Raw genomic sequence first — 217,584 nt, forward strand, 5'->3', positions numbered from 1 at the left:
CCTCTCATTATCATTGACTGGCGGTCAGTCATTATCTATAGTCTGTCTCGGACCGCGCGTCGACATCGGCGCGCCGCTTGCCCCGCTACCGCCATGATCGCTCCCTTCCCCCACTCCGCTTCGTCGCCCGTGCCGTGCCCCGTGCCACCGCCCGGGCTGGGCGCCTTGCGCCCCGGCCCGTTGCCGATCGGCATGCTCACCGTGGTGCTGGGGCCGGCGGCGTCCGGCAAGACGGGCTTGCTGGGCCGGCTGGCGCGCGACATGGCCGACGGCGAGAGCGGCGCGCGCATCATCCTGGCAGCGGCGCCACCCGTGACAGTACCTTCGCTGCGCGTGTTCGAGGCCTTGCTTTTGGCGCACAAGCAAGGCGGGCGCTGGGCGCTCGGAACCGAAGAGATCCAGGCGGTCGACGCCTGCTTGCGGCAAGCCGACCTGGCGCACGCCGCCGGCCTGCTGGTGGAACGGCTGGATGCGGCAGCCCGCCAGCGCCTGCTACTGGCGCTGGCCCTGGTCCGCAAGCCGGACGTGATCTTGATGGACGAACCCGAAGGCCCGCCGGCCGCCTCGTGCCAGGCGCGCATCGCCGCCCTGCTCAAGCATGCGGCCAGCGAGCTGGGCATCCGCGCCGTCATCGCCATGACCGATGCCGCCGCCGCGCTGCAGGTGGCCGACCGCGTGCTCGTGCTGGACCACGGCCGCCTGGTCGCCAAGGGCACGCCCGCGCAGTTGCGCCAGCAGGTCCAGGCCGGCGACCTGGACGCCACGCTGTTGTCGTACGCATGAACTCCGCTTCACGCGGCGCCGACGGCTACTCGGAATCAGTCCGCGCGCCCAGCATGCGCAGATAGGCATCGGCGATGCCGCGGGCGAAATCGGTGGCATCGGATTGGCGCGACAGGATCGCATCGTCGGTCGCGCAATGCACACCGGCATAGATCAGCAACGCCATCATGCGCGGATTGTCGAGACGCCAGGCGCCGGCCTGCGCGCCGGCCCGCAGGATTCCCTGCAGCTGCGTGACCACCTGGTTTTCCGTATGACCCTCGCGCGCATGATGGTGCGGATGCGTGAAGACGATATCGTGCACGCGATAGGTGCGCAGGTACATCGACACATTGGCATGGATCCAGGCGCGCAGCCGCCCCTCCCAGTCGTTCTCGGCGCAGGCGGCGACCGCGCGCTCGAGCCGCTCGACGAACTCCCGCACATACCGTTCACCCAGCGCCACCAGCATTTCCTGCTTGGACGGGAAGTACACGTAGAACGTGCCCTTGGCCACGCCAGCCGCCTCGGTGATCTCGCTGATGGTGGTGGCCTCGACACCCTTTTCCAGGAACAGCGCCTGCGCGGCGCCCATCAATTCGTCCAGGCGCACTTCCGCGGGCTTGGTGCGGGACGGCGCCGTTCTGTGCGCGGAGTCGTCTGCGGTGTGATCGGTCATTGCTTTCACTCGGATTTCATCCATGGCGCCAGTCTAAGGGAATTTTGCGCCAGCCTCCCCAGCGTACAGCTTTCTGACAGCGGACGGTCACATCGATAGAACCTGCGGTCTCTAGCCTACCGGCCTGCAAACCCATTTCAAGCCGGCTGTCATCCGGCGACCCGTGGCGCAATGACAGGGCGCCGCCCACACCGCAAGGTCTACAACATGTCTGAAAAAGAAAAGGGCGCGGCCACACCCGCCGCCGCGACACCGACCGCCGCCGATTCCCAGGATGCCAATGCCCCCGCCCGGGCGACTCGCCGCGGCTTCCTGACCGGCATCGCGGCGCTCGGCGCCAGCGCCGCCGCGATGGGCGCCCTGGCAGGCTGCTCCAGCGACGACGATGACGACGGCAACGACAACACGCCTCCCCCCGCCCCCGCGCCGGTCGACGTGACGGCGCAATTACGCAAGAACGTCAAGACGCTGGTGGTGATCTTCGCGGAGAATCGCAGCTTCAACAACCTTTTCGCCGACTTCCCCGGCGTGGAAAAACCGCTGTCGGCGCTGACCGCCGCGGACTACACGCAGAACGATCGCGACGGCACGCCGCTGCCGGTGCTGCCGCCCGTGTGGGGCGGCATGGTGCCGACCTCGCAGCAGGCCAACCACGTGGCCTATCAGGTGGCCGAGAACGCGCCCTACATGAACAACCTGCCCAACGCGCCGTTCGACCTGCGCGGTCCGCAGGGCGAGCCGCTGCCGCAGGGCGTGGTCACGCGCGACCTGTGGCACGTCTTCTACCAGAACCAGATGCAGATCAACGGCGGCAAGAACGACCGTTTCGTGGCCTGGGCCGACTCGGGCGCGCTGGTCATGGGCCACTATGGCGACTCCGCGTACAACCTGCGCCTGTGGAAGCTGGCGCAGGAATTCGTGCTGTGCGACAACTTTTTCCAGGGCGCCTTCGGCGGCTCGTTCCTGAACCACCAGTACCTGATCGCCGGTCGTCCGCCGTTCTATCCGAACGCCGCCGCCTCGGTCGCCAGCACCCAGATCGCGCAATTGCAAAGCAGCGATCCGGCCGATCCGCGCCTGCAGCCCAAGCCCGCTTCGCCGGCCAGCGCCCTCACCGGCATCCCGCAATTCGGCGCGAGCGCGCTGACGCCGGACGGCTATGGCGTCAACACCATGGCCCCGCCCTACTGGCCGTCGTTCTCACGCGACGCCGCGCATCCGGAACTGGCCGACGCCACCAGCCCGCAGACCATGGTGCCGCAGGAACACCCCAACATCGGCGACCTGATGGACGCCAAAGGCCTGGACTGGGCCTGGTATGCGGGCGGCTGGCAGGCGGCGGTCGACTCGACCGCCAATTCCGGCTTTCCGTCGTCGCCCAATTTCCAGGCGCACCACCAGCCCTTCAATTACTTCAAGAGCACCGGCCCCGGCACCGCGGCCCGCGCCGCGCACCTGCGCGACGGCGGCCTGGGCGACCTGGCATCGACCAACCGGTTCCTGGCCGATGCCGAAGCCGGCAAGCTGCCGCCGCTGACGTTCTACAAGCCGCAAGGCAACCTGAACATGCACGCCGGCTATGCCGACGTGGATTCGGGCGACCGGCACATCGCCCACATCGTCGACAGCCTGCGCAAGAGCGCCCAATGGGAGAACATGGTGGTGGTCATCACCGTGGACGAGAACGGCGGCTGGTGGGACCATGTCGCGCCGCCGGCGGGCGACCGCTGGGGCCCTGGCACCCGCGTTCCCGCGCTGGTGGTCTCGCCCTTCGCCCGCAAAGGCACCGTGGACCACACCATCTACGATACCGGCTCGATCCTGCGCCTGGCCGCGCGGCTGTTCGACCTGCCCACCCTCGACGGCCTGAAAGCCCGCGACGACGCCATGAAAGCGCGTGGCCAGCAGCCCATGGGCGACCTGACCAACGCGTTGGCCTTCAACGCCTGAACGTCGCGCGCCGATACGGCTTAGAATCTTCCCCGGGGCGGCGCAATTGCGCCGCCCCGCCAACGCGAGGATGCTCCGCCATGGAAGACTTCTGGTTCGCCAAAGCCAAGCGCCTGCAGGCCATCGCCTGCACCGGCCTGGCCTATTGCGACGACGACTACGAACGCGAGCGCTTGCAGGAGACCCTGGACATCGCCAACGGCATGCTGGCGCGCCTGGCCACGGCTCCAGTCGAGCGCATCGCCCAGTTGTCCCCCGACGCCCGCGCCTATCCCACGCCCAAGGTCGACGTGCGCGCCGCCGTCATCCGCGACGGCCGCATCCTGCTGGTGCAGGAACGCAACAACGGCCGCTGGACATTGCCGGGCGGCTTTGCCGAGATCGGCTATTCCGCCGCCGAAAACGCCGAAAAGGAAGTCATGGAGGAAGCCGGCCTGAAGGTGCGCGCCAGCGCCCTGTACGGCGTGCGGCACAAGGCCAAGGGACCATTCGCCCCCGACGTGCGCGACTTCTATAAGCTGTATTTCCTGTGCCAGCGGCTGGACGACGGCGCTCCCGCCCCGGGACCGGAAACCGCCGACGCCGCCTACTTCGCGCCGGACCGACTGCCGCACTTGTGCCGCGACCGGGTCGCCGCGCAGGATATCGAACGCGCCTTCGCCTTCATGGCGCGGCCCGACCGGGTGTTCCTGGACTAGCGAGTCCGGCAGGCCCCCCCGGCGGCGTGCGAGAATTCGCTCTTCTTCCCTGGATCTTCCCGCCTTGAAACACCTGCTTGTCGGCCTGGACAGACGAGATGAGTTCGACGACATCATCGATGTGCGCACGCCACTCGAGTATGCCGACGACCACATCCCCGGCGCGCTGAACGCCCCGGTATTCAGCAACGAGGAGCGCGCCCGCGTCGGCACGCTGTACCGGCAATCGCCCTTCGAAGCCACGCGCCTGGGGGCCGCGCTGGCGGCGCGCAACATCGCCCGCCACCTCGACACCACCTTCGCCGACCGGACGCAAGGCTGGCGCCCGCTCATCTACTGCTGGCGCGGCGGCAAGCGCTCGGGCTCGATGACGGTGATGTTCAACATGATCGGCTGGCGCGCGCGCCAACTCGATGGCGGCTACAAGACCTACCGCCGCGCCACGCTGGAAGCGCTGGACGCGCTGCCCGCCGGCCTGCGCTTCGTGGTGCTGACCGGCCCCACCGGCAGCGGCAAGACGCGCCTGCTCAACGCGCTGCAACAGGCTGGCGCGCAGACGCTGGACCTGGAGGCGCTGGCCGCGCACCGGGGCTCGTTGCTGGGCGCGCGGCCGGGCGTGCCGCAACCGACGCAAAAGCGCTTCGACACGCTGCTGGCGGCGCGCCTGCGCGAGCTGGACGCCTCGGGGCCGGTATTCGTCGAAGCCGAAAGCCGCAAGATCGGCGCGGTGGCGCTGCCCGCCGCGCTGCTGGCCGCCATGCACCAGGGCGCCTGCATCGCGGTCTCTGCCAGCCCCGAAGACCGCGCCGCCTTCCTGCGGCAGGACTATGCGCAACTGCTGGACGACCCCGCCGCGTTCAAGTCGCAGTTGCAACGCCTGGTCGGCCTGCACAGCCGCGACACCATCGGCGGCTGGCTGCGCATGGTCGACGAAGGCCGCGACGCCGACCTGGCGCGCGAGCTGATCGACAAGCACTACGACCCGGCCTATGCCCGCAGCAGCCACGCCCATTTCACGCGCCTGCCCCAGGCGCTGCAAGTGGTGTTCCGTCCCAACGACAATGATCTCGTGGCGCAGGCGCGCGCGCTGTTGGCGGCGCTGGGCTGACGCATTTTCCTACCTGAAATCCGCTTCGGCGGAGTCAAGAATTTTCTTAAAGGCCGCATTTTTCCGCCGGGAAATGCGGCCTTTCCGCGCCCGTTTTCAATTCATTACTTCTCCTTCCAATCTATACAGCGCTTCTAAGAATCGTCTTATTTTTCTGCGCGCTTCCGAAACGCACCATGGACGCTACTGCCACGTCATCGCCTTTGTCCGATACGCACCAGTACGCTTCAGTGGCCGCCGTTTCGTCCGGGGGCCCGGATCTGATCGATAAAAGTGTATGGGGTTGCCAAGGCCAAGGGCCAAGGAGCCCCTATGCACTGTCCCCTCAACCCCATCATGCTCGGGTTGCTTGCCCTCACGCTGCCCGCCCTTGCCGGCTCGGCCGACGCCGCCGAACGCGGCCAGGTGCTGGTCAACGACGCCGCCGGCGCGACGCAGCTGATGCTCGGCGACGGCGACACCGCCACCTATGCCGGCGCCGGCGCCGCCATCGATGTCTCGGTGGCCGGCAACACGGTGCGTGGCGCCGGCATCACCGTCACGGCCGGATCGGCCTCCGCCCGCAGCACCATCGGCGTGCGCGCCAGCGCCGGCGGCAAGGTGACGCTGTCGGACAGCGCCATCAAGACGCTGGGCGACGGCCAGGGCGCGCATGCCCTGGCCGCCAGCGGCGCCGGCAGCGTGGTCAGCGTGAGCGGCAGCGACGTCAGCACCCAGGGCACGTATTCTCACGGCGCCTACGCGCAGTCCGGCGGCCGCATCGAACTGGACGGCGGCACCATCACCACCACCAATAGCGGCAGCCGCGGCCTGAGCGCCGAGGGCGCCGGCTCGGTCATCGTCGCCCGCGACGTGGTCCTCTCCACCGCCGCGTACAACGCCGGCGGCGCCTATGCCGAAAACGGCGCCAGCATCACCTTGCATGGCGGCAAGATCACGACCACGGGCAATTACGGCGACGGCATCAGCGTGCGCGGCGCCAATGCCCTGGTGTCCGTGTATGGCACCGAGATCAACGTGGGCGCCGGCGTCGGTGCGCGGCTCGAGGGCGGCCGCTTCGTGATGGACGGCGGCAGCCTGACCGCCGGCGGCTCGGCGGTGATGCTCAGCTCGGGCACCGGCGCCGCATCCAGCGTCGACATCCGCAACGCCACCCTGACGTCCACCGGCGACTTTGGCTATGGCATCAACATCAACGCCAAGGACACCTCCGCGGCGGTCGAGAACGTTTCGATCTCGGCGCTGGGCTACTACGGCACCGGCGTCTGGCTGCCGTCCACCGGCACCTCGTTCACGGCCACCGGCTTTGATCTCACCTCGTCCCATGTGGGCGTGGACAACCGCGCGGGCCGGGTCACGCTGGTCGACGGCAACGTCACGACCCGCGATGCCAATGCCCACGGCCTGTATGTATCCCGCGAATACGGCAGCTCCGCCACCATCAAGGCCACCAAGGTCAACGTCAAGACCCGTGGCGACGGCGCAGTCGGGGTGCTGGCGCGCGCCAGCGGCGCCGCCATCGAACTGCTGGACGCCAGCGTGACCACCGAGGGCGCCAGCGCCTATGGTCTGTTCGCCAGCGGCTCCGGCGTCAGCCTGTCGGCGCGCAACACCCAGGTCAGCACCAGCGGCGCCAACGCGACCGGCCTGTCCGTCAGCAACCGCGCGGCGGTCACGCTGGACAACACCGGCTTCACGCTGGCCGGCGCAGGCGCCCATGGCATCTGGAGCTACGTCACCGCCGCCGGTGTCAGCAACACCGTCACGCTGCGCAATGGCAGCCGCATCGACACCCAGGACGGCGTTGGCCTGCTCGCCTCGGGCGGCGGCCATACTTTCCTGGTCTCCGACTCGGATATCACCGCGCGCGCCGGAGGCGATGTCGGCAGCGGCGTGCTGCTGCACTCGCGCGCGGTGACCGTAACCAGCGGCGGGGTATCCACCGTCATCGAAAGCGAACAGGTCACGCTCGACGCCACCAACGCCCGGCTCACGGGCGACGTGCTGGCCGACAGCGGCACGGTGGACGTGTCGCTGGCGAACGGCTCGACGCTGAACGGCGCCCTGGTGCAGCGCGGCACGGGCCGCATCAACGGCCTGACGCTGGATGGCACCAGCACCTGGATCGTGCGCGGCGATTCCAGCCTGGCCACGCTGTCCAACGCCGGCACCGTCGCTTTCGCGGCCCCGGCGGGCGGCGCCGGCTTCAAGACCCTGACCGTCAACAATTACGTGGGCGGCGGCACGCTGGTGCTCAACACGCAATTGGGGGATGACGCCTCGCCCACCGACAAGCTGGTGATCGACGGCGGCACAACGTCCGGCAATACCGCGCTGCGCATCGTCAACGCCGGCGGCAGCGGCGGCCAGACCACCTATGGCATTCGCGTGGTCGAAACCATCAACGGCGGCACCACCACGGCGGATGCGTTCCACCTGGACAGTGGCTCGACCGGCTACCGCGCCAGCGCCCGTACCGTGTCGCTCAACGGCTATGACTACAGCCTGGTGCGCGGCGGCAATGGTGCCGTGGCGCCCGACTGGTACCTGACCTCCGACTACACGCCGCCAGTGACGCCGCCCGATCCGGTCGATCCGATCAACCCGACCGACCCCGGCGATCCGACCGGTCCGGTGACCCCGCCGGACCCCGTTCTGCCGGGCGGTCCCGGCTTCAAGAACGTCTCGCCCGAAAGTGGCGCCTATGCCGGCAACCGGCTCGCCGCCACCCTGCTCTTCACCCACAGCCTGCATGACCGCGTGCCGGCCTATGCCGACGGCGACGCCGACGCCCGCCATGGCCGCGGCCTGTGGGCGCGCGTGCAAGGCCGCCATGACAGCGGCCTGCGCATGTCCGAGGGGCGTGTCGACGTCGACACCGACAGCGCGATGGTGCAACTGGGCGGCGACCTGCTGAAGGCGCCGCTGGGCCGGGAAGGCGCCCTCTATGCGGGCCTGATGGGCGGTTATGGCGACGCGCGCTCGCGTTCGGTATCGACCCTGATGCTGCCGGGCGCCACGCAGTCGACCCATGCCCGCGCCCGCGGCAAGGTTTCCGGCTATGCCGGTGGCGTCTACGGCACCTTCTATGCCAACGACCTCACCCGCCTGGGCGCCTACGCCGACACATGGATCCAGTACGGCCGCTACACCAACCAGGTCAGCAGCGAACTCGGGTCGGTGCGCTACCGCTCGAACGTCTGGAGCGCCTCGCTCGAAGGCGGCTATGCCCTCAAGCCCTTCGCCGCCGGGTCGGCGCTGGAAGCCCTGGTGATCGAACCGAACGCGCAACTGGTCTACAGCCGCTACCGCGCCCAGGACGCCACGCTGCAAGGCACCCGCATGCGCAGCGGCGACAACGGCAGCTGGCAGTCGCGCGTCGGCGTGCGGCTCTATCCGCAGGTCACGCCGCGGCCGGGCAAGAGCAGCGTTCGCCCGTTCCTGGAGACCAACTGGCTGCACCGCAGCGACGATCCGACCGTGCGCATGGGCAGCACCACGCTGCAGGCCCAACCCTCGCGCAACGCCCTCGAGCTGAAGGTGGGCGCGGAGGGCCGGGTGGGCAAGGCGGTGCAGGTGTCCGGCCACCTCTTTGGCCAGACGGGCAGCCACAGCCAGCACGGCTATGGCGGCATGTTGAATGTCAGCTATCGCTGGTGACCGCGTGCCGGGGCGGCCGACGTCAGAGTTCGGCCAGGGTCTGCCTGAGCGATACCGCCAGGGCGGTCAGCAACGCCCTCACCGCGTCGTTCAGGCCATCGGCCACCAACCGGTCCTCGGCGCTTTCGGCCTGCTGGTACAGATCCATCGCCTGCACCGCGGCGAATCCGCCGCGCATGCGATGCAGCACGGCGCGCAGGTCGCGCGCGTTGCCATCGGCCTCGGCCTGTTCCATGCGCGCCAGGTCCTGGGTCATGGTTTCCAGGAACACCTCGCGGTACTTGCCGACGATGGGCGGCGCGGCGCGCGGGCTCGCGGCCTCGGCCGCGCCGGCCGTCCGGGGCGCCGCCGGCTCGCCGCGAACGGCGCGCAGCTGGCTCCACAGCAGGCTCAGCTTGATCGGCTTGACCAGCCAGTTGCTCATGCCCGCCGCCTTGCAGCGGGCCTCTTCGTCCTTGAGCGCATTGGCCGTGACGCCGATGATGGGCACGGTCACGCCCTGCGCGCGCAACGCGCCGGCCAGTTCGTAGCCGTTCATGCGAGGCATGTTGACGTCGGTCAGCACCACGTCGAACGGCTCGATGTTCCATTGCGCCAGCGCCTCGGCGCCATCCGGCGCCACCGTCACCTGGCAACCCAGTTGCTCCAGCTGATCGCACATCGTCACCTGGTTGATCGGGTTGTCCTCGGCCACCAGGATACGCAGGTTCAATGGCGCGTAGTGAGGCGTCGCCGTGTCCTTGGCGGTATCGGTATCGCCGCGGGCCCATCGCTCGAGCGCGAAGCCGATGCTGGACAGGTAGTGGCGGTCGGCGCGGTACAGCGCGGTGCCGCGCACGTCGCGGCCGCCGGCCGAGACCACCGGCCCCCGCCATTCGGTCGGCGCCGCCGCGTCGCCGACGATGTGCACGTCAACCAGCACGCCGTCGCTGTCCTCGTCGCGCGCGATGACCGCAGGCGCGACGCTGGCCTGCGCGCCCCAATAGGCCAGCCACTGGCAGATGTTCTCGCTCAGTTCCTTGCGCGCGCTGCGCACGTAGACGCGCAATCCGTCCAACCGCGGCGACGGCCCGGGCGGAGGCTCCGCCGTATCCAGGTCGATGGCGATCGAAAAACTGCTGCCCAATCCCAATTCACTGGTCACTTGGATCGTACTCCCCATCAATTCGGCCAGGCGCGCGCAGATCGACAGACCGATGCCCGCGCCTCGCACCAGGTGCGATCCGCTATCGATCTGGTAGAACGGCTCGAACAGGCAGACCTGGTTTTCGGCGCTGATGCCGACGCCACTGTCGACCACCTGGAAATGCAGGCGGGCGCGGCCGTCCGGCAGGACCTCGGCGCGCAGCCGCGCCACCACATGGCCGGAATCGGTGAACTTGATGGCGTTGTTGACCAGGTTGTTGAGTATCTGCCGGATACGGCCGCCGTCGCCCACCACCCACGCCGGCGTCGAGGTATCGATACAGCTGTAGATGACCAGCCCCTTCTGTTCGGCCATGCCCGCATAGGAGGCGACGCAATGCTGCACCAGTTCGCGCGGATCGAAGCCGTCCATCTCCAGCCCCAGCTGGCCGGACTCGATCTTGGTGATGTCGAGGATGTCGCTGATCAACTGCTGCAGGATCACCGACGAGTCCTGGATGCGGTCGACGTGCCGGCGCTGCTCGTCGTCCAGGTGGGTCAGCGACAGCACTTCGAGCGTGCCGAGCACGCCATACAGGGGCGTGCGGATCTCGTGGCTCATGGTGGCCAGGAAGGTCGATTTGGCCTCGTTGGCGCGGTCGGCCTGTTGCTTGGCCTGCGCCAGCGTGTGTTCCATTTCGGCGCGCGCGCTGATGTCGGCGAAAGCACACAGCACCACGTCCTGCTTCTTGTAGCGCGTGGGCGCAAAGGCCACGAACAGCGGCCGCCCCTCGTGGGTGCGGAAGGTCTCGATGGTGCCCGGCCTGGCGGCGCCCAGGACCTGGCGCAGCAGTTTGTTGGCTTCCGGCGAATCCCGCGGCTGCTCGCCCACGGCGATGCCCAGCCACTGGATGGCCAGCGCGTTGCCGAACACCACGCGGCCGTCGAGCCGCGACAGCACGCACAGCGCCACCGGCGCGGTATCGAGCACGGTGCGGTTGAACTCCTCGCTCTCGACCATGTCGAGGTGGGCGATTTCAGCCGGCTGGATGACGCGCCGGTTGTACCAGAGCAGGTAGACCGCGCCCGCCGCCAGGCCCAGCCCGAGCATCAGCAGGACCGTGATCGGCAGCCACATGTTGGCGCGAAAGAAGCTGCCGTAGTTCAGCTTGTAATAGCCGGTCCAGCTATCCGTCCGATCGGCGATGCGCAGCACCAGCCCGTCGCCGCCGAAATGGAAGCCGGGCTGCCCGACCGCGGGCGGCGCGCCCTCGCCGATGAGCACGCCGGTGCCCTTGTGCTGCAACCAGAACTGGTCGTACAGCGGCTCGCGCAGGATCTGCTCTGAAATGCTGACCCGGCCGCGGCTCAGCAGCGACACGGCATAGACGCTGCGCCGCGCCGTGGTGGTGCCGTCGCGGGTGTTCAGCGGCAGCGTCACCGGCAGCATGCCGATCAGCATGTCGGGCAGGTCGGCGTCCCGCAGCCAGGTGACCCGCGGACCCTCGCCATTGGAACGGTCTTCCGGATCGGCGCCGCCGGCCGCCCGCCCCACCGCGTCCACCACCGACAGGAAGGTCTGCCGCGTCAATGGCTCGAAGCCGGACACCGTGGAGATGGCCGGCACGCTCACGCTGAGCTGCTGGCTCGGCGAAATGATGAACAGCGGCGCCGCCGGATACACCGAGGCGGCCCAGCGGGTGGAATAGAAGTCGGACAGGTAGCCGCCGATGCCGGTGAAGACGCCGTCGACCACCGGGCAGGCATCGGGGCTCTGGCACAACAGCGAAAACGGCATCGCGGCGATGGCGTGCTGGCCGTCGAAGAACTCCCCGGCGGCCCGGTCGAAGCCCGGCGTTTCCCTGACGGGCGTGGCCGTCACCAGCCGCCGGCCATCGGGGTTCAGGCCCTGGGCGTGCAGGCTCTGCAACACGGTCTCGTGGGCGTGGATATAGCCGACCAGCACGGAGAAGTCGATGCGCAGCTTTTCCTCTTCCTGCTGCAGGATGCGCTGGGCGCCCCAATACAGCACCCCGCCGAGCACCAGCAGCAGGGGCAGCACGCCGAACAGCGCGATGTTCAACCGACGGGAAGCGCGTATGACTTTTATTAGCGGCGTATCCAGTTTCATAGGAGCATCGAGCGGGGACGAGCGAGAGTCGAACGAGGAGCGAAAGAGCATCAGGCCGGCTTCTGGCGGCCGTGGTCGGACTGCCCGGTGATTTCAGTGCCCACGGGCGCCATGCCGGCGGCGCGCCGCCGGTTGGCCATGGACGGCGCCCGCCAGTTCGGCGGGCGTGGGCTCGTTGTCCAGCAATTCGTTGAACGCCGCCAGGTCGACGGCTGCCGAGATCAGGAAGCCCTGCACGCAATCGCAGCCGATCCGGCGCAGGAATTGCAGGTCTTCCATGGTCTCGACTCCCTCGGCGGTGACCTGCAACCCCAACTGCCGCCCGAGCTGCACCGATGACACCAGCGCGGCCGCTCGGACCTCGTCCTTGGTGGCCCCATGGACGAAAGCGCGGTCGATCTTCAGTTCGGTAAACGGCGTGGAGATGAGGCTGTACATCGAACTATAGCCCTTGCCAAAATCATCCTGCGACAAGCCGAATCCCTTCAGCCGCAAGCGGCTGGCGCCCATGTAGTAATTGCCGGGCGCCACCGTCATGTCGTCTTCCAGGAGTTCGAATGTTACGTCTTCGGCCGGAATGCCGCCATGGGTGACAAGGTGGTGCAGTTCGTCGGGCAGCTGCGGGCGATCCAGCAGGCTGACCGGCAGGTTGATCGACACCGGGACGCGGAAGCCGCGCCGGCGCCAGCTGCGATAGGCGGCCAGGCTGTCTTCCAGCATGCGCGTCAGCAGCTCGTAGTCCAGCTCGTACTCGCGCAGCGTGCGCAGGAACGAACCCGGCAGCATCAGGCCCAGCCCGCGATGCCGCCAGCGCACCAGCGCCTCGGCGCCGACGATGGTGCCGGAGGACAGGGATTTCTTGGGCTGGAACCAGGCCTGGATGCTGCCATCGCGCAAGGCGGATTCGACGCTGGCCCGGTCCAACAGGCCTTCGGTGTCGCCGCGATGGGCCTGCGGCTCGTGGGCATCGTCGGGCGCGCGACGCCGCAGGCGGTCCGCCAGGCTGGCGATCTGCTCGCCGGTGACGGGTTTGACGAAGGTGCCGAGCATCGAGAAGCCGTTTTCCTTGGCCATCAGCCCGACGCTGTTGGCCATGCGCCGCGAACAAGCGGTGACGACGGCAAGGATGGGCCGCAGGTTCAGGCGCGCCAGTTCATGGATGAACTGCACGCCGTCCATGCCGGGCATGCTGATGTCCATGAGCACCAGGTGGTAGCCTTCGGCGCCGATGCGGTCGAGCGCGGCGCCGGCGCTTTCGACCGTATCCACATGCCCGAAGCCGGCCTGTTGCAGCATGTCCTTGAGATGCAGGCATTGCAACGCGTGATCGTCCAGGACAAGCACTTTGTAATCGGAGAGCTGTTTCACTTCATATCCTTTGCGATGCCGTGCAGGGTCTGGGCCAGGACCATGAAAGGCAGGGGCTTGCACAACACCTGGGTCATGCCCGCGGCCACGCCGCGCTGCGCGATCTCGGCGGCCGAACTGGAAGTCAGGCCGATGAGGGGGCCGTCGTAGCCGCCCTCGCGCAGCGCCCGCGCCAGTTCGTAGCCGTTGACCACGGGCATGTTCAGGTCGGTCAGGACCAGGTCGAACCGTTCGCCGCGCCAGCGTTGCAGGGCCTCTTCGCCATTGCCGGCCAGCGTCACGGCGCATCCGAGATGTTCGAGTTGCTCGCGCAGGATCAATTGGTTGATGACGTTGTCCTCGACGACCAGGATGCGCAGGTCCAGCGGCCCTTGTTTGGCGCCATCGGCCCCCAGCGCGCCGGGTTCGACGCCGTCCTGCGCCATCTGTACGGCGCGGCAGATGCTGACCGGGTTGAATGCGCTGGCCACGCCGGCGCCGCCGGTGGCGGCCATGAAGGCGCCCTGGCTGGCGCCGGGCGCCAGCACCCGCACCCGCTGGTGTTTCCAGCGCGGTTCGGGCACCGCCGGCGGCCAGGTCTGCACCAGCACCGCGCCATCGGGTTCGACGCCGTCCGCCTGCCTGCGATAGGGCAAGGCGTTGGCGCCGCAGGCGGCCAGCCAGCCGCGCACGTTGTCGACCACTTCCGGCACCGCGCCGTCCACGTATACCGGCCGTGGCTGCAGGGTGAGAGGCGGCGCCGCCGCCTGTTCGTCGGTGTCGAGGGACAGGGAGAACAGGATGCTGGTCCCCAGGCCTTCCTCGCTGACGACCGACAGCGAGCCGCCCATCAGATCGGACAGGCGCCGGCAGATCGTCAGCCCCAGGCCGGTGCCCGCGACATCGCAATCCTGCGCCGCGGGCGCCCGGAAATAAGGCTCGAACAGCCGCGCGCGGTGGGTTTCACAAATGCCGGGGCCAGTATCGGCCACCTGGAAGCGCAGATGCGTGCGTCCCGGCCCCTCGGCGGTGGCGCTGGCGCGCAGCACGACCCGTCCGGCTTCGGTGAACTTGACGGCGTTGCTGACCAGGTTGTTGAGGATCTGCAGGATGCGGATCGAGTCGCCCAGCGCCGAGGCCGGCATGCCGACCTCGGTGATGGCGTAGACGTCCAGGCCCTTGGCACGGCCGCGCGCCGCGTAATTGGCCACCACCTGCTCGACCAGGTCCGCCGGCGAGAAGGCGCTGATTTCGAGCTCTTCGTGGCCGGCCTCGATGCGCGACAGGTCGAGCGTGCCGTTGATGGTGCGCAGCAGGGTCGACGAAGACTGCTGGATGGTGTTCAGGTACTGTTCCTGCTGTCCGGTCAGGCCGGTCAGGGCCAGCAGTTCCAGCGTGCCCAGGATGCCGTACAGCGGCGTGCGGATTTCGTGGCTGATGGTGGCAAAGAACATGGCCTTGGATTCGCTGGCGCGATCGGTGGCCAGCTTGGCCTGGCGCAAGGCATGCTCGACCTTCTTCTGCGCGGTGATGTCGCTGATGCCGCACAGCACGACGTCCTCGGATTGATAGGTGGTGGCGGCGAACGCCACGTAGGCGCTGCGGCCGTCCTTGAGGGTGTATTCGCCGCCGCCGGTTTCGATGCCGGCCCCCAGCAGGGCCTGGCGCCAGTGGTCCTGTTCGCCAAGCCATTGCCGCGCCGCCGCGTTCGACAGCAGCAGTTCGCCGTCTTTGCGCCGCAGCAGGCACAACCCCACCGGCGCCACGTCGACGATCTTGCGGTTCAGCGCCACGCTGTCGACCAGGGCCTCGTACTGCCGCAGCGCGGGTTTCACCAGCCGGTTGCGGATGTGGCGCACCGCCAGCAGCACGATGACGATCAGCAACGCCGCCACCGCGCCGGCGGTCCAGAACGCCACGGCGCCATCTTCGAGCAGGTCGCCGATGGGCACGTAATACGCCAGCCGCCAGCCCGCTTCGCCGACCGACTTGACCAGCACCAGCGTCTGCGGCCACCAGCTGTCGCCGCGCAGCCGGAACGAATCACTCGACAGGTAGGCGGGCGTTTCCTCGACCCGCGGCGGCAGCGTGCCGCCATGCAGCGCCATGGCGCCGTTGCCGTCGTACAGGGCATAGCCGGCGCCGCCGCTCGCGCATTCGGTTTCGCCGACGACCGCGCCCAGGCCGCCGACCTCGAGCCCGATCCAGGTGCGTTCATCGCCGGTGACGTCGGCCGGGGTGTAGAGGAACAGGCGGTTGGCCTCGTCCATGGGCGGACGCAGCCAGACGATCGGATTGCGGCCGTCGGGTCCCGGTTGCGCGCTGCGCAGCCGCAGCGCCTGCGCCAGCCAGCGCGCGGTGGCGTCCGACATGGGCGTGGCGCCGGCGTCGGACCGCAGCGCCAGGCGCGTGACCGTGGCATTGGCGGGCGAGGCATAGACGACGTGCGCGCGCAATTGCGCCACGTTGGCGCGGTCGCGCGGGGTCAGGATCAGCGCCCATTCATAGGTGCCACCGGCATCGACCAGCGGCGCCACGCTGATCTGGCCGGTGGCGCCGAAGGTCCGGGGAGTATCGGCGACCGACATGCGGTCGGTGTTGCGCACCGCCGAGGCGGCCACCGAACGCAACAGCGACTCGCGCTGGTCGAAATACAGCTGCGCGTTGTAGGCGCCGGCGTTCATGCGGCGGCGGTATTTGGAGACTTCGCCGGTGAACGCGCCATAGGCGTACAGTGCCGTTCCCACCAGGATGCAAGCCGCGAGCGCCACGGCAAACATGTGCAGAAGAAGCATAGGCAGGCCTGGGGCCGCCGCCGTCAATGCTTCCCGGGAACGGGGATTCAAGATCATGCGTCGATCATAGATTTCCGCTTTGGCGGCCAAGCCAAGAATATTCTCAAAGCGTGAGAGCGGGCCTGCCCCTCGGCACGCGCCGCCCCCGCCTTGTTTCGGCCCGGGGAAAAGCCCGCTGCGCCAGCGCCCTCGGCCACGTCGCAATCGCCTCCCCCTGGCGATCCGCCCGGTCCGGCCCGCAGCCATGTCGCCGTGGTTTTTCGCCCGCTCGATGTAACAAAATCAAATAAATTAATTCAGAACAACCCGACGCCAACCGGCATCGCCAGACCGGCCCGCCCCCACCTTCGCCCGCACCTCGCCCTATGACGGCCCCCCGCTTTCGCCGAACCTTCCCCGATGGCAACCCCGGAAAATTGGGTAGGCCAGCCCGGCGCCCAGGGCACCGGATGTGGAATGCGCGCCACACCCCCTCTCGCCATGGGCGCGACGCGCTGGCATCATGCGGCGCGTAGGGCACCTGTCGAGCATCTGAACAAGGAAAACAAACGTGCGATTCAGTTTTTTCAAGGCCCTGCTGGCCTGCCTGTGCGGCGCCGTGCTGAGCGCCTGCACCACCTGGGACGTGGCGATGATGCGCCACAAGGGCAAGCCCGTGAATGACATCGTGGCCGATTGGGGCGTACCCGACCGCGTCTATGCCAGCGAAGACCTGCCGATCGGGCAGCTGGTCTACATGTGGCAGACCTCCGGCGAAGTCTCGTGGGACGAGGCCGTCGGCACCTTCTACGTGCCTCCGCCCGGCGGCGTCAGCTACGGTTTCGGCAACAACACGGGCACCATCTACCAGCGGCGCACGGGCATCGCCAGCTGCTACACCATGCTTCATGTCGACGAGAAGGGCATCGTCGTCGGCGGCGAACTCGTCAATAACGGCACGACCTGCAAGATGTGGTGACGGCGGCGCCACGCGGATCGCCCATGCGCCCCGCCGGCCTGCCCCCCTCGGACAACACGCAAGAGACCTCCTGATGATGAACATGAAAGCCCCCCGCGCCCTTGCCTCCCTGCTCGCCCTGGCCCTGCTGGCCGGGCCGGCCCTTGCCGCCGAAAAGAAACCCACGGCAGGCGACATTTCGCGCGCCATCGCCTATGCCGACGTGATGCGCGCCTTCGCCTACAGCAAGCAGGCCACCGAGTTCAAGGAACGCTTCGACAAGATCGGCCCCGGTCCGGACGGACTGGAAGCCATGACCAATGCGGCCAACCTCATGACACTGGCCAACCAGGCCATGCGCGCGGCCTGCGCGCGCGAACCGCACTACGTGGAAAAGGGCATCGAAGCCTTCCGCTGCAGCAAGATCAAGTAGGCGGCTCGACCCGGCAGGGTCGAGCCGCGCACCAGGCCCCGAACCAGGGCTGCCGCGGATCAAGGCAAGCAGGCGAGGCCAACGACCGGCAGACCCGCCATAGAACCCCGCAGGACTCACGTTCCGCGGGGTTTTTTGCGCCTGGACAGGACGGACGGCATCGTCGCGATGCGACGGGCGCGCGCGCGAACACGATCTTTGTGTCCTACCTTTTATGCATAGCGGTTCTATGCCGTCGTCTTTGGAAATATAGTCGAGCCAAAATCTTCGGCAGCGTTCCTCCTCATGTCCTCCCGCCTTCTGCCCGGCGCCCGATGGGCGAGCGTGGCGATCTTCTTCGCCAGTGTGTTTTCCGTAGTGCCCGGCACGGTTCATGGCGCGCCTGACGGACTGCTCATCAGCACCCAGGGCGCCAACGGCGCGCCCGCCTGTATGCTCTGCCACGGCGCCCACGGAGAAGGCAACCCGGTCTCCGGCTTTCCGCGATTGGCAGGCGCTGGCGTGGCCTATCTGCAGGAACAGCTTGAGGCCATCGCCAACGGCTCGCGCGTCAGTCCCGTCATGACAGCCATCGCCAAGACGCTGGAACCGGCGCAACGCGAGGCCGTGGCGCGGTTCTACGCCGCGCTGCCCTCCCCCCTGGACACCGACCGCTTGGCCGCCACCGCGCAGCAGTCTCCCAAACCCGCCGACGTGGGCGCCTGGCTCGCCATTCGTGGCGCCTGGGACAGGAACATACCCGCCTGCAACCAGTGCCACGGCCCCGGCGGCATCGGAGTGGGCGATCATTTCCCAAGCCTGGCGGGCCAGCCCGCCGCCTACCTCGCCGAACAGTTGCGCCTGTGGCGTGAAAACCAACGTCCGCCCGGCCCGCTGGGCTTGATGGCGGCGGTCGCCACGCGCCTGACGGACGCCGAGATCACCGCGGTGTCCGCCTACTACGCCGGCCTGCCCAGGGCCGCCGACCCGCTCACCGCGCAAGCCGGCACCGCCGCGAAGGCCAAGCCATGATCCCGCCCTCCTCCCGCCTGCGCCCGCTGCAGGTTGCCGTCCTCGCGCTGCTGGCCATCAGCGCGATCGTCCTGGCCACCGCGATTCGCAACGGGCGCCCGACGTTTCCCACGACGGCCCTTCCTCACCCGCCAGCCGATGCGCCCGCCGATCGAGCGTCAACCCTTGGTCCTGCTGCCGCCGCGCCGCGGCCCGATACCCGCCCCGCTTTCACGCCGCCATCCGCCGCATCGCTGCCGGACACGGCATTCGGCAAGACCGTGCGCCAGGGCGAGCAGATCTTCCTTCATACGCCGCAGAACGCTCCCCAGTTCGCGGGCAACAACCTGAATTGCTCCAGCTGCCACCTGGACGCTGGCCGCCGCCCCGACGCCGCGCCCATGTGGGCAGCCTACGTGATGTATCCGGCCTATCGCGCCAAGAACGGCCACGTCAATACGCTCGCCGAACGATTGCAGGGTTGTTTCCGTTTCAGCATGAACGGCAAGCCACCCGCGGCCGACGATCCGGTCCTGGTCGCGCTGCAGACCTACATGTTCTGGCTCGCCGACAAGGCGCCCACCGGCGTGCCGCTCAAGGGCCACGGCTATCCGAAGCTGGCGGCGCCGCCGCAGAAGGCCGACTACCTGCGGGGCAGCCAGGTCTACGCCCGGAACTGCGCCGTCTGCCATGGCGCCGAAGGCCAGGGTCAGAAGAATGGCGAGCACTGGGTCTTCCCGGCCTTGTGGGGTCCCGATTCCTTCAACTGGGGCGCCGGCATGCATCAGATCAAGAACGCCGCCGGCTTCATCAAGGCCAACATGCCATTGGGCCGTGGCGGCCTGCTGAGCGACCAGGAAGCCTGGGATGTGGCCTACTTCATGAACGCGCATGAACGCCCGCAAGATCCGCGCTACACCGAATCCGTGGCCAAGACCCGCGCCAAATACCACGATTCCGAGGATTCGCTGTACGGCCTCGAAATCAATGGCCACCTGCTTGGCAGCGAGGCGCCGCCGTCCGGAGGCAGGCTGGCGCAGGGCACCGGGCGCTGAGGCCGGATTTCATCGGCCATGACGACGGCTTGCGAACCAAACCGTTACGCCATGCGGCACCGATCGATTTTCGCGCAGCCCCCTAGCCTGTCCGATGCCGATCGGCAGCAGCGCCGGCACGCGCTGGTGCGCCTGTCGCTGGCGTGGCTGGCGATGATGCAGGTCATGATGTTCGCCTGGCCGGGCTACCTGCGCCATGACGGCATCCCCAGGGACGCCCTGGAAACGCTGGACTGGGCCATCGTGCTGATGAACTGGGCCAGCCTGGCCCTGACCGTGCCGGTGGTGCTCTATTCGGCCTGGCCGATCTGGCGCCACGCCGGCGCCAACCTGCGCCAGGGCCGCGCCGGCATGGACGTGCCGGTGGCGCTGGGCATCGTCGCCGCCTTCGTCCCCAGCGTGCATGCCACCTATACGGGCCGCGGCGAGGTGTATTTCGATTCGGTCACCATGTTCGTCGCCTTCCTGCTGACTGCGCGCTACCTGGAACTTTGCGCCCGGCAGTCGTTCGGCGGCCCGACGGGCAGCCAACGGCATGCCCGGGTCGAGGCGCAGCGCCTGCTGCTGGGCGCCAGCGCAGACCGGCTGGCTTCGCGCTTCGTCATGGCGCAGGTGGCGCTGGCGCTGGCCGCGGCGGCCGCCTGGGCCTATATCGATCCGGCCCGTAGCCTTCCCGTCATGGTGGCGCTGCTGGTGATGAGCTGCCCCTGCGCCATGTCGATGGCGGTGCCCACCGCCATGGCGTCGGCCCATTCGGCGCTGGCGGCCCATCCGTCGATGTCCGAAGCGGCGCTGGACACGCTGCTGGCCCAGGCGCAGCGCAAGGCGCGCCAGAGCCTGCACGCTGCGCTGGCCTGGCATCTGCTGGTGACGCCGCTGGCGTTGGCTGGCTGGGTCACGCCCTGGCTGGCGGCGATCGCCATGCTGGTGTCGTCGTTGGCGGTGGCATGCAACGCGTGGCGGTGGGCCCGCCGCGATTGGTCCGCTGATCTGGCATGCGCCGAAGCGCCGGGGTCCGCCCCATGATCATTCTCTACCTGCTGCTGCCGCTGTCCCTGCTGTTCGTGCTGGTCATCGGCGTGTCATTGTGGTGGGCCGTTTTCAATGGCCAATACGACGATACCGACAACGCCGGCGCCGCCATCCTGCGCGACGACGACAGCGGACCGACGGTTCGCGGATGATTCGGATCGAATCCCATATTCATATCGACCCTCATCATTGAAACTGGAGGCTGTTGTTTTGAAAAAGGGGGCGGTAATGGACCATTACACCGCCATCGCGAGCAAGTCCGACACCTTCAACTACCGTATCGTGCGGCAGTTCGCATTGGTCACCGTGTTCTGGGGCATCGTCGGCATGACCGTGGGCGTTTTTCTCGCCGCGCAGCTGATCTGGCCTCAGTTGAATTTCGACACCGCCTGGCTCAGCTACGGCCGCCTGCGCCCGCTGCACACCAACGCCGTGATCTTCGCCTTCGGCGGCAGCGCGCTGTTCGCGACCTCGTACTACGTGGTCCAGCGCACCTGTCAGGCCCGCCTTTTCTGTGACTGGCTGGCCGCCTTCACGTTCTGGGGCTGGCAGGTCGTCATCGTCGGTGCTGTCATCACTTTGCCGCTGGGCTACACCAGCAGCAAGGAATACGCCGAACTCGAATGGCCCATCGACATCCTGATCACGCTGGTCTGGGTGGCCTACGCCATCGTGTTCTTCGGCACCATCGTCAAGCGCCGCGCCAAGCACATCTACGTGGCGAACTGGTTCTTCGGCTCGTACATCCTGACCATCGCCATCCTGCACATCTTCAACAACATCGAGATGCCGGTGACGCTGTGGAAGTCGTACTCCGCCTATGCCGGCGTGCAGGATGCCATGGTGCAGTGGTGGTACGGCCACAACGCGGTGGGCTTCTTCCTGACCACCAGCTTCCTGGGCATGATGTACTACTTCGTGCCCAAGCAGGCCGGCCGTCCCATCTATTCGTATCGCCTGTCGATCGTCCACTTCTGGGCGCTGGCCTTCACCTACATGTGGGCCGGTCCCCATCACCTGCTGTACACCTCGCTGCCCGACTGGACCCAGTCGCTGGGCATGACGTTCTCGCTGATCCTGCTGGCGCCGTCGTGGGGCGGCATGATCAACGGCATCATGACGCTGCAGGGCGCCTGGTACAAGCTGCGCACCGATCCGATCCTGAAGTTCATGGTGACGGCGCTGTCGTTCTACGGCATGGCCACGTTCGAAGGCTCGATGATGGCGATCCGCACCGTGAACGCGCTGTCGCACTACACCGACTGGACCATCGGCCACGTGCACTCGGGCGCGCTGGGCTGGGTCGCGATGATCTCGTTCGGCTCGCTCTACTACCTGATCCCGCGCCTGTATGGCCGCGAAAAGATGTACAGCGTCAAGGCCATCGAACTGCACTTCTGGGTCGCCACCATCGGCGTGGTGCTGTACATCGCCGCGATGTGGATCGCCGGGGTGCAGCAGGGCCTGATGTGGCGCGACACGGCGGCCGACGGCACGCTGGTGTACAGCTTCGTCGAAGAGCTCAAGACGCGGGTGCCGTATTACCTGATTCGTCTGTTGGGCGGCACGCTCTACTTGTCGGGTATCTGGATCATGGCCTGGAACGTGTGGAAGACGGTGAGCGGCGCGAAGGCGGTCAACCCCGCCATTCCGCCGGACACCGCCCACGCCGTCGGCGCGCCGGCCACCGCTTGACGAGGACATCATGGCCAACAAGCAACAAGGTTTTTTCTCCCACCAGACGCTCGAAAAGAACATCGGCTGGATGATCATCGCCAGCATCCTGGTGGTGTCGTTCGCCGGCCTGGTGCAGATCGTGCCGCTGTTTTTCCAGCACAGCACCACGCAGCCGGTGGCGGGGGTCGAACCCTACAGCCCGCTGCGCCTGATGGGGCGCGACGTCTACATCCGCGAAGGCTGTGTGGGCTGCCACTCGCAGCAGATTCGTGTATTGGCGGCCGAAGTGCAACGTTACGGCCCCTACTCGCTGGCCGCGGAGTCCATGTACGACCATCCCTTCCTGTGGGGTTCCAAGCGCACTGGCCCGGATCTGGCGCGCGTGGGCGAACGCTACTCCGACGAGTGGCATCGCATCCACCTTCGCAACCCGCGCCTGGTGGTGCCCGAGTCCAACATGCCGGCCTATCCCTGGCTGGAAAAGACGGTGATCACCGGCCAGAACGTCGAGCAGCGCATGCGCGCGCTGCGGGCCCTGGGCGTGCCGTATACCGACGAAGAGATCGCCGCCGCGCCCAAGGCCATCGAAGGCAAGACCGAAGAGGACGCGCTGGTGGCCTACCTGCAAGGACTGGGCGTGGGCGTGCGCAAGGCGCAGCAGGCCAAGAAGGCCGAAGAAGCCCGGAAGGCCGAAGAAGCCAGGAAGGCGGCGCAGCCCGCTGCCGCCGCGCAACCCGCGGCCACGGGAGGTTGATCATGGCTTACTTGAGCGCAATCGTCACCGCCATCTCGATGGCAACCTTCGTCGGCATCGTCTGGTGGGCCTGCTCGCGCGGCCGCCAGGGCGCCAACAACGAATCGGCGATGCTGCCGTTCGCGCTGCCCGATGAATTCGGGCCGGCACAACAAGACGGAGCGGATCAGACATGAGCGATTTCGTCAGCGGCTTCTGGGGCTACTTCATCTCCATCGTCGCGGTCGGCGGCGTGGTGTTCTGCGTGACGCTGCTGTACTCGCAACGCCGCTGGCTCGGCGCCAAGCCGGCCGGCGGCCAGGCGGAGGACACCGGCCATGTCTGGGATGACGACCTGACCGAACTGAACAACCCGGTGCCTGGCTGGTGGACCTGGATGTTCCTGTTGGCGTGCGCGGTCGCGCTGGGCTACCTCTTCTTGATGCCCGGCCTGGGAACATACCAAGGCCTGCTGGGCTACAGCAGCGCCGACGAAGTGGCGCGGCAGCAGGCCAGGATGGCCGAGGCCGTGCGCCCGATCTACGCGCGCTTCGAGACCATGACCGTGCCGCAGATCGCCGCGGACGCGGGCGCCCGGGAGATCGGCCAGCGTCTGTTCCTGAACACCTGCGCGCAATGCCACGGTTCCGACGCCAAGGGCGGGCCCAGCTTTCCCAACCTGGCCGACACGGACTGGCTGTATGGCGGCTCGCCCGACACCATCATGCAGACCATCACTTATGGCCGCGTCGGCGTGATGCCGGCCTGGAAAGCCGCCATCGCCCCCAAGGCTGCCGGCGACATCGCGCAATACGTGCGGTCGCTGTCGGGGCTGGACGCGGATCCGGAGCGGGTATTGCGCGGCCAGCGCGGCTATCAGACCTACTGCATTGCCTGTCACGGTGTCGATGGCAAGGGCAACCAGGTCCTGGGCGCGCCGAATCTCACCGACGAAGTCTGGCTTTACGGCAGCTCGGAAGCGTCCATCGTCAAGACCATCCTGGATGGGCGCGAAAATCACATGCCGGCGCACGGCGACATCCTGACGCCGGTGCAGATCAAGCTCCTGACGGCCTGGGTCTGGGGCCTGTCGAACAAGCCCGAGGCGCAGGCGCAGCCGGCCGCGCCCGCCGGCCCGGCCGATTAGGCATTGCCCCATGGATGATGGGTCAACCGCAAGCGTCAGCAGTTCGCCTGGCGGCGACCCGCCACCCTGGCGGCCGCACGTGCGGCCGCCCCGGCCCGGCAAGGAGACGCTGGAGCAGACCCTGGCCGGCGTGCGCAGCAAGATCTATCCGCGCTCGGTCAGCGGCATCTTCGCGCGCTGGCGCATCGCCTTCGTCTTTCTCACGCAGCTGATCTTCTACGGCCTGCCCTGGCTGCAATGGAACGGCCGCCAGGCCGTGCTGTTCGACCTGGGCGCGCGCAAGTTCTACCTGTTCGGCCTGGTGCTGTGGCCCCAGGACGTGGTCTACCTGGCCGTGCTGCTGGTGATCTCGGCGCTGGCGCTGTTCCTGTTCACCGCGGTGGCCGGCCGGTTGTTCTGCGGCTACGCCTGTCCGCAGACGGTCTACACCGAGATCTTCATGTGGATCGAGCGCAAGGTCGAAGGCGACCGCGTCGCCCGCATCCGCCTGGACGAGTCGCCCTGGACCTGGCGCAAGGCGCGCCTGAAGGTCACCAAGCACTTCCTGTGGATCGCGCTGGCCTGGTGGACCGGCTCGACCTTCATCGGCTACTTCGCGCCGATCCGCGAACTGGGCCACGAGCTGTTCGCGCTGCAGCTTGGGCCGTGGCAATGGTTCTGGATGCTGTTCTACGGTTTCGCCACCTGGGGCAACGCCGGCTTCATGCGCGAGTCGGTCTGCAAGTACATGTGCCCGTACGCGCGCTTCCAGAGTGTGATGGTCGATCCCGACACCTTCGTGGTGACCTACGACAAGCGCCGCGGCGACCCGCGCGGCGGCCGTTCGCGCAAGGTCGACCACAAGGCGGCGGGGCTGGGCGACTGCGTCGATTGCAGCCTGTGCGTGCAGGTGTGCCCGACCGGCATCGACATCCGCGACGGGCTGCAATACATGTGCATCGGCTGCGGCGCCTGTATCGACGCCTGCGAGCAGGTGATGGACAAGATGCAGTACCCATCCGGGCTGATCCGCTACACCTCGGAGCGGGCGATGCTGGAAGGGCTGTCGACCCGGAGCGCGCGCTCGCACCTGCTGCGCCCGCGCGTGCTGATCTACGGCACGCTGATCCTGGGGCTGGCGGTGGCATTCGTGGTGTCGCTGACGCTGCGCAACCCGCTGCGGGTGGACGTGATCCGCGATCGCGGCGTGCTGGGGCGCGAGGTGGCCGGCGGCATGATCGAGAACGTGTATCGGCTGCAGATCATCAACACCTCGGACTCGCCGCTGCGCTTGCGGCTGTCGGCCGACGGCATGCCCGGACTGGCGGTGCGCGCCGGGCAGGGCGAGTCGGACGTGGTGGATGTCGAGGCGGCGGCCAACAAGCTGGTGCCGATGGTGATCCGCGCGCCGGCCGGGGCCGAGCCGGGCGCGCACCCGATCACGCTGCGGGCCCGCGCCCACGATCAAGAGAACCGGCCGGTCGAAACCGACGAAGCCGCGAGTTTTTATGTCCCCGAGTGATTCCGAACCAAGGATGCCGACGATGAATACCGCCCCTGTTGCCGTGCCACCGATGGCCAAGCCCTGGTACCGCGAACCCTGGCCGTGGTTCCTGATGGCCGGGCCGTTCCTGGCGGTGGTCGGCTGCGCCATCACGATCTACCTGGCCTTTACGTACTTCGGCAACCAGCCGATCCAGGAAGGCGTGGTCACGCGCGGGCTGGTGATCGAGCAGGTCGATGCGGCATCCTCGCCGCCGGCGCCGGACAGTCTGTAGATCTTCGGACCGGGCCGAACGCACGCCGCATATCCGAAAGCCGTGCCAGCGCCTTGGGGTGCGGAGGTATCCGCAAAGCTGCCCAAGAGCAGGAATGCCCAAGAAAAAACCCGCAGAACTTGCGTTCTGCGGGTTTCTTACCAGCCTGGCAGGCCAGGCTGGAAATCTGGCGGAGATGGTGGGATTCGAACCCACGATGCAGTTTTTAGCCACATACTCCCTTAGCAGGGGAGCCCCTTCAGCCTCTCGGGCACATCTCCGAAGAGAACGAGATTCTAGCACGACTTTTTACCCTGTTGCCCGTAACAAAGCCGCAGGCGGAAAAAAACGTGCCGAAGCCGTTACTCTCAGAGCTTGGTGGCGGGCGCCTGGTCCAGGCCGAAGGCCTTGTGCAGGGCGCGCACACCCAGTTCCATGTACTTGTCGTCGATGATCACCGAGGTCTTGATTTCGCTGGTGCTGATCATCTGGATGTTGATGCCCTCTTGCGACAGGGTCTGGAACATCAGGCTGGCGACGCCCACGTGCGAGCGCATGCCGATGCCGACAATCGAGACCTTGGCGACCTTCTCGTCGGTCGACAGTTCGCGCGCGCCCACGGCGGGGATGACTTCGCGCTTGAGCAGGTCGACGGCACGCGCGAACTCGTTGCGGTTCACGGTGAACGAGAAATCGGTGGTGCCGGCCACGGACTGATTCTGCACGATCATGTCGACGTCGATGTTGGCGGCGGCGACCGGGCCCAGGATCGAGAAGGCGATGCCGGGTTTGTCGGGAACACCCAGCAGGGTGATTTTGGCTTCGTCGCGGCTGAAGGCGATGCCGGAGACAACGGCGGCTTCCATTTTTTCGTCTTCCTCAAAAGTAATCAGCGTGCCCGAACACATTTCTTCGTCGAGCGGGATGAGCGGGTCGGTCAGCGAGGACAGCACCCGCGTCGGCACACGGTATTTGCCGGCGAATTCGACCGAGCGGATCTGCAGGACCTTGGAGCCCAGCGAGGCCATTTCCAGCATTTCCTCGAAGGAAACGACGGCCATGCGGCGCGCTTCGGGCACCACCCGCGGATCGGTCGTGTAGACGCCATCCACATCGGTGTAGATCAGGCATTCATCGGCCTTGAGCGCCGCCGCCACGGCCACGGCCGAGGTGTCGGAGCCGCCGCGGCCCAGGGTGGTGATGTGGCCGTCCGGGTCCACGCCCTGGAAGCCGGTGACGATAACCACGCGGCCGGCGTCGAGGTCGGCGCGGATGCGGGCGTCGTCGATCGAGGTGATGCGGGCCTTGGTGAACGACGAATCGGTGCGCACCGGCACCTGCCAGCCCGCGTAGCTGCGGGCGGCGACGCCTTCGGCCTGCAGCGCGATGGCCAACAGGCCGCTGCTGGCCTGCTCGCCGGTGGCGGCGATCATGTCGAGCTCGCGCGCGTCGGGCTGCGGCGTAATCTCGCGCGCCAGGCCCAGCAGGCGATTGGTTTCGCCTGCCATGGCCGACGGCACCACGACAACCTGGTGGCCGGCAGCGTGCCACTTCGCGACGCGTCGCGCCACGTTCCTGATGCGCTCGACCGAGCCCATCGAAGTACCGCCATATTTATGAACGATCAGGGACATCTCGTACTCTGGCTGGGGACCCGCCGCAAGAGTGGGGGCGGGCAAAACCTCATATTCTATCCCGACGGTAAAAATTTGCGCAGACCATGGAATTTTCTTTCCATGGAACGGTCGTTTTTTCCGGAAAACTGTCGTTTTGGCCAGAATTCGACGGCGCCAGCCGCGGATTTCCCTGCGCGCGGCGCCTGCCGGCGCCGGGCGCCCCCACCTTTTGCGCTAGCGTGACGCCGGCGTTTGCGGATCCGGGCGCGGCTCGATCCACACCCGCCCGCGATGGCAGCGCACCACGTGGCCGGCCTGTTCGACCCGCAACTGGCGATCGTGCCCCAGGCTGTGCAGGCCGCGCAGCTGGCGCAGCAGGTCATTCAGGCGCGCCTCGGTCGGCATGCGGGCGCCCTGCCGCCCCATCCAGTGGCGCAGCACGTGCGCCTGGCGCGCCGGCGACAACCGGCGCCAGGCCGCCAGCGAAAAGCTGGCGCCATCGGCGTCCGGCTCCAGCGCGGCGAAGTCGGCGCGCGCCACCTCGTCCAGGATCTCGTTGGCTTCGGCCATGTGGCGCGCATGGCGGGCGACGATGGCGCGCCAGCCGGGCCAGCGCGCATCCAGCACCGGCGCCAGCAGTTCGCGCAGCGCGGCGCGGGTGTAGCGGGGATCGGCGTTGGTCGGGTCCTGCACCGGCTGCCAGCCGGTGGCGCCGGCGAATGCCTGCGCGGCCCGCAGGATCGTCGCCCGATCCTGATCCAGCCACGGCCGCAGGTAGGTCAATCCATCGCGCGATTTGAGCGGCGCCATGGCCGCCATGCCGGCCAGCCCGGTGCCGCGCAGCAGGCGCAGCAGCACGGTCTCGGCCTGGTCGTTGCGATGGTGCGCCAGCAGGACCAGGCCGATGCCTTCCTCGTGCGCCAGCCGCGCCAGCGCGGCGTAGCGGGCGTCGCGGGCAGCGGCCTCGATGCCCTTGCCGCCGGCAGGGTCGACTTCGACCCGGGCCTGGCGCAGCGGCAGTTCCAGCAGGCCGGCCAGGGCTTCGACTTGGTCGCGCCAGCCGTCGGCGGCCGCCTGCAGGCCGTGATGCACATGCAGCAACACCACGCCGGCCCCCTGCTCCCGCGCCACCGCAGCCGCATGCAGCGCCAGCATGGCCGAGTCGGCGCCGCCGCTGACGGCCACGGCGAAACGCCCGGGCGGTCGCGGCAGGGCATGCAGGGCGCAGCGCAGGGCCGCGGCCAGGTCAGGCGAGACGGGATGGGGAAAGGCGTTCCCCGCGACGGTCGAAGCGGACGCGGGGAACGGGGAAGTCATGGCGGCGGGCGCGGGCCGGAAGCGGCCGCGGCGCCGGCCAAGGCCGGCGCGCGCGCTTCGCTCAGGCGCGCACTTCCTGGAAGGCGCCGTAGGACAGCAGGCGTTGCACGCGCTGTTCCACGAGCTGCTCGGGCGTCATGCCCTGCAGCTGGCGCAGGGCGTCGCCGAGCGCGCGGCGCAGCAGGCGCGCCATGACGCGCGGATCGCGGTGCGCGCCGCCCACGGGTTCGTTGATGACGCGGTCGACCAGGCCCAGGTCCTTCAGGCGCGGGGCGATGATGGCCAGCGCCTCGGCGGCCTCGGGCGCCTTGTCGGCGCTGCGCCACAGGATCGAGGCGCAGCCTTCGGGCGAGATCACCGCGTAGGTGGCGTACTGCAGCATCAGCACGGCGTTGCCCACGGCGATCGCCAGCGCGCCGCCCGAGCCGCCTTCGCCGATGATGGTGACGATCACCGGCACCTTCAGTTCGGCCATGGCATACAGGTTGTGGCCGATGGCTTCGGACTGGCCGCGTTCCTCGGCGCCGATGCCGGGATAGGCGCCCGGGGTGTCGACGAAGGTGAACACGGGGATGCCGAACTTCTCGGCCAGGCGCATCAGGCGCAGGGCCTTGCGGTAGCCTTCCGGACGCGGCATGCCGAAGTTGCGCGCGGCGCGTTCCTTGGTGTCGCGGCCCTTCTGGTGGCCGATCACCATGCAGGGCGTGCCGTTGAAGCGCGCCAGGCCGCCCACGATGGACTGGTCGTCGGCGTACATGCGGTCGCCGTGCAGTTCGTGGAAGTCGGTGAAGATCTCGCGCACGTAGTCCAGCGTGTAGGGACGCTGGGGGTGGCGGGCGACCAGCGCCGTCTGCCAGGGCGTGAGCTTGGCGTAGATCTCCTTGGCCAGCGACTGGCTCTTCTGCTGCAGACGTCCGATCTCGTCGGAGATGTCCACCGCCGAATCGGCCTGCACATAGCGCAGCTGCTCGATCTTGTTCTCAAGCTCGGCGAGCGGCTGTTCAAATTCCAGAAATGTATTGCGCATGTAGTGTGGTTCCGTAGATGGGCGACCTGGATTGCGTCAGTATTGGACCGGCGTCGGTTCCAGACTGCGCCACAGATACCAGGTTGCCACGGTACGCCAGGGTTGCCACGCCAACGAGACTTCGCGAGCCTCGAAGCGCGAGACAGGCTCGCCGCTGAAATAGTGTAGCGAGATTGCCTTGAGCAACCCAGGATCATCCAGCGGCAGAACATCGGGCCGCTGCAGATTGAAAATCAAAAACATCTCCGCCGTCCAGCGTCCGATGCCGCGGATGGCGGTCAATTCCGAAATGACGGCCTCGTCGTCCATGGCCGCCCATTTCTCGGGGTGCACCCGGCGTTCGCCGAAATGCACCGCCAGATCCAGCACGTACTCGGCCTTGCGCTGCGACAGGCCGGCCGCGCGCAGGCCTTCCAGTCCGACGCGCAGCACCGCCACCGGCGTGGGACGCTTGCCGGCGGCTTCCAGGAACTTGTCCCAGACGGCGTCGGCCGCCTTGGCCGAGACCTGCTGGCCGATGATGGCGCGGGCCAGTGTCACGAACGGCGTGCCGCGCGACGTCAGCCAGACCTCGGGGTGCTGGGGAATGATCTTTTTCAGGATGCGGTCGCGCCGCATCAGGTGGGCGACGGCGGCTTCCCAATAATCCGGCTTGGGAATCTCGGTATCTACGGGGGACATGGCGGGCGTATCCAGGGGGTTCACGCCCGACGCCATTGCGTCAGGCCGCCCGGTTTGTCGTCGAGCTCGATGCCGGCCTCGCGCAACTCGGCGCGGATGCGGTCGGCCTGGGCGAAGTCGCGCGCCGCCTTGGCGGCCGCGCGGGCGTCGATCAGGGCCTGGATGGCGGCGGCGTCGAGTTCGGCGCGCGCGCCCTGCTCCATGCCGGCGGCCGAGTAGCGCGTGGACGACTGGAAGTACGCCGCCGGATCCTGCTGCAGCAGGCCCAGCAGGCCGCCCAGGGCCTTGAGCTGGCCGGCGCTGCGCGCGCTCTTGCCGCGATTGGCCTCGGAGGCCAGTTCGAACAGGGCCGCCACGGCGCCCGAGCTGTTGAAATCGTCGTCCATGGCGGCCTTGAAGGCCTGCGCCTGGGGTTCGTTCCAGTCGATGCCCTGGTCGTCGGCCGGCACGTTCTGCAGCGCCTGGTACAGGCGGTCGAGCGCGTTCTGGGCGTCGACCAGGTTGTCCGGCGTGTAGTTCTGCGGGCTGCGGTAGTGGTTGCGCACGATGAAGAAACGCACCATTTCCGCTTCACGCGGGTTGACGCGGTAGTCGGCCGTGTCGGCGGCCGGCTCGCCCTGGGCGATGGTCTGGCGGATGGTGCGGAAGTTGCCGAGCGACTTGGACATCTTGTCCGAATCGACCATCAGCGGGCCGCAGTGCATCCAGATGTTGGCCAGCGTGCCGCCGAAGGCGCCTTCGGTCTGGGCGATCTCGTTCTCGTGGTGCGGGAATTTCAGGTCGGGGCCGCCGCCGTGGATGTCCAGCGGCAGGCCGAGCAGCGACTTGCTCATGGCCGAGCACTCGATGTGCCAGCCCGGGCGTCCCAGGCCATAGGGCGATTCCCACTTGGTGTCGGCGGGTTCTTCTTCCTTGGCCGACTTCCACAGCACGAAGTCGAGCGGGTCGCGCTTGGCCGAGCCCACCGCCACGCGCTCGCCGGCGCGCAGGTCGTCGAGGGTCTTGCCGGACAGCTTGCCGTAGCCCTCGAAGCCGCGCACGGCGTAGTTCACGTCGCCATCGTCGGCCTGGTAGGCCAGGCCCTTCTGTTCGAGCTTGCCGATGATGTCCAGCATCTCGCCCACGTACTGGGTGGCGCGCGGCTCGCGGTCGGGCGAGGCCACGCCCAGCGCGCGCTCGTCGGCGTGCATGGCGGCGATGTAGAACTCGGTGACCTCGCCGATGCGGCGGCCGGTCTCGACCGCGCGGCGGATGATCTTGTCGTCGATGTCGGTGATGTTGCGCACGTAATCGACCGCCAGGCCGCTGGCGCGCAGCCAGCGCTGCACCACGTCGAACGACACCAGCATGCGGGCGTGGCCCAGGTGGCAGAAGTCGTACACGGTCATGCCACACACGTACATGCGCACCTGGCCGGCCTGGGCCGGTTTGAACGGTTCTTTGGTACGCGATAACGTGTTGTAGATTTGCAGCATGGCGCTTGTGATGGTCCTGTTCTTTCCGTGGCGGCCGCGGAAAACGTTGCGCCCGAAGGACGATACCTTCGAGGCTTGCCGTCCGGCCGGGGGGTTCGGGCTATGCCCGGATTCGCGTCATCCAGTTCGCGTGGATCCAGGAACCCCTCCCCGGCGGGTTTGCCAAACGGGGCATCCACCCACGGGCACCCGCTGGTTTTACCCACTGGCTTCACCTATTGTCGAGCCAAAAACTCAACCAAGGCTAAAATGGCGGTCGTCAAGTATAGCAAGCGGCCCGGCCGCGCGCGTCAGCGCCGGCCGGCCACGACTTTTAACGGATGCCCACGTGACTATCAAGCCGCGTTTTTGCGTCACCCTGCTCGCCCTGGCCCTGGCCGGGTCGCCGCTCGCCGGCGCCCATGCCCAGTCCATGGCCGGCGGCTCGGGCGAGAACCCGAATGCCAGCCGCACCACCCTGGACCCGATTCCGCCCGAGGGCGGCTGGGATGGCCTGTCCAACGTGCTCAAGGCGATGCAGCCCAGCGTGGACACCCGCCTGCAGCCGTCCGCCTCGCAGATCACCACCCATATCGAGCGCCTGCTGAACCGCGGCGACAACGCCGAGGCGCTGGCGATGATCGAAAAGCGCCAGGCCGAGATCAAGGACCAGCGCGGCACCGACGTGCAGCTGATGTTCCAGCACGCGCGCGCGCTGGCCGCGCTGGACCGCAAGGCCGAGGCCGTCGACATCTACACCGAGATGACGACCCGCTTCCCCGAGCTGCCGGAACCTTGGAACAACCTGGCGGCTCTATATGCCAGCCGGGGCGAACTTGAAAAGGCGCAGGACGCCCTGCAGATGGCCCTGCGCGCCGACCCCGGCTACGCCGCCGCCCGCGCCAACCTGGGCGACCTGCAACTGCTGCAGGCCCTGCGCACCTACAAGCAGGCCGCCAAGGAAGGCGTGCCCGGCATGCAGGACAAGGCCCGCGAAGTCGAAACCATGCTGAAGGATAAGCAACGCAAATGACGTCCCGTTACTCCCCTCTTCACCTGCTGCGCCTGACGGCGTGCTCGTTCGCGCTGGCGTTTGCCCCGGCGCTCGTCAGCGCCGCGCCCGCGGCCGCCCCCTCCAACTCCACCTCTGAAGGCACAAAAGCCATGAGCACCAATCCCCGCGTCAAGCTTCACACCAACCAAGGCGACATGGTCATCACCCTGGACGCCGCCAAGGCGCCCAAGACCGTCGAGAACTTCCTGACCTACGTCAAGGAAGGCTTCTACAACGGCACGGTGTTCCATCGCGTGATCGACGGCTTCATGATCCAGGGCGGCGGTTTCGAGCCCGGCATGAAGCAGAAGCAGACCCATGCCCCGATCGAGAACGAAGCCAACAACGGCCTGAAGAACGACAAGTACACCCTGGCCATGGCCCGCACCAGCGACCCGCACTCGGCCACCGCCCAGTTCTTCATCAACGTCTCGAACAACGACTTCCTGAACTTCACCGCGCCCACGCCGAACGGCTGGGGCTACGCCGTGTTCGGCAGCGTCACCGAAGGCACCGACGTGGTCGACAAGATCAAGGGCGTGAAGACCGGCAACAAGGGCTTCCACCAGAACGTGCCGAACGAAGACGTGATCATCGAGAAGGCCGAAGTTCTTGAATAAGATCGCCCTGCCCGGCCCGGTCTGGCTGGCGTCCGACCTGCACCTGGGGCCGGCCACGCCGGCCACGGCGGAGGCCTTCCTGGCCTTCCTGCAGGCGGCCGAGGAAGAAGCCGCCGCCCTGCTGCTGCCGGGCGACATCTTCGACGCCTGGATCGGCGACGACGTGATCCGCGCCGCGCCGCCGTGGCTCGCCACGGCACTGACCGCGCTGCGGACCACGGCCAGCCGCATCCCGCTGTGGCTGGGCCGCGGCAACCGCGATTTCCTGATCGGCGAAGAACTGGCCGGCGCTGTCGGCGCCCGGCTGCTGCCCGAGCCGGCGCTGCTGCAGACCGACTATGGCGATGTGCTGCTGACCCACGGCGACGAGTTCTGTACCGACGACGCGGCCTACCAGCAGTTCCGCCAGATGGTGCGCAACCCGCAATGGCAGGCCGCGTTCCTGGCCAAGACCATCCCCGAGCGCCTGGCGATGGCGCAACAGGCGCGTGGCGAAAGCCAGATGGCCAACCAGTCCAAGTCCATGGAAATCATGGACGTCAACGCCGCCGCCGTCGAGCAGGCCTTCCGCGACAGCGGCGTGGCCCTGATGGTGCACGGACACACGCACCGTCCCGCCCGCCACGTGCTGGAGGTCGACGGCAGCAAGCGCGAGCGCTGGGTGCTGCCCGATTGGGACTGTGACCACGTCTCGCCGCCCCGCGGCGGCTGGCTGGTCATCGACCGCGACGGCCTGCAGTTCTACGATCTGGAAGCCGCCGCCTAGGCTGGCGCGCCGCGGCGCGGGCCCTGCAGCCCTCGAAATGCCGACCACAGAGAAAGGGCCGCGTATCACGCGGCCCTTTCTCTTGCCTGGCCGCCAACGCGGCCGGCGGATCAACGGGTGAAGATCCAGGCGGCCACGATGCCGCCGAAGACGATGCGGTACCAGGCGAACACGCGATAGGTGTGATTGGCCACGAAACGCAGCACGGCGCGCACCACCACCATGGCGCTGAGGAAGGCCGCCACGAAGCCCACGGCGATGCCCGACAGGTCGTGCTGGGTCAACAGGTCCATGTTCTTGTACATGTCGTACACCGCCGCGCCCAGCATGGTGGGCATGGCCAGGAAGAACGAGAACTCGGTGGCCGTCTTGCGCTGGATGCCGGCGATCATGCCGCCGATGATGGTGGCGCCCGAACGCGAGGTGCCCGGGATCATGGCCAGACACTGCGCCACGCCCACGCCCAGCGCCTGCTTCCAGCTGATCTGCTCCAGCGTCATGGCCGTGGCGCGCTCGTCCGACGCGGTATCGTCGGCCGCGCCCGGCTGGTCGCCCGGCGTATGGCGGGTGCGGCGCTCCACGTACAGCATGATCAGGCCGCCCAGCACCAGCGTCACCACCACCACGGCGGGATGGTAGAACACCTGCTTGATGGATTTGATGAAGATGGCGCCGATGACCGCCGCCGGCAGGAAGGCGATCAGCAGGTTGCGGGTGAAGGCCACCTCGCTCGGCACGCCGGTCAGGGTGCCGCGGATCAGCTGCAGCAGCCGGGCGCGGAAAATCCACATCACCGCCAGGATCGAGCCCAGCTGGATCACCACCTCGAACACCTTGCCCTGGCTCGACTCGAAGTTGATCCAGTCGCCGATCAGGATCAGGTGGCCGGTGCTGGAAACCGGGATGAATTCGGTCAGCCCCTCGACGATGCCGAGGATGAAGGCCTTGATGAGATAGAGGGCGTTGTCGGTCACGATGGCAAGGGTTCCTTTGAGGGGGTGGCGGCCTTAGTCATTGGTCAGCGAGGCGTCTTCGTCCAGCGGCTCCGGCGCGCGCTTCTCGACGCGCACCAGGGCAATGCGGCGGCCGTCCATTTCCAGCACCTCGAAGCGGAAATGGTCGTGGTGGAATTCGTACTCGCAGACGTCGCCGGGCTTGGGCAGGTGGCCGAAGCGCGACAGCAGGTAGCCGGCCAGGGTGGAGAAGTCCTGCGCCTCATCGACCAGGCCTTCGGTTTCCAGCACCTGCTCGACGTGGTGCAGGTCGGCCGCGCCGTCGATCTTCCAGGTGTTGGGGCCGTCGGCGACGATATCGGGCAGTTCGTCCTCGTCGGGGAATTCGCCGGCGATGGCCTCGAACACGTCGATCGGTGTGACCAGGCCCTCGATGGCGCCGAACTCGTCGGCCACCAGCACCAGTTGGCCGCGCGAGCGCTTGAGGGTGTCCATCAGGCGCAGGATGCCGATGGCCTCGTGCACGATGATCGGGTCGCGCAGGCGGTTGCGGCGCACCCGGCCCTCGGTGATCAGGTCGGCCACCAGGTCCTTGGCGCGGGCGATGCCCAGCACCTCGTCGAGCGAGCCACGGCAGACCGGGAAGAAACTGTGCGGCGCCTCGGTGATCTGGCGCCGGATGGTGTCGGGGTCGTCGTCGATGTTGATCCACGACACGTCGGTGCGCGGGGTCATGATCGAGCGGATCGAGCGTTCGGCCAGCGTCAGCACGCCGCTGACCATGTTGCGCTCTTCGACGCCGAAGGCCGGGATGGCGGGGCCGTCGGCGCTGGGCAGGTCGGGCTCGTCGGCCGGCGGACGCTTGCCCAGCATGCGCAGCACCGCCGAAGCCGTGCGTTCGCGCATGGGGCGGCGCGCGTCCAGCTTGAGCAGGTTGCGGCGCGCCACCTGGTTCAGGGCCTCGATCGCGACCGAGAAGCCGATGGCGGCGTACAGGTAGCCCTTGGGCACCTTGAAGCCGAAGGCCTCCGCCAGCAGCGAGAAGCCGATCATCAGCAGGAAGCCCAGGCACAGCACCACCACCGTCGGGTGGGCGTTGACGAAGCGCGTCAGCGGCTTGGAGGCCAGCAGCATGATGCCGATGGCGATAACCACGGCGATCATCATGATGGCCAGGTGGTCCACCATGCCGACCGCGGTGATGACCGAGTCCAGCGAGAACACCGCGTCCAGCACCACGATCTGCGTCACGATGACCCAGAAGCTGGCGTACACGCGCGGCCCGGAAGAGCCGCCGTGCTGGCCGCCTTCCAGCCGCTCGTGCAGCTCCATGGTGCCCTTGAACAGCAGGAAGAAACCGCCGGCCATGAGAATCAGGTCGCGTCCCGATGGCGACAGGGGCCCGACCGAAAACAGGGGGGTGGTCAGGGTGACCAGCCACGACATGACCGACAACAGGCCGAGCCGCATGACGAGCGCCAGGCTCAGGCCAAGGATGCGCGCGCGGTCGCGTTGCGACGGGGGCAGCTTGTCCGCCAGGATGGCGATGAAAATCAGGTTATCGATTCCCAGGACGATCTCAAGGACGACCAGGGTAAGCAAGCCGACCCACGCAGCGGGGTCCAGCAGCCACTCCATCAGGAGCTCCAGAAGTTACACGACCGGTAATCGTACCCGGAAAACGCGTGACACGCCGGTGACACGGGTCGTGCGGATGGCCTACGGCCGGCGGCCCGGCGTCATTGCGGCAGGCGGGAAAACCGCCGGCGAACGCAAAAAAAAGCCGGCGATGGCCGCCGGCTTTTTTGCGTTCGCGCCCGGGACGGGCTCAGCTGCCCAGCTTGAGCGTGCCCTTCATCATGGCCCAGTGGCCGGGGAAGGAGCAGAAATAGGCGTAGTTCTCGCCCGCGGCGATCTTGGACACGTCGAAGGTGACGGAGTCGGATTCGCCGCCGCCGATGACCTTGGTGTGGGCGATGACGCGGGTATCGCCCGCCTTGACGTAGTCCTGCGCCAGGCCGGCGCCCATGCCGTCGGTGGCCACGGCCTGCTTGTCGGCGTCCTTGGTCAGCACCAGGTTGTGGCCCATGGCGACCTTGGCCATTTTGCCGACGTGCTTCAGGTGCACGGTGAACTGCTTGCAGCTCTTGTCGACGACGATTTCCTTGACGTTGTACTGCATGGCGTCGTTGCTTTCGACGGTGGCCTCGCATTGCGCGGCAAGCGCGGGCAGGCTGGCGGCCGACAACAGGATGGCCAGGGTGGTTTTGGCAAGCATGAATCTTCTCCGATGACTGAATGGTGTCTCTGTGCGTTGCCGGACTGCGCCCGCAACGCCACCGCGCACCAGTCTAGGGGGCCGCCGCCGCCGGCCGCTTGACGCGCATCAAGCGGCCGGCGCTTACCTGCGCACATCCCTATGGTCAATAGGGGTATTACTGATTACCGGTGGCAACTTGACAAACCGCAACCTGCGCCGTGGCACCGATTCGTAGGATGGCTGCAAACCTACATCAACAAAGAGTCGAAGCATGCGCGGCAGTCTGGCGGCACATTACGGGGCACATTGCGGGGCGAATTGCGGGGCACATTACGGGGCGCATCGCGAAACAAATCACGGCAAGCATCGCGAAGCACGCCACGGGTATCCGCCGCTCATCGGGATCTTCATTTCAATCGTTCTGCTGTGCTGTGCGTTGGCCGCGAACGCCGCCCAGGCGCAGCGGCTGCCCGACTTCCTGAAGACCGTTGCCATCGCCGAGATATTCCCCGGCGCCGATCGCCTTGGCCCGCCCGAAGGCAAGCCGATGACGGCGCGCGCCTATGCCGGCGAGCGCGCGCTGGGACGCGTCTACCTGACCTCCGACGTGGTCAACACCCGCGGCTATTCCAGCAAGCCCATCGACGTGCTGGTGGGGCTGGCGGACAACGGCCGCATCGTCGGCGCCAGGCTGGTCGAGCACCACGAGCCCATCGTGCTGATCGGCATTCCGCAATCGAAGGTCGACCACTTCATCCAGGGCTACGTCGGCCTGAACTTCATCGACAGCCCGCCGCGCCACGGCGCGCCGCCGCCGGTGGACATCATCAGCGGCGCCACCGTCACCCTCATGGTGATCGGCGACAGCATCACGCGCTCGGCCATCGCGGTGGCGCGCGCCTACGGCGTGGACGGCGCCGCGGCGGCCGGCGCGCAGGCGGCCACGCCAGCGGTCGCGGCGCCGGCGCGCCTGATCGACGAGTCGCGCGACGCGGTCGAGCCATGGCAGGCGCTGCTCGATGCCGGCGCGGTGCGCAACCTGCGCCTGTCGCCCGAGGACGTGAACCGCGTATTCCGCGAATCCGGCCGCCAGGATGCCGCCGAACGCGGACAGGAAGCCGCCGACGACGCGCCGTTCATCGACCTGTATGTCGCCTTGGCCAGCGTGCCGTCCATCGGCCGCAGCCTGCTGGGCGACGCGGAATGGCAACGCCTGAAGGAACGCCTCAAGCCGGGCCAGCAGGCCATCCTGGTGGCGGGCAACGGCGCCTATTCGTTCAAGGGCTCGGGCTATGTGCGCGGCGGCATCTTCGACCGCATCGAGATCATCCAGGACGAAGGCAGCTTCCGTTTCCGCGATCGCAATCACCAGCGCCTGGCCGACGTCGTCGCGCAAGGCGCGCCGGCCCTGCGCGAAGTGGCGCTGTTCGTGGTGCCCGAGGACGCGGCGTTCGATCCGGTCAAGCCGTGGCGGCTGCAATTGATGGTGCAGCGCGTGCTGAGCGTGTCGGACAAGGCCTTCGTCACCTTCGACCTGCCCTACGAACTGCCGGCCCGCTATACCCGCGCCACCACGACGGCCAGCCCCGCGGCCAGCCCCACGGCCAGCCCATTGGCAAGCCCGGACGCACCGGCCGCCGTCGCGCCGCGGGATGAGGCGCCGCCCGCGCTGTGGCGGCAGATCTGGCGCGGCAAGGCCGTGCAGGTGGCGATCCTGACGGCGGCGTTGCTGGTGCTGGTTGGCATCTTCTTCTTCCAGGACCAGCTGACCAGCCGGCCGCTGCTGCACGACCGGCTGCGCCTGGCGTTCCTGGCCTTCGCGCTGTTCTGGATCGGCTGGTACGGGCAGGCCCAGCTGTCCATCGTCAACGTGCTGACGTTCTTCTCGGCCCTGCGCACCGACTTCCGCTGGGACTACTTCCTGATGGACCCGCTAGTGTTCATCCTGTGGTGCGCCACCGCCATCTCCATGGTGTTCTGGAATCGCGGCGCGTTCTGCGGCTGGCTCTGTCCGTTCGGCGCGCTGCAGGAACTGGCCAACCGCGTCGCCAGGCGGCTGGGACTGCGCCAGGTCACGGTGCGCCACGGCGTCAACCAGCGCCTGTCGACGCTGAAGTACGTGATCTTCCTGGTGCTGTTCGGCTTCTCGCTGTACGACCTGGCGCTGGCCGAGCGGCTGGCCGAGGTCGAGCCGTTCAAGACCGCCATCATCCTGCGCTTCCTGCGCGACTGGCCGTTCGTGGTGTTCGCGGTGGCGCTGGTGGCCGCGGGCCTGTTCATCGAGCGCTTCTTCTGCCGCTATCTCTGTCCGCTCGGCGCCGCGCTGGCGATCCCGGCGCGGCTGCGCATCTTCAACTGGCTGCGCCGCTACCGCGACTGCGGCAACCCCTGCCAGCGCTGCAACCACGAATGCCCGGTGCAGGCGATCGAGCCAACCGGCGAGATCAACCCCAACGAGTGCATCCAGTGCCTGCACTGCCAGATGCTCTACCACCACAAGCAGAAGTGCCCGCACCTGATCCAGAAATACGGCAAGCGCGAGCGGCGCCGCGCCGCCGACAGCGAGCCGGCGGTGCAGGAAGTGGTGCTGCACCGCGCGCCCGGGCCGAACGCGCCCGCCCCTTCCGAACCCTGATTTCCGTACCGCGGCGCCAGACGCCGTTCCTATCGAGGAGTTAACCATGTCCGACAAGAACCCCGACAAAACCGGCCTGAGCCGCCGCAGCTTCCTGGGAACCGCCGCCATCACCGGCGCGGCCGGCCTGGTGGGCGGCGCGCAGCTGTCCACCGCCCACGGCAAGGACGCCAAGGCCGGCGCCGCCGGCCAGAGCGGCCACGTGGCGCCGGGCGAGCTGGACGAATACTATGCCTTCAACTCCAGCGGCCAGTCGGGCGAAGTGCGCGTGCTGGGCCTGCCGTCCATGCGCGAGCTGGTGCGCATCCCGGTCTTCAACCACTGCAGCGCCACCGGCTGGGGCCGCACCAACGAAAGCCGCAAGATCCTCACCGAAGGCCTGACGCCCGAGACCCGCGAATACCTCAAGGACAAGGGCGGCGTATTCCTGAACGGCGACGCCCACCACCCGCACCTGTCGTTCACCGATCGCACCTACGACGGCCGCTATCTCTTCATCAACGACAAGGCCAACAACCGCGTCGCCCGCATCCGCCTGGACGTGATGAAGACCGACAAGATCACCGAGCTGCCCAACGTGTCGGGCGTGCACGGCCTGCGGCCGCAGCGCTATCCACGCACCGGCTACGTGTTCGCCAACGGCGAGCACATCATCCCGCTGCCCAACGACGGCAAGGTGACCGACGGTCCCAAGAAGAACTTCTTCGCGATCTACACCGCGCTGGACGGCGACACCATGAAGGTCGCCTGGCAGGTGCTGGTGGACGGCAACCTGGACAATGGCGACGCCGACTACCAGGGCAAGTATTCCTTCTCGACCTGCTACAACTCCGAGAAGGGCGTGACGGTGGAGGAAGCCTCCGCCAACGAGCAGGACTGGGTGGTGGTGTTCAACATCAAGCGCATCGAGGAAGCCGTCAAGAAAGGCGACTTCAAGATGATGGGCGGCGTGCCGGTGATCGACGGCCGCCACGGCTCCAAGTACACCCGCTACATCCCGGTGCCGAACTCGCCGCACGGCTGCAACGCCGCGCCCGACGGCATCCACCTGGTGCTCAACGGCAAGCTGTCGCCCACCGTGACCGTGCTGGACGTGCGCACGCTGGACGATCTGTTCGACGACAAGATCAAGCCGCGCGATTGCGTGGTGGCCGAACCGCAGCTGGGCCTGGGCCCCCTGCACACCGCGTTCGACGGCCGCGGCAACGCCTACACCACGCTGTTCATCGACAGCCAGATGGTCAAGTGGAACATCGACCTGGCCAAGCGCGCCTACAAGGGCGAGAAGGTCGACCCGATCATCCAGAAGCTGGACGTGCACTACCAGCCCGGCCACAACCATTCGACCATGGGCGAGACGCGCGAGGCCGACGGCAAGTGGCTGGTGTCGCTGAACAAGTTCTCGAAGGACCGCTTCCTGAACGTCGGCCCGCTCAAGCCCGAGAACGACCAGCTCATCGACATTTCCGGCGACACGATGAAGCTGGTGCACGACGGCCCCAGCTTCGCCGAGCCGCACGACATGTGCCTGGTGCACCGCTCCAAGGTCCACCCCGTCAGCGTCTGGAAGCGCGACGACCCCATGTGGGAAGACGCGCGCCAGATGGCCAAAAAGGACGGCGTGACGCTGGAGGACGCGGCCAAGGTGGTGCGCGACGGCAACAAGGTGCGCGTGTACATGATGGCGGTGGCGCCGATGTTCAGCCTCAAGCGGATCGAGGTCAACCAGGGCGACGAAGTCACCGTGGTGGTCACGAACATGGAAGTGATCGAGGACCTGACCCACGGCTTCACGCTCGAAGGCCATGGCATCGCCATGGAGATCGCGCCGCAGGCCACCGCGTCGGTCACCTTCACGGCGGACCGCCCCGGCGTGCATTGGTACTACTGCCAATGGTTCTGCCACGCGCTGCACATGGAAATGTCCGGCCAGCTGGTGGTGCTGCCGAAGAAGACCGCGTAGCGCCCATGAGCTTCCTCGCTAACCTGACCCGGGGCGGCAGGAGGACCGCCGCCGCGCTGGCCACGCTGGCCGCGCTGGGAGGCGCGCCCGCCTGGGCGCCGCCCGCCGCCGCGGCCAACGTGGCCGTCGCCGCCGGCTCGGACCTGGCGGCGGCGGTGGCCGCCGCCCAGCCCGGCGACGTGCTGGCGCTGGCGCCCGGCAGCTACACCGGCGGCATCGTCATCGACAAGCCCCTGACCCTGGAAGGCCCGCCCGACCGCGCCGCCGTCATCGCCGGCACGCGCCAGGGGCGCACGCTGTGGATCAAGGCCGAGGACGTAACACTGCGCAACCTGACCATCACCCGCTCCGGACTGAGCCTGTCGGAGATGGACGCCGGCGTGTTCCTGGACCGCGGCGCGCACCGCGCCCGCATCGAGCACAACGACATCCTCGACAACCTGGTGGGCGTGCACGTGTGGGGGCCGCATGACGCGCTGGTACGGGCCAACCGCATCGTCGGCAACCGCGAACTGCGCGTGGCCGAGCGCGGCAACGGCCTCACCCTGTGGAATACGCCGGGAACGCGGATCCTGGACAACGACATCTCCGCGGGCCGCGACGGCATCTTCGTCAACACCAGCAGGCGGAACACCTTCAGCGGCAACCACTTCCACGACCTGCGCTACGCGGTCCACTACATGTACACCAATGACAGCGAGATCAGCGGCAACGTCTCGACCGGCAACGACATCGCCTACGCCATCATGTATTCGCACCGGCTGGTGGTGCAGGGCAACGTCGCGCGCGACAGCCGCGAACAGGGCCTGATGCTGAACTACGCCAACCAGTCGCGCATCACCGGCAACACGGTCGATGGCGCCGGCAAGTGCGTGTTCATCTACAACGCCAACAACAATGCGTTCCTGGACAACCACTTCGCCAACTGCGATATCGGCGTGCACTACACCGCCGGATCCGATGGCAACCAGATTTCGGGCAACGCTTTCCTGCACAACAAGAACCAGGTGAAGTATGTCGGCACCCGCACGCTCGACTGGGCCGTGAACGGCCGCGGCAATTACTGGAGCGACAACACCGCCTTCGATCTGGACGGCGACGGCATCGCGGACACCGCCTACCGGCCCAACGATGTGGTCGACCAGCTGCTGTGGCGCGCGCCCGCGGCGCGCATCCTGCTGAACAGCCCGTCGATTTCGATCGTGCGCTGGGCCCAATCCCAATTCCCCGCCATCCTGCCCGGCGGCGTCATCGACAGCGCGCCGTTGATGCAGCCGCCGCCGCGGCCCGCCGCCGCCCGCGCCAAGGAGACCCCATGAAGACCGACCTGGTGACGCTGGCCGGCGTCAGCAAGCACTATGGCGCGCAGCACGCCATCGACGGCCTCGACCTGCAATTGCGCGAAGGCGAATGCGTGGCGCTGGCCGGCCACAACGGCGCCGGCAAGAGCACGCTGATCAAGCTGGTGCTGGGGCTGATCCGGCCCACCCACGGGCGCGTCACGCTGTTCGGCGAGGACGCCCACAGCCGCGCCGCCGCGCGCCTGCGCGACCGCATCGGCTACCTGCCGGAGACCGTCGCGCTGCATCCCTCGCTGACCGGCGTGGAAACGCTGGCCTTCTACGCCCGGCTCAAGCGCCGGTCGTTGTCCGGCAACCCGGCCCTGCTGGAGAAGGTGGGCATCGCCGGCGCCGCCCATCGTCGCGTGGGCGGGTATTCCAAGGGCATGCGGCAGCGCCTGGCGCTGGCGCAGGCGCTGCTGGGCGAGCCGCGCGTGCTGCTGTTCGACGAACCGACCACCGGGCTGGACCCGGCCTCGCGCCTGATGTTCTACGAGATCGTGCATGAACTGCGCGCGGCCGGCGCCACCATTCTGCTCAGCACCCATGCCCTGTCGGAACTGGCGGGGCACGCCGACCGCATCGTGGTCATGAAGGCCGGCAGGAAGATCGCCGACGGCGCCATGTCGGCGCTGCGCCGCGACACCGGGCTGCCCATCCGCATCCGGCTGACGCTGGCCGAGCCGCAATCCGGCACGCTGCTGGCGCGGCCCTGGCGCCGCCTCGACGCCTGCCGCTACGAACTGGCCTGCCAGGAACGCGACAAGGTCGAGGCCATCCGCGGCATCGGCGCCATCGCCGCGCCCATCGCCGACCTCGACATCCAGGCGCCAAGCCTGGACGACATCTACGCCCACCTGCTTGAACGGGAAGACATATGAACGCCGTCTGCACCATCATCGGCAAGGAAATCCGCGACGGCCTGCGCAATCGCTGGGTGCTCGCCACCGCGCTGCTGCTGGGCGCGCTGGCGCTGGCGCTGGGCCTGCTGGGCAGTTCGCCGACCGGCACCGTCAAGGCCGACCCGCTGACCGTCACCGTGGTCAGCCTGTCGAGCCTGTCGATCTTCCTGGTGCCGCTCATCGCCATGCTGCTGGCCTACGACGCGGTGGTCGGCGAAGTCGACCGCGGCACCATGGCCCTGCTGCTGAGCTACCCCGTGTCGCGCTGGCAGGTGCTGGTGGGCAAGTTCATCGGCCACCTGGCGATCCTGGCGCTGGCCACCGGCGCCGGCTACGGCTCGGCCGGCCTGGCGCTGCAATGGGCCTACGGCGGCCTGGACGCCGCCGCCTGGCAGCCGTTCGCGCTGCTGATCGGGGCCAGCGTGCTGCTGGGCGCCAGCTTCCTGGCCATGGGCTACCTGATCAGCACGCTGGTGCGCGAGCGCGCCACCGCCGCCGGCATCGCCGTCGGCGTATGGCTGTTCTTCGTGGTGATCTACGACATGGCGCTGCTGGGCCTGCTGGCGGCCGACCAGGGCCGCTACGTCAGCCCCGGCCTGCTCAACGCGCTGCTGCTGCTCAATCCCTCCGACGTCTATCGCCTGTTGAACCTGACGGGCTTCGAGAATATTTCGCTGTACGCCGGCATGGCGGGCGTGAGCGACCAGGCCAGCCTGCCCGTGCCCGCGCTGGTGGCGGCGCTGCTGCTGTGGATCGCCCTGCCCTTCCTGCTGGCCGCCGCGTCTTTCAGGAACCGACCGCTATGAGAGCCCTGCTGTTTTCCCTCGGCCTGGCCGCCCTGCTGGCCGTGACCGCCTGCGGCGACGGCGCCGCGCCCGCCGCGCCGCCCCCGCCGCAAGCGGTCTCGTCGCAGTCGGTGGGCCATTACTGCGGCATGGCGCTGGCCGATCACACGGGTCCGAAAGGACAGATCTTCATCAAGGGCCGGCCCGCGCCGGTCTGGTTCTCGTCGATCAAGCAAGTCTTCGCCTATACGCTGCTGCCCGAGGAACCCAAGGCGATCGCCGCGATCTATGTGAACGACATGGCCACCGCCGGTGCCGACGGCGTGCCGGATCCGGCCGCCTGGATCGACGCGCGCCAGGCGTTCTACGTCATCGAAGGCCGTTTCGTTGGCGGCATGGGCGCCGAGGACGCCATGCCGTTCTCGCTGCGCGACCGCGCCGAGGCCTTCGCGCAGGCGCACGGCGGCCGCGTCGTGGCCTATGCCGACGTCCCGGAAGCCTATGTCTTCGCCCAATAGCGCGGCCCTTGAACGCCCCCGCCGCCCCCATCCGCCATGTCCATCGCCATGAATCCACGCCGCCGCCGTTTCATCGGCATCGCCGCCGCCGCATCCGCGCTGGCGCTTGCCCCCCTGTCCTTGCGCCGCGCGTCCGCCGCGATCGCGCCCACCACCTGGCAAGGCGTCGCGCTGGGCGCCGATGCCGAGCTGCGGCTCTACCATCCCGACCCGCGCGCCGCGCGGCAACTGATCGACCAGGCGCTGGCAGAACTGCATCGCCTGGAAGGCATATTCAGCCTGTATCGCGACGACAGCGCGCTGGCGCGGCTGAACCGGCAGGGCTACCTGGCCGATCCGCCCGCCGACCTGCTGCGCCTGCTGGGCGACAGCCTGCGCTACAGCCGCCTGACCGATGGCGCCTTCGATCCCACCGTGCAGCCGCTGTGGCAGCTGTACGCCAGCCATTTCGCGCGCCCCGGGGCGTCCGCGCAGGGCCCGTCCGAGGCCGAACTGGCGCGGGCCCTGGCACGCGTGTCGTACCGGGACGTGACGCTGGACAGCCGCCGCATCGAGCTGCGGCGGCCCGCAATGGGCATCACGCTCAACGGCATCGCCCAGGGCTACATCACCGATTGCATCACGCGCCTGCTCAAGCAGGGCGGGCTGGATCGCGCGCTGGTCGACATGGGCGAGATCCGCGGGCTGGACAGCCGCGCATCCCCCGGCGACTGGCGGGTCGGCCTGGCCGATCCGCGCGCGCCGCGGCGGATCCTGGCCTCGGTGCCCGTGCGCAACCAGGCGCTGGCCACGTCGAGCGGCTACGGCACGGCCATCGACGCGGCGGGCCGCTGTACCCACTTGTTCGATCCCCGCACCGGCAGCGCGCGGCCGCGCTACCAGAGCGTGTCGGTCATGGCGCCCAACGCCGCCATGGCCGATGCCCTGTCGACCGCGTTCTCGCACATGCCGCTGCGGGCCACGGCGCCGATCGTGCGCGAGCTGGGGCTGCGCGCGTGGTTCGTGCCGCTCGAGGGGGGATTGGTGTCGCAGGGCGGCCAGGGGTAACGCAATGCGCACCGACCGCCTGCCGGATGGGGAACGCTGAACCGGCGGCTACGATTTTCCCTTGCGGGCGGTGCTCGATTGGCGCGCCTCGAACTGCCTGCGCGTGGCCTCCAGTTCCCGTTGCAGCAACGCCGCGTCCGGCAGGACGGTGCGGTAGTTGGCTGCCATGACCTGGGTTGGCAGTCCGTCCAACGCATACTGCGCCAGCGCACGGCCCTTGTCCGCGCACAGGATCAGCCCCACCGGTGGATTCTCGTCGGCAAGCGCCCAGTGCGCTTTCGCATAGTTGCAGTACATGTGCATCTGACCCACATCCGCGTGGGTCAAGCTGCCGAGTTTCAGATCGATGATGACCAGGCAGCGCAGCTTGCGATGAAACAGCAGCAGATCCACGCGATACCACGTCTGGTCGATGCGCAATCGACGCTGCCGCCCCACGAAGGTGAAGCCTTCCCCGAGTTCCAGCAGGAAGCCTTCCAGACGCTGCGTCAGGGCGGCTTCCAGATCGGATTCCGAGTATTCGTCCTTGAGATCGAGAAACTCCAGCACATACGGATCCTTGATCGCATCGTCCGCGGTGACGGTATCCCCAGGCATCGGCAGCGCTGCCTTCGCCAGCACTGCGGCCTTGTTCCTGGACAAAGCAGTGCGCTCGTAGAACTGGCTTTCGATCTGCCGGCCGAGCTGGCGCACGCTCCAGCCGCCACGCAGCGCATGCGCCTCGTAGAACCGGCGAGCCTGGCTGTCCTTGACCGACAGCAATCGCACATACGCCGACCAAGGCAGCGTGAATGCCTGGGCCAGATCGGATAGATCGAATTTCCGAGACGCTGTCTCGGAAGTCCTGGCCATTCCCGTTTCGTCGAATTTCCGAGACGCTGTCTCGGAAATTGCAGATGGAGGATAGGCAAGGAAGAACCCCCGCATGTTCTCCAGGTTGTCGGCGCTGAAGCCGCGCCCGAACCGCGCGGTCAGGTCAATGGACAACCGTTGGATCAACTGTTCCCCGTAGCCGGCCCGTCGCCTGCCTTTCTGCTCGGCGTCGACGATCCGTTGGCCGATCGCCCAGTAACTGGCCGTCATCAATGCATTGACCCGCCGCGCCGCGCTCCGGCGGGCGCTATCGAGCAGTTCGACGATATCGCCATGAATACCGGCATAGCCGGCCGGCAACACGCCAGCCCGGCTCGGCCGCATCGACGTCTTTCCTGTCATGCGATCATCTCCGTGTGAGGAAGACGCAGGCGCCTTCGTCACCGGTAGACCCTTCGTTCGGCGCCAGACACACCACATCACTCGCGGCATGACCATAGCGCATGAACCGCGCCATGGTCGCGCGCACCGTGACCAATCAGTCCACCCGGGACGCTGACGCAAAACATGACCGAACTGCATCACCCCAAACAAAAAACCCGCCGTGGTGGCGGGTTTTGGGGAGGCAACGAAGCGCGCTCAGGCAGCCGGCGTCGGATTCAGCGCCGACAGCATCTGCGTGAAGATCTTCGGGCTGGCGGCGAGCACGTTGCCCGAATCCATCCAGCCTTGTTCGCCGTCGAAGTCGGCGACCAGGCCGCCGGCTTCCAGCACCATCAGGCTGCCGGCCGCCAGGTCCCAGGGCTTCAGGCCCACGCCGCAGAAGCCGTCCAGGCGGCCGCAGGCGACGTAGGCCAGGTCGAGCACGGTGGCGCCCAGGCGGCGCACGCCGGTGCTGCCTTCGGCCATGGTGCGGAAACGCTGCGAGCCTTGTTCCAGGTCGCCCGAGTTGGGCCAGTGCGCGCCCAGCAGGGCCTCGTGGTAGCGGGTGCGGCCCGAGACGCGCACGCGGCGGTCGTTCAGGAACGTGCCGCTGCCACGGCTGGCGGTGAACAGTTCGTTGCGCGACGGGTCATAGATGACCGCCTGCGTGACCTGGCCGCGCTGGGTCAGCGCGATCGACACGGCGTAGTTGGGCAGGCCGTGGATGAAGTTGGTGGTGCCGTCCAGCGGATCGATGATCCACTGGAATTCCGCCTGGTCGGGGCCCTGCAAGCCGAATTCCTCGCCCAGGACGGCATGGTCCGGGTAGGCGGCGCGCAGCGTCTCGACGATGGACTCCTCGGCGGCGCGATCCACTTCCGTGACATAATCGCGCGGCCCCTTGCGAGCCACGCTGAGTCGTTCCAAATCCATGCTGGCACGGTTGATGATGGTGCCGGCACGCCGGGCCGCCTTGATGGCGATGTTGAGCATCGGGTGCATAAAATTCCGTACGTATGCGGTGGGTAGGCCGCTAGCCACCCCCCCGGATCCGCCGCCCCCCGACAGGGGGAAACCGGCCCAAAAAACCAGGAAGGCACTAAGCCAAACGTGCCATTTTAAATGACTCAAGCATTTTCACGCGTTCGCTTCATCATGGTGAACCCCAGCCACCCCGGAAACGTCGGTTCGGCGGCCCGCGCGATCAAGACCATGGGCTTCTCGGAACTGGTGCTGGTGGGGCCCAAATTCGCCGATGTAACCAGCCAGCCGGAGGCCGTGGCCCTGGCCAGCGGCGCCCTGGACGTGCTGGAGAACGCGCGCATCTACGATACCCTGGAAGAGGCGCTGGCGCCCGTGACCCTGGCGTTCGCCCTGACCGCCCGGGTGCGCGACCTGGGCCCCCCGCCCTGCGACATCCGCCAGGCCGCCGACCTGGCCTGCGCCCACCTTGCGGAAACCGCCGAAGGTTGCGCGGCCATCGTGCTGGGCACCGAGCGGGCCGGCCTGACCAACGCCCAGATCGGGCTGTGCCACCGCATCTGCCATATCCCGGCCAACCCCGAATACAGCTCGCTGAACGTGGCCCAGGCGCTGCAGCTGGCGGCCTGGGAGCTGCGCTACGCGCTGCTGGTGGACCAGGGCGCCGCCCTGCTGCCCGCCTCCACCGCGCAAGCGCCCTCGCGCGGGGCCGAGCCAGCCTCCGGGGAAGCCGTGCAGGCCTTCCTGGCGCACTGGGAAGAAGCGCTGGTGGGCGTGCGCTTCCTGGACCCGGCCCATCCCAAGAAATTGCTGCCGCGGATGCGGCACCTTTTTTCCCGGGTGGCCCTGACGCGCGACGAGGTCGACATGATGCGCGGCGTCTGCACCGCCATGCTGGCCGCGGCGCGTCGCGACGGCGGCCCAAAAAAATAGGGACGGGCATCTGCCCGTCCCCCGTCATCGGCCGCCGGCGGTTGGCCCGCCGCGGCACGAAGCGCGTGCTCAGTCGACCTTGGCGCCCGACGCCTTGACCACCGGCGCCCAGCCTTCCACTTCCGACTTGATGAACTGGCCGAACTCGGCCGGCGTGGTCTTGACGCCCACGGCGCCCAGCTTTTCGAAGCTGGTCTGCACTTCCGGCTTGTCCAGCGCCTTGACCATGGCGGCGTTGAGCTTGTTGACCACTTCCGGCGGCGTGCCGGCCGGCGCGATCAGGCCGAACCACGACGATACGTCGAAGCCGGCGAAGCCCGATTCCTGCATGGTGGGCAGGTCCGGCGCGCTCTTGGAGCGGTCCGACGTGGTCACCGCCAGCGCGCGCAGCTTGCCCGATTGCGCGTGCGGCCAGGCCGACGGCATGTTGTCGAACATGAATTGCACCTGGCCGCCGATCAGGTCGGTGATGGCCGGGGCGCTGCCCTTGTACGGCACGTGCAGCACGTCGATGCCGGCCTTCATCTTGAACAGCTCGCCGGCCATGTGGATCGAGGTGCCGCTGCCCGACGAGGCAAACGCCAGCTTGCCCGGGTTCTTCTTGGCGTAGTCGACCAGTTCCTGCACCGTCTTGACCGGCACCTGCGGGTTCACCACCAGGATGTTCGGCACCTTGGCGCCCAGCGCCACCGGAGTGAAGTCCTTCGTCAGGTCGAACGTGACGTTCTTGTACAGCGTCTGGTTGATGGCGCTGGTGACGGCCACGAACAGCAGCGTGTAGCCGTCCGGCGCGGCGCGCTGCACCATGTCGGTGGCGATGTTGCTGCCGGCGCCCGGCTTGTTCTCGACCACGAACGACTGACCCAGGCTCTCGGTGAGCTCCTTGGCCATGATGCGGGCAATCACGTCGGTGGTGCCGCCGGCGGAAAAGCCGACCACGATGCGGACAGGTTTGTCGGGATAGGCGGCCTGGGCGGAACCCATGGCGAAAGCGCTTGCGGCGGTAGCCAGTAGCGTGGCGGCAAGACGCCGCAGTCCAGGCTTTTGACCGGTCTTCATATAGTCTCCGTGCTGATACTGTCCATTAAATGGACGATTCGAATTATTGGATGCTGCATTCTGATCTATACACGAGCGGAGCATCAAGGTAGAGTCCACGCTACGGACTATGGTTTTCCCTTGACCATTGCGCCATAACCCCCAAGTTTTCAGAGAGTTGCATGCAAGACAGCGATGCCGCGGCCGCAGGCCCCCGCACATTGCGGCGCGGATTGGCCGTTCTGGCCGCCCTGCGGGACCAGGGCCCCGATGGGCTCAGCGTGACCGATATTGCCCGCCTGACGGGCATCCAGCGTCCCACCATCTACCGCCTGCTGGCGGCCCTGCTCGACGCGGGCCTGGTGCTGCCGGTGACGGGCACCAAGAAATACCGCGCCCAGCTGGCGGTGGACCCCGACACCCGCTCGCGCGATCCGCGCGTGCGCCAGCTGCTGCCGGTGCTGCGGCGCCTGGCCGACCGCACCGGCGACGCCGTGTTCCTGGTGGTGCGCGATGAAGACGACTCCATCAGCCTGCATCGCGAGATCGGCAGCTATCCGGTGCAGATCCTGGCGACCTACGCCGGCAAGCGCCAGCCGCTGGGCGTGGGCTCGGGCGGCATGGCGCTGCTGGCCGCACTGCCCGACGACGTCGCGCGCGGCATCGTCGAACGCAACTCCAGCCGGCTGGACGAATACGGCGGCATGACGCCGCAGGAGATGTTCCGCCTGATCGAAAACACCCGCGCCCGTGGCTATTCGGTGGTGGGCAACCATGCCGTGCGCGGCGCGCTGGGCGTGGGCTGCGCCCTGCTCGACAACCATGGCGCGCCGCTGCTGGCGGTCAGCGTCACGGCCATCATCGACCGCATGCCGGCCCAGCGCCAGCGCGAGATCGCCGGCTGGATCAAGGCCGAACTGGCGCGGCTGGCGGTGCAGGCCTGAGCCCGGCACGCGGTCCACGCCGCGCCATGAAAAAGGGCGTCCCGCCATCGGCCGGGACGCCCTTTTCATTGCAGGCCATACGCTCAGGCCGCGGCGCCAGCCTTGGGCTCGCTGGCCTTGGGGTTCTGGATCTCGCGCAGCGGGATCGGCGCCTGGAAGCCCGCGGCCTCCAGCGACAGGCGGATGTCCTGGTACAGGCCCCAGCGCAGGTCCCAGTACTTGGCGGCGTCGGCCCACACCCGCACGTTCACGACCACGCCGCTTTCCTTGTAGTCGACCACCTTCACCAGCGGCTGCGGATCCTTCAGCGCGTTCGGATTGGCCGCGACGATGTCCTGCAGCTTGGTCAGCACCGCGTTCAGGTCATCGCCATAGCGCACCGGCACCGGGATATCCAGGCGGCGGGTCTTGTTGCGGCTGTAGTTGGTGATGGTGGCGTTCCAGACGGTGCTGTTGGGCAGCGTCAGGTGGATGCCGTCGACCTGGATCAGGCGCGTCAGGAACAGGCCGACTTCCTCGACCGTGCCTTCGGCGCCGGAGCTCAAACCGACGTATTCGCCGGCACGCACCGGGCGCAGGATCAGCAGCATGATGCCGGCCGCGATGTTCTGCAGCGTGCCCTGCAGCGCCAGGCCGACGGCCAGGCCGGCGGCGCCAAGCACCGCGATCAGGCTGGCGGTCTGCACCCCGAAACGCGCCAGCACCGCGATCAGCGTGAAGATGCGCACCGTCCATACCACGGTGCTGTAGAACATCGGCACGATGGTCGGGTCGATCTTGCTGGAACGCGTGGCGATGCGCCGCACCCAGCGGCCCAGCAGCGTCGACACCCACCAGCCGATGACCAGGATCAGCAAGGCCACCAGCAGATTGATGCCCAGGTCCACCAGCCTGGGCGCCCAGGCATTGAATTCCTTCAAGGCGTCTTCCATCGTTGTCGCTCCCTCATGCAAAAAAAGACAGCCGAAAACTGTATCAGATGCGTCATGCGGAAAGGGCGCCGGCGGGTGTCCGGTATGTCAGGCTTTGTAAAGCGCGCTGGCTGAGCCGCAGGGATATGCGGCGGCAACGGCGCGGTCAGGCGCCGGCGACCTTGCGGAAGTGGTTGTCCCAGGAACGTTCGCGCGACGGCGCCAGCAGCGGCTGTTCGCCACCCGCGGCATCGGTGCGCAGCATGGCGCCCAACCCGCTGCTGACAAGGAAACCGGCGCGCGGCGCCGGCGCCACGCCGCAGCCGTCGGCCAGCCGCGTCTCGCCCAGGCAGGCCCCGCTGGCGGCGTCCCAGTACAGCACCCGGCCGCCCACGGGGCTGGAGGTGGCGATGACCGCGCCGGCGGCGTCCGCCGCCACCGAACCGACGTAATTGCGCATCTCGCGCAGCGTGGCCGCCGGTCCGGCGTGCAGTTGCGCCGGCCCGCCGCGCCGGTGGCGGCCCACCAGCGCCGGGCGGTCACCGGCCGGTCCCATGTACTGGCAGCCGAACCACACACTGCCATCGGCCGCCAGCGCCAGGTGGCGGATCGACAGGCGATGCAACTCGGGCGCCAGTTCCACCTTTTCCAGCAACCTGCCGCTGGCCGCGTCCAGGTACGCCAGCGACGGGCGCATGGTATCGAGATTGAGTTCGAGCTTGCCGTAGTCGGGGTGGGTCAGGATGCCGCCATTGGCCACGCACAAGGTCCTGCCGTCCGGCATCAGCACGACCTCGTGCGGGCCGATGCCGCCGCTGTCGTACTCGCCGACGCGGCGGTAGCCGCCGCCGGGCGTGGCGTCATAGATGCCGAGCACGCCGCGCGCGCCTTCGAAGTCGTTTTCGGTGGCGGCCAGCAGGCGGCCGCCATCGAAATAGGCGCCGTGGCCGAAGAAATGGCGGTCTTGCGGCAAGGGCAGTTCGAGCGGCGCGCGTTCGCCGCGCAGGTCGAAGGCCAGGGCGAAAAAGCCCGGCTGGCGCCCGAACACCACGGCGCGGCCGCCGGCCGCGTCGATGGCGAAGCTGTGGCCGCGCGCGGGCATCGGCAGCACCCGGCGGTCCTGCCCGGACGCATCCAGGACCACCGCCTCGTCGCGGCCGCCGCGCTGGCGCGCCGCCAGGTACAGCGCGGTGTCATCGCGCGCCGCCGTGGCCAGCGCCGCGCCGGGCCAGGCCAGCGTGGCGCCCAGCGCGCCCGCGGCGCCCCATGCCAGGAATTCGCGCCGCGCGGGCCGCGCCGGCGCGCCGTCCGGCACGCGCGGCGCGGGTCGCCCGCTTGGATCGGCCGGCATCGCGGCCGGCGCTCGATCAATCGCCATCGAGCGCATTGAAGCCGATGGTCACGCCCAGTGCCGGCGCCAGGTCCTGGTCGACGATGGCTTTGGCGTTCTTCAACGTCAGCGCCGCCAGGCCCAGCAGGCGCCGCCCTTCCGCGTCGGCCAGGGCCTGCTCCAGCGGCGCCGGCGCCTCGCGCAACGCGCGCGCCGCGCCCTGCAATTCGCCCAGCACCGCGCCCGGCATCCAGTCCTCGCCCTTGGGCAGCGCATAGCCGCCCGCCGTGTAGAACGCCGCCAGGCCATCCAGGCTGGCCGCCAGCGTGCGCGTGGACAGGCCGCTGCGCCAGAAGGCGGCGCGCTTGGGCCGCGCGCTCCCGGCCGAATCGCCCAGCACGGGCAACAGCTTCACGTCGCGCGCGAACTGCAGGCCGGTGGACAGCGCCTTCATGGCTTCGGCCGCCACCTCCTGCGGATCGCGGTAGAGGTCATTGCCCGCCTGGGGCCGCGCGAACTGGCGGCCGAACTCGGCCTTGGCCTCCCAGGCCTGCGCCACGTCGCGCGAGATCGCGGCAATGTTGGCCGACACGGCGCGGGCATAGCCGCAGGCGTAGCCGAAGGTCGGCGCGGCGGTCTGCGTGAGCGCTGCCGGTTCGCCGTACAGCACGAATTCCAGCGCCGGCAGGCCCTGCACCGCCACGCTGCGGCCCGCCAGCGCGCCCGGCTTGAGCAGTTCGGCGTCCTGCGCGGCGATCAAGGCCTGCACCTGCCGGGGCATCACGCCCCGGGTATCGGGCCAGAATGCCAGGCGTTCATAACGATTGGCCTGCACCAGCGGACCGAAACGCAATGGTTCGAGCCGCGCCCACGCCAGCGCCAGGCCGGAGAAGGCGGCTTCCACGCGCTTGGCGCCGTCCGCGTCCGGCTTGCCGCACCACTGGCCCAGCGCGCCTTCCAGGTCGGTGGCAGCCGCGACCATGCCGGCGGCCGCCGGCCGCGCGTAGCCCTGCGCCAGGCGCTCGCCCAGGTCGGCGGGCAGTTCGGCGCCCGCGGCCAGCGGCCAGGCCAGCGCCAGCGCGGCGGCCAGGGTCCGGGCCGGCGCGCGCCAGCGTGCAACAAAGATAGCCATTACAGCGACTCCAGGAAACGGATCAGGTCGGCGCGTTCTTCGGGCGTCATCGCCACCACGCGATCGCGCGCCGGCTGGCCGGCGCCGCCGTGCCACAGCACCGCTTCCAGCAGCGTGCGGGCGCGGCCGTCGTGCAGCCAGGTGGCGTTGGGATTGACGGTCCGGGTCAGGCCGATGCCCCACAGCGGCGGCGTGCGCCATTCGCGGCCATTGGCCGAGCCGTCGGACACGCCGTCGGCCAGGTCATCGCCCATGTCATGCACCAGCATGTCGGTGTACGGCCAGATCAGCTGGAAGCGATGCTCGGCCTGTTTCGCATTGCGGCTGGTGACGTACTTGGGCACATGGCAGGCGACGCAGTTGGCCTCGTAGAACAGCTTCTTGCCGGCCAGCACGCGGGCGTCGTCGGCGTCGCGCCGCTGCGGCACCGCCAGGTTGGTGGAATAGGTGGTGACGAAGTCCATCAGCTTGGCCGGCACTTCCTCGGGGCCGAAACGCGGCTGCGCGCCGTGCGGCATCTTCAGGCACTGGGGTTGCGCCGGCGTACAGTCGCCGTGGTGATTGGGGAACAGCGGCGTCGACAGGCCCATGTCGTTGGAGAACGCGGCGGCGCTCTGCTGCTCCACCGTGGGCTGCCCGGCCTTCAGGTTGAAGCGGCCCAGCACGCGCTGGCCGGTGCGCGCGTCGGTCACCCAGTTGGCCTTGCCGACGATGCCGTCGCGCTTGTCGGCGCCGATGTTGGCCAGGATGTCGGCCTGGTGGATCGATTCCAGCAGGCCCAGGCCGATCATCGGCGGCGCCAGCCGCGGCGAGATCTGCGTGTCCTTGCGCATCGGGCCGTAGCCCAGGTTGTCGATGCGGTAGGCCGGCTTCATCAACGTCGCGGTCTCGCCACCGTTGAGCTTGACCGTGACCGGCGTGTATTCGATTTCCATGCGGCCTTCGGCCGGCAGGCCGGCCACGGCGAAGTTCTGCAGCTGCACGCCGTAAATCGGCTCGGGCAGCAGCGCGATCTCGCCCGGCGCCAGCCGCGGATGGCCGCGGTCGGGGCCTTCCGGCACCGCCAGGCGCAGCAGCAGCGCCACCGCGTCGGGACGTTCCAGCGGATCGAAGCCCGGCACCGAGCCGCGCCCGTCCTTGGTATGACAGGCCTGGCACGAACGCGCGTTGAACAGCGGCCCGAGGCCGTCGGAGGCCTGCGTGGACGCCGGCGCGGACACCCAGTCCTTGCGGAACAGGCCGTTGCCGACCTGGAATTCCTGGCGCCGCTCGAAGCTCATGTTGGCCGACGGCTGCGAGAAAATGTCGGCGTTGATGAGCTTGTTGGTGGTGGCGGCGCCCGCCTGCATGGTCTCGAAGGTCTCGGCCTTGGAGAAATCACGGGTCGGCGCGGTGATGGCGATGACCCGCTTGAGGTCTTCGGCGCTCAGGTCGTCGCGCCCGGCGGGCGCGGTTGGAGCGGCGGCGGCGCCGGCATGGGCCGACGCCGCCAGTACGGCGGCGAATACGAGCTTCACTTGAATACGGCGTCGGGTTTGTCCAGGCTGTCGGAACCTTCGATGGCGACCTTGCCCAGGTCCAGCAGCGCGATCACGCGCTCCAGGCTGCGGGTCTGGTCGACCAGGCGGTCGATGGCGGCCTGCACCACGGCGTTGCCTTCCTTGTTGCCGTCGGCGATCATCTGGTCGTAGGTCTCGACCGTCTCGGCGCGGGTCTTCATCGCCTGCATGGCGGCCACGGTGGCGTCCAGCTTGGCGCGCACTTCCGCGTCCAGCTTGGGATCGCGCGCCTTGACCAGTTCCGACAGGCTGGCGCCCGACACCTGCTTGCCATCGACGCGGGTGTACGCGCCCAGGTAGACGTTGCGGATGCCGATCTGGTTGTAGAAGTGCGAGTTGTGGGTGTTGTCCGAGAAGCAGTCGTGCTCTTCCTCCGGATCGTGCAGCATCAGGCCGAGCTTCATGCGCTCGCCGGCCAGTTCGCCGTACGACAGGCTGCCCACGCCGGTCAGCATCGCCACCAGGCCGGCCTTGGGGTCTTCTTCCACGGCCTTGCGCGCGGCACCGTCCTTCTGCCAATTGCCGACCATCTCTTCCAGGTCGGTCACCAGCAGGTCGGTCACGGCCTTCAGGTAGGCGATGCGGCGTTCGCAGTTGCCGCCGGTGCACTGCTTGACGTCGTAGTCGGTGTGCGGGCGGTTGCCCGAGTGACGCTCCTGCGGCGTGCCCTTGCGGTCGGCCGGCGCCGGGCCGGTGCCGTTCAGGTCCTGGCCCCACAGCAGGAATTCGATGGCGTGGTAGCCGGTGGCGACGTTGGCCTCGTTGCCGTCGGCCTCGTGCAGCACTTCGGACAGCAGCTTGGGCGTGATCTCGCTGACATCGACGGTCTTGCCGCCTACCGAGATCTTGGAGTTGGCGATGACGTTGACCGCGTAGTAGGCGTTCTCGTCGTTCTCGGTGCCGTAGGAGGCGTCGACGTAGTCGATCAGGCCTTCGTCCAGCGGCCAGGCGTTCACGCGCCCTTCCCAGTCGTCGACGATCGGGTTGCCGAAGCGGAACGCCTCGGTCTGCTGGTACGGCACGCGCGCGTCCAGCCAGGCCTGGCGGGCGGCCTTGAGCGTGTCCGCGCTGGGCTTGGCGACCAGGGCGTTGATGGCCTCGCGCAGCGTCTTGGCGGAGGTCAGCGCGTCTTGATAGCCCGCCAGCGCCAGGTCTGAATAGTTCGCCACCACGGCCTTGGGCTGCGTGGCGGCATGAACCGTTCCCCCGAATGCCGCGACGGCCAGCGCCGCCCCCAACAACAACTTGCGCATCGACTTTCTCCCGTAACTCGGACGAAATCCACCCCGCGGCGGCCCCGTCCACACTTGAATTTGTGGATGCGAGTGTAAACAATTTTCGTTTGTTATTCAGCGAAAAGTCAGATACCTGACGTTTATCCGAACGGAAAAAGCCAGCAAAACCGGGCCGGGGACGAAAAAAAGCCCGGGAGCGGTCCCGGGCTTCCTGCCAGCCAGGCCGGCCGGATGCTCAACGCTGCAACGGCGCCTTGGCGGTTTCCCTGGCAGCCAGCACCGACACGGCGGTCACCACCAGCGCGGCGGCCACGTACAGCGACACCGCCACGGTCGAACTCCACGACTTGAACAGGCTGGCGATGATCAGCGGCGCGAAGCCTCCGCCGACGATGCCGGCCAGCGTGTAGGCCAGCGACGACCCGGCGTAGCGCACCCGGCCCGGGAACTGCTCGGTGATGAAGGCGGCCTGCGGGCCGTACATCATCGCGTGGATCAACAGGCCCACCACCACCGCCGCGCAGATCGCGACCGGATGCGCGGTGTCCATCAGCGTGAAGAACACGAAGGCCCAGACCATGCCCAGCACCGCGCCGGCCACGTACACGGGACGGCGCCCGATCTTGTCCGACAAATGCCCGCACAGCGGCACGGCGATGGCATTGAGCGCCGCGCCCAGCATGGTGGCGCCCAGCGCCAGAGGCCGCGACAGGTGCAGCACGGTGGTCACGTAGGTCAGCGTGAACACCACCACCAGCGCGTACAGCACGTCCGAACCGATGCGCGAGCCGCCGGCCACCAGCAATTGGCGCCAGTGTTGCACCAGCACTTCCTTGATCGGGGTGTTGGCGGTTTCGCGCTTCTGTTCCATTTCCAGGAACACCGGCGTTTCCTCGACGCCGCGGCGCAGCCACAGGCCGAACAGCACCAGCGCCACGCTCGACATGAACGGCACGCGCCAGCCCCAGGCCTGGAATTCCTCGGGCGTGAGCCACAGCGAGATCAGCGCGATGAAGCCGGTGCCGATCAGCGTGCCGCACGACGGCCCGACCTGCGTGAAGGACGCATTGCGGCCGCGCTGGTCGGGCTTGCCGTGCTCCATCGACAGCAGCACCGCGCCGGCCCACTCGCCGCCCAGCGCCACGCCCTGGATGAAGCGCAATGCCACCAGCGCCACCGGCGCCCACACGCCCCAGGTGCCGTAGGTGGGCAGCATGCCCATCAGCCCGGTCGACACGCCCATGATGACCAAGGTCGCGACCAGCACGAACTTGCGCCCCAGGCGGTCGCCCAGATGACCGAAGACGAAACCGCCCAGCGGCCGCGAGACGTAGCCCACGGCATAGGTCGAGAACGCCAGGATGGTGCCCGTCAGCGGGTCGAACGACGGGAAGAAGATGGCGTTGAACACCAACGCCGCCATCAGGTTGTAGATCGTGAAGTCGTACCACTCCAGCGTGGTGCCGACCGAACTGGCCATCGCCAGTTTCTTCATCTTCATATTGTCGGGCGCCGCGCCGCCGTGGGCGGACGCGGGCGCGTGCAAGGTGTTCTCAGCCATTGTGGTTCCCCATGTCTGTGTGTGGCGTTGCGGCGCTTGGCGCGCATCAACGCAAGTCGGCCGCGGCCAGCTTCCAGCCCAGCTCCAGCAGCCAGGTGTCGGCGCCGCGCGTGCCGAAGGCCGCGGCCGCCTGTTCGCCCAAGGCCTGGGCCATACCCGCCGAGCTGGCTTCGATCACGAAGAGCGGATCGAGGCGGCGGTTTTCGGTGGATTCGCGCGGCAACGGACCGCTCAGGGCGGCATCCGGCGCCAGCAGATAGGACTGCACGAAGCCATCGGCCCGGGCCAGCGCCGCGCCCGCCTCGGCCGCCCGCGTCCGCAGCGCCTCGGCATCGCCGCCAAACACCAGCGGCAGCACCGCGATGTGGCTGCCGCTGCCGAAGCCGGTCACGGCCTGCACCGCGCACACCCGCCGCATCGGATCGCGCATGCGGTCCAGGTTGGTCACGGACCACGGCGTCTGGCGCTCGAACGCGGCGCGGTAGTCCGCGGTGGTGAAGGCCCCCAGCGATTGCGTGCGGTACAGCCCCAGGTATTTGCGGCCGCCGGACAGCGAGAAATAGCGCGCGCCCGACAGGAAGCCGGGGATGCGCACGCGCTCTTCGACGTGCTCGCGGTCGTACCAGCGATTGAAATCGGTCTCGAAAGCGGGATCGACGTCGCAGGCGACGAACAGCATGCCGTGGGGCGTGGACGGAGTGGTGGCTTGGCTCATGGAACGAAGAAATCCCTGCGATAACGGAAGGGACTCATCTTCGGCCGAGGCGGCCACGCCCGACAAACGAGTAATTTTTCGCGCCAGCAATAAAATTATTGAGCGCCGACCTAGGGATAACGCTATTGCGCGGATCCGAATTTTGGCGGCGTGACCGACGCCGTGTATTGGTCCGACGCGCGGCAGGCCAGTTCGGCCACCAGCCGGATCGCGTCCGAGCCGGCGCCTTCCAGGTAGCTCACCACCAGCAGTTGCGGTGGCACCGGCACGTCGCAGCGGATCATCTGCACTTCGCCGCGCGCCACGTATTCGTAGATCGGCGGCAAGGGCACCAGCGCGCGGCCAAAGCCGCTGCGCACCAGCCGCGCCAGCGCCGAGATCGAGCTGACGCAGTGCACCTTGCCCAGGGGCAGCCCGGCTTCGCGGAACAGCCCTTTCAATGCCTCATGCGGCTGCGAACCGGGGCTCATGGTCAGCACCGGTTCGGCCAGCAGCTGCTGCACCGTCAGCGCATCTTCATCGCCGGCCGGCCCCACCCAGCCCATTTCCATCGGCAGGCAGGGCGTGCTGATGACGCCGGTGTCGGTCAGCAGATCGGTCTGGAAGGCAATATCGAGCGTGCCTTCGCGCAGGCCACGATGCAGGGCGCGGGTGGTCTCCGAGGTCAGCTGCACCTCGATGCCCGGATAGGTCGAGCGCAGGTTCGTCAGGAAACCGATCAGCCAGGTGTGCACCACCGTCTCGATGGCGCCGATGCGCACCAGCCCGAACACCTCGTCGCCGGTGCGGCCCAGCGACAGGATCTGCTGGCGCAGCTGCAGCAGGCGTTCGCCGTAATCCAGCAGGCGCGTGCCCACCGCCGTGAGCCGCAGCTCCTTGGCATCGCGCTCGAACAGGCGCGCGCCGATGTCCTCCTCGAGCGAGGCGATGCGGTTGGCCACCGCGGCCTGAGTGATGTGCAGGCGGTCGCTGGCCGCGCGAAAACTGCCCAGCCGGGCGGACCACAGGAATGCTTCGACAAAACGGGTATTCATATCCACGCCATGGCGCGCCTGGCGACGCGCCCTTTTCAGGAACGGCGGGGCGGCAGGCCCCGGCCTGTTCACATCCTAACGCCTGGCGCGCCGCTCGCGCCATGATGCAACGCACGCCCTCTCGCGGTGCCGCGTGCACCAGCATGGTTCATGCGCCGCGCCCGAATGGCGCCGCGGGGCGCGAAAACCGGGCAAAAGGCGGTTGGCACGGGTCTTGCTTGATGACTGGTATGCAAGCTTGTCTACAAGCGCCCGTCACTTTTCCGACCAGGAGTCCCGCATGACCGACCGCCCCGCGCCCTTCGCTTTCAACGCCACCCGCCGCCGGCTGATGCAGGGCGCCGCGCTGGGCGCCGCCGCGCTGGCCGCGCCGGCCCTGGTGCGCGCACAATCGGGCCTGGTCATCCGCATCGGCTACTGGCCGGTCGCGGCCGGCCTGCCGTTCTATGCCGCCATCGAAAAGGGTTACTTCAAGGAAGCCGGCCTGAACGTCGAGCCGCTCAAGTTCGCCGGCGCGCAGCAGGTCATGGAAGCCATGCTGGCGGGCCGCGCCGACGGCAGCGCCAACGGCACCGGCTCGGCCAACCTGGCCATCGGCGAGATCGCCTCGCCCGGCCTGTTCAAGATATTCGCCTCGAATCCCAGCAACGCCAGGAACGTGCTGGACGAGTTCATCGTCGCGAAAGACAGTCCCATTAAATCCATCGCAGACCTCAAGGGGAAAAAGGTCGGTTCTGGACCCGGCATCCAGAATGCCACGCTGGCCAAAGCAGTGCTGGAGCGCGCCGGCGCAACCGGGGCGACCGTGGTCGAGCTGGCGATCAGCCAGCACGTCGCCGCGGTCGCCGCCGGCCAGTTGGACGCGTGCTACACGCTCGAGCCCACCGGCACGGTCGGGCGCTTGAATGGCACCACCCGCGTCCTGGAAGCGGGCGTGATCGCCAAATACGTGCTGGGCGACCCGATGGCGCCGTGGTTCGGCGGCTCGGCCTCGCTGACCACCGCGTTCCTGAAGAAGCATCCCGAGGAAAGCAGGAAATTCATCGCCGCCTACGCCCGCGGCATCGAGCTGATCCGCAGCAAGCCCGACGAGGCGCGCCCCTTCATGAAGGGCTACACCGCCATCGAAGGCCCCATGACCGAAGCCGTGCCGCTGGCCGCCTACACGCTCTACAACGAGTTCACCCCCAGCGACATCCAGTACTTCCAGAAATTCTTCGACCTGTTCGCCGACAAGGGCATCTTCGCGCAGAAGGTGGACGTAGCCTCGATGCTGTACAAGGGCTGAGCCATGGACGCGATCAACGCCAACCGCGCCAGCGCGGCCCCGGCCGGCGGCGCCGGCCACGCCGCCGTCGCGACGGCGGCCGCCCACCCGGCCGCCGCGTCGCCGGGCAAAACCGCCCGCGCCGGCATGCCTGCCGCCGCGCCCGCCTCCCGTCCGCCGCGCACCTGGACCGCCGCGCGCCTGCTGCCGCTGATCGGTCCGCTGGCGCTGTACGTGGTGTGGGACCTGGTGGTGCGCCTGCAACTGGTCAGCCCGGTGCTGCTGCCCACGCCCGGCGCCACGCTGGTGGCGCTGGCCAAGGGCATGGCCGGCGGCCCGCTGCTGGGGGATTTCCTGGCTTCGGTCAGCCGCACGCTGCAGGCCTTCGTCATCGCGGGCGTGATCGGCGTGCCGCTGGGCGTGCTGCTGGGCAGCAATGAAAAAGCCTATCGCAGCGTCGAATTCCTGGTGGACTTCTTCCGTTCGACGCCGTCGTCGGCGCTGATCCCGCTGTTCCTGATGATCTTCGGCGTGACCGACATGAACAAGATCGCCATCGCCGCCTTCGCCGCGGTGCTGGTGATCCTGTTCAACAGCGCCTACGGCGTCATCAACGCGCGCAAGCAGCGCGTGATGGCGGCGCGGGTGATGGGGGCCTCGCGCTGGCAGATCTTCAAGGACGTGCTGATCTGGGAAAGCCTGCAACCCACCTTCGTCGGCCTGCGCAGCGGCGTGTCGATGGCGCTGGTCATCGTGATCGTGGCCGAGATGTTCATCGGCTCGGACAGCGGGCTCGGCAACCGCATCATCAATGCGCAGCAGGTGCTGAACGTGCGCGACATGTATGCCTCGATCCTGGCCGCCGGCGCGCTCGGCTACGTTCTCAACATCCTTTTCCTGGTGCTGGAAAAGCGCGTGGTCCACTGGAGCGGCCGATAATCATGTCCACCGTCATCAACCCCGTCATCGCCCCCGCCCCCACGCCCGCGCCGTTCCGGCCGGGCCCGGCCGGCACCCACATCACCATCCGCGGCCTGACCAAGTATTTCGCCGGCTGGCCGCTGTACGAGGACTTCAACCTCGACATCCCCAAGGGCAAGATCGTCTCGGTGTTCGGCCCCAACGGCTGCGGCAAGTCGACGCTGATCAACATGATCGCGGGTCTCATCCCCATCGATGCCGGCGAGATCCTGTTCGACGGCAAGTCGCTGGCCCAGACCAAGATCGGCTACGTCTTCCAGAACTACCGCGAGGCCATGTTCCCCTGGCTGCGCACCATCGACAACATCGCCTACCCGCTGCGCCTCGAAGGCCGCAGCAAGGCCGAGGTCGACGCGCGCGTGGAAGAGCTGGTGGCCTCGTTCGACGTCAAGTTCGACCTCAAGCGCTATCCCTACGAACTGTCGGGCGGCCAGCAGCAGACGGCCTCCATCATGCGCGCGCTGGCCCCGGGACCGGAAGTGCTGTTCCTGGACGAGCCGTTTTCGGCGCTGGACTTCGAGATGACACTGTTCATCCGCGAAAAGCTGCAGGAAGTCTTCATGCAGACCGGCACCACCATGCTGCTGGTGTCGCACGACCTGGAGGAAGCCGTGTACCTGGCCGACCAGGTGCTGCTGCTGACCAAGCGCCCCACCCGCGTGGCCGAGATCCTGGACTACGGCGACGCCCGGCCGCGCACGGTCGAGACGCTGTCCGAGCCCAGCTTCATCGGCATGAAGAAGCTGAGCCTGGAGATCTTCCAGCGCGAAGTCCGTCGCTGACACGCAACGCCATTCACGGGAGTCCGCCATGACCCAGGAAACCATCGACCAATACGTGCGCAGCGCGCTGGCGCTGGCCGGCTACGCCCTGCGCGAACCGGCCGCGGCCGAAGTGGCGCGGCAATTCACGCGCATCCACGACATCGCCTCGACCTTCGTCGACGAGGCCTTGCCGGTGGAGCTGGAATCAGCCGCGGTGTTCCGTCCATGAACGGCGCCGTCCTCGACCTGGCGCGGCAGATCCGCGCCGGCGAACGCAGCGCGGCGGCGGTGCTCGAAGCCACGCTGGCCCGCATCCGCGCCGCCGATGCGCGCTACAACTGCTTCACCGCCGTCACCGAAAGCCGGGCGCGCCAGGAAGCCGCCGCCATCGACGCGCGCCACGCCCGCGGCGAAACCCTGCCGCCATTGGCCGGCGTGCCCTACGCGGTCAAGAACCTGTTCGACACCGCCGAGGAGGTGACGCTGGCCGGGGGCCGCGTCAACGCCGCCAACCCGCCCGCGCCACGCGACGCCGCGCTGGTCGCGCGGCTGCACAAGGCCGGCGCCGTGCTGGTGGGCGCGCTCAACATGGACGAACACGCCTACGGTTTCACCACCGAGAACTCGCACTACGGCGCCAGCCGCAATCCGCACGACCCCGCCCGCATCGCCGGCGGCTCGTCGGGCGGCAGCGCGGCCGCGGTGGCCGGCGGCCTCGTGCCGCTGACGCTGGGCTCGGACACCAACGGCTCGATCCGCGTGCCGGCCTCGCTGTGCGGCGTGTTCGGCCTGAAGCCGACCTTCGGCCGCCTGCCGCGCACCGGCTCATTCCCCTTCGTCGGCAGCCTCGACCACCTGGGTCCGTTCGCGGCCGACACGGCCAGCCTGGCGGCGGCCTACGACGCGCTGCAAGGCCCGGATGCCGACGATGCCGCCTGCGCCCAGCGCGCGGCCGAACCCGTGCTGGCGGACCTGGCTTCGGACCGCCCGCTGCGCGTGGCCGTGCTGGGCGGCTACTTCGCGCACTGGGCCGGCCCCGAGGCGCGCCAGGCCGTGCAACTGGCCGCGCGCGCGCTCGCGGCCACCGAGATCGTCGAACTGGCCAGCGCCGAACAGGCGCGCGCCGCGGCCTTCGTCATCACGGCGGCCGAGGGCGGCGCGCTGCATCGCCGCCGTCTGGTCACGCACTACGACTACTACGAACCCCATTCACGCGACCGCCTGGTCGCCGGCAGCCTGGTGCCTGCCGCCTGGGTGCAGCAGGCCCAGCGGGTGCGCCACCGCGTCTACCGCGAAGCCATGGCGCTGTTCGCGCACTACGACGTGCTGATCGCCCCGGCCACGCCGGTGCCCGCCACCGCCATCGGCACCGAGACCCTGGCCCTGGCCGGCCAGTCACTGCCCGCGCGCGCCAGCATGGGCCTGCTGACACAGCCGATCTCCTGCCTTGGCCTGCCGGTGTGCGCCGCGCCCACCTGGCCGGGCATCGGCGCCGACGCGCACCTGCCACTGGGCGTCCAATTGATTGCCGCGCCGTGGCGCGAGGCCGATTGCCTGCTGGCCGCGCGGCGGCTGGAACAGGCGGGCGTTGCCACCGTTCGTCCCCTCTCCTGACCCGCCAACCGAGGCCGTCCATGGATTCCGCATTCGCCGTCATCGACACGCCCCGCAGCCTGGCCGACTCCGCCTACGGCACGCTCAAGCGCGACATCCTGGATTTCCGCCTGGCGCCGGGCGACCGCTTCACCGAGACCGAAATCGCCGACCGCCTGCGGGTCAGCCGCACGCCGGTGCGCGAAGCCCTGTTCCGCCTGGAACGCGAGGGCTACCTGGAGGTGCGCCAGCGCAATGGCTGGCTGGTCAAGCCGCTGGACTTCGACACGCTCGATCACTTCTATGAACTGCGCAGCGTGCTGGAGATCGCGGCGGTGCGCGCGCTGTGCGCGCCGGGCCAGGTGCCCGATCCGCTGCGCGCGCTGCAGCCGCTGGCGGATACGTGGCTGGTGGACAGCGCCCATTATTCCGGCGATGGCGAGTGGCTGGCGGACCTGGACGAGCGCTTCCATGCGGACCTGGTGGCCGCCGCCGGCAATCCTGAAATCGCGCGCGTGCACCGCGCTGCTACCGAGCGCATCCGCATCGTGCGGCGGCTGGACTTCACCCAGCCCGACCGTATCGCCCATACCTACGCCGAACATGGCGCCATCCTCGACGCCATCCTGGCCCGCGACGCCGAACGCGCGACGGCCTTGCTTGCGGCGCATATCGGCGACAGCCAGGCCGCCGTGCGCAAGATCACGCTGCACCGGCTGTATGCCACGCGCCGCGCGCAGGCGGCGTGATGGCGCTGGCGCGATACGCGGCCGCGTCAGTGCGGCCGCAGCCAGCGCTCCAGCCGGCGCGTGACGAACGGAATGCAGACAAACACCATCACCGGCGTCATCGTCACGCTGGTGATCAGCGCGCGCCAAAACACCGGCAGTGCGCTCAGGTGTTCGCTCACCAGCAGGGTGAACGCCAGCAGCATCGGAAAGTACGCCAGCCAGATGCTCACGGCCTGCTTCCAGCGCGGCGGCGCGCCGGCGCTGCCCTGCGGGCCGAACCAGCTGTCCATGCCGCTCACGCGGCGCGCATGGCTGGCCCGCACCAGCGCGGCGCCGCGTTCGAGCCACATGCGGCGCGGCAGCGATTGCTCCCAGCGGTTGAGGCTGGCCTCGTCGTTGAAGCGCAGCACGATCTGGTACTGGTCGCCGCCCTCGGGCGGCTGCAGCACGCCCGAACCGAGAAAACCGGGAAAGCCGGCGGCGAGGATCTCGCCCTGGCGCATCCAGGACAGGAAATCGCTGTAGCGTTCGGGCGTGATGTGCCGGGTGACCAGCATGGTGACTGGGGCGGAAACGGCGGAACTGGACATGGTGAAACTCCTGGGGCGGCGCGCAGCGTGTTATGTGGTGTAAACCCTAGCAAGCGGCGTGCCAGCCTTGCACCGCATCATTTCCCCGCGCATAGGGCGATCGCCGCGTCCGGTCACGAAATTTGCGCACCGCAACACACCCCATATTGGTGATTACCCTGAATCACGCACCATGACGGTGCAATCAACACGGAGCCCGACCCCTCACATGGATATCAACCTGCCCGACGTCGTCGCCGAGGTCACCGTGGCCTTTGCCCGCTATGAAGTCGCCCTGGTCGGCAACCAGGTCGAGGTGCTGGACGAGTTGTTCTGGAACAGCCCGCACACCCTGCGCTATGGCGCCGCCGAGAACCTCTATGGCTACGACGCCATCCGCGCCTTTCGCGCGGGCCGCTCGCCGCAAGGCCTTGCGCGCCGCGTGCTGCGTACCGCGATCACCACCTACGGCCGCGATTTCGCCACCACCAACATCGAATTCCAGCGCGATGGCAGCGACCGCATCGGCCGCCAGAGCCAGACCTGGATGCGCACGCCGCAGGGCTGGCGCGTGGTCTCGGCGCACGTCAGCCTCATGAGCGGCTAGACGCGGCCGCGACGGCCGGCGCGGATGCGCCCTGACACAAGTCAACACCGCCCATAACCATATTGATTCGCGGCCATTGAGCCGTCATGAGGACAGGTCTACACTGGGCTTTCCCCGACCCAGGAGCCCCGCCTCATGAGCACCTACAAGATCGCCGTCTTCGTCGGCAGCCTGCGCGCCGCATCGATCAACCTGCGCCTGGCGCGCGCACTGGAAAAACTGGTTCCCGCGGACTTCAAGTTCGACTACGTCAGCCTGGGCGACGTGCCGCTGTACAACCAGGACAACGAGAACAACCTGCCCGCGCCCGCGGCCAAGCTCAAGCAGCAGATCCTCGACGCCCAGGGCATCCTGTTCGTCTCGCCCGAGCACAACCGCTCGGTGCCCGCCGCCATCAAGAACGCGATCGACTGGGGCACTCGCCCGTGGGGCCAGAACTCGTGGGCCGGCAAGGCCGTCGGCATCCTCGGCACCTCGCCCAGCGCCGCCGGCACCGCGCTCATGCAGCAGCACCTGCGCAACATCCTGGCCGCCGAAGGCGCCATCGCGCTGACCACGCCGGAAGTCTTCCTGCAATACACCGATGGCCTGATCGACGACCAGTACACCATCACCAACGAGGGCACGCGCAAGTTCCTGCAAGGCTGGATCGACCGCTACGTCGACTGGATCAAGAAGTTCAATCCCTGATTGCCGCCGATGCCGGGCCAGGGCGCCTCCCCACCCGGCACCGATCGCCCGCCTACCTCCGGGCGATCACGCCCCCCGCCAAGCCGGGGGGCTTTTTTTTGTGGATAAAGCGCCCCCGCTCCCAAATAATTCCCTTCGCCTCACCTCAGAAGGCAACAAGCCTCCTCGCGCCCTCGCCCCACCAACACGCGCCCCCTCGCGCGCCCCCCCGCCCACCAACACCGCCCCAAAAAAATAGCCGCCCGGCCGCCCGGCCGCCCGAAGGCCGGGCAGCCCCCTCGGGGGGCAGCAAGCGCACGCAGTGCGCGCCGCGTGGGGGCCCACATATCCCCGCCAACTGTGGAGAAGCTTGAGGACAGCTGTGGGGCAGGTGGGAAAAAGCCTGCCGTGCCAAGCACTTGCAGACACCGGTCAAAAACTGCGCAATCCATCGTTTGGCCGATTCCTGGCGCACTTATCCACCGTCCAAAGGACGATTGCGGGATGCCCGCGGACGCTTTGCATCGACCGGCGCATTTGTCCCAGCATTCTGTGGACAAGCATGAGGACAGGATGAGGGCAGCTCGGCTTTTCCCTTGCACATCAAGCACCTGCAAGGGGTGGTCAAGAAAGACCCAGACGCACTCACCCAGGCGCCAGGTTGTCCCCGGGAAATGTGGATAAGGCTGAGGACAGCCTGCGCGCAGCCGCAAAATTCCCTTTGCCGCCAAGGCCTTGCGGCCGGCGCGCAATATTCGCCCAGCGGCGCGTCGCGGCGCGGCGCCGCCATGCCACCGCCGGCCAGCCGAGCAGACCGCCCGGGCTTGTCCCCAGCGAGTGTGGACAAACCTCTGAACAGTCTCATGACAAGCTGAAAAAAAGCTTATCCGGCAAGCACTTGCAGCCGTCGCTCAAAAAAGGAGCAGGCGCCGTGTCCCAATGACATCGACGCCGCCGCGATTGGACGGCACCGGCGCCGCTAGACCTCGCCGTCTTCCAGGCGCATGCCGATCTTCAGGCCAACCTGCCAATGCGCCACCTTGCCGTCCTTGATGTGGCCGCGCACCTCGGTGACCTCGAACCAATCCAGGTGGCGCAGCGTTTCGGATGCGCGCTCGATGGCCTTGCTGATGGCGTCATCGGTGGACTTGGTGGACGATCCCACCAGCTCGATCTGCTTGTAGACATGATTCGACATAGCTCGTCTCCTTTGAGGGGGAAGCGTGGCGAATCGCCGGTCGCGCGCGGGGTTCCGGCGCTTACGACCGGCAATCCATTCGAACACACAGGATACCGCGCAGGGCATAGAGTGGTGTTACGAGTTCCGTCGCCGCGGCCTCGTCCGCGTCCCCGGGTCTCGCTTCTGAAACGCAAGCCAGGAGGTTGTCATGCCTGAACGGAAAACGCTGCAACGCGCCGCGCGCGACAAGAAGCAAGGCAAGTCCGCATCCACCCAAGCCGGTGAATTCGTGCGCGAGGAAATCGAACATGTGCGCGAAGGCAAGCACGGCGTGCGCTCGACCAAGCAGGCCGTCGCCATCGGCCTGTCGAAGGCGCGCCGCGCCGGGGTCGATCTGCCCGCGCCCAAGAAGGCCAGCGCGTCGACCCGGCGCAAGGCCAAGCAGGACAGCGAGGCCGCGCATGACGGGCACGCCAAATCGCCGACGCGCGCCCGCGCCACCACGCGCGCCCTCAAGCGCGAAAGCGCCAGGCCCGCGTCCAAGTCCGCGCTGTCGCGCCACGCGTCCAAGTCGGCGTCCCGGCGCACCGCGGCGGATCGCTCGGCCGCCGCGAAGAAGGCCGCCGCCACCAAGGGCGCTGCGGGACGCTCGGCCGCCGCCAAGAAAGCCGCGCGCACCCGCGCCGCCAACCGCGCCGCCGCGCATCACTGAGCGGCGCGGCTGTCAGGGCGCCGCGCCGGCGCCCGCCTCGAATTCGCGCAGGCGCGCCTGCAGGAATTCGCGCAACCGCTTGACGGCGGGCGACAGCAGCATGCGGTGCACGCACAGCAGGTACAGCGGCGACGGCTCGCCGGTATAGTCCGGCAGGGCCTGCACCAGGCGGCCGGCGCGCAGGTCGGCCAGCACGTCGTAGCGCGACTTGTACGCGACGCCGTAGCCGGCCAGCGCCCAGCGCCGCACCAGGTCGCCGTCATCACCGACGCGGTCGCCCTTGACCGGCACGGTCAGCGCCCCGCCCTCGTGCTCGAAGGCCCAGCGGTCGTGCAGGGATTCGCCCAGCACGAAGCACAGGCAGTTGTGGCGGCGCAGGTCGGCCGGGGTCTGCGGCATGCCATGGCGCGCGAAATAGGCCGGCGCGGCGCACACCACGCGGCGGTTGTGCTCGCCCAGCGGCAGCGCCACCAGGCCGGAATCGCCGGGCGTGCCGTAGCGCAACGCGATATCGACCGGCTGCCGGTAGAGGTCGGCCAGGCGGTCGCTGATGCGTACCTGGAAGTTCACGCGCGGATGGCGCTGCTGGAATTCGTCCAGCCAGGGCAGCAGCACGTGGCGGCCCAGGTCCGACGGAATCGACACCGACAGCGTGCCGGAGATGGCCGTCTTGTCGCGCGCCAGCGCGCTCTGGCCGGCCTGCAGACTCGACAGCGCGGCGCGCGCGTATTCCAGATAGCGCTCGCCGTCGCCGGTCAGCCGCAGGCTGCGCGTGGACCGCACGAACAGGCGGGTGTCCAGCGACAGTTCCAGCCGCTTGAGCGCGGCGCTGGCCACCGCCGGCGTCAAGTCCAGTTCGCGCGCGGCGGCCGAAAAACCGCCGTGATCCGCCGCGGCGACAAAGATGCGCAAGTCTTCCAACCGAACCATGGGGGCTCATTTTCAAAGAATTATTGAAACTGAGTCCGATGCTAGCCGGTTTTTCATCGTTCGCCACTGGGTAATGATGGCATCACCCCCACGCTTTTGGAGTCCCCCATGAAAATCGAACTCGACGGCAAGAAAGCCCTGGTCACCGGTTCTTCCGGCGGCATCGGCCTGGCCATCGCCCAGGGCCTGGCCGATGCCGGCGCCCAGGTGGTGCTGCACGGCCGCAGCGCCGACAAGCTCAAGCAGGCCGCCGAAGCCATCGCGCGCCGGCATCCGGGCGCCCAGGTGCACACCGTGCAGGCCGACCTGTCCACCGCCGACGGCGCCGCCTCGGTCTGCGCCGCCCATCCCGACGTCGACATCCTGGTCAACAACGCCGGCTACTTCGCGCCCAAGTCCTTCACCGAAATCACCGACGACGACTGGCGCTACATGCTCGATACCAACGTCATGAGCGGCGTGCGCCTGTCGCGCTACTACCTGCCGCGCATGCTGGCCGCCGACTGGGGCCGCATCGTCTTCATCTCCAGCGAATCGGCGCTGCACATCCCGGCCGAAATGATCCACTACGGCGTCAGCAAGACGGCGCTGCTGGGCGTCTCGCGCGGCCTGGCCGAACTGACGGCCGGCAGCGGCGTCACCGTCAATGCCGTGCTGCCCGGCCCGACGCGCTCCGAAGGCGTGGTCGACTTCTTCGCCGAAATGGCCAGGGAACAAGGCCTGCCGCAAGAACAGATGGAACGCGACTTCATCGCCCTGCATCGTCCCAGCTCGCTGCTGCGCCGGCTGGCAACGGTGGAGGAAGTGGCCAACATGGTCGTCTACACCTGCTCGCGCCAGTCCTCGGCCACCAACGGCGCCGCCCTGCGCGTCGACGGCGGCGTGGTCCGCACCATCGCCTGATCCCTTTTCCCGTTCCGAGATCCCCCATGAAAGCCATCGCCTACTTCCAGAACCTGCCCGCCACCGATCCGCAATCGCTGCAGGACATCACCGCGCCCGACCCCGTTCCCGGCGACCACGACCTGCTGGTCGAAGTCAAAGCCATCTCCGTCAACCCGGTGGACGTGAAGATCCGCGCCAACCGCAAGCCCAAGGACGGCCAGCCCGAGATCATCGGCTGGGACGCCGCCGGCATCGTGCGCGCCGTGGGCGCCAAGACCAGCCTGTTCGCGCCCGGCGACCGCGTCTGGTACGCGGGCGCCCTGACCCGCCCCGGCGCCAACAGCGAACTGCACGTGGTCGACGAACGCATCGTCGGCCGCATGCCGCAGAGCCTGGACTTCGCCCAGGCCGCCGCGCTGCCGCTGACCACCATCACCGCGTGGGAACTGCTGTTCGACCGCCTGCGCGTGCTGGACAACGCCGCGCCCAGCCAGGGCACGCTGCTGGTGGTCGGCGCGGCCGGCGGCGTCGGCTCGATCCTGGTGCAGTTGGCGCGCCAGCTGACCGGCCTGACCATCATCGGCACCGCCTCCCGGCCCGAGACCCAGGCCTGGGTCACCGAGCTGGGCGCCCATTACGTCATCGACCACACCCGCCCGCTGGCCGAGGAACTCAAGCGCATCGGCCTGTCGCAGGTCAGCTTCATCGCCGGCCTGACCCAGACCGACCAGCACTTCGCGCAGCTGGCCGAAGCCATCGCGCCGCAAGGCAGGATCGCCCTGATCGACGACCCCTCCGCCATCGACGTGCGCCTGCTCAAGGGCAAGTCGGCCTCGCTGCACTGGGAATTCATGTTCGCCCGGCCGCTGCACAACACGCCCGACCTGATCGCCCAGCACGAACTGCTGAACCAGGCCGCGCGGCTGATCGACAACGGCACCCTGCGCACCACGCTGGGCGAGCACTACGGCCGCATCAATGCCGAAAACCTGCGCCGCGCCCACGCCTTCATCGAAAGCGGCAAGGCGCGCGGCAAGGTGGTGCTGGAAGGCTTCTGAGGCGCCCGGCCCATCCCGACGAAAAAATTGGGACGGGTGTCTCGCATTCGTCGGAAGAAAGAGGTAAAACCTCGACTGCGCGCCGCGGGCCTTCAGTCCGTGGCCGCGCTTTCGGGAGTTGGCTCTGATTTCTCACCTGTTCGACCAAGCGCTGGAACCGATGCTCTGGGGCATGGTGGCGGTCGCCCTGCTGATGCTGCGGCTGGTGCCGCTGCAGGGCTGGAAGGCCGTCATCGTCGCCGGCATCACCGCCGGGCTGGTGTTCGACACCATCCAGTTCCGGGTCGGCCCGCCGCGCCTGTGGGACGCCCTGGTGCTCGGTTCGATCCTGGCCGCCTTGCTGGTGGCCGCGGTGCAGGAACTGCTGGTGTTGCTCTTGCGGCGGCTGCGCGCCGCCCTGGCGAGGTCGCGAGCGGGGGCCTGACGGGTTCACGGCCCGCGGCCGCGGACACCGCCCGCCTTGCGCCGGCGGGCAGCGCCCGCCCTCTTGCAAGCCCCCGGATCAGGCGCGTCCTTCGCGCCGGGCGCGGGCGTGCGGATCATTGATCTCGGTTTCCAGTTCGGCGATCAGCCAGTCGAACCAGCCGTTCTCGGTGCGCGCATACACCACGGCGGCCGGAATCTTGCCTTCGCGCCAACCGGGCTGGTGCGCATCCATCCACGCCGACAGGCTCTTGTGCGGCGCCAGCAGGCCCGACAGCCACGACCAGACATAGTCGGGCACGTTGCGCCGGAAGCCCTTGGCGCTGGCGTAGATCGTCGGTTCCAGCGGCATGTTGCCCGAACGGGCCAGCCTGGCCTGCACCCGGCGCAGCGTTTCGGCGGCCGCCTGCAATTGTTCGGTGCTGAGCTTTTTCACGTAGCGACTCCTGGATTGGTTTGGCCGGATTATCGCCGACAGGCCCTGGCCGTTGCCAGCGCCGGCATCGCGCGACGTCAACGCGCCGCGCGCGGCGTTTGCAACGCCAGCAGCATCGAGGCGCTGAAACGCCCGCCCGGCGCCAGCACCTGCAGGCCGGTGCGGGTCTCGCCGGCCGCCGCCAGGTTGAAGGCATCGGCGACATTGGTCACCGGCTCCACGCACAGGAAATCGGCGCCTGGCGCCGTGTAGACCACCAGGTGCGCGAAAGCGGGATCGGCGTGCAGCGCCAGTTCGTGTCCATCCGGCCAATGCAGCGTGGCGCGGCCGCCCCACTGCGACAGGTAGGTATCGCACCCCTCGGCCGACTGGCCCAGTTCCCGCACGTGGGTGGTCTGGCTGGCGCCGGGCAGGCCGTCGGCGTCGGTCGGCCAGATGCGCCGCGCATGCAGCGCCACGCGCGTGGCGGTGAAGTACGGATGGATGCCGCAACCGCACGGCATCGGCGCATCGCCATGGTTGATCATCAACAGCGTCAACGACAGCCCGCGCGAATCCAACCGATAGCGCTGCACGCATTCATACGGCCACGGCCAGCCCAGCACGCCGGCGGGCTGTTGCAGCACCAGGTCGACCGCGTCATCGGCCAGATGGCGCACCTGCCAGGGTTGATACAGGCCGGCGCCGTGAATCGCCTGCGGCCGTCCGGGCAACGATGCCAGCACGTGGCGCGCGCCTTCGAACGTGAACACGCCATCGCGCACCCGGTTCGAGTACGGCGCCAGCGGATACGAGCCGGCGCGCGGCCATTGCGCGGGCGGCCAATCCGTCTCGGCCAGCGGCACGATCCAGTCGTGCGCCTCGGTCGACAGGCGCGTCAGGCGTCCGCCCCCGCCGGGCGCGAACTCGGCGCGATGGGGGCCGTGGGAGATGGTCACGCGCTCACTGGCATCCAGCGAGGGGGGGAAGGGCAAATCGTCGGGCATCAGGCGCTCCCGCGGCTCTGCGAACGGCCGCGAGACGCCATTGTGCATGGCGCGGTTCGGAGCCGGCAAACGCTGCCGGCCTCAGCGTTCCCCATGCCTCAAACCCGTGCAACATGCGCTACCGGGGATTGGTCCGACGTTCGGATATACTGTTCATTCATACAGTAATCCGACCGCAAGGGACCCCTGCCCATGACCAGTCTGATCAATTCCCCGCCCAGCCGCAGCATCTGGCTCAGCGCCTTTACGCGCCTTGGCGGCGTCAAGAACGGCGACTACCTGCCCCTGCAACGGCTGCAGGAAGCCACCGGCCTGGAAAGCGGCCAGAAACTGCGCGACGTCCTGGCCACCGCCGAACGCGAGGGCCTGCTGCTGATCGACCGCGGCGCCACGCCCGCCAGCTACCGCGCCACCTACGCGCTCGAACGCCAGGTCACGCTGTTCGCGCCCGACTAGGGGGCCGCCGCGACGACAGAGTGCTAACGATCCCTTGCAATGCTGTTACATCTCGGGAAATAGAATTCCCCGGAATGCACCCTACGGAGAAAAACATGCAAGAAGACACCGCCAAGCCCGAACCCACCCGCCGCCGCTGGCCTTTCGGCTACGGCCAGGAAGCCTGAACGGTCCCTTCCCCCTCTCCCCAGGGCGTGAGAACGCCTTCCTCTCGCGCCAGGCGCGCGCCTGGCAAGCCCACCATGCCCCTGCTCGACCTGCTCGACGCCGCCAACGGCCTGCCCGACGCCTGGAAGTCCCGCGTGCTGGCCCAGACTGGCGGCTGCAACGTCAAGATCCTGCGGATGGACGGCCAGCCCTCCCCCGCCGAAACGCACGACTACAACGAAGCCCTGATCGTCATCAGTGGCGCGCTGCGCCTGTCGGTCAAGGGCGAGGCGATCGAGGTCGCGGCCGGCAGCATGTACCTGGCGCCCGCCGGGGTGCCGCACGCCGTCGCCGAGGGCAGCCACGGCGTGCTGATGATCGTCGATCCGGTCGGTTACTGAGGCCGCGGCGGCCGGCCCGCTCCGCTTCGCGCGCGCATATTGCCACTGGCTGCCGGAATCGCTAGTATCCGCGCATCCCGACAGCGTCGGTCACCACAGGCCAGTCCATGAAGCGTCTTCCTCTTCACATCGTGGTATTCGCAACCCTGGCCCTCGGACTGGCGGTGACGCGTCCGGCAACGGCCGAACAAGGCTGTCCCGATGGCTACACCATGGCCGCCGTGGGCACCGCCCAGTGCATTCCGATTCCCGGGCTGTACCAGGTGCCGGGCGGCTACCAAGCGCCGCCGCCCCCGCCGCCGGTCCGCTGGGAACAACGCTGGGGCGCCATCGCCATGGATGCCGTCACCGGCAAGGTTGGCGTGGCCGGCAGCAGAAAGAGCCGGCAACAGGCCGAAGACGACTCCGTGGCATCCTGCGCCAAAAAAGGCGGCGGCGACTGCCGCGTCCAGGTCTCGTACGCCAACCAATGCGGCGTGATCGTCTGGGGCAACGGCATCGCCGTCTCCCGGTTCGCCCCCACGCTCGAGGCCGCGACGGATATGACGCTCGCCGAGTGCAAGCGGGAAAGCGGCGGCGCCTGTGAGGTATTCTTCTCCGACTGCAGCATGCCGGTACGGGTGCAATAGCCCGCCGCCCCTCTCTTTCCCCGAGCCTTCGCCATGCCCTTGGACACCCCCCACCTCGTCACCGACGCCGCCGCCCTGCAAGCCCTGTATGGCGAACCGGGCGAAGCTTCGCTCAAGAAGGAAGTGGACCACGTCCATCCGCACTACCGCGCCTTCATCGAGGCCGCGCCCTTTGTGGCGCTGGCCACCTCCGGCCCCGACGGCCTGGATGTGTCGCCGCGCGGCGATCCCGCCGGTTTCGTCGTGGTCGAGGATGAAAAGACCTTGCTGCTGCCGGACCGGCGCGGCAATAACCGCATCGACAGCCTGCGCAACATCCTGGCCGAACCGCGCGTGGCGCTGCTGTTCCTGGTTCCCGGCGTCAACGAGACGCTGCGCGTGAACGGCAGCGCGCGCATCAGCGTCGACCCGGCGCTGCTGCAACGCTTCGAGATGGACGGCAAGCAGCCGCGCTCGGTCCTGATCGTCGACGTGCAGACCGTCTACTTCCAGTGCTCGCGCGCCCTGCTGCGCTCGCGGCTGTGGGACCCCGCCACCCAGATCCCGCGCACGGCGCTGCCCAGCGTCGGCCGCATGCTCTCCGACCTGAGCGCCGGCACCTTCGACGGCGCGGCCTACGACCGCGACCTGCCGGCGCGCGTGGCCAGCACGTTGTATTGAGTCTCTGCCGCTGAATCGAGCAGAACGCCGCCCGGGATGCCGCTGCGCATCCCGATGATGCTGCAAACATCACACCGCGACGTGTGCCGTCACCATCAACCCGATACCCTGACATCCATGCGTTAACGGGTGCCCGCCAAGGCCCCGCGACCTCATCGATGGACGGATCTTCGGCGTGCCGCTCGAACCTACAGACTTTTATCGATCGCATCTGCGATCACTGCATGTGGCGCTGTTGCGCCATCCGATCGGCATCGCTCATTTGAGCGGCCGCGGCATACGGCTGGACGGCAGGACCCTTGTACCGGGCGAACTCATCCACGGCATGGATCGGATGATCTCGACACTCGAGTTCGCCCACCTGTTCACCGTTTTCAACGGAAGCCGGGTCCACGCGCAGTTCGCCCGCAAGCCCCTTCACGATGCCCCGGCGGGGCTGTACTTCTCCATCATCAACAACGGCATCATCCAAAGCCCGAACAAGAACAGACTGGGACTCTACCGCGCACGCGACAAACACGACAGCACGCTTATCGTCAAGAACATGCACATCGACTGCATATGCCTGGCGCACCACGCGCCACCGGGTCTTGGCACCATCGCCTTCGCGCTGTCAGCAATTACCGCGCATCTGGCCGGGCTGTCGCATATCTCGCTGGTCGCGGCCGGTGGCCCGGGCGCCGGGAAACGCTACGTCGGCTACCGGATCTGGCCAAAATTCGGCTTCGACGCCGACATCGCCTCCGATGAGCTGGCCGCCGCGCCATATTTGCAGGGCTGCCAGACAATCCAGAAAATCTTGGCCAGGGACCCGGCCTGGTGGGATGCCCACGGCACCCAGCGCATGATGCTGTTCGACCTGGCGCCTCACAGCACATCGTGGGGAAAGCTGCTACGCTACGTTCGTAAGGTCTTCAACGGAGGCTCCGATGAGCACCGTCCATTCGCGTAAAACCGCTTCCTCCTGCACGCAGCAGGCGCCAAGCCTCGCCATCTCCTTGTCGCTTGAGGGCGTTGAGCCGACCGACGCGCAGACCTGGGCCCAGATCGAGGCCGCCGCGCGGCAGCCCACCCACGGACGACGGTATCCGGAGATCGCCGAAGTCCCAGACCGTTCAAGCCGCAATGGACGAATGAAAGGCGAGCAATGATAGGCGGCGCCCTCCTGCAAGCCGCCCCCTGCCGCCCATGAGCCTCTTCGGCATCCTTGTCCTGGTCCACGGCATCGTCCTGCTGCCCTTTCTGCCCTGACGCTCCCCACGCCAGGCCGACCCGCCAGGCGCCGTCGTAAAAGCCTCCGGCGCCCGCTCCCCCACCCCGCCCCGGCCCGATACAATCACGGGCATGAATTCCGCAACACAGACCACCGCCGCCGAGGCCCACGCCGGCCACACTCCCATGATGCAGCAATACCTCCGCCTGAAGGCGGAGGCCGGCCCATTGCTGCTGTTCTATCGCATGGGTGACTTCTATGAAATGTTCTATGAAGACGCGGAACGCGGCGCGCGCCTGCTCAACCTGACGCTGACCAAGCGCGGCTCGTCCAACGGCACGCCCATCCCCATGGCCGGGCTGCCTGTGCACGCGATGGAGCAGTACTTGGCGCGGCTGGTGGCGATGGGCGAGTCCGTCGCCATCTGCGAGCAGATCGGCGATCCCGCGGCCTCCAAGGGCCCGGTCGAGCGCCGCATCGTGCGCATCGTCACCCCTGGCACGCTGACCGACGACGCGCTGCTGCCGGCCAAGGCCGACCGCGCGCTGGCCGCGGTGTTCGTCACCGGCAATGCGCGCGCGCCGCGCGCCGGTCTCGCATGGCTGAACCTGGCCAGCGGCGACTTCCGCGTCACCGAATGCGCGCCGGCGCAGCTCGAATCCGAACTGCACCGCATCGCGCCGGCCGAAATCGTCTGCGCCGACAGCGCCGAATTCGACTTTCCTTTCGAAGGCGCCCGTTCGCGCGTGCCGGACTGGCACTTCGAAAGCGACGGCGCCCGCGCGCACCTGCTGGCGCATTTCAAGACCGACACGCTGGCCGGCTTCGATATCGAAGACATGCCGGCCGGCATCTGCGCCGCCGGCGCGCTGCTGCGCTACGCCGCCCGCACCCAGTCGCAGGCGCTGGCGCACGTGCAGAGCCTGTCGGCCGAGCGGCCCGGCCAGTTCGTGCTGCTCGATCCGGTCACGCGCCGCAACCTGGAGCTGACGCAGACGCTGTCGGGCGAGGATTCGCCCACGCTGTTCTCGCTGCTGGACGGCTGCCGCACGCCGATGGGCAGCCGCCTGCTGCGCCGCTGGCTGCACCATCCGCTGCGCGACAACGCCCCGGCCCAGGCCCGCCAGCAGGCCATCTCGACGCTGTTGGCCGGCCGCATGGACGTCGAACAGACCTTCGGCTCGGCCGGCCTTCTGGAGACGCTGCGCGGCGCGCTCAACGCCTTTCCCGACATCGAGCGCATCGCCGCGCGGCTGGCGCTGCGCTCGGTGCGTCCGCGCGAACTGGCGAGCCTGCGCGACGCCCTGCAAGCCCTGCCGGCGCTGCGCGACCTGGTCGCGCCGATGGCCGCCTCGCCGCGCCTGAACGACCTGGTCTCGCACCTGTCGGTGGACCCGGCGCTGGCCGCCCTGCTGGTGCGCGCCATCGCCGCCGAGCCGGCCGTGGCGATCCGCGACGGCGGCGTGCTGGCCACGGGCTTTGACGCCGAACTCGACGAACTGCGCGCCCTGGCCGCCGACGGCGGCGACTTCCTGGTGCAACTGGAAGCGCGCGAACGCGAGCGCACCGGCATCAGCAACCTGCGCGTCGAATTCAACCGCGTGCACGGCTTCTACATCGAGGTCACCAAGGGTCAGACCGCCAAGGTGCCCGAAGACTACCGCCGCCGCCAGACGCTCAAGAACGCCGAACGCTACATCACCCCGGAACTCAAGACCTGGGAAGACAAGGTGCTGTCGGCGCAGGATCGCTCGCTGGCGCGCGAAAAGTGGCTGTTCGAGCAGCTGCTGGACGTACTGGCCGAACACGTGCGCCCGCTGTCCGATTGCGCCGGCGCGCTGGCCGAACTGGACACCCTGGCGGCATTGGCCGAACACGCGCGGCGGCACGACTGGATCGCCCCCGAATTGTCCGAGCAGGCCGACATCGATATCGACGCCGGCCGCCATCCCGTGGTCGAACAGGCCATCGAGCGCTTCACGCCCAACGGCTGCCGCCTCGATCCGGCGCGCCGCATGCTGCTCATCACCGGCCCCAACATGGGCGGTAAATCGACCTACATGCGGCAGGTGGCGTTGATCGTGCTGCTGGCGCGCATCGGCAGCTTCGTGCCGGCGGCGCGCGCCCGTATCGGCCGCATCGACCGCATCTTCACCCGCATCGGCGCCGCCGACGACCTGGCGGGCGGACGCTCGACCTTCATGATGGAGATGACCGAGGCCGCCGCCATTCTCGCGGCCAGCACGCCCAACAGCCTGGTGCTGATGGACGAAATCGGCCGCGGCACCTCCACCTACGACGGCCTGGCGCTGGCCTGGGCCATCGCCTGCCGCCTGCTGGCGCACAACCGCGCCCTGACCCTGTTTGCCACCCACTATTTCGAACTGACGCGCCTGCCGGCCGAGCAACCGGCTTCGGCCAACGTGCACCTGGCCGCGGCCGAATCGGCCGGCGGCATCGTGTTCCTGCACGAAGTGCGCGAAGGCCCGGCCAGCCGCAGCTACGGGATCCAGGTGGCGCAGCGCGCCGGCGTGCCCGCCGCCGTGATCCGCCAGGCCACCCGCGAACTCGAACGGCTCGAGGCGCAGGGCGCGCCCACGCCGCAGCTCGGCCTGTTCTCGGCCGCGGCCGACGCCGACGCGCAGGCCTATGCCGAAGCCGATCGCGCCGACGCCATCGAGGCGCTGGACACGCTGCGCGAGGAGCTCGCCGGCATCGACCCCGACAGCCTGACCCCGCGCGAAGCGCTGGACGCCCTCTACCGCCTGAAGAAGCACCTGCAATGAACCTCGACCATCCCCTGCCGCTGCTGGGCAACCAGAGCCCCAACGACTTCATGCGCCGCTACTGGCAGAAGAAGCCGCTGCTGATCCGCCAGGCCATCCCGGATTTCAAGCCGCCGGTCACCATCGCCGCGATCAAGAAGCTGGCGCGCCGCGACGACGTCGAATCGCGCCTGATCTGGCGCGAGAACGGCGAATGGCAGATGGAAAACGGCCCCTTCGCCCGCCTGCCCAAGGACAACGAAGGCGACTGGACCCTGCTGGTGCAAAGCGTCGACCTGCACAGCGACGCCGCGGCCGAGCTGATGCAGCAGTTCCGCTTCATCCCGGACGCGCGCCTGGACGACGTGATGATCAGCATCGCCAGCCATGGCGGGGGCGTCGGTCCGCACTTCGACAGCTATGACGTATTCCTGCTGCAAGCGGCCGGCGAGCGCGAATGGCGCTACGGGCGCCAGAAGGATCTGTCGCTCGAACCCGGCCTGCCGCTCAAGATCCTCAGCCATTTCCAGCCCGAAGAACAAGCCGTGCTGGCGCCGGGCGACATGCTCTACCTGCCGCCGCAGGCCGCGCACGACGGCATCGCCGCGGGCGACGGCTGCATGACCATCTCCATCGGTTTCCGGGCCCCCACGCAAGCCACGCTGGCGCGCGGCCTGCTCGAAGCCGCCGCCGACCAGGTGATGGCGCGCGTCGGGCTGCTGGGCGGCCCCTACGGCGAACCGGCGCTGCCCGGCCCCAAGTTGTCAGCCGTCTACCGCGATCCGGCCCAGGCCGCCGTGGCCACGCCGGCGCAGGTACCCGATGCGCTGGTGCAGGCCACGCTCGACACCGTCGGCAAGCTGCGTTTCGACGACGCGCTGGCCTCGCGCTTCCTGGGCTGCTGGCTGACCGAGCCCAGCAACCTCAGCGTGTTCGACGGCCCCGAGGGGCTGGACGTGGACCTGGAAGAAGACTGGCCCGCCAGCGGCAGGCTGGTGCTGGACCGCCGCAGCCGCATGCTCTATCGCGGCAAACAGCTCTTCATCAACGGCGAGACCGCCATGACGCCGGCCGCGCCCGCGCTCTGCAAGCTGGCCGACGCGCGCAGCCTGGACTGCGCCGATCCGGCCTGCGCGCGCCTGTCCGACGAGGCCCGCGCATGCCTGGCGGACTGGCTCGACTCCGGCTGGCTGCATTACATCGCCTCGTAGTATCCAGACACCTGCGCGTATCCATCTTGCACAGAACGCAATGAGGTCTGTGCGCAGGGTCACATAAAGCAAGACAACACACCGCCCGGAAAGGTTTGTTGCCGTTGGGATGCGACCTTTTTAACTTTCACACTCGCATCGCTTACGGCTTCCTGTAGCCTGGATTCTGGTTTCCCCTGACGGGGTTTCAAGAGTCGTCATCTACAGGAGTCTAAAAATGATGAGCAAAACCTTGATTATTGCCTCGGTGCTGGCGGTGTCGCTCAGCGCGTGCAACAAGAAGGAAGATGCCCCGGCGCCCGCGAACAACCCCACGCCGGGCGCCAGCACCCCGGCGCCCTCGAGCACGCCGCCGGCCACCTCGCCGGCCCCGGCCCCCACCCCTGGCACCACGCCCGGCGGTGGCTCGACCACCCCTGGCGGCTCGACCACGCCCGCTTCCTGATCAGCGAACAACCCCCGCGCTGATCACGGCAAACAAAAACCCCGGCCTCGCGCCGGGGTTTTTGTTTGCGCGCAGCCGCCGCGCCACGGCCATGCCCTTTGTCCGGCGGCCGATGAGCGCCAGCCGCGCGCACAAAGAAAAAGGCCCGCAAGGGGCCTTTTCCGGGTCCATACGAGCGCCGAGGCGCTCGCCGGGGATGTGTCACATCTTGTCTTTCAGCACGCTCAGCAGGCGCTGGGCGGTGGCGCTGTTGTCGCGTTCGCCCTTGGCATCCAGCACCGTGACGGTGGTCTGTTCGCCGCTGCCGACCAAATGGATGCGGTACTGCGGCGCCTCGGCCTTCTTGTCGCCCGAGAACATGCGGCTGAAGAAGCCCGGCTGGTCGATCTTCTCGCCGGTGTCGGTGTCGACGTAGCGCACGTAGTAGTCGCCAGCGGAACGGTCGCGGTCCTCGACCGAGAAACCGCCGCCATCCAGCGCCACGCCGACACGGCGCCAGGCCCGGTCGAACGACTCGCTGACGATCAGGGCGGCGCCCTGGGTGCGGACGTCCTGCTGCACCGCGGGCTTCTGCGGCGCGGCCTCGGCCTGCTGCACCAGCTTGCGGGCGTTGTCGACGTCGGTGCCCAGGTAGACCATCATGCGCGCCAGCATGGCGGCGTTCAGGCCCGGGTCTTCCTTGCCATTCTGCCATTGCACCTGGGAGCCGTCGTTGCCAACGCGCTTTTCCAGCATCTGGCGGTGGCTGACGTAGATCTCGGTGTGGCCGTTGACGCGTTCGACGCGGGTGCGGAATTTCTCGCGCTCGCCGCTGTCCCAGGCCGATTCCAGCACCGCGCCCAGGGCCTGGCGCAGCCAGCTTTCCGGGATCTTGGCGCGGTTTTCCGCCCAGTCGGTCTCGATCAGGCCGGCGGCCGGATTGTTGCTGGCGACGGTGAAGCCATTTTCGGTCCAGAAGTCGACCAGGCGCGGGAACACGTCCTCGGGCGCGCGGTCGACCACCAGCCAGCGCAGGTCGCCGTCGCGTTCGACGCGCATGTCCTGGCGGTTGGGCAGCACGTTGCTGGCCTTGGGCGCGTTGGCCTGGGCCTGGCCCTGCTGCTGGAATTGCGAGTAGGTGGTCGAGCCCGACGCCGGCGCGCGGTAGCGCGGATCGCTGGCGGCCTGGGTCAGGTCGGGCGGGATGCTGAGCGGCTCGCCACGTTGCGTGACGGCGCTCTTGTAGTTGACGGACTCTTCATTGCCCAGGAATTGGTTGACCTCGCTGCAGCCGGCCAACAACACCAGAGACATCAATGCCGACAGACCGGCATGACGCTTGTTCATACGTATCCTCACGATATTTAGAGCAGGCCCGTTTCCTGGAGCGCGCGACGCACCGTTTCGTGGTGCGGCGCGCCCAGTTCCACCAGCGGCAACCGGTAGCCCAGTGCGGTGCGGCCCATTTCGGCCAGCGCCCACTTGACGGGAATAGGATTGGCTTCAACGAACAAAGCCTTGTTCAGACGGGCCAGGTGCGCATTAAGTTCACGCACCTTCGGCACATTGCCCGCCAGGGCGGCGGCACAGAGGTCGCGCATCAGCTTGGGCGCGACGTTGGCGGTAACCGAAATGTTGCCGCGCGCGCCCAGCAGGATCAGGGCGGCGGCGGTGGGATCATCGCCACTGAACACCTGGAAGCTGGCCGGCGCCTCGCGCAACAGCAGGCCGCCGCGGGCGATGTCGCCGGTGGCGTCCTTGATGCCGATGATGCCCGGCACCTGCGCCAGGCGCAGCACCGTTTCGTTGCTCATGTCGGCCACGGTGCGGCCCGGCACGTTGTACAGGATGGTCGGCAGGTCCACGGCTTCGGCGATGGCGCGGAAGTGGCGGTACAGGCCTTCCTGCGACGGCTTGTTGTAGTACGGCACCACCGACAGGCCGGCCTGCGCGCCCACCGCCTTGGCGTGGCGCGTGAGGTGGATGGCTTCGTCGGTGGAGTTGGCGCCCACGCCGGCAATGACCGGGATGCGGCCCGCCGCATGCTCGACCGCCACGCGGATCAGTTCCGCGTGTTCTTCCATGGAAACCGTCGGCGATTCCCCGGTGGTGCCCACCACCACCAGCGCATCGGTTCCTTCCTGGATATGCCAATCGATCAACGACCGGTAGGCAGCGTAGTCCAGGCTGCCGTCGGGCTGCATCGGGGTGACGAGGGCCACCATGCTGCCCTGGAAATTAACGCCTGCGGCGGTTGCAGGGGATGCCATAAATGAGGGGCTCCAAAGCCCCACGGCGGGATGCCCCAGGGCCAGAATCAGTGAAACCGCTGAGTTTAACGGATATTGGCCAAAATCCTAGAGGAACCACTGAACGATCGTCGTTCCCAAAGCCAATACCGGACGCATCAATATCCAGAGCACGTCGGTCACCAGCAGCACCACCACGATCACCAGCCCATACGGCTCGATTTTCGAGTATTGCCAGGCCAGGCGGTTGGGCAGCAGGCTGAAAAGGATGCGTCCCCCATCCAGCGGCGGAATCGGCAGCAGGTTCAGCGCCATCAGCACCAGGTTGACCTGCACGCCCGCCATCGCCATCTCGAACCAGAAGCTCTCCTGCATGCCCGATTCCAGGAACAGGCGCAGCGAAAACACCCACAGGATGGCCATCAGCAGATTGGCGGCGGGTCCGGCCAGCGCCACCCACAGCATGTCTTTCTTGGGACGGCGCAGGCGGCCGAAATCCACCGGCACCGGCTTGGCCCAGCCGAACAGCATGCCCGGGCTGCCCAGCAGCTTGGAGGTCAGCAGGATCACCACCGGCACCAGCAGCGTGCCGATCGGATCGATGTGGCGCGCCGGGTTCAGGCTGATGCGGCCGGCCTGGTACGCCGTCGGATCGCCGAACATGCGCGCGACATAACCATGCGCGGCCTCGTGCAGGGTGATGGCGAAGATGACCGGTATCGCGTAGACCGCGATGGTTTGGATGAGTTCGTTCATGGCGAACCGGATTGTAGTGGAGGCGCGCGGTCGCGCCGGGCGCCATGCGCGGCGGTGACTTCAGGCCAGGCCCAGCGTGGCCGGGTCGCCGCGTCCCACGCGCACCACTACCGGCTCGGCGCCGGTCAGGTCGATCACGGTGGTCGGCGAATGCGGGCACGCGCCGGCGTCGATGATGGCGGCCAGCTCGTGGGCGTAGCGCTCGCGGATGTCCTCGGCGTCGTTCAACGCTTCGGTCTCGTCCTTCGGGATGAGGGTGGTGGACAGCAGCGGCGCCCCCATCTGCTCGAGCAGGCCGAGCATCACGGCGTGATCCGGCACGCGGATGCCGATAGTCTTGCGCGATGGGTGCGAAACGCGCCGCGGCACTTCCTTGGTGGCTTCCAGGATGAAGGTCCAGGGGCCGGGCGTAGCGGCCTTGAGCAGCCGGTACTGGCGGTTGTCGACGCGCGCGAAGTGGCCGATCTCGGCCAGGTCGCGGCACAGCAGCGTGAGGTGATGGCGCTCGTCCAGGCCGCGCAGGCGGCGCAGGCCGTCGGCCGCGCTCTTGTCGTCCAGGCGCGCGACCACCGCGTAGCTGGAATCGGTGGGCACCGCCACCAGGCCCCCGTCGTTCAGCCATTGGGCGGCCTGCTTGAGCAGGCGCGGTTGGGGATTCGCGGGGTGGATATCTAAATGGAGAGCCATGGGTTTATCCTAACACTCTTGAAGGCCGCTTCACCATGGGCGGCCACGGCAACACATGGCGGCCATGCCGGCCCGCCCGGAGACACAGTATGCGCCTGGACGATTCCCGCGAAAGCGACAACGTGGAAGACCGCCGCGCCAGCGGCCCGCGTATCGGCGGCCGAGGCACCATCGGCATCGGCACCATCGTGCTGGCCCTGGTGGCCATGTATTTCGGCGTCGATCCCAGCGTGGTGCTGCAGATGGCCGAAGGCCCGCCGGCGCAGCAGCAACAGGGGCCGGCCGCCCGGCCGCCCGCCAACGACCCGCAGGCGCGCTTTGTCGCCAAGGTGCTGGGCGAAACCGAGGACACCTGGAGCGCCATCTTCCAGAAGGACTTGAGCCGCCAGTACGTGCCGCCCAAGCTGGTGCTGTTCCGTGGCGCCACGCCCACGGCCTGTGGCACCGGCCAGGCGGCGATGGGGCCGTTCTACTGCCCGGGCGACAGCAAGGTCTACATCGACCTGGCGTTCTTCGACGAATTGCAGAACCGCTTCAAGGCGCCCGGCGATTTCGCCCAGGCCTACGTCATCGCGCACGAGGTCGGCCACCACGTGCAGCACCTGCTGGGCATCTCCGACCAGGTCGACAACCTGCGCCGCCGCAACCCGTCGCAGGCCAATGCGCTGTCCGTGCGCATGGAACTGCAGGCCGACTGCTTTGCCGGGTTGTGGGCGCAACGCGCCAACGCCGCCCGCAACATCCTCGAGGGCGGCGACGTCGAGGAAGCGCTGGCCGCGGCCACCGCCATCGGCGACGACCGGCTACAAAAGCAGAGCCAGGGCTACGTGGTGCCGGACGCCTTCACCCACGGCTCGTCGGCCCAGCGGGTGCGCTGGTTCAAGCGCGGCCTGGAAGGCGGCGAGCTCAAGCAATGTGATACCTTCGCCGCCAGCTCGCTGTAGCCCCGGCATGCCGGCCGCGACGCCATTGCGCCTGTATATCCATACAGCGCGCGGACCGGGGGCGTCTTCATCTTGTAAGATTACGCCCCCGCGCAGACCAAGCGCGGGCCAGAGCTCCCGCAAGGGGGCTTTTCCCGCTGGGCGGCCCGGCGGCGCATTTCCAGACACCACATCCGTTCCATGGCCAACAAGTTCGAACCGTTAATCACCGCTGATGAGGTGCAAGAAATCCTCGCGGAGCCCAAGGAAACCGTCAAGCCGATCACCTGGATCCCCAAGCCGGCCGCCACCAGCATCCAGTGGATGGAGTTCGCCAGCCCTTGCCGCATCAAGGGTGAAGTGCGCGACGACGTGATCTTCCGCGCCACCTACCGCGGCGCCCGCACCGACGTGCACGGCCAGGCCACCATCTTCCTGGCCGAGGCGTTCTGCGCCAGCCTGTTCGTCGGCCCGCACCGCGTCCTCGGCGTCGACACCGACGACTCCTTCCACACCAGCCTGGTGGGCGAAGGCCGGCCGCAATACCGCAAGCCGCTGGCGGACCGCAGCCACGAACACATCTGGGTGGACGAAGGCGAAGGCTACGCCGAACCCATCGTGCCCGCCCTGCACACGATCGCCGAGCTGATGCAGTACTTCCTGCCGAGGGCCAACCTGACCCTGACCGGCGGTTTCGCGCATCCCCTCAAAGGCCGACAAATCGAACTGATCCTATGAGCAATTTCCTGGAAGCCTCCGGCTGGACCGTCCTGCCGGCGGGCGAGCACGCCATCCGCGCGATCTCGCCGATGACGCTGGGCCTGGACGGCCAGCACGCGGCATTCTTCATCGCCCATCCGGACGACACGTCGTTCTATCTCACCGACGCCTGTGAAACCGCGATGCATGCCTCCAGCTACGGCATCGAACTGGCGCCCAAGCGGATCGACATCCTCAACGAAACGCCGGGCGTGAGCCTGGCGCACTTCGACAAGTCGGGCGCCATCGTCGCCAGCGGCCCCAACGAGCAGTTGCAGGAAGCGCTGTGGGACGCGGTCAAGCTGGCCATGGCGCTGTCGTTCCAGTGCGCCAAGTGGATGCCGCGTTTCAGCCAGCTGCGCTTTCGCGCCCAGGTCGGCCGGGCGCTGGCGGCCGGGGTCGGCCCCAATCGCATGGTCAAGGGCGCGCGCGCCAAGGGCAGCAGCGGCCATACCGCCGACTTCGCCTTCGCCGTGCGCGCCGCGGGCAGCACCGCGCTGACCTATATCGAACCGATCGCGCTCAAGGCGGGCAAGAAAATGGATTGGACGCAGGTCTACCAGACCCACGGCAAGATGTCGGACGTGAAAATGGCCGATGCGCGCAACTCGCGCATGGTGATCCTGGAGGATGGCGCGTCGGCCGAGGAACTCAGGAAAGCCGTGACCATCCTGGAACAGTCGGCCAGCGTGCTGACGCTGGCCAAGACCCGCGACTGGCGGGCGGTGTTCGCCGCGGAATAACCGCCGCCGCGGACCGCGCCCCATCAGCGCCGGCCGGCGGCGTCAGGATGGCATGTTGGTCAGGCCGTCGACGATTTCGCGGCCGTGCAGGATGGCGGCATGCACCGCTTCGCGCGGACTGAAGACAAAACCACCTTCGGCAAAGCGTGGCACGGGATATTCGTCGCCACCTTCCAGCACGGCGCCAGCCTGGACCACCATGACCGATGCGATGAAAACGGGGCCGCTCGGCAACGCTTGGACTTCATCGCCCGCGCCCCGGGACACCTTGGCCGTCAGCCGGTATCCCTTGTAGATCAAGTTGTTCTGATGCACTTCGGATGCCCTCTATCTGCGACCCAGCATACCGCGCCTGTTCATGACAGTTCGGATAAGTTTTGTAACCCCGGCATCCGATAGAAACATTGTTGCACCGCGCTAATTGCGTCCCCGTTTCCCTGGCGGCCGGTCCGCCACGCCGACAGGCAGGCAGGACGCGGCTGACAGCCGGGCGCGACCCGCGCCCGGCCGGGGCCGCGTCGATCCGTCCCGGGGATTTCCCTAAAGCTGTTGCGAAAGCGCACTATCCGGGGTCTGCATGCCCGTGGCCCGCAGGTAATCGGGCAAGGTCCAGCCCCGGCCCAGCAGGAACATGCGGGTGTGCAGATCGCCCAGCACCTGCGGCGTCACCGCCGGCCCCAGGTAGGTCAGCCGCTTGCGCCGCAGGTCGGCATAGCCCAGCGGATAATCGCGGGCCAGCCCCAGCCACAGGCGATGCGCGCCGACCGACTGGCGCGCCCCGCTCATGATGCACAGCCCCGCGTCCAGGGCCCAGCGATAGACCGCGGTGGCCAGTCCCATGCCCTGGTAGGGCGCGGCGTACTTCGAATGCGGCGCGCGCACGTAGGGATCGGCGCGCCGCCCCACTTCGATCAGCCGGTTGAACACCGTGTAGCCCGCCAGCCGGCCGCGCCGCGCGTCCACCACATACACGTAATACTCGCCATCGGCCTCGCGGTAGCGAAGCACCATGCCAGGGATGTCGGTTTGAACCTCCGGCAATCCATGCAGACGGTCCGAAGGACGATTCATGCGGTCGTGGATGGCATCGAGTTCGGTCTCCACTTCGCGCGGAGCGTGATTGACGTCGATGCGCAGTTCCGTCGCGATAGGCAAGGCGCGGCGGAAAGCGTGCAGGGCCAGCGTAGGCAAGGCCACCTCCTGTACAGGGCAAATGCCCGATGAAAAAAAGATGTGCGCCCGCCCGCGACCTGCCGGCCCGCGGGAGCGCGATGAAAATCCGCTTCGAAACGGTCCTAGGCGGCGTGGCCGCCCGTCAGGTTCCAGTCCACCGCGTCGGCGGCCGCCTCCCCGGGCATGCCGAAAAACGCCGGGAACTGGCGCGCGCCCTTGCGCGTGACCGACAAGGCGCGCGAGTCCAGGTCCTTGTCGACCCAGCCGCGCCGCAACAACGCCTCCAGCAGCGCGGCGCCGAGCGCGCCGCCCAGGTGCGAGCGGCGCTCGCTCCAATCCAGGCAGGGGCAGGCAAAGCGGCGGCGGCGCTGGCGCGCCTGCGCCACATCCACCCCGACCTGTGCCAGCGAGGCCTCGCCCAGCGGCGTCAACACATAGTCGCGGCCATCGGCCGCCAGCCATTGGCGCGCCAGCATCGCATCATGGACGCGCACGGCCAGCGTGCCCGCCATGTGGTCATAACAGGTGCGGGCCTCGCGCAGCGCCGATGGCGTGTTGGGCTTGAATGGCGCGCGCTCGGCGCCCGCCACCACCAGCAACGCTTCAAGCGCGCGCGCCACTTCGGCATTGGCCAGCCGGTAATAGCGGTGCTTGCCCTGCGCCGCCTGCTCCACCAGGCCCTGCTCGCGCAGGCGCTGGAAATGGCTGCTGGCCGTGGACGCGCCGATATCCGCGGCCGCGGCCAGTTCCGTGGCGGTGCGGGCGCGGCCATCCAGCAGCACGCACAGCATGCGCGCCCGCGCCGGATCGGCGATGGCGCCCGCGACGGCGGACAGATTGATATCGGCGAACTCGGATTCCATGATTCGGTCCAGGCCAAAGTGTTGTGTACAGGCACAAGCATACTGCGAGTCATCTCAACAAGACAGCCGGCGCCGCCGGCCACCGCCATGCGCGACACCCCGGTTTTCTTTGGCTGGAAAGTTCTCTACGCCACCTTCGTGTTGGCCGTCTTCGGCTGGGGCGTGGGCTTCTACGGTCCGCCGGTGTTCCTGCACGCCGTGGTGCAGCGCACCGGCTGGAGCGTGGCGCTGGTCTCGGCCGCGGTCAGCCTGCACTTCCTGTGCGGCACGCTGATCGTGGCCAATCTGCCGCGCCTGTACCGGCGCTGGGGCGTGCCGGCGGTGACCCTGGCGGGCGCCGTTGCGCTGGCGCTGGGCGTGTCGGGCTGGGCGCGCGCGGCGGCGCCGTGGCAGTTGTACGCGGCCGCGCTGTTCTCCGGCATGGGCTGGGTGACGCTGGGCGCGGCGGCGGTCAATGCGCTGATCGCGCCCTGGTTCGTCAAACGGCGCCCGGCCGCGCTCGGCATGGCCTACAACGGCGCCAGCGTGGGCGGCATCGTATTTTCGCCGCTGTGGGTCTTCCTGATTTCCGGCTATGGTTTCGCGCAGGCGGCCTGGTGGATCGGCGCGACGATGGTCATCGTGATCGCGATCCTGGCGCGCAAGGTATTCGCCGTCACCCCGCGTCAGTTGGGCCAACACCCGGACGGCGTGGCGCCCGACGCGCAGTCACCGGCCGCGGCCGCCACGCTGGCGCCGGTGCCGCGCCTCTGGCGCGATCGCGCCTTCCTGTCGCTGGGCGCCGGCATGGCGCTGGGCCTGTTCGCGCAGATCGGCCTGATCGCCCACCTGCTGTCATTGCTGGCGCCACTGCTGGGCGCGCAGACCGCCGGCATCGCCATGGGCCTGGCCACGGCAAGCGCTATCGCCGGGCGCAGCCTGGTGGGCTGGCTGATGCCGCCGTCCGCCGACCGCCGCAAGGTCGCCTGCGTATCGTATGGCGCGCAGATCCTCGGCTCGCTGGTCCTGATGCTGGCGGCGGACCACGCCTGGGCGGTGTGGGCCGGCGTGCTGCTGTTCGGCGCCGGCATCGGCAACGCCACGTCGCTGCCGCCATTGATCGCGCAGAGCGAATTCGGCCGCGAGGACGCCTTGCGCGTGGTGCCGCTGATCGTCGCCGTGTCGCAAGGCGCCTATGCATTTGCGCCGGCGGTATTCGGCGTGCTGCGCGCCACGGCCGGCCAGGACGGCCAATCGATGTCCGGGTTCCTGGCGGTGGCGGCCTGCCTGCAAGCCGCCGCGATCGCCTGCCTGGCATGGGGCCGCGGCGCGGCCTGGCGGCGCGGACTCAGTCCAGCCCGCCGCGGCGCGCCACCAGGCCGGCCATGACGGCGTCGCCCTGCTCGTCGGCCAGGCCCTGCGCCACGCCTTGACGGTCGGCGGCGTTGCGGTTCTGGCTGACCTTCCATTTGCCCTCGATGCGCGTGATGGCGATTTCCACGCCGACGATCGCCCGCATCTGCGCGGCGATGAAATCGTCGGGCGCATCCTCGACGCGCCAGGGCTGGGCCCGCGCCTTTTCCTGCGCGTCGGTCAAGGCGCCGATCTGCGCGCGCACCCAGGCCGGATCGTCATGGATCCGCGGCGTGCCCCACACGTGCACGGCCACGAAGCTCCAGGTCGGCACCACCTTGTGGGTCTCGGCCTTGGTGGCGTACCAGGACGGCGTGACATAGGCCTGGGCGCCGTGGAACACCACCAGGCACTCGGCGCCGTCGGCCAGCTCCCGCCACTGCGGATTGGCCCGCGCCATGTGCAGGCGCAGCACGCCCCGCGGCCCTTCGGGATACAGCAGACAGGGAATGTGGTTGGCCATCAGCCCGCCGTCCCCGCTGGTGGCCAGCACCCCCAGGGGATGGGCGCGGATGAAGTCGTGCTGGATATCGAGCGAGTCTTCGCGGAAGGCGGACGGCAGGTACATGGCGGCAATGGCTGGCTGGAGGAAAAACACACCATAGCGCCGCCCTGGCCCCATTGCCAGAGCCATCCAGCCATCAATTCATGGAGCCACAACGTGGCGCCCCCATCCGCCGCGCCGTCCGTGTCAGGCCAGCGCTTTCACCAGCAGCACCGTGGTGAAACCGCTGTCCCATTCCTCGTCGGGATAGGTGTCGATCTCGGCATAGCCCTGCTTGCCGTAGAACGCGCGGCTCTGCATGTTGAAGGTATCGGTTTCCAGCCGCGCCTGGCCGAAACCGGCGCCGCGCATGCCGTCCTCGGCCAGCGCCAGCAGCGCCGCGCCCACGCCACGCCGCTGCATCGCCGGATGCACATGCAGCGCCCAGATGAAGTTCTTTTCCCAGTCCACCATGCCCGCCACCCGGCCTTCGGCTTCGCACACGTAAAAGCGCGCGCCGCGTTCGGCGACATAACGCGGGATCTTGCCGCTGTCCAGGAAATACCGATATTTCTCGGGCGTCATCTGCGGCCGCCAGGTGCCTTCGTAGGTCGCGGTCAATATGTCTTCCAGCGCCGCCGCATCGTCGGGGCGCGCCAGCCGGATCGTCAGGGTGTTCGGGGTTTGCGTCATGCGCGGCAGTGTAGCAACCGCGCCGCCCGTCATCGTCGGACGCGCTCGTAGGCCTGGTTCATGCGCTCGCGCGCCGCGGTCTCATGCGCGTAGGCGCGATCGTAAGTGGCCAGGCAGGCCAACGTCGGATCGGGCCATTTGATCGCGGCGACGGCGGCGGTCAATTCGTCGCGCGCGCGCTGCCATTCCTTGACGGCGGCGTACCATTCCTTGGTCGTGTCCATAGCTCCCTCCCTATGTGCACACCCCGATCGTAGCCTCGCCGGTGCCGGCTGCGGTGATTCATTCAGCGACGCAAATGGATGAGTCCGATGCGTGGCGGGATGGCTGCATTTGGCCGAGCGCGGCGACACGGTAAAATTCGAGCATCCGGACCGTCCGTGCACGATGGCAACGCCGGACAGCGCCGCGAAATCGCGGCCGCGCGGCCACCCGGCCGCGGCCCGCAGGGGCCATGCACGCCACCCACCCCGCCCGCGAACGATCGCGCGGCCCGATTCGATACCGGATAAAACGCCTCCCATGAGTGAACGCGGCGCCGCCGCCGCGGTCGTATGTCAGCCAGCCCGCCACGTGGCCGCCTTTCCCGGCCATCCGCGCTTGCCGCGTCCTCTCTCACGAAGCGATGAATATTGACGTCAACCCTCACTTACTCGCTGGCACGGCTAATGCTACTGTTCGGCCTGTGCAAGGAGTACAAGCAATGGATCAGAAAACCAAACCCTGGGCCTTTCCCAAACCCCACCCGGAAAACACCCCGCGGGGCGAACGGAACAAACAGGAATTCGACGCGCCCCCCGCGGCCAAGCCGTCCACCACGGCCAAGCCTCGCGCCAAGAAGCCCGCGGCCGTCGCCGGCGCGGCCAAATCGTGACGCGCCCTTGACGTGACGCGCCCCCTTAATGTGACACACCCTTGACGCCGTCAGCATCCGCCATGCCCGCGCCCGCCATTGTCCCGCCCTGCCGCCGCCCCGGCGCGGGCATGCGCGGACCCAAACGTCCGGCCGCGCCACGCATCGGCGCGCGCGGCCCCCGCCCATCGTGAACCCGTTCATGAATCCGGCGCTGCGCGGCGCCGGCAAGATCACCGCCGTGTTCTTCAGTCCCGACGGCGAGCTCGCGGCGGTGGCCTCGGCCTTTCCGCTGTTGATCAATCCGCGCGCGCGCGCCGTCTATGGCGGCGCCACCCTGCACTACCGCGTCGGCCTGTACCGCCGCGGCGAGGCCGCGCCGTTCGCCACCTTCGACGCGCTGCGCCTGCCGGTCAACGACGTCGCCTTCCATCCCACCCGGCCCGCGATTGCGATTGGCGCGGGCAGCTACGATGGCGGCTATCTGTTCGAAGGCGACCTCGTCATCTGGAACTGGGCCGACGGCCACAGCCGCCGTCCCTGCCTGCATGTCCCGGAAGTGGTCCGTTGCCGCTACCTGGACGATGCCGGGCAGCTCGAAGCCTGGGTCCGTCCATGGGATGAATCCTGGGACGAGGACGACGACCGCGCCGCGCCGGCCGCGGATACGCTGCTGCGGATACGGATCGATGATTCCGACGCGGCCTGGCGTGCCGGCGAACCCGCCGCGCTCGACCTCGACGAAACCACCGCCATGGTCGACGCCACGCCGCCGGACGATGGTCTTGCGGTCACGCGCCTGGCCGACTGGTCCGGCCTGCCCGACCTGGGCCTGCGCGGCGCGATCTGGGACCTCGCCTGGCTCGACGCCGATACCCTTGGCGCCACCCACGACGCCTGCCTGCTGGACCGCTATGACCGCAACGGCGAGCTGCTGTCGCGCCACGAAGGCGGCGGCCGCGGCAGCGAAATCCTGCCCGCGGCGGCGGTCACGGTGCACGCGCTGGCGCCCCCCGATCCGGCCGACATTTTCCGGCGCGATTCCCGCCTGTACGTGCTGCGCGACGGGCAACTGGCGGCGGCGCGCGACTACACCGGCGGCGCATACACATTCTCGGTCGACGCCAATGGCCGCCTGCTGGGCCGCCAAGACCGCGTCGGCAGTCGCGCGCGCGGCGGCGTCGACATCCTGCTCGATCCGACGCTGGCCCGCGAACAGCGGCTGGACGTCGGCCATTACGACTGCTTCAACCACTACATCGGCATCAACGGCGCCCCCTGCCTGTTTGCGCTGCAAGGCACCCCGCCCGGCTCGCACGAGGGCAAGTACCTGTGCATCGTCCACCCTGACGGCCGCATCGAACGGCTCTGGCCCGTGCTCAAGCCCGATCGCACGCCGGCCAGCCATGCCATGGAATGCCGCGGGGCCTATGTCGACGATGCCCTCGGCGCGGGCGTCGTCATCGCCGGCAAGCACTATTCGCCCACGGTCAACGGCGCCTACCGCGGCTTCATCTACCGCAAGAGCCTGGCGCGCGGCCAGGAACGCTGGCGCCATGCCACGCCGGCGTCGGCCAGCGCCATCGTACTGGCCGACGGCCTGGTGGCGGCGGCCTTCCTCGACGGCAGCCTGATGCTGATCGACGCCAGCACCGGCGACCTGCGCCTGTCGGCCAAGGTGCGCCTGGACGGCATCGCGACGGTGATCTACGCCATGGCGGCGCGCAACGGCATCCTCGCGATCGGCACGCTGGACGGCCGCATCGCGCTGGCCAGCCTGGCCGACCTGCCCGCCAGGACCGGCGCGGACGGCAACCTCGATCTGGCATGATGGGCCTGTGGCCAGCCTTCGGGCCGGCCCCGATCCACTCTCTTCGTCACGCCGAGCCATGCACTACACCCAAGACCCGAACACCCCGCCCGCCGCCACCATCAGCTTCGACGACTTCATGCAAGTCGACATCCGTGTCGGCACCATCGTCGCCGCCGACGCGTTTCCCGAAGCGCGCAAGCCAGCCTATAAATTGACCATCGACTTCGGCGCCGGCGTCGGCGTCCGGAAAAGCTCGGCGCAGATCACCGGCCGCTACACGCTGGACCAGTTGCCCGGCAAGCGGGTGCTGGGCGTCGTCAACTTCCCGCCGCGCCAGGTCGGCCCGGTGCGCTCCGAAGTCCTGGTGCTGGGCCTGGCCGACGACGCCGGCGATACCGTGCTGGTGACGCCCGAGCTCGACGTCCCCAATGGCGCCCGGCTCACCTGACCGCACCTGCACAGGCTACCGCTCTCCGAAGCCCTGCCTGCCGGCCTGATCGCGGCAAATGCCCGCCGAGGGTCGCGTGAATGTCGGACATATTGACCCTGTCCGCGCCTGCCCTTCACGCTATTCTCAAAGGCTTACGGCGGCCGATTCGCATAAATTTTCCCTGGCCGGCCACATCGTCGCGCCGCGGTTCCGGCCGCGCGCCGACTCTCGGGATGAAGCGAATAGGTAACAGCATAATGGCGGTGAAGCACTACCGCGATCTCAACGTCCACGATGCCGCCAAGGCGCGCCTGCGGCTGGTGTTCCAGCACTTCGAACGCGTGTGCGTGGCCTTCTCCGGCGGCAAGGACAGTTCCGTCACGCTGCACCTCGCGCTGGAGGTCGCCCGCGAAATGAAGCGCGGCCCGGTGCACGCCGTGTTCATCGACCTCGAAGGGCAATACCAGGCCACCATCGCGCACGTCACCGAAATGTTCGACCGGCCCGACGTCCAGCCGTGGTGGGTCTGCCTGCCGATCAACCTGCGCAACGCGTCCAGCCTGCGCGAACCCTACTGGTGTGCCTGGGAACCGGGCCGCGAGGCCGACTGGATCCGCCCCCTGCCGAGCCATCCCTCGGTCATCAGCGACCCCGCCCGATTCCCGTTCTATCGCCACCGCATGGAGTTCGAGGAATTCGTGCCCGAATTCAACCGTTGGCTGGCGCGCGACGCGTCCACCGCGTTCCTGGTCGGCATCCGTTCCGACGAATCACTCAACCGCTACCTCGCGGTCAAGCGCCGCACCAAGAAATGCGCCTGGACGCCCCCCGGCGCGCACAAACCGCTGCCCTGGAGCACCAGCGACAAATCCGGCGACGGCGGCGTCACCTTCTTTCCGATCTACGACTGGAAATTCGAAGACCTGTGGCGCTACACCGGCGAGCACGGCCACGCCTACAACCGCCTCTATGACCAGATGCTGCGGGCGGGCGTGGCGTTTTCACAGATGCGCATCTGCCAGCCCTACGGCGACGACCAGCGCAAGGGCCTGGACCTGTTCCACAAGCTCGAACCCGACACCTGGTTCCGCACGGTCAAGCGCGTCGAAGGCGCCAACTACGCGGCCCGCTATTGCCGCCAGCGCTTTCTCGGCTACCGCGGCGGCCTGGGCCTGCCGCCCACCTTCAGCACCTGGCGCCAATACTGCCAGTTCCTGCTCGATAGCATGCCGGCCGCGTTGCGCCAGGTCTACGCGCGGCGCATCGATGTCTTCATCCAGTGGTGGGAGCAACGCGGCCATCCCCTTTCGATGTGGCCGGACGCGGGCGTTCCCGATCTCGAGAACCGCAAGGCGCAACCGTCATGGCGGCGCATCGGCCTGTCGCTGCTCAAGCAGGACATGGCGCGCTCCCTGTCGTTCGGCCCCGCCCGGCGCGATATCGACACCCTGCTTCCCGCCAAGCCCCGCGCCGTCCCATGACCCATCCCCTGAAGCACTACGCATTCGAACAACTGCGCTCGTACGACGACGAGCCGGCCTTCTTCGCCCTGATGGGCCGCTTCTTCGCCAGCGCCAACGTCAGACGCGACTGCGGCGGCTACCCGCTCAGCGACGGCCCGCGCTATCTCTGGTTCATCGTCCGACGACACGCCAGCAAGCGCGTGCTGGGTTTCATCAGCATCGAACTCATGAGCGGCGAGGTCCGCATCCGCGATGGCTACGTGCGCCCCGAGGCGCGCCAGCTCGGCCTGTTCCGGGCGCTGCGGCAGCGGGTGCTGGAGTACATCGACGCGCTGAACCAGCCATGCGTGTTGCGCGTGCCATGGGACTGCGCGGCGCGCCTGCAGCCTTACGGCTTCCAGGTCCATCTCACCCGTGGCAACTGGGCCACCTTGAAAAGGAACACGCATGCCACACGCAGCGGACCTGACGAGCCGGGCCCGGCTCCTGTTCAACGAACTGCGGAGCCTGCCGCTGCGCGAGCGAATCGAAGCCATCAACCAGATCCGCCAATGCCTGCATGAGCACAGCCCTTTTGCCGCCGAGCCGGTCGATTGCGTGCTATGGGTGCCCGGCGAACGGGTCCAGGCCAACGACTACAACCCCAACACCGTTGCGCCACCGGAGATGCGCTTGCTGGAGTTGTCGATCGACGCCGACGGCTACACCCAGCCCATCGTGGCGCACCCGGAAGGGCGGGATCGCTACGTGGTGGTCGACGGTTTCCACCGCCAGCGGGTGGGCAAGAAGAAGGGGCCGATCCGGCAACGGCTGCATGGCTATCTGCCTGTCGTCGCCATCCGGTCCGGGCGCGATGCCGCGGCCGACCGCATCGCCGCGACCATCCGCCACAACCGCGCCCGTGGCGTGCATGGGGTCATGCCCATGACCGACATCGTCGTGCGGCTGGTCAGGGCGGGCTGGAACGATGCCGACATCGCCCGCCAGCTCGGCATGGATCCCGACGAGATCCTGCGCTTCAAGCAGGTGTCTGGCCTGCCTGAGATGTTCCTCGATCACCACTATTCCAGGTCATGGGAATAGCACGGACCGGATCGGCCAAAGGCAGGCTGAGGCGGCCGCACAATCCCCCGCCGATGGCCGGCGTCAATTCCAGCATGCCGCCGTGGCGCCCCGCGATGGTCGCCACGATCGACAGCCCCAGGCCGGCGCCCTCGACCTGGCGATGACCGCGCCAGAAGGGCTCGGCCGCCTGCGCGCACTGTGCCGGCGTCAGGCCAGGCCCGTGGTCGCGTACCGTCACCACCAGCCAATCCGCGACGATACCCGCGTCGACCTCCACGGGTTTGTCGTCTGGAGAATACTTGAGCGCGTTGTCCACCAGGTTGCGCACGGCGCAATCCAGCAAGGCATCGGGCAGCGCCACCCAGGGCTGGCCGGCGGGCACGCGCCAGCGCACCCGGGCGGGCTTGCGGCCGGCCACTCGCGCCAGCACCGCCAACGCGTCGCAGGCCGGCACGCCGGCCGCCTCGTCGCCGTCGGCGCGCGCCAACGTCAATAGCTGTTCGATCAGGCGCTCCAGGCGCTCGGTGCCCTGCAGCGCATGCGCAATGGCCTGGCGGCTGGCGGCATCAGGGGCCGCCTGCGGCAGCCGCTGCAACACCTGCAGGTGCGCCTTGATGGCGGTGACCGGGGCGCGCATTTCGTGCGCCGCATGATCCGAGAAATGCCGCTCACGCCGCAGCATTTCCTCCATGCGCCGCGACAGCCGCGCCAGCGTCTGGGGAAACGACGGGCGGTCGACCCCGAACCAGAGCAGCGCCATGGCCAGCAGCAGCCCGGCCACGCTGGGCAGCAGCGCCGTCCAGGCGATCTGCCGATGCAAGGCCGCGCGAATGTCGCCGCGACCGGCGGTGACCACGCGCAGGTCGCCGGTCTCGAAGGCATAAGTGCGCCAGGCTGCGCCGGCCCGCATGAGCGAGCCGTAGCCGAGCGGCGCGGCGGCAAGCGCCTGCCCGTCCGGCGCGCACGCCCGCGCCGCGTCATCGTCGGGCCCCGCCGCGCAGCGGGCGTCGCCCGCCGGCGGGCCGACGACCGCCAGCATGTCGCCGCCATCCGCCGTGGCCGGACGCGACGGCGGCGTCACCAGCCGCGCCACCATGGCCGCCGACGCCGCCAGCCGCGAGTCCAGCGCCGCGTCCAGCTCGGCGCTGGCAAGCTCGAACATCCACAGCGTCACCGCGCCGCCAACCACCAGCCAGACGGCGCCCAGGATCAGCATCAGGCGAACGCGCAGGCTCATGGCGGCGGCATCCCCAGCCGATAGCCCCAGCCGCGCACGGTCTCGATCAGCCCGGCGCCGAGCTTGCGGCGCAGCTTGTGGATATGCACGTTGACGGCGTTGCTCTCGACCCGGTCGTCAAAGCCGTACAGGCTGTCGCGCAACTGGTCCATGGTGAGGATCTGCCCGGGATGCTGCAACAGCGTCTTGAGCAAGGCCAGTTCGCGCCGCTGCAGCGTGACGCGGGCGCCGTCCAGCAGGACTTCGCCGCGCGACAGGTACAACGTGAGGCGGCCGTGGTCGATGCGATCGGCGCTATGGCCGGCCGCGCGCCGTATCAGCGCCTGCAACCGCGCGGCCAGTTCATCCAGGTCGAACGGCTTGAGGACGTAGTCGTCGGCGCCGGCGCGCAACGCCGCGACGCGCTGCGCAATTGCCGACCGAGCGGTCAGCACCAGCACCGGCAGGTCCTGGCGCCGCGCGCGCCACTTCGCCAGCAGCGTCACGCCGTCGCCATCGGGCAGACAGAGATCCAGCACACAAGCGCTGGCGTGGGACGTTTGCACCGCCAGGTCGGCCTGCCGCAGGCTCCCCACCGCATCGACCACGAAACCTTGCAGTCCCAGCCCGGCTTGAATCGCCGACGCGATGGACGCGTCATCCTCGACCAACAAAATGCGCATCGCAGTATCCCAGTCCCGGCACGTTATACTTATTAGAAGTAATAAGTTAATTTCCAAAAGTAATTAATGATGATGACCGCGACCCTGCTGGGACTATGCATTGGCGTCTCCCTTGGCCTGACGGGCGCTGGCGGCGGCATCCTGGCCGTGCCCGCGCTGATGTTCGGCCTGGGCCTGACGCTGACGCAGGCGGCGCCGGTGGCGCTGATCGCGGTGGGCATCGCTTCGGCGGTCGGCGCCCTGCAGGGTTTGATGCGGGGCCTGGTGCGCTACAAGGCCGCCATGCTGATGGCCGCGGTGGGCGCACTGACCGCTCCCCTGGGATTGTCGCTGGCGCGCCAGGTGCCGGCACAGTGGCTTAGTCTGACTTTTGCGGGCGTGATGCTGCTGGTGGCGGTGCGCATGGTGCAGCAATCGCGACGTCGCGCGCCACTCCCGGGCGCCCTCGACGCGCCGCCCAAGGCCTGCCGCCTGTCGCCCGAGACCGGCCGCTTCGTCTGGAATCGCCTGACCGCCGCCACGCTGGGCGGCATCGGTGCCGTGTCCGGCATCTGCACCGGCATGCTGGGCGTGGGCGGCGGCTTCATCATCGTGCCGGCGCTGACGCACTTCAGCGATGCGCGCATGATCAGCATCGTCTCGACCTCGCTCATGGTCATCGCGCTGGTGTCGGCCGCCACGGTCAGCTCCGCGCTGCTGCATGGCCTGACCCTGTCGGCCGCGCAATGGGCCTTCGTGGCCGCGGCCATCGCCGGCATGGCGGGCGGGCGCGCGCTGGCGCCGCGCGTGCCGCAGGCCGTGCTGCAACGCGTGTTCGCCGCGGTGTGCGTGGTGGTGGCGGGCGTGCTGGCCTGGCGCGCCTGAGCGGGTCCGCTTCCAACTTCGCGCAGGCCTTATCGCGCCACGCCGTCCTATCGCACGCACGATAGGCACTGGCTTCGTCTCTGATTCGTGTTAACGCTCAGATAATGCACGCCATGCAAGATGGCCTGCATGACGAAAACCTCTCATATCCATCCGCATGCCTGGCGGGTCCTGATTGGCTCGCCACCGGCCTCGCCGGCGAACCCGGCCGCACCGCCGTCCCGCCCGCCCCTTGCGCCAACAGCCGGCGCCATCGCTTTCACGGCCGCGCGCGCCGCCTTGCGCTTTCGTGATCGCGGCACAGTCCAGCGCGTTGCGCATTGCTGACATCCATGGCCCGCATTTCCCCGCGGACGCTATAGATCCCGCCATGGGTGCGTGGAAAAAAGCACCGCATCCAACTCCATAATTTTTCCGCCCGGTTTCTTCGATTTCTTCAACCACTGCGCGGCATTCAGCGCAGGCAATCCCCCACGGATATCACATAAGGACTATCCATGTTTAAGAAGACGCTCCTCGCCACCGCGGCCACCGCCGCCCTGCTCGGCCCGGTGGCGGCATTTGCCGCCGGTGATATGGGCCAAGGCACCATCACCTTCACCGGATCGGTCACCGAGGCACCGTGCTCCATCTCGGCGGCCGACTCCAACCTGGCCATCAACCTGGGTCAGATTTCCAAGAAAATCCTGAACGGCGGCGCCAACAAGTTCGGCACGCCGGTGCCGGTGGAGATCCATCTGGCGGGCTGCAACTTCGAGGAAAACACGGATAAGACCTTGAAGCTGTCGAAGGTCAACGTCACGTTCCCCGGACAGACGTCGACGAACGGCATGATCCCGAGTACCGGTGACGCCACCGGCGTCGCCATCCAGATGATGAACGCTGACAACACAACGGCAGTCGATTTCAGCACGACCGGTGCCGGCGGCAGCGTCGCGACGCAGTTGCACCAGGGCAACGGCAACATGCTGAGCCTGTTCGCCCGCATCGCCAGCACCGGCACAGCAGTCACGGCCGGCTCGGTCGCGGCCAAGGTGACCTACATGCTTGACTACAAGTAGACGGCAGCCCCCCTGCCGTTACGCGCGCCCGAACCCCGCCGCTCCGGCGCCAGGGTTCGGCGGGCGCGCGAGCATTACCTCACCGAGGCGGCCGCCCAGCGCCGCCGCATCGACGCCGAAGCAGTCCGGCAACCCTTCAGGCCGGTGATTCGGCAACAGACATCATGACCCTGGCCCGTTTGGCATTCCTCGTGGCGATCAGTACTTTTGTGTGCACGGCACAGGCGACGGAATTCAGCACGGGCTTTCTCAATACCAAAGACAAGAACAACATCGACCTGTCGACCTTCAGCCGCGACGGCTACATCGCGCCCGGCAGCTACCTGCTCGACATCTACCTGGACCAGCGGCTGATCCAGGGCCAGACACTGGTCAGGGCCGTGCCGGTGATCGGCGATGGCACCGTATTCTGTGTCACCCCCGGAATGGTCGACATGCTGAGCCTGAAAGACGAATTCCGCGCGCGGCTGGCCCAGGTCCACACGGCCGAGGGCGGCCCCTGCATCGACCTGGACACGCCCGACAGCCGGGTCGTCTACAGCGCCGAACACCAGAGCCTGACCTTGACCGTGCCGCAGGCCTGGCTGCAATACCAGGACCCCGACTGGGTGCCCCCCGCCCGCTGGAGCAACGGCGTGAACGGCGTGATCCTGGACTACAACGTGCTGGCCAACCGCTACATGCCGCGGCAGGGCGCGGGCTCGGCGAGCTACACGCTGTACGGCACCGGCGGCCTGAACCTGGGCGCATGGCGCCTGCGCAGCGACTACCAGTACAACCGCTACGACAGCGGCGGCCAATCCCAGGCGCGCTTCAGCCTGCCTCAGACCTATCTTTTCCGCGCCTTGCCGCAATGGCGCTCGAAACTGACGCTGGGCCAGACCTACCTGGCGTCCGCGATCTTCGACCCCTTCCGCTTCGCCGGCGTGACATTGGCCAGCGACGAACGCATGCTGCCGCCGTCGCTGCAGGGATATGCGCCGCAGATCACCGGCATCGCCACCAGCAATGCCGAGGTGACGGTCAGCCAGAACGGTCGCCTGCTCTACCAGACGCGGGTATCGCCCGGGCCGTTCGTGCTGCCGGCACTGAACCAGTACATCAGCGGCAACCTGGACGTGTCGCTGCGGGAAAGCGATGGCACCAAGCGCAGCTGGCAGGTCAGCACGGCCAGCGTGCCGTTCATGACGCGCAAGGGCAACCTGCGCTACCAGGTGTCGCTGGGACGCCCGCTGTTCGGCGGCCCCAGTGGCAACCACGTTGCCAAGCCACGCTTCATGGCGGGCGAGGCCACCTGGGGCGCGTTCAACAACACCTCGCTGTACGGCGGCCTGATCGTCACCGACGACAACTACCGGGCACTGGCGCTGGGCGCCGGGCAGAACATGGGCGCGTTGGGCGCGCTGTCGGCCGACGTCACGCGCTCGGACGCGCGCCTGCCGTATTCGTCGGCGCCGCGACGCACGGGCTACAGCTATCGGGTCAACTACGCCAAGAGCTTCGATGACCTGGGCAGCACGCTGGCCTTCATGGGCTACCGGTTCTCGGGGCGCCACTTCCTGTCGATGCGGGAATTCATTGTCCGCTCCGCCCTGCACGGCGGCGACTTCCGCGACGAAAAGCAAAGCTATACGGTTTCCTACAGCCAGTACATCCAGCCGCTGGAACTGAGCGTCTCCCTGTCGCTGAGCCGGCTCAACTACTGGAACGACGCGGCGGCCAACAACCACTACATGCTGTCGTTCAACAAGAACGCCCGCTTCGGCCCGCTGCGCAACGTCAGCCTGTCGCTGTCGCTGGCGCGCACCCAGAGCGTCTACGGACCGACGCAGAATCAGGTCTACGCCAGTCTCAGCATCCCGCTGGGCGACAGCCGCCAACTCAGCTACGGCTACCAGAACAGCGGCGGCGGCCGCATGCAGCAGAACGTTGGCTACACCGACTTCAGCAATCCCGACACCACCTGGAACCTGAGCGCCAGCGACGACCGCGACGCCCCTGACCGCCACCAGAGCGTGAGCGGCAATATCCAGAGCCGCACCCCCTACGGCCGCGCCGCGGGCGATTTCACCTTGCAGCCGGGCCAGTACCGCAGCGTCGGCCTGAACTGGTACGGCTCGGTGACGGCAACCGCCGAAGGCGCGGCCTTCGGCCCGCCTTCCTCGGGCAACGAACCGCGCATGATGATCGACACCGACGGCATCGCCGGCGTGCAGATCGAGAACGGCGACGGGGTCACCAACCGCTTCGGCATCGCAGTCGTGAACGGCGTATCGAGCTATCGCGAAAGCAACCTGGCGGTGGACGTCAATGCCCTGCCCGACGGCGTGGACGTGGCCGACGCGATGATCAGCCAGGTATTGACCGAGGGCGCCATCGGCTACACCCGTGTCGGTGCCCGCCATGGCGAACAGGTGCTGGGCCACGTCGAACTGGCCGACGGCAGCCACCCACCGCTTGGCGCGCTGGTGCTGTCGACCCGCAGCGGCAAGACCGCCGGCATGGTGGCCGACGGCGGACTGGTGTACCTGAACGTGGAACCGGATGACCGCGAGGCGCTGACCGTGACCTGGGGCGGCGCCCGCGAATGCCGCCTGACGCTGCCGGCCGCGGCGGCCATCGACCAGGGGCCGCGGTCCTTGCCCTGCCACTGAACGCCCCCGCGGGGCGCCACATTTTTTTGGGAAGAGCACACGTGAAACGCAAACATCTGAGAGGCCTGCTGCTGGGCGCCGCGCTGGCATGGGGGCTTTGCGCCCAGGCCGCGGTCAACGTCGACCGCACCCGCATCATCATGGGCGGCAACCAGAAATCGGTGTCGGTCGTCCTGAGCAACGAAAGCCATGACACGCCGTACCTGGCGCAAGCCTGGATCGAGGACGCCGACGGCAAGACAATCAGCGACCTGGTGGCGCTGCCGCCGCTGCAGCGGATCGATGGCGGCAAGAAGGCCCAGGTGCGCATCATGCGCGCCAACGACGCCTTCACCGCACGCCTGCCACAGGACCGCGAAACCCTGTTCTATTTCAACGTGCGCGAGATTCCCCCGGAACCGCCCAAGACCGACGCCAACATCCTGCAGCTGACCACGCAAAGCCGGCTGAAGCTGCTGCTGCGCCCGGCGGCGCTCGGCAAGAGCGACGAGGTCAATCCGGAAAGGTCCCTGCAGATCCAGGCACGCGGCAACAGCCTGACGCTGAAAAACCCCACGCCGTACTACGTCACGGTGATCTGGCTGGGACGCGATGTGAAGCAGCCGCTGCCAGGTTTCGATAACGCGCCAATGCTGGCGCCGTTCTCGGAACAGGAGGTCAAGGCGACGCTGCCGCCGGACGTCGGCGAGCTGGTGCTGGGCAATGTCGACGACTATGGCGGATTGCGCATGAACCGCTATCGCTGCGCGGCGGGGCAGTGCGTTTTCCAGGAACGCCTGCGTCAGTAGCACGGGCGACACACCTGCCGGCAGCGGCCCGCGCGCCCGGCGGCCCCCCCAGGCCGATCACGACCGACGCGTCACCGGCGGCGCGTCCACCTCCACCTTGAAACGCCGCACCTGCTGCGCCAGGTGGCCGGCCTGCTCGCGCATGCTGGCGGCCGCGGCGGCGGCCTGTTCCACCAGGGCGGCGTTCTGCTGCGTGACGCCGTCCATCTGCGCGATCGCCACGTTCACCTGGTCGATGCCGCTCGACTGCTCGGCCGAAGCGCTGGCGATTTCGCGCACCAGCGTTGCAGCGCGGCGCACGCTCTGGACCACGTCGCGCATGGTGCGCCCGGCCTCGTCGGCCTGGCGCGATCCATCCTCGACGCGGCTGACGGATTCGTTGATCAGGGCATTGATTTCCTTGGCGGCCAGCGCCGAGCGCTGCGCCAGGGTGCGGACCTCTCCCGCCACCACGGCGAAGCCGCGGCCCTGCTCGCCGGCCCGGGCCGCCTCGACCGCGGCGTTGAGCGCCAGGATGTTGGTCTGGAACGCGATGCCATCGATCACGTTGGTGATATCCGCGATGCGGCGCGAGCTGTCGGAAATCGCGCCCATGGTCTGCACCACGCCATCGACCACTTCGCCGCCGCGCACGGCCACGGCCGAGGCCTGGCTGACCAGTTGCTCGGCCTGGCCGGCGTTACCGGCATTCTGGCGCACCGTGCCGGTGAGTTCCTCCATGGAGGCCGCGGTTTCCTCCAGCGACGCCGCCTGTTCCTCCGTGCGCTGGGACAGGTCGGCGTTGCCCTGCGCGATCTGCGATGAGGCCGCGGCGATTCCCTCGCAGCCGCCGCGCACTTCGCGCACGATACCGGTCAGGCTGGCGTTCATGGCCTTGAGCGCGGCCATCAGGTCGCCGGTCTCGTCGCGCGTGGCCACCTGGATGTCGCCGGTCAGGTCGCCGGCCGCCACCCGGCGCGCCGCGTTCACGGCCTGGCCCAGCGGCCCCACAATGCCGCGCGTCATCACGGCGCCCAGCAGGATGCCTAGCACCACCCCAGCCACCGACAGCAGGATCATGACGTCCCGCATGCGCTCGTACAGATCGGAGCCCTCGCGCACCGACTGCGCGGTGGAGGCCTCTTTTTGCAGGGCCAGCTTGCTCATGACGCGGTCCAGCTGCTCGGACGACGCGATCACGTGTCGTTCGATCTCTGCCGCGCGCGGGTCTTTCTGCACCGGCGGCAGCGCGGCGGCGGCGGTGAAGAAGGCGTCGGCGTCGCGCTTCCACGTCTCTTCCATTTCCTTGAAGCGGTCCAGCATCTGGCGCCCCTCGTCCGTCTGGTAGTAGGCCTGCGCGCGGTCACGCAGCTTGTCCATGTTGCGCACGGCGTTGTCGAACTGCGCGCGCACGGCCTGGCGTTCGCGTTCGCTGGAGGCGGCCAGGTAGCTGTTGCGGGCGCGGCCCGCATAGATGAAATGGATGTTGGCTTCCTTCATGTCGGACAGGCCGCGCAGTTCGACTTCGTAAAGCCGCGTGTTCATGTCGTTGATGCTGGCCAGCCCCCATACGCCAACGGCGCCAATGGCCCCGCCGATCATCGCCACGATCAAAAAAGCGCCCGAGAGCCGGGCGCGGATGCGCAATCCAGTAAATAGCCGAAACATGCTTGCTTCCTATGCGGCCCCGGCCGGATGGCGCGATGGCGCCTGTTGTTGTCGCGGGGCCTGATTGATCCGGACGGGCATGGTAGGGCGACGAGAGGATGAGGGAAAACCCTAGGAATAACGGGTTTTGCTCACTGTTCATGGCGCTGGTTCAAGCATTGGCTTAAGCCCCGCATAAATCCCGCTAATGGGGTGGCAGGCCCTTGGGGGGGAAACGATGAGCGTGCGTCAGTCCGAGAACGCGCGCTCGCGTTGCCTTGGCGGCCTCGGCTAATGCGGGGCTAATGCGCGGCGCCAAACATGGCGTGTCGCAAAACCGATCATGGCTCGACGGCGACGCCCCCCCTTTTCAAGCGCCTCTTGCCGGGGGCCAGCACAAATACGGAAATCGCCCCATCATGCGCACACATCGATCCCTGCCGATCGCATCCAGACTCGCCCTGTCCATCCTGACCCTGTCCATCCTGGCGGCTTGCGGAGGCGGCGGGGGAAGCCATGGCGGCACGGGGGGCAGCCTGCCTGGCACGGGAGGTGGCGGCGGTGGCGGTCCGGGCGGCGCCGGGACGGTCGCGCCTCCCGTCAAGCCCGCCGATCCCGTCACGCCCCCTGACCCGGCCACACCCGCCGATCCCGTCGCGCCCCCCAATCCGCCCAAGCCAGCCCCTGTCGTCCCCATCAGCGACATCGGCATCCCCGGCTGGCGGCCGACCTCGCCCGTGCCCGCCCCGCCCGATGCGGCGGCCTTCGATGGCGCGAGCGTCAACGTCGGCGTGATCGACAACGGCTTCGACGCCGATCCGGCCACGGACCACCACAAGCTCTCGGTTGCGGGCGCGCTGCGCGAGGTCCTCGCCCCCGATGCCGCCGAGCCCGTCGACAAGGACGGCAAGATCGCCACCCATGGCGCCATCGTCAGCCGCATCATTGGCGGCCAGGTCGTGGCCGGCGACGACTTCGGCAAGGGCGTGGCCACGGGCGTCAACCTGTACCAGGCAAACCAGCGGGCCACCGTCTCGAACCTGAGCCTGCGCGACGTGCTGTCAACCCTGAACGCGCGCGGGGTCAAGATCGTCAACAATTCCTGGTCCTTCGTTCCCGGCCCCGAGTACGCCCTGCCCGACGGCGACGAAACCAAGCCCGATTCGCTGACAGTCAAGGCCTTCTTCCCTGCGCTCGATAAAGCCGTGAACAGCAACGGCCAGCTGCTGGTCTGGGCCAGTGGCAACGAATCGCAACCCAATCCCTATCTGCTGGCCGCCGCGCCTCGTGTCGTGCCGACGCTGGAACGCGGCTGGCTGACGGTCACGCAAGTGCTGGCCGACGCCGATCTCGCGACCTGGTCCAACGCCTGCGGTATCGCCGCGAACTGGTGCCTCAGCGCACGGTCGCCGGACGACGACAAATTGCCGGGCACCTCGTTTGCCACGCCCGTGGTCGCCGCCACGGCGGCGCTGGTATCGCAAGCCTATCCCTGGATGGACAACAGCGCATTGCGCCAGACCCTGCTGTCGACCGCCGACGACATGGGCGACCGTACCCGTTTCGGCTGGGGCCGGTTGAACATGGCGCGCGCGGTGCGCGGCCCCGCCCTGTTCGACACGCGCCTGACACTGGGCGGGAACTTCGTGGCGGACTTCGACGGCATGCGCTCGGAATTCTTCAACGACATCGGCGGTGACGCCGGCCTGACCAAGGCAGGCACCGGCGCCTTGGTCCTGTGGGGCCAGAACCGCTATACCGGCACCACGACCATCACCCGCGGCACGGTCGAACTGTACGGCAGCGTGGCCGGGGACATCTTGATCCAGGACGATGGCGTCCTGAGCGCCGACGGCGGCGTGGCGGAACGCTCGGTGGACAACTTTGGCACGCTGGCGGCCAAGGGCAACGGCCTGCACATCCAGGGCAGCTACTTCGCGTTTCGCCCCGAGGCCAGGCTGACGACCCAGCTTGGCACGACCGTGACGGTCGATGGCATGGCCTCCCTGGGCAACTCCACGCTGGAGGTCACCAAGCCCGACGACGCCTACGTGGTCAAGTCGCGCGAGACCGCCCTCAAGGCCCGCATCGTGGCTGGCCGCTTCGGCACGGTCAGCGCGGGCCCGAGCCTGCTGTACACGGTCAGCCCCGATTACTCGACCGCCGACCAGGTCGACCTGAACGTGGCGCGCAGCAACGTCGCTGCCGTGGCGCATGACTTGTACGGCGGCCAGGCCGGCCGACTGGCCGCCGCGCAGGCCATCGAGACCGCCTTCCAGGCGGCCGACGCCAAGGTCCTGGGCGCGGACAGAGCCGTCAGCGACGCCTTCATGCAGCGCGCGGCGCGGCTGCAGAACGTCGACAGCGCCGCGCAACTGGCCACGGCGCTCGACAGCGTCAGCGGACAGATCCATGCCTCGTCGCAGGCGCTCAGCTTCCAGCAGTCGCAAGCCGTGAACCGCGCGCTGTCGAACCGCGTCGACCAGCTGGCGCTCGCGGGCGCGCGCAGCGGCGTATGGATGCAGATGATGGGCGGCGCCGGCAAGTTGAAGCAGTCCGGTTTCGCCGGCGCCGATACGCGCCTGTATGGCGGCCAGCTGGGCGTTGACCATCGCGTCACGGACGACGGCATTCTCGGTCTTTCCCTGACGTGGTCCGACGCCAAGGCCGATTTCGACCATTATGGCGGCCAGTCCAGGAGCCAGGGAACCGGGCTGTCGCTGTATGGCCGCTACGGGGCCGAGATCGGCCCGTACGTGTCGGCGCGCGCCGGCCACGAATGGCGCCATGCGGACGTCAAGCGCGACATCCTGGCCGGCGGCGCCGAACGCGTCGCCAGCGGCCGCAGCGACCGCGTCACCGCCCTTTACGCCGAAATCGGCCACGCCTTCGCGTTCGACAGCGGCCGCGTGACGCCTTTCGTGGGCGTGTCCTACGACCATCTGGCGCGCGGCGCGATCGACGAAGATGGCAGCGCCTTCGCCCTGCAGGCTCGAAAGAAGTCGTACGACCAGGGGGCCGGCCAGTTGGGCCTGCGATTGCAATCCTCGCCGCTCGACTGGGCCGGGGGCAGCACCACCCTTAGCGCCTATGGCGCGTATCGCTACGGCAACCCGACCCGCCTGGACTTCACGGCCGCCTTCGCCGGCGCCCCAGACGCGAGCTTCGAGGTCCAGGGCATCGGCCTGCCGCGCCATACCGGCTGGCTGGGCCTGGGCGCCAGCTCGCAGCTGGCGGACGACGTATCGTGGTACGCCAGCTACGACGCGCAGTTCGGCCCCGGAGGGCTGACCAACAATGTGTTCGCGGCGGGGCTGCGGTACCGCTTCCAGTGACGGCCCGCGGGCCTCATGCGTCGCGAAGCGCAGGCCGTCGCCGCACCGACAAGCCCGAAAAGTGCGAAACTTGGCGGAACGGGGCCGGACCGGCAATGGCGCGGCTGGCCTGGCCCCTCAGCCCCGGGGGAAACCAGGACCACCATGACAACGAACTACACGGCGACCTTCATCACGGCGTCCCCCGACAGCACCGCCACGGCCGGCATGATGCCGGCCAAGGCCAACTCCATCGCCCAGCTCCAGCACGCCTTGCTGACGCGGCACCCGTACCACTACACCAGCGATGATCTGCTGTTCGAGGTATACGCCATTCGCAACGGCATCGCGCCCCGGGACCGCAAGCCGGCACGCGAAGCGTTTTTCGCCAGGCCACAGGCCTGCCTGCGCGCCTCGCCCCTGGTCAAGCAATTCGGCTGGGGCATCCATCACGACGCCGAGTCGAAAGTGGCCATCCATGGCGTCGACAGCGAGACATATCGCGAACTCATTGCGCGCGCGGACCTGAAGATCGTGGCGGGGATGCGCAGTCGCCGGGCGTGACGGCGCGGGCCGGCGCCACGGGCTGCGCCAGGGCCAGATCGCCGCGCTCCGACGCCGGCGGCCGCGGCGCCCACACGCTGTCGCGCTCGCCATGGCGGATACGCCGCGCGCTGGCTTTCGCCATCCAGGCCAGGCCCAGCGCAAGCGCCAGCGCCGTGGTGTCCACGGCCAACGCCGGCGGCGTGGTGTGCGCCCATAGTCCGCTGGCGGGCAGCAGCCAGCCCGCCAGCGAGGTGGCCGGAATCGCCAGCGTCAGCGCCGCGGCGGTCCACAGCAGTTGCACGCCCGCCCTGGCGCCGCCGCGCGCAAAGGCCCAGGCCACGCTGGCGAAGAACGCCGCGTAGTACACGCCCCGCAGCCAGGCGTCGAGATCGTTAACGCGGCCATTGAGTCCTTTGGCGGCGACGATCATCAACGAAATGCCGCACAGGCTGCCCAGGCATACGCCCACGGTGGCCGAGGCCATCAGCCACGTATCCAGCCGCTGCCGCGGAATCGCGCCGGTCCTGCGGTCGGCGCGCTTGCGGCGCGTTTCGATCCACAGCAGGTTGCCGCTGTAGAACAGCCACGCGCCCGCCAGGCCCAGGAAGAAGTACAGCCACTGCACCGCCACGCCGCCAAACGACGCCATGTGCAGCGCGAAGAAGCTGCTGACCCAGAGATTGGCGGTGCTCTGCCCGCCCGGCAGGTAGTCGCTGTTCAGCACCTTGCCGGTGTAGGGGTCGAGCGCCACGAAGCCGCCGCGCGCGCGCGGCGACACCGCCCTGTCGTCCTTGCCCCACACCCGCACGATGGCGCGCGGACCGGTGACCTGCTGGTACTGCAGCGTGTCCGGCTCGAAGCCCGGCGCCAGCTCGCGCGCCCGGGCCGCCAGCGCCTGCGGCGCCAGCATGGCCGCCGGGTCGCGCCGGATGGCCGGGTCCGGCGCGCCGGCGCCAGGCCGCTGGAACACCGCCTCGAGCTTGCCCTCGTACATGAACTTGTCCTGCAGGTCGTAGATGCCATCGTGGAACGCGAACACCACCGAACTGAGCGCCATGACCAGGTGGAACGGCAACGAGACAATGCCCACCACATTGTGCGCATCGAGCCACATGCGCTTGAGGTTCCTGCCGGTGCGCAGGGCAAAGAAATCCTTGACCAGCGACGGCAGCAGCACAATGACGCCGGAAACCAGCGCCACCGCGTACAGCGAGGCGATGATTCCCATGAACCAGCGATTGGGATCGCTGTCGAGCGGCAGCCCGACCACGCGATGCAGCACGTCGATGAATGCGGCCAGCCCGCTGGGCGCGGACTGCTGCACCTGCAATTTCCCGTCCGCGTCCAGGAAGGCGATGTAGTGGCGCAGCGACGACTCGTCATGATCGTCGGCGCCCGGATCGCGCACCTCCCAGCCCAGGCGCGCCGGCACGTGCTCGCCGTCGCGCAGGTGCACGGTGAATCCCCTGGCCACGTCCGGGCGCGCCGCCAGCGTCCTGGCGATGAGATCCTGCGCGTCCTGCACCGGCGCGCGCGGCACGGCCGAGGGCGGCGTGGCCCAGCGCGACAGCGGCTCCTTGAATACCGTCAGTGCGCCGGCATAGAAGGCGATGAAGAGCGCCATGCCCGCCAGGATGCCGGTCCAGGTGTGGACGGATTTGTAGATGCGTATGTAGTCGGCTTTCATGATGGTGCCCGCCCTCAGAGCGCGCCGGCCAGGAACAACGCGCCATACAGCACGGCGCACGCGCCCCCCAGCCAGGCCCAGGCCCGCGGGCCGCTGCGGAAGAAATAGACCGTGCTCAGCACGCCCAGCCAGACGGGCGGCACCAGCCACATGGCGAGCTGCGAGCGCGTCACAAGGGGAATCCCGCGCGTCATCGCCGCCAGCGCCGCGCTGGCGCCGAGCGCCAGAACGAAGCCGAGCAGCGCACCCGCCAGGGTCTTGGAAATCCAGTCGCGCCGGATCGGCGCGGGCTTAGCGGGCGTCATGCCTATCGCTCCGGCGCGAGGCCGCCAGCGCGCCAAGGTACGGGATGAGGCTGAAGAACAGCATCAAGGCGGTACAGAACACGAACACCGCCGCGACGATCGAGAACGCGCGCAGACAGCCCCAGGCGCCCAGCGCCAAGCCCACGCTCCCGGCGGCGCGGGCCGCCAGCGGGGGCCAGGGCGCGCGGCGCCAGCGCTGATTGGGCGACCCGAGATAGATGCCAAGGCAGCCCAGGAACAAGGCGATCAGGCTGGGAAGAATCAGGGATTGCATAGTCGTCCTTGCATGCGGCGCATGCGGTGGGGCGCCGCGCCCAGCCCGGCCCAAGGCCGGCGGCGGGGGCGGCGCGCCATGGTCAGAAGCTGATGCTGGCGGATGCGGTGACGGTGCGCGCCGGGCCCAGCGTGGCGATCGGCGTGGTGTCGCTGAAACTGCCGGCGTAATAGTGCTTGTCGAACACGTTGTTGACGTTCAAACGCAGCACCACGTCCTTGCCATTGACCAGCATGGCGTAGCGGGCGCCCAGGTCGAGCTGGCCCCAACCCGGGATCTTCAGCTTGTTGGCGGCATCGGCGTACTGGCTCGAGGTCGCCTGCACGCGCGCGCTGAGGGTCAGGCCGGCAATCCAGGGGGTATCCCATTCCAGTCCGGTATTGGCCTGCCAGCGCGGCGCGCCGACCGCGGTGTTGCCGTCATAGCGGCCGAACGAGGTCTTGGTCTGCTTGCCCTGGGAATAGGTCACCCCGCCCAGCACGCGCACGCCGCGCGCCAGTTCGCCGAAGGTGTTCCATTCGACCCCGCGCACGCGCTTTTCGCCGCCATCGGCGTAGGTCGGCCTGGCCGTGGTGCCTTCGGTGACCAGCATGGGCTTGTCGATCTGGAACAGCGCCAGCGTATTGGTGAACGTGCCGGCGTTCCACTTCACGCCCACCTCTTTCTGCTCGGTCTTGTAGGGCGCGAAGACCTGGCCGAAGTTGGTGGCGGTGGTGTCGGTGACGCTGTCGCCCTTGCTCAGGCCCTGCACGTAGTTCGCATAGAAGGACAGATCCGGGCCCCAGGGCTTGACGACCAAGGCCACGGCGGGCGTCACGGCTTGCTTGTCGTAGCGCGACGTGGTGTTGCCGTTCTTGTCGAAGTTGGTCGTCTTCACGCGCTGATTGCGCAGGCCGCCGGTCAACCGCAGCCGGTCGTCGAGGAACGACATCGTGTCGACCAGCGCCAGGCTGGTCAAGGTGTTTTCCGCCGTCTTGGGCGCGCTGTCGGGCACACCCGGCATGACCGGAGTGATGGGGTCGTAGATGTTGGAGCGGAAGGTCGAGGCCGTGCCCGTGGCCGACCCATCCTCGGTATCCAGGATGGAGGCCTGCAGCACCAGTTCATGGCCCACGGCGCCGGTCTTGAAGCGCGACCGCAGGCCCGCCTCGGCCGAGGTGGCGTCGGTGTAGGCCCGCTGGCCGATGATGGAGCCGGTGAAATTGCCATTGGCGTCGATCTGGCGCGCGTGCGTGCCGTTGATCAGGCCCGATTGGTGGCTGTCGCGCCGGCCGATGCCGCCGAACACCGAGACATTGTCGTTGAAGCGGTATTCGGCGCGGCCGACCACGGCGTTGCTCTGGATGCTGCCGTAGCCGGTGCTGAACTGATTGATGCGGGGATCGGGCGCCTTGGGCACCACGGAGCCGCCGAACCAGAACATGGCGGGCGTGCCGCCCTGGAACGACTCCTGGCTGTGGTAGGCGTCGATCGAGGCGCTCAGCGCGCTGCCGCGATAGTCCAGGCCCAGCGACAGGAATTCGCGCTTGCGCGACTGGCCGTCCAGCGTGGTGGCGCCGTCGCTGAACGCGCCGTTGACGCGGGCTCCCCATTGGTTGGCGTCACCGAAGCGCCTGCCGGCATCGATGGTGGTGCCCAGCTGGCCGTCTCCCTGCCAGTTCAATCCGAACGTCGCGTTGGGCGTATCTTCGGCGCGCTTGGGCACCAGATTGATCGTGCCGCCCACCGCGCCGCTGGGCGCCATGCCGCTGAACAGCGCATTCGGCCCCTTGAGCACTTCGACGCGCTCGACGAATTCCAGCGGCGCGCGGCCCATGGGCGCCAGGCCGTACATGCCGTTGATCGCGACATCGTTCTGGTTGACGTCGAACCCGCGGATGCGGAAGTTCTCATACGCGTGCCCGCTCGACGTCGTGAAGCGCACCGACGCATCGTTGGCCATGACGTCGGCCAGCGTGCGAGCCTGCTGGTTCTGGATCAGTTCGGCGGTGTAGCTGGTGACGTTGAAGGGCGTGTCCATCACGTCCTGGTTGCCCATCATGCCCAGCCTGGCGCCCTGCGCCACCTGGCCTCCGGCGTAGGGCGCGGGCAGGTCCTGGTCCTGCGCGGAATTGGCCGTGACCGTCACGGCCGGCAGGGTGGGCGCCGCGCTTTGCGCCAGCGCGCTGGAAAAAGGGAAAGCGAGCGCCAGCGCGAGTCGCGGCGCGTGCCGGGGAACGCGACGCGCCCGGGCCGATTTCATATTCTTGGTCAAGATTTACCGCCCCTATTTGCTAATAACAATACTTCTCATGCGCATTATATGTCGGACAAAATGAAGAGCAACCTGGTGAAAAATCAAGGAAATTTCAGAAAAATGTCAGAAATCGGTTGGCGAACCGGCGCCAGGCGCCGGGCGGCCGCGGGTTGAACCGCCGTCCGTTCGGGACTAACCTGACCCTTTGCTATCGACAGCGGCCCGCGTGCCCTGGCCTGGCGACAGCCCGTGCTCGCGCCCGCCGCAAGGAGAGCAACATGCGGCAAACGGATCTGTCCGGACAGGTGGCCATCGTCACGGGCGCCACTTCCGGCATCGGCCGTGGCATCGCCCGGGAAGGGGCAGCCACCGGCGCGCGCGTGGTGGTCAACGGCCGCATCGGCGAGCCGCGGGACGCGCCCTGACCCATGTCCAAGCCCATCGAGGACTATGGCGTGATCGGCAACCTGCTGTCGGCGGCGCTGGTCGCGCGCGACGGCTCCATCGACTGGCTGTGCCTGCCGCATTTCGATTCCCCCGCGTGTTTCGCCGCCCTGCTCGGCGACGACAGCCACGGCCGCTGGCTGCTGGCGCCGCGCCGGCCGGGCGAGGTCCGGCGCCGCTACCTGCCCGACACGGCCGTGCTGGAAACGCGCCACGAGACCGCCACCGGCGCGGTGCGTGTCTACGACTTCATGCCGCTCAGCGACGACGAAGAGCGGGTCGACGTGGTGCGCATCGTCCAGGGTGAATCCGGCCACGTGGACATGCAGATGGAGCTGACGCTGCGCTTCAACTATGGGCAGGCGGTGCCGTGGGTGCGGCGGCGCGATTACGGGCTGAGCGCCATCGCCGGTCCGGACGCGGTGGAATTGCACACCGCCGTGCCGCTGGAAGGGCGCGACATGAAAAGCGTGGCCGCCTTCAGCGTGCGGCAAGGGCAGACCGTGCCCTTCACCCTGTCTTACCACCGCTCGCACAAGTCGCCGCATTTCGTGCCCGACCGCATGGAAAGCATGGACCGCACCATCGCCTGGTGGCACGAATGGGCCAAGCGCTGCCACTGGCCCGACGGCCCCGGCGCGCGCCGCGACGCGGTGGTGCGTTCGCTGATCACGCTGAAGCTGCTGACCTTCCAGCCCACCGGCGGCATCGTCGCCGCGCCCACCACGTCGTTGCCGGAGCGACTGGGCGGCAGCCGCAATTGGGACTATCGCCATTGCTGGCTGCGCGACTCCGCCCTGACCCTGTATGCGCTGCTCAACGCCGGCTACCGCGAAGAAGCCGAGGCCTGGCGTCAGTGGCTGCTGCGCGCCGCCGCCGGCCACCCCAACCAGCTGCAGATCATGTACGGCATTGCCGGCCAGCGCTGGCTGCCCGAGCACGACATCCCGTGGCTGCCCGGCTACGAAGGCAGCGCCCCCGCGCGCCTGGGCAATGGGGCGGCCGGGCAGATGCAACTGGACGTCTACGGCGAACTGATCGAAACCCTGCACGCCGCGCGCGTGGCCGACCTGGCGCCGCTGGCCGAAGCCTGGCGCATGCAGAAGGTGCTGCTGCAGCCGCTCGAGGCGCTCTGGCGCGAACCGGACCACGGCATCTGGGAAATGCGCGGACCGCCGCGCGCGTTCACGCATTCGCGGCTGATGTGCTGGGTGGCCCTGGACCGCAGCGTCAAATCCAGCGAACGCTTCGGGCTGGAAGGCCCGGTGCAGCGCTGGCGCGCGCTGGCCGACGAAATCCGCGAGGACATCTGCACCCACGGCTACGACGCCGGCCGCAACACCTTCGTGCAGTACTACGGCGGCACGGCGCTCGACGCCAGCCTGCTGCTGATCCCCCAGGTCGGCTTCCTGCCGCCGGACGATCCGCGCATCGCCGGCACGGTGCGGGCCATCGAGCGCGAGCTGCTGCGCGATGGCCTGCTGCTGCGCTATTCGCCCGCGCTGAGCGACGATGGCCTGCCGGGCGACGAAGGCGTGTTCCTGGCGTGCAGCTTCTGGCTCGCGGACGCCTGCATCATGCTGGGCCGGCTGGACGACGCCGAGCGCCTGTTCGACCGGCTGCTGTCGCTGCGCAATGACCTGGGTCTGCTGTCCGAGGAATACGACGTGGCGCGCCGACGCCTGGTCGGTAACTTTCCACAGGGCTTCTCGCATATCGGCCTGGTGAACACGGCCTACAACCTCAGCGCCGCGGGCGGCACGGCACGCCAGCGCGCCTCACGCGACGCGCCACCGCACTGACCGCATCAATATCAGACTGAAGGTAGGGCCCGGGACACGCCTTGCGCGCATCGGCGCCCCTAGAATCCCGGAAGTATCGATTTCAAGGCACAACCTTGGGCCCGCGCCGCTCCGACCCATGTCGTCCGCGGCCGGAACCGGCCAGTGCAAACATGCGCATCCTCGTCGTTGAAGATCCCCCGGAATGGGCCGACACCATATCCCGGCACATTGCCGACCTGGGCCATGCCGTGCATACCTGCGGCGGCCTGCGTGACGCGCTCGACCATATCCGCCAGCGGGCGCCGGAGATACTGGTCACCGGCACGCCGCTGCCCGACGGCGACATGCTGGCGCACATTGCCGCCCTGCACCGCACCTTTCCCGCCATGGGCATCGTCGTGCTCGCCGCCAGCCCGCGCATCAACACGCAGCTGCAGGGCATGAGCGATGGCGTCGACCACTACCTGAACAAGCCGGTGCAGCTGCCCCTGCTGGCCGTCACGCTAAGCGCGCTTGAGCGCCGGCTGGTCACCTCGTCGGCCGCGCCGTCCCGCGACGGCGCCTGGACCCTGGACGTGGAATCGCGCGAACTGCGGTCGAGCGACGGCCAACAGGTCGACCTGACCGCCAAGGAAGCCATCGTCCTGGCCTCGCTGATCCAGAGCCCGAAGTTTCCCATCAGCCACGAGCGCATGTCACAGATACTGGGCTACCCCGAGATCATCTTCGACAAGCATCGCATCGATGCCCTGCTCTATCGCGTGCGCAAGAAGCTCGGCACGATCCGGGGCACGCCCATGCAGATCCGCAACATCTACGCCGAAGGCTCATTGCTGGTCGTGCGCGACATCACGGTCAGCATTGCGGCTCAGGCCTAGGCCGTTTCCCCGGGCGTTGAGTATTGATGAGTTTTCGATACCGTACAGCTTCTACACTACGCAGGTCTTAAAACTTTCCCCAAGAGAGCTAAGACCCGAAGGCCCCACCCGCTTACCGGCGGGCGGGGCCTTCGTTTTTTTCGGGTGTTCCGCAAGCGCATTCATTAAGAGAGTAAAAGCTCATAAAAAATCATAAAGCCCCGTTTCCAGCGGCCAACTTCTAAAGAACAAATTGCCCAGCGCCGTAGTCATGGCAACGGACGAACCGCAGGTTGAGCCCCGGTTCATCACGTTTCCATCGGGCCGCCTCCGCGGCCCGAGCCAGTAAAGCCACTCTGTCTAGGAGCAAACACATGGCTGCAGTCATCAATACCAACTATCTGTCGCTGGTTGCGCAGAACAACCTGAACAAGTCCCAGTCCGCCCTGGGCACCGCCATCGAACGCCTGTCGTCGGGCCTGCGCATCAACAGCGCCAAGGATGATGCCGCTGGCATGGCGATCTCGAATCGCTTCACCTCGAACGTCCGAGGCCTGACCCAGGCCGCGCGCAACGCCAACGACGGCATCTCGCTGGCACAGACCACCGAAGGCGCAGCCTCCGAAGTCACCACCCACCTGCAACGTGTGCGCGAACTGACGGTGCAAGCCGCCAACGGCAGCTACTCGCAAGAACAGCTCGACTCCATCCAGGACGAAATCAAGCAGCGCATGGCGGACATCGACCGTATCTCGCAACAGACCGACTTCAACGGCGTGAAAGTACTGTCGTCGAACGCCAAGCCCCTGACGCTGCAAGTCGGCGCCAATGATGGCGAGACCATTACCTTGAACCTGTCTGAAATCAGCTCGAAGACGCTGGGCCTGAACGGCTTCAACGTCAATGGCAAGGGCGTCATCGATAACACCAAGGCCTCGGTGAACAATCTGCTGGCCGCCGGTGCCCCTACGCCTGCAGCCGCCACGCCAAACGATTACGTCGTGACCACCACTTTCGCCAAGGTCAGCGCCGAACAAGCCTTCGCCAAGCTGGAGAACGGCAATACCGTTACGGTGGCCGGTGCCACGGCAGCAGCCAACGTCACATATACGTACGACGCCGCCAACGACAACTTCACGTTCGACAACAAGACAACAACCGCCACACTGGGCGCGCTGGTAACGTCGTTGACGCCGGCCACCGGCACCGTCACCGGAACCTACACGAACAAGGGCACGGCCGCCGCGACCTTCGAAGTCGATGCCGCCGGCAACGTAACCATCGGTGGCAAGGCCGCATTCCTGACAACCACTGGCGAACTCACCACCAATAACGCCGCCGGCACGGTACCAGCCGCCTCGTTGACCAACATCCTGACGGCGACCAGCAAGGCCGCCGCAAACGACGCCACGCTGTCGATTGGCGGCAAGGTCTACAACAGCAGTGGCACCGCGGGCGAGGTACATTACGTCGACACCAAGAGCAAGGACGCTGTCCTGACCGCTTTCAAGGCGGGCCCTGTCAACAGCAATGTGGTCCTGGGGGATGGCTTGGCCAGCGTGACGCTGGCGTTTACCTCGGGCCAATCGACCGACACGTATGTCGATGACGCGGGGGAATTCACCAAGATCACGGGCGGCACGTTCACGACGACCTACACCAATGACCCCACCACGGGCACCGTCACGGTCAAGGCCGGCTCCGGCACGGGCGCCTATGCGCCCAAGATCGGCGCTACCGTCTACATGAGCTCCAGCGGCAAGCTGACCACCGAAACGACCAGCAAGGGCGACAAGACCACCGATCCGCTTAAGACGCTGGACGCCGCCTTCAACGTGCTGAACAAGTTGACCGGTGAACTGGGCGCGGTGCAGAACCGTCTGGAATCGACCATCGCCAACCTGAACAACGTGATCAACAACCTGTCCGGCGCCCGCTCGCGCATCCTGGACGCGGACTACGCCACCGAAGTGTCGAACATGTCCAAGGCCCAGATCCTGCAACAGGCCGGCACGTCGGTCCTGGCGCAGGCCAACCAGGTGCCGCAGACGGTGCTGTCGCTGCTGCGTTGATCACGCAATAGCGCCTGGCCCACGCGGCCTCCGGTCATCGCGTTGGCGACGACCGGAGGCCGCGCCGCATCCGCGCATCAAAGCGGCGCCGAGGCCCGCGCCCTTTCGGAACTTGGGGTCACGCGCCCGCCAGCGTCAACGCGGCAGATGGCGGCCGCGCGCCCGGCGCGGCCACGGCATTGGCCGATGGGTCGGCTTGCAGGCGGAACACTTCCACCGCCCGCAGCAAGGCCGCCGCCTGCGCTTGCTGCGCGGTCGAGGCGCGAGCGGCCTGGGCCACCTCGGACGCGGTCTCGCGGACCAGTTCGTCCATGTTGGACACCGCCAGGTTTACCGCGTCGATATCCGCGCTCTGGGTTTGTCCCGCCTCGCCGATCTGGCCGACGATGCGCGCCGCCTGGTCGATGCTGGACACCACCTCGCGGATCACCCCCGCCGCGTGATCGGCCTGGCGAAACCCCTCGCTGGTCTTGTGCAGGGAACCTTCGATCAACGTGCGAATGTCGCGCGCCGCGCTGGCGCTGCGCTGCGCCAGCGCCCGCACCTCGGTGGCCACCACCGCGAAGCCGCGCCCGCTCTCACCGGCGCGCGCCGCCTCCACCGCCGCGTTCAGCGCCAGGATATTGGTCTGGAACGCAATGCTGTCGATCAGGCCGATGATTTCCGAGATCTTTTTCGACTCCTGCTGGATTTCGCCCATCATGGTCGCCACGCCCGCCACGGCGGCGCTGCCCGCGTCGACGGTCTGGCGCGCCTGGTCGGTCAGTTGCCGCGCCTGCTGCGCGCGCGCGGCGTTGTCATGGACGTTGGCCGCCAGGTCGCGCATCGACGCGGCGGTACGCGCCAGCGATTCGGCCTGCGTGCCCGCGTGCGCGTCGAGTTGCTGATTGCCCTGCATCATCTCGCTCAAGGCGACGGATAGCGACGTCGCGGTCGCCCGCACCTCCCTCATGGTCCGATGCACCGCGTCCATGGTGGTCTTGAAACTGCGGCCCAGGTCGCTGTGCATGCCCTGCCCGTCGAACCGCAGGTCGAACACGCCGGCTTCGCGCCCGATGTGCGCGCTGAGCCGGGCCAGTTCTTCGGCGGCGACGCCGGCCCGTTCCATCTTCCAGGCCAGCCACCCCAGCGCGGCGGCCTGCACCACCACGTAGGTGGCATGCAACAGCACCATGCCCAGGCTGGGCTCGGTAAAGCAGATGGTCCCGTATCCCCACTGCTGCAGGAAATTGAAGGACAGGTGATGCACCGCGATCACCAACGCCGCGCACAGGATGGTGCGCCAGTCACGATACGCCAGCAGCAGCGAGAGCAGGACGAAGATGCCAAAGTGGATTTCGGTCATGCCGGACATCAGGTGGATGTGCAGCGCGGCCAGCACCATCAGTCCACAGGCGACGGCCAGGCGCGTGGCCAGGCGCCCGGGCAACCAGAGAATCAGCAACGAAGGAACGCCGGCGGCCAGGCCGCCGACGATGAGGGCGGCGGCCCAGCGACCGTACTGCGGCGCCATGCACAGGCCAACGATGAACAGCAGCCAAAGCAGGGGCAACATCGCGCGGTCGGTCCGGCGGTACGAATCTTGCAACAAGCGGCTTGCGGTGCGCATGGGTCGGTCCTCGGGCACGGGAAGCGCGACGGTGCGTCGCGGGTGCGCCGCCCCACGGATACGGGACAGCACACCAGCTCGATTTTGATAGATAAATTTCAGTTTGTGAATATTTATTCCATATTATTTTCTCGACCAGCGACAAGGCCCGGCATCCGGTCCAAGTCGCGGACAGGCGTCCGGCGCGCCCTGGGCCGGACTGTCCTGCGCGAAAACCCTGACCCGCCCGACGCGTGGCAAGGCTGTTCCACAAATAGTTAACATGTTAAAAATAACGCGTTGATCCGTAAGAGTTGGTCCGTATCACCTCGCCACAAGCAGCGTTCTTCCACGTTCGACAAGCACACAGAGACAACGAGGTTCCCATGCATCCCTACGCGAAGCGCCTTCTGGCGCTGGCCACCCTGTCGCTGGCCGCCACGGCCCAGGCCCAGTCCTGGCCCACCCAACCCATCCGCTGGATCGTGCCCTACCCTGCCGGCGGCGGCACCGACGTGCTGGCCCGCACGGTCGTCAGCGGCCTGGAGAAACCGCTGGGCCAGACGGTGGTGGTGGAGAATCGCCCCGGCGCCGCCACCATCGTGGGCGCCACCGCGATCGCCGAATCGGCGCCGTCGGGCTACGTGCTCGGCTCGGCCGACATCGCCACCCTTGCCTTCAACCCGGCGCTCTACAACAGCCTGACCTACGACCCGTCGAAATTCACCTACATCGGCGGGCTCGCCAGGTTTCCCATGATGCTGGCGGTGAACGCCGGCTCCGCCTACAAAACCCTGGACGATGTGCTGCAGGCGGCCAGGAAGCACCCCGGCAAATTGACGGCCTCTTCGGCCGGCACCGGTTCGCCGCACCATCTGGCGCTGGAGCTGTTCAAGCAGCGCACCGGCGCGGACATCCTGCACGTGCCCTACAAGGGCGCCGCGCCCGCCATCCAGGACCTGTTGGGCAATCAGGTGGACCTGATGTTCGTGGACCTCACCAGCGCCCTGCCCAACATCAAGGCAGGCAAGCTGCGCATCCTGGCCACCGCCACGCCGCAGCGGCTGAGGGATCTTCCCGACGTTCCGACCATGGCCGAACAGGGGGTCAAGGACTACACCGTCTATTCCTGGCAGGGCGTGGTCGGCCCGAAAGGCCTGCCCGAGGCGGTCACGAAGAAGCTGTCGGCCGAGTTGCAGGCCGCGATCAGGACGCCCGCCATGACGCAGAAGATGGCCGACATCGGCGTCCAGCCCATGCCGATGTCCGCGGAGGAATTCCGCGCCTATGCGGAACAGGAGCGCCGGAACTGGGCGGAAGTGATCCGCAAGGCCGGCATCAAGCGGGAGTAACGCGACAGGACGGCCGCGACAGGACGGCCGGCGCGAAGCGCCGGCCCAAGCGAAGCGACTGCGCCCAGGCTTGAGCGAATGGATTGATTCCGACGGCTTCCGCCGACGCCAGCGGTTCTACAATACCGCTATCTTCTCGGGAGTCCCTCCATGCTCGGCGTCACCGACTATGGCGCATTCGTGCTCGCCTTCATCATGCTGTTGATCATCCCCGGCCCGGGCAACTTCGCTTTGCTCACCGCCACGGGCAAGGGCGGCATCAAGGCCGGACTGGCCGCCACCTGCGGCGTGATCCTGGGCGACCAGGCGTTGATGTGGCTCGCGGTGGCCGGCGTGTCGGCCCTGCTGGCGGCCTATCCCACCGCGTTCCATATCGTGCAGTGGGCGGGCGCCGCATACCTGGCCTGGCTCGGCCTGCAGATGATGCGCAGCAAACCCGGCGCCCCGCCGCGTCCGAGCCGCATGGACAACGGCCACTACCTGCGCCAGACCGCGATGATCACCTTGCTCAATCCCAAGGCGATCATGTTCTACATGGCGTTCTTCCCGCTGTTCATCGACCCGGTCAGGCACCAGGGGCTGGTGACCTTCGCCTTCATGGCGGTCACGGTGGCGGCGCTGACCTTCCTGTATGGGTTGGTCGCGGTGCTGCTGACGCACCATCTGGCGCAACGCATGCGCGCCAACCCGCGCGTGGCCAATCTGCTGGAACGGCTGGCGGGAGTGTTCCTGCTGGGATTTGCGGTGAAGCTGGCGGCGATACGGTAGGCGCGCATTTGCAGGGATAGCTACCTTCGGGCGGCTATCGTCCGTGCCAGGAAACATCCAGTGTGGACGCATTGGGGAGTTTTTCAGGCGATTGCGCCAGGCCGGATTGGTCCAACCCTTCACAGCGGCAGCGGCCGGTTCTGCACGATGTGCTTCATGACCAGGGTCGAGGACAACCGCTGCACGCTCGGCAACGTCGATAGGCTGTAGTCGAACAACTTCTGGTAAGCCGCGAGGTCGGTGGTGATGACGTGCAGCATGAAATCCGGATCGCCGAATAGCCGCTGCGCCTGGATGATCTCAGGCACCTGCGGCACGGCATCCTCGAATGCCTTCACCGCGGCCCGATCGGTGCTGCGCAGCGTAACGAACACGATGGCGGAAAAGTTCAGCCCCACCGCCATGGGATCGATATTGGCGCGGTAGTCGGCGATGACGCCGGCCTCTTCCAGGGCCCGCACGCGCCGGTGGCAGGGCGACAGGCTCAGGCCGATGCGTTCGCCCAAGTCCGTAAGCGACAAGCGGCCGTTGGCTTGCAGCTCCGCAAGGATCTTTCTGTCTATGTCATCCATGCGGGATATATTGCCTGAAATCTGGATTTTCGCGCAAGATTTTGGAAGCACCTTCCGGGCGCTCGCCGATAAGCTTTCGCCATGGACTTCTCGACGTTTTTCCTCTTTTCGGCGACGGTGATCCCGCTGGTATGCACCCCCGGGCCCGACATCCTTTTCATTGCCTCGCAGGCCGTTTCCACCGGCACCACGGCCGGATTGCGCGCCACGATCGGCGTGGTGCTTGGCTACTGCGTGCACTCGCTGCTGGTAGCGCTGGGACTGGCCGCGGTCGTGGCCGCGTCACCAGTGCTGTTCGAAGCGATCCGCTGGGTAGGCATTACGTACCTGGTCTACCTGGCCTGCAAACTGCTACGGGCCGCGCTGCGTCCCGGCGACATTCGGGTGCCGCGCGGGCGGGTCAAGGGCCAGTTGTCCAAGGGCTTCCTTACCTCCCTGCTCAATCCCAAAGGAATGATGGTCTATCTGGCCATCCTGCCCCAGTTCATGGACCGGCAACTGGGTGATACGACGCTGCAGGCCGTGATGCTGTCGGCGATATTCATGTTCTGGTGCGCGGTGGTGTATTCAGCCATCTGCATAGTGCTTGGCCGCTTCCGCGGCGGCGCGGGCCTGAGCGACGCGCGGCGACGCCTGGTCGACAGCGCCGCGGGCGGCATGATCCTGATGGCGGCCGGCTTCATGGCCTTGTTCCACAGATAGGGCGCGGCGCGCGTCCCAGGCAGGCACCTGCCTGAGCAGGGTACCCGACACACCTTTGCCGATACGCCGTCCTGCAGGGGGCAACCTATGGCAGGACGGCTTACGGGAGATCAGCAGTTGCCTTTCTTGGCCTGCCCCGGCGGACAGAAACCGCCGCCACCGCCACCGCCACGATGGGGATCGACGATCACGGCGCCGTCCGGGGTATATACGGCACACCCACCGAGCAAGGAAGCGACCAGGGCCAGGCTACAGAGAATTTTCATGTCAAAAACGCGGAGTCCAAAGTGCGCCCAGTGTATTTCGGCGGCCTGAAACAAGGCTCCAGCGGTGGTTACCAGTCGTACGCGCCGCCCTGGGACATATTCGGGGAACGGGGGAACAACAGCGATGGCCTGCCCGGCCGGCCGCTTGCCACGGGGGTCGAAGCAGGCGAATGCCCGCGCGATGACGAGACCGACCTCGCGTATTCAGAGGCGCGGAGCGAGCGCGCCCTGGAAAAGGCTGAACGCGCGCTGCAAGAACCCGTTGAAGCGACTGGGGTCGCGCCGCAGTCCCGCCTGCTGGCCGCCAATCAAGCACAGGTGCGCCGCCTGGCCGATTATCTCCGCCTGACCGGGCATGCGGCCCAGGCGGCGGCACGATTCGACAGCGAAAGCCAGGCGCGTGGCGTCGACTCGCTGTTGAAACTCGGCCACGACAGGGTCGATCAAGGCCCATGCGCGAATGGCGACTTCCCTGCCGGGTTCCTTCCCGGCGGCGATGCTCAGATATCGCATCAGAATTTCCCGGGCACTGCGTCCCTGCGCCGCATACGCGAGCATCCGCTGCGTATAGTCATCTTCCCACCTGCCGAGCAACGCGCGCAGGAAATCCTCGCGGTTGCGAAAGTGGTGATAAAACGACCCGCGGGTAACGTTCAACCGGCGCGCCAGGCTTTCGGCCGAAACGCCAGCGTGCCCTTCGTGATCGAGGGCCTCGAGCCCAGCCGCGATCCAGTGGTTGCGAGTCAGTTTTCCCATATGCCTGCACCATACAGGCTATGTATGGTGCGATCCGGATTGATACGCTGCGAACACTAGCACAGACCGCCGCGGCATTTGCATGGCGGCCCTTCTCCTGGAGTTCGCTTGAAAGAAATCGCACTGATCGCGTTCGATCAATTCACCGACATCGACCTTTTCCTGATGTGGGACATATTGGGCCGCAACACGCGCGACTGGAATACGCGCATCCTGGCCTCCAGGCCGGTCATTCGATCGGCGCACGGCCTGTCCATTTCGGTACACGGCGCCCTGTCCGAGGCCAATCATGCCGACGCGGTGCTGTTTGCCAGCGGCAGGCAAGGCATCCCGGCCGCGCTTGCCGACCCGGATTTCCTGCCCGCCTTCCGGCTCGATCCCGCGCGACAGCACATAGGCTCCATTTGCGCGGGCGCCTTCATTCTTGAAAGGCTCGGACTGCTTTCCGGTGGCCGCGCCACCACGCACCCGGACGCACGCGGCGGCTTGCAAATGCTGGGGTTGGAACCCGTGGACCAACCCCTGGTATGCCGGGGAAGCATCGCAACGGCTGGCGGCTGTCTTGCCGCGCTCTATCTGGTGGGCTGGATGGTGGAATCGCTGTTCGACGCCGAAAAACGGCGCGCAACGCTGCTGCCCGTGCTACCCGCGGGGCAGCAGGCGCTTTATGAGGCGCTCGTCGACCTCAGTGTCCGGCAAGGGATGAATGGGGAAGGCGCGTTGGCGGGTTGACGGGTTTGTTCGCGATAGATCGGCTGGCTGGCAAACCAAGATAAATCAAAAGAATCGCTGCACCCGTATGGGATCCGCCGTGATCCGTCAGGTCGCTACGCGGCCTTGCGCATGTCCTCGGTGAGGTGCATATCGATGTGGATATCGGCGAACGGACATATCAAACCGCCATCCTCTTCTTGCTCCAGGAGGCCAAGGTCAACGAGAGCGCGAGCATCCTGGTGAACGCGCTTCACATCCCGCCCCAGGCGGCGAGCCAGCTCGCGCACGCCGACTCGGCCTGCGCCCAACATCTCCCGCACCATGTTCCACCTCAACTCCGTCAACTGCCCAAAGAAGGCGGCTGCGGATTCGAAGTTCAGCCGCTCCCCTTGGTATTCGCCGGATTGTGCGCCGGCGGCCGCTCGCTTGCTGGCGGCGGCCAGAAAGGCCCGCCAATCCTGATTGATGGTGACAGTCAAAGTCCGCTTCATGTTCAGCCCCTCCACTTCGCGACCTCGGCGACGAAGTCTTTCAGCAACGGTTCCACGCCGCGAAATTCGTACGGAAACTCCTCGTCTCCCCGGTGCATGTGGTCGCCCTTGCCGCGCTCATTGTCGAAACCTACGATTCGCTGTCCCCCACGGGCATATACCAACCGGTACTTGAACCCATGCGTGGTTGGTGGAACCGGCTGCGGCACCTTCCAGATAACAATTTGCATAATGCCGCCTTCGGCATCGACGCTTTTCTCATTGATGAGCAGAGTAGCGCCCATGTTGTCAATTTTGCCAACAAGATAAAGTGTTGTCAAAATTGACAACGCCGTGTCTGAAATCCCAGGCATAGCCCCGTCCCGCGCGAATTGGCGGGCATTGCGACAATGGTGGATTCGGACTTGCGTGTCAGCATCATGCGCTGAAAAGCAGATGCATTTACGCCGCAGTATGCCGGGCCCGCGGGCATACGGAGGGAGGCCGGGCGAAACAGGATCCCCCGGGGACAGTCAGCCGGAACGAAAATCCCGATCCCCGCCGAAATGCGACCCGAGTCTTGGAGCGGCGGCGCAAGGCCAAGGTGAGGCCGACATTTTGAAAGCGCGCCAGGTGTTAAAGATAGGGCAGCGCAAAAGAAAACAGCCGCTCTAAGCGGCTGTTTTCCATAGAATTTTTGGGGTGGCTGATGGGACTCGAACCCATTTATGCGGGGCAGGCCGGGGAATGCTGGGGAGAAATCCCCTTATTTATCAATGGGCGCTAGAAATGTCGTTCCCCACGATTCCCCAGATTGTTCCCCGGATTGTTCCCCGAGAATGCTGGCAACTTTGATGGCCCTATACTGGCCCTTCCCACGGGAGGCCATCATGTGCAGCCACTACCAGACCCTGAAGGACGCCGAGCTGCTGCTCAAGAAGTTCGGCGCGCCCAACAAGCCGGCTGGCGGCAAGTACGACATGTGGCCGCGCTACCCGGGCGTGTTCATCCGGCGCCCGGTTGAGCATGACGCCGGCGATGAGGCGGTGCCGGAGCGCGAGGCGGTCGTGGGCCGCTGGGGGCTGATTAGCGCCATGACGAAGGCGGACGGCCTGGACAAGGCCGGAAAGCTGTCGACGTTCAACGCCCGCAGCGAGACCGCGGCCAAGTCCTTCACCTTCGGCAACGCCTGGCGCCGGGCCCAGCACTGCATCATCCCGGCGGCTGCTATCTTCGAACCCGACTGGCGGTCGGGCGCTGCGGTGGCCACCCGCTTCACCCGGGCCGACGGCGCGCCGCTGGGCATCGCCGGCCTGTGGGATCGCTTCAGGGATGCGGCTGGTCAGTGGCAGGAGAGCTACACCATGCTCACCATCAACGCCGATCAGGACCCGCTGTTCCGCGACTACCACCAGGCCGGCAAGGAGAAGCGGATGGTCGTCATCCTGCCCGAGGGCGCCTACGGCGATTGGCTCACCGCACCGGCGGATGCGACACGGGATTTCCTGGTGCCCTTCCCGGCCGACAGGCTGGTGGCCACGCCCATGGAAAAGTAGGCGTCAGCCCTTGACCTTGTCGTAAAGCAGGATCGCCGCGGCCAAGGTCGGCTCCATGCCGTGGCGCGTGCCGTTCGCGGCCCAGACCTCGTACTGCCAGCGGTTCTGCGCGTATACCCGGCAGATCGTCCAGCCGCCAGGACCCGCCCAGTAGTATTCGTCCCTCTGCTGCCAGTCCGTCGCGTCGGCCATGTTCCGTCCCCTATCGGCCGAATTCGGGGCCGAATTGCGCGAATTCTAGGCTTGATTACACTGTATGTCCATACAGGTGTTTTCTGCCATGCCGTTCAAAGACCCACTCACCACCGAGCAGCTGCGCGCCATCCGCGAGCGCCAGCCATGGAACCCCGATGTGATCGCCCTGCTCTGGGAGATCAAGCGCCTGCGCATCTGGCCATTGCGTTTCAACCAGATGGTGAGCGAACTGAAGCGCCCTATTGGAATAACTGGAGTGGTCTACGACGAGGCAGTGGAAGAGCTACCCAAAGAGCCCTGTGTGCAGGACCAAATGCAGATGACGGCCGAGTTGCTGGAAGAGCCGCGCAAGCTGCGCAAGGGCATGGCGCCGCGCTAGGGCTTCGGCCACGCCTCTACCATGGCCCGCTGCCGCGCCGCGCACTGGCCGTACTGCACCGCCAGCGCCATGTAGCTGCGCGCGAAGTCGTCCCAGCTATCGCTGGTCACCTCGGGCACCGGCGGGCACGGCTGGGCCAGGTTGGCCGGCAGTTGGGGCCGGCCTGCACCCCACCCCGCCGCCTCGCCCTTCTTCAACGCTGAAGCCTGCGAGGGCCCAATCGGCACCGGCGAGTATTGGGCTAAGACCGCAGCAGCCCATTCTCGCGTTTCGCCACTGGAGCGATCCGACGTGAGCGCGGATATTGCGAGCTGCACATAATCCCGCCGGACCTCCTTGTCCTTCTCCGCCGCCTGAAACTGCCACCCGAAGAAGGCGACGAGGACAGGGATAGCAATCATCGAGAGAATCTGGGCAATATCTTTGCCCTTGGCCAGCCAATCTCGTTCCATCGTGAAGCCTCCGTAACAATGGCTGGATTCTATTCCGAACGCTGGAGGGCTTTGATATAGCCCTGCAGGCCGTTCACTTGGTCGGCCCATCCTGCGGCATCGGCAGCCAGGTCTCCATATTCCGCGTAGCACGCTGCAAAACCTCCGATCCAGTCGGGGCCGGCCTCATCAGGTCGGCGGCTGGCTCGGGGATTCGCGGGATCACGGCCGTTGGCGCGGAGCACGCGGTCAAGCTCAGCACGGGCAGCAGCCAGGCCAGTTTTCGCAGCCTCGCGCGCCAGGACGGCACCACGGTATTGGGCATCAGCACGGTCTTTCTCCAGTTGGTAGGCCTCGGTGATGGCGCGCTGCGCCGCCTCGGCACGGGCGCGCTCCTTGGTGACGCCGGCGGCCTCCCGGTGCGCGCCGTACAGCACCACGCCCGCGCCCAGCGCCATCACCACTGCAGCGCCGCCGATCCAGGGCAACGCCATTTTCCAGAAGGGATTCATCATGGCGTGTTCAACCATTCAGGTACGCGCGCGGGCGCGGCAGGCGCGGGCGGAGTCAGCACTTCCTCCACTTTCTTGACCGCTGTGCTGGCGGACTTCGCAGCCGCGGAGGCCTTCTTTGCCGCCGTGCCCGCCTTGGTAGCGGCGCCAGCGGCGGCCTTGATGGCTCCCTCGGCAGCGTCCGCCGCCTTGTCGACCTTGTCCGCCGCCAACTCGGCAGTCCCGGCCGCGCGGCTTATCGTGGCTGACATCGCGGCCAGGGCCTGCCGGTAGTCTTCGCGCTGCTGGGTGTTGGCCTCGGCCTGGGCGGCCAGCGCCCGGCTGGCGCTATTCCAGGTGGTGAGGCTTCCGACCGAGTAGCCGCCTCCGAAGATGGCCGCCACCAGAACGACCGCGTACAGCATGCGCACCGCGCGCGCCAGCTTCGGATGCCGGCACAGGCACCATTCATGCAACTTTTCCACGGACCTCTCCTTGCAGCGCCTGCACCTGCGCGGTCAGCTCCGCGATCAAAGTGTTCTGCCGCTCAATCGTCTGCGCTTGGTAGGCGGAGCGCTCATTGAGCGCCGCGAGCTGGGCCTGAACTTTGGCCAGCTCCAGATAGATGTCGTTACGCTGCTTGAACGCATCGTTGGCCGAAGCGCGCGCAGCCTCGGCGGCCTGGCGCTCGACTGCAAGTTGGCCCTCCAAGCGCTCGATCGCGTCCTTCTCCGACTTGGCACCGGCGGCCGATACCGCCAGGCGCGCCATAAGAATCGGCAGGACCTTCCACATAGCGCCGCCGCCGATGAGCGCCGCTACGAGATAGCCAACGATCTGGGAAAGGGTCAGCGGCTCGCCGGCCGCCGCGGCGCTCGCCGCATCGGTGCCGACCACCGCCAGCAGGAAACCCAGGTTCTCCTGCATCATTCGAGCGCGCGCGCGACTGCGCCCTTCCAATCTCGCGGAATCTGGAAGTGCGGGCCGTCCTTGAACGTCTTCCAGTCGCCGCCCCACTCCACCGGCACGCCCAGCTCTGCAGCGCATGCCTTCACGGTGTTGGCCAGCGCGCGGAACTGTGCCCAGTCATCCCAAGGAATGGCTCCGGCCACTAGGGGAGCCAAGTCAACCGCATGGCCATAGCCGTCCGCCTGCTTCAGGTGGTAGCTGTTCTGCGTCTGGCTGGCCCCCTGTGCGACCAGCTCGCGCTGGCGCTCTGGCGTGCGCATGCCTTCCACAACCGTGAAGTCGACTGTCGTGCGTCGGATCGCCAGTTTGACGATTTCGACAAGGTCGGGGTGTACACCCACGAGCCGCGACAAGCTACGCGTTGACAGTTGGAAATTGCTCATTACCCCCCCTCACTACAGGCGAAAAAAAGGCCGCCGAGGCGGCCCGCTGGTATAGTCGACACGTCACGCTTGAATCTGGGCGGCTGCAATAAAGAGATCATCCAATTGGGCGTCAGCCCACCCCAACGCCGCGGCGCCAGCCGCCATCGTCGAGCTAGCGCGCGCAAACTCCGTCGCGGTATCGAACGCGAGTTTGTGCAGTGGGTCGGTACTGGGATCATGCGCCCAGGCCGTAACCGCATCCAACAGGCCGGCCTGCATGAGTGCGGCAAGCGCCTGGTAGCGGGAAACCTTCAGCGGCACAGTCGGCCCCACTTCCGGCCACTCATCCGTCCATTCCTGGTCGGGCCGCTGCCTCATCGCGAAGGCGCCGACAATGGCGCCGCTTTCGTCTCGGTCAACAAATGGCATGGCTTATTCTTCCTTCAGTCGATGGCTTCAAAGGCCACGGTAAAAACGTCCCAGTTGGAGGTGACCGGGGCTCGCATATAAATCTGGCCGGCAGTAGAGGTTGTAACGGTGAGGCGCGACGTTGGAGTGTCCGCGCCGACCGGGCCGCCGTCGCCGGTGTAGTCGGTAATGGTGCCGGTCGTGGCCAGGCCTCCAGGAGTGATCATCACCTTCGTCCCCGCCAGGCGGCCGACGATGCTGATATCAGCCCGGCAGATACGGCCGGCGGGAACCGATAGGGAGAGATTCAGGCCTGACGAGGTCACTGAAACGGGCGATGCATCAGCACGACGATATCCCCAGGAGAAGAACATGCCGTTCTGCAGCAGCGGGATGATCACGTTGCTTGCGTCCGTTACCCGCCAACCCACCCAGCGATACTGCGTGAAGCCCGCCGGCCGGTTGGCCGCGTTCGGGTCGGTATCTAGGCAAACATCCACCGCGCCAGTGGTGGGGTTCAAGATCACGAAGATGTGATACGGAGTATTGATCGCGCGCACGCCCGAGCAGATGCCGTTACCGCCCTCCCCCGCCGTCCACCCACCAGACGCCTGCAGGTTCTTGGTGCGCGCCGCGGCCAGGATGATGTCGCAGAAGTCGGACTCGGCTCTCCAGTTCCCGGCAGGGACGAGGATGGACACATTGCTCGGCGTTGTCACGCCAGAGTTGTTGCGGTGCTTGGCCGGCAGCTTGTTGGGAACGTAGACACCAGCCCCCCAACGATAGGGGCCATAGCCTTCGACCCAGATTTCTCCCATATTTGTCGTTGGTATCGCATTCGGCGCCACCACAGTCAACGGCGTGCCGAACTGCGACAACCGCCGATTTACCCACGCCTGTGACGCATACAGCGCACCATCGGGCGGCGTGGCCGGCTCGGAGAACAATGGGCCCAGATCTACCCACTGCGTCCCTGCTGCGTTGCGCCGCTTTAGCCGGCCGTTCCCTGTGTCGGCCCAGGTCATGAAAGGTTGGGCAACCGCTGCGGGGTCCGTTGACCCGGCAAAGTCCGTCCCGAGAGTCATCAGCGCATCGTTCACACTGCTTACGAGAGCTGCCCCGGATAGAGGCGGAGTAGTCGGTACTTGAATCTGCGTTTGTGTCATATCAGTATCCCTGCGCTAACCAATTTATCTTCCGATGTGCTGGCGTGCCGCCATTGCTAATGATCACGTTGAAGCCACTTTCGGTTTCTCCAGATAGTTTGACCACGTCTCCGTCGAAAGCATCGACCACAGTAATTTGCACGTTCGGCTTAGCATGAAAGACCTTTTCATAAACCACAGTGAGGCCTGTTACCGGCACCGTCACCCCCTCGCTGCGCTGGAGCAGGTCAGGCACATCAACGGTCCAGTCAAAGCGGGTCACAAAGGGAACGATATTCGGGTCAGCCGTCGACAGGAGCAACCGCACCTGGAACCACCTTGCGTTGACCAAACCCGGGACATAATCCAGCCAGTCGGACCAAGCGCCAGCCGCCTGCGCCGACCTAATTTGTGGGCGGGCCGATACGAACTGTCGGTTTGATTCGCCCAGGACGTCGGGTACCTCGAATACATCAGGTACCGCCAAGATGTCTTCATCCAGCTTCTGAGCATGGAGATCAATATCGAAGCCAAGCCGCACTGGGGCTACGTAGCCGATATCTACAATATTCGCGCCAGACGAGGTATAGATACCTGCACCACCGGCTCCACCAAACCAGAGCAAGTCCGGAACAGCAAACACATCCGGGACGCCAAGTATGTCGCCTGTGGGGGCCAGCGTCAGCATGCCCGAGTAGATCAGTGCATCTCCGGCTAGTTCTCCATCCCAATCCGGCTGCTCCGAGACCGTCAGAATGACATTGCGCTCCAGCGAAGCACCAGCAATTTGAAGGCTGTCTGCCTCTCCGTAGATGATGACGCCGCTAGATAACCTAAATCGCGCCGCGACCCAATAAAGCCCATTTCCCGTGGCCAGCATCTCCAGGCCGTCTGTGATTCCAACCACAGACGAATTCGACCACGATGGCCCCAGGCGCACCTCATAGGAGGGTTGCCGCATATCGCTAACACGATTCCACACAAGAACCGTGAGGCCATCTCGGAAGACGCTCGACAGGCCCGTGACTGCTGGCAATGGTGCGCTCAAGCCCAAGACGGTGTAGGACTGAACCCGCGGAGGCCCGAGCCCTTGCGCATTGACAGATTGCACCGACACGCTAAGGACGTCGCCAGCTCGGGCGTCAACGAGCAACCGCCGCTCTTGTGTTCGCACGGCGGGCTGCGCTATTCCATTGATTGTCACTGTGACAGCCGCCGGTAGTGGCACTGACATCACCCAACCAATTTCTACCGCGACACTGTCTGAATCAACGCTACGGAGGATCTCCGAAAATGCGATCGCGAAAACTTGCCCAGACAGGAGAGCGCCGTCGCGCGGGGGCGTGTATTGGTATGGATTGTCCTCACATTTGTAGTACTCAGGATCGTCGTCGATCGCTTCGAACTGGATCCCGTCTCCAGAAGGCTTTACTGCCGAAACTTTGAAGCGGCGCCCTGGTGTGGTAACCGGGTCAAACTGCCATGCCCAGTCGAACGGGCTGCAATCCTCATAGCCCTCATCCCCGGGCATAGGAAAGCCCTCCAGCGGCGTCACAATTCGGAGCTCGTCCACATCACCTATAGCCGAGGCCACGCTGACGGTCTTGAAGTTTCCGTCTGGGTCACGCAACAAAACGGTCCCGCTACCAGCACTCGGCACACGCTGCTGCAGCTTCATCAGCGGGTTACTTCCGCCGTGGCTGCCAGGCAACAAGCGACCGGAATAGCCCCAAACCGTCAAGTCGTGGGAGAACGACACCACGTCGCCGCGTACACATACCAGCCCTTCGAGATCCGTCTCCCAGGTTACGCGCCTCCGCCTCCACACTTGCGACGCGGCAATTAAATTTGCCTCCCGACCAGCAACATCCTTGTCCGTACAGCCGTCGAGATCCAGTTGCAGGGGATTGTTCGTCGACACTACGCCCGGGACCTTGACGCGGACCTCATCCATCTTGTAATCCGTATCCCGGTTAACAAAGTTCAGAACAACTTCGTCGACGCTCCCCTCGTTGACATACGCTATCTTGAATGAGCCCGCCTTTACATTAAACGGACCGAAGATGGCAGTGACCGGCACATCCTCAGCATCCCATACCACACCGAGCTTCCCAGATTGGTATGTCATTGAAGCGCGGCCGGCGCGTGCGATCATCTGAAGCACCGCGGCTCCGCTCATCTTCTGATCCAACACATAGTCGAAGGTCAGCTCTTTTTCCTCGCACCAAAGAGCCCAAGCCTTGATCGCTTCAATGTCGATCTGTGAATCTGCATACCCGGCCCCATACAGCCGGCTTCCATCGGAAGCGCGCTTGCCGCGGGCGAACCACAAAAACCACCAGGCGGGGTTGCTGGTGTACTCGTTCACCCAACCCGTACCTCGCCATACCGTACACCACGCGCTCGCAATCCCCGAAAGCTCGTCAATGGCGCCGTTCAATTGCCCCGAGGCCTTAATGCGAACACCCAACCGGCACTGCCCCGAGTAATCGGCGAAATCTTCCCGATAGGCCAGAATTTGGGACACAGCGGTTTCATTGGATTCGCGAGGCGTGTTCAGGTCCCCGGATAGCTTCCAGACTCTTACCTCGTACTGCCCTGCTGGTACAGCCCAAGTAACCTGAAGTCGTGTTGGTTCTTGGCGCGCTCCGGTAATGCGAATTCCAGATTGCCCAGGCGTGATAAGCGGATCTGGCGCCAAACCGACCCACGGCTGCCCCATCTGGTAAGGATGGGGCACCCATCGCCACACCCCAACACCACCGCGCCCCTGCGATGCCGCAGCTAGTTGTGGATCAAAAATCTCCTCCTGACCGTCGTAGTGGTCGTTCGAATGAATGGACCCCTGGGCAACCTGAAGCCCCGAATTCTTATCTCGGAGAGACCAGTAATTCGTCGCATATACTGCCCCGACCTCGTCGCGCTCCACCCAGTCGCCGCCGTCCGTGTTGCGGTACTGTAAACGCAGCTCGACCGTCCGCGTGATGAACCCGCCTTCGTCATTGATGCCAAAGATGCGCGCCGCAAGCTCCACCGACAGAACCACTACCCCGGTATCCGTGGTGCGGCTGTACCATCCGTCCTGCTCGTTGAGGGTGAACCCCTGAATGGTCTGGACGTTCCCGGGGAACATGGAGACCTTGCCATCAGTGCCGCCCATTTGGGTTTGGACACCTTGAAAGTCCTCGATCGGTGTGTTTCCGATCTTCAGGTCTGTAATGCTGATCGAGGTTCCTTGCAGACCAAAATGAAAAAGCTGGTTCAGGTACTGATCGTCTCCAACTTGTTCCGTAAACGGATTGGCGCCGATATCAGGGACCAGCTTGTGCTTGCCGAAGACGAGTAGCATTGGCTCCCAGGGACGCTTCCGATTCCTCCCACCCTGGATAGAATAGGTGGGGCTACTCTCGTACTTCTCGCCGGTGCCGAGCTTTGCCGCCGTGGGCATTGGCATGGGTAGCAGTGCGTTGACCATCATGCTGCCACCGAGCATGATCAGCGAACCGCCAACCGCGGCCGCGGTCGTCCCCGTGAATCCGATCGCAGCCCCAAGCGCTGCGCCATACCCGAGGCTGACTGCAACAACCGCGATCATAGCCACTGTTCGCAGCACCTTGTTGCCGCCCCCTCCGCCAAGTCCGCGTGCGCTGATGACAACCATGTCGCCATGGCGCGGAATCAGACGCTGCCACAGTGCGAGCGGCACCTCACGCCCGTTATGCTCGACACGCAGCACACGTGACGGAACCGTGATTCCGACGCGCCGTACGTAGGCGCCCAGCGTCTCGCCAGGAGCGAAGCACTCAAAATGCTCGGTACGCTCTCCGCCCAGCGGTTTCGGGTACACCACCATCGAAGGAGTGGCTACCGGACCCATCGCCCGACGTGTCACTTTTTCCATTGGTAGAACCCTTCCAGCTTGTAATCGACCATGAGCATGCGCCGTAGCGGCTGGCGAATCACCGCGCCGAACCCCTTGTCAGCGTGGAGCACCCACCATTCATTGGCAAGTTGGCACATGACTCCGATATGGAACAGATCCCCTCGGGAGCGCAGCAGCACCGGGTGACCTTCGACAGGCTCTGGCACCTCGTCAGCGAATTCACCACGATGGGCTCGGATCTGTGCCGACTGTGCACGCAGCGCCGTGGCATGGCCGTCCGGCAGGCCTACTGTGATGCCAAGATGCTCACGGGCCACCCGCTCGGCAAAGGCGGCGCAATCGCCCGTCTCCGGCACGTATGCCTGATTCACGTACTTATCTGACCAGTGCATATCAGAAAGCGCCGGGCGTCGTCGACGGATCAAAGCGCACCGTCACGGCAGATTGCATAAGCGTGTTCTTGAAACCAAGGTCGCCTGTCACCCGAAAATTGGTGATCGCCAGGCCGGTCAGGTCGAGGGTCATGTCGAACTCGATGTTAGTGGGCGCTGATCGCAGCACCATGATGATTCGGCACTTCGCGCCGGCTCCACCTTGGCTTTGTTCAAGCCATTGCGTGAGCTCGCGCCCGATGTTGTCCACTTCAAGGCGCGCCTGCGGCACCTGCTCGTCCTGGTCGTCCGGCAACGTCAGATCGAAGCGGCACGCGAAGAACGTATTGCCCTCGATGGTGATGTCCAGCGTGTCGTTCACGAATCGCGCCGGCACCTCCAGACCCGGGTGTGTGATCTCGATGGCAGCCAGCAGCGGTTCGTCGGCGGAGGTCGCCAGCAGGTTGCGGGAGGCTTCGGCAGAAAGCGATCTGGTCACGTTAACCGACCGTTTCCAACTGGGCGTTGGCTCGCCAGACTTTCCCAGGACTGGTCCATGCGACTTTCCCAGACACAATTCGAGCTTGCTTCAAAACGCCATCAAGCGGATCTATCCAGTCGAACCAGGCCGCCCCGCCATTCAAATCCGTTTCCAGCCATTGATCGAAGTCGATTTTCTGTGCGGCTGAATCGACATGGATACTCACATCCCGCGTGACGATCGGCGTCGTCCATCTTGGACGTTGCTTTGCGATGCCGCCATCCATCTCCGTCCGAAGGATTCCAAAATCGGCCTCCTCCTTGAACCCAGCCAATAGGATCTTGGCGTAACTTGGGAATGTAGCCATATCAGCGGTTCCTCGAAATTTCACGAACAGCCGCCGCTGTTGGCCCATTTCGGCGCATATCTCCAACTATGATGCTGATCACTTGGCCTTCGGCGTCGAAGCTAGTATTGGCTCCTCTCACTTCTTGAGGTGTCCCATTGTTGATGATTTCGACTCTCGTGGATCCGCCCTGCATGGCAGGCATGCCACCCGAAGTGCCAACGTAGCCACCATCGGCATATCCTCTCAGACGGTCAAGGAACCCCACGCCAAGACGACGAGTAGCTTCGGCGGGGATGACGTATTCACCAGCATGCACAACGCCGGCGGGATCGTACTTTCCTCCCGGGCCTGTATACCCACCATCGGCGAAGAACATCAGACCGTCTCCAGCAGACCCGACTTGAGCAGCGGTTGGCGCTGGCCCGGCCCCTCCCCCGCTACCGAATAGCCCCGAAAATGCACCGCCGAGCAGACCGCCAATTTGGCCCGACTTGCCGAAGTCCCCGAAAAGAGCACCAGCTAGGTTTGCAGCGGCGGCATTCGCGGCCATCTTGAAAATCATATCGGCGAACTTCGAGCCAATGTTCTTGAAATTCCCGCTCAAGACGTCCTCAAGCGTGTCGCCCAAGGCATCCTGGATGTTTCTAGCTGCCTGGACGGCGAACTCCGTCATGCCATCCGCGCTTTCTCCGAACTTCTCTTCCAGCTTTTCAACGGCTTCGTAGTACTGCTCCGCGGTCAGGGCGCCGTTATGCAACCCCTCCGTCAGCAGCGTCAGCTTCGATAGGTAGTCGTTGGTAGCGGCCTGGTCCGGATACAGCTCGTCCAGGACCTTGGACAGCGCCGCGGCCTGCTTTTGAGATTCTTCGTATGCCTTGGTCTGCTCGTTGATGAAATCCAGTGTCTGGGCGGCGGCCAGTGCTTCGTCCTGTTGCGCTTGGGTCTTGAACGTGACCGATCCGATGCGAACCTGCTCAAGAAGCTTCTCGTACTCGGTTTCCTTGCCGATTAGCGCAATACGCTGATTCATCTGGTCGATCAGCTTCTGTCCCTGATCGACTCGCTCCTTGGTCGCCTTTTCCGCAGGCGCTGACGCGGCTGCACGAATAGGCTCTAGAGTTGTCGTAGGCCCACCAGTCTCATCGACACCGGTGTACCCCTTAAGGATGTCCCTGTCCTTCGCGTTTAGGCGTCCCTGGGCGAACACCAACCGAGCCTCGCCGGCACGGATAGCAGACTGCAGAACGCTGATACGCTGGTCATAGTTCTCGTTCTGCTCGAACCCGAACATGTTCGTGCTTTTGCCAGACGGATTCGCGGCCTGCGCCTCGCGCAGCTTTTCTACCGCCGCACGGTTCTCGTTCAGCCTTTTGGTGATGTTCTCGACCTCCTTGGCGGGGTCGGAGTCACCAAAAATGGTATCGGCCACCTTAACGTTGATCGCCTCGAGCCAACTATCCGCAGCGTCAGCGGCCTTTTTGAACTCGTTGATGACCGTTACCAGGCCGGTGGCCACTTCAGCGAGAAAGGTCGTGAACGCGCTAAACGTGGCCTTTGTTTCGGACGAACCCAGCAAGTCAGTGAATTCATTAACGGCAGCCGTCAGGCCGTTAACGCTGTCGTCGTCGCCCGTCATCAGATCATTGATCTGATTCTGCAGGGCCTCGAGCGCACCGCCGAGGGTATTCCTGGCCGCGTCCGCCGCGCCGCCGTAGGAGGATTCCAGCGCTTTCAGGATAACGTCCTGCGCTTCGGCTACGCGCCCAGTCTGCTCTAGCGACTCAACCAGCTTCTTCTGGTCTTCGGTGAACCGGAAGCCTTGCTTAGACAGCGCGGTCAGGCCCTTGCTGGGGACATCGAGCGCCTTCCCTACCGTCTCGGCAGACTGCTCAACCGTCATCCCGAGGCGAACGGACATGTCGATCGCAGCCTGTAGCGCACGCGGGAACTCGTCTCCAACCACGCCGGTATACGACAGCAGCCGCGTCTGGGCCCGGTTGATATCGCCTTCACTGACTACGCCAGCCATGCCGCTGGCCATCTTGTTCAGTTCCGCGGCAGTGAAGCCGGCAGCGTTCCCCGTCGATTTCAGGACGGCCGCTAGCTGGGCCTGTTCACTCTGGGCGTTCTTCGTTTCCTCGATGAACTTCCCGAAGACCGTACCGAACCCCACACCGAGCAGCGCGCCGCTGAGAAGGCCGGCGAAGGCGCTACTTACTGAGCTAGCCGTCTCCTTCGCCTGTTTCTCGATCTCCTTGAAGCGCTTTTCGGCCGTTTTGGACGCACGCTGGGCGTCCGTTTCGAACGAACCCGTCTTCATCAACAGATCGACGACGATACTGCCGGCTGTTGCCATCTATCTATCCTTGGGGTTTGAGCCCGAACGCCTTGAGCGTACGAAGGTCTGCGTCAGAGAGGTCACGAACAATGGGGCTCGAGAGCCATTCGATTTTTTGGGCCATGTCACCGCCGCCCATGCTTTGCGATATCAGCGCAGCAGGTCGGTGGAACATGTGGAGATCGTCAAAGGGATAGCGCTCATAGAATGCCTTCCAAAATTCGAACTCCCGCTGGGTCATGGCCAGCCGCAATTCCTGGATGGTGCGACCGCCAAGACGAAGCGCCAGGACGGCCCACAACCAGTCATCGCTGCCAGCCTTTACGTGTTTCCCGGGTCGTCCTGCTCATTCTTGTCGTCTGCCCCAAGGCCGTTTGCCTCCAACACAGCCTTGAAAATTGCTTGCATCGGCGCCGGGTTGAGCCGAGATGCCTGTTCAACCGTAAGTTGACGCTCACCATCCTTGTTGCACAGGCAGTCCGCTATCAGAATCGCCATGCCCTTGCCGTTTGCCACAGGATCTGCGGACTTCACGGCATGGGCGTAAGCATTGAATGCTGCACCGCTGTAAGCCCGAAAGTGAAGGGTATGCAATTTGCCGTCACCCAAAGGAACGTCCTTGGCTTGAACGGCTTCAGACGCGAAGAACGATTTGTCCAGCATGCTTAGGCCTTCGGGGTCAAGATGACGGGGCCGGAGCGCTGAATGGTCAGCGTGCCGCGCACGATTTCATTGTTGGCGATGTCCAGGTTCAGGTCGGCGATATAGCCTTGGAACTTGATGCTCGTACGGCCGGCCGGCGCCTCGATATCATCGTTCGAATCCAGCACCGGAGCGGCAGTACCGTCCGACAGCAAAATGATCCAATCCAGCACGTCACGCCCAGCTTTCAGATCGAAAAGGTCTTGATGCGAGGCGTTCGCCGGGATGAAGTTGAACGGCACGGACACCTGGCCAGGATTACCCAGGCCGCCGGTGTATTCCTTGTCGTCCTGGGTGTCCAGGCAGGTGGTTTCGACTTGGTCAGCAGCGCCACCCAGGCCGGTGATCCCGGTCGGGCACGCCATTTTCACCAGCGTGGGCGTCGAGCCGACAGTCTTGAAGTACAGCTCGGTACCTTGGGTTTTTACGATTCCAGCGGTCATTGCGGGCTCCAAAAGAAAAAGCCCGCTCGAGGCGGGCAAGGCAAAACTAGGGGAACGGGTTAGCGGGAGTTGATGAAGTCGGCCTCTAGGCCAATCCTGTACAGCTTGGTATCGGGATCCCGAAGGTTCACGACGATGCGATTGGCAATTCCGGCCATGTCCACGGCATTACGGACTGCCACGGCAAGCTGCTCCACCTGCAGGTCGGACATCGACCAGCAGTCAATCTGCACACTGTCAAAGTCGCCGCACGGTGTGCCGCTCAACTGGTCATAGGGTTGGCCGGCGACCTCGAACCACGTCACATACGGCTTTGCAGTATCCTGCGGTGCTACACCATGGCGGAATATCCGCACAGGATCGCCACCCACAATCGCCAGGACGGCGGGCGTCTGAAGGGTCTGAAAGACGGCAGGCAGCATCACTTGTTCCGGTTCTTGGCGCCCATGTCGGCGACCACCTTGTCAATTCGCTTGGTCAGGTCTTTCGTGATCGTGTTGATAGCAGCTTCGCCATGCAGGCGCACCGCGGGACGCAGCCAAGGCGTAGCCGGCTGATCTTCCGTCCCGTATTCCATGAAGCTGGCGGTTGCTCGCGTGGTCACTGGCTTGCCCTTCTTCCCCGGGTAAGTCTTGCGACGAACCCGAACCAGATACCGCTCACCCTTACCGGTGCTGGGCGGCTTCCCGCGGCTGGAAATCACGTTCTTCTCCAGCAACCCCGTCGACTCGTCGCCATGCATCGCAATGGCGCGCCGCAAGTTCTTCTTTGCCTCGTCACGGATCAAGCGAGCGCCCTTGGCCAATGCCAGCTTTACCGGACCACCACGCTTGGAGACGATCTCCGGCGGCAAGCTCTTCAACAGGTCGATTACGCCATCGACACCGGAGAGTTTGACCTCGACCTTCACGCGACCCTCATGAATGCATAGCTGCGGATACCTTCCCGGCCCAGCTCGGTTTCAGCTGCGTTGTGTTCCATGCAGGCGAAGCCTTGCGCCTTCATCCAATCCACCAGGCCGCGGTGACTGAAGTACCAGATATGCTCACCCGGCTTATAGTGCCGGCTGCCAGGCACGCCGTCGCCTTCTTCGAAGATCGGGATGGAGATGAACGCCCATTCCCGGACCTGCGCGAGCAGCGCTCCCGGATCCGGAATATGCTCCAGGCTGTCCCAGCAAGTGATGGCGTCAACCGGACGCGCATAGGGATCGCAAAAGGCGCCCCGCTGGCGCAGCCATTCGTTGGCTTCGACATTGACGTCGTAGCCCTGCGCGGCTGCATACTCGACAAAGCGCCCACCGCCGATGCCGATATCAACTACCTGGCCGGCATAGTGCCGACGAACCAATGCCAGGCGCGATTCGGTCAGCAACTCCCCCATCGGGGATGCGTCCCGCTGTCGGAATTCCTCCCAGTAGCTCGTGGTGTAGTCCATAGCTGGCCGGGGATGGAACCCCATGCCACGCTCAGGCCACCAGATCAGGGAGTCTTCGTAGCCAGTCGGCAAAGTCACTCGCATGGTTCTTGATCGCTTGTCGCAGTTGTGCTGTTTATGCCGGCAACGGCAAAGGTTGTCCGGGACCGCGAACCGAATTCGGCTCAGGTCCATGTATTTCTCGTCCGTGATCAGTTCCGGGGCGTTGAATCCGCCCTGCCCCCCGCATATGACCCACGCGGGAACCTTCATCGCTATGGATGCGGGCAACATCCAGCCGATTCCGCCTATCACCGCCTGGGCATTACGAACCAGGGCCATAAGCTGGCGCACATTGAACTCGCCAGCGTGATAGACCTCGTCCGCGGGCGGCAGCTTCCCCACCGCCCACTCCTTACCCGCCTCCAGATCCGCCACCGAGATCACCCGGTAGCCTGCTGCTCGCGCAGTCTCGGCGGCTTCAGCGATGTACATGGTCAGCGGGTTGCGCGCTTCCGCTACCCACTCTGCCCGCACAGTCGCCGGCCGAACTACGATGTACCGCCCAGATACCGGCGAAGGTCCGAAATCTGGCAGGTCAAACGACCCAGGCGCCACGCCGAAGCATCGACGCATCCCGGTCACAATCCCGGCCGTGCCGTACTGCACCGTCACCACTGATTCCCGGGGCGGCTTTTCCCAGCGCGAATCCTGCTGCAGCGCCATGTTCTTGGCTTGCGTCCGCAATGGCGTTTCCGCCTTCACGAACTTCACCACGGGCAGGTCTTCGTACAGCTCTGGCCAAGGCGTTTCTAGGTAAACCGGCCCCTGCAAGCGCTTCACAAAAGCCCGCTGGTAGATGTTGTCCCCCAGCCCCTTCATACCCCGTACTATCAAGCTGCCTCCATGGGAAAGCAGTCCAACGCCGACCCGGGCGTACAGTTCACTACTTCGACCTTCGGGTTGGTACGCGCCCAGTCCCGAAACTGCTGCAGGTGTACCGCTCGCCGATGAGGCTTCGTGTTGACCAGGCCGTTGGTGTACTCACCGAAGTAATGCGATCCGTGCATGTCGAATCCGTACAGCCGAATCCGGGTAGCGCCAAAGTTCACGGCCACCTGCAGAGCCAGGACACCGCTCGCCCACTGCGTATTACCGGGGCGGCAACGCTCAACCCCAGGAAACTCACTGCTCGAATATCTGCGCCCCAAAAAGCTCATCGCCTCCGGGTAGGCCCGCCACCAAGCCCGGTCATTCGCAGCCAGGAAGTCAGCCCACGGGGCCAGCTCAAACACATTGCTGACCACACCGACGCGCTTACCACGCATGGATTCGGCCAGGTCACGGCTCATGCTCGGACCCGGCGCCAGCAACACAAACTCCAATTCAGCCCTCGTTCACACCGGCTCCGACCGGCAGGGTGATGTACTCCAGGCCGCTATCCTTGTCGGCCAGCACGCCGCGGATGTTGTAGGCGACGCCCCGATGGATGATGCGATCGGTGGCCAGGATATCGCGGGCTCGGATGGTAATGCGCGCCGTAACCTCAGATTGCCCCGCGGCAGATTGCACGAACTCTCGAGCAGACAGCGGCTCAACGGCTGCCCACACTCTGGCAATCTCCGTCCAGCCTTCCGTGACAGCGCCGGTGACTGGATCCTGCGTCACACCGAAGCGCTCAATGGAAACCCGATGGCGAAGTCGGCCGGCTTCCAAGCTCATTGAACGGTACTCTTTCGCAGGCCAGACAACAGACTGGTGGCACCAGCACCAAGCACGAATCCATATCCCCAATGGGAAGGAACGGTGCCTGCGTCGGACCCGTCACGGTAACGATATTGCTGGGCCAGTTCGATGAGGACCGCGGCTTTGACCGCAAACTTCGGGATAGGGTCTCCGTTGGAGTCGGCTGCGGGGATTGGATTGCCAGCGCTATCGATATCGCCTGAAGGCTCATACGCGCGCCATGCATCCTTAAGCCAAGTGAAGACAGCACTTTCGACGGCAGGGATCCAAGTGGCGAACCATGGATCGTCGTCCAGAGAATCAACGCGCAGATGCATTCGGGCTTCTTCGACGGTAACCAGGCTCATGCTTGGTCCTTCAGCTTGATCGGGACTTCAGGCGTGGCATCCTTGCCTTTGGGGCCGCGCTCGCCATCCCGCCCCTTACGAGCGGCTATTACCCAGTCTTCACCAGCCGTTTCAGGTTTGGCAGGCGTGTCCTTCTTGGCGATCCACAGCGAACCATCATGAACCCACGCCTCACCCGCCTTCGCCTTCGTGCCTTCCCGCCAGTAGCCACCAGGTCGGATACCTCCGGCAGGATAGCGAATCTCCTTCACTCGGCCGGCGCAGGAAGCCTTGATCCGCACCTCGTGAGTTTCGTCCAGGTACTCCAGCTCGAACGCCTCCAAGCCAAGACCGTCCACGCCGTCTTTACCATCACTGCCGTCGCGCCCATTCGAGCCGACCACCGGCCCAAGATTCTTGACCTCTCCATTGCTCATCGTGACGAGCAATGCGCCTTCGCGATCGATCATCGCTCCGGCCATCCCAAGGCCGTCTGCACCCTTCTGACCGTCTTCACCCTTAGCGCCGGGCTCGCCGTCCTTCCCATCCACCCCATCCTTGCCATGCACGACCGGGATGGACTTCACGGCCTCGTCAATCATCTTCTTGACAGCCTCCATGTCGCAATCCCTGCCGTCGCGGCCATCGGTGCCGTCTTTGCCGGCCAGGGGTTGCGGCAGCTCGGCGAGTTGGGCTTTCAAGCGCGCTATCTCGTCCTTGAGCGGCTGCACGGCCTTGATGATCGCGTCGCCCATGGCTTGGCCGAACAGTTCAGGGTCAAACGACATAGGTAGGCTCCAGGGCTTTCTTCATTGCGGCGATAGCCTTGTGGGTACCTGCAAAGGCGCGCAATTCTTCTAAATCAGGATCCGGCTCGGGTGCAGGAGCGGGCGCGGCTGCGGGTTGCATGGCTGGATCCCACTCTTTACGGTCAGCAAGCATGCCCAGCGGATAGTCCTGGTTCTGGCCCCATAGCGTGTTTCCTCCAGCAGTCGGCGCCAGGTTGAACGGACGGCGGCCCTCGTCAGGCGTCTTGATCATGCCGCTAACCAGTTTCGTGTTGATCTCGGCCTTCTTGGCTTCGTCCATCCGCAACAGTGGCTCCGTATCCAACTCGATCCCCAGTGGACTGACAACCTTCAGGCCGTCGTCCAGCAGGTCTTCCATGTGCTGAATGGGCGCCTGAAGCGCATCGCTGTAGTACATGAGGTTCACGCCGTCGACGCCAAGGCCCGAGGGAATAGTCCCAATCCCGACCTTGAATGGAGGAATCCCGAACGGCTGGCAGATTTGCTCATCGCTGTAGCGCATCTGCTCAATCATCTGCGCATCGATGCTCTTCATGGCGAATGGGGTGAACTTCATATCGGCGCCGATGATGGCCACCTTTCCGGACTTCCCGTCCGAGAATTCCTTGTTCCAATACTCCTGAACCGCCTTGGCGTCTTCCTCTTTCATGCCCGCGGGCGCGGTCAGGAGGCCACCAGGCTGAGCGTTGTTCGCGAAGAACTCCGTCGCCGACCGCATGATCTTCATGTTCTTCAGCGCCGGCCAATGGGCTGCAGCCAAGGGGGGAACGCCAATCAGAGGATGGTGAACGGTCATACAGCGGTCGTGAATGATCTCGCTGGCAGGAACAACCAGATTCTCGGCCGGGTAGCCTTCCGGCAAGGTGTTCAGCTTGTCAGTCTGCAGCTGGTAGAACACCGCGCCCGAATCGGAAACCATCGGCAAAACGCGCTCAGGATCCAGCACATACAGTTCCGTCACCACTCCGCGACCGTCCCGGCGCTTCAGAATGTAGGCGTTCCCTTGGGTCAGCTTGGTGATGATCCAATACTCGCGGAACTGGGCCGGCGTCTGAAACCCGTTTGGTTTTCGTAGCACCGGGTCATATGCGGGATTGGATACCTCCGTCCACACCCCGTTAGCGTCACGACTGCGCAAGGAGAACGGCAACTTGCCAATATCCGACGAGATGCGGTAAATGCATGCATACAACGTCGGATATGTGATCAGATCACCCTGCTTTTCCTCAATATTGCGCTGCCAAGCTCCCGCGAAAGGCTCGCTGATGATCCGCCACGCATTGCGCCACGTTCCGCCAACGGTCTCCATCGCCTTCTGACGCCCGAAGGTGAACCCGAGAATCTTCACTCGGTGGCCTCACGCAGGGCTGCGCGCACCTTGTCCGCGCCGGCCTTGTGATGCACCTTAACGCCTAGCTCGCGAGCAAGCGCGTGGAGCGCTTCACCGTCCAGGGCGTCCAGGTCGACGTCCTCGTTCGGGGCAGCAGAGACCGCAGCGACCACAGGACTAGCCGCCGCCATATCTCGGGTCAGGTGGGTGCCCTTTCCCAGACGCTGCAGCAGTTCGGCATCCCGCGCAGACAGCATCCGTTCACGCCCGTTTTTGTAGGTGAAGGTCACTTTTCGCATGTCAGTCCTTTCGTCTTGCAGAAGGGGCCTCCCTTCGGAAGCCCCTTGAACCTGACGGCTGATTAGGCGCAGGGGTTCCAGTTCGCGTTCGCCCAGACGACCGCTTGCGGGCGGCGCTTGGCGAAGTTGATGAAGCGTTCGACCAGGAAGGCCACACTGTTGGTCTGGAACATCGACACCACTTGCGCCGCGGTGGGCGTGGTGCTGTTCATGGTCGGCGCGTCGTCCATCACCAAAGAGGCCTGGTCAGACATCGACACCTGCACGCCGCCTTCGTCACCGAGGAAGATCTCGTCGCCCTTGATCAGCATCACCACCGAACCGCTCGAATCGGTCGGGATGTACTGGGACGTGAAGACCGGCAGGCCCATGAAAGTGCCACCCGTGGGAGTGACGCCCGGGAAGGCCGGGGCGCCCATTGCGTTGACCGCCGACGACAGGTCGATGGCGACGGTTTCCGGCATGACCCAGAAAGCACCGGCCACGCTCAGGTTTTCGCCGACCAGCTCCTTCAGCATCGCCGCGGCGTCGCAACGGATGCCTTCCACGCTGCCGTCACCGGTCAGCGTCAGGGGCGTCACGCCGTTGCGGATGCCGGCGGGAGTGGACCCGGCCACAGCCGCCGAGGCGCTGACGAACGTCCCGTCGATTGCGGCGTTGACCGAGCGGGCCAGTTCGTCACGGATCAGCGCGTCCGCAGCCACCGAAGCGCGATTCAGCAGTTCCTTCGTGGCGGCAGCGATTGCAGCGACCTTCAGGGGTTCCAGCTTGGTCTTCGTGTAGGTCCACTGCGTCAGGGGCTTGGCAGCACCTTCAGCGGTCCACTTGGCCGCGCCAGCCGAACCCTGGATCATCACCGGGGTATCGAACGGCAGGCGGCGCAGGCGGTCGCTGATCTGGCCGACCACCGAACGGGCGCGCAGGTATTCCACGAAGTCGGCGAAGTACCCGCCACCTTCGAGGATCAGGTTGCCCGCCCAAGTAGCGTTACCGGTATTGGCGGCGGGAACGGCGGCCTTCGTGAACGACTTGACCAGGGCCTCGTCGTCCGGGTAGACCGATTTGGCGATCTGCGCCGGATCCATGTGCTCGATGTGGGCCAGAGCCTTCACGCGGGCCACCCGGGCAAAGCCGATGCCAGGCTCCAGCTTTTCCGTGTTCTTGACCTGCACCGGCAGCGAGCCACCGGCAGCCGGAGCCGCAGCCTTAGCCGCACCGGTCACGGGGGTGGCGGAAGCAGCGTCGGTTTGGGCCAGCAGCGACAGACGGCCGATGTCGGCGTCCAGGCGCTTGATTTCGCTCTGCAGCGTGTCGAACTGTTCCGATTCGCCCTCGTCCATCGAGCGACCTTCGTCGACCGACTTCTGGGCCACCGCACGCATGGCGGCGTCCTTCTCTTGGCGGGTCGCCTTCAGCGCCGCGACTTGTTCAGCAAACGTCTTCATGACGAATTCCTTTCAGAAATGAAAAAACCGCCTCGAGGGCGGTTGCGTATTGGGGTTTGATCTGTGCGGCCCACGTTCAACGGCGGGCGGCGGATCGGAAAACTAGGGGCGGCTCAGCCGAACGGCCCCGTTGAGATTCGGTTGCGGCCGAGCAGCGGTGACGAGCTGTACAGGGCCTGATTTGCGAGATGCGAAGTCCAAAGACTTGATAACGTTGATTGCTTCGACGGAAAGCGGACGGCCGTCCATTGACTTGACGGCGTTGATGATCGCAGCGGCGTTTGCCGGGATGGATACGCTCGAAAGCTCATAGATCTCGACTTCCTGGAAATCGATACCGCCATCTTCCTTGTATGCGTACTTCAGCGGACGAAAGCCAATGCTGACCGCCCGCACCAACCCGTGCTGGATCTCTCCCCACGCGGTGTCAAGCCGATCCTTCAGAGAGCCCGGCTCGTCGATAGTCGGGATCTCTGCTTCGAACTCGATCCCCTTAGCGGTTGGCGTGTCGAATCGGACTAGGCCGATTGGCATGTCATGTCGATGCTGGTGCAGCAGAGGTAGCGGATTCTTGAACTTGGCACCGAGCGGGTTGATGATGTCGCCCACTCGGTCAACGGCCGGCGTCGTCGCCCAGCCTTTGAAGGTGCGCTTGGAGGAATCCAATGCCTTCACCTCAAATGCGGCGTATGCACGTTGGTTGTTCATTTCTGATTCGCTTCCATTTTGGCGAGCCTGGCTTGAGCCTTCTCGCACATCCTTGTCATGCCGCGCCGGCACAGCCACGCGACCAGTTTCCGTTGCCGGTTGATGCAGCCTTGGCACATGTCAGCCTGCCGTTGCCAAAATAAGTCGTCGGGTTGGAGCCTGCTCTTGGGGCATCGCCGCCACCGCCATTGCCAGCGAAACCATGCCGTCAATCCGGCCCGAAGATCTCGCCTTCGTAAATTTCCGATTCCCTGCCGGATCCTGGACGACGGCAGCGTTCATCGCGCACATGGTCAGCACCGGGTGCTCGCCGTGCTTCAGCTTGGCACCCAGCAGCCGGGCTTCCAGCTCGCGTAGCGCCGGACTCATTGACATGAACCCCTGGCCAAACTCGACGAACTTCGCCAGTTCGTCTTCCGTAAACCCCACCCGGACCAGCCAGGGCTTAAGGAACCGCATCATGGCCCGGTCAAAAGCCAGGGCCACGACATTGCAGGTGTCGAACACCTTGCGCAATTCGTGAGCGATGAACTCGTATTCAATCGCCCGACCTGGCGTGGTCAGCAGCAGCCCTTGATCGGCCCACACGTCGTATGGAACCCGGTCATTGCGAGACTTCTCCGCCAAACCTTCTTCCGGCAACCAGAAGCGCGGATGGACGTCACCCTCTTCCGACACCAGCACCAGGGCCGTCAAGTCCGACACGCTGGACAAATCCAGCCCGCCGTACACCGTCTTCCCCTCCAGCCGCTCCGGCTGCGCGCCGTTCTCTTCCCAGATCGCTCTGGATACAAACGGGTTATGCGCCTCCACCCGCTGATTCAGGATCAGGTTCCGGTACGAGTTCTCCCGGCTGGGCATGCGCTGGGCGTCTGCCGCCTGGCGCCGTACCTCGTCCTGATTCATGAAGTCGTCAAAGTGCGGGTTCGCCGCTCTGATCGCTTCGTCCGAAAACGGCTCCAGGTCCATCGGCGCCGTATGCAGCACCACCTTCTGCCGCGGGTCCGCGCCCGTGAGGGCATCGTCAATCAGCAAACTAAGCAAGTCCGCGTCGGTCGGCGCCTGCGTGCTGATCACGATCGACAATGGCGAATCCTGCGCCGCGCTAGCCGTCTCCAGCGCCTCATACAGCTCGAACCGCGGCCCGCGCACCTGGCCCAGCTCGTCGTGAATGGTGAAGGCCGGGCTCAGCCCGTAGGCGGTGCTGGCTTCGGCCGACAGCGCCCGATACAGCGTCCCCATCTCCGTGCAGAACAACTGCTTGGCCGTGTCCCGGATCAGCACGTATTCCGACAGATCCGGCGACATGCGCACCACCTTGGCGGCCAGGGCAAACAGGATAGCGGCCTGTTCCCGGGACTGCGCCGCACTGTAAAGCTGGCTGTTCGGCTTTGCCTCAGGCCCGCACAAGTGCAGGAGAAGGAGAAACGCCGATAGCGCCGTCTTGGCGTTCTTCCGAGCCATGCTCAGGATGAACAGCCGCGTCGGCGTGTCGTATATCTGCTTGATCCAGCCACGCTGGTGCTTCGTCAGCTTTACCGGCTTGCCTACCAATTTCCCTTCGGGGATTCGGCAGTACTGCTCGATCCAAGCGATGTTGCGGTCGCCCCGCGTTAGGCGTCGACGAGTTCCCAAGGCTTCTTGGATCGGGCTTGGCGCCCATTAGCACGGCCAACCGTCTTCGGGTCCGTCGTGGCCTGGCGGGTGATGCGCAGGCGGGTGGCCAGCGAAGACGCCGCCCGCCCTTCCCGCTCCTGCATCGCCAGCAGCCGGTCATAGCGCTTCAGGCCATCATCGTCAGCCAGCCAAGCGCGATCAAAGTTCATGATCTCGTCAGCCAGCAATCGAGCCTGGACAATGTGTCGACAGTACTGCTCTAGCAGGGGGCCATGGGTGGGTGAGAAGGCGGATGCGGGCTGGTCATTGACCACTTCCATCCAGACGCATCGCTCTGCGTCTGTAATGTGCGCCGGCGCCACCAGGCGAGCTTCGCCGGAAACGGGCGCAACTTGGGCCATGGTCATCAGATCAGCCTGAGACCTTCTCCCACGTTGCGCCATTTCGCCTCCTAGTACGTCCCGCTTTTTTCTGGACGTTTATGAAAAAAGAGTTGAGCGGCCGGTCTTGGTCGGGATGGTCATTTTTTGATCACCCCTCCCCCCCGGCCATTTGTAACATTTCCGCCTCGTCAATGAGATTTTTTCTCATTCCCGAGGTGCCCCATCAGAACGGTGCGCGCATCACGCATGAGCCGCATAGCCCTCGAGGATCGCCGCACACTCTTCCCCGTAGGTCGGCTCCTTCCCTTCCAGTCGCTCGTGAAGGTGAGCCAGTGCAGCCTTGCTGATGTCTTCGAACCGTTCGGGGTTCTTGGTGTAGTCGTCCATCCATTGGTTGAACGCCTTGGCCATCACCTGCTTGTCCATGTCATGTCCCTGTTGGGTAGCCATCGACGCCGATCTGTACCTTCCGGCGCCCAGACTTCTCGAGCATTTGCTTGTCTGAATCATGATGTGCTTTACAAAGTGACTGGAAGGGGCCGTTCCAGAACTTCCCCGGATCTCCCTTGTGCGGCTCGACGTGATCGCACACGTTTGCCTCTGTCACCCTTCCCTCTGCCTGGCACATCACACAGAGCGGGTTCGCTCTTAGGTGGCGCTCCCTTAGCTTCTGCCAGCGCCAGGTCTTGTACCAAGCGCTCCAGGGTTGGCTGCTCATAGCGGCTGGGAATCGTCCCGCTCACCGCCTACTGCCTGGCCATCTAGCGTGAGTTCGCGTTGCTCGACCTCTTCGCCTTCATCTGCGAGCGATTCAACCAGCGCGGTCAACAGGGATTCAATCCGATCCAGCTGTTCATCGCGGCCTAGCACGCTAAGCGTGGCGCCATCAGACAGCACAACCAATTTCCCAGGCAGGCCAGCTTCAGCCCAATGTTGCTTGATGGCTTCTGCCTGGTCAGCATGCACGGTACACGGGTAGGAAAGTACAACGATCTCCTGCCCTTCGATCTTTAATGCCTGCTCTTTGGGATCCATCATGCTGATGGTCCCAACCCATGCTTACACTTGGGGTAGAACGGGGAATCTTCCGGGTTGTGTCCACCGAACATGGCAGCTCCGTATCTCTACAGTCTTGGCCGGTCACTGAGGTTGGCTGCTCACGCCGAGAATCTGGCGAATTTTTTTGACATCGCCGTTGGCAATTGCCGCCTTCAGTTGCTCACCTTCAGGAATGTCATCGTAGACATTTCCATTGGACAGGTTGATAAGTCGGCCGTCCGAAGTGAGTTGATATCCAAGAATCTTGGAAAGCACCGATACGGCACGCAACAGATTCTGCCCTGTCATTTCCATTTCAACGCCACAATGCAAAAAGCCCCGACGGGTGCCGAGGCTTCGTTTCCTAAGGACGAGCGCCGTCCCCTTGGATTGAGCATAGTGAGCCGGTACAGGGCATGCAACCCCTCACGCAACCACCTTGATCATGTCTCGCCGGCGCAACATGGGCAACAACCGAGCCTTGGCTTCCTGGTATCGCTGATGCTGCTGCTCCGGCGTGAAGCGCGGGTTGCTGAAGACGCAAGCTCCAGCCGCCCGATTGCCGGCGTGGATGCCGACAGCGGCGCGCAGCTCAACCGGCAGCGAACCCAGGCATACGTCTACCTGTTCCGCCACGTACCGGTTCAGCTTCGCGTCGGTCTCGTCGTCGTCTCCGTACCCGTCCAGGTCAGACACGCCTTGGAATCCAGGCGCTACCCGACTGTATCCCAAATGCTCGCGGTGCGCCCTGGCCCAGTGATACCAGGTCATGAGCAGTTCTTCCAGTTGTTCGCTTTCGTCTTTCGTCATGTGATCCTCGCTGAATAGCTGCTCTAGTCCTTGTCTTGCCAGTTCCTGGCGGGTTTGCCGCGGCGGCCGGTGCTTCATTCCCTCCAACCGCTCGCATACAAGCGCCGGGTCGCCCATCGCCCACTTCGGCAGAAGGACGCCCATCACGCAAATTCCGGGCTGTACAACACCCGACTACTCATGTTGACCGGCGCCGGCATGCGCAAAGCCTGCAGCCTGGCCTGGGCATATCGCATCTGGCTGTCTAGCGCGTAAGGCTGTCCAGTACCCCAGGCTAGCCGGCCCGGCACGACCACATCGACCTTGAGCGCTACCCAGGCCCTGATGATGACCATTGGGTCGTCCGAATGCAGACGGGGCTCAATCTCGCGGATCTTCCGAGCTATCGAGCAGGCTGTGCGCTCGCCTTTGGCCAGCCGGACGCCCTCACCGCGGAGCTTTTCCACCGCGGCGTTGCGCATCTGCTTGTTTGCGTCTTCCATGCTTCTTGGGAGTGCCATATCAGACCTCTTTCACAGTGATGCCATGCCGGGAGAGCATGAGCTTGCGTTTGATTATGTATTCCGGTGTCTTCATGCCCTTCGCGTCTTCGACAACACAGGTATCGCCTTCGAAGTACATGAAATCGGCGATGTAGACGACAGGCCGCTCCGCTTTCCCATCGGCGCGACGTTGGCTGTCGACCAGGGTGAACTTAGGCTGCAACGACAAGTCTCGGATGTGCCCGGCGCGCTCTAGCAGGCGAAGCTGGGAATAGCGGGTAGCCTCCCGCTTGCTGTCGAAGGCGATTCCGTCCAGCATCGTCTTCTTGTTGCGATACTTGGCCGCTTTCATGCCGCCGCCTTTGCGAGTTGATATTGCCGCTTCACTTCCATTTCCAACTCCTTTTGCGCAGCTTCTCCGCGCCGTTTTCCAACCATTTCCAAGTACGGCCTACGCTTTTCGAATGGCCATGCCAGTATTTGCCTCGCCTCGCACGCCCGTCTGTGTTCTTCTGTGTTGCTGTATCCCTTCATCCCTAAACCCCCTTACCTATCCACCTGAACCCGAGCTGGACAGACCCCGCCTATCCTGGTGGGGCCTTCACATGAACCGTCGCCGTTCCATGACCCGTCAGCCTTTTCGATCACAGGGTGCTAACTTCGCCGCCCTTGCTCCTGTTTCAGATCTATCCCACAGTAGGAGCCTCTTCCTGCGCCGCTGTCGTTAAGCTATGTCCGACCAACGCAGTGCTTTACCGCTTACGCACGTCGTCGTAGCAGCCCTCCAAGTTCCATAGACAGGGCAAACGATCCGCGGCGCTGGTGCGCGTCGTTGAAGTCCTCGCCAACCACGTCGCTCATCCAATACGGCCAGCCAATCTCACGCGCCACACGCTCACCCGTGCCGCTGGCGTCGTTATCGGCCAACACGATGCCTCCGGGCAGACCCTGCGCGATACGCTTCATATTCCCGGCGCTGAAGGTGACGTGAAGCACGTATGCGGCCTTTAGGTTGCGCAGCACGACTTGAGCTGATAGCGCTGTTGCGTAGCCTTCACACAGGATGTGCCTGCCAGATTGGCCGATAACGAATTCCGCTCCGCCCGATCGTTGGCCATACAGGAACTTCTTGTCGCCGTCTTCGCTAATAAGCTGGCAGCCCACAAGATGACGGCCATGACGCATCGGAACCACTGCCAGTCCATCCTTCCAGACGTTCACCAGCAGTTCCGGAAAGCCTTTGGCGGCGAAATATGGATGCGTGGCTATCTCGCAGTCAGCCAAGATATCGGCAGCCTTCTGCGCTGCTTTCCTGGCTTGCTCTTCGGCCTCTTTCATCGCATCACGATTTACCTGGCGGGTGCGCTGGCGGATCTCGTCGCTGGTCGTCCCGCGCCACACTGCCGGCTCTTCCATGGTGGCCCAGTTCTGCACGAAGCCGACGTCTCCCAGCCACTTCACAGCGCCATTTCGGCTACGCGGCTTGTCCTCAGTGCGGACGCGCACCCAACGCCCCTCAGGTGGCAAGCCATCCAGCATCACGCCGTGGGCACGGGCGAATTGAACGAAGTCCATCATGCTGCCTTCCTTGCCTTCGCCCATGCGATCTGGCGGGACTTCACCCATCGGGCAACCTCAGCCGAAACGGGGACCTCGACGCTTTCCAGACCACGCGGCCAGACGGTGAACTTTTCTTTGTATTTGTGCGCAACCCATCCATCGCTATAGCCACGCTCGTGCGCTACCGAAAGGAGTTCGCTATACCAGCGCTGCTTGAGTTCCCTATCCGCAGTATTCGAGCCGGGGTTGAGTTCCTGTAGCTCTCCGGGCGTAGCGATCACTTCGCTCAGGCGCGGGCGAACAAAGCCACATGCGGCGCAGTCGTCACGTCGACCGAGCCAGACGGTGCCGCAACGAGGGCATACAGCGCGCTCTCTTTCCTGCTGGGTCGGCTCTTTGCGGGGCTTTTCCTTGCCTTCGTCCATCTTGTCGATGCCGTTGGCGTACACGTCTTCCCAGGCTTCCTGGAAACCCAGGTAGTTCCCCGAGTGGCACAACCACAGGGCGAACTCCTTGCCGGGCGAACTGCGCATGACGCGCCCCAACTGCTGGATATGCGATGCGAGGGATTTCGAGAAGGGCCGTGCGCTCACGCCGATCATCACGTCTGGCACGTCAAAGCCCTTCGTGAGAATGTCAGTCGCGATCAAGCCATGAATGCTGGTATCCGGCTTGGAGAATTCGCGAATGGCCTCGGCCTTGAAGTCGTCATCGTCGCGATACGACAGGCTGATAAAGTTGTATCCAGCCTCTCCGAATTGGCGAGCCAGATCCGCAGCGTGCGCGACGCCTGCGGCGAAAACGATGGTCTTTCTCGGGCCGCCGAACACCTCGTGCGTCTTCTTGACCCACTCGGCAACGATATCGCCAGTAATCTTGATTCCGCGGGTTTCGGCTTCCTTTGACGACCATTCCCCAGCCACCTTCTTGGCGCCGTTCATGTCGATTTCTTTTCCGACATACACACGCAACGGCGCCAACTTTCCCTGCTCTACCAATTGCTTGGTCGTAATCGCCGACACCACATTGGTGTAGATGCTGCCGAGGCCCTTGGTGAAGGGAGTCGCTGAAAGCCCCACTACCTTGATACCGGGGTTGTTCTTGATGAACTCGATCGTTTGCGCGCGGGTCTGATGGGCCTCATCGATGATGAGCAGCTTCATGTCCGGCAGAGAGCCGCGCTTTTCCAGGGTCTGTGCGCTGCAAACCTGGATACGTTCATACGGACGATGCCGCCAGTGTCCCGACTGCAACACGCCGTGGTCGATGTTGTACTTGTCCAGTCGCTCGCTGGTCTGGTTGCAGAGCACGATCCGGTCCAGAACCATTGCCGAACGGTTGTACTTGTCGCTAGCCGCTTTCATCAGGCTGATGCCCATTTCGGTCTTGCCGCCGCCAGTCGGGCAATACAGCATTTGCGCCCGGTGGCCTTCGGCAAAGCCGGTGCGCAGCTTGTCCAGGATGGCAATCTGATAGTCGCGAAGCTCGATCATGCTGCCTTCTCCGCTTGCTTGCGCCAGTACGCGATCTGCTTTTGCATCTCGGAAACCTTCTGCATGTAGGTATCTCGCGATGCCTTCAAAGCGTCGTTCTCGGCTTCCAATGTGCGCACTCGTTCACGCAGTTCGCTGATCGTGGTGGCCGCTTCCGCCTTCCCTTCTTCGCTTGCATCCATTTGCTCGACGGCGAGCCGGTCGCGCAGGGACTCGTTTTCAGCGGCCAGATCGGTGATGGTGTGCTGAGCTTCGACCAGTTCGTCATTAGCGGACGGCCCGTGTTCTGTTTCCGGCGTGAGGGTGCGCTTCGGCTTTTTGCCAGTCACCTTCTCGACCGCTTTGGGCAAGCTAACCTCGCCGTGGGCCACTTGCTTGGCAAGCTCAGGGTCGGCCTTAGCCACCTTGTCGGCCATCTTCTGCGTGTTTCGGCTTGCACCAGATTGCGCAGCGCGCTGGGCTACCGTCGTTAATTGGCCATCGTTGGCCGATTTCGGCTTGCCGACTGCTTGCGCCTTCGCCCAGTCCTGGGCGCTTGCCACGATGGCAGCCTGTTGCCCCGGCGTCATGTGCCTGCGATGCAGGTTCGCCGAAAGTACGAACGACACAAGGTTGCCACCGTCATAGTCTTCAAACACCGGCTCTGCACCAGCCTCGAGGCACGCGCGATAGCGGTTGCCGCCGTCCAGAATCATGCCTTCGTGCAAGACGATGGGCTGACGCAGACCATTGGCCTTTATGTCATCGCGCAACGCATCAAATTCAGCACCGGACAGGCGCGGGAACAGCGTGCAAAGAGGATGCAATTCGTAGTTCATGCGATCTCCAGCATCCCAGCAGCGGCCAATGCGCCGTCAGGGACTTCAAGGTTTTGAAGTTGCAGTTGCTCTATGCACCACACCAGCAGGTCCATCTGCTTGCCATAGCGCGTCTCAAACATCGCCTTATGCGGGTGAACCGCGATGGCCAGGCCGTCGTCCTGGTGGTGACTTCCGCACAGTGGCAGTACCTTCCAGTGGGCGTCCGGCTTGGTGCGGCCGTCTATGTGGTGGATCGACACATAGTCGTTAAAGCGGCCATCCATGCGGCAGGCAACGCAGCCGATGCGGCTGGCCAACTGGTCATGGAAGGCCTTTTGAGCAGCCGAAACGGGCGAGCCCTTCATGCCCTTGGACTTGATCGGCTGGCTGCGGCGGGAGATCGCACCGCGGGCGCGAAGCGGCGTGGTGCGCTTGAGGGTGGAATTCCAGGTCATGCTTCCCTCCCGATTGACGTCGGCGACCACTGGACACCCTTCTCATCGCCCACCGAGTGCGCGAAATCGATTAGTTCGCTCATCTTGCGGACGCCCATCTTGCTTGTGCGACGGCCCAGCATGACGAAGCCGCCCCGGATGCCTTCAGCAATGCGGTGTTCTTGATCGAGGCTGGCGGTCAGAATGTCTTTCCAGTCTTCCGGCGACAGCTTCTCCAGCTTGCCGTTGATGGACCAGTCAACCTGTTTGGACAGATCCGTCAGGATCGACCACAGCAGGTCGTTTTGATCGAGGGTCCGGGTGCGCTCCTTGATCTCCACCCGATAGCCGTCAGGAGCGTGCGCGCAGGCGTAGGCCGCATTGCGGCGCGCCAGCGGGTGGGAGAGGATGAACACCTGGCGTTCCATTACTTGCTCGCAGCGCGCAAGACGTTGCGCTCAAGGCGGTGGCACATGGTGCGCAGGTCGCGGACGAATTCGACGATTCGGTCGGCTTCAGACTGGTCGATTTTGCCGTCTGCGACCGTCTCAGCCGTCACGCCCAACACGCTGCCGGTGATCGCGCCGATCTGCATGACCTTGGACTGGATCGCGGTTAGTTCGCAGGCCCAGCCACCCACAGGCGCCGGCGGAACCGAGTCGACCGCCAAACCTTGCTCTGCAGCGAAAGCCAAGAACCAGTCATGGGCGTACTCGGCGCCGCCCTCTTTCTCTTCCATCCACTCGGACAGCAGGCCAGCCATTTCAACGCTGATTGCATCGCCTTCCGAGCGCTTGAGCTTGGCGCGCAGGCTTTCCGGGTGGATCGACTTGCCGCGGCGCTCTGTCAGGAAGCGGGCCGCGTCAGCAACACCGCCCGGCGTTTTGCGCACGCTGTTGTAGAGAACGTCGAGCCAGTCAGTGTTGGAGTAGCGGGCGGTCATGCATCACCTTGAAATCTGATTAATTTCAGCCTTTCGGCGTTTGTGCGGCGCATCTAAGATTCACCGCATGGAACAACTAACTAAGAACGATCCGGCTACCACTGAAACGGAACGGCTTGCCAGAACTGCCGCCGACATCGCCAAGAGGATCTTTGTGGATCCATCTGAGGCCGCTGTCCTTGAGTTCTTCCGAGAGCTATGTGCAGAGAGAGAACGCATGGCTTGGGCGGCGGAAGGAAGGCAGAGCGCGACGATGCATTAGCCTCAGTTCGCCCCCTTCTTCCGGACAGGCTTGCGAAGCACATCCCAACGAAAGTTCGGGAACAGTTCTTCGCAAACAACACGCTTGCCCGTCGCCTCTTCGATCACGGGGCAGTGTTCAGAAGGCAAAGGGCGCGAGCCGTTAACCCACTGGCTAACCGACTGCGGGCTAACGCCGAGGATTGCTGCCAATGCCTTCTGGCTGCCAACTATCGAGATGGCCCTTTCCAGGCCGAGGTTTCGGTCCATATGTGGTCCTAAAGCATCACTTGCCTTAATACTAAACCAATGCTTTATATAAAGCAATCATTGCTTGCATGCAAGTCGCACGAGCACAATCAAGCAATGCTTTCTCCCGACGCCATACAAGAACTGCTTTCGTCCCCTCCTACCGATCTCGCCTCGAAAGTGGCGGCGACAGTGGGACGCGGGCGTGTTTCCGCTCGAGAAGTCGCAGATGCCTGCGGCGTCACGGTTCAAGCAATCAATGGGTGGAAGACCAATGGGCGCGTGGCGAAACAGCACATAAAGACGCTGGCGCGCCTTACGGGGCTTCCAGTGTCCTGGTGGCTTCCTGGGGATGATGGGCAAGAAGACGAAGCGCCAAGCGGGCGCCCATGGCCTTTCAGTTCAATAAGCGAGGCGGACGTCCGGCGGCTTTCGTCATCGCAGTTGAACGCATTGGATGGAGCCATTGCGCTAGCTGTCGCACAACTGCGGTTTGGTCTGAATGTATCGAAGGTGCCGGCGCATCAACCGGCCGCCCAATACGGTGGCTTGGTCGACATCGATGCAGCACGGGACGAATTCCCAATGGCGCTGGGCGACATGTCAGCAGCTCCCTGGGATGGCGGAAAAACAACGCGACAGTCCGAGCAAGAGTCGTTGACGCGCCTCAGTCGCGCCGAGAACCTCGTGACGAACGTGAGCCCGGGCGAACCCCATCCGGCCAACGACAAGTTCGAGAAGGTTGCTGAACTCGCCGACGTACGCCTGGCCGCAGGTGACGGGATAGAGAACCATGGGGAAGAGCAAACCGGAGTCGTTCAGTTCCGGCGCTCTTTCCTGCGATCTGTTGGCGCCGACGGCGGCCGCGGTCGTGTCGTGTACGCCAGGGGAGACAGCATGGAGCCGGACATTAGGGACGGTTGGGCGCTGCTGGTTGTACCGGTGGAGAACCTCCTCCCCCAAGACATCGTGCTCGGGAACGTATACGCCATCAATTACGACGGGAAGATGCTGGTTAAGACCGTCACGAGGGACGAGCTGACGGGGCGCTGGGTGGCCAGATCGAAGAACCGTCGATATCAAGACATTCCGCTCCAAGGCGACGCCAACGTGCGAATCCTTGGCCCCGTGGTCTGGGCCGGCGGCATTCTGCGCTAGCCACCGAGCGATTTTGTGTGCGCCTGACTTCCAAATGGGACCGAACGATATGATCCGAACAGTTCTTTTTGTGCTCGTTGCTGGACTGACCGGCTGCGCCGCGGTACAGAATATCTCAGCCTCGGACATAAGGAATCCAGAGCATTTAAGGGCGGAAAGGGAGCTCCCCCTCACAATTGCTCAGATCAGCCAAGCACTCTATGAGCACCGCTCGAAATGCAGCGACGCCGGCCAGGTTGTCCAGAACCCGGGCAATGCCAACGAAGGACTCATCACGATAGAAGTTCCAGGGCTTTCTAAGGGCAGCGTTGCGCTCTTGGTCGATCTGCGCCAAAGCGGCAACTCGACCAATGCAAAAGCCTATACGTACTACTCAACCTGGAAGGGCCAGGTAGACAACCTCTTCAAGGCTATTGAGGCCCCTGGGAAGTGCGACTAAACCGGCCTAGCAGAATAGGCTAGCGCCAGGCTGCGGGATGATGAGGCGGGGCAGTGGGTGAGGTCGTGATTCGACCCGGAAATCGCTGGTGGCTCGGCCCGGAAAATTGAACGAATTCCGTCCGTTCTGGCCTAACGATCAAATCCCGTTGCCCATCGCTGGGATAAACGGTACATTGCAGGCGACTGCTAATAGCTTTGTAACAACACTTTGGAGGCGCACATGGGCGTGACTGCTATGCAAGCAGCGAAGCGTGCCTGCGAAGCGTCCGGGTGGACGCTTACGAACCTTCAGCTTCAGAAAATTCTGTATTTGGCGCATATGATCTATGCGGGCCGCCACCGTAAACCGATGATCGATGACGAGAACTTTCAGGCGTGGAACTATGGGCCAGTGCTCCCGTCCGTCTATCATCCAGCATCAGCATTTGGCGACAAGCCAATAAAGAACATCTTTCGTTCCGTCGAGCCGCTATCCGATCGAGTGGCCGCGGAATTGATCGACGAGGCTGTTGCGCGGTACGCGGACCTGCCGCCGTTCAAGCTTGTGCAACTTACGCACGACAGTAATAGCGCGTGGAGCAAACACTTCTCGGCTGGTCGGCGAGGCGTTGAGATACCGTTCACGTCCGTCGCGGATGAGTATGCCCAGAGATTCTCACGGGGAAGCTAACCAGTGCCGAGCGGGGAATTTGAGCAACTTTCGAGAATCGTTGCTGATCCTGGCGACGAAACCCCGGCCAAAGAAGTGGCCGTTGCAACGGCGGACCTCGAGCGCGAGCTTCAGTACGAGAAAGAAGCTCGCCGTGAAGAGCGCTTCATCTTTCTTTTGTGCATAGTAGCCCTAATCGATGCGCTGGCCTTTATGCAGATGGAAAATTGGACCGGACCCGTTGTCATTGGATTGCTGCAACTTATCGCGATCACAGTTTACGCTAGGCGCTCCGGCGTCGATGAGGTTGTCCAATTGCTCGATCGATTAGCCGCTGCATTCAAACGAGATAAAGTGCCCGGAGATTGACCCCAAAAGTCTCCACAAAGCCACCTCCGGGTGGCTTTATCGCGTTTACACCACATCCGCGGCGACGGACCAGCCTGAGTGCGTACTGGCGCGTTAGACTTCCAGTCATGCTAGCGATCATCTTCTTCTGGCTGCTCTTCGCCGTCGTCGTCGGGATGATGGCCGCTGGCCGCGGGCGCAGTGGCTTCGGCTGGTTCATCCTCGCCTGCCTGATTAGCCCGCTGGTCGCGGGCGTGTTCGTCCTCCTGGTGACGAACAAGGCCGCGGAGCGCGGGCGCCCTCACCCGTCTACCCACGTCAAGTGCCCGGACTGCAAGGAGCTGATCCTTAAGGATGCCAGGGTCTGCCGCTTCTGCGGCTGCAAGCTATCTCCCCCTCCGGCTGCCACGCCACAATCGCCTGAGCCTAGCTTCGTACAAGAGCTGCGCGACATGGGGGCCACCAAAGTCATCTACTGGGCTGGCCTGGCAGCCGTCGCCGCCGTACTGCTGGCCTGGAAGATGTAGCACTTCCCCGGCATTCTGCAGATATCCCAGCCGCCCTCGAGGCGGCTTTTTCACGCCCCAACATAAATCATTGCTTGCTTTTAAGATAAAGCAATGGTTTAATTAACTCACGCCGCAACCGCGGCTACGAAACAAGCCCTCGGCCTCGTACCCAAGCGAGAGGACGTTACCGCCACAAAGTCGGGTGGGCATTGGGAGCAATACCAGCAGTACCCGCTCTTTAACAACCTGCAAGCCATGGAATACGCCTAAAGCCGCAAGGCCGCTAAGCGCAGGTGGCAATCTCCCACGCCTGAATGCATAGACCGGGGGCTATCACCGACACGCCTGATCTCAAGTGGGGATCACAAAGGGTGTGCACGGGATTGAAGAGGCGCCTACAGACCGCGAGCCAGCATTGCTGGGAGTTGCGTGGATGTGGGCGCCCCGGAATTTCATCCGTCAGCCCGTTCTATGAGCGATGGCTGATGAATGAACAAAGGAGAAGGCCATGAATGGAAACCTTCGTCATCAAGTCGAATACGCGCTGAAAGCAAACGCTGACAACGCAAAAGCCTTGCAGGCCATGCTGGAGCTATTCGAGAAGCTTGAGCCTGAAGGGTGGACGCCTGAAATCTACGCCGAGTGCGTGAAGGAATTGCAGCGGGTGCAGATGTGCGTCATTCACCGCAGCTTGGCATGGGATCTGATCCGCCTGATCGACGCCACGGACCCGGTTTATCTGCAAGAGGACGATTCCGACGACCCGGAAATCACTGGAACTCTGCTCGGCAGGTTCCGAGATTCGCTCAGTCAGGCCTTGAAGGGAATTCCTCCAAGCAGCAAGGTTTAGCCAGCCCGTTCCTAGAGCGAGCTTACGAATGAACAAAGGAGATCGGAATGTCTGATTTGGATGCTGGCTACGACTTCACCGGCCTAACGCAAGCGCAGGAATGGCTGATCTGTTTGCAGGGTTGGCATGTTGGCAAGAAGTATCCCGATGGCTCACCGTGGCCTCAGCCCAGCAAGCGCACGGTGAAGAAGTTGATTGACCGAGGCTTGGTCGTTGAGCGGAAGGTAGACATGCCCGTGCGCGGCGGCTTTGTGATGGTCACCGAGTACGAAGTGCCGCTGGCCGTCCACCTTGCGTACTGCATGAGCCAGTAGTTTCCTGCGCCGTGACAGGACGCAGACACGTGAACAGGAGAAAGGCCATGAGCAAGTGGGTTTCGGTTGCAGTTCTATCCCGCATCGACATCCTGGTCGAGCTGGGAGACGAAGAAGACCTAGTGTTGGCGCAAGAAATCGCGCTCGATGAAGTCGATTCAAGAGGCGTGCACGACATCCATGAATGTCGGGAAGTGACCGGCGAAGAATTGGAAAGCGCCCGGCGCCATGCCGACGAGATCGTGCCGCTGTAATAGCCCCTGCCCACCCCTATAGCGCTGGCAGGTTAAAGAAACTGGAACACCTCCCCACCCCGGGGAGAACGGGAGAAACAGCATGGCCACATCGCAACGAATCGCCCCACCGTCGCTCAATCGCGGCGTGTTCGGTTGGGACTCGTGCCGCCTGGCCGACGCCTACAGCACTCAGGAACTGGCCGAGGCCATCGCCTGGATCAGCCAAGCGCCGTGCTGCGCCAACCCTGAAACCGGATCGATCTGGCTGTTGAACAAGAAGGCCCGCCGTATCAGCGAACGGCTGGCTTGGGCCGTTCGCCACCAGATGGAAGAGAAGCGCCGCGCCGAGAAATACCCGCTCGGCTACATGCAAGGCCGCGGCGCCGCTTAGTAGTTCCCTCCCCGCCCTCCAAGCCCAGCATCAATACCGTTTCCGTATGCATACGGACGTGAGGATGCTGGAGCCGTGAAGGTAGGAGTGCAGTACCTGCCCCGGGCCAGGCAATGCCCGGGATCCCCTCCAGACGGCACTGCGGCTACGGATTAGCCCCGTAGCACTCATCTTTATTGTCTTTTCATGCAATAGCCGTTGATAGATAGCCTACGAAACATCCTGCTTTATGGAAGCGTGGTGTCGTCTGGAGGGGGTTTCGTATGCGCGGCAGCGCTCCTGGGAAAGTAAGGGATATGCCTTTCCACCCCCACCCAGCAGCGGCAATACACGATACGCCAGCATGAGCCGAGTGGTTCAGTCCGCAGGCAAGCAACAGTGCGATCTCTTTCGTGTGACACCCCGGAGAGACGGGGGCCTTCAAGTGAGGCGGCTGAGCGCCGATGAAGCAAGCCGAGTGCCCCGCCGTTACTTGGGGCCACCCGAAGGACTCGGGACTGCTCGGGCAGCCGCCTCCCTTGAGGGTGCTTCCTTGCCGATAAAGGCTCAAGTCCCACTTGGGACAGCGGCTGGCGGCACCCTCTTCATATACCTGATTGGAGATTACATGACCTCCCCTATCAATCTGCCGGCTATCCCCTATGAGCTTCTGGAGTCGCTCTCAGATGGCGAAGTGCCTCTTGTGCGCGCCTACGCCGAACAAGCGGTACGTGATGCCCTGGCGGCACTGAAGATTGATGAGCGGGCGGAATTTGAGGCGGCGGTTCAAGAGGAATACGGGACATCTGCGTCGTCCATGCTGTTGCGCGATGCAGACGGCGACTACCTGACCTTGAACACCGAATGGGTGTTTTGGTTGAAACGAGCGGCCCTAACCGCCGCCCCTCCCAAGGAGAACAACCATGGGGACACGCCCTAAGTTCACCTTCGATCCGCCCCAGGAAATCTACGACATGCGGTATGCAGAGGTCGTCAAAGAAATCGAGGCGGACCTGTTCAAGTGGCGGCAGGAAATCATTGAAGCTTTCGAGAACGAGTTCCCCGATGAGGACGCGCAAATGCTGTCCTTCATTGCGGGCAACGCGGATCAGCCGGAGAAGATTCTTGAACTGGCAGCCTCGGGAATCCTGGGGCCTGAATGCCGCGATCAGATGACCTTGGCTATCGCGCATCTTGCCGACTACCACACCAAACAATACGTACGCGGCTATTGGCCGGATTGGAGCAAGGAATGACGACGATCGACATGCAAAGCCCGGCCACTCAGAGGTTGATCCAGGAAGTCTTTGAATCGATGCCGGGCGGGGCGGACGGATTTCTCAAGAGCTTCGGATATCTGCAATTCGCCGAGGAGATTCTGAAACGATTCAGTCCTGCCCCGCAAGATGTGATCGACGCGAAGCGCTATCGCGCCGTGCGCAACTGCGTGCCGTCTGTGTCTTTAGGTTGGCCGCTGGATGGGACGGTCTTTGGAATGGTGTTTCGTCATGCCCCTGGGGCAATCCCATACCAAGTAGCAGCTCACGGAGCGGAATTGGACTTGGCGGTTGACGCCGCTCTCCTCAGAGGAGAGCAGCAATGAAACGCCTCCTACGCTGGCTTATCCAAATAGACGCCCATGAGCGCGCCGCAATATTTGCAGTCATCTGCACCATCGTGGGCGTAATGGCAGCCCTACAGCACTCTGACCAGAAATCTAACGAACTCTGGGCTAAGGATGGCCGTACGGCTGTCGCTGCTAAGGAATAGACATGTCCAAGACACATTGGAAACTCCTGATCAACCCCGATTACATCGGGGCCTACGCCCTAGAAGAAGGTCAGGATCTGACGGTGACTATCGACTACGTGCAACAGGAATCCGTCACCGGTACCGGCGGCAAAAAGGAAGATTGCACGGTTGCTCATCTGGTCGGCCAAAAGCCGATGATCCTGAACGTTACCAACTCCAAGATGATCGCCAAGCTTTACGGGCCGTACATCGAGGACTGGGCGGGCAAGCCGATCACGCTGTACGCCAGCACCACCAAGCTTGCCGGGGAAACGGTGGAATGCCTGCGAATTCGACCCAAGGTCACGGTCAAGCAGCCGCCCAAGATCAGCGCTGACCGGTTCGCCAAGGCCATCCAATCCATCAAGGATGGCGCCTATACCACCGACAAGCTGCGCTCCAACTTCACCTTGACCCCTGAACAGGAAAGCGAGCTTGTGGAGGCCCTAAGTGAAGCCACTGTTTAAGGTTCGTTGCTCCTCACTCAGCTCCATCATGACCGATCCGAAGACGAAGGGCGCGGTTTTGTCCGAAGGCGCTAAGACGTACCTCGAAGGCGTAGCCAAGGAGCTGGTCTACGGCTACACCTACTCGCCGACGACGAAGTACACAGAGAAGGGGCAGTTGGTCGAAGACCAGGCCATCGCCCTATACAACTCGGTCTTCTTCACAAACCACGCGAAGAACACCGAACGGCGGGAACTCGACTACTTGACCGGCGAATGCGACATCTTCACCGGAACCAAGATCATCGACATCAAGTCGGCATGGTCGCTACACACGTTCCCGGCCACCGCCGCGATGGGCGCCAGCAAGGACTACGAGTGGCAGATGCGCGGCTATATGAAGCTGTGGGACGTGGACGAAGCCGAGGTCGCTTACTGTCTGGTCAACACCCCGGACGAGCTTGTGGGATATGAAGATCCAGACCTGCATTACGTCGATCACATCGATGAGGTTCTGCGCATTACCCGGGTCCAATACACCCGCGACCGCGAACTGGAAGAAAAGATGGAAGCCCGCGCACGCGCTGCTCAGGAGTACGTCATCGACGCCATGCAGCGCATTGCTGCGGAACACCAAGGATAGGACATGGCATCAGTCAACAAAGTCATTCTCGTGGGCAACCTGGGTCGCGACCCGGAAGTCCGCTACAGCCCCGACGGGGCCGCAATCTGCAACATGTCCATCGCCACCACCTCCACCTGGAAGGACAAGGCCTCGGGCGAGCGCCGCGAAGAAACCGAATGGCACCGCGTGGTCATGTACAACCGCCTGGCCGAGATCGCCGGCGAATACCTGAAGAAGGGCCGCTCGGTCTACGTCGAAGGCCGCCTGAAGACCCGCAAGTGGCAGGACAAGGACACCGGAGCTGACCGATACGCCACCGAAGTGGTGGCCGACCAGATGCAAATGCTTGGCGGTAAGGGTGACGAAGTGGACCGCGCCCCGTCACGACGTCCTGCACAGCAGCGCCAATCTGCCCAGCAATCTGGTGGCTACGACGACGAACCGCCACCCTTCTGATTTCCTGGCAGTCCCCCAGTTTTCAACCTATGGAGAACCCCGCCTTTGCTGGTGGGGCTGCCCCTCTATTGCCTTGGAGATTCCAAATGGAACCAGATGATGCCCCTGCTCCGAAGGATGATTTCGTAGAGCGTGTCGTCATCGCCTGGGGGCTTCCAGGCGCAATCGTCGGCTTGGTGATCCTGAATGCCGGCATTTTCTTCCTGTGGCGCTCTGCCCTGTCCTTCTTCTATCCCGGAGCCTGACATGACGAATTCCTACGACGTTGACCACGGCCTGAGCCAGGACGCGCCCGGGCCGCTGGAGCCGGTGGAGATTGCCCAGCAGCCCGGCGCTGCGCCTGCCACGGGCAACACCGCCCGCGACCAGGAGATGTACGCCGCCGGCATCCGGACTGGCGAAGAGAACGCCAAGCACAATGCGGCGATCCGCGCGGGAGCCGGCTGGCTGCCGATCGAGAGCGCGCCTAAGGACTCCTTCATTTTTGATGGCTTGCATCACTATGGCACCAAGATCATCGTGTTCGATGGAAGCATCAACACGGCCCGCTGGTGGCGCATAGAGGGCGATTCTGCGAGCAATTTCATTGACGAAGGCGGCAGAGCGATTTACCCCACGCACTGGATGCCGCTCCCCGCCGCCCCTGGCGTATCCACGGTGGAGGATGAGCGCCAGGCGTTCGAGGCCTGGGCCAAACGGAAGAAGATGCCGCTGGCTCGCATAGGACAGCAGTACGACGATTTCTGGGTTGATCATGCCTGGAACGGCTGGCAAGCACGGGCTGCCCTTGACGCTCCCGCAGCTGGCGATGCGCTGGAATGGCAAGGACTGACGAAAGCCGAACTTGCCAGCTATGTTGGTGCAATCATTGAGTACGGCACCGAATTCGTCGCGCCGCTGTACTCGGTCGTCGAAAGCATCGAAAAGCGCCTTCGCGAGAAAAATACCGCCTCTCAGCAGCAGGAGGGGTGAGACATGGACATCACCGTTTCAGTCGTCCGGTTGGCCCAGCGTGATCGGGTCATCGTCCCCGTAAGGGCCGACATTAATCAGCTCGTTCCTGTGATCGCATCCGGGGCACTTGAAGAAGCTGCCAACCTCATCGATTTCCGGCTCAACGGCGGAAAAGATGACTTCCAACCCACATTTTCGGCATTTCCACATGGCGCCCTCCCTTGGGTGAAAGCCAATCATAGCGCCGCAATGGATCGTCTTGCGTGGAGGAAAAATGAATGAGCTGGCTCTTTTCGCAGGCGCTGGTGGAGGAATTCTCGGCGGCCACCTGCTCGGATGGCGAACCGTCTGCGCAGTTGAACGTGATGCCTACGCCGCACAAGTTCTCGCGGCAAGACAAAACGATCGAACCCTCCGACCTTTCCCGATTTGGTCTGACGTGTGCAGTTTTGACGGAAGGCCGTGGCGCGGCATTGTTGACGTGGTATCTGGCGGCTTCCCATGCCAGGACATCAGCGCGGCAGGACGCGGCGCAGGCCTGGCCGGCGCAAGATCCGGCCTCTGGAGCCAAATGGCCCGGATCGTGGCTGAAGTTCGACCGCGCTTCGTCTACGTGGAGAACAGCCCAATTCTCACTTCTAGGGGACTCGGAACCGTTCTCGGAGACCTGGCCGCGCTGGGGTTCGATGCGGAATGGGGAGTCGTGTCCGCAGCCGACACCGGAGCTCAGCACCTCCGCGAACGAATCTGGATTGTGGCCTACGCCGAACGTCCCGAACGGTGGACGCAGCGTTGCGCATGTCACGGACTGGCGCGGCAAGACGGCCTATCACAACGGCCGGAAGGTTCAGGTAGGACTGGAAGCCGCTGTAAGGATGTGGCCGACCCCCACAGCCAGCGACACGGGGCAGCGGTCGAAGCCGTATGCGCAGGGCGGCACGCCGCTCAGCCTGGCCGCCAATCTCTACCCGACACCGACAACGATGAAGTCAAGCGGCGGTGCAGCCCTGTGCAAATGGGGCGGCGCCGGAGCCAGGAAGAAGATGGCCACCATGGTTACGCCCTCGGAAATGAATGGCCCCCTGAACCCAACGTGGGTCGAGTGGCTAATGGGGTGGCCCACCGGGTGGACCGACTTAACGGCCTTGGAAACGGCCAAGTTCCGCGAGTGGCAGCAGCAGCATTCCATCTTCTCAGCAGCCGAATCTAAGGAGGCAGCATGACCCAACAAGACGACATCACCCAGCGCGTGCTGACGGCAGAGCATCATCTGAACGAGCTGATGCGCCTCACGCAACCCTGGCCGAACGCCACGATACCCTGCGCCACCGTGCGCTCGCATGTTGAGCAGGCGCTGTCCCAGGTGCGCGCCCCTGTAGCCGATGAGCGACAGGCCGTGGCGTATCTCGACCTGGGAACGGGCGGCTATATGGACGTGGGAACCGACCTGACCGACGAGCAACTGACCGCACTGCCTAAAGGCCGGCACATGCTCGCCATCATCGGCACTCACAGCGTAAACGGGTATACACCTGTAAGTGCCCCTATAGCCGATGAGCGGGCGGTGGAGACGTTCGCCGAGCGCTTCGCGCTGGCCCTTAAGCCTGTCGCCTATACGACCAAGCGCGGCGCCGTCTATCTCGGAAAATCAACTCAGGTCGGCAGCGAGAACCTCTGCACCATCAGCCAGGCCGTCTACGAGTTTCGCGCCGCCCTGGCAAGCGCCCCTGTAGCCGGGGAGGCGCAGAGCGAAGTGGCAAAGCTGGCGGAAGAATTGGGCGACCTCGCGTCGGACATGGCCTACGAGGCGAATCAGGAGATGGACCAGGAGAAGGCAACCCGGGCCGCCATCATTGAGCGCGGCGAGCGCGCCCTACGTCGCTTTGCTGATGCCGCGCCCCAGGCCAGCGCCGAGTACGAACGAGGCCGCGCCGACGGCTGGGCGGCAGGATGGGATCAGGCTATCAAGCAGCCCCAGGCGCACAAGGACGGCGGCCAGCAGCGCGCCGGGGATATGGACGAGCGAGCGGCATTCGAGGCTTGGGCATACCGCGCCGGCATGGGTCCGAAATTCCGTGAATCCATGTTCGCTGCATGGGAAGCCCGCGCCTCCCTTTCTGCCACCCAGGCCGAACAAGGAGAACGGGATTGAACTACTACCTCGACACCGAGTTCGACGGCTTCGGCGGCCCGCTCCTATCCTTGGCGCTGGTGCGTGAGGATGGCGATTCGCTGTACCTCGTTTACACGGACCACGCCGCGCAGCAGCCCTGGGTGCGCGAGAACGTCCTGCCGATCATGCGGGCGGTTCCGTTCCCCGTAACGGTCGTGAACTGCCGCCACCACGGCGGCGCGGTGCGCATCGCCGAGTTCCTGCGTGGCGACCCAGTGCCGCACATCAACACCGATTGGCCGGACGACATCCGCTATTTCTGCCAGGCCATCATCACCGCGCCCGGCCAGATGGTGAACATCCCTCACCTGTCGTTCGAGGTTCACCGCGTAGATGCCTACCCAACCACCCTGCCCGGGGCGGTTCAGCACAACGCCTGGTGGGACGCCATGGCGCTGCGACATCTGCTTACCCAGCCCACCGAGGACGGAGGCGCCCGTGAATGACCACATCCCCTACGCCACATCCTGCAAGGACGCCCAGGGCCGCGTATGGCATGCCTACTCGGTCAAGTTTTACAGCCCGGACGGCTCCTACGAGTGCCACATTTCAGCCATCAGCGACGACCACGCCCGGCTGCAACTCGATGCCCTCAAGGAAACGGGCCATCTCACTGGGCAGACCATCGAAGCCCATCCCAATACGGAGCCGTGATGAACAAGGAACAACTTGACGCCATCGCCAACCGCAAGACTACGTGCCATCCCTTTGGCGAGACGGTTAGCCTGTCGCGGGCAGAGAGGGACCAGCTTGTGGCGATGGCCCGTTATGCCGTAGCAATAGACAGGGCTGCTACCGAACTTCCTATCGGGTACTACATCGAGTTGAGCATTGAATGCGGCTATGGCGGCGCACGCTTGATTGACCCAGACGGGGAGCCGACAGAACTCGATTGGGATGAACGCGATTTGCCTGCCGAAATCAATGCTGGGATAGACGCGGCCATGGCTGCGGAGATTGGCAAGAATATGGAGGAAATGTGAAGCTCTTTATTGACATCGACCCCGACATCCTAGCTGAATCGGCAGAGTTCGAAACCCAAGATCAAGCCTTTGAGCTGATCAAGTCCGTGGATCTTCTGATGGCTGACTATGACTTCACGCTAGGTGTGGTCCGCTATCTCGTCGGCGAACTCAAAAAATGCTCTGACGATAGTGACCCACCGCTAACGGCGACCGACTTAGGACTTTGATGCCCGCCTAGCGCGGGCTTTGTTTTGGAGGCGATATGTTGCAACGTGCGGTTGAGCCTGCTGTGCAGGTTGCGCCGGCGCCCTACGTGACGATAGCGCTCGCCGCTACCATCACGGGCCTTACGGAAAAGGCGATCCGCCGTAAGATCGAAGCCGGCAAATGGATCGAAGGACGCGAATGGATCCGCTCCTGTGACGGCGGCATTTTCATTTCAATGGCAGGATACCGACAATGGGTAGAAAAGGGACAGGCGTAGAGATCCGGGAGAAGTCCATCCGGATTTCTTTCACCCTCGATGGGGCCAAGAAGCGGGAAACCCTGAAGGTGAACGGCACGCCTATGCTACCGACGCCCGCCAACGTCAAATACGCAGAGCGGGTGGCAATCGAGATCCGGGAGAAGATCCGGCACGGCACTTTCAGCATGGCGGAGTACTTCCCGGAGTCGGTCGCCGAAGTGGACGGCACGGTAGGCGGCCAGCTCGACGTGTGGGTCGCATCGCAGCGGATCGAGAATTCCACCAAGGACGGCTATTCCAGCGCCATCAAGTTCTGGAAGAACGGGGTGGCCAACAAGCATGGCTTGCGCCTTGGGCTGATCCCCCTGCGCCGCCTGAAACTCAGCCACATCCTGACCGTTATAGCCAGCCGACCGGACCTGACGGGGAAAACCGTCAACAACTATGTATCCGTCCTGCGGCAGGCTCTCGAGCTGGCGGTGCAGGACAAGATTCTGACCGACAACCCGGCCGAGGGCGTGCCGCGGGCCAAGCACCAGAAGGAGCCGCCAGACCCTTTCAGCCTGGAAGAGGCCGAGGCCATCATCGGCTACGCGGCGGAGAAATATCCCGAGCCGGTCTACAACATGATCGAAGCCTGGTTTTTCACCGGCCTTCGCACGTCAGAGGTGTTCGGCACTCGATGGCCGAATGTCGATCTAAGGGACAAAACCGCGCAAATTGTGGAGGCCATTGTCCGTGGTGAGCGGAAGTCCAGGACAAAAACCAATACCGGGCGCTTGGTCAAGCTCAACAGCCGCAGCTTCGCGGCCTTCCATCGACAGGAGAAACACTCCCGGATGCGTGGCGAGCAGGTTTGGCTGGACCCCAGGTACGGAACGGCCTGGGAGGATGAGCGGGCGTTTCGCCGCAGCTATTGGTCACCAGCCTTGAAGATCTTGGGGATCCGATATCGGCGCCCGTACAACATCCGTCATACCTACGCGACGATGATGCTGATGGCTGGGATGCGCCCGGCGTTCTGCGCCAAGCAGATGGGGCATAGCATTCAGGTGTTCCTGACCACTTATGCCAAGTGGCTGGACGGCGCCCACGACGACCTTGAAATGGCCCGCCTGGAATCCGCAATTACCCCGAATGTTCCCCGAGAAAACAAAACAGGCACCTAAGTGCCTGTAATGTAAGGGAATTCTTTGGGGTGGCTGATGGGACTCGAACCCACGACAACCGGAATCACAATCCGGGACTCTACCAACTGAGCTACAGCCACCACATTTTTCTTGCGCTGACACCAGAAATTTCGTGTTCAACTGCAAAGAGGCCGAATTCTAGCATGTTTTTTTCGGCGGTGTAAAACGCCCCGCGGTCCTGCAGCCTCGGCCTCGTCCGCCCCCTCTTGCCACGCCTGCCCGCCTTGCTATCCTTGGCGCTCGAATCACCCTCTGGAGGCCTGCGTCGCGCCGTTGCCATGGATCGCATACATGAATTATTGACCGCTTACTGGCCGCACATGGTGTTCGGCATCAGCGTGGTGGCGGGCACGGGCGCGGCGGTGCATGCCGCCATGACCAAGCAGGACGTGCGCTCGGCCATCGGCTGGGTCGGGTTGGCGCTGTTCTCGCCCTTGTTCGGGGCGGCGGCCTATTTCGTGGCGGGGATCAACCGGATCCGCAAAACGCGGCTGTCGCAGCAGCGTGACGAAGCCATGCTGGTGGACGCGGCGCTGGTGGAGACGCCCAGCGTGGACGTGGCGCCGATCTCGGGCCCGCAGTTCGCGTCGCTGAAGGTGCTGGGCGACCAGGTCAGCCGCTTTCGGCTGCTGGGCGGCAACGCGGTGCGGCCGCTGGCCGGCGGCGATGAGGCGTATCCGGCGATGCTGCAGGCGATCCGCGAGGCGCGCCACGCGGTGGCGATGCAGAGCTACATCTTCGACAACGACGCGATCGGCCGCGAGATGGCACAGGCGCTGATCGAGGCGCACGGGCGCGGGGTGCAGGTGCGGGTGCTGATCGATGCGATCGGCGCCAAGTATTCGCGGCCGCCGATCGTGCGGATGCTGGCGCGCGGCGGCGTGCCGGTGGCGCGGTTCATGACCAATCCGCTGGGCGTGCTGCGCATGCCGTATGCCAATCTGCGCAGCCACCGCAAGGTGCTGGTGGTGGATGGCCGCATCGGTTTCACCGGCGGCATGAACGTGCGGGCGGCGTTCGTGACGGCGCTGTCGGGCGCGGCCACCAATGTCGATACGCATTTCCGGGTGGAAGGCCCGATCGTGACGCAGTTGATGTCGGTGTTTGCGCACGACTGGAATTTCACGACGCACGAGTCGCTGCCGGCGCGGCCATGGTTCGATCCGCACGCCCAGCCCGTGCATGGGGTGGTGCCGATGCGCTGCGTGCCGTCGGGTCCCGACCGCGCCATGGGCAGCGCGCACAGCATCATCCTGGGCGCGCTGGCGGTGGCGCAGCGCCACGTGCGGATCCAGTCGCCCTATTTCCTGCCGGACCAACCGCTGATCGGCGCGCTGGCGACGGCGGCGCGGCGCGGGGTGACGGTGGATATCGTGATTCCGGGCAAGAACAATCTGCGGCTGGTCGACTATGCCATGACGGCGCAACTGGACCAGGTGGTGCGCACCGGCTGCCGGGTGTGGCGCTCGCGCGGGGCGTTCGACCATTCCAAGCTGATGACGGTGGATGACGGCTGGGCCTATGTCGGGTCGTCCAACCTGGACCCGCGCAGCCTGCGGCTGAATTTCGAGCTGGATACGGAGATCTACGACCCGCAGGTGGCATGCTGGATCGGCGCCCGCATCGATGCGCTGGTGGCCAACGCACGCCGGCAGACGCTCGATGAATTGCAGCAGGCGCCGTTCGCCAAGCGGCTGCGCAACAAGGTGATCTGGCTGGCCACGCCCTACCTCTGAGCCCGGCGGCGCCGGCATGCGGGAAAATCGGCGGCCGCTGGCCGCCGGTTGCGTTTGGCGGCTTCGCCGCCCGCCGCATCAACCGTCCGAGGTCGGCACCGCGGCCTGGCGCACGGCGAAGACGGCGCTGGCCTTGAGCACCAGGCGTTCGTCCACCTTCAGATGGCAGGTGGCGTAGATCAGGCGCTTGCCGCGCTTGTCGATGGTGACGTGGGCTTCGAGCCAGTCGCCGGGCATGACGGCGTTGAGGTATTCGACCGACATCTGCGCGGTGACGACCGAGGCCTGGCATTGATGGGCGATGACGTATCCGAGGGCGCTGTCGGCCAGGGTGGCGAGCAGGCCGCCGTGGGCCATGCCGTGCATGTTGCCGTGGGCCGCGCCGATGCGCATGGCCAGCACGTCGTCGGCCGCGCGCCGGTAGAAGCCGCCCAGGTCCGCCAGGTGGCGCATGAACTGGCTGCTGGGTTGCCACGGCGCGAAGCCGGCGGGGATGGTGTCTGTCATGGGATGGTAAGTGTCTGCTGCGCAATGCCCCACGGTAGCGCAAAGCGGACGGCGCGCGCCAGCGCCGGCCGGTGGCGACCGGTGAGCGGACAATTTCGGCGGCGGCTGGCGCGGCCGTCGCGCCGGCGCTACATTCTGCCCATGCAATCGTCCGTTTCTCCGCCCCACGCATGAACCGCATCAAGACCTACGGCATGGCCGAGCGCGCGGATTATTTCGACTTCGATATCCGGGCGCAGCAGGTGCGCGAGCCGCTGGAGCAGCCGCACCGGCACGAGTACTTCCAGATCCAGGTGAACCTGGAGGGCGACACGCGCCAGACCATCAGCGGCACCACGCGGCCGTTTCCGCGCGGCGGGCTGAGCTTCGTGCTGCCGTACCGGGTGCACCTGGTGCCGCATCCGCCCGGCGCGCGCTACGTCATCATCAATTTCGCGCAGCGCTTCCTGTGGCCGGAGCTGGCGGTGGACGCGCTGGACCTGGAGGACGTGCCGGTGTCGCAGGCGCCGGCGCTGGCGCCGTTCCTGTTCCAGGAATACCTGGATTTCGAGCTGGACGCGCAGGGGCTGGCCGAGGCCGAGACGCTGATCGCCCGGCTGATGGCGGAGAACCGGCGGCGCGGCTTCGGTTCGTCGACGGCGATCCGCGGGCTGCTGCTGCAGCTGATCGGGCTGGTGTGCGCACGCTACGAGGCCGATCTGCTGCACCTGGCGCGCCATCACGCTGGCAGCAGCCGGCGCGAGAGCGTGCGACGGGTGCTGGCGCACATCGGCGCGCATCTGGCCGAGAACCTGACGCTGAACGACGCGGCGGCGGCGGCGTTCCTGTCGCCCAATTACCTGGCGCACCTGCTCAAGAAAGAGACCGGCAAGACCTTCACCGAGCTGGTGGCCGAGCGCCGCATGGCGCTGGCGCGCGATCTGCTGGCGCATACGGCGCGCGGCGTGGCGCAGGTGGCGCATGCCGCGGGATTCGCGGACGAGGCGTATTTCTCGCGCCGCTTCCGGCAGCTGGAAGGCGTCAGCCCGACCGGCTACCGCGAGCGCCTGCGCGGCGACGGCGCGCGGACGCCGCCGAAGGTCGCGCAGGAGGCCGGGCAAAAGACGGGGCGAAAGACCGCGCAAACAGGACGGCAGGACACGCCGCGAAATGCGCGGAATCGTCCACGGATTGCGTAATCGTCTCCAGGCGACGCGGGCGGCGCGGACCTAATCTGGCCGTGACCCCTCGCAACCTTCAGGAGACCCGCGATGACCCAATCCGCCCAGACCCCGTTTGCCGTGCCGCAGACCACCGTGCCGATCGCCGGCGGCGACCTGCGCTTTCCGGTGCGCCGCATCTACTGCATCGGCCGCAACTATGCCGCGCACGCCATCGAGATGGGTTCGGACCCCAGCCGCGAAGCGCCGTTCTTTTTCCAGAAGCCGACGGACGCGATCCAGGTGGTGCTTCCGGACACGGTGGCCGATCACCCCTACCCGCCGCTGACCCAGAACTACCACTACGAGGTGGAACTGGTGGCGGCCTTGTCGCAAGGCGGCCGCGACATCCCCGTGGAACAGGCGCTCGACTGCGTCTACGGCTACGCGTTGGGGCTGGACATGACGCGGCGCGACCTGCAGCGCGGCATGGGCGACCAGAAGAAGCCGTGGGAAATCGGCAAGAGTTTCGACCACGCCGCGCCGATCGGCCCGATCCATCCGGTGAGCCAGACGGGGCACTACAAGGAAGGCAGCATCTGGCTGGCGGTCAATGGCGAGCGCAAGCAACAGGCGACGCTGTCGCACATGATCTGGTCGGTGGCCGAGCAGATCGCGCGGCTGTCGCAGGCTTTCGAGCTGTTCCCGGGCGACCTGATCTATTCGGGCACGCCGGAGAACGTGGGGCCGGTGGTGCGCGGCGACGTGATCGTGGCGCACGTGGACGGCCTGCCGGAGTTGAGCATCCGCATCGTCTGAGGCGCGGCGCGGGCTGCCTTGGCCGCCGTCCCCGGCGCCAGGCTGGTCTTGGCGCCTGGCCGCCCGGCATGCGGCGGGGCGCCGCAAGGCGGGGAGCGCCGTGCGCCATCGCGCTGCGTCGGCCGGCCGCGCGTGGATCTGAGAGTAAGATCTAAGCCATAACAAACAGCCCATGTGGCAGGAGCAGTGGAAGATGGCAAAAATCGGTATGGTGGGCATCGGCCTGATGGGCCATGGCATCGCAAGCAATCTGGTCAAGCACGGTCACACGCTGACGGTGCTGGAGCATCCGGGCAACCAGCCGCTGGACGCGTTGAAGGCGGCGGGCGCCACCAGCTGCGCCGACGGCGCGACGCTGGCGGCGCAGTCGGACGTGATCATCCTGTGCGTCACGGGCAGCCCGCAGGTCGAGGCGGTGCTGCTGTCGCCGGGCGGCGTGCTGGAAGGGCTGCGCCCGGGCACGGTAATCATCGACTGCTCGACCGCCATTCCCTCGTCCACCGTCAAGGTGGCCGAGGCGGTCACCGAAAAAGGCGGCCGTTTCCTCGACGCCCCCATGACGCGCACGCCGAAGGAAGCCGCAGAAGGCCGCCTGAACCTGCTGGTGGGCGGCGACAAGGCCTTGTTCGAGGAATGCAAGCCGATCCTGGCATGCTTTGCCGAGAACATCGCGCATGCCGGCCCGGTGGGCGCGGGCCATCGCATGAAGCTGCTGCACAACTATGTGTCGCTGGGCGCGATCGCGCTGCTGTCGGAAGCGGCCGCGTGCGCGCTGCGCGCCGACATCGATCCGGCGGTGTTCGCCGAGGTGCTGACCAAGGGCGGCGGCGGCGGCGTGGCGCTGGAGCGTCTCAAGCCCTACCTGCTGGAGCAGGACCCGTCGTCGCTGCGCTTTTTCATGTCGAACGCGCAGAAGGACCTTTCGTACTACAACACCATGGCGGCCGAGACCGGCGCGGTGCGCGAGATCGGCGCCGCGGTGCTGCACACCTATGACCAGGCGGTCAGCCAGGGCGGCGGCGAACGCTACGTGCCCGAGCTGGTGTCGCTGCTCAAGAACCGTTGAGTTGAACCTGACGGCGGCGCGGGTTCAGCGCCCGCCCGCCGCCATCGCCGGCACGGCGCGCAAGGCGCCGCGCCGCGGCAATTGCAGGGAAATGGCGGCGGCCAGCAGCAGCAAGGCGCCGGCCGCCCCGAACGCCACCCAGTGGGTATGGAAGGTCTCGAAGGCCCAGCCACCCAGCCATGAACTGATCATGCCGCCGACCTGGTGGCCCAGGTAGGTCAGCCCGTACAGCACGCCCACCAGGCGCACGCCGTAGACGTCGGCCAGGATGGCGGACGACAGCGCGATGCTGCCGGCCCAGACCACGCCGCCGATGGTGGCGGCGGCATACAGTTCCCAGTGCGCCCCGACCATGACCAGCGCGAAGAACCCGAGCCCGCGCACCAGGTAGATGACGGCCAGGATGCTGCGGCGCTCGACCTGGTCGGACATGCGTCCCAGCACCAGGGTGCTGAAGATCGCCACCAGGCCGATCAGGCCGATGCCCAGCGAGCTGGTGGTGGCGTCGAAACCATGGTCCATCAGCATGGGCATGCCATGCGTGCCCAGCAGGTTCATGCTGAAGCCACAGGCGAACAGGCCCAGCGCCACCTGCCAGAACGGCAGCGTGCGCACGGCGTCGCCAACGCGCAGGTCGGGTGCCTTGGCGGCGGGCCGGGCGCCGGCTTTCCTTTCGACGATCTGGTGGGGCAGCAGGTCGGTGTGTTCGGGCGCCTGGTCGCGCATGACGAACAGCGCCACCGGCACGGTCAAGAGCGCGAACAGGACCGCGAAGGCCAGCAGGGTTTCCTGCCAGCCCACGGCGCCGATGGCGAAGGTGAGCGTGGGGGTCATCAGCGCGATGCCGGCCATGGAGCCGGTGGACAGGAAGAACAGCGCCATGCCGCGCTGGCGCGTGAACCAGCGGCTGATGACGGGGGTCAGCGCCACCGGGCTGGTGAAGGCCAGCCCGATCGACAGGGCCACGCCGAACGCCAGCAGGAATTCGATGGGGCCGCGCGCGAACACGGTCCAGATCGACGAAGCCACCACGATGGCGGTGCCGGTGAGCAGCACGAAGCGGGTGCCGCGGGTGCTGACCAGGTAGCCGGCCAGCGGCATGCCCAGGCCGTAGCACAGCATGCCGACCGCGACGATGCCCGACAGCAGGCTGCGCGAGAAACCCAGGCCGTCCGCCATGGGCAGGAAGAACGGCCCGATACCCATGCGCAGCCCCACCGTGAGCAGGGTCAGTACGGTGGCGGCGCCGACGATGTTCCAGCCGAAATACCAGCCGCCCGATGCTTGCTTGTCCACTTGCCTCTCTCCTTGTGTTCTTGTCGCGCCGGGGCGCTTCGGTACACGGGCATCGGAGATGCGAGGAGACGGAAGCCGACCGCCGGACGCGCCATATTACTCCCGGCTATATGCGGGTGGCGGGGCGGGCGCAAGATGTTGTCCGGTGAACGGTCGCCGGTGGTGTCCGGGCGCGCGCCGATCCGTGGCGCTGGAATCGCGGCACCCTGCCCGTGGCGCGACGCCGCGGATGCGGCCGGGCGCGTATATTGCTCGCACCTTTGAAATCCGAAGTCCGCCGTGAAATCCGAATCGATGTTTGCCTTGTCGCGCCAGGAAATCGCCCTGGTGCTGGTCACCATGCTGTGGGGAAGCACTTTCCTCGTTATCCATATCGCCATGCAGCATAGCGGACCGCTGTTCTTCGTGGGAGTGCGGTTCACCCTGGCGGGAGTCGTGTCGATGCTGCTGTTCCGCCGGCACATGGCACGGCTGACGCGGCGCGAAGCGGGCGCGGGCGTGGCGATCGGCTGCGCGCTGTTCCTCGGTTATTACCTGCAGACCCTCGGCCTGCGCACCATCACCAGCAGCCAGTCGGCCTTCATCACCGCGCTGTACGTGCCGATCGTGCCGCTGCTGCAATGGGCGGTGCTCAAGCGCCCGCCCGGACTGATGAGCTGGGTCGGGGTGGCGCTGGCGTTCACCGGGCTGGTGCTGCTGGCCGGTCCGGAGGCCGGCGCGCCGCATTTCAGCGCGGGCGAACTGGCCACGCTGGCGGGCGCGGCGGCGATTGCGGCCGAGATCATCCTGATCGGCCATTTCGCCAGCTCGGTGGACAGCCGCCGCGTCACGGCGGTGCAGCTGCTGACGGCCGGGCTGGTGTCGTTCGCGCTGATGCCGGCGCTGGGCGAGGCGGTGCCGGAATTTTCATGGCTGTGGGCCGGCGGGGCGATCGGACTTGGCCTGGCCAGCGCGGTGATCCAGCTGACGATGAATTGGGCGCAGAAGTCGGTGTCGCCCACGCGCGCCACGGTGATCTACGCCGGCGAGCCGGTGTGGGGCGGCATCGTCGGCCGGCTGGCCGGGGAGCGCCTGCCCGGCCTGGCGCTGGTGGGCGCGGCGTTGATCGTGGCGGGCGTGCTGGCCAGCGAGGTGAAATTCAAGCGCCGCGGCAAGCCGGCGCCGGGCAGGACCTGAACGGCGCGGCGCGGGCGGACAGCCGTCAGCCGCCCTGCTCCAGGAACGCCTGCAACGCCGGCACGGTGTTCAGCACATGCTGGCGCATTGCGGCTTCGCAGCGATCGGGGTCGCCGGTGAGCAGCGCGTCTATCAGCTCCTGGTGCGATTCGCGCACCCGCAACACGCGGCCGGGCTGGGCGGCCCACAGGCGCATGTAGGGCTCGACCACCGAGTGCAGTTCGGAGATCTGCCGCAACAGGCGCGGCTGCTGGCAGAAACTGCAGAGGTATTCGTGGAAGTCGCGGTGGGCGCTGGTCCAGTCCAGGTAGTCGCCCAGGCCCTGCTCCAACTGGTCGAGCATGCCGGACAGGCGGCGGACGTGCTCGGCGCTCATGTGGCGCACGGCGTTGCGCACGGCCAGCCCTTCGAGCACGGAGCGCATTTCGAAGACTTCGCGCATTTCCTGCTGGTTCAGGCCGCGCACCACGGCGCCGCGGTTGGCGCGGATCTCGACCAGGCCCTCGGAGGCGAGCCGGCGCAGCGCGCCGCGCACCGGCATGCGGCTGGTGCCGATTTCGCTGGCGATGACCTCGGGCACCAGGCGGTGGCCGGGCGGATAGTTGCCCAGCCGGATTTCGCGCTGCAGGTGCTGGTAGGCCTCTTCTTCGGCGCTGACGGCTGTCTTCTGATACTGCAGCATCCTCGTCCCCGGGTTTTCAAAGCCGCCATGATAGATAAACGCAAAAATAACATAAATTGGATCCAGTGATCCATGGATGCAAATACCTATGTTCGGATCGCCATGGCTCGCGTCAAATCCGTAACTGGCGCGCCGGCCGTGCGCGCCCGCCGGGGACCGCAACGGGCGACAGACCCGCCTGGCGCTCACCGATACAACGCATTCAAGGGGAATCCATGCCTTTCCGTCTCATCCGCACCCTGGCGGGCGCCGCCGCGCTGGCCTTCGCCGCCCAGGCCGGCGCCCAGGCCACCGACTGGCCGCAGCATCCGGTGCGTATCGTGGTGCCGTTCCAGGCCGGCTCGGCCACCGACCTGATTTCGCGCCAGCTGGGCGCGGCGCTGTCGACCGAACTGGGCCAGCCTTTCGTGGTCGAAGCCCGCCCTGGCGCCGCCGCCGCGATCGGCAGCGCCTCGGTGGCGCGCTCGGCGGCCGACGGCTACACACTGCTGATGGGCGGCCCGGCCGCCATCGTCACCAACCGCTTCCTGCAGAAGCGCCTGGCCTACGATCCGGACAAGTTCGAGCTGGTGTCGATGGTGGCCTACACGCCCAACATCCTGCTGGCCAATCCGCAGCAGCCATTCAAGACCCTGCCCGAGATGATCGCGTATGCCCGCGCCAATCCGGGCAAGTTGACCTACGCCTCGTTCGGCACCGGCACCACCTCGCACATGGCGGGGGAAATGCTCAAATCGGTGGCCGGCATCGACATCCTGCACGTGCCCTACAAGGGCGCCGGCGAAGCCATTCCGGCGCTGCTGAGCGGCCAGGTGTCGATGTACTTCGACACCATCATGACCGGCCTGCCGCAGGTCAAGAGCGGCGCGCTGCTGGCGCTGGGCATGTCCAATTCGCAGCGCTCGTCGCTGGCGCCGGACATCCCCACCATCGCCGAGCAGGGCTACGCCGGCTACGACATCGCGCCGTGGTACGGACTGGTGGCGCCGGAAGGCACGCCCGCGCCGATCCTGGACAAGCTCAACCGCGCCGTCAACAAGGTGCTTGCGGATCCCGCGTTGCGCGGTAAGCTGGCCGAAGCCGGCGCCGAGCCGCGTGGCGGCAGCCGCGAGGAATTCGCCGCCTTCATCAAGGCCGAGATCCCGCGCACCAAGCAGTTGATCGACCAGGCCGGCATCACCCCGCAGTAATTTCCCACAGAGTCTCCACGCCATCATGTCCTCCCCCTTCGATTGGTCTTTTCCGTATGCTTCCCGAAAAATGCCGGTGCTTGCCGCCAACGCGGTGGCAACCAGCCAGCCGCTGGCGGCCCAGGCCGGGCTGCGCATGCTGCTGGCGGGCGGCAATGCCGTGGACAGCGCCATCGCCACCGCCATCGCGCTGACCGTGGTCGAACCCGTGATGAACGGCATCGGCGGCGACATGTTCGCGCTGGTCTGGCACGAAGGGCGGTTGCATGGCCTGAACTCCAGCGGCTGCGCGCCGGCGGCATGGACGCCGGAGTATTTCGCCGGCCGCGACGCCATGCCTGGCACCGGCTGGGGCACGGTGACCGTGCCCGGCCAGGTGGCGGGCTGGAAGGCGCTGTCCGAACGCTTCGGCAAGCTGCCCTTCGCCAAGCTGTTCGAACCGGCGATCGCCTATGCCGAGGAAGGCTTCGCGGTCAGCCCGACGATTGCGCGCCAATGGGCCACACAGGCGCCCAAGCTGGCGCAGGAACCGGGCTTTGCCGAGGCGTTCCTGCCGCAAGGCCGGGCGCCGCAGGCGGGCGAATGGTGGCGTTTTCCGGCGCAGGCGCGCACCCTGCGCGACATCGCCGAAAGCGGGGGCGACAGCTTCTACCGCGGCGCGCTGGCCGGCAGGATCGTCGACTTCGCGGCGCGCACCGGCGGCGCCCTGGGCGCGGCCGACCTGGCCGAACACCGCCCCGAGTGGGTGACGCCGATCTCGCAGTCGTTCCGCGGCTACGAACTGCATGAAATCCCGCCCAACGGCCAGGGCATCTCGGCGCTGATGGCGCTGGGCATGCTGGAGCAGTTCGACCTGGAGGCGATGGGCCGCGACAGCGCCGATTACTACCACGTCAGCATCGAGGCCATGAAGCTGGCCTTTGCCGACCTGCATCACCACGTGGCCGATCCACGCCACATGCGCACCGACGCCCGCGCCCTGCTCGATCGCGCCTACCTGGCCGAGCGCGCGCGCCTGATCTCGATGGACCGCGCCGCCGTGCCGGTGGCCGGCACGCCCGCCAGCGGCGGCACGGTCTACCTGACCGCCGCCGACGCGGGCGGCACCATGGTGTCGTTCATCCAATCCAACTACCACGGCTTCGGTTCCGGGGTGGTGGTGCCGGACACCGGCATCAGCCTGCACAACCGCGGCCTGAACTTCGTGCTGACGCCGGGCCACGCCAACCAGGTGGCGCCGCGCAAGAAGCCCATGCACACAATCATCCCGGCCTTCGTCACCCGCGGCGGCGAGCCGGTGATGTCGTTCGGCGTGATGGGCGGGTCGATGCAGGCGCAAGGCCATCTGCAGATGGTGACGCGCCTGGCGGCCTTCGGCCAGAACCCGCAGGCCATGAGCGATGCGCCGCGTTTCCGGGTCGAGAAGGGGCCGGTGGTGAACGTCGAAGCGCACCTGCCCGCCGACGTGGTCGAGGCGCTGCGCCAGCGCGGCCACAACGTGGCGGTGGCGCCCGCCGACAGCCTGGAATTCGGCTCGGCGCAACTGATCTGCCGGCTGCCGCAGGGCGGCTACGTGGCTGCGTCCGATTCGCGCCGCGACGGCCAGGCGGTGGGCTTCTAGGGCCGGCGAGCACGGCGGCGGAACACGCCGCCGGAAAGGGGCTTGATCGGTCATATGGACGACGCGGGGCGCGGCGATACTGCGGCGCAGACTCACCAAGGCCCCTATGAACCGCATCCTGTCCGCCGCGGCGCTGGCCGCCGCCCTGGCGACCTCGCTCGCCGCCCCGTCCCGCGCGCTGGCCGCGCTGCCCATGGCCGTGGACGGCCAGCCCCTGCCCTCGCTGGCGCCCATGCTCGAACGCGTGACGCCGGCGGTGGTCAACATTTCCGCCCAGGGCGATGGCGCGCCGGCGCCGGCCTTCGGCCAGGCCGGTGGCGCCGGGCGCCAGAGCATCGGCTCGGGCGTGATCGTCGACGCGGCCCAGGGCAATATCCTGACCAATCACCACGTGGTGCGCGGCGCCACGTCCATCCGCGTGTCGTTGCAGGACGGCCGCAGCTTCACCGCCACCGTGGTCGGCAGCGATCCGGACACCGACCTGGCGGTGCTGCGCATTCCGCCCGACAAGCTGCAGGCCCTGACGCTGTCCGACTCTAGCGACCTGCGGGTGGGCGATTTCGTGGTCGCCATCGGCGATCCCTACGGCCTGGGCCAGTCGGCCTCGTCCGGCATCGTATCGGCGCTGGAACGCTCCAGCCTGCGCGCGGCCGGCTACCAGAACTTCATCCAGACCGACGCCTCCATCAACCCGGGCAACTCGGGCGGCGCGCTGGTCAACCTGAACGGCGAACTGGTCGGCATCAATACCATGATCTACACGCCATCGGGCGGCAATGTCGGCATCGGCTTCGCGATTCCGTCGAACCTGGCGGGGGAGGTCATGCGCCAGTTGCTGCAGCACGGCCAGGTGCAGCGCGGCGGCCTGGGGCTGGACACCATCGACATCACGCCGCGCAACGCGCGCCAATTAGGCATGGCGCCCAACGCCACGGGCGTGGTGGTGGCGCGGGTGGCGGACGGTTCACCGGCGCAACAGGCCGGCGTGCAGGCGCGCGACCTGGTCGTGGCGCTGGACGGCAAGCCGATCGGCACCAGCGCCCAGCTGCGCAATGCCGAGGGCCTGCTGCCGGTGGGCAAGCAGGTGCGGCTGACGCTGTCGCGCGGCGGCCAGCGCTCGGAGGTGACGCTGCGCATCGAGCCGGAGCGCAACGAGCGGCTGCACGGCGGTTCGCTGGATGCGCGCCTGAATGGCGTGGAGTTCACCGAGATCGGCCGCGCGCAGCGCCTGAAGGGCAACGATGGCGTGGCGGTCAGCGCCACTTATCCCGAGCGCGGGCCGGTGGCGGCGCGGATGCAGCGCGGCGACATCGTCATCGGCGTCAACCAGCGCCCGGTGAGCCGGCTGGCCGACCTGCGCGGCCTGCTGAGCGGCGCGGCGCCGGGGCAACCGCTGCTGCTGACGCTGGTGCGCGGACAGGCGATGTACACACTGCAGGTCAACTAGGCTAGGGCCTGCTCGCATCACGAGGCCCCCCCGGGATCGGCGCGGGGCATGAGCAGTGCGGAAGCAGCGGGCCGCCCCGCCCGCGCGGCCGCGAGACGGGCGATAATGCCCAGCTTCCCGCCACGCGACCACCATTCATGCCAGCCTCCCACGCCTCCCTCGCCCTCTGGGGTATTTCCGCCCTGGCGATCGTCGGCATCCTGCTGCGCCCCTGGAAGTTGCCCGAATACGTCTGGGCCGGCGGCGCCGCCCTGCTACTGACGGCGACCGGGCTGATCCCCTGGCAGGCAGCGCTGGGCGCGGTCGGCAAGGGGCTGGACGTCTACCTGTTCCTGATCGGCATGATGGTGCTGGCCGAGCTGGCGCGCCAGCAGGGGCTGTTCGACTGGCTGGCGATGGTGGCGGCGCGCCATGCGCGCGGGTCGGCGCGGCGGCTGTTCGACCTGGTGTTCCTGGTGGGCATCCTGGTCACCGTATTCCTGTCGAACGACGCCACCGCCGTGGTGCTGACGCCGGCGGTGTACGCCGCGGCGCGGGCCGCCGGCGCGCGGCCGCTGCCGTATCTGTTCATCTGCGCCTTCATCGCCAACGCCGCCAGCTTCGTGCTGCCGATCTCCAATCCCGCCAACCTGGTGGTGTACGGCAGCCAGATGCCGCCGCTGCTGGACTGGCTGCAACGCTTCACGCTGCCGTCGCTGGCGGCCATCGGCCTGACCTACCTGGCGCTGCGCTACAGCCAGCGCGAGGCGCTGCGCCAGCCATTGCGGGCGGACATCGTGCCGCAGCCGCTGGGCAGCGGCGCGCGCCTGACCGGCATCGGCATCCTGCTGACCGCGCTGGTGCTGATGGCGGCCTCGGCATTGCATGCCGACCTGGGGTTGCCCACCTTCATTGCCGGCCTGGCCACCGCCGGTTTCATCCACCTGCGGCAGCGGCTCAATCCGCTGCCGGTGCTGCGCCACGTGGCCTGGGGCGTGCTGCCGATGGTGGCCGGCCTGTTCGTGCTGGTCGAGGGCCTGGCGCTCAGCGGCGCCATCGACGCCCTGGCGCGGGCGCTACTGCGGCTGGCGAGCGACTCGGCCGGCGGCGCGCTGTGGGGCGCCGGCATCGTCGCGGCGCTGGCCAGCAACGTCATCAATAACCTGCCGGCCGGACTGATCGCCGGGTCGGTCGGCCAGATCGCCGACCTGCCGGCGCAGACCGCCGGCGCCTTGCTGATCGGCGTGGACCTGGGCCCCAACCTGTCGATCACCGGTTCGCTGGCGACGCTGCTGTGGCTGATCGCGGTGCGGCGCGAGGGCCAGCACGTGGGCGCGCTGCGCTTCCTGAAACTGGGCGCCTGGGTGATGCCGCCGGCGCTGCTGGGCGCGCTGCTGATGCTGGCGCTGGCCGGCGGCTGAACCGCCGCGGGGCCGTCGCAGGACGCGCCAGCGAGCCATCGCACGCGTCTCAATGGCATCCATAACGGCGGCCCGGCGCGCAGGGTTCAGGACTGGGGCTGGGCCAGCAGGCGCTGGATCTCGGCCTCGGTCTCGGCGTAGCGCCCCTCGCCAAAATGGCGATAGACGATGTTGCCCCCCTTGTCGATCAGGTAGAACGCCGGCCAGTACTGATTGCGGTAGGCGTCCCAGGTCTTGTAGTCGTTGTCCTGCGCCACCGGGTATTCGATGCCGAAGCGCTTGATGGCGTCCGCCACATTCTTCGTTGTGCGCTCGAAGGGGAATTCCGGCGTGTGCACGCCCACCACCACCAGGCCCTGGTCCTTGTACTTCTGGTGCCACTGCTTCACGTACGGCAGCGTGTTGATGCAGTTGATGCAGGTGTAGGTCCAGAAATCCACCAGCACCACCTTGCCTCGCAGGCTGGCCAGGGTGCGCGGCTCGCTGTTGAGCCAGGTCTGGATGCCGGTGAATTCCGGCGCGGGAACCGGCGCCGGGGCGGCGGCATGCGCCGCGGTCCCCAGCAACAGGCCAGCCACGGCGAGCTTGACGGAAACGAGGGCCCGGCGGGCGGAAAGGCGGATGGATGGCATGGTGCGCTCCTTCAGGTCACGGAAAATCGGGTTGCGGAAAATCGGGTTGAAAAAACAGGTCGCGGAAAACGGACAGGAAAAAAACAGGTCACGCGAACAGGCGGCTGATCCAGGCATAGGCCAACACGTCGTACTGGAAATGGATGGCGATGGCCGACGCCACCAGCAACACGCCGAAGGCGCGCTGCAGGCGCACGGCGTGGCGGGCGATGGCGCCGACGCGGCGGGCCGCGAAGCCGCCGCCGTAGGCAATGGCCAACATCGGGATGCCGGCGCCCAGCCCGTAGACCAGCAGCAGCAGGCTGGAATGGGCCAGGTCCTGGGCGCGCGCCGCCAGGATCAGGATCGATGCCAGCACCGGCCCGGCGCAGGGCGTCCAGACCGCGCCCAGCGACATGCCCAGCAGGAAGCCGCCGGCATTGCCCGAACCACCCCGCGCGCCCAGGCCGATCACGCCCTGCAACGGGCCGCTCAGCCGCGCCGCCAGCCAGTCGTACGGCCGCGGCCAGATGCGCGCCAGGCCGAACAGCGCCAGCGCCGCCACCGACACCGAGCGCACCGCCTCATGGGCCGACTCGACCGCGCCCGACAGCAGGCTGAGCGCGATGCCCAGCCCGGAGAACGCCAGCACGAAGCCCAGCACGATGCACAGCGGCCGCAGGCGCCCGGCGCGCTCGACCGCGCTGCCCAGCAGGATCGGCAGCAGCGGCAATACGCAGGGCGAGGCCACCGTCAGCATGCCGGCGGCCAGGGCGAGCGGGGTGTCGATGAGGGTGGTCATGGCGGGCGGTCCGTTTCAGTCTCGATGACCGCATTGGACGCGCGGCGGGTATCCGCCCTGTGCCGGAAAACGGGGTTTTTGCGCGGCTTTTGTATCGTGTCCGGCCGCGCATACACTACGACACACTTCGCGCCGCGGGCGGCGCTATAACCTGCCGGACACCCCTTGCCGGAGCCCGACCATGAAGCCCCCCGTCCCCCAGCCACGTCCCCGCCCCACCCTGCGCCGGCTGCTGGCCGTGCTGGCGCTGCTGGCCGGCGGCCTGGGCGCCGAAGCCGTCCAGCCCGGCCCATGCCAGCTGATCGTCAACAGCCAGGACCGCCGCCGCACCCCGCCCGCTGAGTAGAATGCGCCATGGACAATCCAGACCACATCCTGATCGTCGACGACGACCGCGAGATCCGCGAGCTGGCCGGCAACTTCCTCAAGAAGAACGGCCTGAACGTCACCCTGGCGGCCGATGGCCGGCAGATGCGCAACCTGCTCGAAACGCTGACCGTCGACCTGATCGTGCTGGACATCATGATGCCCGGCGACGACGGCCTGGTGCTGTGCCGCGAGCTGCGCGCCGGCAAGCACCGCCGCACCCCGATCCTGCTGCTGACCGCGCGCGACGAGGACATGGATCGCGTGCTGGGGCTGGAGATGGGCGCCGACGACTACCTGGTCAAGCCCTTCGTGGCGCGCGAACTGCTGGCGCGGATCAAGGCGATCCTGCGCCGCACCCGCATGCTGCCGCCCAACTTCCAGGTCACCGAGCCCGGCCGCGCCGTGCGGTTCGGCGCCTGGACGCTGGACACCACCGCGCGCCACCTGCTGGATGCCGAAGGCACGATCGTGTCGCTGAGCGGCGCCGAATACCGATTGCTGCGGGTCTTCCTGGACCATCCGCAGCGGGTGCTGAACCGCGACCAGCTGCTGAACCTGACGCAGGGGCGCGACGCCGATTTCTTCGGCCGCTCGATCGACCTGCTGGTCAGCCGCCTGCGCCAGCGGCTGCGCGAGGACGCGCGCGAGCCGATGTATATCAAGACGGTGCGCAGCGAAGGCTATGTGTTCGCCGCGCAGGTCGACGTGTCCGAGGCCACGTAGATGGCCGCCCGGGTCCCGCCCTGGCGCCGCTGGCCGCGCACCCTGGCGAGCCGGCTGTTCCTGGTCTTCCTGGTGGGCCTGGTGCTGGCCCACGGATTGTCGTTTGGACTGCAGTTCTACGAGCGCTACCAGTCGGCCAGGAGCGTCATGCTCGACAACCTGGAACGCGACGTGGTGGTCGCGCTGGCGATCCTGAACCGCCTGCCGGCCGACGAGCGCGCCGCCTGGCTGCCGCGACTGAGCGCCAGCAACCGCCAGTACCTGCTGGGACCCGGCGATTTCGACCGGCCGTTGCAGACGCCGGCCGCCGAGGCGGTGCGCGACTCGATCCAGGCGGCGCTGGGCAATGCCTATCCGCTGGCCTTCGGCACGGTCGGCGACGACCCCAAGCACATCCAGGCGCGCGCCACGCTGGCCGACGGCCAGGCGGTGACGCTGGACATCCACATGAGCGTGATGCCGCTGGCGATGTGGCTGCCGGTGGTGCTGCTGGCGCAGCTGGCGCTGCTGATCCTGTGCGCGTGGCTGGCGGTGCGGCTGGCGATCCGGCCGCTGACGCAGCTGGCCGGCGCGGCCGATGCGATGAGCCCCGATCGCCGCAGCCCGCGCCTGGCCGAGGACGGGCCGGCCGAAGTGGCGCAGGCCTCGGCGGCATTCAATGCCATGCAGGACCGCATCGCCGCGCACCTGGCCGAGCGCATGCAGATCCTGGGCGCGATTTCGCACGACCTGCAAACGCCGATCACGCGCATGAAGCTGCGTTCGGAATTCATGGACGACTCGGCCGACCGCGACAAGCTGGCGCACGACCTGCAGGAAGTCGAGCAGCTGGTGCGCGACGGCCTGGCCTACGCGCGCAGCGCGGGCGCCGCCACCGAGCCGCCCGCGCGCATCGACCTGGACGCGTTCCTGGACAGCCTGGTGTGCGACTACACCGACATCGGCAAGCCGGTGACGCTGCAAGGCCACTGCCCTGGCCCATGGCAGACCCGGCCGCGCGCCTTGCGCCGGATCCTGGGCAACCTGATCGACAACGCGCTGAAATTCGGCGGCGCGGCGGAAGTCCTGATCGGTCCGGCCGAGGACGGCCACGGTGTATCGATTCGCGTGCTGGACCGCGGCCCCGGCATTCCCGAGCAGGAATTGCAGGCGGTGCTGCAACCGTTCTACCGGCTCGAAGGCTCGCGCAACCGCGACAGCGGCGGCACCGGCCTGGGCCTGGCGATCGCGCGGCAACTGGCCGACGTGATCGACGGCGAATTGCGGCTGCGCAATCGCGAGGGCGGCGGGCTGGAGGCGCAGGTGCTGCTGCGGCCCGGCGCCTGAGCGCGGCGAGGTAGCGCGCTTCGATTTTCCAGATGAAAAACGCCCCCCGATGTCGCCATCGCGGGGCGTTGCTTCTGAAACTACGGACTCAGAGAATCGCCAATTCCACGTCGATATTGCCGCGGATCGCGCCCGAGTAGGGGCAGGTCTGGTGCGCGGTGTCGACCAGTTGGCGCCGCTGCTCGTCCGACAGTCCCGGCAGCGAAATGTTCAGCCTGACTGCCAGCGCGTAGCGCGCGCCGCCGTCGGTCTTGCCCAGCGACACCTCGGCATCGACCGCCACGTCGCGCGGCACGGCGATGCCGAGCTTGGCGCCGGCCAGTTGCATGGCGCCGATGAAGCAGGCGGAATAGCCGATGCCGAACAGTTGCTCGGGGTTGGTGCCGGGCCGGCCCGAGCCCGGCGGGCTGAGCGGCAGCAGCAGCGCGCCGTCATCGCTGCGGCCGGCGCCTTCGCGGCCGCCGGTGGTGTGGGTGTGAGCGGTGTACAGCACGGTTTCCAGCGCTTGGGACATGATGGCTCCTGGTATCGGAATTGAGGAACCCGCATTGCACCAAGGCGCTGTATCCCGCCTGTGTCGCAAGACCGCCGCTTTTGCGTCGTACTGTATCCCGCGTCCATGCCGGCGGCGCGCGCCTCAGGCCGACGCGGCAGGCGCGGCGGCGTCGTCCGGCGCCAGCAGCGTGAACGCGTCCGGCCCCGCCCGCCGCGCCATGGCGTCGAGGATGCGCTGGACCAGTTCGGGAACCAGCGGGTGCGGCGGCTGGCCGGCCAGCGTGGCCATGCCCACGCAGTAGTCGATGCGCGGCCGGAACGGCCGGCAGACGATGCCCATGTCCTGGCACAGGCGCGCGAACAGGCCGTTGACGATCGACACGCCGATGCCCTGCGCCGCCAGCCGGCAGGCCATTTCCACCGAATGCACCTCGGCCTTGATCTGCGGCATCATGCGGCCCTGCCGGAAGGCCTGGTCGATCTGCAGGCGCAGCGAACGCTGCCGGCCCAGCAGCACCAGGTCGATGCCGATCAGGTCGGCCGGGCCGATCTCGTCCAGCGCCTGCAACGGATGGCCCGGCGGCATGATGCAGACCGCCTCGGTCGCCAGCCGCCGCAACATGGCCAGGCCCGAATTCATCGGCGGCGAGCGCACCAGCGCCAGGTCGGCCTCGCGCCCCAGCACCGCCACTTCGCTGGTTTCGTAGGTGCCCACCAGCACTTCCAGCGCGACGTCGGGATGGTCGGACAGGAACGATTCGACCACGGCGGGCATGACCGACTGCGCCACCGTGCTGGGCAGCTGCACGCGGATCAGCGTGCGCCGCTGCCCGCCCAGCCGCAACTGGTTGACGTGGCGCTGCAGCGACTCGGCGTCCGAGATCATGTTCTGCACGTCGGGCAGCAGCGATTCGGCCTCGGCGGTGGGATGCAGGCGGCCCTTGCGGCGCACGAACAGCGGCACGCCCAGGTCGGTCTCGAACTGGCTCAGCAGGCGGCTGACGGCCGGCTGCGACGAGCCCAGCCGCTGCGCGGCCTCGATGGTCGAGCCGGTGGTCATGAAGGCGAGGAAAGCCTCTAGCTGCTTGAAATTCATCCTGTCCCGCGGGGTCCGCAATATCGGCGCCGCGCGGCACGGCACGCGCGAGGCCTAGGGTTAACACCAAATTTCTCGTCATTCACATAGCCATATGCCGCCTTCGCATACGGTTGCCAGTCGGGCGCGATGGATCGAACATTCCGCCCATCCGGATTCTCGCCATTCATGAATCCGCAATCAATACGCGATATCGCCGATATTGTCCGGCAAGGAGCCCCCAGATGCGCGCCGTTCCGTTCCCCGCTTCCTGTCGCCGCGAGGCGCCATGACCGCGTTCATTATCCGCCGGCTGTGCCAGAGCCTGGTGATCCTGGCGCTGACCTCGCTGATCGTGTTCGCCGGCGTCTACGCCATCGGCGACCCGATCGAGATCCTGGTGCCGGCCGACGCCACGCAGGCCGAGATCGCGCAGGCGGTGCAGTCGCTGGGCCTGGACCTGCCGCTGTACCAGCAGTACCTGAAGTTCGTCGGCAACGCGCTGCACGGCGACCTGGGCACCTCGTTCGTCTTCAACCAGCCCGCCATCCAGCTGATCCTGCAACGCCTGCCGGCCACGCTGGAGCTGGCCTGCGTGGCGTTGCTGCTGGCGCTGGCCATCGGCCTGCCGCTGGGCCTGGTGGCCGGCCTGAAGCCGGATTCGGCGCTGGATCGCGGCATCATGACCGGCTCGATCCTGGGCTTCAGCCTGCCGAACTTCTGGCAGGGCATCATGCTGGTGCTGATCTTCTCGGTGACGCTGGGCTGGCTGCCGTCCACCGGCCGCGGCCCCACCGGCGAGATCCTCGGCATCCACACCAGCCTGGCGTCGTGGGACGGCATCCGCCACCTGATCCTGCCGGCGCTGAACCTGGCGCTGTTCAAGATCGCGCTGATCGTGCGCCTGACCCGCAGCGGCGTGCGCGAGACCATGCCGCTGGACTACGTGAAGTTCGCCCGCGCCAAGGGCCTGCGCGAATCGCGCGTGATCTACATGCACGTGCTCAAAAACATCCTGATCCCGATTGTCACCGTGGTCGGCATGGAGTTCGGCTCGCTGATCGCCTTCGCCACCGTCACCGAAACCATCTTCGCCTGGCCCGGCGTGGGCAAGCTGATCATCGACAGCATCATGAAGCTGGACCGCCCGGTGGTGGTTGCCTACCTGCTGATCGTTGTCACCATGTTCATCGTGCTCAACCTGCTGGTGGACATCATCTATTCCGTGCTGGATCCCCGTGTCCGCGTGGGAGCCTCCGAATGACATTGCTTGCCAAAAAATGGCTGCCCGGCCGCGACACCACTTTCGGCCAGGCGCTGCACGGCGTGCTGGACAGCCGCCCCGCGACGCTGGCCGCGATCATCTTCCTGCTGCTGGTGCTGGCCGCGCTGCTGGCGCCGTGGATCGCGCCGCAGAACCCGTATGACCTGGCCGCCATCACCATCCTGGACGGCCGCATGCCGCCGGGCAGCCAGGGCATCTATGGCGACATCTACTGGGCCGGCACCGACGCCCAGGGCCGCGACATGCTGTCGGCCATGATGTATGGCCTGCGCACCAGCCTTTCCGTGGGCGTGCTGAGCGGCCTGTTCGCCATGGCCGTGGGCACGGTGCTGGGCCTGACGGCGGCGTATTTCGGCGGCCGCATCGATGCGCTGATCATGCGCCTGGTGGACCTGATGCTGGGTTTCCCGACCATCCTGGTGGCGCTGATGATGCTGGCCATCCTGGGCCAGGGCGTGGACAAGGTGATCCTGGCGCTGGTGGTGGTGCAGTGGGCCTACTTCGCGCGCGCGGTGCGCGCCACCGCCGTGGTCGAGCGGCGCAAGGAATACATGGAAGCGGCCCTGTGCCTGGGGCTGAGCCACCGGCGCGCGCTGTTCAGCCAGTTGCTGCCGAACTGCATCCCGCCGGTCATCGTCATCGCCATGATCCAGACCGCCAACGCCATCGCCGCCGAGGCCACGCTCAGCTTCCTGGGCATCGGCCTGCCGGTCACCGAGCCGTCGCTGGGCCTGTTGATCGCCAACGGCTACCAGCAGATGCTGGCCGGCCTGTACTGGATCAGCGTGTTTCCCGGCCTGCTGCTGCTGACCGTGGTCTTCACCATGAACATCGTGGGCGACCGCGTCCGCGAGGCGCTCAACCCGCGCCTGCAGAAATAGGAAGTGCCATGCAATCGGCAACCCCCACCCTATCCGTGCGCAACCTGCGCACCTGGTTCCACACCCGCGCCGGCCTGGTGCGGGCGGTGGACGACGTCAGCTTCGACGTCCATCCCGGCGAGATCCTGGGCCTGGTCGGCGAGTCCGGCTCGGGCAAGTCCATCACCGGCTTTTCCATCCTGGGCCTGATCGATCCGCCCGGGCGCATCGACGGCGGCCAGATCCTGTTCAAGGGCACCGACCTGGCGACGCTGTCGCGCGAAGAACTGCGCCAGCTGCGCGGCAACCGCATCGCCATGGTGTTCCAGGACCCGATGATGACGCTGAACCCGGTGTTCCGCATCGAGACCCAGATGGTCGAGACGGTGCTGAGCCACGAGCGCTGCAGCCGCAAGGCGGCCTGGGACCGCGCCCGCGACACGCTGGCGGCGGTCGGCATCCCCTCGCCGGCCGAGCGCCTGAAGGCCTATCCGCACCAGCTGTCGGGCGGCATGCGCCAGCGCGTGGCGATCGCCATCGCCATGCTGCACAAGCCCGACCTGATCATCGCCGACGAACCCACCACGGCGCTGGACGTCACCATCCAGGCGCAGATCCTGGCCGAGATGCAGAAGCTGTGCGCCGAGACCGGCACCGCCATGGTGTGGGTCAGCCACGACCTGGCGGTGGTGGCGGGCCTGGCCGACCGCGTCTGTGTGATGTACGCCGGCCGCGTGGTCGAGTCCGGCGGCACCGACGACATCCTCGATCGTCCGCGCCATCCCTACACCATCGGCCTGATCGGCTCGGTGCCCAGCAACGAGCACACCGGCGACCGCCTGTACCAGATCCCCGGCATGGCGCCGTCGCCGCTGGCGCTGCCGGCCGGCTGCGCCTTCAACCCTCGCTGCGGCCACGCGACCGAGCGCTGCCGCGCCGAACAGCCGCCACTGGAGGCCGCCGGCGGCCGCGGCCTGCGCTGCTTCCATCCCCAGACAGGAGCCCTTTCGTGAGCCCGACGATCCTGATGCAGGCCAACCAGGTGTCGCGCCTGTTCGTGAAGCGGCCCGACTACGCCGAACGCCTCGCCGGCCTGCTGGGCGCCAAGGTCGCCTCGCACACCGTGCACGCGGTCGACCGCGTCGACCTGACCATCCACCAGGGCGAAGTGGTCGGCCTGGTGGGCGAGTCCGGCTGCGGCAAGTCGACGCTGGGCCGGGTGCTGGCGGGCATCCTGCCGGCCACCACGGGCAGCATCCAGACGCCGGCCGGCGAACTGTCCGCCCTGACCGGCCGCGCCGCGCACGCGCAGCGCATGGCCACGCAGATGATCTTCCAGGACCCGATGTCCTCGCTCAATCCGCGCAAGCGGGTGCGCGACATCATCGGCGAGGCGCCGCTGGCCAACGGCATCATCGCGCGCCGCGACTACGACGACTACGTGGTGCAGGTGATGCGGCGCGTGGGGCTGGACCCCGACTACCGCAACCGCTTCCCGCACCAGTTCTCGGGCGGCCAGCGCCAGCGCGTGGGCATCGGCCGGGTGCTGGCGGTCAAGCCGGGCTTCCTGATCTGCGACGAGTCGATCGCGGCGCTTGACGTGTCGATCCAGGCGCAGATCCTGAACCTCTTCATGGACCTGCGGCAGGATCTGGGCCTGACCTATCTCTTCATCAGCCACGACCTGGGCGTGGTGCGGCGCATCAGCGACCGCACCGTCATCATGTACCTGGGCCGCGTGGTCGAGTCGGGCCCCACCGCCGAAGTGTTCGCCGCGCCGCGCCATCCCTACACCCAGGCCCTGCTGCAGGAAGTGCCGCGGCTGTCGAACCGCAAGCGGCGTTTTCACGCCATCAAGGGCGAGATCCCGTCGCCGCTGAATCCGCCGCCCGGCTGCCATTTCCATCCGCGCTGCCCGCAGGCCATGGCGCGCTGCAAGACCGAACAACCGCTGCTGCGCGTCACGGCCGACGGCCACCAGGCCGCCTGCCACCTGCTCGACGGCGCCGCGCGCCCACAAGGAACCTCCGCCGCATGAATCCCCTGCTTACCCCGATCCGCCGCGGCGCCGCGGCGCTGGCCCTGCTGGCGCTGCTGGCCGGCGCCGCGCCCGCCGTGGCGCGGCCGCTGCTGACCATCGGCCATTCCAGCGAACCGTCGTCGATGGACCCGCTGTTCTCGCGCACCGGCAACAACCAGGCCGCGGCCGAGAACATCTTCGAACGGCTGGTGTCGACCGACGAGAACATGCAGATGCGTCCGGGCCTGGCCCTGTCGTGGCGGGTGCTGGCGCCCGACACCTGGGAGATCAGGCTGCGGCCCGGCGTGCGCTTCCATGACGGCACGCCGTTCAGCGCCGACGACGTGGTGTTCTCGCTGGAACGCGCGCCCAGGGTGCCCAACAGTCCGGCGCCCTTCAGCGGCGCGGTGCGCTCCATCGCCGCGGTCGAGGTGGTCGACCCGCTGACCCTGCGCATCCGCACCAAGGCGCCCACGCCGGACTTCATGGAGCAGATCGGGCTGGTCTACATGCTGTCGCGCCACGCCGCGCAAGGCAAGCGCTCGGAAGACTTCAACAGCGGCGTGGCGGCCATCGGCACCGGCCCCTACAGGTTCGTGCGCTGGCAGCCGGGCGACAGCCTGGAGCTGGCGCGCAACGAGACCTACTGGGGCGCGCGGCCGGACTTCGACCGCGTGGTGATCCGCTACATCGCCAACGACGCGGCGCGCATCTCGGCGCTGCTGTCGGGCACGGTCGACCTGATCGACAGCGTGCCGCCGACGGATGCCAGGACGCTCAAGGGCAAGGCCGGCTACACGCTCTATCGCTCGCCGTCGGCGCGCCTGATCTACCTGGCGCTGGACTCGGCGCGCGACGCCAGCCCGTTCGTCACCGACGCGCAGGGCAAGCCGATGACGGTCAATCCACTCAAGGACGCGCGGGTGCGCCAGGCGATCTCGAAGATGTTCATGCGCGGCCCGATCACCGAACGCCTGCTCAGCGGCGCCGGCGTGCCGGCCGGGCAGATGGTGCCCGAGGGCCTGGGCGGCCACAGCCCCAACCTGCCCGCGCCCGCCTACGACCTGGAAGGCGCGCGCGCCCTGTTGGCCCAGGCCGGCTATCCGCAAGGCTTCGGCCTGACGCTGCACTCGTCCAACGACCGCTTCGCCGGCGACAGCGACCTGGCCCAGGCGCTGGCGCAGATGATGGCGCGCGCCGGCCTGCGCATCAACGGCGTGGTGACCCAGCCCTACAACGTCTATGCCGGCGCCAGCGACAAGCAGCAGTACAGCGCCTTCATCTTCTCGTACGGCAACAGCACCGGCGATTCGTCGAACGGCCTGACCAACGTGCTGGCCACCTACGACAAGGCCGCCGGCACCGGCGCCTTCAACCGCGCGCGCTACTCCAACCCGGCGGTGGACCGCCTACTGGCGCGGGCCGCCGTGGAGTTCGACCCGGCGCAACGCGACGCCCTGCTGCGCCAGGCCGCCGAGGCCGCCTTCAACGACGTCGGCATCGTGCCGCTGTATTTCCCGGTGGCCTTCTGGGCCGCGCGCGACGGCACCGTCATGCGCGCCAACAAGCTCGAACGCACCTCCATGCTGTACATACAGGAAGCAAAATGACCGCCCCCGAAGTTTCTCCCGCCGCGCTGCTGGCGGACCAGATGGTGCGCATGCGCGACGGCGTGCGCCTGGCCACCGACGTGCACCTGCCGGCCGGCTACCGGCCCGGCCTGGACGCGCCGCTGCCCGTGATCCTGGAGCGCACGCCCTATGGCAAGGCGGAGGTGTCGCGCTCCGAGCAGATCGACGGCCGGCTCGGCGTGCCGCGGCCCGAGGTGGCGCGCTATTTCACCGCGCACGGTTTCGCCGTGGTGTTCCAGGACTGCCGCGGCCGCTACGGCTCGGAAGGCCAGTTCACCAAGTACCTGTCGGAAGGCCCGGACGGCTTCGACACGCTGGCGTGGATCATGCAACAGCCGTGGTGCAACGGCCGCATCGGCACCATGGGCCTGTCGTACGCCGCCCACACGCAAATGGCGCTGGCCTGCCTGAACCCGCCAGGCCTGGCCTGCATGGTGCTGGACTCGGGCGGGTTTTCCAACGGCTACCAGTGCGGCATCCGCCAATCCGGCGCGTTCGAGCTGAAGCAGGCCACCTGGGCCTACAAGCAGGCCAAGCTGAGCCCCGCCGCGCAACAGGACCCGCTGGTGCTGGCCGCGCTCGAGGCCGAGGACATCCGCCAGTGGTTCACGCGCATGCCGTGGCGTCCCGGCCATTCGCCGCTGGCCAGCGTGCCCGAATACGAGGACTACCTGTTCGAGCAATGGCGCGCCGATACCTTCGACGAGTCCTGGCGCCAGCTGGGCATCTACGCCCAGGGCTACTACGACGCGATTCCCGACATCCCGGTGGCGCTGATGTCCAGCTGGTACGACGCCTACGTGCGCACCACCCTGGAGAACTACGCCGGCCTGACGCAGGGCCGCCGGTCGCCGGTACGGCTCATCATGGGGCCATGGCTGCATGGCGACCGCAACACCACGCATAGCGGCGACGCCGAATTCGGCCCGCGCGCGGCCTTCGACGGCAACCTGGCGCGGCACTGGCTGGGCTTCCGGCTGGCGTGGTTCCAGCGCTGGCTTCAGGACGCCCCGGCGGGCGCCGCGCCGGACCCGGCCGCGCGCCTGTTCCTGATGGGCGGCGGCAGCGGCGCGCGCGACGCGCAGGGCCGCTTCGACCACGGCGGCGCCTGGATCCAGGCCGACGCCTGGCCGGTGCCGCAGGCCCGCGCCACCGCCTTCTACCTGCACGCCGACGGCCGCCTGGATCAACGGTCGCCGGCGGACGCGGCGGGCCGGTTGCGCTACCAGTACGACCCACGCAATCCGGTGCCCACGATCGGCGGCGCGCTGACCTCGGGCCAGCCGGTGTTCGAGGGCGGCGGCTTCGACCAGCGCGAGGATGCGCGCTTCTTCGGCGTGCGCCAGCCCGGCCTGCCGCTGGCCGCGCGCGACGACGTGCTGGTGTTCCAGACCGAACCGCTGCCGGAGGATCTGGCGGTGGCCGGGCCGGTGGGCGTCAAGCTGTACGTGTCGTCCGATTGCCCCGACACCGACTTCACCGCCAAGCTGATCGACGTCTATCCGCCCAGCGCCGACTACCCGCAGGGCTACGCGCTGAACCTGACCGACGGCATCTTCCGCTGCCGCTTCCATGAAGGCTGGGACGAGGCGCGGCCCCTGGCGCCGGGCAAGGTCTACGAGATCACCATCGAACCGTTCGCCACCTGCAATCTGTTCCAGCGCGGCCACCGCATCCGCCTGGACATCTCCAGCAGCAACTTCCCGAAGTACGACGTCAACCCGAACAGCGGCGAATCGGCCGCCGACGCCCGCGAAAAGCGCATCGCGCTGAACACGGTGCACCTGTCGGCCGCGCATCCGTCCAGCGTCACGCTGTGCGTGGCCGCGCCGCGGGACCTGGCGCCGCTGCCCGCGCATGGGACCCTGCCATGACCCGTTAGCGCCCGGCCCCGACAACCGCTTGCTTCATCCTTTGCCGCCGGCGCGCCGGCGGCAGGGGCTTCTTTTGTCCAATGCCATACCAATCGAGGGGATCACACCATGAAAAGAATCATCCGCCACCGCCGAGTCCTGGGCGCCGCCCTGGCGCTGGGATGCCTGAGTCCGGTCCAGGCCGCCGAAACCAGCAGCGTGACGCTGTATGGCCTGGTCGACCTGGGCACCACCTACGAACGCAAGGACGGCGCGTCCAGCCTGCGCCAGAAAAGCGGCAACCAATCGGGCTCGCGCTGGGGCCTGCGCGGCTCCGAGGACCTGGGCAATGGCTACAAGGCGGTGTTCCGCCTGGAGAGCGGCTTCAATGCCAACAACGGCACCCAGGCGCAGGGCCGCATGTTCGGCCGCTGGGCCTACGTCGGCCTGGCCGGCGGCTTCGGCGAAGTGCGGCTGGGGCGCCAGTGGGTCTACGGCTTCGAGTGGGCCGGCGTCGGCTCGCCGTTCGGCACCGGCTGGGGCCAGTCTTCCAACAACGCCAGCCTGGGCTACAACGACGGCGACTTCGGCGCCGGCGGCCGCGTCAACAACGCGGTGTTCTATGCCACGCCGCGCCTGGGCGGCTGGCAGGCCGGGCTGGGCTACAGCTTCGAATCGCACGACGGCGAGGCCTTCGCCACCGACGCGCACGATCGCGTGCTGACCGCGGGCCTGCGCTACAACGGCGGCCCGGTGGCGGCGGCGCTGACCTACGAGCGGCTCAATCCGAATTCGCAACTGCCGAACAAGAAGACGGCCGGCAACCTGCAAGTGGCCGGTTCGTACGACTTCGAGTGGATCAAGCTGCACGGCACCTACGGCAACCTGCGCAACGCCAATACCGGCCCTTCGGCGGGCTACGACCGGGTCAATTCGTACCTCGCCGGCATCAGCATGCCGACCGGCAAGGCCGGCACGCTGATGGCGTCGTACCAGCGCGCCACCAGCTCCGACATCACCGGCTGGGCCCTGGGCTACCAGCATGACCTGTCCAAGCGCACCAACCTGTACGCCTACGTCAACCGCCTGGACATCCGCGCATCGCACACGCTGCAGACCTCGGTCGGCGTCCGCCATCTGTTCTGACGCGCGCCCCGTGGCGGCGCGGGCGGCTCCCGCGCCGCCGGCACGGCGCGGACCCGGTGCCACGCGCGCCGGCTCAAAGGAACGCGCGCGTGCCCCACCAGCCGGGCAGCAGCAGCGCCGCCGCCCACAGGAAGGCCGAGGCCCAGTTGGCGGCCTGGAACGACGCGGCGCGCATGCCGCAGATGCCGGCGATCATCGGCACGGTGGCGCGCAAGGGACCGAAGAAGCGGCACAGCACGATGCTCAGCACGCCCCACTTCTGGATGAACACGGTGCTGCGGTGCAGGAGTTCAGGGCGTTTTCGCAGTGGCTTCAATTGCGTCAGGCCGGGTCCGAACCACACGCCGCAGGCATATTGCACCCAGTCGCCCAGCGCCGCGCCAATCGCGATCGCCAACCATACCGGCACGAAAGCGCTGTCGCCCAACCCCAGGATGGCGCCGATCGACAGCAGCAACGCCGTGCCCGGTATCACCAGCGCCACCAGCGGCAGCGACTTCAGGAACGCGAAGGCGAATCCCATCGGCGCCAGCCAGTCGGCGTGGGTGCGGGCGAAATCGACCAGCGTCTGCTGCAGGGAATGAAAGGTCTCGAACAACATGAGGCGTTACGGCAAGACAGGCATGACGCCCATGTTACGGCTTGCGCGTCAGACGATCACGTCGCGCAGGCCGCGCGGACGCCGCTGCACCAGGCCGGCCAGCCGCTCCAGCGCCTGCGCCAGGGCCTCGCGCCCGGGAATGCTGCCCAGCGAGATGCGGATGGCGTTGGGCGTGCCCAGCCCCTGGTGGAAGGCGTCCGACGAGGTCACGCTCAGGCCTTCGTCGCGCGCCACCCGTTCCAGGTCGACCGCGGTCCAGAGGCTGGGCAACGGCTGCCACAGGTGGATGCCTGCCGCCGCGGCCGGAAATGGCCCCGGCAGCAACCGGCGCGCCAATTGCTGGCGCGCATGGGCCTCGGCGCGCACACCGTCCAGGATGTGCCGCGCCGTGCCGCTGGCGATCCATTGCGTGGTCAGCACCCCCATCAGCGGCGCCGCCATCACGGCAAACGCGCGCATCGCCGCGAGCACGTTGCGGCGGCCGTCTTCGTCCGGGCTCAGCACGAACGCGGTGCGCAGGCCGGGCGTCAGGGTCTTGGCCAGCGTGGCGATGTAGAACACCGAGGCCGGCGCCAGGCTGGCCAGCGCCGGCGGCGCGTCGTCCAGGAACAGTGAATAGGGATCGTCTTCGATGATGCGCACGCCGCGGGCCGCGGCGGCTCGCACCAGGTCGCGGCGGCGCGCCGCGCTCATGGTGTGGGCGGTGGGATTCTGCAGCGTGGGGTTCAGGTAGACCAGCCGGCCGCCGTCGCGGCAGGCGCGCTCCAGCCCGGCGGGGGTCATGCCGTCGGCGTCGGTCTCGGCCACCAGCACGCGCCGGCCCAACTGCTGCGCCGCGGTCAAGAGGCCCGGATACACCAGCGGCTCGGCGATGATGCCGTCGCCCGGCCGGCTATAGGCCAGCATCACGGCGGCCAGGGCGGCCTGCGCGCCGGGACACACCAGCACCCGGTCCGGGTCGACCCGCTCGACCGACTGCGCCAGCCATTGCGCGCCTGCCTCGCGTTCGGCGGGACCGCCGCCGGCCTGGTGATAGGTCATCATCACGCCGACGTCATGGCGTTCCATGGCCTGGGCCAGGCCGCGCCGCAGCAGGTCCTGCAGGTCGCAGCCCAGCGGCAGCGGCGGCATGTTCATGCCCAGGTCCAGCATCTGCCGCAGCGGCTGTTCGACAGGCCGCGCAATAAAGGTGCCGAGCGGCCCGCGCGCTTCGATCAGCCCGCGCTGGGCGGCCTCGGCGTAGGCGCGCGTCACCGTGGTCAGGTCCACGTCCAGGTGCTGGGCCAGGCGCCGCTGCGGCGGCAGGCGGTCGCCCGGCTGCATGCGGTTGGCGGCCACGGCGCCTTCGATGAAATCCGCGATCTGGCGGTAGCGGGGGCCGGCGCCGCGCACGAAGGTCAGGGGCCAGGATGCATACATATCGTCGTTATGCATTGTTTTTATTGCGCGGGAATGCCGCAATGTATGACTGACATGAATCGGCCAGTATGGCACAAACCCGGTTCAAGTCCATACATCGGGAACCTTGTACGGCCTTTGCCGGTAAGACCTCAGTTGAAGCCCGCCGCGCGAAACATGCGGTCGTAGATGCCGCGCAGCACGGCCTGCTTGCGCAGGTTGTAGTCCGCGACCTGGTCCACGCCCTCGGCCGCGGCGTGCTTGGCTTGGGCATATCGGTCGCGGTCATCGTCGTGCCCGCGCAACCAGTCGCGGAACATCCGGTGGCGGATGTTCTCGGGACAGTCCGGGCCGAACACATGCAGGTTGACCCGCGGCGTCGACAACTGCAGGCAGCGATGCTGGTGCCACGAGGGTTCGCGGATCACCAGCACATAGCCGATGGCCTCCAGCGCCGGCACATAGGCGGCCTCGTCGGCCGGGTCGGCCACCGCCAGGTCGATGTCCACCACCGGCTTGGCCGGCAGACCCGGCACCGCGGTCGATCCGACGTGGTCGATGCGCAGCGCGGCCGGCCCCAGCGCCGCGGCGATGTCCTGCGCCAGCCGCGCATACCGCACCGGCCAGTCGGGGTCGTAGGGCACCACGACGACCGCTTCCGGCGCCGGCTTGCCGCGTACCCACGGGTCCTCGTCCGGATCGGAGTCGTAGTGCCGCATGATGTCTTCGGGAGTGGGCATGATCTTTTCCTGCTTAAGCCAGCCGCTATTGTAGGAAAGGGGAAAGGGCGGGAAAGGCGTCAGGGCGCGGGCGGCGGCAACGCGCGCAGCCACGCGGCCATGTCGGCCGCCACTTCGCCCATGCGCGGCGTGCCGTCCGCTTCGCGCAGGCCATGATCCAGCCCGGGATAGAAGCGATAGTCGATATTGCGCCGGCCGGCGCGCTTGAGGGCATCGATCATCCGCGCCACCGAATCCGGCGACACTGACGTGTCCGCGCCGCCCTGGACGATCAACAGCGGCGTGTGCACCCGCTCCAGCAACGCCTGCTGGTCCAGCGCCAGGGCCTGGCGCCACCAGTCATGTCCGTGATTGCTCGCCACCAGATCGGAAGACGGCGCCTGCGCCAGGGCCTGCGCAAACCCGCGGAACCCCTCGATGGCTTGCGCCTTCTCGGCAGGCGACGCATCGCCCGTCCCGATGCTGTGCAGCACGTCATCGAGGAACCAGCGCCCGCCGCCGTTGAAGGCGATGCTGGCATCCACCAGCCCGCCTCGCGCCGCCAGCATATTGGCCACGACCGCGCCTTCGCTGCCGCCCACGGCCACCACGCGGCGGTACCCGCCCTGCTGGCGCAAGCGCGCGATCACGGCTGCGTAGTCCCGCAGGCGCTGGTCGAAATTATCGTGCAGCAGATAGGCCCGCGGACAGTCGGCGCGGTGGCTGCCATCATCGTCGCGGTACGGCAGGGAGACATCGATGCCGTACTTGTCGACCGTAAGCAGATCGGCCCGCGGCAGCACGTGCCGCAGATACTGGCGCACGGCATGGTTGTGTGCCACGCTGTTGCAATCGGACCCCTGCACCACCACCAGCAGACTGTCGGCGGCGCGATCGGGATCGTGTTGGCGCAGGTAGTAGGCGATGGCCGAGCCGTCCGGGCGTGGCAGCCAGTGCTGCTCGGTCGGTCGGGCCTGGGCGGGCAGGCTGATGGCGAGGGCGCACACACCCGGCAGCAACGCACGCGAAATGAAGCGGCCCGGCCGATTGCTGGCGGCCAGAACCATCGCGATCAATACGTTGCGCATCCTTCCCCCCGTTTCGCCTGGGCGCCGACTATACCGCAGTCATCGGCTCAGGCATCGTCGACCGTCGCCGGCCGCACCCGCACGGTCTTACCCAGGGTGCGCGCGACCGGCGAAGCCGCCACCGCCTCGCGCGCCAGCGCGCGCTGCGCATCGGACAGCGGCGCGGCAAAGCGCAACGAGACATCGAAGCCGCTTTCGTGATCGAGACGCTCGAGCGCCACCGTCACCGTCAGCGCGGGCAGCGCCATGGCGGCCCGCTGCGCGGCCATGTCGATGGACATGCAGATACAGGCCGCCAGCGCGCTCTCGAGCAATTCGTGCGGCCGCATGCCCGTGTCGCCTCCCGCGCCAAGCTTGCGCGTATCGGATCGCACCAGGCTTTGCCCGTTGCTGATCTCGACGCCGTATGACGGCCCCACCCTGTTCGCGGTCACCATGGGACTTCTCCGTTGCCAGTGAAAAGACCCACAGCCTAAGCCGCCCCCACGCCACCGGGAAGGCAATCGGGTGTACCGGTAGTGGCGCTACCAGGCAGGACGCAGGATCCGGCCCCGGAAACGGACGCGACAGTAACATTTCGCCGGGTAACAACGCTCGACCCAGCCGGGTCCCTCGCCGACACTGGACGTTCACCTTTCTCGTGGAGGAAAGGCCCATGTACGAGGATATCCAGAAGCAAGGGGCCAAGGCGGCGATGCGCGGAGCGAGCAAGCTCGACTGCCCCTATCTCAGGCTCAACCTGTTGCCCGCCCGAAGCGCGGAACCGATCGGGCAATGGCTCGCCAAGGTGCTGGCATGGGAAGCCGGCTGGAACCGCCAGCAACGCGCGAGGACAAGAGTGATGTAGGCAGGCAAGAGAGGGCTGTGTTTACAGCCCTTTTCCTTTAGGCGCGGGCTCGGTTGCGTCATGCCCGTCCTTGGCGCCGCGCGACGGTTGCGCGGCCTGCCGCTCGAGCGCCTGCAAGCGCGCGGCATTGGCCTGGCACAAGGTTCGATAGAACATCGCGCCGCTGGCGACCAGCAGGCCGAGATCCTTTTCGTCCAGCTTGGCGCCAAGCTTTTCCAGGTGACCCGCATAGATCGCGAGCACGCTGTCCCAGGCATCAAGCGAAGGCGTGGGCGCCGGCGTCAGGATCATCAATTCCAGGAGTTCTTCGCGGTCCATACGCGCCTCCTTCCTCGTACACGGCGACAGGATGGCATGAGAGTGGTTGCACGGTCAAAACGGAAGGGTAAGCGTTGCCTACCACGGATACAGGTACTGCAACACTATTGCAGCCGATCCGCCATTTCAGTAAAACTGACGGTCCTATCACCTACTTTTGGAGGGAAGTGCAATGCATCGCGACGAAATCCAAAAGCTGGGCGCCCAAGCCGCCCGCGACGGACTGACCCTGTGGGATTGCCCCTACTACCGTGCCGCGGCCATGCCGGGACACACGGGCGAGTCGATCACGGAGTGGCGCGGCAAGGTCGAGGCCTGGGAGGCCGGATTCCTGGCCGAGACCCGATCATGGAATCCGCCCCGCGGCACCCCTCCGCCGGCAGGGCTGGCGCGGCACCCTGTCCACTGATCCCATCATCGCCGCCTTCCGGCCCCGGGCGCCCCACGCCATACCCCGCCAACCGGGCACTCAGAGCATCTTGTCACGCGCCTGTTCGGCGCGGGAAGCGCCGATAGCGGTTTCGACATTCCTGGCCTCCTCCGGAGGAGGCAGGACGGCGGGGAAGCCCAGCGCCTGGATCCACAGCTCACGCGCCCAGCCCTTGGTGTGATAGAGGTGGTGGTCCTCATCCTTCTCGACGGCGTCGTGGGCGCGCTTGAGCACGCTGGCCTGCGGCCCTGACGTCTTCTGCGCCACCAGGCCGATCAGTTCCCAGTTCTGGTGATCCTTGGTTTCGGCCAGCACCACGCATTCCGCGGCCACCAGTTGGGCCGCGTCCGGGTCGCCTTGCGATTTGGCGAGCTTGATGGCGGCCACGAGGCTTTCCCCGTGGTGCTTCACAACGGCCCGGCTGGGCACCGCCGCATCCGGGTCCAGGCCCAGCTCTTCAAAGACGGTCAGCAACACGCGCTGGTGCGTTTTCGTCTCGTCAAGGTAACCCTGCCATTCCTTGCGCAGGTCGGCGTCGACCGTACAGTCGAGCGCGGCGGTGTATACGAGTTCACCGCCCAATTCAGTTTCGAGCGCCTGGTACAGAAGGTCGTGAATCTGCTCGGGATTGCCTGCTTTCTTCGCCATGTTGGCCTCCTGGATATCACCCTGGATCGGGACAAGCAATCTCACCAGCAAGCCGCGTGCCCGCGCCGAGGGCGGGCTCCCCCGGGTACGCGGGATGCTGCATCGGCCGGCCTGCCGCACTCGCGGGACGGTGGACCAACTTGGAGATCACAATGGACAGGAATGACTCACGCGCGAGCCAACACCTGATGGACTGGCTCAGAGACGCGCACGCCATGGAAGAACAGGCCGAAACCATGCTCGGCAGCATGCTATCGCGCATCGAAAGCTACCCGGAACTGCGGCAACGCATCCAGCGCCACATCGAGGAGACGCGCGAACAGCAGCGCCTGGTGCGCCAGTGCATCGAACGTCGCGGCGGCGACACATCGCTGCTCAAGGACCTGACGGGCAAGGCCATGGCCACGTTCCAGGGGTTTGCGGGCGTATTCGCCGCCGACGAGGTCGTCAAGGGCACGATGTTCAGTTTCGCCTTCGAGAATCTGGAGATTGCCGCCTACAGCCAGCTCAAGGTGGCGGCCGACGCAGTCGGCGATGCGGAAACCGCGGCGGTATGCCAACGCATCCTGGAAGAAGAGCGCGCCATGGCGCAGTGGATCGAGCACAACTCGGCGGCCCTGGTACGGAGCTTTCTGGCACGCGCCGACGATCCTGACGCGCAGGCCAAACGATAGGCGCCAAGCCCCGGGGCCGCACCGCGGTCCCGGCCGCGCCCCCATGTCAATTTGACCGACAGGGCAAAATTTGGCGTCGCGCGCCGCGTCCCGGTCAACAGGAGACCACGATGACATCGACCTCGCCCATCCCCGCCGATATCAACCCTGGGGACGAAGCCGCGCCCGGCACGCCCGGCGCCGGCACGGTGCCTCGCCCCGCCTGCCACGGCAGCGGCAGGATAGACCAGAAGCCCTGCCACCAATGCGGCGGGACAGGCAAGGTCGTGCGCGGCATCGGCGGCGCATGACCGGCCCGCCTACCAGGGCGGGAACATTACGATCAACCCGATCAATAGAACGGCTATCAGCAGCCGGACCAGGAATTTTCTGTTTTTCATGGCGGACTCCGCGAGCGTTTCCCTGGCGCCACCGCGCACGCCGCGTGCCCACCACGCCCGCCGGGCAGCACGGGGCCACAACGCGGGCCACATTCAGGGCCGGGCACGCCGCTTGCCGGTTGCTCCACCCACCGCCAACGGAGTCCGCCATGAAGCCTTCACATCCCAATGCCCCCCTGCCGCAGACATCGCCAACGGCGCCCGACCCAAGCCGCGAGGACCAGGTCGACATTTCCACCCGCGTGCAAGAGGGATTGAAAAAAGCGAACCAGCGACGCGCATCCGGCGAGCGGACATCGACCACCGCTCACAAGGCGACCCAATTCGACGGCTCGCCGAATCCGCGCGCGGACGAGGACGACATCCTCAAGCCAGCCGACGACACCCCCGCCGTGATGCCCCGACGCACCGGGCCGAAAAACCCGGCCTAGCAGGCGCCAGCATGGACCTCCCCACCTCCGAACAAGCCAGTGGCCGCAGCGTGCGCCGCGCCAGCGGCCTGCTCGGCTTTGCCATGGGCGGCTTCTTCGACGGCATCCTGCTGCACCAGATACTTCAGTGGCATCACCTGTTGTCCGCCATCCGCACCGGCATCCTGGGAGACCTGCGCATGCAGGTGGCGGTGGACGGCCTGTTTCACGCCCTGATGTACGTGGTGGCGGCGGTCGGCTTGTGGATCCTCTATCGGACGCGGGCACACGCGCCGGCGGTCTCGCTGCGGCCGCTGTGGCCGGCGTTCTGGATGGGCTTCGGCGCCTGGCACATCATCGACGCGTTGTTCTCGCACTGGATCACTGGCATTCACCGAATCCGCATGGACACCGACATGCCTTTGTTCTGGGACCTGGCCTGGCTGGCGGTGTTCGGCCTGTTGCCGTTTTTCGTCGGCTGGCGCGGCTGTTCCGCCGGCGGCGGCCCGCCAGCACGCCGGCGCCACGTCTCCATCGGCCTGCTGATTGCCGCGCTGGCCGGCGCCGCCGCGGCCAACCTCTTCCCTCTGCGCGGCGACAACGATACGACCGTGGTGGCCTTGTTGCCGAACGCGTCGGCCACGGGATTGCTGCAGGCGCTGGATGGCACCGACGCCCGCATCGTGTGGACGGACCGCGCCGGCGGCGTATGGGTGGTGCAAAACCTCTCGCTGCGCGAGAGCCTGTCGCTGTACGGTGTGGGCGCGTTGTATGTCAGTGGCACGACCTCGCCGGCCGGCTGCGCGGCATGGCTACAGCCGACGCAACGGGCCTCCGGCGGCCCGACGGACAGCCGGACGTAACACGGCGACGGTCAACGCGATTTACCGGGCGGCTCGTCCCGTCCCGCGCCGCTTTCCGGATCGGGTGGCAAGCCCGCCTGGCGGCGCTGCATCGGGCCGCGGCCATAGGCATCCTTGCCTTGTTCGCGCCGTTGGCCGCCCGCCGGGTAGCCCGACCCCGTGTCCGGATCCGGATTGGGCGTATCGTGCCCGGGTCGATCGACCTGCGGCTGGCCATTGTGCCGTTCGCTTTCGGACTCCGCGTGAAAAATCGGCTTGGACATCCTGACCTCCTTGCGCTTGGCGCTCCAGGCTCGACGGCCGGACGCCCATCGCCCGCCTCGCAGCCATGGCCATGCGGTGAGCAATCGCCATGCCGACCATGCCGACGAGGTCGTCCTTGCTGGAGGCGAATTCCCCTCAACGGGTTTCCCAATGGCCCTGCGGACGCGGTGGCGCGGCGACGAGGGCCAGGGCCGTGAACGCAAGGGCAAGGCAGAGAGCGCGCTTCATCCAGATGTTCTGCGAGGGTGACCGACGATGTCGGAATGCGCGGACACTAGCAATTCCATGCAACGGCGCAAGCGGCTGCCGCCAGCGCACATTCACCTCAGCGCCACAGATCTTCAACGAACGTCCCTCTCCATGACAGGGACCCGCGCGGCTTGTTACACTGGATTTACATTTCCACGTCACACAGTCGGACCGCAAATTGGCCGCAAAAAGCTCGACTCTTACCCGCAGCCTACGACTGTTGTCTCTGCGACAAGCCCTTGTCCTGCTCGGCCTGGCATGCTCGGCACCCGCGACATTGGTCGCCGCGCTAACGGTGTACGAAGACTATCGCCTTCACAAGGAGCGGATTTACCAGGCGACGGTGTCTATCGCCCGCAGCATGACTGTTGACTGGGAGCGGGAGATCCATGGCGTGACCGCGGGTCTGAACGTCCTTGCCGCCTCCGAAGAACTGGCTCGCGGCGACCTGCGCGGTTTTCATGCGAAGGCGCGGCAGATCGCTCAATTGCAGAACGTGGACAGCTATGTGCTTGTCGACGCCCGGCGCATGCAGATCTTGAATACGGCCCATGATTACGCCCGCCCGGCAGTCCCTGCCTCAGCGCCGCAAGGCGCGCTGGATCGGGTGTTCTCGGATCGCACTTTGATGCAAACCGATTTATTCAACACCCGGGCCACGAACCGCTATCTCGTGGCCATCGGCGTACCCGTAATCGTAAACAACGAAGTCCGATACAGCTTGCAAGCCGGCATCAGCCCCGAAGCCATCGGAAGGCTATTACGTCGCCAGGCGCTTGGCGAAGGCTGGGTCGCGGCATTGCTCGATTCACAAGGCATCATCGCCGGCCGAACACGCGAAGAATCTCGATTCATCGGCCACCCCGCGGTTCCGTCGCTTCGCCGCGCCATCGAAAATCGGGCCGAAAACACGCTGGAAAGCACAACGAAGGAAGGCGCGCCGGTCTTTACGGCCTTCACACACACCTCGGACGGGAAGTGGGCCGTGGCCGTGGGCGCACCCGCGAATTTCCTTTTGGAGGAGCTTATCGCGTCGCTGGCGAAGGTCATTCTGGCCGGGATCGCATTTGTTGGCCTTGGCGTCGCGCTCGCCGTATGGATGGCGCGTGCAATCGAACGATCCATCGCAGCCCTTATTGAACCGGCCATCGAGCTCGGCCGCGGCGGTACCTTTGTTGCCCCGCCGACGCACTTTGTGGAAACGGCCGCGCTGGGATCGGCGCTGACAGAAACTTCGCGCATGCTGGCGCGAGCGCAACAGCTGGCGTATCACGATCCGCTCACAGGACTTTGCAATCGCGTACTGTTCGGAGAGCTGGCCAGCCAAACCCTGGCGGCCGCGGCAAGCGCGCGCCGGCAAGTGGCCATACTGGCGATCGACCTTGATCACTTCAAGGACGTGAACGACACCCAGGGGCATGCGATGGGCGACGCAGTGTTGGAGTTTGTCGCCCAACGCATGAAGACCACGTTTCGCGCATCGGACATCATTGCGCGCTTCGGCGGTGACGAGTTCTTTGTTTTGATGGACGACAGCAATGCGGAGACTGCGCTATCCGCCGCAAACAACTTGATCAGATCATTGTCGCGACCCTACCCCGGAGTAGAGGCGACTGTGGGCGCATCCGTCGGCATCTCGATTTTTCCCGCAGATGGGTCAGATCTGGCTTCGCTTCTCTCGGAAGCGGACGCCGCGCTTTACGCAGCGAAGGATGCGGGTCGAGGCCAGGCGTTGCGCCGCTCGGCACAAGACTAGCCTGCCGTCATGCCGGAGGTCCGCGCCCGCCCGCGCGCGAATGACGGATACCGAATGCCGCCGGCCTGCCGTACTGGCGGGACGGCGGCCTCCCTGTTTTCAAGCGGGGCCGGGACGTGGTGCTCCGCCACCGGTCAAGTACGGTCGCCCATCGCACTCCCGTCGCCCAGCTCAGTGCCCGTCACCGGGTCGGCGGCGGGATCCGACGCGGTACGGGCAACCATGGCTTGCAGCGCCTGCGTTTCATCCTCGGTAAGACCTACCGATGCAAGCCCGTCCCCGTCGATCGCGCATTGCTCATCCCGTTCGGAAACGTAGTTGAAGTTTTCGTCACTGTTCCACGAACCACGCATATCACCCTCGCCCTGCGACATGTTGAAGTAGACGTTGGCAAAACGCGGGTCGCCCGGCAGCTTTCCGGGCGGGAAGTTCGGCTCCATCGAATAAAGCGCCTTCTCGAACGAGCGCTGGTGCGACACTTCCCGCGTCATCAGGAAACCCAGCGCTTCCTTGACGCCCGGGTCGTCAGTAGCGTTGATCAGGCGCTCATAGATGATCTTGGCCCGCGCCTCGGCGGCAATGTTCGAACGCAGGTCCGCGGAAGGGTCGCCGATGGTGTCGATATACCCGGCGTTCCAAAGCTGCCCGCCGGAGTTGACCAGCGCGGGCCCGCCACCGAACAGCACCTGCGTAACGTGCGAATCGTTTCCCGGCCCGTTCAAGCGCCGGTAGATCTCGGCCTCGGATTCGGTGGCTTCGGCAAGCACGCCCTTGGCCCCCTTATTGAGCATGGCCACCAACGTACCGATCACTTCGAGGTGACTCAGTTCCTCGGTGGCGATATCGAGCAGCATGTCCTTTCGCCCCGGGTCGTCCTCCGCCAGTGCCTGCGTGAAGTATCTACACGCCGCCGCCAGTTCCCCCTGAGGACCGCCGAATTGCTCCAGCAGCAGATTGGCCAACCCCGGGTTGGTCTGCGCGACGCGCACGGTGTACTGCAAGCGTTTGTTGTGAGCAAACATGGTCGTCTCCCGTTTTGCCGGCCGTCATTGGCCGGGCGGGGGACCCGCAAGCAATTGCCATGCCGAAGCGTTCGCATATGGCAGCACGGGTTGCGGTACCCTATATCCGGCCAACTTCAACCCTTCACAACACCAATGCGCTTTCGCCCTGCCGTGCTTTCAGACATCCCTCATCTGGGTTCCCTCGCGCTCGCGGCGAAGGGGCATTGGGGTTACTCGGCGCGGCAACTCGAAAAATGGCGCGAGGATCTGACCCCGCAGGAAGCGTGGGTTGATGCGCGTCCGTTCATCGTCGCTGAAAACGACGCCGGCACTATCGGCTTCTACACGCTGGAGGCCGCCGATAACGGCGCGTGGGCGCTGGACAATCTGTGGATCGACCCAGAGCGGATCGGCCAAGGATTTGGCCGCGCATTGTTCGCCCATGCGGTGGACACCGCCAGGAAACGCGGCGCAACGATATTGACGATCGATGCGGAACCCCACGCGGAAGGGTTTTACATGGCCCAAGGCGCCAGACGGAAGAAGGCTGTTCCGGCGCCAATAGAAGGAGACCCTGAACGAGTGAGACCGCAGCTCGAGCTGCGGCTCGGCTAGCAACGCGGCATGACAGGCGGTGCCGGCGCGGACGCGCCATTCGCGGCGTCCGCCGCCCGAAATTCCGCGTAAGCACTTGATTCCACAGCTTATCCTGGCGCGGCAGGAGGGGCTCGAACCCCCGACCTCAGGCTTAGAAGGCCCGTGCTCTATCCAGCTGAGCTACTGCCGCGCGGTGTGTGGCTGCCCGGAACGGGTCCGGGCGGCGCATTTTACCCTGTTGCGGCCGGGCTGGGGCGCGGGCGGCGAACCGACCCGCTTTATCAGGCGGGACGACGCATCATGCCTCGCCGAGATCGGCATGGGTGGACACCCACAGTACCAGCGCGTCCTGCTTGCTCAGGCTGATCACGCGGTGGCCCATGCGGCTGTCTATATAGAAGCTCTCGCCCGCCTTCAGTCGCGCCGGTTCATAGAACTCGGTGTACAGCTCGACCTCGCCTTCCAGCACGTAGACGAATTCCTCGCCACCGTGGCGGCTCCAGTCCTGGAATTCATCGAACGAACGCGCCTTGACGCGGGTGTGGAACGGCATCATGCGCTTGTGCGACAGCGCGGTGCAGAGCAGACGGTGGTCGTAATACGGGGTTTCGTACTGGCGGCCCTCGCCCTGGCGGCTGAGGCTGCGGCGGCCGGTGCCCATGTGGGCGTCCGACGCGGTGAACAGTTCGGCCACGTCCAGCTCCAGGCCGGCGGCGATCTTGATCAGGTTGTCATAGGTGGGCGAGAGCAGGCCGTTCTCGATCTTCGAGAGCGTGGACGCGGACACGCCGGTGGCCAGCGCCGCCTGCTTGAGCGTCCAATCGCGCGCCTGGCGCAGGGCTCGCAGCCGTTGTGCCAACACGCTCTGTTTGTTGCCTTGCATCTGTACACCCTGTCATGCCCGCGATTGCCGCTCCCGCCACCAATCGCGCGCCTGGTAAGACCAATATGTGAGTTGAACCGCCGCCGTGCCCAGCGCGCCGCCGTTCCAGGCCAGGCCGAAGGGTTCGAACAGCCGGTAGCGCTGGCTGTCGCCGGAGATCCCTTCGGCCACGACACGGCCGCCGATGGCGGTGGTGTTCATGCCGTGGCCGCCAAAGGCCGTGCAGTACCAGACATCGGGCGCCAGCTTGCCGATCTGCGGCATCAGATGCCGCGCGTAGGCCATGCGCCCGGACCACGCGGTCTCGACGCGCAGCCCCTGCAACTGGGGATAGACGCTGAGCAATTCGCGGCGCAGGGACTCGGCCAGATCGGGCGGGTCATCGACACGGGTGGTGATTCTACTGCCCCAGCCGATGCGC

240 protein-coding genes and 3 tRNA genes (1 of these 243 running past the window's edge) are annotated in these 217,584 nt (G+C 66.4%); 129 read left to right on the forward strand and 114 right to left on the reverse strand.

What is annotated here, in order from left to right; all coding sequences use genetic code 11:
• Positions 1-93 precede the first annotated feature (93 nt).
• A complete protein-coding gene (locus ACUTAG_RS05260) occupies positions 94-783 on the forward strand; it encodes an ABC transporter ATP-binding protein (RefSeq protein ID WP_148318446.1) in 690 nt (229 codons plus the stop codon).
• A 25-nt stretch (positions 784-808) separates the two neighbouring features.
• Here ACUTAG_RS05260 and ACUTAG_RS05265 read toward each other — a convergent pair whose 3' ends face one another.
• On the reverse strand, positions 809-1,441 hold the full coding sequence (locus ACUTAG_RS05265; RefSeq protein WP_187378307.1) for a TetR/AcrR family transcriptional regulator: 633 nt from the start codon (positions 1,439-1,441) through the stop codon (positions 809-811).
• A 207-nt stretch (positions 1,442-1,648) separates the two neighbouring features.
• Here ACUTAG_RS05265 and acpA point away from each other — a divergent pair, with 207 nt between their 5' ends.
• The 4 genes from acpA to ACUTAG_RS05285 all read left to right on the forward strand — a co-directional run bounded on the left by acpA (position 1,649) and on the right by ACUTAG_RS05285 (position 8,857).
• Positions 1,649-3,391, forward strand: coding sequence for an acid phosphatase (acpA, locus tag ACUTAG_RS05270; protein ID WP_058666096.1), 1,743 nt, complete (start codon positions 1,649-1,651; stop codon positions 3,389-3,391).
• Between the two features lie 80 nt (positions 3,392-3,471).
• Positions 3,472-4,089, forward strand: coding sequence for an NUDIX hydrolase (locus ACUTAG_RS05275; protein ID WP_024069843.1), 618 nt, complete (start codon positions 3,472-3,474; stop codon positions 4,087-4,089).
• 64 nt (positions 4,090-4,153) lie between these two features.
• Complete coding sequence (gene mnmH, locus ACUTAG_RS05280; RefSeq protein WP_148318442.1) at positions 4,154-5,197, forward strand: tRNA 2-selenouridine(34) synthase MnmH; 1,044 nt, start codon at positions 4,154-4,156, stop codon at positions 5,195-5,197.
• Positions 5,198-5,509: 312 nt separating this feature from the next.
• On the forward strand, positions 5,510-8,857 hold the full coding sequence (locus ACUTAG_RS05285; protein WP_148318440.1) for an autotransporter family protein: 3,348 nt from the start codon (positions 5,510-5,512) through the stop codon (positions 8,855-8,857).
• 22 nt (positions 8,858-8,879) lie between these two features.
• Here the strand turns inward: ACUTAG_RS05285 and ACUTAG_RS05290 are convergent, their stop codons facing one another.
• The 3 genes from ACUTAG_RS05290 to ACUTAG_RS05300 all read right to left on the reverse strand — a co-directional run bounded on the left by ACUTAG_RS05290 (position 8,880) and on the right by ACUTAG_RS05300 (position 16,255).
• On the reverse strand, positions 8,880-12,113 hold the full coding sequence (locus ACUTAG_RS05290; RefSeq protein ID WP_262352262.1) for a hybrid sensor histidine kinase/response regulator: 3,234 nt from the start codon (positions 12,111-12,113) through the stop codon (positions 8,880-8,882).
• Positions 12,114-12,206: 93 nt separating this feature from the next.
• Positions 12,207-13,481: an EAL domain-containing response regulator gene (locus ACUTAG_RS05295; protein WP_148318438.1), complete on the reverse strand. Its 1,275-nt coding sequence runs from the start codon at positions 13,479-13,481 to the stop codon at positions 12,207-12,209.
• Positions 13,478-16,255, reverse strand: coding sequence for an ATP-binding protein (locus tag ACUTAG_RS05300; protein WP_148318436.1), 2,778 nt, complete (start codon positions 16,253-16,255; stop codon positions 13,478-13,480). Before ACUTAG_RS05300 ends, ACUTAG_RS05295 begins: the two co-directional genes overlap by 4 nt.
• Before the next feature lie 550 nt (positions 16,256-16,805).
• Here ACUTAG_RS05300 and ACUTAG_RS05305 point away from each other — a divergent pair.
• From ACUTAG_RS05305 to ACUTAG_RS05360, 12 genes are all read left to right on the forward strand, one after another.
• On the forward strand, positions 16,806-17,213 hold the full coding sequence (locus ACUTAG_RS05305; protein ID WP_026385065.1) for a hypothetical protein: 408 nt from the start codon (positions 16,806-16,808) through the stop codon (positions 17,211-17,213).
• 82 nt (positions 17,214-17,295) lie between these two features.
• Positions 17,296-17,625, forward strand: coding sequence for a hypothetical protein (locus tag ACUTAG_RS05310; RefSeq protein WP_223308634.1), 330 nt, complete (start codon positions 17,296-17,298; stop codon positions 17,623-17,625).
• A gap of 285 nt (positions 17,626-17,910) precedes the next feature.
• Positions 17,911-18,636, forward strand: coding sequence for a c-type cytochrome (locus ACUTAG_RS05315; RefSeq protein ID WP_047991434.1), 726 nt, complete (start codon positions 17,911-17,913; stop codon positions 18,634-18,636).
• A complete protein-coding gene (locus ACUTAG_RS05320; protein WP_148318434.1) occupies positions 18,633-19,670 on the forward strand; it encodes a c-type cytochrome in 1,038 nt (345 codons plus the stop codon). Before ACUTAG_RS05315 ends, ACUTAG_RS05320 begins: the two co-directional genes overlap by 4 nt.
• Before the next feature lie 51 nt (positions 19,671-19,721).
• Complete coding sequence (locus tag ACUTAG_RS05325) at positions 19,722-20,696, forward strand: P-type ATPase (protein ID WP_054445659.1); 975 nt, start codon at positions 19,722-19,724, stop codon at positions 20,694-20,696.
• On the forward strand, positions 20,693-20,854 hold the full coding sequence (ccoS, locus tag ACUTAG_RS05330) for a cbb3-type cytochrome oxidase assembly protein CcoS (protein WP_045953287.1): 162 nt from the start codon (positions 20,693-20,695) through the stop codon (positions 20,852-20,854). Before ACUTAG_RS05325 ends, ccoS begins: the two co-directional genes overlap by 4 nt.
• A gap of 76 nt (positions 20,855-20,930) precedes the next feature.
• On the forward strand, positions 20,931-22,397 hold the full coding sequence (ccoN, locus tag ACUTAG_RS05335) for a cytochrome-c oxidase, cbb3-type subunit I (protein ID WP_148318432.1): 1,467 nt from the start codon (positions 20,931-20,933) through the stop codon (positions 22,395-22,397).
• Positions 22,398-22,407: 10 nt separating this feature from the next.
• Positions 22,408-23,133, forward strand: a complete 726-nt coding sequence (gene ccoO, locus ACUTAG_RS05340) for a cytochrome-c oxidase, cbb3-type subunit II (protein WP_054441695.1) — start codon at positions 22,408-22,410, stop codon at positions 23,131-23,133.
• Positions 23,133-23,309, forward strand: a complete 177-nt coding sequence (locus ACUTAG_RS05345) for a cbb3-type cytochrome oxidase subunit 3 (RefSeq protein ID WP_148318650.1) — start codon at positions 23,133-23,135, stop codon at positions 23,307-23,309. The genes ccoO and ACUTAG_RS05345 overlap by 1 nt, the downstream gene beginning before the upstream one ends.
• Positions 23,306-24,259: a cytochrome-c oxidase, cbb3-type subunit III gene (ccoP, locus tag ACUTAG_RS05350; protein ID WP_053501415.1), complete on the forward strand. Its 954-nt coding sequence runs from the start codon at positions 23,306-23,308 to the stop codon at positions 24,257-24,259. The genes ACUTAG_RS05345 and ccoP overlap by 4 nt, the downstream gene beginning before the upstream one ends.
• Positions 24,260-24,269: 10 nt before the next feature.
• On the forward strand, positions 24,270-25,760 hold the full coding sequence (gene ccoG, locus ACUTAG_RS05355) for a cytochrome c oxidase accessory protein CcoG (RefSeq protein WP_148318430.1): 1,491 nt from the start codon (positions 24,270-24,272) through the stop codon (positions 25,758-25,760).
• Positions 25,761-25,782: 22 nt separating this feature from the next.
• Positions 25,783-26,016: a hypothetical protein gene (locus ACUTAG_RS05360; protein ID WP_053499471.1), complete on the forward strand. Its 234-nt coding sequence runs from the start codon at positions 25,783-25,785 to the stop codon at positions 26,014-26,016.
• A 167-nt stretch (positions 26,017-26,183) separates the two neighbouring features.
• Here the strand turns inward: ACUTAG_RS05360 and ACUTAG_RS05365 are convergent.
• The 6 genes from ACUTAG_RS05365 to cysS form a co-directional block, all read right to left on the reverse strand.
• Positions 26,184-26,276 (reverse strand) — tRNA-Ser (locus ACUTAG_RS05365).
• A gap of 87 nt (positions 26,277-26,363) precedes the next feature.
• Positions 26,364-27,629 (reverse strand): aspartate kinase, encoded by a 1,266-nt coding sequence (locus tag ACUTAG_RS05370; RefSeq protein WP_006387677.1) that lies wholly within the window; start codon positions 27,627-27,629, stop codon positions 26,364-26,366.
• Between the two features lie 216 nt (positions 27,630-27,845).
• Positions 27,846-28,844, reverse strand: coding sequence for a tRNA lysidine(34) synthetase TilS (gene tilS, locus ACUTAG_RS05375; RefSeq protein WP_392388259.1), 999 nt, complete (start codon positions 28,842-28,844; stop codon positions 27,846-27,848).
• Positions 28,845-28,989: 145 nt separating this feature from the next.
• The gene (locus ACUTAG_RS05380) at positions 28,990-29,955 is read right to left on the reverse strand and encodes an acetyl-CoA carboxylase carboxyltransferase subunit alpha (protein WP_024069860.1); all 966 of its coding nucleotides are present in this window, start codon (positions 29,953-29,955) and stop codon (positions 28,990-28,992) included.
• 36 nt (positions 29,956-29,991) lie between these two features.
• Positions 29,992-30,636, reverse strand: coding sequence for a DNA-3-methyladenine glycosylase family protein (locus tag ACUTAG_RS05385; protein WP_006386554.1), 645 nt, complete (start codon positions 30,634-30,636; stop codon positions 29,992-29,994).
• 20 nt (positions 30,637-30,656) lie between these two features.
• Positions 30,657-32,111, reverse strand: coding sequence for a cysteine--tRNA ligase (cysS, locus tag ACUTAG_RS05390; RefSeq protein ID WP_006386553.1), 1,455 nt, complete (start codon positions 32,109-32,111; stop codon positions 30,657-30,659).
• Between the two features lie 328 nt (positions 32,112-32,439).
• On the opposite strand from cysS, the gene ACUTAG_RS05395 reads away from it, so the two are divergent.
• The 3 genes from ACUTAG_RS05395 to ACUTAG_RS05405 all read left to right on the forward strand — a co-directional run bounded on the left by ACUTAG_RS05395 (position 32,440) and on the right by ACUTAG_RS05405 (position 34,530).
• On the forward strand, positions 32,440-33,123 hold the full coding sequence (locus ACUTAG_RS05395; RefSeq protein ID WP_006386552.1) for a tetratricopeptide repeat protein: 684 nt from the start codon (positions 32,440-32,442) through the stop codon (positions 33,121-33,123).
• A 131-nt stretch (positions 33,124-33,254) separates the two neighbouring features.
• Complete coding sequence (locus tag ACUTAG_RS05400) at positions 33,255-33,764, forward strand: peptidylprolyl isomerase (RefSeq protein ID WP_026382011.1); 510 nt, start codon at positions 33,255-33,257, stop codon at positions 33,762-33,764.
• Positions 33,757-34,530: a UDP-2,3-diacylglucosamine diphosphatase gene (locus ACUTAG_RS05405; protein ID WP_006386550.1), complete on the forward strand. Its 774-nt coding sequence runs from the start codon at positions 33,757-33,759 to the stop codon at positions 34,528-34,530. The genes ACUTAG_RS05400 and ACUTAG_RS05405 overlap by 8 nt, the downstream gene beginning before the upstream one ends.
• A gap of 110 nt (positions 34,531-34,640) precedes the next feature.
• Here ACUTAG_RS05405 and ACUTAG_RS05410 read toward each other — a convergent pair whose 3' ends face one another.
• The 3 genes from ACUTAG_RS05410 to azu all read right to left on the reverse strand — a co-directional run bounded on the left by ACUTAG_RS05410 (position 34,641) and on the right by azu (position 37,761).
• Complete coding sequence (locus tag ACUTAG_RS05410; protein ID WP_006386549.1) at positions 34,641-35,504, reverse strand: undecaprenyl-diphosphate phosphatase; 864 nt, start codon at positions 35,502-35,504, stop codon at positions 34,641-34,643.
• Positions 35,505-35,537: 33 nt separating this feature from the next.
• Complete coding sequence (locus ACUTAG_RS05415; RefSeq protein ID WP_006386548.1) at positions 35,538-37,121, reverse strand: TerC family protein; 1,584 nt, start codon at positions 37,119-37,121, stop codon at positions 35,538-35,540.
• Positions 37,122-37,311: 190 nt separating this feature from the next.
• Positions 37,312-37,761, reverse strand: a complete 450-nt coding sequence (gene azu, locus ACUTAG_RS05420; protein ID WP_006386547.1) for an azurin — start codon at positions 37,759-37,761, stop codon at positions 37,312-37,314.
• A 418-nt stretch (positions 37,762-38,179) separates the two neighbouring features.
• Here azu and ACUTAG_RS05425 point away from each other — a divergent pair, with 418 nt between their 5' ends.
• From ACUTAG_RS05425 to ACUTAG_RS05455, 7 genes are read left to right on the forward strand one after another with little or no spacing between them, the layout of a single operon-like run.
• Complete coding sequence (locus tag ACUTAG_RS05425; protein ID WP_054441049.1) at positions 38,180-40,378, forward strand: NosR/NirI family protein; 2,199 nt, start codon at positions 38,180-38,182, stop codon at positions 40,376-40,378.
• 46 nt (positions 40,379-40,424) lie between these two features.
• Positions 40,425-42,341, forward strand: coding sequence for a TAT-dependent nitrous-oxide reductase (gene nosZ, locus ACUTAG_RS05430; RefSeq protein WP_446650014.1), 1,917 nt, complete (start codon positions 40,425-40,427; stop codon positions 42,339-42,341).
• 5 nt (positions 42,342-42,346) lie between these two features.
• Positions 42,347-43,660 carry a nitrous oxide reductase family maturation protein NosD gene (locus ACUTAG_RS05435; RefSeq protein WP_148318428.1) on the forward strand — a complete coding sequence of 438 codons (1,314 nt, stop codon included), beginning with the start codon at positions 42,347-42,349 and terminating at the stop codon, positions 43,658-43,660.
• Complete coding sequence (locus ACUTAG_RS05440; RefSeq protein ID WP_006386542.1) at positions 43,657-44,562, forward strand: ABC transporter ATP-binding protein; 906 nt, start codon at positions 43,657-43,659, stop codon at positions 44,560-44,562. The genes ACUTAG_RS05435 and ACUTAG_RS05440 overlap by 4 nt, the downstream gene beginning before the upstream one ends.
• Positions 44,559-45,389, forward strand: coding sequence for an ABC transporter permease (locus ACUTAG_RS05445; protein ID WP_006386541.1), 831 nt, complete (start codon positions 44,559-44,561; stop codon positions 45,387-45,389). The genes ACUTAG_RS05440 and ACUTAG_RS05445 overlap by 4 nt, the downstream gene beginning before the upstream one ends.
• Positions 45,386-45,886, forward strand: a complete 501-nt coding sequence (locus ACUTAG_RS05450; protein ID WP_006386540.1) for a nitrous oxide reductase accessory protein NosL — start codon at positions 45,386-45,388, stop codon at positions 45,884-45,886. The genes ACUTAG_RS05445 and ACUTAG_RS05450 overlap by 4 nt, the downstream gene beginning before the upstream one ends.
• Before the next feature lie 48 nt (positions 45,887-45,934).
• Positions 45,935-46,933, forward strand: coding sequence for an FAD:protein FMN transferase (locus tag ACUTAG_RS05455; protein WP_223308625.1), 999 nt, complete (start codon positions 45,935-45,937; stop codon positions 46,931-46,933).
• Between the two features lie 48 nt (positions 46,934-46,981).
• Here ACUTAG_RS05455 and ACUTAG_RS05460 read toward each other — a convergent pair whose 3' ends face one another.
• Both ACUTAG_RS05460 and ACUTAG_RS05465 read right to left on the reverse strand, forming a co-directional pair.
• On the reverse strand, positions 46,982-48,148 hold the full coding sequence (locus tag ACUTAG_RS05460; RefSeq protein WP_054441039.1) for a PDDEXK nuclease domain-containing protein: 1,167 nt from the start codon (positions 48,146-48,148) through the stop codon (positions 46,982-46,984).
• Positions 48,149-48,385: 237 nt separating this feature from the next.
• Entirely contained in the window at positions 48,386-49,171 is a 786-nt protein-coding gene (locus ACUTAG_RS05465; protein WP_006386537.1) for an inositol monophosphatase family protein, read from the reverse strand.
• Between the two features lie 120 nt (positions 49,172-49,291).
• Here ACUTAG_RS05465 and ACUTAG_RS05470 point away from each other — a divergent pair, with 120 nt between their 5' ends.
• Positions 49,292-50,083: an RNA methyltransferase gene (locus ACUTAG_RS05470; RefSeq protein WP_006386536.1), complete on the forward strand. Its 792-nt coding sequence runs from the start codon at positions 49,292-49,294 to the stop codon at positions 50,081-50,083.
• A gap of 69 nt (positions 50,084-50,152) precedes the next feature.
• Here the strand turns inward: ACUTAG_RS05470 and ACUTAG_RS05475 are convergent, their stop codons facing one another.
• Positions 50,153-51,142 carry a Bug family tripartite tricarboxylate transporter substrate binding protein gene (locus ACUTAG_RS05475; RefSeq protein WP_006386535.1) on the reverse strand — a complete coding sequence of 330 codons (990 nt, stop codon included), beginning with the start codon at positions 51,140-51,142 and terminating at the stop codon, positions 50,153-50,155.
• 161 nt (positions 51,143-51,303) lie between these two features.
• Between ACUTAG_RS05475 and ACUTAG_RS05480 the strand changes: the two genes are divergently transcribed.
• Positions 51,304-52,065, forward strand: a complete 762-nt coding sequence (locus tag ACUTAG_RS05480) for an IclR family transcriptional regulator (protein WP_006386534.1) — start codon at positions 51,304-51,306, stop codon at positions 52,063-52,065.
• A gap of 83 nt (positions 52,066-52,148) precedes the next feature.
• Here ACUTAG_RS05480 and ACUTAG_RS05485 read toward each other — a convergent pair whose 3' ends face one another.
• The 8 genes from ACUTAG_RS05485 to ACUTAG_RS05520 form a co-directional block, all read right to left on the reverse strand.
• A complete protein-coding gene (locus tag ACUTAG_RS05485; protein WP_006386533.1) occupies positions 52,149-52,997 on the reverse strand; it encodes a mechanosensitive ion channel family protein in 849 nt (282 codons plus the stop codon).
• A gap of 145 nt (positions 52,998-53,142) precedes the next feature.
• A complete protein-coding gene (locus ACUTAG_RS05490; RefSeq protein WP_446650015.1) occupies positions 53,143-54,363 on the reverse strand; it encodes a DUF1513 domain-containing protein in 1,221 nt (406 codons plus the stop codon).
• Positions 54,344-55,438 (reverse strand): imelysin family protein, encoded by a 1,095-nt coding sequence (locus tag ACUTAG_RS05495; RefSeq protein WP_081322400.1) that lies wholly within the window; start codon positions 55,436-55,438, stop codon positions 54,344-54,346. The genes ACUTAG_RS05490 and ACUTAG_RS05495 overlap by 20 nt, the downstream gene beginning before the upstream one ends.
• Positions 55,438-56,955, reverse strand: coding sequence for a di-heme oxidoreductase family protein (locus ACUTAG_RS05500; protein WP_148318426.1), 1,518 nt, complete (start codon positions 56,953-56,955; stop codon positions 55,438-55,440). Before ACUTAG_RS05500 ends, ACUTAG_RS05495 begins: the two co-directional genes overlap by 1 nt.
• Positions 56,952-58,250 carry an imelysin family protein gene (locus tag ACUTAG_RS05505; protein WP_020928897.1) on the reverse strand — a complete coding sequence of 433 codons (1,299 nt, stop codon included), beginning with the start codon at positions 58,248-58,250 and terminating at the stop codon, positions 56,952-56,954. The genes ACUTAG_RS05500 and ACUTAG_RS05505 overlap by 4 nt, the downstream gene beginning before the upstream one ends.
• A gap of 217 nt (positions 58,251-58,467) precedes the next feature.
• On the reverse strand, positions 58,468-59,793 hold the full coding sequence (locus ACUTAG_RS05510; RefSeq protein WP_026384436.1) for an MFS transporter: 1,326 nt from the start codon (positions 59,791-59,793) through the stop codon (positions 58,468-58,470).
• Between the two features lie 46 nt (positions 59,794-59,839).
• Positions 59,840-60,508 carry a DUF4286 family protein gene (locus ACUTAG_RS05515; protein ID WP_148318425.1) on the reverse strand — a complete coding sequence of 223 codons (669 nt, stop codon included), beginning with the start codon at positions 60,506-60,508 and terminating at the stop codon, positions 59,840-59,842.
• Positions 60,509-60,630: 122 nt separating this feature from the next.
• On the reverse strand, positions 60,631-61,542 hold the full coding sequence (locus ACUTAG_RS05520) for a LysR family transcriptional regulator (RefSeq protein WP_020928900.1): 912 nt from the start codon (positions 61,540-61,542) through the stop codon (positions 60,631-60,633).
• A 280-nt stretch (positions 61,543-61,822) separates the two neighbouring features.
• Between ACUTAG_RS05520 and ACUTAG_RS05525 the strand changes: the two genes are divergently transcribed.
• The 6 genes from ACUTAG_RS05525 to ACUTAG_RS05550 all read left to right on the forward strand — a co-directional run bounded on the left by ACUTAG_RS05525 (position 61,823) and on the right by ACUTAG_RS05550 (position 66,896).
• Positions 61,823-62,830 (forward strand): ABC transporter substrate-binding protein, encoded by a 1,008-nt coding sequence (locus ACUTAG_RS05525; RefSeq protein WP_148318423.1) that lies wholly within the window; start codon positions 61,823-61,825, stop codon positions 62,828-62,830.
• 126 nt (positions 62,831-62,956) lie between these two features.
• The gene (locus ACUTAG_RS05530; protein ID WP_026384433.1) at positions 62,957-63,748 is read left to right on the forward strand and encodes an ABC transporter permease; all 792 of its coding nucleotides are present in this window, start codon (positions 62,957-62,959) and stop codon (positions 63,746-63,748) included.
• Between the two features lie 2 nt (positions 63,749-63,750).
• The gene (locus ACUTAG_RS05535) at positions 63,751-64,572 is read left to right on the forward strand and encodes an ABC transporter ATP-binding protein (RefSeq protein ID WP_020928903.1); all 822 of its coding nucleotides are present in this window, start codon (positions 63,751-63,753) and stop codon (positions 64,570-64,572) included.
• A gap of 28 nt (positions 64,573-64,600) precedes the next feature.
• Entirely contained in the window at positions 64,601-64,783 is a 183-nt protein-coding gene (locus ACUTAG_RS05540; protein ID WP_020928904.1) for a DUF4089 domain-containing protein, read from the forward strand.
• A complete protein-coding gene (locus ACUTAG_RS05545; RefSeq protein WP_020928905.1) occupies positions 64,780-66,168 on the forward strand; it encodes an AtzE family amidohydrolase in 1,389 nt (462 codons plus the stop codon). Before ACUTAG_RS05540 ends, ACUTAG_RS05545 begins: the two co-directional genes overlap by 4 nt.
• Before the next feature lie 20 nt (positions 66,169-66,188).
• Positions 66,189-66,896 (forward strand): GntR family transcriptional regulator, encoded by a 708-nt coding sequence (locus ACUTAG_RS05550; protein ID WP_024069876.1) that lies wholly within the window; start codon positions 66,189-66,191, stop codon positions 66,894-66,896.
• Between the two features lie 26 nt (positions 66,897-66,922).
• Here ACUTAG_RS05550 and ACUTAG_RS05555 read toward each other — a convergent pair whose 3' ends face one another.
• The gene (locus ACUTAG_RS05555; protein WP_148318421.1) at positions 66,923-67,468 is read right to left on the reverse strand and encodes an antibiotic biosynthesis monooxygenase; all 546 of its coding nucleotides are present in this window, start codon (positions 67,466-67,468) and stop codon (positions 66,923-66,925) included.
• Between the two features lie 208 nt (positions 67,469-67,676).
• On the opposite strand from ACUTAG_RS05555, the gene hpxZ reads away from it, so the two are divergent.
• Positions 67,677-68,054: an oxalurate catabolism protein HpxZ gene (gene hpxZ, locus ACUTAG_RS05560; protein ID WP_026384431.1), complete on the forward strand. Its 378-nt coding sequence runs from the start codon at positions 67,677-67,679 to the stop codon at positions 68,052-68,054.
• Positions 68,055-68,189: 135 nt separating this feature from the next.
• The gene (locus ACUTAG_RS05565) at positions 68,190-68,744 is read left to right on the forward strand and encodes an NADPH-dependent FMN reductase (RefSeq protein ID WP_026384430.1); all 555 of its coding nucleotides are present in this window, start codon (positions 68,190-68,192) and stop codon (positions 68,742-68,744) included.
• Between the two features lie 958 nt (positions 68,745-69,702).
• On the opposite strand, the gene ACUTAG_RS05570 is transcribed toward ACUTAG_RS05565, so the two are convergent.
• On the reverse strand, positions 69,703-69,921 hold the full coding sequence (locus tag ACUTAG_RS05570; protein ID WP_020928910.1) for a dodecin: 219 nt from the start codon (positions 69,919-69,921) through the stop codon (positions 69,703-69,705).
• 190 nt (positions 69,922-70,111) lie between these two features.
• Here ACUTAG_RS05570 and ACUTAG_RS05575 point away from each other — a divergent pair, with 190 nt between their 5' ends.
• On the forward strand, positions 70,112-70,615 hold the full coding sequence (locus tag ACUTAG_RS05575; protein WP_047991456.1) for a DUF6496 domain-containing protein: 504 nt from the start codon (positions 70,112-70,114) through the stop codon (positions 70,613-70,615).
• 12 nt (positions 70,616-70,627) lie between these two features.
• Here ACUTAG_RS05575 and ACUTAG_RS05580 read toward each other — a convergent pair whose 3' ends face one another.
• Entirely contained in the window at positions 70,628-71,545 is a 918-nt protein-coding gene (locus ACUTAG_RS05580; RefSeq protein ID WP_020928912.1) for a LysR family transcriptional regulator, read from the reverse strand.
• A gap of 108 nt (positions 71,546-71,653) precedes the next feature.
• On the opposite strand from ACUTAG_RS05580, the gene ACUTAG_RS05585 reads away from it, so the two are divergent.
• The 3 genes from ACUTAG_RS05585 (at position 71,654) to ACUTAG_RS05595 (ending at position 73,912) form a co-directional block, all read left to right on the forward strand.
• Positions 71,654-72,448 (forward strand): SDR family NAD(P)-dependent oxidoreductase, encoded by a 795-nt coding sequence (locus ACUTAG_RS05585; protein WP_148318419.1) that lies wholly within the window; start codon positions 71,654-71,656, stop codon positions 72,446-72,448.
• A 26-nt stretch (positions 72,449-72,474) separates the two neighbouring features.
• Positions 72,475-73,488, forward strand: coding sequence for a zinc-binding alcohol dehydrogenase family protein (locus ACUTAG_RS05590; protein ID WP_058665010.1), 1,014 nt, complete (start codon positions 72,475-72,477; stop codon positions 73,486-73,488).
• A gap of 118 nt (positions 73,489-73,606) precedes the next feature.
• Entirely contained in the window at positions 73,607-73,912 is a 306-nt protein-coding gene (locus ACUTAG_RS05595) for a hypothetical protein (RefSeq protein WP_223821467.1), read from the forward strand.
• A 78-nt stretch (positions 73,913-73,990) separates the two neighbouring features.
• Here ACUTAG_RS05595 and ACUTAG_RS05600 read toward each other — a convergent pair whose 3' ends face one another.
• Together ACUTAG_RS05600 and ACUTAG_RS05605 are read right to left on the reverse strand one after the other, a co-directional pair.
• Complete coding sequence (locus tag ACUTAG_RS05600; protein WP_006386510.1) at positions 73,991-74,347, reverse strand: hypothetical protein; 357 nt, start codon at positions 74,345-74,347, stop codon at positions 73,991-73,993.
• Positions 74,348-74,424: 77 nt separating this feature from the next.
• Positions 74,425-75,333: an aldose epimerase family protein gene (locus tag ACUTAG_RS05605; protein ID WP_148318415.1), complete on the reverse strand. Its 909-nt coding sequence runs from the start codon at positions 75,331-75,333 to the stop codon at positions 74,425-74,427.
• Positions 75,334-75,525: 192 nt separating this feature from the next.
• Here ACUTAG_RS05605 and ACUTAG_RS05610 point away from each other — a divergent pair, with 192 nt between their 5' ends.
• From ACUTAG_RS05610 to ACUTAG_RS05650, 9 genes are all read left to right on the forward strand, one after another.
• Positions 75,526-75,789, forward strand: coding sequence for a hypothetical protein (locus ACUTAG_RS05610; RefSeq protein WP_054441015.1), 264 nt, complete (start codon positions 75,526-75,528; stop codon positions 75,787-75,789).
• Between the two features lie 242 nt (positions 75,790-76,031).
• Complete coding sequence (locus ACUTAG_RS05615; protein ID WP_006386507.1) at positions 76,032-76,337, forward strand: cupin domain-containing protein; 306 nt, start codon at positions 76,032-76,034, stop codon at positions 76,335-76,337.
• Between the two features lie 107 nt (positions 76,338-76,444).
• A complete protein-coding gene (locus ACUTAG_RS05620) occupies positions 76,445-76,966 on the forward strand; it encodes a DUF4189 domain-containing protein (RefSeq protein WP_020928919.1) in 522 nt (173 codons plus the stop codon).
• A gap of 33 nt (positions 76,967-76,999) precedes the next feature.
• Positions 77,000-77,626 carry a pyridoxamine 5'-phosphate oxidase family protein gene (locus ACUTAG_RS05625; protein WP_047991461.1) on the forward strand — a complete coding sequence of 209 codons (627 nt, stop codon included), beginning with the start codon at positions 77,000-77,002 and terminating at the stop codon, positions 77,624-77,626.
• A gap of 175 nt (positions 77,627-77,801) precedes the next feature.
• Entirely contained in the window at positions 77,802-78,578 is a 777-nt protein-coding gene (locus ACUTAG_RS05630; RefSeq protein ID WP_054444289.1) for a hypothetical protein, read from the forward strand.
• Positions 78,556-78,777: a hypothetical protein gene (locus ACUTAG_RS05635; RefSeq protein WP_006386503.1), complete on the forward strand. Its 222-nt coding sequence runs from the start codon at positions 78,556-78,558 to the stop codon at positions 78,775-78,777. Before ACUTAG_RS05630 ends, ACUTAG_RS05635 begins: the two co-directional genes overlap by 23 nt.
• Positions 78,778-78,970: 193 nt before the next feature.
• Positions 78,971-81,625 (forward strand): DNA mismatch repair protein MutS, encoded by a 2,655-nt coding sequence (gene mutS / locus ACUTAG_RS05640; RefSeq protein WP_006386502.1) that lies wholly within the window; start codon positions 78,971-78,973, stop codon positions 81,623-81,625.
• Positions 81,622-82,815: a ribosomal protein uL16 3-hydroxylase gene (locus ACUTAG_RS05645; protein WP_148318413.1), complete on the forward strand. Its 1,194-nt coding sequence runs from the start codon at positions 81,622-81,624 to the stop codon at positions 82,813-82,815. The genes mutS and ACUTAG_RS05645 overlap by 4 nt, the downstream gene beginning before the upstream one ends.
• A gap of 217 nt (positions 82,816-83,032) precedes the next feature.
• Complete coding sequence (locus ACUTAG_RS05650; RefSeq protein ID WP_006386500.1) at positions 83,033-83,260, forward strand: hypothetical protein; 228 nt, start codon at positions 83,033-83,035, stop codon at positions 83,258-83,260.
• A gap of 201 nt (positions 83,261-83,461) precedes the next feature.
• On the opposite strand, the gene bamC is transcribed toward ACUTAG_RS05650, so the two are convergent.
• The 4 genes from bamC to ACUTAG_RS05670 form a co-directional block, all read right to left on the reverse strand.
• Positions 83,462-84,586, reverse strand: coding sequence for an outer membrane protein assembly factor BamC (bamC, locus tag ACUTAG_RS05655; protein ID WP_006386499.1), 1,125 nt, complete (start codon positions 84,584-84,586; stop codon positions 83,462-83,464).
• A 17-nt stretch (positions 84,587-84,603) separates the two neighbouring features.
• Positions 84,604-85,509, reverse strand: coding sequence for a 4-hydroxy-tetrahydrodipicolinate synthase (dapA, locus tag ACUTAG_RS05660; protein ID WP_006386498.1), 906 nt, complete (start codon positions 85,507-85,509; stop codon positions 84,604-84,606).
• Between the two features lie 87 nt (positions 85,510-85,596).
• A complete protein-coding gene (locus tag ACUTAG_RS05665) occupies positions 85,597-86,244 on the reverse strand; it encodes a site-2 protease family protein (RefSeq protein ID WP_148318411.1) in 648 nt (215 codons plus the stop codon).
• Between the two features lie 60 nt (positions 86,245-86,304).
• Positions 86,305-86,931: an L-threonylcarbamoyladenylate synthase gene (locus tag ACUTAG_RS05670; protein WP_058665016.1), complete on the reverse strand. Its 627-nt coding sequence runs from the start codon at positions 86,929-86,931 to the stop codon at positions 86,305-86,307.
• 89 nt (positions 86,932-87,020) lie between these two features.
• Between ACUTAG_RS05670 and ypfJ the strand changes: the two genes are divergently transcribed.
• The 3 genes from ypfJ (at position 87,021) to ACUTAG_RS05685 (ending at position 89,356) form a co-directional block, all read left to right on the forward strand.
• A complete protein-coding gene (ypfJ, locus tag ACUTAG_RS05675) occupies positions 87,021-87,875 on the forward strand; it encodes a KPN_02809 family neutral zinc metallopeptidase (protein ID WP_058665017.1) in 855 nt (284 codons plus the stop codon).
• A gap of 180 nt (positions 87,876-88,055) precedes the next feature.
• Positions 88,056-88,592, forward strand: coding sequence for a hypothetical protein (locus ACUTAG_RS05680; RefSeq protein ID WP_006386494.1), 537 nt, complete (start codon positions 88,056-88,058; stop codon positions 88,590-88,592).
• Complete coding sequence (locus tag ACUTAG_RS05685) at positions 88,589-89,356, forward strand: DUF1828 domain-containing protein (protein WP_006386493.1); 768 nt, start codon at positions 88,589-88,591, stop codon at positions 89,354-89,356. Before ACUTAG_RS05680 ends, ACUTAG_RS05685 begins: the two co-directional genes overlap by 4 nt.
• A gap of 42 nt (positions 89,357-89,398) precedes the next feature.
• On the opposite strand, the gene ACUTAG_RS05690 is transcribed toward ACUTAG_RS05685, so the two are convergent.
• From ACUTAG_RS05690 to ACUTAG_RS05700, 3 genes are all read right to left on the reverse strand, one after another.
• Positions 89,399-89,671, reverse strand: a complete 273-nt coding sequence (locus ACUTAG_RS05690) for a hypothetical protein (protein ID WP_006386492.1) — start codon at positions 89,669-89,671, stop codon at positions 89,399-89,401.
• Positions 89,672-89,896: 225 nt separating this feature from the next.
• Positions 89,897-90,547, reverse strand: a complete 651-nt coding sequence (locus ACUTAG_RS05695; RefSeq protein ID WP_054447202.1) for a hypothetical protein — start codon at positions 90,545-90,547, stop codon at positions 89,897-89,899.
• A gap of 104 nt (positions 90,548-90,651) precedes the next feature.
• Positions 90,652-91,392: an ArsR/SmtB family transcription factor gene (locus ACUTAG_RS05700; RefSeq protein ID WP_006386490.1), complete on the reverse strand. Its 741-nt coding sequence runs from the start codon at positions 91,390-91,392 to the stop codon at positions 90,652-90,654.
• 87 nt (positions 91,393-91,479) lie between these two features.
• Between ACUTAG_RS05700 and ACUTAG_RS05705 the strand changes: the two genes are divergently transcribed.
• The gene (locus tag ACUTAG_RS05705) at positions 91,480-92,760 is read left to right on the forward strand and encodes an MFS transporter (protein ID WP_026384423.1); all 1,281 of its coding nucleotides are present in this window, start codon (positions 91,480-91,482) and stop codon (positions 92,758-92,760) included.
• Here the strand turns inward: ACUTAG_RS05705 and ACUTAG_RS05710 are convergent.
• The 3 genes from ACUTAG_RS05710 to ACUTAG_RS05720 all read right to left on the reverse strand — a co-directional run bounded on the left by ACUTAG_RS05710 (position 92,720) and on the right by ACUTAG_RS05720 (position 94,185).
• Entirely contained in the window at positions 92,720-93,352 is a 633-nt protein-coding gene (locus ACUTAG_RS05710; RefSeq protein WP_187378314.1) for an FMN-binding negative transcriptional regulator, read from the reverse strand. The two genes, ACUTAG_RS05705 and ACUTAG_RS05710, sit on opposite strands and share 41 nt — an antisense overlap.
• Before the next feature lie 123 nt (positions 93,353-93,475).
• Complete coding sequence (locus ACUTAG_RS05715; RefSeq protein WP_045953661.1) at positions 93,476-93,961, reverse strand: GNAT family N-acetyltransferase; 486 nt, start codon at positions 93,959-93,961, stop codon at positions 93,476-93,478.
• A gap of 29 nt (positions 93,962-93,990) precedes the next feature.
• Positions 93,991-94,185 (reverse strand): hypothetical protein, encoded by a 195-nt coding sequence (locus tag ACUTAG_RS05720; protein ID WP_058665018.1) that lies wholly within the window; start codon positions 94,183-94,185, stop codon positions 93,991-93,993.
• Between the two features lie 479 nt (positions 94,186-94,664).
• Between ACUTAG_RS05720 and ACUTAG_RS05725 the strand changes: the two genes are divergently transcribed.
• The 6 genes from ACUTAG_RS05725 (at position 94,665) to ACUTAG_RS05750 (ending at position 99,603) form a co-directional block, all read left to right on the forward strand.
• Positions 94,665-94,835 carry a hypothetical protein gene (locus tag ACUTAG_RS05725; RefSeq protein ID WP_165596540.1) on the forward strand — a complete coding sequence of 57 codons (171 nt, stop codon included), beginning with the start codon at positions 94,665-94,667 and terminating at the stop codon, positions 94,833-94,835.
• Positions 94,836-95,016: 181 nt separating this feature from the next.
• Positions 95,017-96,645 (forward strand): PQQ-binding-like beta-propeller repeat protein, encoded by a 1,629-nt coding sequence (locus ACUTAG_RS05730; RefSeq protein ID WP_058665019.1) that lies wholly within the window; start codon positions 95,017-95,019, stop codon positions 96,643-96,645.
• 58 nt (positions 96,646-96,703) lie between these two features.
• On the forward strand, positions 96,704-97,075 hold the full coding sequence (locus tag ACUTAG_RS05735; protein WP_006386483.1) for a tRNA-binding protein: 372 nt from the start codon (positions 96,704-96,706) through the stop codon (positions 97,073-97,075).
• Positions 97,076-97,314: 239 nt separating this feature from the next.
• Positions 97,315-98,538 (forward strand): phosphoadenosine phosphosulfate reductase, encoded by a 1,224-nt coding sequence (locus ACUTAG_RS05740; RefSeq protein WP_054446964.1) that lies wholly within the window; start codon positions 97,315-97,317, stop codon positions 98,536-98,538.
• Positions 98,535-99,083, forward strand: coding sequence for an N-acetyltransferase (locus tag ACUTAG_RS05745; RefSeq protein ID WP_127481497.1), 549 nt, complete (start codon positions 98,535-98,537; stop codon positions 99,081-99,083). Before ACUTAG_RS05740 ends, ACUTAG_RS05745 begins: the two co-directional genes overlap by 4 nt.
• Positions 98,968-99,603 (forward strand): IbrB-like domain-containing protein, encoded by a 636-nt coding sequence (locus ACUTAG_RS05750; protein WP_058665020.1) that lies wholly within the window; start codon positions 98,968-98,970, stop codon positions 99,601-99,603. Before ACUTAG_RS05745 ends, ACUTAG_RS05750 begins: the two co-directional genes overlap by 116 nt.
• On the opposite strand, the gene ACUTAG_RS05755 is transcribed toward ACUTAG_RS05750, so the two are convergent.
• Positions 99,539-100,822, reverse strand: coding sequence for a sensor histidine kinase (locus tag ACUTAG_RS05755; protein WP_058665021.1), 1,284 nt, complete (start codon positions 100,820-100,822; stop codon positions 99,539-99,541). The two genes, ACUTAG_RS05750 and ACUTAG_RS05755, sit on opposite strands and share 65 nt — an antisense overlap.
• Positions 100,819-101,484, reverse strand: coding sequence for a response regulator (locus ACUTAG_RS05760; protein ID WP_020928935.1), 666 nt, complete (start codon positions 101,482-101,484; stop codon positions 100,819-100,821). Before ACUTAG_RS05760 ends, ACUTAG_RS05755 begins: the two co-directional genes overlap by 4 nt.
• Before the next feature lie 66 nt (positions 101,485-101,550).
• Between ACUTAG_RS05760 and ACUTAG_RS05765 the strand changes: the two genes are divergently transcribed.
• The 4 genes from ACUTAG_RS05765 (at position 101,551) to ACUTAG_RS05780 (ending at position 106,851) form a co-directional block, all read left to right on the forward strand.
• Positions 101,551-102,348, forward strand: a complete 798-nt coding sequence (locus ACUTAG_RS05765) for a sulfite exporter TauE/SafE family protein (RefSeq protein WP_058665022.1) — start codon at positions 101,551-101,553, stop codon at positions 102,346-102,348.
• A 497-nt stretch (positions 102,349-102,845) separates the two neighbouring features.
• A complete protein-coding gene (locus ACUTAG_RS05770) occupies positions 102,846-103,409 on the forward strand; it encodes a fimbrial protein (protein WP_058665023.1) in 564 nt (187 codons plus the stop codon).
• 164 nt (positions 103,410-103,573) lie between these two features.
• Complete coding sequence (locus ACUTAG_RS05775; protein ID WP_148318405.1) at positions 103,574-106,063, forward strand: fimbria/pilus outer membrane usher protein; 2,490 nt, start codon at positions 103,574-103,576, stop codon at positions 106,061-106,063.
• Positions 106,064-106,104: 41 nt separating this feature from the next.
• Complete coding sequence (locus ACUTAG_RS05780; protein ID WP_054446969.1) at positions 106,105-106,851, forward strand: fimbria/pilus periplasmic chaperone; 747 nt, start codon at positions 106,105-106,107, stop codon at positions 106,849-106,851.
• Positions 106,852-106,908: 57 nt separating this feature from the next.
• Here the strand turns inward: ACUTAG_RS05780 and ACUTAG_RS05785 are convergent, their stop codons facing one another.
• Entirely contained in the window at positions 106,909-108,498 is a 1,590-nt protein-coding gene (locus ACUTAG_RS05785; RefSeq protein ID WP_054446970.1) for a methyl-accepting chemotaxis protein, read from the reverse strand.
• 398 nt (positions 108,499-108,896) lie between these two features.
• Between ACUTAG_RS05785 and ACUTAG_RS05790 the strand changes: the two genes are divergently transcribed.
• A complete protein-coding gene (locus ACUTAG_RS05790; RefSeq protein ID WP_148318403.1) occupies positions 108,897-111,812 on the forward strand; it encodes an autotransporter domain-containing protein in 2,916 nt (971 codons plus the stop codon).
• A 144-nt stretch (positions 111,813-111,956) separates the two neighbouring features.
• Positions 111,957-112,355: a DUF6157 family protein gene (locus ACUTAG_RS05795; RefSeq protein ID WP_054444303.1), complete on the forward strand. Its 399-nt coding sequence runs from the start codon at positions 111,957-111,959 to the stop codon at positions 112,353-112,355.
• On the opposite strand, the gene ACUTAG_RS05800 is transcribed toward ACUTAG_RS05795, so the two are convergent.
• From ACUTAG_RS05800 to ACUTAG_RS05815, 4 genes are all read right to left on the reverse strand, one after another.
• Positions 112,300-114,024, reverse strand: coding sequence for a PepSY-associated TM helix domain-containing protein (locus tag ACUTAG_RS05800; protein WP_148318401.1), 1,725 nt, complete (start codon positions 114,022-114,024; stop codon positions 112,300-112,302). The genes ACUTAG_RS05795 and ACUTAG_RS05800 overlap by 56 nt on opposite strands.
• Positions 114,025-114,038: 14 nt before the next feature.
• Positions 114,039-114,329 (reverse strand): hypothetical protein, encoded by a 291-nt coding sequence (locus ACUTAG_RS05805; protein ID WP_006387672.1) that lies wholly within the window; start codon positions 114,327-114,329, stop codon positions 114,039-114,041.
• The gene (locus ACUTAG_RS05810; protein WP_020928954.1) at positions 114,316-114,603 is read right to left on the reverse strand and encodes a hypothetical protein; all 288 of its coding nucleotides are present in this window, start codon (positions 114,601-114,603) and stop codon (positions 114,316-114,318) included. The genes ACUTAG_RS05805 and ACUTAG_RS05810 overlap by 14 nt, the downstream gene beginning before the upstream one ends.
• 82 nt (positions 114,604-114,685) lie before the next feature.
• Positions 114,686-116,857: a TonB-dependent receptor gene (locus tag ACUTAG_RS05815; protein WP_148318399.1), complete on the reverse strand. Its 2,172-nt coding sequence runs from the start codon at positions 116,855-116,857 to the stop codon at positions 114,686-114,688.
• 260 nt (positions 116,858-117,117) lie between these two features.
• Between ACUTAG_RS05815 and ACUTAG_RS05820 the strand changes: the two genes are divergently transcribed.
• The 4 genes from ACUTAG_RS05820 to ACUTAG_RS05835 all read left to right on the forward strand — a co-directional run bounded on the left by ACUTAG_RS05820 (position 117,118) and on the right by ACUTAG_RS05835 (position 121,996).
• A complete protein-coding gene (locus ACUTAG_RS05820; protein ID WP_108913910.1) occupies positions 117,118-117,264 on the forward strand; it encodes an SDR family NAD(P)-dependent oxidoreductase in 147 nt (48 codons plus the stop codon).
• Between the two features lie 3 nt (positions 117,265-117,267).
• Positions 117,268-119,085: a glycoside hydrolase family 15 protein gene (locus ACUTAG_RS05825; RefSeq protein WP_148318397.1), complete on the forward strand. Its 1,818-nt coding sequence runs from the start codon at positions 117,268-117,270 to the stop codon at positions 119,083-119,085.
• 152 nt (positions 119,086-119,237) lie between these two features.
• Positions 119,238-119,945: a response regulator transcription factor gene (locus ACUTAG_RS05830; protein ID WP_054483293.1), complete on the forward strand. Its 708-nt coding sequence runs from the start codon at positions 119,238-119,240 to the stop codon at positions 119,943-119,945.
• A 353-nt stretch (positions 119,946-120,298) separates the two neighbouring features.
• Positions 120,299-121,996: a flagellin N-terminal helical domain-containing protein gene (locus ACUTAG_RS05835; protein WP_026383251.1), complete on the forward strand. Its 1,698-nt coding sequence runs from the start codon at positions 120,299-120,301 to the stop codon at positions 121,994-121,996.
• Between the two features lie 118 nt (positions 121,997-122,114).
• Here ACUTAG_RS05835 and ACUTAG_RS05840 read toward each other — a convergent pair whose 3' ends face one another.
• Positions 122,115-123,605: a methyl-accepting chemotaxis protein gene (locus ACUTAG_RS05840; RefSeq protein ID WP_233437013.1), complete on the reverse strand. Its 1,491-nt coding sequence runs from the start codon at positions 123,603-123,605 to the stop codon at positions 122,115-122,117.
• Positions 123,606-123,970: 365 nt separating this feature from the next.
• Between ACUTAG_RS05840 and ACUTAG_RS05845 the strand changes: the two genes are divergently transcribed.
• Positions 123,971-124,936 (forward strand): Bug family tripartite tricarboxylate transporter substrate binding protein, encoded by a 966-nt coding sequence (locus ACUTAG_RS05845; protein WP_020928961.1) that lies wholly within the window; start codon positions 123,971-123,973, stop codon positions 124,934-124,936.
• A gap of 150 nt (positions 124,937-125,086) precedes the next feature.
• Positions 125,087-125,704: a LysE family transporter gene (locus ACUTAG_RS05850; RefSeq protein ID WP_148318395.1), complete on the forward strand. Its 618-nt coding sequence runs from the start codon at positions 125,087-125,089 to the stop codon at positions 125,702-125,704.
• 119 nt (positions 125,705-125,823) lie between these two features.
• On the opposite strand, the gene ACUTAG_RS05855 is transcribed toward ACUTAG_RS05850, so the two are convergent.
• The gene (locus ACUTAG_RS05855; RefSeq protein WP_020928963.1) at positions 125,824-126,276 is read right to left on the reverse strand and encodes an Lrp/AsnC family transcriptional regulator; all 453 of its coding nucleotides are present in this window, start codon (positions 126,274-126,276) and stop codon (positions 125,824-125,826) included.
• A gap of 81 nt (positions 126,277-126,357) precedes the next feature.
• Between ACUTAG_RS05855 and ACUTAG_RS05860 the strand changes: the two genes are divergently transcribed.
• Positions 126,358-126,978, forward strand: a complete 621-nt coding sequence (locus ACUTAG_RS05860; protein WP_020928964.1) for a LysE family translocator — start codon at positions 126,358-126,360, stop codon at positions 126,976-126,978.
• A 470-nt stretch (positions 126,979-127,448) separates the two neighbouring features.
• Here ACUTAG_RS05860 and ACUTAG_RS05865 read toward each other — a convergent pair whose 3' ends face one another.
• Positions 127,449-128,000 (reverse strand): TetR/AcrR family transcriptional regulator, encoded by a 552-nt coding sequence (locus ACUTAG_RS05865; RefSeq protein ID WP_054448811.1) that lies wholly within the window; start codon positions 127,998-128,000, stop codon positions 127,449-127,451.
• Positions 128,001-128,108: 108 nt separating this feature from the next.
• Between ACUTAG_RS05865 and ACUTAG_RS05870 the strand changes: the two genes are divergently transcribed.
• Positions 128,109-128,732, forward strand: coding sequence for a DJ-1/PfpI family protein (locus ACUTAG_RS05870; protein WP_054446977.1), 624 nt, complete (start codon positions 128,109-128,111; stop codon positions 128,730-128,732).
• A 95-nt stretch (positions 128,733-128,827) separates the two neighbouring features.
• Here ACUTAG_RS05870 and ACUTAG_RS05875 read toward each other — a convergent pair whose 3' ends face one another.
• Positions 128,828-129,205 carry an HVO_A0114 family putative DNA-binding protein gene (locus ACUTAG_RS05875; protein WP_054446998.1) on the reverse strand — a complete coding sequence of 126 codons (378 nt, stop codon included), beginning with the start codon at positions 129,203-129,205 and terminating at the stop codon, positions 128,828-128,830.
• Between the two features lie 2 nt (positions 129,206-129,207).
• On the reverse strand, positions 129,208-129,489 hold the full coding sequence (locus ACUTAG_RS05880; RefSeq protein WP_054448812.1) for a toxin-antitoxin system TumE family protein: 282 nt from the start codon (positions 129,487-129,489) through the stop codon (positions 129,208-129,210).
• A 585-nt stretch (positions 129,490-130,074) separates the two neighbouring features.
• Here ACUTAG_RS05880 and ACUTAG_RS05885 point away from each other — a divergent pair.
• Positions 130,075-130,740 (forward strand): SOS response-associated peptidase, encoded by a 666-nt coding sequence (locus ACUTAG_RS05885; protein WP_446650016.1) that lies wholly within the window; start codon positions 130,075-130,077, stop codon positions 130,738-130,740.
• A gap of 3 nt (positions 130,741-130,743) precedes the next feature.
• On the opposite strand, the gene ACUTAG_RS05890 is transcribed toward ACUTAG_RS05885, so the two are convergent.
• Positions 130,744-130,932, reverse strand: a complete 189-nt coding sequence (locus ACUTAG_RS05890; RefSeq protein ID WP_426789132.1) for a hypothetical protein — start codon at positions 130,930-130,932, stop codon at positions 130,744-130,746.
• An 88-nt stretch (positions 130,933-131,020) separates the two neighbouring features.
• Between ACUTAG_RS05890 and ACUTAG_RS05895 the strand changes: the two genes are divergently transcribed.
• Positions 131,021-131,314, forward strand: a complete 294-nt coding sequence (locus ACUTAG_RS05895; protein ID WP_316313766.1) for a hypothetical protein — start codon at positions 131,021-131,023, stop codon at positions 131,312-131,314.
• Here the strand turns inward: ACUTAG_RS05895 and ACUTAG_RS05900 are convergent.
• The 42 genes from ACUTAG_RS05900 to ACUTAG_RS06105 form a co-directional block, all read right to left on the reverse strand.
• Entirely contained in the window at positions 131,311-131,766 is a 456-nt protein-coding gene (locus ACUTAG_RS05900) for a hypothetical protein (protein WP_446650017.1), read from the reverse strand. The genes ACUTAG_RS05895 and ACUTAG_RS05900 overlap by 4 nt on opposite strands.
• Positions 131,767-131,795: 29 nt before the next feature.
• Positions 131,796-132,260 (reverse strand): hypothetical protein, encoded by a 465-nt coding sequence (locus tag ACUTAG_RS05905; protein ID WP_446650018.1) that lies wholly within the window; start codon positions 132,258-132,260, stop codon positions 131,796-131,798.
• Positions 132,257-132,721, reverse strand: a complete 465-nt coding sequence (locus ACUTAG_RS05910) for a hypothetical protein (protein ID WP_446650019.1) — start codon at positions 132,719-132,721, stop codon at positions 132,257-132,259. Before ACUTAG_RS05910 ends, ACUTAG_RS05905 begins: the two co-directional genes overlap by 4 nt.
• Positions 132,705-133,166 carry a hypothetical protein gene (locus ACUTAG_RS05915; RefSeq protein WP_063588331.1) on the reverse strand — a complete coding sequence of 154 codons (462 nt, stop codon included), beginning with the start codon at positions 133,164-133,166 and terminating at the stop codon, positions 132,705-132,707. Before ACUTAG_RS05915 ends, ACUTAG_RS05910 begins: the two co-directional genes overlap by 17 nt.
• Complete coding sequence (locus tag ACUTAG_RS05920) at positions 133,163-133,588, reverse strand: M15 family metallopeptidase (RefSeq protein ID WP_446650020.1); 426 nt, start codon at positions 133,586-133,588, stop codon at positions 133,163-133,165. The genes ACUTAG_RS05915 and ACUTAG_RS05920 overlap by 4 nt, the downstream gene beginning before the upstream one ends.
• A gap of 63 nt (positions 133,589-133,651) precedes the next feature.
• Positions 133,652-133,999, reverse strand: a complete 348-nt coding sequence (locus tag ACUTAG_RS05925) for a hypothetical protein (protein ID WP_446650021.1) — start codon at positions 133,997-133,999, stop codon at positions 133,652-133,654.
• A 14-nt stretch (positions 134,000-134,013) separates the two neighbouring features.
• Complete coding sequence (locus ACUTAG_RS05930; protein ID WP_446650022.1) at positions 134,014-135,003, reverse strand: hypothetical protein; 990 nt, start codon at positions 135,001-135,003, stop codon at positions 134,014-134,016.
• A 142-nt stretch (positions 135,004-135,145) separates the two neighbouring features.
• Positions 135,146-139,024, reverse strand: coding sequence for a host specificity protein J (locus ACUTAG_RS05935; protein WP_446650023.1), 3,879 nt, complete (start codon positions 139,022-139,024; stop codon positions 135,146-135,148).
• On the reverse strand, positions 139,012-139,398 hold the full coding sequence (locus ACUTAG_RS05940; protein WP_446650024.1) for a hypothetical protein: 387 nt from the start codon (positions 139,396-139,398) through the stop codon (positions 139,012-139,014). The genes ACUTAG_RS05935 and ACUTAG_RS05940 overlap by 13 nt, the downstream gene beginning before the upstream one ends.
• A gap of 1 nt (position 139,399) precedes the next feature.
• Positions 139,400-139,876: a DUF1833 family protein gene (locus tag ACUTAG_RS05945; RefSeq protein ID WP_446650025.1), complete on the reverse strand. Its 477-nt coding sequence runs from the start codon at positions 139,874-139,876 to the stop codon at positions 139,400-139,402.
• A gap of 1 nt (position 139,877) precedes the next feature.
• Complete coding sequence (locus tag ACUTAG_RS05950) at positions 139,878-140,225, reverse strand: hypothetical protein (protein WP_446650026.1); 348 nt, start codon at positions 140,223-140,225, stop codon at positions 139,878-139,880.
• Between the two features lies 1 nt (position 140,226).
• Positions 140,227-142,563, reverse strand: coding sequence for a phage tail length tape measure family protein (locus ACUTAG_RS05955; RefSeq protein ID WP_446650027.1), 2,337 nt, complete (start codon positions 142,561-142,563; stop codon positions 140,227-140,229).
• Positions 142,564-142,567: 4 nt separating this feature from the next.
• The gene (locus ACUTAG_RS05960) at positions 142,568-142,786 is read right to left on the reverse strand and encodes a hypothetical protein (RefSeq protein ID WP_327764650.1); all 219 of its coding nucleotides are present in this window, start codon (positions 142,784-142,786) and stop codon (positions 142,568-142,570) included.
• Between the two features lie 80 nt (positions 142,787-142,866).
• Positions 142,867-143,208, reverse strand: coding sequence for a hypothetical protein (locus ACUTAG_RS05965; protein WP_446650028.1), 342 nt, complete (start codon positions 143,206-143,208; stop codon positions 142,867-142,869).
• Between the two features lie 2 nt (positions 143,209-143,210).
• Positions 143,211-143,690: a phage tail tube protein gene (locus ACUTAG_RS05970; protein ID WP_446650029.1), complete on the reverse strand. Its 480-nt coding sequence runs from the start codon at positions 143,688-143,690 to the stop codon at positions 143,211-143,213.
• Between the two features lie 59 nt (positions 143,691-143,749).
• Positions 143,750-144,112, reverse strand: coding sequence for a DUF3168 domain-containing protein (locus ACUTAG_RS05975; protein ID WP_446650030.1), 363 nt, complete (start codon positions 144,110-144,112; stop codon positions 143,750-143,752).
• Positions 144,112-144,600, reverse strand: coding sequence for an HK97-gp10 family putative phage morphogenesis protein (locus ACUTAG_RS05980; protein WP_446650031.1), 489 nt, complete (start codon positions 144,598-144,600; stop codon positions 144,112-144,114). The genes ACUTAG_RS05975 and ACUTAG_RS05980 overlap by 1 nt, the downstream gene beginning before the upstream one ends.
• Positions 144,597-145,988, reverse strand: a complete 1,392-nt coding sequence (locus ACUTAG_RS05985; RefSeq protein WP_446650032.1) for a class I SAM-dependent methyltransferase — start codon at positions 145,986-145,988, stop codon at positions 144,597-144,599. The genes ACUTAG_RS05980 and ACUTAG_RS05985 overlap by 4 nt, the downstream gene beginning before the upstream one ends.
• An 11-nt stretch (positions 145,989-145,999) precedes the next feature.
• A complete protein-coding gene (locus tag ACUTAG_RS05990) occupies positions 146,000-146,458 on the reverse strand; it encodes a hypothetical protein (RefSeq protein WP_446650033.1) in 459 nt (152 codons plus the stop codon).
• Positions 146,459-146,492: 34 nt separating this feature from the next.
• Positions 146,493-146,828, reverse strand: a complete 336-nt coding sequence (locus ACUTAG_RS05995; protein ID WP_446650034.1) for a phage head closure protein — start codon at positions 146,826-146,828, stop codon at positions 146,493-146,495.
• Positions 146,825-147,199 carry a head-tail connector protein gene (locus tag ACUTAG_RS06000; RefSeq protein ID WP_446650035.1) on the reverse strand — a complete coding sequence of 125 codons (375 nt, stop codon included), beginning with the start codon at positions 147,197-147,199 and terminating at the stop codon, positions 146,825-146,827. The genes ACUTAG_RS05995 and ACUTAG_RS06000 overlap by 4 nt, the downstream gene beginning before the upstream one ends.
• A complete protein-coding gene (locus ACUTAG_RS06005; RefSeq protein WP_446650036.1) occupies positions 147,196-147,966 on the reverse strand; it encodes a hypothetical protein in 771 nt (256 codons plus the stop codon). The genes ACUTAG_RS06000 and ACUTAG_RS06005 overlap by 4 nt, the downstream gene beginning before the upstream one ends.
• Positions 147,956-149,335, reverse strand: a complete 1,380-nt coding sequence (locus ACUTAG_RS06010; RefSeq protein ID WP_446650037.1) for a phage portal protein — start codon at positions 149,333-149,335, stop codon at positions 147,956-147,958. Before ACUTAG_RS06010 ends, ACUTAG_RS06005 begins: the two co-directional genes overlap by 11 nt.
• Positions 149,332-149,616, reverse strand: coding sequence for a hypothetical protein (locus tag ACUTAG_RS06015; protein ID WP_446650038.1), 285 nt, complete (start codon positions 149,614-149,616; stop codon positions 149,332-149,334). The genes ACUTAG_RS06010 and ACUTAG_RS06015 overlap by 4 nt, the downstream gene beginning before the upstream one ends.
• Before the next feature lie 62 nt (positions 149,617-149,678).
• A complete protein-coding gene (locus ACUTAG_RS06020; RefSeq protein ID WP_446650039.1) occupies positions 149,679-151,061 on the reverse strand; it encodes a phage major capsid protein in 1,383 nt (460 codons plus the stop codon).
• A gap of 102 nt (positions 151,062-151,163) precedes the next feature.
• On the reverse strand, positions 151,164-151,769 hold the full coding sequence (locus ACUTAG_RS06025) for an HK97 family phage prohead protease (RefSeq protein ID WP_336235738.1): 606 nt from the start codon (positions 151,767-151,769) through the stop codon (positions 151,164-151,166).
• Between the two features lie 120 nt (positions 151,770-151,889).
• Positions 151,890-153,323 (reverse strand): terminase TerL endonuclease subunit, encoded by a 1,434-nt coding sequence (locus ACUTAG_RS06030; RefSeq protein ID WP_446650040.1) that lies wholly within the window; start codon positions 153,321-153,323, stop codon positions 151,890-151,892.
• A 59-nt stretch (positions 153,324-153,382) separates the two neighbouring features.
• Positions 153,383-153,793, reverse strand: coding sequence for a hypothetical protein (locus tag ACUTAG_RS06035; protein WP_435816104.1), 411 nt, complete (start codon positions 153,791-153,793; stop codon positions 153,383-153,385).
• Between the two features lie 216 nt (positions 153,794-154,009).
• Positions 154,010-154,195: a hypothetical protein gene (locus tag ACUTAG_RS06040; protein ID WP_446650041.1), complete on the reverse strand. Its 186-nt coding sequence runs from the start codon at positions 154,193-154,195 to the stop codon at positions 154,010-154,012.
• Between the two features lie 288 nt (positions 154,196-154,483).
• Entirely contained in the window at positions 154,484-154,807 is a 324-nt protein-coding gene (locus ACUTAG_RS06045; protein WP_446650042.1) for a hypothetical protein, read from the reverse strand.
• 102 nt (positions 154,808-154,909) lie between these two features.
• Entirely contained in the window at positions 154,910-155,122 is a 213-nt protein-coding gene (locus ACUTAG_RS06050; RefSeq protein ID WP_446650043.1) for a hypothetical protein, read from the reverse strand.
• 111 nt (positions 155,123-155,233) lie between these two features.
• A complete protein-coding gene (locus ACUTAG_RS06055) occupies positions 155,234-155,761 on the reverse strand; it encodes a hypothetical protein (protein ID WP_446650044.1) in 528 nt (175 codons plus the stop codon).
• Positions 155,761-156,099, reverse strand: a complete 339-nt coding sequence (locus tag ACUTAG_RS06060; RefSeq protein WP_446650045.1) for a hypothetical protein — start codon at positions 156,097-156,099, stop codon at positions 155,761-155,763. Before ACUTAG_RS06060 ends, ACUTAG_RS06055 begins: the two co-directional genes overlap by 1 nt.
• Before the next feature lie 19 nt (positions 156,100-156,118).
• The gene (locus ACUTAG_RS06065) at positions 156,119-156,451 is read right to left on the reverse strand and encodes a DUF1064 domain-containing protein (RefSeq protein WP_446650046.1); all 333 of its coding nucleotides are present in this window, start codon (positions 156,449-156,451) and stop codon (positions 156,119-156,121) included.
• The gene (locus ACUTAG_RS06070) at positions 156,448-156,633 is read right to left on the reverse strand and encodes a DUF7696 family protein (RefSeq protein WP_446650047.1); all 186 of its coding nucleotides are present in this window, start codon (positions 156,631-156,633) and stop codon (positions 156,448-156,450) included. The genes ACUTAG_RS06065 and ACUTAG_RS06070 overlap by 4 nt, the downstream gene beginning before the upstream one ends.
• Positions 156,634-156,858: 225 nt before the next feature.
• A complete protein-coding gene (locus ACUTAG_RS06075) occupies positions 156,859-157,677 on the reverse strand; it encodes a hypothetical protein (protein ID WP_054506703.1) in 819 nt (272 codons plus the stop codon).
• The gene (locus tag ACUTAG_RS06080) at positions 157,674-159,152 is read right to left on the reverse strand and encodes a DEAD/DEAH box helicase (RefSeq protein ID WP_446650048.1); all 1,479 of its coding nucleotides are present in this window, start codon (positions 159,150-159,152) and stop codon (positions 157,674-157,676) included. The genes ACUTAG_RS06075 and ACUTAG_RS06080 overlap by 4 nt, the downstream gene beginning before the upstream one ends.
• The gene (locus tag ACUTAG_RS06085) at positions 159,149-159,970 is read right to left on the reverse strand and encodes a ParB/RepB/Spo0J family partition protein (RefSeq protein ID WP_446650049.1); all 822 of its coding nucleotides are present in this window, start codon (positions 159,968-159,970) and stop codon (positions 159,149-159,151) included. The genes ACUTAG_RS06080 and ACUTAG_RS06085 overlap by 4 nt, the downstream gene beginning before the upstream one ends.
• Positions 159,967-160,407: a Ref family recombination enhancement nuclease gene (locus ACUTAG_RS06090; RefSeq protein WP_446650050.1), complete on the reverse strand. Its 441-nt coding sequence runs from the start codon at positions 160,405-160,407 to the stop codon at positions 159,967-159,969. The genes ACUTAG_RS06085 and ACUTAG_RS06090 overlap by 4 nt, the downstream gene beginning before the upstream one ends.
• Positions 160,404-160,814 (reverse strand): recombination protein NinB, encoded by a 411-nt coding sequence (locus tag ACUTAG_RS06095; protein ID WP_327764704.1) that lies wholly within the window; start codon positions 160,812-160,814, stop codon positions 160,404-160,406. The genes ACUTAG_RS06090 and ACUTAG_RS06095 overlap by 4 nt, the downstream gene beginning before the upstream one ends.
• Entirely contained in the window at positions 160,814-161,329 is a 516-nt protein-coding gene (locus tag ACUTAG_RS06100; RefSeq protein WP_327764706.1) for a hypothetical protein, read from the reverse strand. The genes ACUTAG_RS06095 and ACUTAG_RS06100 overlap by 1 nt, the downstream gene beginning before the upstream one ends.
• A gap of 264 nt (positions 161,330-161,593) precedes the next feature.
• On the reverse strand, positions 161,594-161,839 hold the full coding sequence (locus tag ACUTAG_RS06105) for a YdaS family helix-turn-helix protein (protein WP_446650051.1): 246 nt from the start codon (positions 161,837-161,839) through the stop codon (positions 161,594-161,596).
• A gap of 96 nt (positions 161,840-161,935) precedes the next feature.
• Here ACUTAG_RS06105 and ACUTAG_RS06110 point away from each other — a divergent pair, with 96 nt between their 5' ends.
• From ACUTAG_RS06110 to ACUTAG_RS06235, 26 genes are all read left to right on the forward strand, one after another.
• Positions 161,936-162,976 carry a S24 family peptidase gene (locus tag ACUTAG_RS06110; RefSeq protein ID WP_446650052.1) on the forward strand — a complete coding sequence of 347 codons (1,041 nt, stop codon included), beginning with the start codon at positions 161,936-161,938 and terminating at the stop codon, positions 162,974-162,976.
• Between the two features lie 34 nt (positions 162,977-163,010).
• The gene (locus ACUTAG_RS06115) at positions 163,011-163,415 is read left to right on the forward strand and encodes a hypothetical protein (protein ID WP_446650053.1); all 405 of its coding nucleotides are present in this window, start codon (positions 163,011-163,013) and stop codon (positions 163,413-163,415) included.
• 222 nt (positions 163,416-163,637) lie between these two features.
• Complete coding sequence (locus tag ACUTAG_RS06120; protein ID WP_446650054.1) at positions 163,638-164,087, forward strand: Panacea domain-containing protein; 450 nt, start codon at positions 163,638-163,640, stop codon at positions 164,085-164,087.
• Between the two features lie 3 nt (positions 164,088-164,090).
• The gene (locus ACUTAG_RS06125) at positions 164,091-164,435 is read left to right on the forward strand and encodes a hypothetical protein (RefSeq protein WP_446650055.1); all 345 of its coding nucleotides are present in this window, start codon (positions 164,091-164,093) and stop codon (positions 164,433-164,435) included.
• 107 nt (positions 164,436-164,542) lie between these two features.
• Positions 164,543-164,941, forward strand: a complete 399-nt coding sequence (locus ACUTAG_RS06130) for a hypothetical protein (RefSeq protein WP_446650056.1) — start codon at positions 164,543-164,545, stop codon at positions 164,939-164,941.
• A 490-nt stretch (positions 164,942-165,431) separates the two neighbouring features.
• Positions 165,432-165,773, forward strand: coding sequence for a hypothetical protein (locus ACUTAG_RS06135; RefSeq protein WP_446650057.1), 342 nt, complete (start codon positions 165,432-165,434; stop codon positions 165,771-165,773).
• Between the two features lie 47 nt (positions 165,774-165,820).
• On the forward strand, positions 165,821-166,087 hold the full coding sequence (locus ACUTAG_RS06140; protein WP_048940014.1) for a hypothetical protein: 267 nt from the start codon (positions 165,821-165,823) through the stop codon (positions 166,085-166,087).
• A gap of 47 nt (positions 166,088-166,134) precedes the next feature.
• Positions 166,135-166,341 carry a hypothetical protein gene (locus ACUTAG_RS06145; RefSeq protein ID WP_446650058.1) on the forward strand — a complete coding sequence of 69 codons (207 nt, stop codon included), beginning with the start codon at positions 166,135-166,137 and terminating at the stop codon, positions 166,339-166,341.
• 82 nt (positions 166,342-166,423) lie between these two features.
• On the forward strand, positions 166,424-166,714 hold the full coding sequence (locus tag ACUTAG_RS06150) for a hypothetical protein (protein WP_446650059.1): 291 nt from the start codon (positions 166,424-166,426) through the stop codon (positions 166,712-166,714).
• A 607-nt stretch (positions 166,715-167,321) separates the two neighbouring features.
• Positions 167,322-167,633 carry a hypothetical protein gene (locus ACUTAG_RS06155; RefSeq protein ID WP_446650060.1) on the forward strand — a complete coding sequence of 104 codons (312 nt, stop codon included), beginning with the start codon at positions 167,322-167,324 and terminating at the stop codon, positions 167,631-167,633.
• A complete protein-coding gene (locus ACUTAG_RS06160; protein ID WP_446650061.1) occupies positions 167,617-167,949 on the forward strand; it encodes a hypothetical protein in 333 nt (110 codons plus the stop codon). The genes ACUTAG_RS06155 and ACUTAG_RS06160 overlap by 17 nt, the downstream gene beginning before the upstream one ends.
• The gene (locus tag ACUTAG_RS06165) at positions 167,946-168,296 is read left to right on the forward strand and encodes a hypothetical protein (protein ID WP_446650062.1); all 351 of its coding nucleotides are present in this window, start codon (positions 167,946-167,948) and stop codon (positions 168,294-168,296) included. Before ACUTAG_RS06160 ends, ACUTAG_RS06165 begins: the two co-directional genes overlap by 4 nt.
• Positions 168,297-168,465: 169 nt before the next feature.
• A complete protein-coding gene (locus ACUTAG_RS06170; protein WP_446650063.1) occupies positions 168,466-168,951 on the forward strand; it encodes a hypothetical protein in 486 nt (161 codons plus the stop codon).
• A gap of 28 nt (positions 168,952-168,979) precedes the next feature.
• Entirely contained in the window at positions 168,980-169,573 is a 594-nt protein-coding gene (locus ACUTAG_RS06175; RefSeq protein ID WP_446650064.1) for a hypothetical protein, read from the forward strand.
• Between the two features lie 3 nt (positions 169,574-169,576).
• Entirely contained in the window at positions 169,577-170,011 is a 435-nt protein-coding gene (gene ssb / locus ACUTAG_RS06180) for a single-stranded DNA-binding protein (RefSeq protein ID WP_446650065.1), read from the forward strand.
• 86 nt (positions 170,012-170,097) lie between these two features.
• Positions 170,098-170,256: a hypothetical protein gene (locus ACUTAG_RS06185; protein ID WP_446650066.1), complete on the forward strand. Its 159-nt coding sequence runs from the start codon at positions 170,098-170,100 to the stop codon at positions 170,254-170,256.
• 1 nt (position 170,257) lies between these two features.
• Positions 170,258-170,983 (forward strand): hypothetical protein, encoded by a 726-nt coding sequence (locus ACUTAG_RS06190; RefSeq protein ID WP_446650067.1) that lies wholly within the window; start codon positions 170,258-170,260, stop codon positions 170,981-170,983.
• Between the two features lie 3 nt (positions 170,984-170,986).
• Positions 170,987-171,247, forward strand: coding sequence for a hypothetical protein (locus ACUTAG_RS06195; protein WP_446650068.1), 261 nt, complete (start codon positions 170,987-170,989; stop codon positions 171,245-171,247).
• Positions 171,240-172,175, forward strand: a complete 936-nt coding sequence (locus ACUTAG_RS06200; protein ID WP_446650069.1) for a DNA cytosine methyltransferase — start codon at positions 171,240-171,242, stop codon at positions 172,173-172,175. Before ACUTAG_RS06195 ends, ACUTAG_RS06200 begins: the two co-directional genes overlap by 8 nt.
• 9 nt (positions 172,176-172,184) lie before the next feature.
• Positions 172,185-173,117, forward strand: a complete 933-nt coding sequence (locus tag ACUTAG_RS06205; RefSeq protein WP_446650070.1) for a hypothetical protein — start codon at positions 172,185-172,187, stop codon at positions 173,115-173,117.
• On the forward strand, positions 173,114-173,584 hold the full coding sequence (locus tag ACUTAG_RS06210; RefSeq protein ID WP_446650071.1) for a hypothetical protein: 471 nt from the start codon (positions 173,114-173,116) through the stop codon (positions 173,582-173,584). The genes ACUTAG_RS06205 and ACUTAG_RS06210 overlap by 4 nt, the downstream gene beginning before the upstream one ends.
• A complete protein-coding gene (locus tag ACUTAG_RS06215) occupies positions 173,577-173,792 on the forward strand; it encodes a hypothetical protein (RefSeq protein WP_446650072.1) in 216 nt (71 codons plus the stop codon). The genes ACUTAG_RS06210 and ACUTAG_RS06215 overlap by 8 nt, the downstream gene beginning before the upstream one ends.
• Positions 173,792-174,121: a hypothetical protein gene (locus ACUTAG_RS06220; protein WP_446650073.1), complete on the forward strand. Its 330-nt coding sequence runs from the start codon at positions 173,792-173,794 to the stop codon at positions 174,119-174,121. Before ACUTAG_RS06215 ends, ACUTAG_RS06220 begins: the two co-directional genes overlap by 1 nt.
• Positions 174,118-174,330: a hypothetical protein gene (locus tag ACUTAG_RS06225; protein WP_446650074.1), complete on the forward strand. Its 213-nt coding sequence runs from the start codon at positions 174,118-174,120 to the stop codon at positions 174,328-174,330. Before ACUTAG_RS06220 ends, ACUTAG_RS06225 begins: the two co-directional genes overlap by 4 nt.
• A gap of 35 nt (positions 174,331-174,365) precedes the next feature.
• Positions 174,366-174,587, forward strand: coding sequence for a hypothetical protein (locus ACUTAG_RS06230; RefSeq protein ID WP_043207549.1), 222 nt, complete (start codon positions 174,366-174,368; stop codon positions 174,585-174,587).
• Positions 174,563-175,738, forward strand: coding sequence for an Arm DNA-binding domain-containing protein (locus tag ACUTAG_RS06235; RefSeq protein WP_446650075.1), 1,176 nt, complete (start codon positions 174,563-174,565; stop codon positions 175,736-175,738). Before ACUTAG_RS06230 ends, ACUTAG_RS06235 begins: the two co-directional genes overlap by 25 nt.
• A gap of 25 nt (positions 175,739-175,763) precedes the next feature.
• Here the strand turns inward: ACUTAG_RS06235 and ACUTAG_RS06240 are convergent.
• Positions 175,764-175,839, reverse strand: a tRNA-His gene (locus ACUTAG_RS06240).
• Between the two features lie 198 nt (positions 175,840-176,037).
• Between ACUTAG_RS06240 and ACUTAG_RS06245 the strand changes: the two genes are divergently transcribed.
• A complete protein-coding gene (locus ACUTAG_RS06245) occupies positions 176,038-177,495 on the forward strand; it encodes a phospholipase D-like domain-containing protein (RefSeq protein ID WP_054440958.1) in 1,458 nt (485 codons plus the stop codon).
• 78 nt (positions 177,496-177,573) lie between these two features.
• Here the strand turns inward: ACUTAG_RS06245 and ACUTAG_RS06250 are convergent, their stop codons facing one another.
• Positions 177,574-178,002: a PaaI family thioesterase gene (locus ACUTAG_RS06250; RefSeq protein WP_006387591.1), complete on the reverse strand. Its 429-nt coding sequence runs from the start codon at positions 178,000-178,002 to the stop codon at positions 177,574-177,576.
• A gap of 170 nt (positions 178,003-178,172) precedes the next feature.
• On the opposite strand from ACUTAG_RS06250, the gene ACUTAG_RS06255 reads away from it, so the two are divergent.
• The 3 genes from ACUTAG_RS06255 to ACUTAG_RS06265 all read left to right on the forward strand — a co-directional run bounded on the left by ACUTAG_RS06255 (position 178,173) and on the right by ACUTAG_RS06265 (position 181,026).
• Positions 178,173-179,180, forward strand: coding sequence for a helix-turn-helix transcriptional regulator (locus tag ACUTAG_RS06255; protein WP_058665034.1), 1,008 nt, complete (start codon positions 178,173-178,175; stop codon positions 179,178-179,180).
• Positions 179,181-179,252: 72 nt separating this feature from the next.
• The gene (locus ACUTAG_RS06260) at positions 179,253-179,960 is read left to right on the forward strand and encodes a fumarylacetoacetate hydrolase family protein (protein WP_148318393.1); all 708 of its coding nucleotides are present in this window, start codon (positions 179,253-179,255) and stop codon (positions 179,958-179,960) included.
• A gap of 193 nt (positions 179,961-180,153) precedes the next feature.
• A complete protein-coding gene (locus ACUTAG_RS06265; RefSeq protein WP_054473189.1) occupies positions 180,154-181,026 on the forward strand; it encodes an NAD(P)-dependent oxidoreductase in 873 nt (290 codons plus the stop codon).
• 24 nt (positions 181,027-181,050) lie between these two features.
• Here ACUTAG_RS06265 and ACUTAG_RS06270 read toward each other — a convergent pair whose 3' ends face one another.
• Positions 181,051-182,322 (reverse strand): MFS transporter, encoded by a 1,272-nt coding sequence (locus tag ACUTAG_RS06270; RefSeq protein WP_054473153.1) that lies wholly within the window; start codon positions 182,320-182,322, stop codon positions 181,051-181,053.
• Positions 182,323-182,616: 294 nt separating this feature from the next.
• Between ACUTAG_RS06270 and ACUTAG_RS06275 the strand changes: the two genes are divergently transcribed.
• Positions 182,617-183,498 (forward strand): DMT family transporter, encoded by an 882-nt coding sequence (locus tag ACUTAG_RS06275; protein WP_148318649.1) that lies wholly within the window; start codon positions 182,617-182,619, stop codon positions 183,496-183,498.
• A 25-nt stretch (positions 183,499-183,523) separates the two neighbouring features.
• On the opposite strand, the gene ACUTAG_RS06280 is transcribed toward ACUTAG_RS06275, so the two are convergent.
• The gene (locus tag ACUTAG_RS06280; RefSeq protein WP_020928973.1) at positions 183,524-184,180 is read right to left on the reverse strand and encodes a GntR family transcriptional regulator; all 657 of its coding nucleotides are present in this window, start codon (positions 184,178-184,180) and stop codon (positions 183,524-183,526) included.
• A gap of 215 nt (positions 184,181-184,395) precedes the next feature.
• Here ACUTAG_RS06280 and ACUTAG_RS06285 point away from each other — a divergent pair, with 215 nt between their 5' ends.
• From ACUTAG_RS06285 to ACUTAG_RS06300, 4 genes are all read left to right on the forward strand, one after another.
• Positions 184,396-185,370 carry a Bug family tripartite tricarboxylate transporter substrate binding protein gene (locus ACUTAG_RS06285; RefSeq protein WP_054473152.1) on the forward strand — a complete coding sequence of 325 codons (975 nt, stop codon included), beginning with the start codon at positions 184,396-184,398 and terminating at the stop codon, positions 185,368-185,370.
• A gap of 25 nt (positions 185,371-185,395) precedes the next feature.
• Positions 185,396-186,991 (forward strand): gamma-glutamyltransferase, encoded by a 1,596-nt coding sequence (gene ggt / locus ACUTAG_RS06290; RefSeq protein ID WP_026383258.1) that lies wholly within the window; start codon positions 185,396-185,398, stop codon positions 186,989-186,991.
• 106 nt (positions 186,992-187,097) lie between these two features.
• Complete coding sequence (locus ACUTAG_RS06295) at positions 187,098-188,438, forward strand: trypsin-like peptidase domain-containing protein (RefSeq protein ID WP_035199983.1); 1,341 nt, start codon at positions 187,098-187,100, stop codon at positions 188,436-188,438.
• 137 nt (positions 188,439-188,575) lie between these two features.
• Entirely contained in the window at positions 188,576-189,838 is a 1,263-nt protein-coding gene (locus ACUTAG_RS06300; RefSeq protein WP_024069937.1) for an arsenic transporter, read from the forward strand.
• Between the two features lie 86 nt (positions 189,839-189,924).
• Here the strand turns inward: ACUTAG_RS06300 and ACUTAG_RS06305 are convergent, their stop codons facing one another.
• Positions 189,925-190,470: a thioredoxin family protein gene (locus tag ACUTAG_RS06305; RefSeq protein WP_006387576.1), complete on the reverse strand. Its 546-nt coding sequence runs from the start codon at positions 190,468-190,470 to the stop codon at positions 189,925-189,927.
• An 88-nt stretch (positions 190,471-190,558) separates the two neighbouring features.
• On the reverse strand, positions 190,559-191,251 hold the full coding sequence (locus ACUTAG_RS06310) for a cytochrome c biogenesis CcdA family protein (RefSeq protein ID WP_054516271.1): 693 nt from the start codon (positions 191,249-191,251) through the stop codon (positions 190,559-190,561).
• Positions 191,252-191,432: 181 nt separating this feature from the next.
• On the opposite strand from ACUTAG_RS06310, the gene ACUTAG_RS06315 reads away from it, so the two are divergent.
• Genes ACUTAG_RS06315 through ACUTAG_RS06325 form a run of 3 tightly spaced genes read left to right on the forward strand, consistent with a single transcriptional unit; the run spans position 191,433 to position 193,669 of the window.
• Positions 191,433-191,597, forward strand: coding sequence for a hypothetical protein (locus tag ACUTAG_RS06315; protein ID WP_155866476.1), 165 nt, complete (start codon positions 191,433-191,435; stop codon positions 191,595-191,597).
• Between the two features lie 8 nt (positions 191,598-191,605).
• Complete coding sequence (locus ACUTAG_RS06320; protein ID WP_006387573.1) at positions 191,606-192,343, forward strand: response regulator; 738 nt, start codon at positions 191,606-191,608, stop codon at positions 192,341-192,343.
• Complete coding sequence (locus tag ACUTAG_RS06325; RefSeq protein ID WP_026383262.1) at positions 192,344-193,669, forward strand: ATP-binding protein; 1,326 nt, start codon at positions 192,344-192,346, stop codon at positions 193,667-193,669.
• A gap of 88 nt (positions 193,670-193,757) precedes the next feature.
• Here ACUTAG_RS06325 and ACUTAG_RS06330 read toward each other — a convergent pair whose 3' ends face one another.
• Positions 193,758-194,183 (reverse strand): organic hydroperoxide resistance protein, encoded by a 426-nt coding sequence (locus tag ACUTAG_RS06330; RefSeq protein WP_020928980.1) that lies wholly within the window; start codon positions 194,181-194,183, stop codon positions 193,758-193,760.
• Positions 194,184-194,306: 123 nt separating this feature from the next.
• Positions 194,307-195,260 carry a LysR family transcriptional regulator gene (locus ACUTAG_RS06335; protein ID WP_148318391.1) on the reverse strand — a complete coding sequence of 318 codons (954 nt, stop codon included), beginning with the start codon at positions 195,258-195,260 and terminating at the stop codon, positions 194,307-194,309.
• A 268-nt stretch (positions 195,261-195,528) separates the two neighbouring features.
• Between ACUTAG_RS06335 and ACUTAG_RS06340 the strand changes: the two genes are divergently transcribed.
• The 7 genes from ACUTAG_RS06340 (at position 195,529) to ACUTAG_RS06370 (ending at position 204,034) form a co-directional block, all read left to right on the forward strand.
• The gene (locus ACUTAG_RS06340) at positions 195,529-196,503 is read left to right on the forward strand and encodes an ABC transporter permease (RefSeq protein ID WP_026383264.1); all 975 of its coding nucleotides are present in this window, start codon (positions 195,529-195,531) and stop codon (positions 196,501-196,503) included.
• Positions 196,500-197,405 (forward strand): ABC transporter permease, encoded by a 906-nt coding sequence (locus tag ACUTAG_RS06345; RefSeq protein ID WP_006387568.1) that lies wholly within the window; start codon positions 196,500-196,502, stop codon positions 197,403-197,405. Before ACUTAG_RS06340 ends, ACUTAG_RS06345 begins: the two co-directional genes overlap by 4 nt.
• An 8-nt stretch (positions 197,406-197,413) precedes the next feature.
• Positions 197,414-198,397 carry an ABC transporter ATP-binding protein gene (locus ACUTAG_RS06350; protein ID WP_006387567.1) on the forward strand — a complete coding sequence of 328 codons (984 nt, stop codon included), beginning with the start codon at positions 197,414-197,416 and terminating at the stop codon, positions 198,395-198,397.
• The gene (locus tag ACUTAG_RS06355) at positions 198,394-199,422 is read left to right on the forward strand and encodes an ABC transporter ATP-binding protein (RefSeq protein ID WP_148318389.1); all 1,029 of its coding nucleotides are present in this window, start codon (positions 198,394-198,396) and stop codon (positions 199,420-199,422) included. The genes ACUTAG_RS06350 and ACUTAG_RS06355 overlap by 4 nt, the downstream gene beginning before the upstream one ends.
• Complete coding sequence (locus ACUTAG_RS06360) at positions 199,419-201,014, forward strand: ABC transporter substrate-binding protein (RefSeq protein WP_148318387.1); 1,596 nt, start codon at positions 199,419-199,421, stop codon at positions 201,012-201,014. The genes ACUTAG_RS06355 and ACUTAG_RS06360 overlap by 4 nt, the downstream gene beginning before the upstream one ends.
• Entirely contained in the window at positions 201,011-202,909 is a 1,899-nt protein-coding gene (locus ACUTAG_RS06365; RefSeq protein WP_148318385.1) for a CocE/NonD family hydrolase, read from the forward strand. The genes ACUTAG_RS06360 and ACUTAG_RS06365 overlap by 4 nt, the downstream gene beginning before the upstream one ends.
• A gap of 108 nt (positions 202,910-203,017) precedes the next feature.
• Complete coding sequence (locus ACUTAG_RS06370; protein WP_148318383.1) at positions 203,018-204,034, forward strand: porin; 1,017 nt, start codon at positions 203,018-203,020, stop codon at positions 204,032-204,034.
• A 73-nt stretch (positions 204,035-204,107) separates the two neighbouring features.
• Here the strand turns inward: ACUTAG_RS06370 and ACUTAG_RS06375 are convergent, their stop codons facing one another.
• The 5 genes from ACUTAG_RS06375 to ACUTAG_RS06395 all read right to left on the reverse strand — a co-directional run bounded on the left by ACUTAG_RS06375 (position 204,108) and on the right by ACUTAG_RS06395 (position 208,277).
• Positions 204,108-204,635, reverse strand: coding sequence for a DedA family protein (locus tag ACUTAG_RS06375; protein ID WP_102964910.1), 528 nt, complete (start codon positions 204,633-204,635; stop codon positions 204,108-204,110).
• A 48-nt stretch (positions 204,636-204,683) separates the two neighbouring features.
• Complete coding sequence (locus ACUTAG_RS06380; RefSeq protein ID WP_148318381.1) at positions 204,684-206,069, reverse strand: aminotransferase-like domain-containing protein; 1,386 nt, start codon at positions 206,067-206,069, stop codon at positions 204,684-204,686.
• Between the two features lie 116 nt (positions 206,070-206,185).
• On the reverse strand, positions 206,186-206,773 hold the full coding sequence (locus tag ACUTAG_RS06385; protein WP_148318379.1) for a GrpB family protein: 588 nt from the start codon (positions 206,771-206,773) through the stop codon (positions 206,186-206,188).
• 59 nt (positions 206,774-206,832) lie between these two features.
• On the reverse strand, positions 206,833-207,840 hold the full coding sequence (locus tag ACUTAG_RS06390; RefSeq protein WP_148318377.1) for an alpha/beta hydrolase family protein: 1,008 nt from the start codon (positions 207,838-207,840) through the stop codon (positions 206,833-206,835).
• Between the two features lie 47 nt (positions 207,841-207,887).
• The gene (locus tag ACUTAG_RS06395; RefSeq protein WP_020928989.1) at positions 207,888-208,277 is read right to left on the reverse strand and encodes an OsmC family protein; all 390 of its coding nucleotides are present in this window, start codon (positions 208,275-208,277) and stop codon (positions 207,888-207,890) included.
• Between the two features lie 218 nt (positions 208,278-208,495).
• Here ACUTAG_RS06395 and ACUTAG_RS06400 point away from each other — a divergent pair, with 218 nt between their 5' ends.
• Positions 208,496-208,687 (forward strand): CrpP-related protein, encoded by a 192-nt coding sequence (locus ACUTAG_RS06400; protein WP_020928990.1) that lies wholly within the window; start codon positions 208,496-208,498, stop codon positions 208,685-208,687.
• A gap of 21 nt (positions 208,688-208,708) precedes the next feature.
• Here ACUTAG_RS06400 and ACUTAG_RS06405 read toward each other — a convergent pair whose 3' ends face one another.
• The gene (locus ACUTAG_RS06405; RefSeq protein ID WP_051429100.1) at positions 208,709-209,005 is read right to left on the reverse strand and encodes a hypothetical protein; all 297 of its coding nucleotides are present in this window, start codon (positions 209,003-209,005) and stop codon (positions 208,709-208,711) included.
• 172 nt (positions 209,006-209,177) lie between these two features.
• Between ACUTAG_RS06405 and ACUTAG_RS06410 the strand changes: the two genes are divergently transcribed.
• On the forward strand, positions 209,178-209,414 hold the full coding sequence (locus ACUTAG_RS06410) for a CrpP-related protein (RefSeq protein WP_020928991.1): 237 nt from the start codon (positions 209,178-209,180) through the stop codon (positions 209,412-209,414).
• Between the two features lie 60 nt (positions 209,415-209,474).
• Here the strand turns inward: ACUTAG_RS06410 and ACUTAG_RS06415 are convergent, their stop codons facing one another.
• Positions 209,475-210,083, reverse strand: a complete 609-nt coding sequence (locus ACUTAG_RS06415) for a hypothetical protein (protein WP_006387553.1) — start codon at positions 210,081-210,083, stop codon at positions 209,475-209,477.
• A 152-nt stretch (positions 210,084-210,235) separates the two neighbouring features.
• Here ACUTAG_RS06415 and ACUTAG_RS06420 point away from each other — a divergent pair, with 152 nt between their 5' ends.
• The 4 genes from ACUTAG_RS06420 to ACUTAG_RS06435 all read left to right on the forward strand — a co-directional run bounded on the left by ACUTAG_RS06420 (position 210,236) and on the right by ACUTAG_RS06435 (position 212,410).
• Complete coding sequence (locus tag ACUTAG_RS06420) at positions 210,236-210,757, forward strand: ferritin-like domain-containing protein (protein ID WP_148318375.1); 522 nt, start codon at positions 210,236-210,238, stop codon at positions 210,755-210,757.
• 110 nt (positions 210,758-210,867) lie between these two features.
• Positions 210,868-211,047 carry a hypothetical protein gene (locus ACUTAG_RS06425; RefSeq protein WP_148318373.1) on the forward strand — a complete coding sequence of 60 codons (180 nt, stop codon included), beginning with the start codon at positions 210,868-210,870 and terminating at the stop codon, positions 211,045-211,047.
• Between the two features lie 239 nt (positions 211,048-211,286).
• Positions 211,287-211,568: a hypothetical protein gene (locus tag ACUTAG_RS06430; RefSeq protein WP_148318371.1), complete on the forward strand. Its 282-nt coding sequence runs from the start codon at positions 211,287-211,289 to the stop codon at positions 211,566-211,568.
• Positions 211,569-211,579: 11 nt separating this feature from the next.
• Positions 211,580-212,410: a DUF2243 domain-containing protein gene (locus ACUTAG_RS06435; RefSeq protein WP_148318369.1), complete on the forward strand. Its 831-nt coding sequence runs from the start codon at positions 211,580-211,582 to the stop codon at positions 212,408-212,410.
• Between the two features lie 11 nt (positions 212,411-212,421).
• Here ACUTAG_RS06435 and ACUTAG_RS06440 read toward each other — a convergent pair whose 3' ends face one another.
• Positions 212,422-212,673, reverse strand: coding sequence for a hypothetical protein (locus ACUTAG_RS06440; protein WP_054516278.1), 252 nt, complete (start codon positions 212,671-212,673; stop codon positions 212,422-212,424).
• 545 nt (positions 212,674-213,218) lie between these two features.
• Between ACUTAG_RS06440 and ACUTAG_RS06445 the strand changes: the two genes are divergently transcribed.
• Complete coding sequence (locus ACUTAG_RS06445) at positions 213,219-214,679, forward strand: sensor domain-containing diguanylate cyclase (protein ID WP_127481503.1); 1,461 nt, start codon at positions 213,219-213,221, stop codon at positions 214,677-214,679.
• A gap of 134 nt (positions 214,680-214,813) precedes the next feature.
• Here the strand turns inward: ACUTAG_RS06445 and ACUTAG_RS06450 are convergent, their stop codons facing one another.
• Positions 214,814-215,701 carry a manganese catalase family protein gene (locus tag ACUTAG_RS06450; RefSeq protein WP_107316374.1) on the reverse strand — a complete coding sequence of 296 codons (888 nt, stop codon included), beginning with the start codon at positions 215,699-215,701 and terminating at the stop codon, positions 214,814-214,816.
• 153 nt (positions 215,702-215,854) lie between these two features.
• On the opposite strand from ACUTAG_RS06450, the gene ACUTAG_RS06455 reads away from it, so the two are divergent.
• Positions 215,855-216,298 carry a GNAT family N-acetyltransferase gene (locus ACUTAG_RS06455; RefSeq protein WP_158070860.1) on the forward strand — a complete coding sequence of 148 codons (444 nt, stop codon included), beginning with the start codon at positions 215,855-215,857 and terminating at the stop codon, positions 216,296-216,298.
• Positions 216,299-216,393: 95 nt separating this feature from the next.
• Here the strand turns inward: ACUTAG_RS06455 and ACUTAG_RS06460 are convergent.
• The 3 genes from ACUTAG_RS06460 to ACUTAG_RS06470 form a co-directional block, all read right to left on the reverse strand.
• Positions 216,394-216,470: transfer RNA gene (locus ACUTAG_RS06460), tRNA-Arg, on the reverse strand.
• A gap of 108 nt (positions 216,471-216,578) precedes the next feature.
• Entirely contained in the window at positions 216,579-217,163 is a 585-nt protein-coding gene (locus tag ACUTAG_RS06465; RefSeq protein ID WP_058665044.1) for a helix-turn-helix domain-containing protein, read from the reverse strand.
• A gap of 12 nt (positions 217,164-217,175) precedes the next feature.
• A protein-coding gene (locus ACUTAG_RS06470) for an NAD(P)/FAD-dependent oxidoreductase (protein WP_054473143.1) crosses the window boundary here: on the reverse strand, positions 217,176-217,584 show its 3' end. The gene runs 884 nt beyond the window's last position; the window shows 409 of its 1,293 coding nt (coding positions 885-1,293); its start codon lies off the right edge, out of view — the gene reads right to left on this strand; it ends in the stop codon at positions 217,176-217,178.

The organism is Achromobacter sp. CSND-B12 (genome assembly GCF_052906545.1).

Excerpts from the sequence above, each read along its gene's own strand:
- ACUTAG_RS05260 (WP_148318446.1), top strand. The coding sequence starts at position 94 with ATGATCGCTCCCTTCCCCCACTCCGCTTCGTCGCCCGTGCCGTGCCCC.
- ACUTAG_RS05265 (WP_187378307.1), bottom strand. The coding sequence starts at position 1,441 with ATGACCGATCACACCGCAGACGACTCCGCGCACAGAACGGCGCCGTCC.
- acpA (WP_058666096.1), top strand. The coding sequence starts at position 1,649 with ATGTCTGAAAAAGAAAAGGGCGCGGCCACACCCGCCGCCGCGACACCG.
- ACUTAG_RS05275 (WP_024069843.1), top strand. The coding sequence starts at position 3,472 with ATGGAAGACTTCTGGTTCGCCAAAGCCAAGCGCCTGCAGGCCATCGCC.
- ACUTAG_RS05285 (WP_148318440.1), top strand. The coding sequence starts at position 5,510 with ATGCACTGTCCCCTCAACCCCATCATGCTCGGGTTGCTTGCCCTCACG.
- ACUTAG_RS05290 (WP_262352262.1), bottom strand. The coding sequence starts at position 12,113 with ATGAAACTGGATACGCCGCTAATAAAAGTCATACGCGCTTCCCGTCGG.
- ACUTAG_RS05300 (WP_148318436.1), bottom strand. The coding sequence starts at position 16,255 with ATGCTTCTTCTGCACATGTTTGCCGTGGCGCTCGCGGCTTGCATCCTG.
- ACUTAG_RS05310 (WP_223308634.1), top strand. The coding sequence starts at position 17,296 with ATGAAAGCCCCCCGCGCCCTTGCCTCCCTGCTCGCCCTGGCCCTGCTG.
- ACUTAG_RS05315 (WP_047991434.1), top strand. The coding sequence starts at position 17,911 with ATGTCCTCCCGCCTTCTGCCCGGCGCCCGATGGGCGAGCGTGGCGATC.
- ACUTAG_RS05320 (WP_148318434.1), top strand. The coding sequence starts at position 18,633 with ATGATCCCGCCCTCCTCCCGCCTGCGCCCGCTGCAGGTTGCCGTCCTC.
- ACUTAG_RS05325 (WP_054445659.1), top strand. The coding sequence starts at position 19,722 with ATGCGGCACCGATCGATTTTCGCGCAGCCCCCTAGCCTGTCCGATGCC.
- ccoS (WP_045953287.1), top strand. The coding sequence starts at position 20,693 with ATGATCATTCTCTACCTGCTGCTGCCGCTGTCCCTGCTGTTCGTGCTG.
- ccoN (WP_148318432.1), top strand. The coding sequence starts at position 20,931 with ATGGACCATTACACCGCCATCGCGAGCAAGTCCGACACCTTCAACTAC.
- ccoO (WP_054441695.1), top strand. The coding sequence starts at position 22,408 with ATGGCCAACAAGCAACAAGGTTTTTTCTCCCACCAGACGCTCGAAAAG.
- ccoP (WP_053501415.1), top strand. The coding sequence starts at position 23,306 with ATGAGCGATTTCGTCAGCGGCTTCTGGGGCTACTTCATCTCCATCGTC.
- ccoG (WP_148318430.1), top strand. The coding sequence starts at position 24,270 with ATGGATGATGGGTCAACCGCAAGCGTCAGCAGTTCGCCTGGCGGCGAC.
- ACUTAG_RS05360 (WP_053499471.1), top strand. The coding sequence starts at position 25,783 with ATGAATACCGCCCCTGTTGCCGTGCCACCGATGGCCAAGCCCTGGTAC.
- ACUTAG_RS05370 (WP_006387677.1), bottom strand. The coding sequence starts at position 27,629 with ATGTCCCTGATCGTTCATAAATATGGCGGTACTTCGATGGGCTCGGTC.
- ACUTAG_RS05380 (WP_024069860.1), bottom strand. The coding sequence starts at position 29,955 with ATGCGCAATACATTTCTGGAATTTGAACAGCCGCTCGCCGAGCTTGAG.
- ACUTAG_RS05385 (WP_006386554.1), bottom strand. The coding sequence starts at position 30,636 with ATGTCCCCCGTAGATACCGAGATTCCCAAGCCGGATTATTGGGAAGCC.
- cysS (WP_006386553.1), bottom strand. The coding sequence starts at position 32,111 with ATGCTGCAAATCTACAACACGTTATCGCGTACCAAAGAACCGTTCAAA.
- ACUTAG_RS05400 (WP_026382011.1), top strand. The coding sequence starts at position 33,255 with ATGAGCACCAATCCCCGCGTCAAGCTTCACACCAACCAAGGCGACATG.
- ACUTAG_RS05415 (WP_006386548.1), bottom strand. The coding sequence starts at position 37,121 with ATGGAGTGGCTGCTGGACCCCGCTGCGTGGGTCGGCTTGCTTACCCTG.
- azu (WP_006386547.1), bottom strand. The coding sequence starts at position 37,761 with ATGCTTGCCAAAACCACCCTGGCCATCCTGTTGTCGGCCGCCAGCCTG.
- nosZ (WP_446650014.1), top strand. The coding sequence starts at position 40,425 with ATGTCCGACAAGAACCCCGACAAAACCGGCCTGAGCCGCCGCAGCTTC.
- ACUTAG_RS05435 (WP_148318428.1), top strand. The coding sequence starts at position 42,347 with ATGAGCTTCCTCGCTAACCTGACCCGGGGCGGCAGGAGGACCGCCGCC.
- ACUTAG_RS05440 (WP_006386542.1), top strand. The coding sequence starts at position 43,657 with ATGAAGACCGACCTGGTGACGCTGGCCGGCGTCAGCAAGCACTATGGC.
- ACUTAG_RS05445 (WP_006386541.1), top strand. The coding sequence starts at position 44,559 with ATGAACGCCGTCTGCACCATCATCGGCAAGGAAATCCGCGACGGCCTG.
- ACUTAG_RS05450 (WP_006386540.1), top strand. The coding sequence starts at position 45,386 with ATGAGAGCCCTGCTGTTTTCCCTCGGCCTGGCCGCCCTGCTGGCCGTG.
- ACUTAG_RS05455 (WP_223308625.1), top strand. The coding sequence starts at position 45,935 with ATGAATCCACGCCGCCGCCGTTTCATCGGCATCGCCGCCGCCGCATCC.
- ACUTAG_RS05460 (WP_054441039.1), bottom strand. The coding sequence starts at position 48,148 with ATGACAGGAAAGACGTCGATGCGGCCGAGCCGGGCTGGCGTGTTGCCG.
- ACUTAG_RS05465 (WP_006386537.1), bottom strand. The coding sequence starts at position 49,171 with ATGCACCCGATGCTCAACATCGCCATCAAGGCGGCCCGGCGTGCCGGC.
- ACUTAG_RS05470 (WP_006386536.1), top strand. The coding sequence starts at position 49,292 with ATGACTCAAGCATTTTCACGCGTTCGCTTCATCATGGTGAACCCCAGC.
- ACUTAG_RS05475 (WP_006386535.1), bottom strand. The coding sequence starts at position 51,142 with ATGAAGACCGGTCAAAAGCCTGGACTGCGGCGTCTTGCCGCCACGCTA.
- ACUTAG_RS05480 (WP_006386534.1), top strand. The coding sequence starts at position 51,304 with ATGCAAGACAGCGATGCCGCGGCCGCAGGCCCCCGCACATTGCGGCGC.
- ACUTAG_RS05485 (WP_006386533.1), bottom strand. The coding sequence starts at position 52,997 with ATGGAAGACGCCTTGAAGGAATTCAATGCCTGGGCGCCCAGGCTGGTG.
- ACUTAG_RS05490 (WP_446650015.1), bottom strand. The coding sequence starts at position 54,363 with ATGCGCTCGATGGCGATTGATCGAGCGCCGGCCGCGATGCCGGCCGAT.
- ACUTAG_RS05495 (WP_081322400.1), bottom strand. The coding sequence starts at position 55,438 with ATGGCTATCTTTGTTGCACGCTGGCGCGCGCCGGCCCGGACCCTGGCC.
- ACUTAG_RS05505 (WP_020928897.1), bottom strand. The coding sequence starts at position 58,250 with ATGCGCAAGTTGTTGTTGGGGGCGGCGCTGGCCGTCGCGGCATTCGGG.
- ACUTAG_RS05510 (WP_026384436.1), bottom strand. The coding sequence starts at position 59,793 with ATGGCTGAGAACACCTTGCACGCGCCCGCGTCCGCCCACGGCGGCGCG.
- ACUTAG_RS05515 (WP_148318425.1), bottom strand. The coding sequence starts at position 60,508 with ATGAGCCAAGCCACCACTCCGTCCACGCCCCACGGCATGCTGTTCGTC.
- ACUTAG_RS05520 (WP_020928900.1), bottom strand. The coding sequence starts at position 61,542 with ATGAATACCCGTTTTGTCGAAGCATTCCTGTGGTCCGCCCGGCTGGGC.
- ACUTAG_RS05525 (WP_148318423.1), top strand. The coding sequence starts at position 61,823 with ATGACCGACCGCCCCGCGCCCTTCGCTTTCAACGCCACCCGCCGCCGG.
- ACUTAG_RS05530 (WP_026384433.1), top strand. The coding sequence starts at position 62,957 with ATGCCTGCCGCCGCGCCCGCCTCCCGTCCGCCGCGCACCTGGACCGCC.
- ACUTAG_RS05535 (WP_020928903.1), top strand. The coding sequence starts at position 63,751 with ATGTCCACCGTCATCAACCCCGTCATCGCCCCCGCCCCCACGCCCGCG.
- ACUTAG_RS05540 (WP_020928904.1), top strand. The coding sequence starts at position 64,601 with ATGACCCAGGAAACCATCGACCAATACGTGCGCAGCGCGCTGGCGCTG.
- ACUTAG_RS05545 (WP_020928905.1), top strand. The coding sequence starts at position 64,780 with ATGAACGGCGCCGTCCTCGACCTGGCGCGGCAGATCCGCGCCGGCGAA.
- ACUTAG_RS05550 (WP_024069876.1), top strand. The coding sequence starts at position 66,189 with ATGGATTCCGCATTCGCCGTCATCGACACGCCCCGCAGCCTGGCCGAC.
- ACUTAG_RS05555 (WP_148318421.1), bottom strand. The coding sequence starts at position 67,468 with ATGTCCAGTTCCGCCGTTTCCGCCCCAGTCACCATGCTGGTCACCCGG.
- hpxZ (WP_026384431.1), top strand. The coding sequence starts at position 67,677 with ATGGATATCAACCTGCCCGACGTCGTCGCCGAGGTCACCGTGGCCTTT.
- ACUTAG_RS05565 (WP_026384430.1), top strand. The coding sequence starts at position 68,190 with ATGAGCACCTACAAGATCGCCGTCTTCGTCGGCAGCCTGCGCGCCGCA.
- ACUTAG_RS05570 (WP_020928910.1), bottom strand. The coding sequence starts at position 69,921 with ATGTCGAATCATGTCTACAAGCAGATCGAGCTGGTGGGATCGTCCACC.
- ACUTAG_RS05575 (WP_047991456.1), top strand. The coding sequence starts at position 70,112 with ATGCCTGAACGGAAAACGCTGCAACGCGCCGCGCGCGACAAGAAGCAA.
- ACUTAG_RS05580 (WP_020928912.1), bottom strand. The coding sequence starts at position 71,545 with ATGGTTCGGTTGGAAGACTTGCGCATCTTTGTCGCCGCGGCGGATCAC.
- ACUTAG_RS05585 (WP_148318419.1), top strand. The coding sequence starts at position 71,654 with ATGAAAATCGAACTCGACGGCAAGAAAGCCCTGGTCACCGGTTCTTCC.
- ACUTAG_RS05590 (WP_058665010.1), top strand. The coding sequence starts at position 72,475 with ATGAAAGCCATCGCCTACTTCCAGAACCTGCCCGCCACCGATCCGCAA.
- ACUTAG_RS05605 (WP_148318415.1), bottom strand. The coding sequence starts at position 75,333 with ATGCCCGACGATTTGCCCTTCCCCCCCTCGCTGGATGCCAGTGAGCGC.
- ACUTAG_RS05610 (WP_054441015.1), top strand. The coding sequence starts at position 75,526 with ATGACCAGTCTGATCAATTCCCCGCCCAGCCGCAGCATCTGGCTCAGC.
- ACUTAG_RS05615 (WP_006386507.1), top strand. The coding sequence starts at position 76,032 with ATGCCCCTGCTCGACCTGCTCGACGCCGCCAACGGCCTGCCCGACGCC.
- ACUTAG_RS05620 (WP_020928919.1), top strand. The coding sequence starts at position 76,445 with ATGAAGCGTCTTCCTCTTCACATCGTGGTATTCGCAACCCTGGCCCTC.
- ACUTAG_RS05625 (WP_047991461.1), top strand. The coding sequence starts at position 77,000 with ATGCCCTTGGACACCCCCCACCTCGTCACCGACGCCGCCGCCCTGCAA.
- ACUTAG_RS05635 (WP_006386503.1), top strand. The coding sequence starts at position 78,556 with ATGAGCACCGTCCATTCGCGTAAAACCGCTTCCTCCTGCACGCAGCAG.
- mutS (WP_006386502.1), top strand. The coding sequence starts at position 78,971 with ATGAATTCCGCAACACAGACCACCGCCGCCGAGGCCCACGCCGGCCAC.
- ACUTAG_RS05645 (WP_148318413.1), top strand. The coding sequence starts at position 81,622 with ATGAACCTCGACCATCCCCTGCCGCTGCTGGGCAACCAGAGCCCCAAC.
- ACUTAG_RS05650 (WP_006386500.1), top strand. The coding sequence starts at position 83,033 with ATGATGAGCAAAACCTTGATTATTGCCTCGGTGCTGGCGGTGTCGCTC.
- bamC (WP_006386499.1), bottom strand. The coding sequence starts at position 84,586 with ATGAACAAGCGTCATGCCGGTCTGTCGGCATTGATGTCTCTGGTGTTG.
- dapA (WP_006386498.1), bottom strand. The coding sequence starts at position 85,509 with ATGGCATCCCCTGCAACCGCCGCAGGCGTTAATTTCCAGGGCAGCATG.
- ACUTAG_RS05665 (WP_148318411.1), bottom strand. The coding sequence starts at position 86,244 with ATGAACGAACTCATCCAAACCATCGCGGTCTACGCGATACCGGTCATC.
- ACUTAG_RS05670 (WP_058665016.1), bottom strand. The coding sequence starts at position 86,931 with ATGGCTCTCCATTTAGATATCCACCCCGCGAATCCCCAACCGCGCCTG.
- ypfJ (WP_058665017.1), top strand. The coding sequence starts at position 87,021 with ATGCGCCTGGACGATTCCCGCGAAAGCGACAACGTGGAAGACCGCCGC.
- ACUTAG_RS05680 (WP_006386494.1), top strand. The coding sequence starts at position 88,056 with ATGGCCAACAAGTTCGAACCGTTAATCACCGCTGATGAGGTGCAAGAA.
- ACUTAG_RS05685 (WP_006386493.1), top strand. The coding sequence starts at position 88,589 with ATGAGCAATTTCCTGGAAGCCTCCGGCTGGACCGTCCTGCCGGCGGGC.
- ACUTAG_RS05700 (WP_006386490.1), bottom strand. The coding sequence starts at position 91,392 with ATGGAATCCGAGTTCGCCGATATCAATCTGTCCGCCGTCGCGGGCGCC.
- ACUTAG_RS05705 (WP_026384423.1), top strand. The coding sequence starts at position 91,480 with ATGCGCGACACCCCGGTTTTCTTTGGCTGGAAAGTTCTCTACGCCACC.
- ACUTAG_RS05710 (WP_187378314.1), bottom strand. The coding sequence starts at position 93,352 with ATGTACCTGCCGTCCGCCTTCCGCGAAGACTCGCTCGATATCCAGCAC.
- ACUTAG_RS05715 (WP_045953661.1), bottom strand. The coding sequence starts at position 93,961 with ATGACGCAAACCCCGAACACCCTGACGATCCGGCTGGCGCGCCCCGAC.
- ACUTAG_RS05720 (WP_058665018.1), bottom strand. The coding sequence starts at position 94,185 with ATGGACACGACCAAGGAATGGTACGCCGCCGTCAAGGAATGGCAGCGC.
- ACUTAG_RS05725 (WP_165596540.1), top strand. The coding sequence starts at position 94,665 with ATGGATCAGAAAACCAAACCCTGGGCCTTTCCCAAACCCCACCCGGAA.
- ACUTAG_RS05730 (WP_058665019.1), top strand. The coding sequence starts at position 95,017 with ATGAATCCGGCGCTGCGCGGCGCCGGCAAGATCACCGCCGTGTTCTTC.
- ACUTAG_RS05735 (WP_006386483.1), top strand. The coding sequence starts at position 96,704 with ATGCACTACACCCAAGACCCGAACACCCCGCCCGCCGCCACCATCAGC.
- ACUTAG_RS05740 (WP_054446964.1), top strand. The coding sequence starts at position 97,315 with ATGGCGGTGAAGCACTACCGCGATCTCAACGTCCACGATGCCGCCAAG.
- ACUTAG_RS05745 (WP_127481497.1), top strand. The coding sequence starts at position 98,535 with ATGACCCATCCCCTGAAGCACTACGCATTCGAACAACTGCGCTCGTAC.
- ACUTAG_RS05750 (WP_058665020.1), top strand. The coding sequence starts at position 98,968 with ATGCCACACGCAGCGGACCTGACGAGCCGGGCCCGGCTCCTGTTCAAC.
- ACUTAG_RS05755 (WP_058665021.1), bottom strand. The coding sequence starts at position 100,822 with ATGAGCCTGCGCGTTCGCCTGATGCTGATCCTGGGCGCCGTCTGGCTG.
- ACUTAG_RS05760 (WP_020928935.1), bottom strand. The coding sequence starts at position 101,484 with ATGCGCATTTTGTTGGTCGAGGATGACGCGTCCATCGCGTCGGCGATT.
- ACUTAG_RS05765 (WP_058665022.1), top strand. The coding sequence starts at position 101,551 with ATGATGATGACCGCGACCCTGCTGGGACTATGCATTGGCGTCTCCCTT.
- ACUTAG_RS05770 (WP_058665023.1), top strand. The coding sequence starts at position 102,846 with ATGTTTAAGAAGACGCTCCTCGCCACCGCGGCCACCGCCGCCCTGCTC.
- ACUTAG_RS05775 (WP_148318405.1), top strand. The coding sequence starts at position 103,574 with ATGACCCTGGCCCGTTTGGCATTCCTCGTGGCGATCAGTACTTTTGTG.
- ACUTAG_RS05785 (WP_054446970.1), bottom strand. The coding sequence starts at position 108,498 with ATGTTTCGGCTATTTACTGGATTGCGCATCCGCGCCCGGCTCTCGGGC.
- ACUTAG_RS05790 (WP_148318403.1), top strand. The coding sequence starts at position 108,897 with ATGCGCACACATCGATCCCTGCCGATCGCATCCAGACTCGCCCTGTCC.
- ACUTAG_RS05795 (WP_054444303.1), top strand. The coding sequence starts at position 111,957 with ATGACAACGAACTACACGGCGACCTTCATCACGGCGTCCCCCGACAGC.
- ACUTAG_RS05800 (WP_148318401.1), bottom strand. The coding sequence starts at position 114,024 with ATGAAAGCCGACTACATACGCATCTACAAATCCGTCCACACCTGGACC.
- ACUTAG_RS05805 (WP_006387672.1), bottom strand. The coding sequence starts at position 114,329 with ATGACGCCCGCTAAGCCCGCGCCGATCCGGCGCGACTGGATTTCCAAG.
- ACUTAG_RS05810 (WP_020928954.1), bottom strand. The coding sequence starts at position 114,603 with ATGCAATCCCTGATTCTTCCCAGCCTGATCGCCTTGTTCCTGGGCTGC.
- ACUTAG_RS05820 (WP_108913910.1), top strand. The coding sequence starts at position 117,118 with ATGCGGCAAACGGATCTGTCCGGACAGGTGGCCATCGTCACGGGCGCC.
- ACUTAG_RS05825 (WP_148318397.1), top strand. The coding sequence starts at position 117,268 with ATGTCCAAGCCCATCGAGGACTATGGCGTGATCGGCAACCTGCTGTCG.
- ACUTAG_RS05830 (WP_054483293.1), top strand. The coding sequence starts at position 119,238 with ATGCGCATCCTCGTCGTTGAAGATCCCCCGGAATGGGCCGACACCATA.
- ACUTAG_RS05835 (WP_026383251.1), top strand. The coding sequence starts at position 120,299 with ATGGCTGCAGTCATCAATACCAACTATCTGTCGCTGGTTGCGCAGAAC.
- ACUTAG_RS05840 (WP_233437013.1), bottom strand. The coding sequence starts at position 123,605 with ATGCGCACCGCAAGCCGCTTGTTGCAAGATTCGTACCGCCGGACCGAC.
- ACUTAG_RS05845 (WP_020928961.1), top strand. The coding sequence starts at position 123,971 with ATGCATCCCTACGCGAAGCGCCTTCTGGCGCTGGCCACCCTGTCGCTG.
- ACUTAG_RS05850 (WP_148318395.1), top strand. The coding sequence starts at position 125,087 with ATGCTCGGCGTCACCGACTATGGCGCATTCGTGCTCGCCTTCATCATG.
- ACUTAG_RS05855 (WP_020928963.1), bottom strand. The coding sequence starts at position 126,276 with ATGGATGACATAGACAGAAAGATCCTTGCGGAGCTGCAAGCCAACGGC.
- ACUTAG_RS05860 (WP_020928964.1), top strand. The coding sequence starts at position 126,358 with ATGGACTTCTCGACGTTTTTCCTCTTTTCGGCGACGGTGATCCCGCTG.
- ACUTAG_RS05865 (WP_054448811.1), bottom strand. The coding sequence starts at position 128,000 with ATGGGAAAACTGACTCGCAACCACTGGATCGCGGCTGGGCTCGAGGCC.
- ACUTAG_RS05875 (WP_054446998.1), bottom strand. The coding sequence starts at position 129,205 with ATGAAGCGGACTTTGACTGTCACCATCAATCAGGATTGGCGGGCCTTT.
- ACUTAG_RS05880 (WP_054448812.1), bottom strand. The coding sequence starts at position 129,489 with ATGGGCGCTACTCTGCTCATCAATGAGAAAAGCGTCGATGCCGAAGGC.
- ACUTAG_RS05885 (WP_446650016.1), top strand. The coding sequence starts at position 130,075 with ATGTGCAGCCACTACCAGACCCTGAAGGACGCCGAGCTGCTGCTCAAG.
- ACUTAG_RS05890 (WP_426789132.1), bottom strand. The coding sequence starts at position 130,932 with ATGGCCGACGCGACGGACTGGCAGCAGAGGGACGAATACTACTGGGCG.
- ACUTAG_RS05895 (WP_316313766.1), top strand. The coding sequence starts at position 131,021 with ATGCCGTTCAAAGACCCACTCACCACCGAGCAGCTGCGCGCCATCCGC.
- ACUTAG_RS05900 (WP_446650017.1), bottom strand. The coding sequence starts at position 131,766 with ATGGAACGAGATTGGCTGGCCAAGGGCAAAGATATTGCCCAGATTCTC.
- ACUTAG_RS05905 (WP_446650018.1), bottom strand. The coding sequence starts at position 132,260 with ATGATGAATCCCTTCTGGAAAATGGCGTTGCCCTGGATCGGCGGCGCT.
- ACUTAG_RS05915 (WP_063588331.1), bottom strand. The coding sequence starts at position 133,166 with ATGATGCAGGAGAACCTGGGTTTCCTGCTGGCGGTGGTCGGCACCGAT.
- ACUTAG_RS05920 (WP_446650020.1), bottom strand. The coding sequence starts at position 133,588 with ATGAGCAATTTCCAACTGTCAACGCGTAGCTTGTCGCGGCTCGTGGGT.
- ACUTAG_RS05925 (WP_446650021.1), bottom strand. The coding sequence starts at position 133,999 with ATGCCATTTGTTGACCGAGACGAAAGCGGCGCCATTGTCGGCGCCTTC.
- ACUTAG_RS05930 (WP_446650022.1), bottom strand. The coding sequence starts at position 135,003 with ATGACCTGGGCCGACACAGGGAACGGCCGGCTAAAGCGGCGCAACGCA.
- ACUTAG_RS05935 (WP_446650023.1), bottom strand. The coding sequence starts at position 139,024 with ATGGAAAAAGTGACACGTCGGGCGATGGGTCCGGTAGCCACTCCTTCG.
- ACUTAG_RS05940 (WP_446650024.1), bottom strand. The coding sequence starts at position 139,398 with ATGCACTGGTCAGATAAGTACGTGAATCAGGCATACGTGCCGGAGACG.
- ACUTAG_RS05950 (WP_446650026.1), bottom strand. The coding sequence starts at position 140,225 with ATGGCTACATTCCCAAGTTACGCCAAGATCCTATTGGCTGGGTTCAAG.
- ACUTAG_RS05955 (WP_446650027.1), bottom strand. The coding sequence starts at position 142,563 with ATGGCAACAGCCGGCAGTATCGTCGTCGATCTGTTGATGAAGACGGGT.
- ACUTAG_RS05960 (WP_327764650.1), bottom strand. The coding sequence starts at position 142,786 with ATGACCCAGCGGGAGTTCGAATTTTGGAAGGCATTCTATGAGCGCTAT.
- ACUTAG_RS05965 (WP_446650028.1), bottom strand. The coding sequence starts at position 143,208 with ATGCTGGACAAATCGTTCTTCGCGTCTGAAGCCGTTCAAGCCAAGGAC.
- ACUTAG_RS05970 (WP_446650029.1), bottom strand. The coding sequence starts at position 143,690 with ATGACCGCTGGAATCGTAAAAACCCAAGGTACCGAGCTGTACTTCAAG.
- ACUTAG_RS05975 (WP_446650030.1), bottom strand. The coding sequence starts at position 144,112 with ATGCTGCCTGCCGTCTTTCAGACCCTTCAGACGCCCGCCGTCCTGGCG.
- ACUTAG_RS05985 (WP_446650032.1), bottom strand. The coding sequence starts at position 145,988 with ATGAAGGGGCTGGGGGACAACATCTACCAGCGGGCTTTTGTGAAGCGC.
- ACUTAG_RS05990 (WP_446650033.1), bottom strand. The coding sequence starts at position 146,458 with ATGAGCCGTGACCTGGCCGAATCCATGCGTGGTAAGCGCGTCGGTGTG.
- ACUTAG_RS05995 (WP_446650034.1), bottom strand. The coding sequence starts at position 146,828 with ATGAGCTTGGAAGCCGGCCGACTTCGCCATCGGGTTTCCATTGAGCGC.
- ACUTAG_RS06000 (WP_446650035.1), bottom strand. The coding sequence starts at position 147,199 with ATGAGCCTGGTTACCGTCGAAGAAGCCCGAATGCATCTGCGCGTTGAT.
- ACUTAG_RS06005 (WP_446650036.1), bottom strand. The coding sequence starts at position 147,966 with ATGTCGTTTGACCCTGAACTGTTCGGCCAAGCCATGGGCGACGCGATC.
- ACUTAG_RS06015 (WP_446650038.1), bottom strand. The coding sequence starts at position 149,616 with ATGCGAAAAGTGACCTTCACCTACAAAAACGGGCGTGAACGGATGCTG.
- ACUTAG_RS06020 (WP_446650039.1), bottom strand. The coding sequence starts at position 151,061 with ATGAAGACGTTTGCTGAACAAGTCGCGGCGCTGAAGGCGACCCGCCAA.
- ACUTAG_RS06025 (WP_336235738.1), bottom strand. The coding sequence starts at position 151,769 with ATGAACAACCAACGTGCATACGCCGCATTTGAGGTGAAGGCATTGGAT.
- ACUTAG_RS06035 (WP_435816104.1), bottom strand. The coding sequence starts at position 153,793 with ATGACCATGGCCCAAGTTGCGCCCGTTTCCGGCGAAGCTCGCCTGGTG.
- ACUTAG_RS06040 (WP_446650041.1), bottom strand. The coding sequence starts at position 154,195 with ATGGACAAGCAGGTGATGGCCAAGGCGTTCAACCAATGGATGGACGAC.
- ACUTAG_RS06045 (WP_446650042.1), bottom strand. The coding sequence starts at position 154,807 with ATGATGGATCCCAAAGAGCAGGCATTAAAGATCGAAGGGCAGGAGATC.
- ACUTAG_RS06050 (WP_446650043.1), bottom strand. The coding sequence starts at position 155,122 with ATGGAAATGACAGGGCAGAATCTGTTGCGTGCCGTATCGGTGCTTTCC.
- ACUTAG_RS06055 (WP_446650044.1), bottom strand. The coding sequence starts at position 155,761 with ATGGGCGTCCTTCTGCCGAAGTGGGCGATGGGCGACCCGGCGCTTGTA.
- ACUTAG_RS06060 (WP_446650045.1), bottom strand. The coding sequence starts at position 156,099 with ATGGAAGACGCAAACAAGCAGATGCGCAACGCCGCGGTGGAAAAGCTC.
- ACUTAG_RS06065 (WP_446650046.1), bottom strand. The coding sequence starts at position 156,451 with ATGAAAGCGGCCAAGTATCGCAACAAGAAGACGATGCTGGACGGAATC.
- ACUTAG_RS06070 (WP_446650047.1), bottom strand. The coding sequence starts at position 156,633 with ATGAAGGGATACAGCAACACAGAAGAACACAGACGGGCGTGCGAGGCG.
- ACUTAG_RS06075 (WP_054506703.1), bottom strand. The coding sequence starts at position 157,677 with ATGATGGACTTCGTTCAATTCGCCCGTGCCCACGGCGTGATGCTGGAT.
- ACUTAG_RS06080 (WP_446650048.1), bottom strand. The coding sequence starts at position 159,152 with ATGATCGAGCTTCGCGACTATCAGATTGCCATCCTGGACAAGCTGCGC.
- ACUTAG_RS06085 (WP_446650049.1), bottom strand. The coding sequence starts at position 159,970 with ATGAACTACGAATTGCATCCTCTTTGCACGCTGTTCCCGCGCCTGTCC.
- ACUTAG_RS06090 (WP_446650050.1), bottom strand. The coding sequence starts at position 160,407 with ATGACCTGGAATTCCACCCTCAAGCGCACCACGCCGCTTCGCGCCCGC.
- ACUTAG_RS06095 (WP_327764704.1), bottom strand. The coding sequence starts at position 160,814 with ATGGAACGCCAGGTGTTCATCCTCTCCCACCCGCTGGCGCGCCGCAAT.
- ACUTAG_RS06100 (WP_327764706.1), bottom strand. The coding sequence starts at position 161,329 with ATGACCGCCCGCTACTCCAACACTGACTGGCTCGACGTTCTCTACAAC.
- ACUTAG_RS06105 (WP_446650051.1), bottom strand. The coding sequence starts at position 161,839 with ATGGACCGAAACCTCGGCCTGGAAAGGGCCATCTCGATAGTTGGCAGC.
- ACUTAG_RS06110 (WP_446650052.1), top strand. The coding sequence starts at position 161,936 with ATGCTTTCTCCCGACGCCATACAAGAACTGCTTTCGTCCCCTCCTACC.
- ACUTAG_RS06115 (WP_446650053.1), top strand. The coding sequence starts at position 163,011 with ATGGGACCGAACGATATGATCCGAACAGTTCTTTTTGTGCTCGTTGCT.
- ACUTAG_RS06120 (WP_446650054.1), top strand. The coding sequence starts at position 163,638 with ATGGGCGTGACTGCTATGCAAGCAGCGAAGCGTGCCTGCGAAGCGTCC.
- ACUTAG_RS06130 (WP_446650056.1), top strand. The coding sequence starts at position 164,543 with ATGCTAGCGATCATCTTCTTCTGGCTGCTCTTCGCCGTCGTCGTCGGG.
- ACUTAG_RS06135 (WP_446650057.1), top strand. The coding sequence starts at position 165,432 with ATGAATGGAAACCTTCGTCATCAAGTCGAATACGCGCTGAAAGCAAAC.
- ACUTAG_RS06140 (WP_048940014.1), top strand. The coding sequence starts at position 165,821 with ATGTCTGATTTGGATGCTGGCTACGACTTCACCGGCCTAACGCAAGCG.
- ACUTAG_RS06145 (WP_446650058.1), top strand. The coding sequence starts at position 166,135 with ATGAGCAAGTGGGTTTCGGTTGCAGTTCTATCCCGCATCGACATCCTG.
- ACUTAG_RS06150 (WP_446650059.1), top strand. The coding sequence starts at position 166,424 with ATGGCCACATCGCAACGAATCGCCCCACCGTCGCTCAATCGCGGCGTG.
- ACUTAG_RS06155 (WP_446650060.1), top strand. The coding sequence starts at position 167,322 with ATGACCTCCCCTATCAATCTGCCGGCTATCCCCTATGAGCTTCTGGAG.
- ACUTAG_RS06160 (WP_446650061.1), top strand. The coding sequence starts at position 167,617 with ATGGGGACACGCCCTAAGTTCACCTTCGATCCGCCCCAGGAAATCTAC.
- ACUTAG_RS06165 (WP_446650062.1), top strand. The coding sequence starts at position 167,946 with ATGACGACGATCGACATGCAAAGCCCGGCCACTCAGAGGTTGATCCAG.
- ACUTAG_RS06170 (WP_446650063.1), top strand. The coding sequence starts at position 168,466 with ATGTCCAAGACACATTGGAAACTCCTGATCAACCCCGATTACATCGGG.
- ACUTAG_RS06175 (WP_446650064.1), top strand. The coding sequence starts at position 168,980 with ATGACCGATCCGAAGACGAAGGGCGCGGTTTTGTCCGAAGGCGCTAAG.
- ssb (WP_446650065.1), top strand. The coding sequence starts at position 169,577 with ATGGCATCAGTCAACAAAGTCATTCTCGTGGGCAACCTGGGTCGCGAC.
- ACUTAG_RS06185 (WP_446650066.1), top strand. The coding sequence starts at position 170,098 with ATGGAACCAGATGATGCCCCTGCTCCGAAGGATGATTTCGTAGAGCGT.
- ACUTAG_RS06190 (WP_446650067.1), top strand. The coding sequence starts at position 170,258 with ATGACGAATTCCTACGACGTTGACCACGGCCTGAGCCAGGACGCGCCC.
- ACUTAG_RS06195 (WP_446650068.1), top strand. The coding sequence starts at position 170,987 with ATGGACATCACCGTTTCAGTCGTCCGGTTGGCCCAGCGTGATCGGGTC.
- ACUTAG_RS06200 (WP_446650069.1), top strand. The coding sequence starts at position 171,240 with ATGAATGAGCTGGCTCTTTTCGCAGGCGCTGGTGGAGGAATTCTCGGC.
- ACUTAG_RS06205 (WP_446650070.1), top strand. The coding sequence starts at position 172,185 with ATGACCCAACAAGACGACATCACCCAGCGCGTGCTGACGGCAGAGCAT.
- ACUTAG_RS06220 (WP_446650073.1), top strand. The coding sequence starts at position 173,792 with ATGAACAAGGAACAACTTGACGCCATCGCCAACCGCAAGACTACGTGC.
- ACUTAG_RS06230 (WP_043207549.1), top strand. The coding sequence starts at position 174,366 with ATGTTGCAACGTGCGGTTGAGCCTGCTGTGCAGGTTGCGCCGGCGCCC.
- ACUTAG_RS06235 (WP_446650075.1), top strand. The coding sequence starts at position 174,563 with ATGGGTAGAAAAGGGACAGGCGTAGAGATCCGGGAGAAGTCCATCCGG.
- ACUTAG_RS06245 (WP_054440958.1), top strand. The coding sequence starts at position 176,038 with ATGGATCGCATACATGAATTATTGACCGCTTACTGGCCGCACATGGTG.
- ACUTAG_RS06250 (WP_006387591.1), bottom strand. The coding sequence starts at position 178,002 with ATGACAGACACCATCCCCGCCGGCTTCGCGCCGTGGCAACCCAGCAGC.
- ACUTAG_RS06255 (WP_058665034.1), top strand. The coding sequence starts at position 178,173 with ATGAACCGCATCAAGACCTACGGCATGGCCGAGCGCGCGGATTATTTC.
- ACUTAG_RS06260 (WP_148318393.1), top strand. The coding sequence starts at position 179,253 with ATGACCCAATCCGCCCAGACCCCGTTTGCCGTGCCGCAGACCACCGTG.
- ACUTAG_RS06265 (WP_054473189.1), top strand. The coding sequence starts at position 180,154 with ATGGCAAAAATCGGTATGGTGGGCATCGGCCTGATGGGCCATGGCATC.
- ACUTAG_RS06275 (WP_148318649.1), top strand. The coding sequence starts at position 182,617 with ATGTTTGCCTTGTCGCGCCAGGAAATCGCCCTGGTGCTGGTCACCATG.
- ACUTAG_RS06280 (WP_020928973.1), bottom strand. The coding sequence starts at position 184,180 with ATGCTGCAGTATCAGAAGACAGCCGTCAGCGCCGAAGAAGAGGCCTAC.
- ACUTAG_RS06285 (WP_054473152.1), top strand. The coding sequence starts at position 184,396 with ATGCCTTTCCGTCTCATCCGCACCCTGGCGGGCGCCGCCGCGCTGGCC.
- ggt (WP_026383258.1), top strand. The coding sequence starts at position 185,396 with ATGTCCTCCCCCTTCGATTGGTCTTTTCCGTATGCTTCCCGAAAAATG.
- ACUTAG_RS06295 (WP_035199983.1), top strand. The coding sequence starts at position 187,098 with ATGAACCGCATCCTGTCCGCCGCGGCGCTGGCCGCCGCCCTGGCGACC.
- ACUTAG_RS06300 (WP_024069937.1), top strand. The coding sequence starts at position 188,576 with ATGCCAGCCTCCCACGCCTCCCTCGCCCTCTGGGGTATTTCCGCCCTG.
- ACUTAG_RS06305 (WP_006387576.1), bottom strand. The coding sequence starts at position 190,470 with ATGCCATCCATCCGCCTTTCCGCCCGCCGGGCCCTCGTTTCCGTCAAG.
- ACUTAG_RS06310 (WP_054516271.1), bottom strand. The coding sequence starts at position 191,251 with ATGACCACCCTCATCGACACCCCGCTCGCCCTGGCCGCCGGCATGCTG.
- ACUTAG_RS06315 (WP_155866476.1), top strand. The coding sequence starts at position 191,433 with ATGAAGCCCCCCGTCCCCCAGCCACGTCCCCGCCCCACCCTGCGCCGG.
- ACUTAG_RS06320 (WP_006387573.1), top strand. The coding sequence starts at position 191,606 with ATGGACAATCCAGACCACATCCTGATCGTCGACGACGACCGCGAGATC.
- ACUTAG_RS06325 (WP_026383262.1), top strand. The coding sequence starts at position 192,344 with ATGGCCGCCCGGGTCCCGCCCTGGCGCCGCTGGCCGCGCACCCTGGCG.
- ACUTAG_RS06330 (WP_020928980.1), bottom strand. The coding sequence starts at position 194,183 with ATGTCCCAAGCGCTGGAAACCGTGCTGTACACCGCTCACACCCACACC.
- ACUTAG_RS06335 (WP_148318391.1), bottom strand. The coding sequence starts at position 195,260 with ATGAATTTCAAGCAGCTAGAGGCTTTCCTCGCCTTCATGACCACCGGC.
- ACUTAG_RS06340 (WP_026383264.1), top strand. The coding sequence starts at position 195,529 with ATGACCGCGTTCATTATCCGCCGGCTGTGCCAGAGCCTGGTGATCCTG.
- ACUTAG_RS06345 (WP_006387568.1), top strand. The coding sequence starts at position 196,500 with ATGACATTGCTTGCCAAAAAATGGCTGCCCGGCCGCGACACCACTTTC.
- ACUTAG_RS06350 (WP_006387567.1), top strand. The coding sequence starts at position 197,414 with ATGCAATCGGCAACCCCCACCCTATCCGTGCGCAACCTGCGCACCTGG.
- ACUTAG_RS06360 (WP_148318387.1), top strand. The coding sequence starts at position 199,419 with ATGAATCCCCTGCTTACCCCGATCCGCCGCGGCGCCGCGGCGCTGGCC.
- ACUTAG_RS06365 (WP_148318385.1), top strand. The coding sequence starts at position 201,011 with ATGACCGCCCCCGAAGTTTCTCCCGCCGCGCTGCTGGCGGACCAGATG.
- ACUTAG_RS06370 (WP_148318383.1), top strand. The coding sequence starts at position 203,018 with ATGAAAAGAATCATCCGCCACCGCCGAGTCCTGGGCGCCGCCCTGGCG.
- ACUTAG_RS06375 (WP_102964910.1), bottom strand. The coding sequence starts at position 204,635 with ATGTTGTTCGAGACCTTTCATTCCCTGCAGCAGACGCTGGTCGATTTC.
- ACUTAG_RS06380 (WP_148318381.1), bottom strand. The coding sequence starts at position 206,069 with ATGCATAACGACGATATGTATGCATCCTGGCCCCTGACCTTCGTGCGC.
- ACUTAG_RS06385 (WP_148318379.1), bottom strand. The coding sequence starts at position 206,773 with ATGCCCACTCCCGAAGACATCATGCGGCACTACGACTCCGATCCGGAC.
- ACUTAG_RS06390 (WP_148318377.1), bottom strand. The coding sequence starts at position 207,840 with ATGCGCAACGTATTGATCGCGATGGTTCTGGCCGCCAGCAATCGGCCG.
- ACUTAG_RS06395 (WP_020928989.1), bottom strand. The coding sequence starts at position 208,277 with ATGGTGACCGCGAACAGGGTGGGGCCGTCATACGGCGTCGAGATCAGC.
- ACUTAG_RS06400 (WP_020928990.1), top strand. The coding sequence starts at position 208,496 with ATGTACGAGGATATCCAGAAGCAAGGGGCCAAGGCGGCGATGCGCGGA.
- ACUTAG_RS06405 (WP_051429100.1), bottom strand. The coding sequence starts at position 209,005 with ATGGACCGCGAAGAACTCCTGGAATTGATGATCCTGACGCCGGCGCCC.
- ACUTAG_RS06410 (WP_020928991.1), top strand. The coding sequence starts at position 209,178 with ATGCATCGCGACGAAATCCAAAAGCTGGGCGCCCAAGCCGCCCGCGAC.
- ACUTAG_RS06415 (WP_006387553.1), bottom strand. The coding sequence starts at position 210,083 with ATGGCGAAGAAAGCAGGCAATCCCGAGCAGATTCACGACCTTCTGTAC.
- ACUTAG_RS06420 (WP_148318375.1), top strand. The coding sequence starts at position 210,236 with ATGGACAGGAATGACTCACGCGCGAGCCAACACCTGATGGACTGGCTC.
- ACUTAG_RS06425 (WP_148318373.1), top strand. The coding sequence starts at position 210,868 with ATGACATCGACCTCGCCCATCCCCGCCGATATCAACCCTGGGGACGAA.
- ACUTAG_RS06430 (WP_148318371.1), top strand. The coding sequence starts at position 211,287 with ATGAAGCCTTCACATCCCAATGCCCCCCTGCCGCAGACATCGCCAACG.
- ACUTAG_RS06435 (WP_148318369.1), top strand. The coding sequence starts at position 211,580 with ATGGACCTCCCCACCTCCGAACAAGCCAGTGGCCGCAGCGTGCGCCGC.
- ACUTAG_RS06440 (WP_054516278.1), bottom strand. The coding sequence starts at position 212,673 with ATGTCCAAGCCGATTTTTCACGCGGAGTCCGAAAGCGAACGGCACAAT.
- ACUTAG_RS06450 (WP_107316374.1), bottom strand. The coding sequence starts at position 215,701 with ATGTTTGCTCACAACAAACGCTTGCAGTACACCGTGCGCGTCGCGCAG.
- ACUTAG_RS06465 (WP_058665044.1), bottom strand. The coding sequence starts at position 217,163 with ATGCAAGGCAACAAACAGAGCGTGTTGGCACAACGGCTGCGAGCCCTG.